Annotated in this window: 206 protein-coding genes, 7 tRNA genes and 2 pseudogenes (1 of these 215 cut by a window edge); 133 read left to right on the plus strand and 82 right to left on the minus strand. The window is 71.8% G+C overall.

Annotated elements, in window-relative coordinates; genetic code table 11:
* Positions 1-70 precede the first annotated feature (70 nt).
* The 10 genes from dnaA to ELX43_RS00050 all read left to right on the plus strand — a co-directional run bounded on the left by dnaA (position 71) and on the right by ELX43_RS00050 (position 12336).
* The gene (gene dnaA, locus ELX43_RS00005; protein WP_164860530.1) at positions 71-1597 is read left to right on the plus strand and encodes a chromosomal replication initiator protein DnaA; all 1527 of its coding nucleotides are present in this window, start codon (positions 71-73) and stop codon (positions 1595-1597) included.
* 625 nt (positions 1598-2222) lie between these two features.
* Positions 2223-3413 carry a DNA polymerase III subunit beta gene (gene dnaN, locus ELX43_RS00010; protein WP_127781558.1) on the plus strand — a complete coding sequence of 397 codons (1191 nt, stop codon included), beginning with the start codon at positions 2223-2225 and terminating at the stop codon, positions 3411-3413.
* Entirely contained in the window at positions 3410-4381 is a 972-nt protein-coding gene (gene gnd, locus ELX43_RS00015; protein WP_277601734.1) for a phosphogluconate dehydrogenase (NAD(+)-dependent, decarboxylating), read from the plus strand. The genes dnaN and gnd overlap by 4 nt, the downstream gene beginning before the upstream one ends.
* Before the next feature lies 1 nt (position 4382).
* On the plus strand, positions 4383-5606 hold the full coding sequence (gene recF, locus ELX43_RS00020) for a DNA replication/repair protein RecF (RefSeq protein ID WP_127781562.1): 1224 nt from the start codon (positions 4383-4385) through the stop codon (positions 5604-5606).
* Positions 5607-5628: 22 nt separating this feature from the next.
* Positions 5629-6231: a DciA family protein gene (locus ELX43_RS00025; protein WP_277601708.1), complete on the plus strand. Its 603-nt coding sequence runs from the start codon at positions 5629-5631 to the stop codon at positions 6229-6231.
* Positions 6232-6402: 171 nt separating this feature from the next.
* Positions 6403-8403 carry a DNA topoisomerase (ATP-hydrolyzing) subunit B gene (gene gyrB, locus ELX43_RS00030; protein WP_241249449.1) on the plus strand — a complete coding sequence of 667 codons (2001 nt, stop codon included), beginning with the start codon at positions 6403-6405 and terminating at the stop codon, positions 8401-8403.
* Positions 8404-8535: 132 nt separating this feature from the next.
* On the plus strand, positions 8536-11073 hold the full coding sequence (gene gyrA / locus ELX43_RS00035) for a DNA gyrase subunit A (RefSeq protein ID WP_127781568.1): 2538 nt from the start codon (positions 8536-8538) through the stop codon (positions 11071-11073).
* The gene (locus ELX43_RS00040; protein ID WP_241249453.1) at positions 11070-11885 is read left to right on the plus strand and encodes a DUF3566 domain-containing protein; all 816 of its coding nucleotides are present in this window, start codon (positions 11070-11072) and stop codon (positions 11883-11885) included. Before gyrA ends, ELX43_RS00040 begins: the two co-directional genes overlap by 4 nt.
* A gap of 86 nt (positions 11886-11971) precedes the next feature.
* Positions 11972-12045, plus strand: a tRNA-Ile gene (locus tag ELX43_RS00045).
* 215 nt (positions 12046-12260) lie between these two features.
* Positions 12261-12336, plus strand: a tRNA-Ala gene (locus ELX43_RS00050).
* A 71-nt stretch (positions 12337-12407) separates the two neighbouring features.
* On the opposite strand, the gene ELX43_RS00055 is transcribed toward ELX43_RS00050, so the two are convergent.
* A complete protein-coding gene (locus ELX43_RS00055; protein WP_127781570.1) occupies positions 12408-12926 on the minus strand; it encodes a hypothetical protein in 519 nt (172 codons plus the stop codon).
* Between the two features lie 141 nt (positions 12927-13067).
* Here ELX43_RS00055 and ELX43_RS00060 point away from each other — a divergent pair, with 141 nt between their 5' ends.
* Both ELX43_RS00060 and ELX43_RS00065 read left to right on the plus strand, forming a co-directional pair.
* Positions 13068-13619, plus strand: a complete 552-nt coding sequence (locus tag ELX43_RS00060; RefSeq protein WP_127781572.1) for a peptidylprolyl isomerase — start codon at positions 13068-13070, stop codon at positions 13617-13619.
* 31 nt (positions 13620-13650) lie between these two features.
* On the plus strand, positions 13651-14562 hold the full coding sequence (locus ELX43_RS00065; RefSeq protein WP_127781573.1) for a rhomboid family intramembrane serine protease: 912 nt from the start codon (positions 13651-13653) through the stop codon (positions 14560-14562).
* Positions 14563-14568: 6 nt separating this feature from the next.
* Here the strand turns inward: ELX43_RS00065 and ELX43_RS00070 are convergent, their stop codons facing one another.
* The gene (locus ELX43_RS00070) at positions 14569-15042 is read right to left on the minus strand and encodes a PH domain-containing protein (RefSeq protein ID WP_164860531.1); all 474 of its coding nucleotides are present in this window, start codon (positions 15040-15042) and stop codon (positions 14569-14571) included.
* Positions 15043-15098: 56 nt separating this feature from the next.
* On the opposite strand from ELX43_RS00070, the gene ELX43_RS00075 reads away from it, so the two are divergent.
* Positions 15099-16268 carry a thiolase family protein gene (locus ELX43_RS00075; RefSeq protein ID WP_127781577.1) on the plus strand — a complete coding sequence of 390 codons (1170 nt, stop codon included), beginning with the start codon at positions 15099-15101 and terminating at the stop codon, positions 16266-16268.
* A gap of 177 nt (positions 16269-16445) precedes the next feature.
* Here ELX43_RS00075 and crgA read toward each other — a convergent pair whose 3' ends face one another.
* Positions 16446-16712 (minus strand): cell division protein CrgA, encoded by a 267-nt coding sequence (gene crgA / locus ELX43_RS00080; RefSeq protein WP_127781579.1) that lies wholly within the window; start codon positions 16710-16712, stop codon positions 16446-16448.
* Between the two features lie 108 nt (positions 16713-16820).
* On the opposite strand from crgA, the gene ELX43_RS00085 reads away from it, so the two are divergent.
* Positions 16821-17564 carry a DUF881 domain-containing protein gene (locus ELX43_RS00085; protein WP_127784543.1) on the plus strand — a complete coding sequence of 248 codons (744 nt, stop codon included), beginning with the start codon at positions 16821-16823 and terminating at the stop codon, positions 17562-17564.
* Positions 17565-17600: 36 nt separating this feature from the next.
* Positions 17601-18260 carry an aminodeoxychorismate/anthranilate synthase component II gene (locus ELX43_RS00090; protein ID WP_127781581.1) on the plus strand — a complete coding sequence of 220 codons (660 nt, stop codon included), beginning with the start codon at positions 17601-17603 and terminating at the stop codon, positions 18258-18260.
* A gap of 16 nt (positions 18261-18276) precedes the next feature.
* Here ELX43_RS00090 and pknB read toward each other — a convergent pair whose 3' ends face one another.
* From pknB to ELX43_RS00125, 7 genes are all read right to left on the minus strand, one after another.
* Positions 18277-20277 (minus strand): Stk1 family PASTA domain-containing Ser/Thr kinase, encoded by a 2001-nt coding sequence (gene pknB, locus ELX43_RS00095; RefSeq protein ID WP_127781583.1) that lies wholly within the window; start codon positions 20275-20277, stop codon positions 18277-18279.
* Positions 20274-21767, minus strand: a complete 1494-nt coding sequence (locus tag ELX43_RS00100; protein ID WP_127781585.1) for a serine/threonine-protein kinase — start codon at positions 21765-21767, stop codon at positions 20274-20276. Before ELX43_RS00100 ends, pknB begins: the two co-directional genes overlap by 4 nt.
* Positions 21764-23245 carry a penicillin-binding protein 2 gene (locus tag ELX43_RS00105; RefSeq protein WP_127781587.1) on the minus strand — a complete coding sequence of 494 codons (1482 nt, stop codon included), beginning with the start codon at positions 23243-23245 and terminating at the stop codon, positions 21764-21766. Before ELX43_RS00105 ends, ELX43_RS00100 begins: the two co-directional genes overlap by 4 nt.
* The gene (locus ELX43_RS00110) at positions 23242-24687 is read right to left on the minus strand and encodes an FtsW/RodA/SpoVE family cell cycle protein (protein WP_127781589.1); all 1446 of its coding nucleotides are present in this window, start codon (positions 24685-24687) and stop codon (positions 23242-23244) included. Before ELX43_RS00110 ends, ELX43_RS00105 begins: the two co-directional genes overlap by 4 nt.
* Entirely contained in the window at positions 24687-26141 is a 1455-nt protein-coding gene (locus ELX43_RS00115) for a PP2C family serine/threonine-protein phosphatase (RefSeq protein WP_127781591.1), read from the minus strand. The genes ELX43_RS00110 and ELX43_RS00115 overlap by 1 nt, the downstream gene beginning before the upstream one ends.
* The gene (locus tag ELX43_RS00120; protein WP_127781592.1) at positions 26138-26602 is read right to left on the minus strand and encodes an FHA domain-containing protein; all 465 of its coding nucleotides are present in this window, start codon (positions 26600-26602) and stop codon (positions 26138-26140) included. The genes ELX43_RS00115 and ELX43_RS00120 overlap by 4 nt, the downstream gene beginning before the upstream one ends.
* Before the next feature lie 118 nt (positions 26603-26720).
* On the minus strand, positions 26721-28271 hold the full coding sequence (locus ELX43_RS00125; RefSeq protein ID WP_127781594.1) for a DUF3662 and FHA domain-containing protein: 1551 nt from the start codon (positions 28269-28271) through the stop codon (positions 26721-26723).
* A 118-nt stretch (positions 28272-28389) separates the two neighbouring features.
* On the opposite strand from ELX43_RS00125, the gene ELX43_RS00130 reads away from it, so the two are divergent.
* Positions 28390-28472 (plus strand) — tRNA-Leu (locus tag ELX43_RS00130).
* 72 nt (positions 28473-28544) lie between these two features.
* On the opposite strand, the gene ELX43_RS00135 is transcribed toward ELX43_RS00130, so the two are convergent.
* Both ELX43_RS00135 and ELX43_RS00140 read right to left on the minus strand, forming a co-directional pair.
* A complete protein-coding gene (locus ELX43_RS00135) occupies positions 28545-29024 on the minus strand; it encodes a hypothetical protein (protein ID WP_127781596.1) in 480 nt (159 codons plus the stop codon).
* 91 nt (positions 29025-29115) lie between these two features.
* Entirely contained in the window at positions 29116-29715 is a 600-nt protein-coding gene (locus ELX43_RS00140; RefSeq protein WP_127781598.1) for a QsdR family transcriptional regulator, read from the minus strand.
* A 105-nt stretch (positions 29716-29820) separates the two neighbouring features.
* Between ELX43_RS00140 and ELX43_RS00145 the strand changes: the two genes are divergently transcribed.
* The 6 genes from ELX43_RS00145 (at position 29821) to ELX43_RS00170 (ending at position 36045) form a co-directional block, all read left to right on the plus strand.
* Positions 29821-30672, plus strand: a complete 852-nt coding sequence (locus ELX43_RS00145; protein WP_241249454.1) for an ABC transporter ATP-binding protein — start codon at positions 29821-29823, stop codon at positions 30670-30672.
* Position 30673: 1 nt separating this feature from the next.
* Positions 30674-31420 (plus strand): ABC transporter ATP-binding protein, encoded by a 747-nt coding sequence (locus ELX43_RS00150; RefSeq protein WP_127781600.1) that lies wholly within the window; start codon positions 30674-30676, stop codon positions 31418-31420.
* A 55-nt stretch (positions 31421-31475) separates the two neighbouring features.
* Positions 31476-32354 (plus strand): branched-chain amino acid ABC transporter permease, encoded by an 879-nt coding sequence (locus ELX43_RS00155; protein ID WP_127781602.1) that lies wholly within the window; start codon positions 31476-31478, stop codon positions 32352-32354.
* Between the two features lie 12 nt (positions 32355-32366).
* Positions 32367-33479, plus strand: a complete 1113-nt coding sequence (locus tag ELX43_RS00160; RefSeq protein ID WP_206518059.1) for a branched-chain amino acid ABC transporter permease — start codon at positions 32367-32369, stop codon at positions 33477-33479.
* On the plus strand, positions 33476-34801 hold the full coding sequence (locus ELX43_RS00165; RefSeq protein WP_127781606.1) for an ABC transporter substrate-binding protein: 1326 nt from the start codon (positions 33476-33478) through the stop codon (positions 34799-34801). The genes ELX43_RS00160 and ELX43_RS00165 overlap by 4 nt, the downstream gene beginning before the upstream one ends.
* Before the next feature lie 239 nt (positions 34802-35040).
* Positions 35041-36045: an NAD-dependent epimerase/dehydratase family protein gene (locus ELX43_RS00170; protein ID WP_127781607.1), complete on the plus strand. Its 1005-nt coding sequence runs from the start codon at positions 35041-35043 to the stop codon at positions 36043-36045.
* A 5-nt stretch (positions 36046-36050) separates the two neighbouring features.
* Here the strand turns inward: ELX43_RS00170 and ELX43_RS00175 are convergent, their stop codons facing one another.
* The 3 genes from ELX43_RS00175 to ELX43_RS00185 all read right to left on the minus strand — a co-directional run bounded on the left by ELX43_RS00175 (position 36051) and on the right by ELX43_RS00185 (position 39158).
* Positions 36051-36686 (minus strand): GPR1/FUN34/YaaH family transporter, encoded by a 636-nt coding sequence (locus tag ELX43_RS00175; protein WP_127781608.1) that lies wholly within the window; start codon positions 36684-36686, stop codon positions 36051-36053.
* A 156-nt stretch (positions 36687-36842) separates the two neighbouring features.
* Positions 36843-37667 (minus strand): VOC family protein, encoded by an 825-nt coding sequence (locus ELX43_RS00180; protein WP_206518060.1) that lies wholly within the window; start codon positions 37665-37667, stop codon positions 36843-36845.
* Positions 37668-37769: 102 nt separating this feature from the next.
* Entirely contained in the window at positions 37770-39158 is a 1389-nt protein-coding gene (locus ELX43_RS00185) for a glucose-6-phosphate dehydrogenase (NADP(+)) (protein WP_277601735.1), read from the minus strand.
* Positions 39159-39273: 115 nt separating this feature from the next.
* Between ELX43_RS00185 and ELX43_RS00190 the strand changes: the two genes are divergently transcribed.
* From ELX43_RS00190 to ELX43_RS00200, 3 genes are all read left to right on the plus strand, one after another.
* Positions 39274-39498, plus strand: a complete 225-nt coding sequence (locus ELX43_RS00190; RefSeq protein ID WP_127781609.1) for an RNA-binding S4 domain-containing protein — start codon at positions 39274-39276, stop codon at positions 39496-39498.
* Positions 39499-39631: 133 nt separating this feature from the next.
* Entirely contained in the window at positions 39632-40399 is a 768-nt protein-coding gene (locus tag ELX43_RS00195; protein WP_127781610.1) for an ABC transporter ATP-binding protein, read from the plus strand.
* A gap of 21 nt (positions 40400-40420) precedes the next feature.
* Complete coding sequence (locus ELX43_RS00200; protein WP_127784547.1) at positions 40421-42919, plus strand: FtsX-like permease family protein; 2499 nt, start codon at positions 40421-40423, stop codon at positions 42917-42919.
* Between the two features lie 97 nt (positions 42920-43016).
* On the opposite strand, the gene ELX43_RS00205 is transcribed toward ELX43_RS00200, so the two are convergent.
* Both ELX43_RS00205 and ELX43_RS00210 read right to left on the minus strand, forming a co-directional pair.
* Positions 43017-44072 (minus strand): acyl-CoA desaturase, encoded by a 1056-nt coding sequence (locus tag ELX43_RS00205; RefSeq protein ID WP_346773876.1) that lies wholly within the window; start codon positions 44070-44072, stop codon positions 43017-43019.
* Positions 44073-44363: 291 nt separating this feature from the next.
* On the minus strand, positions 44364-45482 hold the full coding sequence (locus ELX43_RS00210) for a ferredoxin reductase (RefSeq protein ID WP_164860533.1): 1119 nt from the start codon (positions 45480-45482) through the stop codon (positions 44364-44366).
* A gap of 130 nt (positions 45483-45612) precedes the next feature.
* Between ELX43_RS00210 and ELX43_RS00215 the strand changes: the two genes are divergently transcribed.
* The 3 genes from ELX43_RS00215 to ELX43_RS00225 all read left to right on the plus strand — a co-directional run bounded on the left by ELX43_RS00215 (position 45613) and on the right by ELX43_RS00225 (position 48643).
* A complete protein-coding gene (locus tag ELX43_RS00215; protein ID WP_127781612.1) occupies positions 45613-46278 on the plus strand; it encodes a TetR family transcriptional regulator in 666 nt (221 codons plus the stop codon).
* Between the two features lie 94 nt (positions 46279-46372).
* Entirely contained in the window at positions 46373-47926 is a 1554-nt protein-coding gene (locus tag ELX43_RS00220; protein WP_127781613.1) for a succinic semialdehyde dehydrogenase, read from the plus strand.
* A gap of 45 nt (positions 47927-47971) precedes the next feature.
* Entirely contained in the window at positions 47972-48643 is a 672-nt protein-coding gene (locus ELX43_RS00225) for an SDR family oxidoreductase (RefSeq protein WP_127781614.1), read from the plus strand.
* Here ELX43_RS00225 and ELX43_RS00230 read toward each other — a convergent pair.
* From ELX43_RS00230 to ELX43_RS00245, 4 genes are all read right to left on the minus strand, one after another.
* Positions 48640-49599 (minus strand): CopD family protein, encoded by a 960-nt coding sequence (locus ELX43_RS00230; protein WP_127781615.1) that lies wholly within the window; start codon positions 49597-49599, stop codon positions 48640-48642. The two genes, ELX43_RS00225 and ELX43_RS00230, sit on opposite strands and share 4 nt — an antisense overlap.
* Positions 49596-50159 (minus strand): copper resistance CopC family protein, encoded by a 564-nt coding sequence (locus ELX43_RS00235; protein WP_241249455.1) that lies wholly within the window; start codon positions 50157-50159, stop codon positions 49596-49598. The genes ELX43_RS00230 and ELX43_RS00235 overlap by 4 nt, the downstream gene beginning before the upstream one ends.
* Positions 50156-50848: a YcnI family protein gene (locus tag ELX43_RS00240; RefSeq protein WP_127781616.1), complete on the minus strand. Its 693-nt coding sequence runs from the start codon at positions 50846-50848 to the stop codon at positions 50156-50158. Before ELX43_RS00240 ends, ELX43_RS00235 begins: the two co-directional genes overlap by 4 nt.
* Positions 50849-50910: 62 nt before the next feature.
* Entirely contained in the window at positions 50911-51438 is a 528-nt protein-coding gene (locus ELX43_RS00245; RefSeq protein WP_127781617.1) for a hypothetical protein, read from the minus strand.
* Positions 51439-51581: 143 nt separating this feature from the next.
* Here ELX43_RS00245 and ELX43_RS00250 point away from each other — a divergent pair, with 143 nt between their 5' ends.
* Genes ELX43_RS00250 through ELX43_RS00265 form a run of 4 tightly spaced genes read left to right on the plus strand, consistent with a single transcriptional unit; the run spans position 51582 to position 55353 of the window.
* Complete coding sequence (locus tag ELX43_RS00250; protein WP_127781618.1) at positions 51582-52244, plus strand: ABC transporter permease; 663 nt, start codon at positions 51582-51584, stop codon at positions 52242-52244.
* 1 nt (position 52245) lies between these two features.
* Positions 52246-53487 carry an ATP-binding cassette domain-containing protein gene (locus tag ELX43_RS00255; protein ID WP_127784550.1) on the plus strand — a complete coding sequence of 414 codons (1242 nt, stop codon included), beginning with the start codon at positions 52246-52248 and terminating at the stop codon, positions 53485-53487.
* On the plus strand, positions 53484-54347 hold the full coding sequence (locus ELX43_RS00260) for an ABC transporter permease subunit (RefSeq protein WP_127781619.1): 864 nt from the start codon (positions 53484-53486) through the stop codon (positions 54345-54347). Before ELX43_RS00255 ends, ELX43_RS00260 begins: the two co-directional genes overlap by 4 nt.
* Before the next feature lie 31 nt (positions 54348-54378).
* On the plus strand, positions 54379-55353 hold the full coding sequence (locus ELX43_RS00265) for a glycine betaine ABC transporter substrate-binding protein (protein ID WP_127784551.1): 975 nt from the start codon (positions 54379-54381) through the stop codon (positions 55351-55353).
* Here ELX43_RS00265 and ELX43_RS00270 read toward each other — a convergent pair.
* The 5 genes from ELX43_RS00270 to ELX43_RS00290 form a co-directional block, all read right to left on the minus strand.
* Positions 55343-55648, minus strand: a complete 306-nt coding sequence (locus ELX43_RS00270) for an ANTAR domain-containing protein (protein ID WP_127781620.1) — start codon at positions 55646-55648, stop codon at positions 55343-55345. The two genes, ELX43_RS00265 and ELX43_RS00270, sit on opposite strands and share 11 nt — an antisense overlap.
* A gap of 155 nt (positions 55649-55803) precedes the next feature.
* On the minus strand, positions 55804-58056 hold the full coding sequence (locus ELX43_RS00275) for a heavy metal translocating P-type ATPase (RefSeq protein WP_127781621.1): 2253 nt from the start codon (positions 58054-58056) through the stop codon (positions 55804-55806).
* Positions 58053-58283, minus strand: a complete 231-nt coding sequence (locus ELX43_RS00280; RefSeq protein ID WP_127784552.1) for a heavy metal-associated domain-containing protein — start codon at positions 58281-58283, stop codon at positions 58053-58055. The genes ELX43_RS00275 and ELX43_RS00280 overlap by 4 nt, the downstream gene beginning before the upstream one ends.
* Positions 58284-58313: 30 nt before the next feature.
* A complete protein-coding gene (locus ELX43_RS00285; protein ID WP_127781622.1) occupies positions 58314-58595 on the minus strand; it encodes a metal-sensitive transcriptional regulator in 282 nt (93 codons plus the stop codon).
* Positions 58596-59106: 511 nt separating this feature from the next.
* Positions 59107-59847 carry a DUF6474 family protein gene (locus ELX43_RS00290; protein ID WP_127781623.1) on the minus strand — a complete coding sequence of 247 codons (741 nt, stop codon included), beginning with the start codon at positions 59845-59847 and terminating at the stop codon, positions 59107-59109.
* A 75-nt stretch (positions 59848-59922) separates the two neighbouring features.
* On the opposite strand from ELX43_RS00290, the gene ELX43_RS00295 reads away from it, so the two are divergent.
* From ELX43_RS00295 to ELX43_RS00325, 7 genes are all read left to right on the plus strand, one after another.
* The gene (locus ELX43_RS00295; RefSeq protein ID WP_241249456.1) at positions 59923-61527 is read left to right on the plus strand and encodes a TM0106 family RecB-like putative nuclease; all 1605 of its coding nucleotides are present in this window, start codon (positions 59923-59925) and stop codon (positions 61525-61527) included.
* A complete protein-coding gene (locus ELX43_RS00300; RefSeq protein WP_127781624.1) occupies positions 61524-62102 on the plus strand; it encodes a TerD family protein in 579 nt (192 codons plus the stop codon). The genes ELX43_RS00295 and ELX43_RS00300 overlap by 4 nt, the downstream gene beginning before the upstream one ends.
* A 49-nt stretch (positions 62103-62151) precedes the next feature.
* Positions 62152-62733: a TerD family protein gene (locus ELX43_RS00305; RefSeq protein WP_127781625.1), complete on the plus strand. Its 582-nt coding sequence runs from the start codon at positions 62152-62154 to the stop codon at positions 62731-62733.
* Between the two features lie 71 nt (positions 62734-62804).
* On the plus strand, positions 62805-63386 hold the full coding sequence (locus ELX43_RS00310) for a TerD family protein (protein WP_127781626.1): 582 nt from the start codon (positions 62805-62807) through the stop codon (positions 63384-63386).
* 96 nt (positions 63387-63482) lie between these two features.
* Positions 63483-64097, plus strand: coding sequence for an AIM24 family protein (locus ELX43_RS00315; RefSeq protein ID WP_277601736.1), 615 nt, complete (start codon positions 63483-63485; stop codon positions 64095-64097).
* Entirely contained in the window at positions 64097-64777 is a 681-nt protein-coding gene (locus tag ELX43_RS00320) for an AIM24 family protein (RefSeq protein ID WP_127781627.1), read from the plus strand. The genes ELX43_RS00315 and ELX43_RS00320 overlap by 1 nt, the downstream gene beginning before the upstream one ends.
* 10 nt (positions 64778-64787) lie before the next feature.
* The gene (locus ELX43_RS00325) at positions 64788-65534 is read left to right on the plus strand and encodes an AIM24 family protein (RefSeq protein WP_127781628.1); all 747 of its coding nucleotides are present in this window, start codon (positions 64788-64790) and stop codon (positions 65532-65534) included.
* 42 nt (positions 65535-65576) lie between these two features.
* Here ELX43_RS00325 and ELX43_RS00330 read toward each other — a convergent pair whose 3' ends face one another.
* From ELX43_RS00330 to ELX43_RS00350, 5 genes are all read right to left on the minus strand, one after another.
* A complete protein-coding gene (locus ELX43_RS00330; protein ID WP_127781629.1) occupies positions 65577-66356 on the minus strand; it encodes an enoyl-CoA hydratase/isomerase family protein in 780 nt (259 codons plus the stop codon).
* A 28-nt stretch (positions 66357-66384) separates the two neighbouring features.
* Positions 66385-67065: a Tellurium resistance gene (locus ELX43_RS00335; RefSeq protein WP_127781630.1), complete on the minus strand. Its 681-nt coding sequence runs from the start codon at positions 67063-67065 to the stop codon at positions 66385-66387.
* Positions 67066-67068: 3 nt separating this feature from the next.
* Positions 67069-67644, minus strand: a complete 576-nt coding sequence (locus ELX43_RS00340; RefSeq protein ID WP_127781631.1) for a TerD family protein — start codon at positions 67642-67644, stop codon at positions 67069-67071.
* 54 nt (positions 67645-67698) lie between these two features.
* Complete coding sequence (locus tag ELX43_RS00345) at positions 67699-68115, minus strand: TerB family tellurite resistance protein (protein WP_241249461.1); 417 nt, start codon at positions 68113-68115, stop codon at positions 67699-67701.
* Between the two features lie 175 nt (positions 68116-68290).
* Complete coding sequence (locus ELX43_RS00350) at positions 68291-69703, minus strand: VWA domain-containing protein (RefSeq protein WP_206518062.1); 1413 nt, start codon at positions 69701-69703, stop codon at positions 68291-68293.
* A 99-nt stretch (positions 69704-69802) separates the two neighbouring features.
* On the opposite strand from ELX43_RS00350, the gene ELX43_RS00355 reads away from it, so the two are divergent.
* The 4 genes from ELX43_RS00355 (at position 69803) to ELX43_RS00370 (ending at position 75477) form a co-directional block, all read left to right on the plus strand.
* Positions 69803-70963, plus strand: a complete 1161-nt coding sequence (locus ELX43_RS00355) for an HpcH/HpaI aldolase/citrate lyase family protein (RefSeq protein WP_127781633.1) — start codon at positions 69803-69805, stop codon at positions 70961-70963.
* A complete protein-coding gene (locus ELX43_RS00360) occupies positions 70960-73458 on the plus strand; it encodes a phosphoribosyltransferase (protein ID WP_127781634.1) in 2499 nt (832 codons plus the stop codon). The genes ELX43_RS00355 and ELX43_RS00360 overlap by 4 nt, the downstream gene beginning before the upstream one ends.
* The gene (locus tag ELX43_RS00365; protein WP_127781635.1) at positions 73455-74255 is read left to right on the plus strand and encodes an HAD family hydrolase; all 801 of its coding nucleotides are present in this window, start codon (positions 73455-73457) and stop codon (positions 74253-74255) included. Before ELX43_RS00360 ends, ELX43_RS00365 begins: the two co-directional genes overlap by 4 nt.
* Positions 74256-74328: 73 nt before the next feature.
* A complete protein-coding gene (locus ELX43_RS00370; RefSeq protein ID WP_127781636.1) occupies positions 74329-75477 on the plus strand; it encodes a DUF475 domain-containing protein in 1149 nt (382 codons plus the stop codon).
* Between the two features lie 129 nt (positions 75478-75606).
* On the opposite strand, the gene ELX43_RS00375 is transcribed toward ELX43_RS00370, so the two are convergent.
* The gene (locus ELX43_RS00375; RefSeq protein WP_127781637.1) at positions 75607-76713 is read right to left on the minus strand and encodes an MBL fold metallo-hydrolase; all 1107 of its coding nucleotides are present in this window, start codon (positions 76711-76713) and stop codon (positions 75607-75609) included.
* Positions 76714-76790: 77 nt separating this feature from the next.
* Between ELX43_RS00375 and ELX43_RS00380 the strand changes: the two genes are divergently transcribed.
* Positions 76791-77759: an aldo/keto reductase gene (locus ELX43_RS00380; RefSeq protein WP_127781638.1), complete on the plus strand. Its 969-nt coding sequence runs from the start codon at positions 76791-76793 to the stop codon at positions 77757-77759.
* Positions 77760-77776: 17 nt separating this feature from the next.
* On the opposite strand, the gene ELX43_RS00385 is transcribed toward ELX43_RS00380, so the two are convergent.
* Positions 77777-78310: a peptidase gene (locus ELX43_RS00385; protein WP_127781639.1), complete on the minus strand. Its 534-nt coding sequence runs from the start codon at positions 78308-78310 to the stop codon at positions 77777-77779.
* A 117-nt stretch (positions 78311-78427) separates the two neighbouring features.
* Here ELX43_RS00385 and ELX43_RS00390 point away from each other — a divergent pair, with 117 nt between their 5' ends.
* Genes ELX43_RS00390 through ELX43_RS00400 form a run of 3 tightly spaced genes read left to right on the plus strand, consistent with a single transcriptional unit; the run spans position 78428 to position 80312 of the window.
* Complete coding sequence (locus tag ELX43_RS00390; RefSeq protein WP_127781640.1) at positions 78428-79375, plus strand: NADP-dependent oxidoreductase; 948 nt, start codon at positions 78428-78430, stop codon at positions 79373-79375.
* Positions 79372-79629, plus strand: a complete 258-nt coding sequence (locus tag ELX43_RS00395; RefSeq protein ID WP_127781641.1) for a hypothetical protein — start codon at positions 79372-79374, stop codon at positions 79627-79629. Before ELX43_RS00390 ends, ELX43_RS00395 begins: the two co-directional genes overlap by 4 nt.
* Positions 79626-80312, plus strand: a complete 687-nt coding sequence (locus ELX43_RS00400) for a hypothetical protein (RefSeq protein ID WP_127781642.1) — start codon at positions 79626-79628, stop codon at positions 80310-80312. Before ELX43_RS00395 ends, ELX43_RS00400 begins: the two co-directional genes overlap by 4 nt.
* A 22-nt stretch (positions 80313-80334) precedes the next feature.
* Here the strand turns inward: ELX43_RS00400 and ELX43_RS00405 are convergent, their stop codons facing one another.
* From ELX43_RS00405 to ELX43_RS00415, 3 genes are all read right to left on the minus strand, one after another.
* Positions 80335-81462: a hypothetical protein gene (locus ELX43_RS00405; RefSeq protein ID WP_127781643.1), complete on the minus strand. Its 1128-nt coding sequence runs from the start codon at positions 81460-81462 to the stop codon at positions 80335-80337.
* A gap of 134 nt (positions 81463-81596) precedes the next feature.
* Complete coding sequence (locus ELX43_RS00410; RefSeq protein ID WP_206518063.1) at positions 81597-82217, minus strand: alpha/beta fold hydrolase; 621 nt, start codon at positions 82215-82217, stop codon at positions 81597-81599.
* A 50-nt stretch (positions 82218-82267) separates the two neighbouring features.
* Complete coding sequence (locus ELX43_RS00415; RefSeq protein WP_127781644.1) at positions 82268-83014, minus strand: hypothetical protein; 747 nt, start codon at positions 83012-83014, stop codon at positions 82268-82270.
* Positions 83015-83210: 196 nt separating this feature from the next.
* Between ELX43_RS00415 and msrA the strand changes: the two genes are divergently transcribed.
* The 9 genes from msrA (at position 83211) to ELX43_RS00460 (ending at position 91413) form a co-directional block, all read left to right on the plus strand.
* Positions 83211-83888: a peptide-methionine (S)-S-oxide reductase MsrA gene (gene msrA / locus ELX43_RS00420; protein WP_127781645.1), complete on the plus strand. Its 678-nt coding sequence runs from the start codon at positions 83211-83213 to the stop codon at positions 83886-83888.
* 154 nt (positions 83889-84042) lie between these two features.
* Positions 84043-85839, plus strand: coding sequence for a cytochrome c oxidase subunit I (ctaD, locus tag ELX43_RS00425; RefSeq protein WP_127781646.1), 1797 nt, complete (start codon positions 84043-84045; stop codon positions 85837-85839).
* A 44-nt stretch (positions 85840-85883) separates the two neighbouring features.
* Positions 85884-86747 (plus strand): DNA-formamidopyrimidine glycosylase family protein, encoded by an 864-nt coding sequence (locus ELX43_RS00430; protein ID WP_127781647.1) that lies wholly within the window; start codon positions 85884-85886, stop codon positions 86745-86747.
* A 50-nt stretch (positions 86748-86797) separates the two neighbouring features.
* Positions 86798-87130, plus strand: coding sequence for a hypothetical protein (locus tag ELX43_RS00435; protein WP_127781648.1), 333 nt, complete (start codon positions 86798-86800; stop codon positions 87128-87130).
* 36 nt (positions 87131-87166) lie between these two features.
* Positions 87167-88078 carry a S49 family peptidase gene (locus ELX43_RS00440; protein ID WP_127781649.1) on the plus strand — a complete coding sequence of 304 codons (912 nt, stop codon included), beginning with the start codon at positions 87167-87169 and terminating at the stop codon, positions 88076-88078.
* Between the two features lie 71 nt (positions 88079-88149).
* A complete protein-coding gene (locus ELX43_RS00445; RefSeq protein ID WP_127781650.1) occupies positions 88150-88488 on the plus strand; it encodes a rhodanese-like domain-containing protein in 339 nt (112 codons plus the stop codon).
* Entirely contained in the window at positions 88488-89531 is a 1044-nt protein-coding gene (locus tag ELX43_RS00450) for a DUF4328 domain-containing protein (RefSeq protein ID WP_127781651.1), read from the plus strand. Before ELX43_RS00445 ends, ELX43_RS00450 begins: the two co-directional genes overlap by 1 nt.
* 29 nt (positions 89532-89560) lie before the next feature.
* Entirely contained in the window at positions 89561-90445 is an 885-nt protein-coding gene (locus ELX43_RS00455; RefSeq protein ID WP_241249472.1) for a glycerophosphodiester phosphodiesterase family protein, read from the plus strand.
* A gap of 62 nt (positions 90446-90507) precedes the next feature.
* A complete protein-coding gene (locus ELX43_RS00460; RefSeq protein WP_127781653.1) occupies positions 90508-91413 on the plus strand; it encodes a DUF5926 family protein in 906 nt (301 codons plus the stop codon).
* A 35-nt stretch (positions 91414-91448) separates the two neighbouring features.
* Here the strand turns inward: ELX43_RS00460 and ELX43_RS00465 are convergent, their stop codons facing one another.
* The 3 genes from ELX43_RS00465 to ELX43_RS00475 form a co-directional block, all read right to left on the minus strand.
* On the minus strand, positions 91449-92567 hold the full coding sequence (locus tag ELX43_RS00465) for an LCP family protein (protein ID WP_241249474.1): 1119 nt from the start codon (positions 92565-92567) through the stop codon (positions 91449-91451).
* Positions 92568-92739: 172 nt separating this feature from the next.
* Complete coding sequence (locus ELX43_RS00470) at positions 92740-93975, minus strand: arginine deiminase (protein ID WP_127781655.1); 1236 nt, start codon at positions 93973-93975, stop codon at positions 92740-92742.
* On the minus strand, positions 93972-94766 hold the full coding sequence (locus ELX43_RS00475; RefSeq protein ID WP_241249483.1) for a CPBP family intramembrane glutamic endopeptidase: 795 nt from the start codon (positions 94764-94766) through the stop codon (positions 93972-93974). Before ELX43_RS00475 ends, ELX43_RS00470 begins: the two co-directional genes overlap by 4 nt.
* 55 nt (positions 94767-94821) lie before the next feature.
* On the opposite strand from ELX43_RS00475, the gene ELX43_RS00480 reads away from it, so the two are divergent.
* From ELX43_RS00480 to ELX43_RS00490, 3 genes are all read left to right on the plus strand, one after another.
* The gene (locus ELX43_RS00480; protein ID WP_127781657.1) at positions 94822-95493 is read left to right on the plus strand and encodes a hypothetical protein; all 672 of its coding nucleotides are present in this window, start codon (positions 94822-94824) and stop codon (positions 95491-95493) included.
* A gap of 91 nt (positions 95494-95584) precedes the next feature.
* Positions 95585-96487 (plus strand): prephenate dehydratase, encoded by a 903-nt coding sequence (gene pheA, locus ELX43_RS00485; protein WP_127781658.1) that lies wholly within the window; start codon positions 95585-95587, stop codon positions 96485-96487.
* Positions 96484-97176 (plus strand): histidine phosphatase family protein, encoded by a 693-nt coding sequence (locus ELX43_RS00490; RefSeq protein ID WP_241249485.1) that lies wholly within the window; start codon positions 96484-96486, stop codon positions 97174-97176. Before pheA ends, ELX43_RS00490 begins: the two co-directional genes overlap by 4 nt.
* 102 nt (positions 97177-97278) lie before the next feature.
* Here ELX43_RS00490 and ELX43_RS00495 read toward each other — a convergent pair whose 3' ends face one another.
* The 5 genes from ELX43_RS00495 to ELX43_RS00515 all read right to left on the minus strand — a co-directional run bounded on the left by ELX43_RS00495 (position 97279) and on the right by ELX43_RS00515 (position 101504).
* A complete protein-coding gene (locus ELX43_RS00495) occupies positions 97279-98094 on the minus strand; it encodes an ESX secretion-associated protein EspG (RefSeq protein ID WP_164860534.1) in 816 nt (271 codons plus the stop codon).
* Between the two features lie 14 nt (positions 98095-98108).
* Positions 98109-99575, minus strand: a complete 1467-nt coding sequence (locus ELX43_RS00500; RefSeq protein ID WP_127781660.1) for a PPE domain-containing protein — start codon at positions 99573-99575, stop codon at positions 98109-98111.
* Positions 99576-99632: 57 nt separating this feature from the next.
* Positions 99633-99977: a PE family protein gene (locus tag ELX43_RS00505; RefSeq protein ID WP_127781661.1), complete on the minus strand. Its 345-nt coding sequence runs from the start codon at positions 99975-99977 to the stop codon at positions 99633-99635.
* A gap of 144 nt (positions 99978-100121) precedes the next feature.
* Complete coding sequence (locus tag ELX43_RS00510; RefSeq protein ID WP_127781662.1) at positions 100122-100472, minus strand: metallopeptidase family protein; 351 nt, start codon at positions 100470-100472, stop codon at positions 100122-100124.
* A gap of 3 nt (positions 100473-100475) precedes the next feature.
* Positions 100476-101504, minus strand: coding sequence for a septum formation family protein (locus ELX43_RS00515; RefSeq protein WP_127781663.1), 1029 nt, complete (start codon positions 101502-101504; stop codon positions 100476-100478).
* A 40-nt stretch (positions 101505-101544) separates the two neighbouring features.
* Here ELX43_RS00515 and ELX43_RS00520 point away from each other — a divergent pair, with 40 nt between their 5' ends.
* The 3 genes from ELX43_RS00520 to ELX43_RS00530 all read left to right on the plus strand — a co-directional run bounded on the left by ELX43_RS00520 (position 101545) and on the right by ELX43_RS00530 (position 106282).
* Positions 101545-102927, plus strand: a complete 1383-nt coding sequence (locus ELX43_RS00520; RefSeq protein ID WP_206518064.1) for a class I adenylate-forming enzyme family protein — start codon at positions 101545-101547, stop codon at positions 102925-102927.
* 117 nt (positions 102928-103044) lie between these two features.
* A complete protein-coding gene (serS, locus tag ELX43_RS00525) occupies positions 103045-104301 on the plus strand; it encodes a serine--tRNA ligase (protein WP_127781664.1) in 1257 nt (418 codons plus the stop codon).
* Between the two features lie 97 nt (positions 104302-104398).
* Entirely contained in the window at positions 104399-106282 is a 1884-nt protein-coding gene (locus ELX43_RS00530; RefSeq protein WP_127781665.1) for a glycosyltransferase, read from the plus strand.
* Positions 106283-106327: 45 nt separating this feature from the next.
* On the opposite strand, the pseudogene ELX43_RS00535 reads toward ELX43_RS00530, so the two are convergent.
* Positions 106328-107862, minus strand: a pseudogene (locus tag ELX43_RS00535) (MBL fold metallo-hydrolase).
* Positions 107863-107946: 84 nt separating this feature from the next.
* Here ELX43_RS00535 and ELX43_RS00540 point away from each other — a divergent pair.
* Positions 107947-108759, plus strand: a complete 813-nt coding sequence (locus ELX43_RS00540; protein WP_127781666.1) for a lysophospholipid acyltransferase family protein — start codon at positions 107947-107949, stop codon at positions 108757-108759.
* Positions 108759-109712 (plus strand): class I SAM-dependent methyltransferase, encoded by a 954-nt coding sequence (locus tag ELX43_RS00545; protein ID WP_127781667.1) that lies wholly within the window; start codon positions 108759-108761, stop codon positions 109710-109712. Before ELX43_RS00540 ends, ELX43_RS00545 begins: the two co-directional genes overlap by 1 nt.
* Here the strand turns inward: ELX43_RS00545 and ELX43_RS00550 are convergent.
* The gene (locus ELX43_RS00550) at positions 109643-110524 is read right to left on the minus strand and encodes an LLM class flavin-dependent oxidoreductase (protein ID WP_127781668.1); all 882 of its coding nucleotides are present in this window, start codon (positions 110522-110524) and stop codon (positions 109643-109645) included. The two genes, ELX43_RS00545 and ELX43_RS00550, sit on opposite strands and share 70 nt — an antisense overlap.
* Before the next feature lie 36 nt (positions 110525-110560).
* Here ELX43_RS00550 and ELX43_RS00555 point away from each other — a divergent pair, with 36 nt between their 5' ends.
* The gene (locus tag ELX43_RS00555) at positions 110561-111379 is read left to right on the plus strand and encodes an HAD family hydrolase (protein ID WP_241250025.1); all 819 of its coding nucleotides are present in this window, start codon (positions 110561-110563) and stop codon (positions 111377-111379) included.
* Between the two features lie 25 nt (positions 111380-111404).
* On the opposite strand, the gene ELX43_RS00560 is transcribed toward ELX43_RS00555, so the two are convergent.
* Genes ELX43_RS00560 through ELX43_RS00575 form a run of 4 tightly spaced genes read right to left on the minus strand, consistent with a single transcriptional unit; the run spans position 111405 to position 115125 of the window.
* Complete coding sequence (locus ELX43_RS00560) at positions 111405-112361, minus strand: GDP-mannose 4,6-dehydratase (RefSeq protein ID WP_127781670.1); 957 nt, start codon at positions 112359-112361, stop codon at positions 111405-111407.
* Positions 112358-113347: a GDP-mannose 4,6-dehydratase gene (locus ELX43_RS00565; RefSeq protein ID WP_127781671.1), complete on the minus strand. Its 990-nt coding sequence runs from the start codon at positions 113345-113347 to the stop codon at positions 112358-112360. Before ELX43_RS00565 ends, ELX43_RS00560 begins: the two co-directional genes overlap by 4 nt.
* Positions 113348-113390: 43 nt before the next feature.
* Positions 113391-114005, minus strand: coding sequence for a class I SAM-dependent methyltransferase (locus ELX43_RS00570; protein WP_127781672.1), 615 nt, complete (start codon positions 114003-114005; stop codon positions 113391-113393).
* A 46-nt stretch (positions 114006-114051) separates the two neighbouring features.
* A complete protein-coding gene (locus ELX43_RS00575) occupies positions 114052-115125 on the minus strand; it encodes a glycosyltransferase family 1 protein (protein WP_164860535.1) in 1074 nt (357 codons plus the stop codon).
* Positions 115126-115245: 120 nt separating this feature from the next.
* Between ELX43_RS00575 and ELX43_RS00580 the strand changes: the two genes are divergently transcribed.
* Complete coding sequence (locus ELX43_RS00580) at positions 115246-116475, plus strand: glycosyltransferase family 4 protein (RefSeq protein ID WP_127781674.1); 1230 nt, start codon at positions 115246-115248, stop codon at positions 116473-116475.
* 1 nt (position 116476) lies between these two features.
* Positions 116477-117763 carry a glycosyltransferase family 2 protein gene (locus tag ELX43_RS00585; RefSeq protein WP_206518065.1) on the plus strand — a complete coding sequence of 429 codons (1287 nt, stop codon included), beginning with the start codon at positions 116477-116479 and terminating at the stop codon, positions 117761-117763.
* Between the two features lie 34 nt (positions 117764-117797).
* Here the strand turns inward: ELX43_RS00585 and ELX43_RS00590 are convergent, their stop codons facing one another.
* From ELX43_RS00590 to ELX43_RS00600, 3 genes are all read right to left on the minus strand, one after another.
* Positions 117798-118730: a glycosyltransferase family 2 protein gene (locus ELX43_RS00590; protein ID WP_127781675.1), complete on the minus strand. Its 933-nt coding sequence runs from the start codon at positions 118728-118730 to the stop codon at positions 117798-117800.
* 178 nt (positions 118731-118908) lie between these two features.
* Positions 118909-120828 carry a glycosyltransferase family 1 protein gene (locus ELX43_RS00595; RefSeq protein ID WP_164860537.1) on the minus strand — a complete coding sequence of 640 codons (1920 nt, stop codon included), beginning with the start codon at positions 120826-120828 and terminating at the stop codon, positions 118909-118911.
* Between the two features lie 127 nt (positions 120829-120955).
* On the minus strand, positions 120956-122413 hold the full coding sequence (locus tag ELX43_RS00600; RefSeq protein WP_127781677.1) for a polysaccharide biosynthesis C-terminal domain-containing protein: 1458 nt from the start codon (positions 122411-122413) through the stop codon (positions 120956-120958).
* A gap of 419 nt (positions 122414-122832) precedes the next feature.
* Between ELX43_RS00600 and ELX43_RS00605 the strand changes: the two are divergent.
* From ELX43_RS00605 to ELX43_RS00660, 12 genes and pseudogenes are all read left to right on the plus strand, one after another.
* A pseudogene (locus ELX43_RS00605) lies at positions 122833-124419 on the plus strand (DUF6541 family protein); the annotation flags it as partial.
* Positions 124308-124958 (plus strand): DUF6541 family protein, encoded by a 651-nt coding sequence (locus tag ELX43_RS18260; protein WP_346773877.1) that lies wholly within the window; start codon positions 124308-124310, stop codon positions 124956-124958. The pseudogene ELX43_RS00605 and the gene ELX43_RS18260, both read left to right, overlap by 112 nt.
* A gap of 92 nt (positions 124959-125050) precedes the next feature.
* Positions 125051-126286 (plus strand): UDP-galactopyranose mutase, encoded by a 1236-nt coding sequence (glf, locus tag ELX43_RS00615; protein WP_127781680.1) that lies wholly within the window; start codon positions 125051-125053, stop codon positions 126284-126286.
* Between the two features lie 7 nt (positions 126287-126293).
* On the plus strand, positions 126294-128204 hold the full coding sequence (locus ELX43_RS00620; protein ID WP_127781681.1) for a glycosyltransferase: 1911 nt from the start codon (positions 126294-126296) through the stop codon (positions 128202-128204).
* Positions 128197-129540, plus strand: a complete 1344-nt coding sequence (locus tag ELX43_RS00625; protein ID WP_127781682.1) for an acyltransferase — start codon at positions 128197-128199, stop codon at positions 129538-129540. The genes ELX43_RS00620 and ELX43_RS00625 overlap by 8 nt, the downstream gene beginning before the upstream one ends.
* The gene (locus ELX43_RS00630; protein WP_127781683.1) at positions 129537-130061 is read left to right on the plus strand and encodes a phosphatase PAP2 family protein; all 525 of its coding nucleotides are present in this window, start codon (positions 129537-129539) and stop codon (positions 130059-130061) included. The genes ELX43_RS00625 and ELX43_RS00630 overlap by 4 nt, the downstream gene beginning before the upstream one ends.
* A complete protein-coding gene (locus ELX43_RS00635; RefSeq protein ID WP_127781684.1) occupies positions 130058-130969 on the plus strand; it encodes a decaprenyl-phosphate phosphoribosyltransferase in 912 nt (303 codons plus the stop codon). The genes ELX43_RS00630 and ELX43_RS00635 overlap by 4 nt, the downstream gene beginning before the upstream one ends.
* A gap of 107 nt (positions 130970-131076) precedes the next feature.
* Positions 131077-131991, plus strand: coding sequence for a cutinase family protein (locus ELX43_RS00640; RefSeq protein WP_127781685.1), 915 nt, complete (start codon positions 131077-131079; stop codon positions 131989-131991).
* Positions 131992-132378: 387 nt separating this feature from the next.
* Positions 132379-134139, plus strand: a complete 1761-nt coding sequence (locus ELX43_RS00645) for an AMP-binding protein (protein WP_241250033.1) — start codon at positions 132379-132381, stop codon at positions 134137-134139.
* Positions 134136-138968: a type I polyketide synthase gene (locus ELX43_RS00650; RefSeq protein ID WP_241249487.1), complete on the plus strand. Its 4833-nt coding sequence runs from the start codon at positions 134136-134138 to the stop codon at positions 138966-138968. Before ELX43_RS00645 ends, ELX43_RS00650 begins: the two co-directional genes overlap by 4 nt.
* Positions 138965-140503, plus strand: coding sequence for an acyl-CoA carboxylase subunit beta (locus ELX43_RS00655; RefSeq protein WP_127781687.1), 1539 nt, complete (start codon positions 138965-138967; stop codon positions 140501-140503). The genes ELX43_RS00650 and ELX43_RS00655 overlap by 4 nt, the downstream gene beginning before the upstream one ends.
* Positions 140504-140794: 291 nt before the next feature.
* A complete protein-coding gene (locus tag ELX43_RS00660; protein ID WP_164860538.1) occupies positions 140795-142333 on the plus strand; it encodes an alpha/beta hydrolase-fold protein in 1539 nt (512 codons plus the stop codon).
* Between the two features lie 326 nt (positions 142334-142659).
* Here the strand turns inward: ELX43_RS00660 and ELX43_RS00665 are convergent, their stop codons facing one another.
* The 5 genes from ELX43_RS00665 to ELX43_RS00685 all read right to left on the minus strand — a co-directional run bounded on the left by ELX43_RS00665 (position 142660) and on the right by ELX43_RS00685 (position 152717).
* A complete protein-coding gene (locus ELX43_RS00665) occupies positions 142660-145695 on the minus strand; it encodes an arabinosyltransferase domain-containing protein (protein WP_127781689.1) in 3036 nt (1011 codons plus the stop codon).
* Between the two features lie 142 nt (positions 145696-145837).
* Positions 145838-147709, minus strand: a complete 1872-nt coding sequence (locus ELX43_RS00670) for an arabinofuranosyltransferase (RefSeq protein WP_277601709.1) — start codon at positions 147707-147709, stop codon at positions 145838-145840.
* Positions 147710-147908: 199 nt separating this feature from the next.
* Positions 147909-148664, minus strand: coding sequence for a decaprenylphospho-beta-D-erythro-pentofuranosid-2-ulose 2-reductase (locus ELX43_RS00675; protein WP_127781691.1), 756 nt, complete (start codon positions 148662-148664; stop codon positions 147909-147911).
* Entirely contained in the window at positions 148661-150049 is a 1389-nt protein-coding gene (locus ELX43_RS00680; RefSeq protein WP_127781692.1) for an FAD-binding oxidoreductase, read from the minus strand. Before ELX43_RS00680 ends, ELX43_RS00675 begins: the two co-directional genes overlap by 4 nt.
* 64 nt (positions 150050-150113) lie before the next feature.
* Positions 150114-152717 (minus strand): arabinosyltransferase domain-containing protein, encoded by a 2604-nt coding sequence (locus tag ELX43_RS00685; protein ID WP_127781693.1) that lies wholly within the window; start codon positions 152715-152717, stop codon positions 150114-150116.
* Positions 152718-152841: 124 nt separating this feature from the next.
* Between ELX43_RS00685 and ELX43_RS00690 the strand changes: the two genes are divergently transcribed.
* Positions 152842-153282: a GtrA family protein gene (locus ELX43_RS00690; protein WP_241249491.1), complete on the plus strand. Its 441-nt coding sequence runs from the start codon at positions 152842-152844 to the stop codon at positions 153280-153282.
* A 9-nt stretch (positions 153283-153291) separates the two neighbouring features.
* Here the strand turns inward: ELX43_RS00690 and ELX43_RS00695 are convergent, their stop codons facing one another.
* Genes ELX43_RS00695 through ELX43_RS00705 form a run of 3 tightly spaced genes read right to left on the minus strand, consistent with a single transcriptional unit; the run spans position 153292 to position 155912 of the window.
* Positions 153292-154206, minus strand: coding sequence for a glycosyltransferase family 2 protein (locus tag ELX43_RS00695; protein ID WP_164860539.1), 915 nt, complete (start codon positions 154204-154206; stop codon positions 153292-153294).
* Complete coding sequence (locus ELX43_RS00700; RefSeq protein WP_127781695.1) at positions 154203-155045, minus strand: ABC transporter ATP-binding protein; 843 nt, start codon at positions 155043-155045, stop codon at positions 154203-154205. The genes ELX43_RS00695 and ELX43_RS00700 overlap by 4 nt, the downstream gene beginning before the upstream one ends.
* A gap of 6 nt (positions 155046-155051) precedes the next feature.
* Positions 155052-155912, minus strand: a complete 861-nt coding sequence (locus ELX43_RS00705; protein WP_127781696.1) for an ABC transporter permease — start codon at positions 155910-155912, stop codon at positions 155052-155054.
* A gap of 97 nt (positions 155913-156009) precedes the next feature.
* Here ELX43_RS00705 and ELX43_RS00710 point away from each other — a divergent pair, with 97 nt between their 5' ends.
* Complete coding sequence (locus tag ELX43_RS00710; protein ID WP_127781697.1) at positions 156010-156612, plus strand: DUF732 domain-containing protein; 603 nt, start codon at positions 156010-156012, stop codon at positions 156610-156612.
* A gap of 11 nt (positions 156613-156623) precedes the next feature.
* On the opposite strand, the gene ELX43_RS00715 is transcribed toward ELX43_RS00710, so the two are convergent.
* Together ELX43_RS00715 and ELX43_RS00720 are read right to left on the minus strand one after the other, a co-directional pair.
* Positions 156624-157133, minus strand: coding sequence for a bacterial proteasome activator family protein (locus tag ELX43_RS00715; protein WP_127781698.1), 510 nt, complete (start codon positions 157131-157133; stop codon positions 156624-156626).
* Between the two features lie 133 nt (positions 157134-157266).
* Positions 157267-158256, minus strand: coding sequence for an NAD(P)H-quinone oxidoreductase (locus ELX43_RS00720; RefSeq protein ID WP_127781699.1), 990 nt, complete (start codon positions 158254-158256; stop codon positions 157267-157269).
* A gap of 74 nt (positions 158257-158330) precedes the next feature.
* Between ELX43_RS00720 and ELX43_RS00725 the strand changes: the two genes are divergently transcribed.
* The 4 genes from ELX43_RS00725 (at position 158331) to ELX43_RS00740 (ending at position 160360) form a co-directional block, all read left to right on the plus strand.
* On the plus strand, positions 158331-158825 hold the full coding sequence (locus ELX43_RS00725; protein ID WP_127781700.1) for a low molecular weight protein-tyrosine-phosphatase: 495 nt from the start codon (positions 158331-158333) through the stop codon (positions 158823-158825).
* A 38-nt stretch (positions 158826-158863) separates the two neighbouring features.
* Complete coding sequence (locus tag ELX43_RS00730) at positions 158864-159691, plus strand: fructosamine kinase family protein (protein WP_127781701.1); 828 nt, start codon at positions 158864-158866, stop codon at positions 159689-159691.
* Between the two features lie 109 nt (positions 159692-159800).
* A complete protein-coding gene (locus ELX43_RS00735) occupies positions 159801-160241 on the plus strand; it encodes a MarR family transcriptional regulator (protein ID WP_127784562.1) in 441 nt (146 codons plus the stop codon).
* Between the two features lie 31 nt (positions 160242-160272).
* Positions 160273-160360: transfer RNA gene (locus ELX43_RS00740), tRNA-Ser, on the plus strand.
* A 9-nt stretch (positions 160361-160369) separates the two neighbouring features.
* On the opposite strand, the gene ELX43_RS00745 is transcribed toward ELX43_RS00740, so the two are convergent.
* Complete coding sequence (locus ELX43_RS00745) at positions 160370-161059, minus strand: YceI family protein (protein ID WP_127781702.1); 690 nt, start codon at positions 161057-161059, stop codon at positions 160370-160372.
* A gap of 205 nt (positions 161060-161264) precedes the next feature.
* Between ELX43_RS00745 and ELX43_RS00750 the strand changes: the two genes are divergently transcribed.
* From ELX43_RS00750 to ELX43_RS00775, 6 genes are all read left to right on the plus strand, one after another.
* Positions 161265-162122 carry a polyphosphate polymerase domain-containing protein gene (locus tag ELX43_RS00750; RefSeq protein WP_241249493.1) on the plus strand — a complete coding sequence of 286 codons (858 nt, stop codon included), beginning with the start codon at positions 161265-161267 and terminating at the stop codon, positions 162120-162122.
* Entirely contained in the window at positions 162119-162796 is a 678-nt protein-coding gene (locus tag ELX43_RS00755) for a DUF4956 domain-containing protein (RefSeq protein WP_127781704.1), read from the plus strand. The genes ELX43_RS00750 and ELX43_RS00755 overlap by 4 nt, the downstream gene beginning before the upstream one ends.
* Positions 162796-164451 carry a CotH kinase family protein gene (locus tag ELX43_RS00760; protein ID WP_127781705.1) on the plus strand — a complete coding sequence of 552 codons (1656 nt, stop codon included), beginning with the start codon at positions 162796-162798 and terminating at the stop codon, positions 164449-164451. The genes ELX43_RS00755 and ELX43_RS00760 overlap by 1 nt, the downstream gene beginning before the upstream one ends.
* A gap of 120 nt (positions 164452-164571) precedes the next feature.
* Positions 164572-165189, plus strand: coding sequence for a DUF47 family protein (locus tag ELX43_RS00765; protein ID WP_127781706.1), 618 nt, complete (start codon positions 164572-164574; stop codon positions 165187-165189).
* 9 nt (positions 165190-165198) lie between these two features.
* Entirely contained in the window at positions 165199-166185 is a 987-nt protein-coding gene (locus ELX43_RS00770) for an inorganic phosphate transporter (protein WP_127781707.1), read from the plus strand.
* Positions 166186-166331: 146 nt separating this feature from the next.
* Complete coding sequence (locus ELX43_RS00775) at positions 166332-168656, plus strand: arylsulfotransferase family protein (RefSeq protein WP_127781708.1); 2325 nt, start codon at positions 166332-166334, stop codon at positions 168654-168656.
* Positions 168657-168695: 39 nt separating this feature from the next.
* Here ELX43_RS00775 and hisC read toward each other — a convergent pair whose 3' ends face one another.
* Complete coding sequence (gene hisC, locus ELX43_RS00780; protein WP_127781709.1) at positions 168696-169742, minus strand: histidinol-phosphate transaminase; 1047 nt, start codon at positions 169740-169742, stop codon at positions 168696-168698.
* 105 nt (positions 169743-169847) lie between these two features.
* Between hisC and ELX43_RS00785 the strand changes: the two genes are divergently transcribed.
* The 3 genes from ELX43_RS00785 to ELX43_RS00795 all read left to right on the plus strand — a co-directional run bounded on the left by ELX43_RS00785 (position 169848) and on the right by ELX43_RS00795 (position 170881).
* Complete coding sequence (locus tag ELX43_RS00785) at positions 169848-170543, plus strand: dienelactone hydrolase family protein (protein ID WP_127781710.1); 696 nt, start codon at positions 169848-169850, stop codon at positions 170541-170543.
* A 136-nt stretch (positions 170544-170679) separates the two neighbouring features.
* A tRNA-Ser gene (locus ELX43_RS00790) sits at positions 170680-170770 on the plus strand.
* Between the two features lie 38 nt (positions 170771-170808).
* Positions 170809-170881: transfer RNA gene (locus tag ELX43_RS00795), tRNA-Arg, on the plus strand.
* A 69-nt stretch (positions 170882-170950) separates the two neighbouring features.
* On the opposite strand, the gene ELX43_RS00800 is transcribed toward ELX43_RS00795, so the two are convergent.
* The 4 genes from ELX43_RS00800 to ELX43_RS00815 all read right to left on the minus strand — a co-directional run bounded on the left by ELX43_RS00800 (position 170951) and on the right by ELX43_RS00815 (position 176205).
* Positions 170951-172276, minus strand: a complete 1326-nt coding sequence (locus tag ELX43_RS00800) for an LCP family protein (protein WP_164860541.1) — start codon at positions 172274-172276, stop codon at positions 170951-170953.
* Positions 172273-173520, minus strand: coding sequence for a glycosyltransferase family 2 protein (locus ELX43_RS00805; protein ID WP_241249495.1), 1248 nt, complete (start codon positions 173518-173520; stop codon positions 172273-172275). Before ELX43_RS00805 ends, ELX43_RS00800 begins: the two co-directional genes overlap by 4 nt.
* A gap of 202 nt (positions 173521-173722) precedes the next feature.
* Positions 173723-175069 (minus strand): nucleotide sugar dehydrogenase, encoded by a 1347-nt coding sequence (locus ELX43_RS00810; protein WP_241249506.1) that lies wholly within the window; start codon positions 175067-175069, stop codon positions 173723-173725.
* Positions 175070-175407: 338 nt separating this feature from the next.
* A complete protein-coding gene (locus ELX43_RS00815) occupies positions 175408-176205 on the minus strand; it encodes a hypothetical protein (protein WP_127781712.1) in 798 nt (265 codons plus the stop codon).
* 391 nt (positions 176206-176596) lie between these two features.
* On the opposite strand from ELX43_RS00815, the gene ELX43_RS00820 reads away from it, so the two are divergent.
* The 13 genes from ELX43_RS00820 to ELX43_RS00880 all read left to right on the plus strand — a co-directional run bounded on the left by ELX43_RS00820 (position 176597) and on the right by ELX43_RS00880 (position 192229).
* On the plus strand, positions 176597-177844 hold the full coding sequence (locus ELX43_RS00820) for an MFS transporter (RefSeq protein WP_127781713.1): 1248 nt from the start codon (positions 176597-176599) through the stop codon (positions 177842-177844).
* Between the two features lie 168 nt (positions 177845-178012).
* Entirely contained in the window at positions 178013-179395 is a 1383-nt protein-coding gene (locus ELX43_RS00825) for an aromatic ring-hydroxylating dioxygenase subunit alpha (protein WP_127781714.1), read from the plus strand.
* Entirely contained in the window at positions 179392-179946 is a 555-nt protein-coding gene (locus ELX43_RS00830; protein ID WP_127781715.1) for an aromatic-ring-hydroxylating dioxygenase subunit beta, read from the plus strand. Before ELX43_RS00825 ends, ELX43_RS00830 begins: the two co-directional genes overlap by 4 nt.
* A 143-nt stretch (positions 179947-180089) precedes the next feature.
* On the plus strand, positions 180090-181142 hold the full coding sequence (locus ELX43_RS00835) for an LLM class flavin-dependent oxidoreductase (RefSeq protein WP_127781716.1): 1053 nt from the start codon (positions 180090-180092) through the stop codon (positions 181140-181142).
* Positions 181139-181780, plus strand: a complete 642-nt coding sequence (locus ELX43_RS00840) for an isochorismatase family cysteine hydrolase (protein ID WP_127781717.1) — start codon at positions 181139-181141, stop codon at positions 181778-181780. The genes ELX43_RS00835 and ELX43_RS00840 overlap by 4 nt, the downstream gene beginning before the upstream one ends.
* Positions 181780-183117, plus strand: a complete 1338-nt coding sequence (locus ELX43_RS00845) for an NtaA/DmoA family FMN-dependent monooxygenase (RefSeq protein WP_127781718.1) — start codon at positions 181780-181782, stop codon at positions 183115-183117. The genes ELX43_RS00840 and ELX43_RS00845 overlap by 1 nt, the downstream gene beginning before the upstream one ends.
* A gap of 209 nt (positions 183118-183326) precedes the next feature.
* A complete protein-coding gene (locus ELX43_RS00850) occupies positions 183327-184049 on the plus strand; it encodes a flavin reductase family protein (RefSeq protein WP_127781719.1) in 723 nt (240 codons plus the stop codon).
* A gap of 54 nt (positions 184050-184103) precedes the next feature.
* Positions 184104-185177 (plus strand): BMP family ABC transporter substrate-binding protein, encoded by a 1074-nt coding sequence (locus ELX43_RS00855; protein WP_127781720.1) that lies wholly within the window; start codon positions 184104-184106, stop codon positions 185175-185177.
* 1 nt (position 185178) lies between these two features.
* Complete coding sequence (locus tag ELX43_RS00860; protein WP_127781721.1) at positions 185179-186816, plus strand: ABC transporter ATP-binding protein; 1638 nt, start codon at positions 185179-185181, stop codon at positions 186814-186816.
* Positions 186813-187967, plus strand: coding sequence for an ABC transporter permease (locus ELX43_RS00865; protein ID WP_127781722.1), 1155 nt, complete (start codon positions 186813-186815; stop codon positions 187965-187967). The genes ELX43_RS00860 and ELX43_RS00865 overlap by 4 nt, the downstream gene beginning before the upstream one ends.
* Positions 187964-188878, plus strand: coding sequence for an ABC transporter permease (locus tag ELX43_RS00870; protein ID WP_127781723.1), 915 nt, complete (start codon positions 187964-187966; stop codon positions 188876-188878). The genes ELX43_RS00865 and ELX43_RS00870 overlap by 4 nt, the downstream gene beginning before the upstream one ends.
* 49 nt (positions 188879-188927) lie before the next feature.
* Positions 188928-189992, plus strand: coding sequence for a TauD/TfdA family dioxygenase (locus ELX43_RS00875; protein ID WP_127781724.1), 1065 nt, complete (start codon positions 188928-188930; stop codon positions 189990-189992).
* 50 nt (positions 189993-190042) lie between these two features.
* Positions 190043-192229, plus strand: coding sequence for a cytochrome P450 (locus ELX43_RS00880; RefSeq protein ID WP_127781725.1), 2187 nt, complete (start codon positions 190043-190045; stop codon positions 192227-192229).
* A 56-nt stretch (positions 192230-192285) separates the two neighbouring features.
* Here the strand turns inward: ELX43_RS00880 and ELX43_RS00885 are convergent, their stop codons facing one another.
* Positions 192286-193368 (minus strand): zinc-binding dehydrogenase, encoded by a 1083-nt coding sequence (locus tag ELX43_RS00885; protein WP_206518066.1) that lies wholly within the window; start codon positions 193366-193368, stop codon positions 192286-192288.
* A gap of 129 nt (positions 193369-193497) precedes the next feature.
* Here ELX43_RS00885 and ELX43_RS00890 point away from each other — a divergent pair, with 129 nt between their 5' ends.
* Positions 193498-194955 carry an aldehyde dehydrogenase family protein gene (locus ELX43_RS00890; RefSeq protein ID WP_164860542.1) on the plus strand — a complete coding sequence of 486 codons (1458 nt, stop codon included), beginning with the start codon at positions 193498-193500 and terminating at the stop codon, positions 194953-194955.
* Between the two features lie 63 nt (positions 194956-195018).
* On the opposite strand, the gene ELX43_RS00895 is transcribed toward ELX43_RS00890, so the two are convergent.
* Positions 195019-195999: an acetamidase/formamidase family protein gene (locus tag ELX43_RS00895; RefSeq protein ID WP_241249509.1), complete on the minus strand. Its 981-nt coding sequence runs from the start codon at positions 195997-195999 to the stop codon at positions 195019-195021.
* A gap of 305 nt (positions 196000-196304) precedes the next feature.
* On the opposite strand from ELX43_RS00895, the gene ELX43_RS00900 reads away from it, so the two are divergent.
* From ELX43_RS00900 to ELX43_RS00910, 3 genes are read left to right on the plus strand one after another with little or no spacing between them, the layout of a single operon-like run.
* Positions 196305-197201: a VOC family protein gene (locus ELX43_RS00900; protein ID WP_127781729.1), complete on the plus strand. Its 897-nt coding sequence runs from the start codon at positions 196305-196307 to the stop codon at positions 197199-197201.
* Positions 197189-198484, plus strand: coding sequence for a hypothetical protein (locus tag ELX43_RS00905; protein WP_127781730.1), 1296 nt, complete (start codon positions 197189-197191; stop codon positions 198482-198484). The genes ELX43_RS00900 and ELX43_RS00905 overlap by 13 nt, the downstream gene beginning before the upstream one ends.
* Positions 198481-199278, plus strand: a complete 798-nt coding sequence (locus ELX43_RS00910; RefSeq protein ID WP_164860543.1) for an IclR family transcriptional regulator — start codon at positions 198481-198483, stop codon at positions 199276-199278. Before ELX43_RS00905 ends, ELX43_RS00910 begins: the two co-directional genes overlap by 4 nt.
* Before the next feature lie 14 nt (positions 199279-199292).
* Here the strand turns inward: ELX43_RS00910 and ELX43_RS17825 are convergent, their stop codons facing one another.
* Positions 199293-200291, minus strand: coding sequence for an NAD(P)/FAD-dependent oxidoreductase (locus ELX43_RS17825; RefSeq protein ID WP_241249511.1), 999 nt, complete (start codon positions 200289-200291; stop codon positions 199293-199295).
* Positions 200276-200590 carry a ferredoxin gene (gene fdxA, locus ELX43_RS17830; RefSeq protein WP_241249521.1) on the minus strand — a complete coding sequence of 105 codons (315 nt, stop codon included), beginning with the start codon at positions 200588-200590 and terminating at the stop codon, positions 200276-200278. Before fdxA ends, ELX43_RS17825 begins: the two co-directional genes overlap by 16 nt.
* 331 nt (positions 200591-200921) lie before the next feature.
* On the opposite strand from fdxA, the gene ELX43_RS00920 reads away from it, so the two are divergent.
* Positions 200922-201614 carry a YoaK family protein gene (locus ELX43_RS00920; protein WP_241249528.1) on the plus strand — a complete coding sequence of 231 codons (693 nt, stop codon included), beginning with the start codon at positions 200922-200924 and terminating at the stop codon, positions 201612-201614.
* A gap of 24 nt (positions 201615-201638) precedes the next feature.
* Here the strand turns inward: ELX43_RS00920 and ELX43_RS00925 are convergent, their stop codons facing one another.
* Entirely contained in the window at positions 201639-202505 is an 867-nt protein-coding gene (locus ELX43_RS00925) for a diacylglycerol kinase family protein (RefSeq protein ID WP_164860544.1), read from the minus strand.
* Entirely contained in the window at positions 202502-204166 is a 1665-nt protein-coding gene (locus tag ELX43_RS00930) for an FAD-binding oxidoreductase (protein WP_127781734.1), read from the minus strand. Before ELX43_RS00930 ends, ELX43_RS00925 begins: the two co-directional genes overlap by 4 nt.
* A 17-nt stretch (positions 204167-204183) precedes the next feature.
* Between ELX43_RS00930 and ELX43_RS00935 the strand changes: the two genes are divergently transcribed.
* The 3 genes from ELX43_RS00935 to ELX43_RS00945 are packed head-to-tail and all read left to right on the plus strand — an operon-like array spanning position 204184 to position 207007.
* The gene (locus ELX43_RS00935; RefSeq protein WP_127781735.1) at positions 204184-204798 is read left to right on the plus strand and encodes a TetR/AcrR family transcriptional regulator; all 615 of its coding nucleotides are present in this window, start codon (positions 204184-204186) and stop codon (positions 204796-204798) included.
* On the plus strand, positions 204795-206342 hold the full coding sequence (locus tag ELX43_RS00940; protein ID WP_127781736.1) for a glycerol-3-phosphate dehydrogenase/oxidase: 1548 nt from the start codon (positions 204795-204797) through the stop codon (positions 206340-206342). The genes ELX43_RS00935 and ELX43_RS00940 overlap by 4 nt, the downstream gene beginning before the upstream one ends.
* 50 nt (positions 206343-206392) lie before the next feature.
* Positions 206393-207007 (plus strand): putative glycolipid-binding domain-containing protein, encoded by a 615-nt coding sequence (locus tag ELX43_RS00945; RefSeq protein WP_127781737.1) that lies wholly within the window; start codon positions 206393-206395, stop codon positions 207005-207007.
* Between the two features lie 38 nt (positions 207008-207045).
* Here the strand turns inward: ELX43_RS00945 and ELX43_RS00950 are convergent, their stop codons facing one another.
* Positions 207046-208383 carry an amidase gene (locus ELX43_RS00950; protein ID WP_127781738.1) on the minus strand — a complete coding sequence of 446 codons (1338 nt, stop codon included), beginning with the start codon at positions 208381-208383 and terminating at the stop codon, positions 207046-207048.
* A 32-nt stretch (positions 208384-208415) separates the two neighbouring features.
* On the minus strand, positions 208416-209339 hold the full coding sequence (locus tag ELX43_RS00955) for a prephenate dehydrogenase (RefSeq protein ID WP_241249538.1): 924 nt from the start codon (positions 209337-209339) through the stop codon (positions 208416-208418).
* Between the two features lie 141 nt (positions 209340-209480).
* On the opposite strand from ELX43_RS00955, the gene ELX43_RS00960 reads away from it, so the two are divergent.
* Together ELX43_RS00960 and ELX43_RS00965 are read left to right on the plus strand one after the other, a co-directional pair.
* Complete coding sequence (locus ELX43_RS00960) at positions 209481-210023, plus strand: tRNA adenosine deaminase-associated protein (protein ID WP_127781739.1); 543 nt, start codon at positions 209481-209483, stop codon at positions 210021-210023.
* A 65-nt stretch (positions 210024-210088) separates the two neighbouring features.
* Complete coding sequence (locus ELX43_RS00965; RefSeq protein WP_127784567.1) at positions 210089-210523, plus strand: nucleoside deaminase; 435 nt, start codon at positions 210089-210091, stop codon at positions 210521-210523.
* Between the two features lie 12 nt (positions 210524-210535).
* Here ELX43_RS00965 and ELX43_RS00970 read toward each other — a convergent pair whose 3' ends face one another.
* On the minus strand, positions 210536-211588 hold the full coding sequence (locus ELX43_RS00970; RefSeq protein WP_127781740.1) for a DUF2776 family protein: 1053 nt from the start codon (positions 211586-211588) through the stop codon (positions 210536-210538).
* Positions 211589-211689: 101 nt separating this feature from the next.
* Here ELX43_RS00970 and ELX43_RS17525 point away from each other — a divergent pair, with 101 nt between their 5' ends.
* The 3 genes from ELX43_RS17525 to ELX43_RS00985 all read left to right on the plus strand — a co-directional run bounded on the left by ELX43_RS17525 (position 211690) and on the right by ELX43_RS00985 (position 213933).
* The gene (locus ELX43_RS17525) at positions 211690-213423 is read left to right on the plus strand and encodes a hypothetical protein (RefSeq protein ID WP_164860545.1); all 1734 of its coding nucleotides are present in this window, start codon (positions 211690-211692) and stop codon (positions 213421-213423) included.
* Positions 213424-213535: 112 nt separating this feature from the next.
* Positions 213536-213733, plus strand: coding sequence for a CsbD family protein (locus tag ELX43_RS00980; RefSeq protein WP_127781741.1), 198 nt, complete (start codon positions 213536-213538; stop codon positions 213731-213733).
* Between the two features lie 110 nt (positions 213734-213843).
* Positions 213844-213933, plus strand: a tRNA-Ser gene (locus ELX43_RS00985).
* A gap of 107 nt (positions 213934-214040) precedes the next feature.
* Here the strand turns inward: ELX43_RS00985 and ELX43_RS00990 are convergent.
* The gene (locus ELX43_RS00990; RefSeq protein ID WP_127781742.1) at positions 214041-214484 is read right to left on the minus strand and encodes a MarR family winged helix-turn-helix transcriptional regulator; all 444 of its coding nucleotides are present in this window, start codon (positions 214482-214484) and stop codon (positions 214041-214043) included.
* A gap of 55 nt (positions 214485-214539) precedes the next feature.
* On the opposite strand from ELX43_RS00990, the gene ELX43_RS00995 reads away from it, so the two are divergent.
* Positions 214540-215595 carry a hypothetical protein gene (locus tag ELX43_RS00995; protein WP_127781743.1) on the plus strand — a complete coding sequence of 352 codons (1056 nt, stop codon included), beginning with the start codon at positions 214540-214542 and terminating at the stop codon, positions 215593-215595.
* Positions 215596-215608: 13 nt separating this feature from the next.
* On the opposite strand, the gene ELX43_RS01000 is transcribed toward ELX43_RS00995, so the two are convergent.
* On the minus strand, positions 215609-216343 hold the full coding sequence (locus ELX43_RS01000) for a hypothetical protein (RefSeq protein WP_127781744.1): 735 nt from the start codon (positions 216341-216343) through the stop codon (positions 215609-215611).
* Positions 216344-216542: 199 nt separating this feature from the next.
* Here ELX43_RS01000 and ELX43_RS01005 point away from each other — a divergent pair, with 199 nt between their 5' ends.
* The 7 genes from ELX43_RS01005 to ELX43_RS01035 all read left to right on the plus strand — a co-directional run bounded on the left by ELX43_RS01005 (position 216543) and on the right by ELX43_RS01035 (position 224593).
* On the plus strand, positions 216543-218525 hold the full coding sequence (locus ELX43_RS01005) for an ABC transporter ATP-binding protein (protein WP_241250035.1): 1983 nt from the start codon (positions 216543-216545) through the stop codon (positions 218523-218525).
* An 85-nt stretch (positions 218526-218610) separates the two neighbouring features.
* Positions 218611-219396, plus strand: a complete 786-nt coding sequence (locus ELX43_RS01010) for an ABC transporter permease (protein ID WP_241249542.1) — start codon at positions 218611-218613, stop codon at positions 219394-219396.
* An 11-nt stretch (positions 219397-219407) separates the two neighbouring features.
* A complete protein-coding gene (locus ELX43_RS01015; protein ID WP_127781746.1) occupies positions 219408-220403 on the plus strand; it encodes an ABC transporter permease in 996 nt (331 codons plus the stop codon).
* An 88-nt stretch (positions 220404-220491) separates the two neighbouring features.
* Complete coding sequence (locus tag ELX43_RS01020; RefSeq protein WP_241249544.1) at positions 220492-221088, plus strand: cysteine hydrolase; 597 nt, start codon at positions 220492-220494, stop codon at positions 221086-221088.
* On the plus strand, positions 221085-222686 hold the full coding sequence (locus tag ELX43_RS01025) for an ABC transporter substrate-binding protein (protein ID WP_241249546.1): 1602 nt from the start codon (positions 221085-221087) through the stop codon (positions 222684-222686). The genes ELX43_RS01020 and ELX43_RS01025 overlap by 4 nt, the downstream gene beginning before the upstream one ends.
* A 3-nt stretch (positions 222687-222689) precedes the next feature.
* A complete protein-coding gene (locus ELX43_RS01030; RefSeq protein ID WP_127781748.1) occupies positions 222690-223559 on the plus strand; it encodes an N-acyl homoserine lactonase family protein in 870 nt (289 codons plus the stop codon).
* Positions 223556-224593 carry a 2-oxoglutarate and iron-dependent oxygenase domain-containing protein gene (locus tag ELX43_RS01035; protein ID WP_127781749.1) on the plus strand — a complete coding sequence of 346 codons (1038 nt, stop codon included), beginning with the start codon at positions 223556-223558 and terminating at the stop codon, positions 224591-224593. Before ELX43_RS01030 ends, ELX43_RS01035 begins: the two co-directional genes overlap by 4 nt.
* 77 nt (positions 224594-224670) lie before the next feature.
* Here the strand turns inward: ELX43_RS01035 and ELX43_RS01040 are convergent, their stop codons facing one another.
* Positions 224671-225393 (minus strand): YoaK family protein, encoded by a 723-nt coding sequence (locus tag ELX43_RS01040; RefSeq protein WP_164860546.1) that lies wholly within the window; start codon positions 225391-225393, stop codon positions 224671-224673.
* A gap of 77 nt (positions 225394-225470) precedes the next feature.
* Positions 225471-227261: an allophanate hydrolase gene (gene atzF / locus ELX43_RS01045; protein ID WP_127781751.1), complete on the minus strand. Its 1791-nt coding sequence runs from the start codon at positions 227259-227261 to the stop codon at positions 225471-225473.
* Positions 227262-227430: 169 nt separating this feature from the next.
* On the opposite strand from atzF, the gene ELX43_RS01050 reads away from it, so the two are divergent.
* From ELX43_RS01050 to ELX43_RS01070, 5 genes are all read left to right on the plus strand, one after another.
* Positions 227431-227952: a DinB family protein gene (locus tag ELX43_RS01050; protein WP_127781752.1), complete on the plus strand. Its 522-nt coding sequence runs from the start codon at positions 227431-227433 to the stop codon at positions 227950-227952.
* An 87-nt stretch (positions 227953-228039) separates the two neighbouring features.
* Positions 228040-229221, plus strand: coding sequence for an LLM class flavin-dependent oxidoreductase (locus tag ELX43_RS01055; RefSeq protein WP_127781753.1), 1182 nt, complete (start codon positions 228040-228042; stop codon positions 229219-229221).
* A 30-nt stretch (positions 229222-229251) separates the two neighbouring features.
* The gene (locus ELX43_RS01060) at positions 229252-229611 is read left to right on the plus strand and encodes a hypothetical protein (protein WP_127781754.1); all 360 of its coding nucleotides are present in this window, start codon (positions 229252-229254) and stop codon (positions 229609-229611) included.
* A gap of 47 nt (positions 229612-229658) precedes the next feature.
* Complete coding sequence (locus ELX43_RS01065) at positions 229659-230291, plus strand: hypothetical protein (protein ID WP_127781755.1); 633 nt, start codon at positions 229659-229661, stop codon at positions 230289-230291.
* 20 nt (positions 230292-230311) lie between these two features.
* Positions 230312-230686 carry the 5' portion of a metallophosphoesterase gene (locus tag ELX43_RS01070; RefSeq protein WP_127781756.1) on the plus strand. It continues 129 nt past the right edge of the window, so only the first 375 of its 504 coding nucleotides appear in the window; it begins with the start codon at positions 230312-230314; the stop codon falls past the right edge of the window.

Genomic DNA, 230686 nt, shown 5'->3' on the forward strand with positions numbered 1-230686 from the left:
TGATGCCCAGGCCGATCCAGCACGCCGTGCGACGTGATCGGTACTTCACGCATCCAGGGGAGGACCGTCAGTGGCAGAGGACACACGTGAGCTGCGCTCCGTGTGGGCCGAGGTGGTGGCCGAGCTCGCCTCGTACACCGATGCCACTGGTCGCCCGCTCTCCGCTCAGCAACGGGCATGGCTGCGCCTGACCCGCCCCGTGGGATTCGTCAACGGCTTCGCGCTGCTCGCCGCGCCCAGCGCGTTCGCCAAGGAAGCCATCGAGCGGGTGCTGCGCACCCCGATCACCGACGCGCTCAGCCGCCACCTCGGCAGCGAGGTGATTCTCGCCGTCCGCGTGGACGAGGCGTCCGCGGTGCACGAGGGTGCCGCCGCTGACGGCGTGGCGCCCCGGGGCGAGCACGGCGCCTCCGCTGACGGTGCCGACCACGGCGGCTCCCCCGGGGGCTTCACCGGCGTGGACGACCTCGACGAGGTCGACGAGGAAAAAGACGCGCTGGAGACGATCAACGAGATCTGGCCGAGCTACTCGACCGTGCGCAAGGCGCCTGCCGGGCCGGCCCAGACACGACTGAACGCGAAGTACACCTTCGACACGTTCGTCATCGGCAGCTCCAACCGGTTCCCGCACTCCGCCGCAGTCGCGGTGGCCGAGGCACCGGCCCGCGCGTACAACCCGCTCTTCATCTGGGGCGAGTCCGGGCTGGGCAAGACCCACCTGCTGCACGCGGTCGGCCACTACACCCAGCGCCTCTTCCCTGGCATCCAGGTGCGCTACATCTCCACCGAGGAGTTCACCAACGACTTCATCAACAGCCTGCGCGACGACCGGAAGGTGGCGTTCCAGCGCCGCTACCGCGACATCGACGTGCTGCTGGTGGACGACATCCAGTTCCTGGAGGGCAAGGAAGGCACCCAGGAGGAGTTCTTCCACACCTTCAACACGCTGCACAACGCGAACAAGCAGATCGTGGTCTCCTCCGACCGGCCACCCAAGCAGCTGGTGACCCTGGAGGACCGGTTGCGCACCCGCTTCGAGTGGGGCCTGATCACCGACGTCCAGCCACCCGAGCTGGAGACCCGCATCGCCATCCTGCGCAAGAAGGCGCAGATGGACGGGCTCGCGGTCCCCGACGAGGTACTGGAGTTCATCGCCAGCCGGATCGAGCGCAACATTCGTGAGCTGGAGGGGGCGCTGATCCGCGTCACCGCGTTCGCCTCCCTCAACCAGCAGGTGGTGGACCTGGCGCTGGCGGAGATCGTGCTGCGCGACCTGATCCCGGACGCGTCCTCGCTGGAGATCAGCGCCGCCACGATCATGGCCGTCACCGCCGAGTACTTCGGCAACTCCCTGGACGAGCTGCGCGGACCGGGCAAGACCCGGGCGGTGGCCCAGGCCAGGCAGGTCGCGATGTACCTCTGCCGGGAGCTCACCGACCTGTCGCTGCCCAAGATCGGGCAGACCTTCGGCGGCCGGGACCACACCACGGTGATGCACGCCAACAAGAAGATTCGCAAGGAGATGGCCGAGCGCCGTCGTACCTACGAACAGGTCCAGGAGCTCACCGCCCGGATCAAGCAGCGCTCGCGCAGCTAGCTCTACCGGCCGATGTCCCGGCCTGCCCGACGGCCGGAGAGGCCGTCGTCGTGCGTCTCAGGACGCGCCCTGTTGACCCCCCTCAGCGCCCTCTGGCGACCCATCTCGCGACCCTCCTCGGGCCTTGCTGGCCCGCTCGGACCCCTGCTGGATGTGTGTCCGTGCCCACTCAGCACGCCTGGTGGACGATTAACCCACACCTGTGGACAAGCCTGGGGGTAACTCGATTCATCTGGGGACCGAGCGGTGCATGGATGTGCACGCAGCAGATCTGGGGACGGCGGTGCACCTTCCACCCCCTGCTGGCTCCCCAGCCCGCCACGCCGTCCGATCAGCGCACGAGGTGCTCAGTCCACAGCGTGCACACCCCCTACTGCTGTTCCTGTTCTCTCTCTAGAGGGATCTCTTTCTAGAGCAGGAATGTGCACAACCTCCGTGAACAGCCCTGCTGGGCACCTCGCGCTGCTCGTGCCCAGCAGAGCACCGGGTTCCCAGCACGGGCCGGAACGCTCTACGGTTGGGCGGCTGCCTCTGCGGGGTGCAGCAGTCCGGGCACGCCAGGTGGGTGGGTCCGGAGCAGGAGCCAGATCGTGAGAGGGAGCCCGGAGAGCATGGAGTCCTACCGATGAAGTTCCGGGTGGCGCGGGATGAGTTCGCCGACGCAGTGGCCTGGGTTGCGCGCAGCCTTCCCTCGCGTCCACCGGTACCTGTCCTGGGCGGCGTGCTGCTGTCCACCGGCAGCGTCGAGGGTGCTGACGGCGCGGAGGCCGACGGGCTGACCGTCTCCGGCTTCGACTACGAGGTGTCGGCACAGGTGGGGGTCTCCGCCGAGGTCGCCGACGGCGGTCGCGTGCTGGTCTCCGGTCGGCTCCTGGCCGACATCACCCGTTCGCTGCCCAACCGGCCCGTCGACGTGACCGTCGACGGGAGCCGGGTGAACATCCTCTGCGGCAGCGCCCGCTTCTCGCTGCCGACCATGCCGGTCGAGGACTACCCGCAGATGCCATCGATGCCGGCGGGCACCGGATCGCTGCCGGCCGACGTCTTCGCCGAGGCCGTGGCCCAGGTGGCGGTGGCCGCCGGGCGCGACGACACCCTGCCGATGCTCACCGGCGTGCGGGTGGAGATCGAGGGGCCCCGCGTGGTCCTCGCCGCCACCGACCGCTTCCGGCTGGCCGTGCGCACCTTCGAGTGGAAGCCCGACGCCGACGAGGTGTCCCTGGCGGTGCTGGTGCCGGCGAAGACCCTGGCCGAGTCGGCGAAGACGCTGACCAGCGGTTCCGGCGAGGTGCAGCTGGCCCTGGGCACCACCGGCGCTGGCGGCGAGGGCCTGCTCGGCCTGGCCGGTGCCGGCCGGCGCACCACCACCCGGCTGCTCGACGCCGACTTCCCCAAGTTCCGCCAGCTCCTGCCCGCCGAGCACGCGGCAGTGGCCGACGTGGCCGTCGCCCCGCTGGTCGAGGCGATCAAGCGGGTCTCCCTGATGGCCGAGCGCGGCGCGCAGGTGCGGATGGAGTTCAGCGAGGAAGGCCTGCGCCTGACCGCCGGCGGGGACGACGAGGGCAAGGCCGAGGAGGAGCTGCCGGCCGAGTTCACCGGCGAGCCCCTGGTCATCGCGTTCAACCCCGGGTACCTGCTCGACGGCCTCTCGGTGCTGCACAGCGAGCGGGTGTCCATGGGATTCACCACCGCGAGCCGGCCCGCCGTGCTGCGGCCCACCGACCCGGACGCCCCCGCGCTCGAGGGCCCGGGCCCGTTCCCGGCGCCGGACAGCGAGTACACCTACCTGCTGATGCCGGTGCGGCTGCCGGGCTGACCCGGCACCCTGGACACCACCGCGGGCAGGAAGGCGCAGACATGGAGATCGGACTCATCGGGCTCGGCAAGATGGGCTTCAACATGCGCGAGCGGCTGCGGGGTGCGGGCATCGGCGTGGTGGGCTACGACCCGCGGCCGGAGGTCAGCGACGTCCCCACCCTGGCCGCGCTGGCCGAGGCGTTGCCCGCCCCCCGGGTGGTGTGGGTGATGGTGCCCTCCGGCGCCATCACCCGGGACACCATCACCGCCCTGGGGCAGGTGCTCTCCCCGGGTGACCTGGTGATCGACGGGGGCAACTCCCAGTACACCGACGACCAGCCGCACGCCGCCGAGCTGGGCCAGCTGGGCATCGGCTACCTCGACTGCGGGGTGTCCGGTGGAATCTGGGGGCTGGAGAACGGCTACGGACTGATGGTGGGGGGCGACGTCGCGCACGTGGAGATGGCCATGCCGGTCTTCGACGCGCTGCGCCCGACCGGCCCGCGGGAGAACGGGTTCTCCCACGCCGGGCCGGTGGGTGCCGGGCACTACGCCAAGATGGTGCACAACGGCATCGAGTACGGATTGATGCAGGCCTACGCGGAGGGCTACGAGCTGCTCAAGGCCTCCCAGCTGGTGGAGAACGTCCCGGCAGTGCTGCAGGGCTGGTCGGAGGGGACGGTCGTGCGCTCCTGGCTGCTGGACCTGCTGGTCAGGGCGCTGCAGGAGGATCCCGGCCTGGACGCGATCTCTGGCTGGACCGCTGACTCCGGCGAGGGCCGCTGGACGGTGCTGGAGGCGATCGACCACGCCGTCCCGCTGCCGGTGATCTCGGCCGCGCTCTTCGCCCGCTTCGCCTCCCGGCAGGAGGAGTCCCCTGCGATGAAGGCGGTGTCCGCGCTGCGCAACCAGTTCGGCGGGCACGCCAGCCGCAGCTCCAGCTCCACCGGCCCCGACGCCCCCGGCACGCCGGGCAGCGCGGACTGAGGTGTACGTCCGTCACCTCGGAGTCACCGACTTCCGCTCCTGGAGCAGCGCGGAGCTGACTCTCACCCCAGGCGTCACCGTGCTGCTCGGCGCCAACGGCAACGGCAAGACCAACCTGGTGGAGGCGCTGGGCTACCTGGCCACCTTGTCCTCGCACCGGGTCTCCTCCGACGGGCCCCTGGTCCGCGCCGGCGCCGACCGGGCGATCGCCCGCGCCGCGGTGGTCAACCAGCAGCGTGAGCTGCTGGTCGAGGTGGAGATCACGCCCGGCAAGGCCAACCGCGCTCGGATCAACCGCTCTCCGGTCCGCCGCGCGCGCGAGGTGCTGGGCATCCTGCGCACCGTGCTGTTCGCCCCGGAGGACCTGGCCCTGGTGCGGGGTGACCCGGGTGAGCGCCGCCGCTTCCTGGACGAGCTGATGGTGAGCCGAGCGCCCCGCCTGGCCGGGGTGCGGGCCGACTACGACCGCGTGCTGCGCCAGCGGTCGGCCCTGCTCAAGACCGCCGGGGCGGCGCTGCGCCGCAGCGGTTCCGCCGGTGACGCCGCCGCTACCCTGGACGTGTGGGACGGCCACCTCGCCGAGCTCGGGTCACAGCTGCTCGCCGGCCGGCTGGACCTGCTGACCGAGCTCGCCCCGCACGTCAGCGACTCCTACGCCGCGCTGGCCCCGGAGTCGCGGCCGGCGCGGCTGCACTACCGCAGCAGCCTGGGCGACGCCTTCCCCAGCCCGACGGCCGGGCCGGGCTACGGCGAGCCGGGCGCGGAGCGGGCGGACGCGGAGCTGCTCGAGGCGTGCCTGCTCAGCGAGCTGGCGCGAGTGCGCCGGTCAGAGATCGAGCGCGGGGTGTGCCTGGTGGGCCCGCACCGCGACGACGTGGACCTGCAGCTGGGCGCGCAACCGGCGAAGGGCTACGCCAGCCACGGCGAGTCGTGGTCCTACGCGCTGGCGCTACGGCTGGGCAGCTTCTCCCTGCAGCGAACCGACGGCACCGACCCCGTGCTGGTGCTCGACGACGTGTTCGCCGAGCTGGACCGCCGCCGCCGCGCCGCGCTGGCGCACGTGGCCGCCGGCGCCGAGCAGGTGCTGATCACCGCGGCGGTGGGTGCGGACGTCCCCGCCGAGCTGGCAGGCACTCGCTACCGGGTGGATGCTGACGCCGGACGCGACGGCGCCACCCGCACCAGCACCATCGAGGTGGAGGAGGCAGCGCATGGGTCGACCTGAAGATGAGGGTTATCCCCCGGTTGTGGACAACACTGGGGACAACCTGTCGACAACTTCTCCCGGAGCCGCTGCGGGAGAGCCGGAGCAGCCGGCCGCGCCGGTGGAGGAGGGGCGCGGCGTGGACCTCGCGCGCCGCGCGCTGGAGGAGGCGCGGGCGCAGGCCAAGGAGCGCGGCGTGGGCATCCACGCCCGGCGCGTGCCGGTGCGTCGCGGCGGCATCAAGTCCGGATCCGCACGGCGTCGTCGCTGGTCAGGGCCGGGATCGGACGACCGCGACCCCCAGCTGCTGGGCCACCTCACCAACAAGCTGGTGCAGGCGCGGGGCTGGTCGGAGGAGGTCTCGGCCGGCTCGGTGCTCGGCCGGTGGGACAACCTGGTCGGGCCGGACATCGCCTCGCACGCCAAGCCGGTGTCGCTGCAGAACGGTGAGCTGACGGTCCAGGCGGAATCCACAGCCTGGGCCACCCAGCTGCGCACCATGCAGCGCCAGCTGCTGGCCACCATCGCCGCTGCGGTCGGTGACGGCGTGGTCACCCGGATCACCTTCCACGGCCCGAGCGCCCCCAGCTGGCGGCGCGGAGAGCGGCACGTGCGCGGCCGGGGCCCCAGAGACACCTACGGCTGACGCGCCCCCACGGTGGGCGAACCGACCCTTGGGAGGGTGTGAAATGCCCTCCACGTGGCTCTGAGGGGTGTTGCAGGGCCAGTTTGGTCCGCCAGGGGCAGTAGACTGGTTAGGTACCACTTCTGGCTGACCACTCTGGCCGGCCCAGGCTTGAGGAGACACCGAAGACACGTGGCTGACAAGAATGCTTCCTACGGTGCGTCGTCCATCACCGTCCTCGAGGGTCTGGAGGCCGTCCGCAAGCGCCCGGGCATGTACATCGGCTCGACGGGCGAGCGCGGGCTCCACCACCTCATCTGGGAGGTTGTGGACAACTCCGTGGACGAGGCGATGGCCGGCTACGCCACCCGGGTGGACGTGACCCTGCTCGCCGACGGCGGCGTGCGCGTCACCGACGACGGACGCGGCATCCCGGTGGACATGCACCCGGTGGAGAAGCGGCCCACCATCGAGGTCGTGCTCACCGTGCTGCACGCCGGTGGAAAGTTCGACTCTGACTCCTACGCGGTCTCCGGTGGTCTGCACGGCGTGGGCGTCAGCGTGGTGAACGCGCTGTCGCGGCGCCTCGAGGTGGACATCCACCGCGAGGGCAAGAACTTCACCCAGGAGTACCTGTACGCCAAGCCCGGTGAGCTGGTCGAGGTGGGCGCCTCCGACCGCACCGGCACCACCGTCACCTTCTGGGCCGACCCGGAGGTCTTCGAGGAGACCACCACCTACAGCTTCGAGACGGTCGCGCGCCGCCTGCAGGAGATGGCGTTCCTGAACAAGGGACTCACCATCACCCTCACCGACGAGCGCGTCACCCAGAACGAGGCCGAGGTGGACGCCGCGCCGGAGAGCGCCGCGCTGGACACCACCGCGCCCAAGCCGGCGGCCGTGGTCAAGCGCACCTACCACTACCCCGGTGGGCTCGAGGACTACGTCGCGCACCTGAACAAGTCCAAGCAGCCCATCCACACCTCGATCGTCGGGTTCACCGCCAGCGGCACCGGCCACGAGGTCGAGGTGGCCATGCAGTGGAACTCCGGCTACTCCGAGTCGGTGCACACCTTCGCCAACACCATCAACACCATCGAGGGTGGCACGCACGAGGAGGGCTTCCGCTCCGCGCTGACCTCGGTGGTCAACCGCTACGCCAAGGAGAAGAAGCTCCTCAAGGAGAAGGACCCCAACCTCACCGGGGACGACATCCGCGAGGGCCTGGCGGCGATCATCAGCGTCCGGGTGGGCGAGCCGCAGTTCGAGGGTCAGACCAAGACCAAGCTGGGCAACACCGAGGTGCGCTCGTTCGTGCAGAAGACCTGCAACGAGCACCTGAACAGCTGGTTCGAGGAGCACCCCTCCGACGCCAAGATCATCATCAACAAGGCGATCTCCTCCTCGCACGCCCGGATGGCGGCCCGCAAGGCCCGCGAGCTGGTGCGCCGCAAGAGCGCCACCGACATCGGCGGGCTGCCCGGCAAGCTCAGCGACTGCCGCTCCAACGACCCGAGCCTGTCCGAGATCTACGTGGTGGAGGGTGACTCCGCCGGTGGCTCGGCCAAGTCCGGCCGCGACTCGATGTTCCAGGCGATCCTCCCGCTGCGCGGCAAGATCATCAACGTGGAGAAGGCCCGCATCGACCGGGTGCTGAAGAACACCGAGGTCCAGGCCATCATCACCGCCCTGGGCACCGGCATCCACGACGAGTTCGACCTGTCCAAGCTGCGCTACCACAAGATCATCCTGATGGCCGACGCCGACGTGGACGGCCAGCACATCTCCACGCTGCTGCTCACCCTGCTGTTCCGCTTCATGCGTCCGCTGGTGGAGCACGGCCACGTCTACCTGGCCGCCCCGCCGCTCTACAAGATCAAGTGGAGCAAGGGCAAGCCCGACTTCGTCTACTCCGACCGCGAGCGCGACGCGCTGCTCAAGGCGGGCGTGGAGACCGGTCGCAAGATCAACAAGGACGACGGCGTGCAGCGCTACAAGGGCCTCGGCGAGATGAACGCCAAGGAGCTGTGGGAGACCACCATGGACCCCGACCACCGCATCCTGCGCCAGGTGACCCTGGACGACGCCGCCACCGCGGACGAGCTGTTCAGCGTGCTCATGGGCGAGGACGTGGAGGCGCGGCGCAGCTTCATCACGCGCAACGCCAAGGACGTCCGGTTCCTGGATGTCTGACCCGCTGGCGGCCGCCCCCGGCCGCGCCACCCCCCGCTGCGGAGCCCGGCCCGTGCGCAGCGCCGACACCGCGGGCGCGAGCCACCTGAACACCCTGTCGGCACCCCACCAGAATCCCCGAAGGAGCACCACATGACCGACACGCCGCTGCCCCCCGAGGACGGCCCGGTCGGCATCGAGGGTGTCATCCGCGACCGGGTCGAGCCGGTCGACCTCCAGCAGGAGATGCAGCGCAGCTACATCGACTACGCCATGAGCGTGATCGTCGGCCGCGCCCTGCCGGAAGTTCGTGACGGACTCAAGCCGGTGCACCGCCGCGTGCTCTACGCGATGTACGACTCCGGCTTCCGTCCCGACCGTGGCTACGTGAAGTCCTCCCGCGTCGTCGGCGAGGTGATGGGCAACTACCACCCGCACGGTGACTCCTCGATCTACGACACCATGGTCCGTCTCGCCCAGCCCTGGTCGATGCGCTACCCGCTGATCGACGGCCAGGGCAACTTCGGCTCCGCCGGCAACGACCCCGCGGCGGCCATGCGGTACACCGAGTCGCGGCTGACCCCGCTGGCCATGGAGATGCTGCGCGACATCGACGAGGACACCGTCGAGTTCTCGCCCAACTACGACGGCCGCACCAGCGAGCCCGACGTGCTGCCCAGCCGGTTCCCGAACCTGCTGGTCAACGGCTCCGGCGGCATCGCGGTCGGCATGGCCACCAACATCCCGCCGCACAACCTGCGGGAGGTCGCCGACGCGGTGATCTGGGCGCTGGAGAACTACGAGGCCGACGAGGAGACCACCCTGGCGGCCTGCATGGAGCGGGTGAAGGGCCCCGACTTCCCCACCTCCGGACTGATCGTGGGCTCCGACGGCATCAACGAGGCCTACACCACCGGTCGCGGTTCCGTCCGGATGCGCGGTGTGGTCGAGGTGGAGGAGGACGCCCGCGGGCGCACCACCATCGTGGCCACCGAGCTGCCGTACCAGGTGAACCCCGACAACCTGGTCACCAGCATCGCCGAGCAGCTGCGGGACGGGAAGATCGCCGGGATCTCCGACATCCACGACGAGTCCTCCGACCGGGTGGGCATGCGCATCGTGCTCACCCTCAAGCGGGACGCCGTGGCCAAGGTGGTGCTGGCCAACCTCTACAAGCACACCCAGCTGCAGACCAGCTTCGGCTGCAACATGCTGTCCATCGTCGACGGGGTGCCGCGCACCCTGCGGCTGGACCAGATGATCCGGCTGTACGTCACCCACCAGCTCGACGTCATCGTGCGGCGCACCCGCTACCGGTTGCGCAAGGCCGAGGAGCGCGCCCACATCCTGCGCGGACTGGTCAAGGCGCTGGACGCCCTGGACGAGGTGATCGCCCTCATCCGGGCCTCCGCCTCCGCCGACGTCGCCCGCACCGGGCTGATGGAGCTGCTCGACGTCGACGAGCTGCAGGCCCAGGCCATCCTGGACATGCAGCTGCGCCGGCTGGCCGCCCTGGAGCGCCAGCGCATCATCGACGAGCTGGCCGAGATCGAGCGCACCATCGCCGACCTGCAGGACATCCTGGACCGGCCCGAGCGCCAGCGGCAGATCGTCCGTGACGAGCTCATGGAGATCGTGGACAAGTACGGCGACGACCGCCGCACGCGGATCGTGCCCGCCGACGGTGACGTGTCCATGGAGGACCTCATCGCCCGCGAGGACGTGGTGGTCACCATCACCGAGACCGGCTACGCCAAGCGCACCAAGACCGACCTGTACCGCGCCCAGAAGCGCGGCGGCAAGGGGGTGCAGGGCGCCGGGCTGCGCCAGGACGACATCGTGAGCAAGTTCTTCGTCTGCTCCACCCACGACTGGATCTTGTTCTTCACCACCAAGGGCCGGGTGTACCGCGCGAAGGCCTACGAGCTGCCCGAGGCCAACCGCACCGCGCGCGGACAGCACGTGGCCAACCTGCTGGCGTTCCAGCCGGACGAGAAGATCGCCCAGGTCATCCAGATCAAGGACTACCAGGTGATGCCGTACCTGGTGCTGGCCACCAAGGGCGGCCTGGTCAAGAAGACCCGGCTCAGCGACTTCGACTCCAACCGCTCCGGCGGCGTGGTGGCGATCAACCTGCGCGAGGGCGACGAGCTGGTGGGGGCCACGCTGTGCTCCGCCGAGGACGACCTGCTGCTGGTCTCCGCGCTCGGCCAGTCGATCCGCTTCTCCGCCACCGACGACGCGCTGCGACCGATGGGTCGGGCCACCTCCGGCGTGCTGGGCATGCGCTTCAACGGTGACGACGAGCTGCTGTCGCTGAACGTGGTCCGGGAGGGCACCTACCTGCTGGTGGCCACCGCCGGCGGCTACGCCAAGCGCACCCCGATGGACGACTACCCGGTGCAGGGTCGCGGCGGCAAGGGCGTGCTGACCATTCAGTACGACCGTCGCCGTGGCACTCTGGTCGGCGCACTCATCGTGGACATTGACGACGAGCTGTACGCCATCACCTCTGGCGGCGGGGTCATCCGGACCACCGCCAAGGAGGTGCGCAAGGCAGGTCGCCAGACCAAGGGCGTGCGGCTGATGAACCTCGGCGAGGGTGTCGAGCTGATCGCGATCGCCCGCAACGCGGACGAGGCGGGCCAGCCCGGCGACGACCAGCCCAACACCGTTAAGGAGCACTCATGAGCACTCCTCCCCGCCCCGGCGGGTCTGATCAGGGTGCCCCGCGGCCGGAGCAGCGCGGCGGTGAGCGTCCCGCCGCCCGGGGCGGCAACGGCTCCTCCGGTGGCGCCGGCGAGCCTCGGCGCTCCGAGCCGGCACCCTGGCAGCGCGGTGGCACCGGCCGGGGCGGCGCGCCGGGGCTGGACGCCCCCACCACGCAGATGAGGCGCCCGGACCTGTCCCAGGAGATGCCGGACCTCTCCTCGGTGCCCCGCACCAGCGGGGGCCGTCCACCGGCGGGCAACCCGGCGCCTGCCCGGCGCGGGGAGGCCCGAACGGGCAACGGCCAGGGTGGCACCGCCCGCCCGGCCACCGACCCGCGGGCACGCGACCGGCGGCCGGCCGAGGGCGAGCGGCGGGCCGAGGGCGAGCGGCGGGCCACGGCCACCGTGCAGCGCGGCCGCAAGGGTCCGCGCCGCGCGAGCCTGCAGGTCAAGCACTTCGACCCGTGGTCGGTGCTGAAGCTGTCGCTGGTGCTGTCCTTCGCGCTGTTCCTGGTGTGGATGGTGGCGGTGGGCGTGCTGTACCTGGTGCTGGACGGCATGGGCGTCTGGGACCGGCTGAACACCACCTTCACCGACTTCGTCTCGGTCAACGACCCCAACGCCGAGAGCTCACCGCTCATCGGGCCGGGCCGGGTGTTCGGCGTGGCCGCCATCGTCGGTGCGATCAACATCGTGCTGCTGACCGCACTGGCCACCATCAGCTCGTTCATCTACAACCTCACGTCCGACCTGGTCGGCGGCGTGGAGGTCACTCTCACCGAGCGCGACTGAGCGTCCGTGCGGCAGCGTTCCCGACCGCTGCCGTACGGGCGTTTTGGTACGACCCGGGCCGGTACGGTAACCTCGGTCCGGCATCGGGGCCTATAGCTCAGACGGTTAGAGCGCTTCCCTGATAAGGAAGAGGTCGGTGGTTCAAGTCCACCTAGGCCCACGAGATCCGTTGATCGAAGGAGTGTCAGTCGGCATGAGGATGCTCCTGGTCGCAGCCCTGGCCGCCGCGGCGGCCGGGTTCGCCCGGGCCCGAGCCCGGCAGCGCTCGACGGATCCATGGCACGAGGCGACCGAGCCGGCAGTGTCGGCGCAGCCGTCCTCGGGCAGGCACGCAGCACCAGAACCCCCCGCGGGAAGCTAGGCAGCAGCCCACCCGGGGACGTAGCTCAATTGGCAGAGCACTGCCTTTGCAAGGCAGGGGTTAGGGGTTCGATTCCCCTCGTCTCCACCAGCACAGGCCCCGTCCCCGCGTGATCGCGGAGGCGGGGCCTGTCCCATGTCCAGGGCTGGCTCGGTCCAGGGCTACTCGGTGGTGCGGCCCGCGCCCTCCGGAGCCCCGTTCGTGCCCGCGGGGGCGGCGCTGGGAGCAGTGGTGCCGTTCAGCGTCCGCACGCTCGGCGGGGCGTCTGCCGGCGGCGGCGCCACCGGCCGGCGGGAGGCCACCACGGCGGCGGCAGCGGCACCCCCGACGAGCAGCACGGCCACCAGCGGCCAGCGGCGTCGCTTCTTGGGCGGGTCGATGCGGCGGGCCAGGCCGGCGCGCACCTCGGCCACGTCCAGCAGCTCGGGCAGGCTCAGCTCCGGCAGGCTCACCCGGGCGACCAGCTCACGCCCGGCCTCCCCGGTCTGACGCAGGCGGCGCTCGGCCCGCTTGGCTGCCGCACCCTGGGCGGCCTTGACGGTCATCTTGGCCGCACCCAGACCGGCGACTGCGCCACTCTGGCTGAGCTTGACCGATCCACGGCGGGCGGCCCGCACGCCGGTGCCGACCACTCGGCCGGTCTCCTCGCCGAGCTTGGACAACACGGTCACCTCGTTCATCGTCACTCCTTCTCGCTGGTACCTGCCCAGCACAGGCTGGATCGCCTGAGTCCGGTGGGTCGCAGCCCATCCTGCCCGCCCCACGACAGCCAGGTCGGACGGGGCGCGACGTCGGATTGCCCAGGATGGCAGGATGGATTGGTGACTTCCTCAGAGAACAAGACCGCTGCCCCCGCCACCGCCACGGCGACGCTGCACACCAACCGCGGCGACATCCGCATCGCGCTGTTCGGCAACCACGCGCCCAAGACGGTCGCGAACTTCGTCGGGCTGGCCGACGGCAGCAAGGACTACTCGGAGAAGAACGCCCAGGGCGGGACCTCCGGGCCGTTCTACGACGGGTCGGTCTTCCACCGCATCATCGACAACTTCATGATCCAGGGCGGCGACCCCACGGGCACCGGCCGCGGCGGCCCGGGCTACCGCTTCGAGGACGAGTTCCACCCGGAGCTGCAGTTCGACCGCAAGTACCTGCTGGCCATGGCCAACGCCGGCCCGGGCACCAACGGCTCGCAGTTCTTCATCACCACGGCCCTGACCCCGCACCTCAACCGCAAGCACACCATCTTCGGCGAGGTCGTGGACGAGGAGTCCCGCAAGGTCGTCGACGCCATCGGCACCACCGCCGTGGACCGCAGCGACCGTCCGGTCGAGCCCGTGGTCATCGAGCGCGTCACCGTCGAGCAGGTCTGACCGACGCACTGACACCTCTGGTCACGCTGCGATGAGCAACCCCGCCTGGGGTCCACCCGGTACCGGCGCCTTCGGGGCCCCTGGTGCCGGGGACGGTCCCCAGGCCTGCTTCCGCCACCCCGACCGGCCCACCGGACTGCGCTGCAGCCGGTGCGGCCGGTCGGCGTGCCCGGAGTGCCTGCGCGAGGCACCGGTGGGCTTCCACTGCGTGGACTGCCTCGCCCAGGGGCAGCGGGACCAGCGCCAGGCGGCGACCGTGGCCGGAGCCCCACTGGCTGCCAGCGCGCCGGTGCTCACCTACGGGCTCATCGGCGTCAACGTGCTCTTCTTCCTGGTCACCGTGCTCGACGCCGGCGGCCAGGTGCTGGACAACAACCGCTCCACGATCTTTCGTGACTTGGCCCTGTGGCCCTACGGGGTGGCCCTCGGCGACTGGTGGCGGCTGCTGAGCAGCGGCTTCCTGCACTTCGGCCCGCTGCACCTGCTGGTCAACATGTTCGCCCTCTACGTCCTGGGCCGGGACCTGGAGGTGCAGCTGGGCCGGTGGCGCTTCGCCGCGGTGTACCTGGTGTCGCTGCTCGGAGGCTCCGCCGCGGTGATGCTCTTCGCCGACCCGCGCAGCCTCACCGCGGGGGCCTCCGGCGCCATCTTCGGCCTGATGGGTGGGCTGGTGGTGGTGCTGCTGCGCCTGCGCCGCAGCGTGTCCGCCGCCCTCGGCATCATCGCCATCAACGTGGTGATCGGGCTGAGCGTGCCGGGCATCTCCATGGCCGGACACCTGGGCGGGCTCGTGGTGGGCGCCGCCGCCACCGCGGCCCTGGTCTACGCCCCGCGGGGTCGCGCCGTGCCGGTGCAGGTGTCGGCGCTGGCCGTGCTCAGCGTGGTCGCCCTCGCGGTGATCGTGGCACGCGTGCTGGCGCTGCGATCCCAGGCGGGGCTGTAGCGGGCGCTACGCCCCGGGGCCGTCGCCCCCAGACCCGTCGGCCCCGAACCGGTCGGGGCGAAAGCCCTGCACCACCCACAGCACGTCCTCCGGGTCGGTGCCCAGCTCCGCCTTGGTGAGCAGCAGCAGCGACTCGCGGTCGTCCTGCTGGACGGTCAGCTCGAGCACCCCCACCCGCCGACCCAGCCGGTGGTGCTGCACCACCTCGCAGCCGCGCAGCTGGGTCCAGCCCACGCGGCGCGCGCCCCACGGTCCGCGGACGGTCAGTCCACCGGCATCCACCGCCAGCCGGGGACGCGACCGAGCCCCGGCGAGCGCGGTGAGCAGCAGCCCCGCCGCGGCCAGCCCGATCAGCAGCCGGCCGGCGGGCTCGTCGGCGGCCACCGCCACCACCGCCAGCACCGCGCCTCCCACCGCCGCGTAGATCAGGGCGGCCGGCTTGGGGCCCCACGCCTGCGTTGTAGCGCCATAGTCGGACATGCCCTCTAGCATCGCTGATGAGGCACAACCATCCGATTGAAGGGCTGGAAACAACGATGCGTGACGCAGTCATCTGTGCGGCAGTGCGTACTCCGGTGGGCAAGCGTGGCGGGGGGCTCAGCGGGGTGCACGCGGTGGACCTCTCGGCCCACGCACTGAAGGCCCTGGTCGAGCGGACCGGCATCGATCCGTCCGTGATCGACGACGTGCACTGGGGCTGCGTGTCGCAGGCCGGGGAGCAGGCCGGCAACATCGGGCGCAACGCCGTGCTCGCGGCCGGCTGGCCGGAGTCCATCCCCGGCTTCACCCTGGACCGCCAGTGCGGCTCGTCCCAGCAGACCTTGCACACCGCAGCCGCGTCGGTCGTCTCCGGGCAGCAGGACGTGGTGATCGCCGGTGGCGTCGAGGTGATGTCCCGGGTCCCGATGGGCAGCAACGTCGGCACCGGGGCCGGGTTCCCCTTCGGCTCGGCCCGCACCCGGTACGAGAGCCAGCTGCAGGGCGAGGGATTCAACGGCATGTTCAACCAGGGCGTCGGCGCCGAGCTGATGGCCCGGCAGTGGGGCTTGTCCCGCACCGCGGTGGACGAGTTCGCCGTGCGCTCGCACGAGCTGGCCGCCGCCGCGCAGGACGACGGCGCGTTCCTGGAGGAGATCGCCCCGATCACCGTGGACGGCACCGTCGTCTCGCAGGACGAGGGCATCCGCCGGGGGTCGTCGGTGGAGACCCTGGCCAAGCTGAAGACCCCGTTCCTGCCGGACGGCGTCATCACCGCGGGCAACGCCTCGCAGATCTCCGACGGCGCCGCGGCACTGCTGGTCACCACCAGTGAGAAGGCCGCCGAGCTGGGGCTGACCCCGCTGGCCCGCGTGCACGCCACCGCCGTGGTCGGCTCCGACCCGGTGATGATGCTGTCCGGTCCCATCCCCGCCACCGCCGCGGTGCTGAAGAAGTCGGGCCTGAGCATCGACGACATCGACACCTTCGAGGTGAACGAGGCCTTCGCGTCCGTGCCCATGGCGTGGCTGGCCGAGACGGGCGCCAAGGCCGACCGGCTCAACCCCTGCGGCGGCGCGATCGCGCTGGGCCACCCGCTCGGCGGTTCTGGTGCCCGCCTGATGACCACGATGGTGAGCTACCTGCAGCGCACCGGCGGCCGCTACGGCCTGCAGACGATGTGCGAGGGCGGCGGCATGGCCAACGCCACCATCATCGAGCGGCTCTGACGAGCTGTGCACAACCGGGGACAGAAGTTGTCCACAGGAGTTGTGCACACTGGGGATGAAATAACACCGTTGTGATTGCTCGGGCGCTCCGCGGTATCGACCCTGGTCAGCAGGCCGGGATCGGTACCGCGGGCGACTGGGCGCTCAGCGGGGCGCAACCGCCCCTGTGCGCGGAGGTCAGCGCCAGCGCATGGTCATCAACAGGCCAACGACCATGAGGCCGAAGCCGATCGCGAAGTTCCACGACCCCAGCTCGCTCATCCAGCTGATCTTGTCCACGGCCAGGTAGTTGACCACCAGCCAGATCAGGCCGAGCAGCATCAGGCCCAGCATCACCGTGACGTAGATCGGGTTGGACGGTCCGGCGTTGACCTTCACCGGCGTGCGCCGGGTGGAGCTGGCGCCGATGGGGGCTGACTTCTTGCGGACCTTCGACTTTGGCATGGTGTCCTCGGCTTGGTGGCGGGTCTGGCGTCTCGGCTTTCCACGCTAACGTAGCGGGCGGCCAACGGGGCCGCGGCGAGCGGCGATCTACCAAGTCATGGGGTGGTTGTGGACGCTCGGCAACGCCCCCGGCTCTGGCGGGTGGCCGTGCCGCTGGTGTGCCTGCTCGCCGGCCTGTTGCTGTCCACCACGCGGGAGGCCGCCCAGGGCGGTGAGCTGCGTGGCACCGGTGCCACCCGGCTGTCCGACCTGGTCCGCGGCGCCCAGCAGGACGTGGCCGCCGCAGAGGTCACCCGTACCCGGCTGCGGCTGCAGGCGGAGCAGCTGCAGCAGCGCGCCGCCGCCTCCGACGACGCGGTGGCCGCCGCGCTCGCCGACGTCGCCGCGCTGCAGCCCGGCGCTGGGCTCAGCGCCGTCACCGGGCCCGGTCTCACCGTCACCCTCACCGACGCGTCCCGCACCGCCACCGGCTCCTACGCCGCCGACGCCCAGCCCGACGACCTGGTGGTGCACCAGCAGGACCTGCAGAGCGTGCTCAACGCGCTGTGGGCCGGCGGGGCTGAGGCGGTGATGGTCCAGGACCAGCGGGTGGTGAGCACCTCGGCGCCCCGCTGCGTCGGCAACACCCTGCTGCTGCACGGGCGCACCTACAGCCCGCCCTACACCGTCTCCGCCATCGGCGACGCCGACCGCCTGCAGGACGCCCTGGCCGCCGAGCGGGGCGTGGTGATCTACAAGCAGTACGTCGCCCGCTTCGGCCTGGGGTACAAGGTGCAGGCCCGCGACACGCTGTCCCTGCCCGCCTACGAGGGCTCCGTCGCGCTGACCTCGGCCGTCGTCGTCCCCCGGTAGGAACCGCCGCGGGCAGTCGCTGAGTACCCTCAGTGCATGCGAATTTTGGTTGTCGACAACTACGACAGCTTTGTGTTCAACCTGGTGCAGTACCTGGGGCAGCTCGGCGTGCACGCCACGGTGGTGCGCAACGACGACCCGGTGCTCGACGACATCGCGGACTTCGACGGCGTGCTGCTGAGCCCGGGGCCGGGCACACCGGACCGGGCGGGCCGGAGCATGGAGCTGGTGCACAGCTGCGCCGCCTCCCGCACCCCGCTGTTCGGGGTGTGCCTGGGCCACCAGGCCATCGGCGCCAGCTTCGGTGCCACCGTGGAGCGGGCCCCGGAGCTGCTGCACGGCAAGACCAGCATCGTGGAGCACCAGGGTGCGGGGATCTTGGCGGGGTTGCCGACGCCGTTCGTCGCCACCCGGTACCACTCGCTGACCGTGCGCCCGGACACCGTGCCGGCCGAGCTGGAGGTGACCGCGCGCACCGCCAACGGCATCATCATGGCGCTGCGCCACCGCGAGCTGCCCATCGAGGGCGTGCAGTTCCACCCCGAGTCGGTGCTCACCCAGGGTGGGCACCGGCTGCTGGCCAACTGGCTGCGCCGGTGCGGGTTCCCGGTGGAGGAGTCACTGGTGGCCCAGCTCGAGCAGGACATGCGCGACAGCCTCGGGGACCTCTCCGAGCTCAGCCCCGCGGCGGTCTAGGCCCCCAGGGAACCGCTCAGGGCACACAGCCGAGCGGCAGGGCGATACCCGGCACCGGGCACCTGATGGGTGCCACCTCGGGCGGCGTGGTCGGCGCTGGGGGCGTGGTGGTGGGGGCCTGGAAGCGGCCCACCGTTATGGCGATCGGCGTGGTCGTGTCGATGTCGGTGCCGGCAGTGATGCTCTGCCCCTGCACCAGGCCCTGCTGAGACTGGTCGGTCACCGCCACCGCGGTGGAGGACAGCCCCGCAGAACCGCCCTTCCAGCCCGCCGCCTCCAGGGAGGCCTGCGCAGCGGCCGTGGTGATGCCCACCAGGTCCGGCATGGCCACCCGGTTGCCCCGGGAGACGCTCAGCGTCACCGTCGATCCCTGGGCCACCGAGCCACCGGCCGCGGGCTGCTGGGCGACGACCTTGCCCTGGGGGGCGGAGGAGTCGACGTTCTCCACCCGGCTGGCGAACTGCAGCTGCTTGAGGTTGCCCTGCGCCGACCCCACGTCCAGGCCCACCACCTGCGGGACGGGCACCAGCTGCGGTCCGCTGCCCAGCACCAGGGCGACGGTGCCGTTGGCGTTGGTCTGCGTGCCCGACCGGGGGTTGCTGTCGACCACCTTGTCCAGCAGCTGGGCGCTGGAGACCGCCCGGCCCGGGTTGGGTGCGACGGTGAAGCCGGCGTTGGTGAGCGCCGCGGTGGCCTCCGGCAGCGACAACCCGTTGACCTGCGGCACCGTGGCCTGCGGCGGACCGGAGGACACCCGCAGGATGATCACCGAGCCCTTCTCCTGCGAGCTGCCCACCGGGGGCGCGCTGTCCACCACCGAGTTCTTCTCCACCGTGGCGGAGGTGATGAACTCGCGCTTGGCGCTGAACCCGGCGCTGCTGAGCATGGTCTCGGCCACGGCCAGCGGCTGGTTGCGCACGTCCGGCACGGTGGTCTTCACCGGCCCGCTCTGGTAGGCGAAGGCGAACACCCCGACCAGCGCGAGCACGGCCACCAGCGCCACGGCGAGGGCGGCCAGCAGCCCCTTGCGCCGACGCTGGTCGTGGTGTGCGCCGTTGTCGTCCAGCCGCAGGTCCTCCTCGGCCCGGGCCCGGCGCGAGGCCGCGCTCAGCGCACCGGTGGGCCCGAGGATGGTGTCGCGCTCGGCGTCGGTCATCACCGAGGGGGCCGTCGGCCGGTTGCCGCCGAGCACCCGCACCAGGTCGCCACGCATCTCCCCGGCGCTCTGGTAGCGGTTGGCCGGGTTCTTGCTCATCGCCTTGAGGACGATGGAGTCCAGGGTGGCCGGCACGTTGGCGTGCACGGTGGACGGCGGGCGCGGGTCCTCGCGGACGTGCTGCACGGCCACGGCCACCGGGGAGTCACCGGTGAAGGGCGGTTCGCCGGTGATCAGCTCGTAGAGCACGCAGCCTGCGGCGTAGACGTCGGAGCGGGCGTCCACATGGTCGCCGCGGGCCTGCTCGGGCGAGAGGTACTGCGCGGTGCCGATCACGGCGGCGGTCTGGGTCATCGTGGAGGCGCCGTCGGCGATGGCGCGGGCGATGCCGAAGTCCATCACCTTCACCGCGCCGGCCCGGTCGATCATCACGTTGGCGGGCTTGACGTCGCGGTGGATGATCCCGTGGCGGTGGGAGAAGTCCAGCGCCGCACAGACGTCGGCCATGATCTCCATGGCCCGACGGGGAGACAGCGGTCCCTCCGCGCGCAGCAGGTCGCGCAGGGTCTCCCCGTCGACGTACTCCATCACGATGTAGGGCAGCGGGCCCTCGTCGGTGTGCGCCTCACCGGTGTCGTACACCGCCACGATGGCCGGGTGGTTCAGCGCTGCGGCGTTCTGGGCCTCTCGGCGGAAGCGCAGGTAGAAGGAGGGCTCGCGGGCCAGGTCGGCACGCAGCACCTTCACCGCGACGTCGCGGTGCAGCCGCAGGTCCACCCCGCGGTGCACCTCGGACATGCCGCCGAAGCCGAGCGTCTCCCCCAGCTCGTAGCGGTCGGAGAGCCTGCGTGGGGTGCTCATCCCGTCGTTGCTCCTGGTGCGCCACCGGAAGTGGCCGTGGGGGTGGGTGTGCCGGTGGCGCCGGCGCTTCCGGTGGACCCGTTGCTGGTGGGCGCGGTACCGCCGGTGGTGCCCCGCCCGCCGGTGGCGCTGGGCACGGTCGGGGCGGGCGCGCTGGTGGTGGTGGGGGGCACAGTCGCCGTGGTGGTGCGCTGCGACGTGGTCGGCGGCGCAGCCGTGGTGGTGGTGGGCGCCGGCGGCGGGGTGGTCGTGGTGGGCTCCTCGGTGGTGCTGGGAGCCTCGGTCGTGGTGGTCGCGCGGGTGGTGCTGGGCGCCCGCGTGGTGGTGGGGACCTGGGTGGTCGCGCTCGGTGCGGGCGCCTGGGTGGTGGTGGGCACCGGCACGCTGGGCGGGCCGTCGTCGTCACCGCCAGCAGAGCTGAGCAGCGCCCAGCCCCCCACGCCGAGCAGGGCGACCACCAGCACGGCGAGGATGGCCAGCAGCCCCTTGTTGGCGCTGGCGCGCTGCTGCTGGGCGACCGGGGAGTAGTCGGTGGCCTGCGTCGCCCCGGTCGGAGCCGCCGGTGGCACGGGAGAGGCAGCCATCCGCTGGGTGCGCGGGGGCGGAGCCGGCAGCGGTGGGGTCGCGGCCTCGGCCGGTCGCGCAGGGGAGCGCCCGGCCCGCACCGCGGCGATGGCGTCGGCGAACTGCCCCCCGGTGGCGTAGCGCTGCTGGGGGTCCTTGGCCATCGCCGACTCCAGCAGCACCCGGATGGTGGCCGGCACGTGCGGCGGCAGTGCGGGCGGCTGGTCGCGGACGTGCATCATCGCCACCGACAGCGGGTTGTCGCCGGTGAACGGGCGGCTGCCGGAGACGGCCTCGTGGCCCACCACGCCCAGGGCGTAGATGTCGCTGGCCGGGGTGGCCTCCTTCCCGAGCGCCTGCTCGGGGGCGATGTACTGCGCGGTGCCCACCACCATGCCGGTGCGGGTGACCGGGGCGGCGTCGGTGGCCTTGGCGATGCCGAAGTCGGTGATCTTCACCTGGCCGGTGGGCGTGATGAGGATGTTGCCGGGCTTGACGTCGCGGTGCACGATGCCACGGTTGTGCGCCGCAGCCAGGGCGCGGGCAGTCTGCTCCAGCATGTCCAGCGCCTGCTCGAGGTCCAGGGCACCCTCGCGGGCCAGCACGGCCGAGAGCGGCTCCCCGTCGACCAGCTCCATCACCAGGTAGGCGGTGTGGCGCTGGCCGTCGTCGAGGGTGGCTGTCTCGCCGTAGTCGTACACCCCGGCGATGCCCGGGTGGTTCAGCGCCGCGGCGGTGCGCGCCTCCACCCGGAAGCGGTCGACGAACTCGGAGTCGGAGGAGAACTCCGGCTTGAGCACCTTCACGGCGACGCGGCGGTTGAGCCGGGTGTCGATGGCCTCCCACACCTCGCCCATCCCGCCGACGGCGATCAGGCCGGACAGTCGGTAGCGGTCGGCGAGGACGGCGCCTGCACTCAGGCTCATCGGGGAACTCCTTGCAAGGCTGCGGCGATCACGGCTCGGCCGACTGGGGCGGCCACCGACGACCCGAGGGCGGCCAGCCCACGGTTGCCGCCGTTCTCCACCAGCACCGCCACAGCGACCTGCGGGTCCTTGGCGGGGGCGAACGCGATGTACCAGGTGTGCGGTGGGGTGTTCTTGGGATCGGCGCCGTGCTCGGCGGTTCCCGTCTTGGACGCGATCTGCACCCCGTTGATCTCACCGCCGCTGCCCGCGCGGGCCTCGGCGCCGACCATCAGCTGGGTGAGGGTGGCTGCGGTCTGGGGGGACATGGCCCGGTCCAGCGCCTTGGGGGAGGTGGCGTCACCGAGGGGGGACAGGTCCGGCCCCTGCAGGCTCTGCACCAGGTAGGGCTGCATGCGCACACCGCCGTTGGCCACGGTGGCGGCGATGACGGCGTTCTCCAGCGGGGTCACCCGCACGTCGCGCTGGCCGATGGCGCTCTGCGCGAGGGCGGCGTCGTCGTCGATCGGCCCCAGCTCGGAGGTGGCCACCGGCAGCGGGATGTCCTGGGCGGGGGTGCCGATGCCCAGCGCCCGGGCCTGCGCCCGCAGGGCCGCGTCACCCTCCGCCACGCCGAGCTCGGCGAAGGCGGTGTTGCAGGAGCGGGCGAAGGCCTCGGCGAAGGTGACCGTGGCGCCCGTGCCGCAGGTGGTGCCGTTGTAGTTCTCCAGCGTGGTGGTGGTACCCGGCAGGGTGACCCGCGGGGCGGCGGTCACCTGGCTGTTCGGGGTGATCTTCCCCTCGCCGAGGGCGGCCGCCGTGGTCACCACCTTGAAGGTGGAGCCGGGCGGGTAGGTCTCCGAGGTGGCCCGGTTGGTCAGCGGGGAGGCGGGGTCGTCCTGCAGCGCCGCCCACGCCTGCTGCCGGACGTTCGCGTCGTGGCTGGCCAGCGCGTTCGGGTCGTAGCTGGGGGTGCTGACCATGGCCAGGATCTCCCCGGTCTTGGGCCGGATGGCCACCACCGAGCCGGTGTAGCCGCGGGAGGTGAGCTGGTCGTAGGCGGTCTGCTGCACCCGGGGGTCGATGGTCAGGTTGACGTTGCCCCCGCGCGGGTCGCGCCCGGAGATCAGGTCGAACAGCCGCCGACCGAACAGGCGGTCGTCGGAGCCGTTGAGCACCGAGTCCTCGGCCCGCTCGATGCCGGTGGTGGCGTACTGGATGGAGTAGTAGCCGGTGATCGGGGCGTACACCCGCGGGTTGGTCGGGTACTGGCGCAGGAACTTGAACCGGTCGGAGGTGGCCTCCGACGACGCGAGCACCTGGCCACCGGTGGAGATCTGCCCGCGCTGGCGGGAGTACTCGTCCAGCAGCACCCGCTGGTTGCGCGGGTCGGCGCGCAGGCTGTCGGCCTGGAACACCTGGATGTAGGTGATGTTGCACAGCAGCGCCACGATCAGCACCATCACGGCGAACGCCACCCGGCGAAGTGGTTTGTTCACGGGCGCTTCACCATCTGCGTCGGGGCGTCCGCGATGGGAGTGGACGGAGTCGTGCGCGGGCGACGGGGCTGCGCCGGGCGGCGGGCAGCGTCAGAGATGCGGAGCAGGATGGCCACCAGGATGTAGTTGGCGAGCAGGGACGATCCCCCGTAGGACACGAACGGCGTGGTCAGGCCGGTGAGCGGGATGAGCTTGGTGACGCCACCGACGACGACGAAGACCTGCCAGGCGAGGGTGAACGCCAGCCCGCCGGCCAGCAGCTTGCCGAAGGTGTCGCGGACGGCGATGGCCGTGCGCATGCCTCGGATGACCAGCACCGTGAAGACCATGAGCACCGCGCCGACACCGATGAGGCCCAGCTCCTCGCCGATGGCGGCGACGATGAAGTCGGTCTTGGCGAACGGCACGGTCTCCGGGCGCCCAGCGCCCAGCCCGGTGCCCCCCACCCCGCCGGTGCCCAGGCCGAACAGCGACTGGGAGATCTGGTAGCCGCCGGTGTCGTAGGTCTCGTAGGGGTCCAGCCAGGTCTGCACCCGCACCTGGACGTGGGAGAACAGGTGGTAGGCCACGAAGCAGCCGGCCAGGAACAGCCCGCCACCGATGAGCAGCCAGCTCACCCGCTCGGTGGCCATGTACAGCATCACCAGCAGCGTGCCGAAGATGAGCAGCGCGAACCCAAGGTCCTTGTTGAACACCACCACCGCGATGGACACGCCCCACGCCAGCAGCATCGGTGCCAGGTCGCGGGCTCGGGGCAGGTCCATCCCCAGCACGTGCTTGCCGGCGGTGTCGAACAGGTCGCGCTTGGCCACCAGGAACGCCGCCGTGAAGATCAGCAGCAGGATCTTGGCGAACTCGCCGGGCTGGATGGAGAAGCCGAACAGCAGGATCCAGCTCTTGCCGCCGTTGACCTCGCTGAAGCGGGCCGGCAGCACCGCCGGGGTGATCAGCAGCACCAGGCCGAGCAGGCCGAAGGTGTAGCCGTAGCGGGCCAGGCTGCGGTGGTCGCGGACGAACCACAGCAGGGCCAGGAACAAGGCCAGGCCCAGCGTGGTCCACAGCAGCTGACCGGGAGCGTCTGCGCCGGGAACCACTCGCCCGGCCTGCGACGCCGTGGCGGCTCCCGCCAGGTCGATGCGGTGGATCATCACCAGGCCCAGGCCGTTGAGCAGCGCCACGCACGGCAGGATCAGCGGGTCGGCGTAGGTCGCCCAGCGCCGCACGGCCAGGTGCGCCAGGGCGAAGATCCCCAGGTAGGCGCCGCCGACCACGAGCAGGTCGCTGGAGAGCGTCTGGTCCTGGTTGGCCTCGACCAGGACCAGGGCGGAGGTGGTGATGACCGCGGCGAAGGCGAGCATCAGCAGCTCGGCCCCGCGGCGCGGGCGCGCCTCGGGGCTGACGGAGAGACCGGCGGGAGGGCTGGCCGGGCCGTTGCTGGGCATCAGCCCGCGCCCCGGCAGTCCTGGCCCGCGACGGGGCTGGGCACGGGCAGGTCGGTGCCCCGCGGCTCGTTGCCTGCGGTCGCCCCGGGGTCCAGCGGGCTCGGGCTCGGGGTGGTGGGGGCCGGCGTAGTGGATTGCGGAGTGGGGGACGGCTGCCCGGACGGGGCCGCGGGCACCGGCGATGCTGCGGCCTCCTCGCCGCACAGCGGCAGCAGCTCGGTGCGCACCAGCTGGTTGATCTGCTGGCGGGCCTGGTCCAGGGTGCCGTCGGGCAGCCCCGCGCTCACCTGGGAGCGGGCCGAGGGCCGCAGGTCGGTCAGGCGCAGCGCGGTGCAGCCGTCGCCGGCGGCAGGATCGGACAGGCGCAGCTCACCGCTGGTGTCCAGGCAGGCCTGCTCGGCGACACCCTGCAGGTTGACCCCGAGGATGCTGCCGCTGACGCCGCGGAACACCGCGACCTTGTCGTCGCGCACGCCCACGTAGTAGTTGGACTGGATGAGGGCGCGCCCCACCAGGGTGGCGATCACCAGCAGCACCAGCAGCACCAGCAGGGCGACCAGCCGGCGCCACAGCCGCTTGCGGGGCTTGCCGGCCGGCTCCGGGGGCGGCCCGACCTGCTGGGGCCCCACCCGTGCCGGGTTGACCGCGGCCGCACGGCCGGCGGCGGTGTTGGGGGTGTCCTGGACCTCGTCGATCCCGGAGACCGCCCCGGCCACGATCGGGCGGTCCTCGCCGTACTCGACGTCCACCACGTCGGCGACGATCACGGTGATGTTGTCCGGGCCGCCGCTGCGCAGGGCCAGGTCGATCAGCCGGTCGGCGCAGTCCTCGGGATCGGGAATCTGGAGCGTGTCCTTGAGCGTCTCGTCGCTGACCGGGCCGGTGAGGCCGTCGGAGCAGAGCAGGTAGCGGTCGTGGGCGCGCGCCTCGCGGATGGTGAGGCTGGGCTCGACGTCGCTGCCGGTGAGCGCCTGCAGCAGCAGGGAGCGCTGCGGGTGGTTGGCCGCCTCGTCGGCGGTGAGCCGGCCCTCGTCCACCAGTGACTGCACGAAGCTGTCGTCGTGGGTGATCTGGGTGAGCACGTCATCGCGGAGCAGGTAGGCGCGGGAGTCGCCGACGTGCACCATGCCCAGCCGCTTGCCGGAGAACAGCATCGCGGTGAGGGTGGTGCCCATGCCGTCCAGCTCGGGCTCGTTGGCCACCAGGTCGGTGATGGCGTCGTTGCCGGCGTGGGTGGCGTTCTCCAGCTGCAGCAGCAGGTCCTGGCGGGGGTCCTCGTCGTCCAGCGGGGCCAGCGCGGCGATGACGATCTTGGACGCCACCTCACCGGCGGCGTGCCCGCCCATCCCGTCGGCCACCGCCAGCAGCCGGGGACCGGCGTAGACGGAGTCCTGGTTGTTCGACCGGACCAACCCCCTGTCGCTGCGAGCCGCGTATCGCAGAACCAGGGTCATGGGCGCAGCTCGATCACGGTCTTGCCGATGCGCACCGACGTGCCCAGCGGCACCCGTACCGGTGAGGTCACCTTGTCCCGGTCGAGGTAAGTGCCGTTGGTGGAGCCGAGGTCCTCGACGTACCAGTCCGTCCCGCGCGGGGAGAGCTTGGCGTGACGGGTGGAGGCGTAGTCGTCGGTGAGCACCAGCGTGGAGTCGTCGGCCCGGCCCAGCAGCACCGGCTGGGTGCCCAGGGTGATTCGGGTGCCGGCCAGCGCGCCGTGGGTGACCACCAGCTGGCGGGCGACCTTCGGGTTGCGCCGGGACTGCCGCGGGCGTGTGCTGGTCTGGCTGGGCAGCGCCACCCGCAGCCCGGACGCGGCGTAGAGGTCGGTGCGCAGCACCCGCAGTGCCGCGAACACGAACAGCCACAGCAGGATCAGGAAGCCGCCGCGGGTGAGCTGGAGGATCAGTCCCTGCACGGTTGCGAGCACCTCCCTCGTGGTTGTCCGGTGGCTGTTGCAGTGTGGCACCGCCGTACCGGGTACCGGGTGGGGAGGTGCCCGTGACGGCGCCCCAAGCTCTGGCTGAGGACTCTAGCTAATTCTGGATGTGCACCACGACGTTCGAGCTGCCGGCGCGGATCACGTCGCCGTCGGCGAGCTGCCAGTTCTGCACGGGTGAGCCGTTGACGGCGGTGCCGTTGGTGGAGCCGAGATCGGTGAGCATGGCCACGCTGCCGTCCCAGGTGATCTCCAGGTGTCGCCGGGAGACCCCGGTGTCCGCCACGCGGAAGTCGGCGTCCTGCCCGCGGCCGACCACGTTGCTGCCGTTCTTGAGCGTGTGGGTACGGCCGCTGCCGTCGTCCAGGTGCAGCGACGCAGTCAGGCCCTGGCTCGCGCTGGCCTGCGGGCCGCCGTAGCGCTCGTCGTAGTAGCCGACCTGGGTCTCGAAGCCGCCCGACTGCGGGTAGGCCTGCTCCGCGCCCGGGTTGTTCTCCGGCTGTGGATAACTCGGCCCTTGCTGTGGATAGCTCGGCTGCGAGTAGCCCGCGGGGGCGTATCCGGCGCCGCTGTAGGCCGGTGCGGAGTCCTGGCTGGGGTGCCCCTGCGACGGGTAGGAAGCACCCTGCTGCGGGTATCCACCCTGGTAGCCGGGCTGCTGGCCGTACCCGGGGTCGGCGTAGCCCGGCTGCTGCGGGTATGCGGGCGGCTGCCCGTAGCCCGGTGCGGGGGGCTGTGCATAACCTGCGCGCGGATCCGGAGCCTGACCGTTGCCCGGCTGGTCCTGCGGCCGTTGGCGCTCCGCCTGCTGCGAGTACCCGCCCGGGTAGCCGCCCTGCTGCGGTGGACCCTGGTACCCGAAGGACTCGGCCGGCTGCGGGTAGCCCGGAGGCTGGCCGTGCCCGCCCTCCGAGTAGCCGCCCTGGGGGTAGCCGGCCGGCGGGCCGTAGGGGTACCCGCCCTGCGGTGCGGCGGGCGCGGGGCCCTGGGGCCCGCTGGCCGCGGGGGCGTCCGGTGCGGCGGGTGCCGGGTAGCCACCGGAGCGCTCGCCCGGCTCGGCACCGGGTCCCGCGTCCTCGGCGGCACTGACGGGCTGCCAGGGTGCCCGCGGCGCGGAGTCTGGTCCCTGCCCCTCGGGGTGGCGGTCAAAGCCGTTGTCCTGGCTCATGGGGGCTGCTCCTGAGAGGTGGGCGAGGTCACCAGACCCACGCTGGGGGTGCGGCACGTGCTCGGATGAACTCGGTGCGGGCGGGCGGTAGGGCATGGCGTGCACCGCGTCGGGGTCGACGCTCGAGGTGATGCGGAACTGCCCGGTGTGCAGGGAGTCGGAGGGCTCCAGGCGCACCGCGACGCCGCCGTAGGTCTGCCAGGCGTGCTGGTCGATCTCGTCACGGGCGAACCCGGCGAGCATGTCCGCAGCCTTGCGCTGGTCCCCGGCGAGGCGGGTGTGGTCGGAGGTGCTGAGTGCCACGACATAGCTGTTGGGGGCGAGCCAGTGGCCACCGGGAAGCTGGCGGGCGCCGTCGGAGGCTTCCCTGCGCACAGCCTGCTCCAGCTCCTGCGGAACCACCCCGCCCCCGAACACCCGGGCAAAGGCGTCTCCGACAGCGTCCTCGAGCTTGCGCTCGAAGCGTTGGACGATGCCCACTGCGGCCCTCCTCCTGAGTTGTCCAGATCGTGCCTTGTCAGCCGATCGTATCGGCATCGCTGATGGGGAGGCCGTCAAACGGCCCCCCGGCAGCGTGCTAATCTTCCCCGCGTCGCTCGGGCGAGTGGCGGAATGGCAGACGCGCTGGCTTCAGGTGCCAGTGTCCTCCGGGACGTGGGGGTTCAAGTCCCCCCTCGCCCACCGATGTAGTGAGAGAAGCCCCGACCACTGGTCGGGGCTTCTCTCGTTCTCCGGCCCACAGGGAGCCCAGAGCTACGTGCTCGGCTCCTCGTGCGGGGCCGTGGCCGCGTGGTCGTCGCCAGCCTTGGCGTCGCCGTCGCTGGCGCCCTTGTCGTCGCCGGCGCCCGTGGTGTCCGTGGTGTCGTCCGCCTCCTGCTGGCGATGATCGGCGGGCTCTTCGGGCTCTTCGGGCTCGGCGGGCTCCTGTGGCTCCTCGGACTCGTCATCGGGCGCCGCGGGCTCCGTGGGCTCCTGTGGCTCCTCGGACTCGTCTTCGGGCTCCGTGGGCTCCTCGGACTCGTCTTCGGGCTCGGCGGGCTCCGTGGGCTCCTGTGGCTCCTCTGCTGCCGGCTCCGCTGCAGCCGCCTCCTCGCGCCGGGCCTGCTCCACCTCCGCCTTCTCGGCCTCACGGTCCTCGATGAGGTTGCCCACCCGGCTGCGCTCCTCGTGTGCCTCCCCGATGGCGCGCTCGGCCTTCTCCAGTGGTTCGCGGCTGGCTTCCTCGTCGGACATCGGTGGCCTCCTCGGCTGGCGGATAGGTAGATGCTGCTGCCCGGACACCGAATCCGTCAACGGTCCGGCGCGCCGCCCCGCAGCGCGCTGATCAGCGCAGGAGCGCGCGCAGCACCCTGCGCGCCCGGTCGCCGTCGGCGGCCTCACCGGTCAGCTCGAAGGCGTGGGCGTACACCTCGATGATGCGTGCGGAGGTGTAGGCGAGGTCCTCCAGCGCCACGTCGCCGCCCACGGTGAGCAGTCCCGCCGCGTGGTCCTTGCGGAGCAGGCCGAGGATCCGCGCCACCAGCCGGGAGTGGTAGCCGAAGCGCCGCCCGGTGAGCAGGGTGAACGCGTAGGCGCTGTCGTGGCCGAGGAACGCCCGGATGCCGGGGTGCTCGATGACGACCAGGGCGTACTCGGCCACCAGGCGCGGTGCCACCGCCTGTCCGTCGTCCGGAAGGTCGCGCTCTAGGTGGTCGAAGGTGCGATCAGCCAGCGACCACAGCGCGTCGGCCACCAGCTGGTCCCGGGAGCCGAACCACCGGTACAGCGTCGTGCGGTTGACGCCGACGTCCTGCGCCAGCGCGGCCATGTCCAGGCGCTCACCCGCCAGGAGCGTGCGGCCGGCCACCCGCAGGGTCTGTGCCTGGGGCGTGAGGACGCGACCCACGCTGGGGGCGGGCAGGCGTGGTGCAGGGCTCTTGGGCATCAGTGTCCGTCCTTGACGTGATGAAGGTCTCATGGTGTGATCCACGCAACTTGCCAGAGCAACAAACATAACGGTTTGTTGCAGCGGGGGTCCAGGAGGCACGCAGTGTCGGAGATCAGCACAGCCGCTCCGAGCGGGGACAGGCAGCCGGCCGACCAGGCTGCGGGGGCAGTCTTCGCGGCCTCCGGCGTCTCGGTCAGCTTCGGCGGTCTGGTGGCCCTCAACGACGTCTCCTTCCGGGTGGAACCCGGCCAGGTGCACGGGGTGATCGGCCCCAACGGCGCCGGCAAGACCACCCTGTTCAACGTCTGCTGCGGCTTCGTCGCCCCGGACCAGGGGCGACTGGAGTGGGACGGGCGCGAGCTGGTCAAGCTCCGCACCCACCAGCTGGCCGGCCTCGGCATCGCGCGGACGCTGCAGGGTGTCGGCCTCTTCGCTGGCCTCACCGTGCTGGACAACGTGACGACCGGGCTGGCCGCGCGCCGACGCGCCGGCTTCGTCTCCGCCGCACTGGGCCTGCCGCGGTCTGACCGCGAAGAGCGCGAGCTGCGGGCCCGCGCGTGGTCGGCGCTGGAGCGGTTGGGGGCCACCGGCCTGGCGCACCGCTACCCCTCGACGCTGCCCTACCCGGACCAGAAGCGGGTGGCGCTGGCCCGGGCGATCGTCGCCGAGCCCCGGTTGCTGCTGCTCGACGAGCCCGCCGCGGGGCTGTCGGAGGAGGAGATGCACGAGCTGGGCGAGACGATCACCGCACTCACCAGCGACATGGCCGTGATGCTCGTGGAGCACCACATGGACCTGGTGATGCGCATCTGCGACACCCTCACCGTCCTGGACTTCGGCCAGGTCATCGCGGCCGGGCACCCCGACCAGGTGCGGGACGACCCCGCGGTCGTCGCCGCCTACCTCGGCGCTGAGGTCGACCCCACCGACCAGCTCACCATCGGAAGGGGCTGACGTGCTGCAGGTCCAGGACCTCGTCACCCGGTACGGCCCGGTGACCGCGCTCGACAAGGTCGGCTTCGAGCTGGAGACCGGCCGCATCACCGCGGTGCTCGGCGCCAACGGCGCCGGCAAGACCTCGCTGCTGCGCACCATCAGCGGGCTCGTCCGCCCGGACAGCGGCCGGGTGCTGCTGGAGGGCAGCGACATCACCTCGGCGCCCGTGGAGCAGATGGTGCGCCGCGGCATGGCGCACGTCCCCGAGGGGCGCGGCGTGATCGCCGAGCTCACGGTGGCGGAGAACCTCCGGCTGGGGATGCTGGGTGCCGCCAAGACGGCTCCCGGCACCGACAGCAGCGACCTGGCCGGCGGCAGCGACCTGGCGGTGACCACCCTCGCCGACGCCTACAACCTGTTCCCCGTCCTCGGGGAGCGCCACACCGCCCAGGCGCACGTGCTCTCCGGCGGTGAGCGCCAGATGCTGGTCATCGCGCGGGCACTGCTGTCGCGGCCGCGGCTGCTGCTGCTGGACGAGCCCTCGCTCGGCCTGGCGCCACGCATCGTCGCGCAGATCTTCGGCCTGCTCCGCCGGCTCGTGGACTCCACCGGGCTGACGGTGCTGCTGGTCGAGCAGAACGCCCGCAGCGCGCTGTCCATCGCCGACACCGGCGTGGTGCTCAACCTGGGCCGGGTGGTGGCCACCGACTCCGCAGCCGCCCTGCTCGACGACAGCGCCCTGCGCCACTCCTACCTGGGCTTCTGACCACCGGCCACCGACCGCCCGGCCGCTGACTGCCTCCGACGACCTGGAGCCCGCCTTGCAGCACTTCGTGAACGTCTTCCTCAACGGGCTGAGCCTGGGGATGATCATCGCCGCCTTCGCCCTCGCCCTGGTCCTCATCTTCCGGTCCACCCGCATCGTGAACTTCGCGCAGGGCTCCATGGCGATGTTCACCACCTACCTCGCCCTCGAGGTGGTCAGCGCCGGCTACTCCTACTGGCTGGCCTTCGCCGTGGCCCTGGCGGCCGGCTTCGTGCTCGGCGGGCTGATCGAGCGGGTGGTGATGCGCCCGGTGGAGGGCAAGGCCGAGCTGAACGCGGTGATCGTCACCCTCGGCCTGTTCGTGGCCATCCAGGCGCTGGCGGCCATCCTCTTCGGCTCCTCGTTCAAGTCCTTCCCCTCCCCGGTGGGGCTGACCGGGTTCCAGGTGGGCAGCTTCAACCTGGCGCTCACCCCCACCGGCCTGCTGGTCTACGGGGTGGTGCTGGTGGTCCTGGTGGGCATCGTCGTGCTCTTCCAGCGCACCAACCTGGGCCTGACCATGCGCGCCGCGGCGTTCGACAACGAGGTGTCGCGGCTGCTCGGCGTGCGGGTCTCCCGACTGCTCACCTTCGGCTGGGCGCTGGCCGGGCTGGTCGGCGCGGTGGCCGGGATGCTGATCGCCACCGGCAGCCTGGTCTCGCCGGGCTACATGGAGCCGATCATCGTGCTCGGCTTCGTCGCCGCCGTGATCGGCGGCCTGGACAGCCCGGTGGGCGCTGTCGTCGGAGGTCTGCTGCTGGGGGTCGTGCTCTCCGGCGTCAGCGGCTACCTGGCCCCCGAGCTGGTCAACCTCTCCGCGCTGGCCCTGCTGATCGTGGTGCTCCTGCTGAGACCGAGCGGGCTGTTCTCCAGCGCCGTCGCCCGCAGGGTCTGACAAGGAGTGATGATGCGACACAGCCTTGCGCCCGCCAACCTGGTGCGGTCGAACCTCGTGCGCCAGCTGCTCGTGGCCCTGGTGGTGCTGGTGGTGGCGGTGGCGGTGCTGGAGTCCACCAGCTCCTTCCGCAACTCCCAGCTGGCCACCATGTCCTACTACTGCATCGCCACGGTGGGGCTGACCCTGCTGACCGGGCTGAACGGGCAGATCTCGCTGGGGCACGGCGCGCTGCTGGCCGTGGGGGCCTACACCGCCGCGCTGATGCTGCGGGCCGACGAGCCGCTGGCCTTCCCGCTCATCGCCCTGACGGCCATCCTGGTCACCTCGCTGGTGGGCCTGGTGGTGGGCCTGGCCGCGGCCCGGCTGCGCGGGCCCTACCTCGCCGGGGCCACCCTGGCGCTCGCTGTGGCACTGCCCGGGCTGGCGCTGTACTTCAGCGACACCCTCGGCGGCGAGGCTGGGCTCACCGTGCCCACCCCGCCGGCCCCGGCGTGGTTCAAGGACCTCGTCGACACGCTCAGCGGCAACCCGGTCACCGGCACCAAGTACGTCGCCTACCTCGGCTGGGTGGCCTTCGCCATCACCCTGTTCCTGCTGCTCAACCTCACCCGCAGCCACGTGGGTCGGCACTGGCGGGCGGTGCGCGACAACGATGTCGCCGCCGAGCTGGCCGGGATCAACCTCGGCCGCACCCGGGTGCAGGCGTTCGTGGTCAGCGCGGCGTGCGCCGGGCTCGCGGGGGCGGTGATGGCGCTGGTGGTGCGGCTGGCCGCGCCCAGCGCGTTCACGCTGGTGCTGTCGCTGGGTCTGCTCACCGCCATCGTCATCGGCGGTCTCGGCTCCATGAGCGGGGCAGTGCTGGGATCGGCGGTGCTGGTGTTCCTGCCCGGCACGGTCACCGACTTCGCCACCGCCCGCGGCCTCGACAGCACCCAGGCCGCCCAGCTGGCCCCGCTGATCTACGGCGTCGTGCTGGTGCTGGTGATCCTGCTGGCGCCCACCGGGCTGTTCGGCACCCTCGCCACGGCCTACCGGCGCTTCCGGTCGACCAGGTCCACCCAGAAACCCACCCCACCGCGGTCCACCCCACCGGGCCCGGTCCAGCTGAAGGAGAAGGCATGACCATCCGAAAGAGACGAGGCCTGGCCCTGGCCGGCCTGCTCAGCGCGACCGCGCTGGTCCTGTCCGCCTGCGGCGGCGGGGGCAGCGGTGAGGGCGGCGACGCCTCCGACGTGGGCGTCACCGCGGACAAGGTGGTGATCGGGGGGCACTACCCCCTCACCGGGGTTGCCGCCCCCGGCTACAGCGAGATCCCGGTCGGCGCCAAGGCGTACTACGACTTCGTGAACAAGGCGGGTGGGGTGAACGGCCGCCAGATCGAGTTCAAGTACCTCGACGACGGCTACAACCCGGCCAAGACCAGCGAGGTGGTCAACCAGCTGGTGCTCAAGGACCAGGTCTTCGCCATCGTCGGTGGGCTGGGCACCCCGACGCACAGCGCGGTGGTGGACTTCCTGAACTCGGAGAAGGTGCCCGACCTGCTGGTCTCCTCGGGGTCGCTGATGTGGGACCAGCCGAAGGAAGACCCGATGACCTTCGGCTGGCAGACCGACTACGAGAGCGAGGGCAAGGTCCTCGGCCAGTACATCCAGAAGAACATGCCGGGCGCCAAGGTCGGGCTGTTCCTGCAGGACGACGACCTCGGGGCGGACGGCGCCAAGGGTGTCAAGCAGTTCGTCGGCAACCAGGTGGTGGCCGAGGTCAAGTACGTGCCGGGCAACACCGACGTCGGCCCGCAGCTGGCCAACCTGCAGAAGGCGGGGGCGGACGTGGTGGTCGGCTTCAACGTGCCCTCCTACACCGCGGTGTCCCAGCTGACCGCGATGAAGCTCAACTACAAGCCGAAGTGGCTCTACTCCAACGTGGGGTCGGACCCGAAGCTCGTCGGCTCGCTGCTGAACCGGTTCTCCGAGGGCAAGGTCACCGGCCCGAGCCCGCTGGCCGGGGTGTTCACCACCGAGTACATCCCCGGTGTGGACAGCGCCGACGACCCCTGGGTGCAGCTGTGGCAGAAGGTCTGGAAGGAGCACGGGGACGGCACCGAGCTGACCAACTACAAGATCTACGGCATGTCTGAGGCGTTCACCTTCGTGCAGGCGCTGCAGGCTGCCGGCGCCAGCCCCACCCGGGAGGGCATCGTCAAGGCGATCGAGACGCAGGGCAAGGACTTCCAGGGGCCCAACCTGGTGCCCTACCGCTACTCCAGCGACCGGCACGCCGGAATCGGGGGCATGCGGGTGGTGCAGCTCGACGCCAAGGCCGACGGTGTCCCCGTGACCCCGCTGCTGCAGACCGACGTCGGGGACGCCCCGATCACTGAGTACACCGGCAAGCCGGCCACCCCGCCGGCCAGCGGGATCCCGGACGTGAAGCCCGCGGGCTGATCCCGAGAGACCGACCACCAGGCGCCCGCCCCGCCCTGCACCGGGGCGGGCGCCCTGCCGTGTGCCGAGAAGAGACCGGGGTCACACTACGAGCCGGCCGGGCTGCAGCGGGCCCTGCGCGCCCTGCCAGCCGGCACCGGCGACGGGCAGGTGGCAGGGTCCAGCAGCGGGGGCGCCAGCCCCGAGCGCGGTACGGATCCGTTGACCAGCAGGGAGACAGACGTGGGCAAGGCGACCTCATGACCAGCAGCGAGCCGATCACCGTGGCCGTCACCGGGCCCACCGGTGAGATCGGCGCCGCCGCCGTGGAGGCGCTGGAGCGGGATCCGGCCGTGGGCACGGTGCTGGGGATGGCGCGGCGCCCCTTCGACCCGGCCGAGCGGGGCTGGACCAAGACCCAGTACCGCCAGGGCGACATCCTCGACCCCGTGGCCGTGCGGGACCTGGTGGCCGAGGCCGACGTGGTGGTGCACCTGGCGTACCTGATCATGGGCTCGCGCGAGGAGAGCCAGCGGATCAACCTGGCCGGGACCCGCAACGTCTTCGAGGCCACCGTCACCGCCGCCCGGCCGCGGCGGCTGGTCTACACCTCCTCGGTCGCCGCCTACGGCTACCACAGCGACAACCCGGTGCCGCTCACCGAGGACGTGCCGGTGCGCGGATCGGCGGAGCACTACTACTCCGAGCAGAAGGCCGCCTGCGAGCAGCTGCTGGCCGAGACCACCGCCGGGTCCGACCTGCAGGTGTACGTGCTGCGCCCGTGCATCGTCGCGGGACCACGGGCGACGGCGCTGGCCCGCAGCATGCCCTGGAAGAAGGTGAGCGACCGGCTGCCCGGCGCCGTGCTGCGGCTGCTGGACGCCGCCCCCGGGGTGGCGCCGGTGATCCCGGACCCCGGGGTGCCCGTGCAGCTGGTGCACCACGACGACGTGGCGTCGGCCATCGTCGCCGCCGTGCTGGGCGTGGGAGCTCCCGGCGCCTACAACCTGGCCGGGGACGGCGAGATCACCCTCACCGACGTGGCGCACGCGCTGGGGGCGCACGCGGTGTCGGTGCCGCCGGCGCTGGCCACGGTCACCGCCGAGGTGGTGGCCCGGCTGCCGCTGGTGCCCGCCATGGCCGAGTGGGTGCACATCCTGCGCACCTCGGTGGTGATGGACACCAGCCGCGCCAAGCACGAGCTGCAGTGGAAGCCGGCGCACACCAGCGCGCAGACGCTGGCGGAGATGGCCGCGGTGCTCTAGCCGGGCTACCGCGCGTCCACCGAGCGCGGCCGCGGGGCCAGCGGCACCACCGGCAGGATCACCCGCCCCCAGGTGGCGTTGGCGACCCCGGCGAAGGAGGCGTACGCCGCGGCCGCTGCCGTCGCCAGCCCGACGTAGCCGCCCCACTTCAGCACCGACGTGCTGTCCATGTACTCGCCGGTGCACAGCAGGATGAAGGTGGCGGCCAGCAGCAGGAACACCAGGGCCACCGCGGCGCTCACCCGCAGCGAGGCGACGAGCATGTAGCAGGTGAAGATCGCCCAGCCCAGCAGGAACACCCCGATGGCCTTGTGCGCGGTGTCCGGGGGCAGCTCGTCGTGGAAGAACTGCACGAAGGCGGCGTAGGACAGCCAGAACGCCCCGTAGGAGGTGAACGCCGTCGCGCCGAAGACGTTGCGGTTGCGGAACTCCCACATCCCAGCCAGCAGCTGGGCGATCCCGCCGTAGAACAGCGCCAGCGGGAGCACCACGGCGTCGAGGTCGGCCGGGAGCAGGTCGGCGTTGAACACCGAGACCACGAACGTCGTCATGGCGAAGGCGGCCAGGCCCAGCGGGGCGGGGTCGGCGACGCCTGGCTCCGCCGCCACGGCTGGGGTGGGCTCGGAACGGATTGTGCTCATCGGCGCCTCCTCGGGTGGGTCGCCCGGGGAGCGACCATGGGCTGTGCTCCACGTCACGCTAGGCAGGAATCTGTTGCCTCGCCGCACGAGCGCCGACGGTGCTCCGCCGCAGGTCAGGGGCGTGCGCCGAAGGCGTTGCGCCCGAGTCGAAACGGCTCAGACGTCGGGCTCGCCCACCAGGGTCACCACGGAGAACACGTCCCCGGCAGGACCCTGCACCACGGCCAGCCGGCCGGCGGCGGTGTCCACCGGGTCGTTGAGCACGCGGGCGCCGAGCTCGGCTGCGCCGGCCACGGTGGCATCGGTGTCTGCGGAGGAGAAGTAGGTCATCCAGTGCGGCGGGATCTCCAGCGGGACGTCCTCGCCGAGCTGCGCCACCCCGCTGATGGTGCGTCCGTTGCTCTCGATCGAGCAGTACACCCACTCGTCGTCGCTGAGGTCGCGGGTGGTGTAGCCGAAGACCCGCCGGTAGAAGCCGGTGACCTCGGCGTAGTCGCGGGTCATCACCTCGTTCCAGCACACCGTGCCCGGCTCGCCCACCAGCTCTGCGCCGATGAGGCTGCCCGCCTGCCACAGTCCGAACCGCGCTCCACCAGGGTCGACGGCCAGCGCCCGCCGTCCCCCCGGCACGTCGGTGGGTGCAGTGGTCACCACGCCGCCGGAGCTGGTGACCCGCGCCGCGGTGGTGTCCACGTTCTCCACGGCCAGGTACGTCGTCCAGGCCGGCACCGGGCTCTCTGGCGCGCTGGGCAGCTCGCCCAGCCCAGCCACCGGGACCCCGTCCAGGGTGGCCAGCAGGTAGGCCGGGGCTGACGTGTCGGGCCCAGCGGTGTCGGTGGTGGGGTGGGCCAGCGGCTCCGGGGCGCGGAAGTCCCAGCCGAAGACGCCTGCGTAGAACTGCCGGGCCGCGTCCAGGTCGGGCACCATCAGCTCGAACCAGCAGGGAGTGCCCTCTGGCCAGGGCTGGCTGCGGCGGGTCACCGCGGGTCCGGCGCTGGGCTGGGCAACGGTGCACTCACGGGTCTGCCTCCCTGCCTGCCGGGTGCTCTAGTTCACAGTAGCCCGGCCGCGGTGCGACCCCGCTCAGCCCGTGATCAGCCAGCGGCCGGGGTCGGCGAGCCGGTCGGCTGCGGCCGGGCCCATGCTGCCCGGCTCGTAGGGCTGCAGCGCGGGACGGTTGGCCAGCAGCGGCTCCGCCACCTCCCAGACGTGCGCCAGGCCGTCGGGACGGGTGAACAGCGACCGGTCGCCCTGCAGGATGTCGTGGATCAGCCGCGCGTACGCCGACAGCGGCTCCCCGCCCGCCACCTCGCCCAGCGACAGGGTGGAGGTGCCCACCCCGAGGCTGAACTGTGGACCCGGCGCCTTGACCACCATGGACAGGTCTAGCTCGCCGCTGCCGCGCAGGGAGAACGACACCACCTCGCAGTCGGTGGGCAGCTCGCCGCTGAACGGACCCGACGCGGGCGGGCGCAGCACCAGGCTGACCCGCTGCTCGGTGAGCGCCAGCTGCTTGCCGGTGCGCAGCAGGAACGGCACGCCCTGCCAGCGCTCGGTGTCCACCCACATCCGGGCGGCCACGAAGGTGTCGGTGGTGGAGTCGGCGGCCACCCCCTCGGTGTCGGTGTAGCCGGCGAACTGGCCGAGCACCACCTCCTCCGGGTCCAGCGGGCGGAAGGCGTCGATGACCGCCTCGCGGGCGCTCTGCAGGTCTTCGGCGGCCAGGCTCGTGGGCGGCTCCATCGCCACCTCCGCGGCCACCTGGAACAGGTGGGTGACCAGCATGTCCAGCACCGCACCGGTGGAGTCGTAGAACTCCGCGCGCTCGGCGATGCCCAGCTCCTCGGGCACGTCGATCTGCACCTGGGCGATGTGCCGGTGGTTCCAGGCCCCCGCGAACAAGCCGTTGGCGAAGCGCAACACGTGCAGGTTCTGGGTGGCCTCCTTGCCCAGGAAGTGGTCGATCCGGTACACCTGCTGCTCCTGCAGCACCGAGTGCACCATCTCGTTGAGCTCGCGGAAGCTCTGCTCGGAGGTGCCGAAGGGCTTCTCGTAGACCACCCGGGATCCCTCGGCCAGCCCGTGCGCCCCGATGCCTTCGGTGATGCCGGCGAAGGCGGTGGGCGGGACCGCCAGGTACAGCACCCGCTGGGGATCCGCCGCGCCCACGTCCTTGGCTGCGAGGTCCAGCACCTCCAGCAGCTGACCGGCGTCGTCGCCGCTGAAGCCGCCGCCGGCGAACAGCAGCCGCGCGCTGAACTCCTCCCACGGTCCGTCGTCGGGATGGGTGCCGAACTCGGCCAGCACGTCGTGCACGTGCGCGCGGAACTCGTCGTGGCTGCGCTCGCCCCGACCGCTGCCGACCAGCCGCCACTCCGGCGGGAGCAGGCCCTCGGCAGCCAGCTGGAAGAACGCCGGCAGCACCATGCGCCTGGCCAGGTCCCCGGTCGCGCCGTAGAGCACGAACAGGATGGGTTCTGCGGCACCGGAGCTGGCGTCGTCGGGGTGGGGGCGGGTGCTGGTGTCGGCCACGGTCCCAGCCTTGCCGGTGGTGGGCGATCCTGCCACCCCGGTGCATGATCAGGGGGTGCCACAACCCGTCGACGTCCCCATCCGTGACGACACCATCCGTCTCGGGCAGTTCCTGAAGCTCGCCAACCTGCTGGACTCCGGGGCGGAGGCCAAGGCGCTCATCGCCGACGGCCTGGTGCAGGTGGACGGCGAGGTGGAGCTGCGCCGTGGCCGCCAGCTGCACGGTGGCGAGGTGGTCTCCGTCCCCGGCGGGGCCGCGCGGGTCGTCACCGGCGGCTGACCGAGGGGGTGACCCTGACGTGCTCGGGGCCGCACCCTGAGCACGGACACCGGGTTGTCACCCTGTTGGCGGGTCGGCCAATCATCCTGCAGGGGGATGCGCCGGGCGGCCACCGTGACCAAGGATCGTCCCCATGACTGAAGTTGACACCTCCACCCCCCACCAGGTCCGTGGCTCGATCGTCGCCCGGGCGGTCGAGCTGTCCAAGACCTACGGCAGCGGTGACACCCGGGTGGAGGCGCTGCGCGCGGTCTCCACCGAGTTCACCCAGGGCGAGTTCACCGCCATCATGGGTCCGTCCGGCTCCGGCAAGTCCACCTTGATGCACTGCCTGGCCGGTCTGGACTCGGCCACCTCCGGTGAGGTGGTCATCGGCCAGACCCAGCTGAGCACCCTGTCGGACAAGCAGATGACCCAGCTGCGGCGGGACCGCATCGGCTTCGTGTTCCAGAGCTTCAACCTGGTGCCCACGCTGACCGCGCTGGAGAACATCACGCTGCCGATGGACATAGCCGGGCGCAAGCCCGACGGGGCCTGGCTCGACCAGGTGATCGACACCCTGGGTCTGCGCGACCGGCTGGGTCATCGACCCTCCGAGCTCTCCGGTGGTCAGCAGCAGCGGGTGGCGTGCGCCAGGGCGCTGGCCAGCCAGCCGGAGATCATCTTCGCCGACGAGCCCACCGGCAACCTCGACTCCCGCTCCTCCGGCGAGGTGATGAACATCTTGCGCACCTCGGTGGACACCCTGGGGCAGACGGTCGTCATCGTCACCCACGACCCCCGGGCCGCCAGCTGGGCCGACCGGGTGGTCTTCCTGGCCGACGGACAGGTCGTGGACGAGATGACCGACCCGACGGCCGAGCGGGTGCTCGACCGGATGAAGCGCTTCGAGGCGGCCTGAGCCATGTCCTCCTCCACCGCCATGCGCCGCGTCTCCCTCCGCAACCTCGTCGCGCACAAGGTGCGCCTGCTGCTCACCGTGCTGTCGGTGGTGCTCGGCACCGCGTTCGTCGCCGGCTCCTTCATCTTCACCGACACCCTGCAGAGCACCTTCAACGGCATCTTCGAGGACACCGCCCAGGGCGTGGACGTGCGGGTGCAGAGCGAGGAGGCCCGCTCCAGCGGGGTGCCGCTGTCCGACGTCGAGGCGATCCGCGCCGTGCCCGGCGTGCGCACCGTGCAGGTGGCGGTGTCCACCCCCGTGGTGCTGCTGGACTCCGCGGGCGACCCGGTGCAGGGCGGCGGGGCTCCCAGCATGGGCGAGGCCTACGTCGCTGACGACCAGCGCATCGGGGACCCGCTGCCGTTCCTGTCCGGCCGCCCACCGGCTGCTGCTGGGGAGATCGCGCTCAACCAGGGTGCGGCCGACAACGCGGGGCTGGCCCCTGGTGACCGCACCAAGGTGCTCGTCCCCGCACAGGGCACCGTGGACGTCGTCATCTCCGGCATCTACGACACCGAGGCGGACACCGGTGGCTACGTGGGAGCGCTGTTCACCAGCGCCCAGGCGCGTCAGCTGTTCACCGACGGCAACCACGTCACCTGGGTGGACGTCGCCGGTGCCGGGCTCTCCCAGGAGGAGGTGCGCGACCGGGTGGCCCAGGCGCTGCCCGGGCTGAAGGTGCAGACCGGTGACCAGGTGCGCGCGGACACCCAGGCGGAGGTGAACCAGGCGCTGAGCTTCGTCAACTACTTCCTGCTGGCGTTCGGCGCCATCGCCCTGCTGGTGGGGACCTTCATCATCTACAACACCTTCTCCATGATCGTGGCCCAGCGGCTGCGCGAGCTGGCGCTGCTGCGGGCCATCGGCGCCAGTCGCCGCCAGCTCAGCCGCTCGGTGATCCTGGAGGCGGTGGTGGTCGGCCTGGTCGGCAGCGTGGTCGGCCTGGCCGCGGGCGTGGGCCTGGCCTACGGGCTGCGCAGCCTGCTCAACAGCTTCAACCTCGGGCTGCCCGAAGGTTCTCTGCAGCTGGCCCCGCGCACCGTGGTGGTGGCGCTGGTGGTGGGCGTGGTGGTCACCGTGATCAGCGCCTACGCCCCGGCTCGGCGGGCCTCGCGCATCCCGCCGGTGCAGGCGATGCGAGAGGAGTTCGCCTCCACCGGCACCTCGCTGCGCGGGCGCACCATCGTCGCCGCGGTCGTCGGGGTGCTCGGGGTGGCGGCGGTGGGGGCCGGCGCGGCCAGCACCGGTGGTGGGGCCGCCAGCCTCGTGGGGCTGGGCGCGCTGCTGCTGATCGTGGCGGTGCTGCTCGGTGCGCCGGCGTTCTCCCAGCCGGTGATCGGCGCGCTCGGTGCTCCGCTGCGCGGCCCGGTGGGTCGGCTGGCCCGCACCAACGCCGTGCGCAACCCGCGGCGCACCGCCGCCACCGCCTTCGCGCTCACCCTGGGGCTGATGCTGGTCTCGGCGATCGGGATGTTCGGGGCGTCGGCCAAGGCCAGCCTGAACAGCGTGGTGGACAACGACGTCACCGCGGACTACGTCCTGAGCGGGCCGGACATGATCGGGGTGCCCTACGCGGCCAGCGACACGGTGCAGCCGGTGCCGGGCGTGGGCCAGGTGGTCGCCGTGCAGAACGTCCGGGTGCAGATCGACGGGGCCGACGAGCTCGGTGCCGCAGTGGACGGTGACCCCGGGCAGGTGATGGTCGTCGACGCCCAGCAGGGCGACGTGGCGGTGACCGGGACCGACATGGCCGTCTCGGAGACCGCTGCCCAGAGCAACGGGTGGCGGATGGGGGACACCGTGGCGCTCACCAGCCCGGACGGGCGGACGGTGCCCACCACGGTCACCGGGGTGTACGCGGACAACCAGCTGCTCGGCGACTGGGTGGTCTCCGAGCAGGTGTACCGCGACGTCACCCCCGCGCAGGAGCAGGTGCACGCGGTGGTGCTGGTGAAGGCTGCACCTGGCGCCGACCTGGCCACGCTGCGCACCGGGCTGGAGCAGGCCACCGACCCGCTGCTGGTGGTGCAGGTGCAGGACCGCGAGCAGTTCAAGGGTTCGCTGGCCAGCCAGATCGACACCCTGCTGGCGGTGCTCTACGGGCTGCTGGCGCTGGCCATCGTCATCGCGGTGCTGGGCATCATCAACACCCTGGCGCTGTCGGTGGTGGAGCGGCGCCGGGAGATCGGGATGCTGCGGGCGGTGGGCATGCAACGGGCCCAGGTGCGGCGCAACGTCTACCTCGAGTCCATGCTCATCGCCATCTTCGGCGCCCTGGTCGGGGTGGCCCTGGGGCTGGGCTTCGGCTGGGCGTTCGTGCGGACCCTGCGCGACTCCGGCCTCGGCGAGGTGGCGGTGCCGTGGACCCAGGTGGTGATCATGCTGGTCGGCTCGGCGGTGGTGGGCGTGCTGGCTGCGCTGTGGCCGGCGTCCCGGGCGGCACGCACCCGGCCGCTGGACGCCATCACCGGCGGCTAGGGCGACCCCCTGAGAAGGGCATTAAGGGCCCGGAACGCCGTGTCTCCGGCTCTGCCGGGGCGTTCCGGGCCCTTGTGGTCCGAAGTGCGGTGCCTGCTCAGGCGGCCTGGGGGGTGGCGGCGGCGGTGGGGGTCTTGTCGTCACCGCGCCCGGTCCAGGGCAGCGCCAGCTTGATGATCTTCTTGGCCACCGAGCCGAGCTGGGCGGAGAGCCCACCGGTGTTGTACGGCAGGCCGTAGCGCTCGCAGGCGTCCTTGACCGTGGCCGACATCTCGGCGTAGCGCCGGGCCGGGATGTCCGGGAACAGGTGGTGCTCGATCTGGTGGGACAGGTTTCCGGTGAGCACGTGGAACAGGGGGCTGCCGGTGATGTTGGCCGAGCCCAGCAGCTGGCGCAGGTACCACTGCCCGCGGCTCTCCTGCTCCGCCTCCTCCTCGGTGAAGGTGGCCACGCCGTCGGGGAAGTGCCCGCAGAAGATGATGGAGAAGGTCCACAGGTTGCGGATCAGGTTGGCCGAGGCGTTGCCCGCCAGGGTGATCGGCGCGAACGGGCCGGACAGCAGGGGGAAGAGCACGTAGTCCTTGCCCACCTGCTTCATCGACTTGCGGACGATCTTCTTGCGGACCTCGGAGGTGTCCGCCCACCGCTTCTCGCCGGTGACGAGCTTCTCCACCTCCATGTCGTGCAGCATCACGCCCCACTGGAAGAACGTGGCCAGCGCCACCGCGTACAGCGGGTTGCCCAGGTAGTAGAGGTTCCACTTCTGCGCCTCGCTCATGCGCAGGATGCCGTAGCCCACGTCGCGGTCCTTGCCCACGATGTTGGTGTACGTGTGGTGCATGTAGTTGTGCGAGTGCTTCCAGTTCTCCGAGGGGCACACCGTGTCCCACTCGAAGACCAGGGAGTTCAGGGCCTCGTCGCGCATCCAGTCGTACTGGCCGTGCATGACGTTGTGGCCGATCTCCATGTTGTCGATGATCTTCGACAGCGCGAGCGCGCCCACGCCGGCGACGAACGCGGGCGGGAAGATGCCCACCGCCAGCAGGCCACGGCCCAGCAGCTCGAGCTTGCGCTGCTTGTCCACCACGTTGCGCAGGTAGTTGGCGTCGGCCTCGCCCAGGTCCTCCACGATGCGCTTGCGCAGCGCGTCCATCTCCGCGCCGAAGGCGTCGATCTGCTCCAGCGTCAGGTCCGGCCGGCCGGCCTCCTGGTCGGGGTGACCGGGGTGGCGCAGCGGCAGGGAGGTGGTGGACTTGGGCAGGATCGGGTGGTGCTCGGGCAGGCCGTCGGCGAACACCGACTTCTTGCCCGACGGGGTGGTGCTGGAGCCGTTCTGCTCCGCCGGCACCGTCGGGCTGGTGTCGGTCGAGGTCTGCTTGGCGGGGCCGGTCTGGGTGGTGTTCCGGCCGATGGTGCGATCAGTGGTGGCAGTCATGAGTACTCCCTAGAGATCGACAGTGACGTCGCCGCCGACGGGCACGGTGACGCAGAGCTGGATGTCGGCTTCGGACTCGGTGGTCACTTCGCCGGTGTGCAGGTGCTGGACGTTTCCGGCGGTCTTGCGCCGGGTGCAGGAGAAGCAGATGCCCATGCGGCAGCCGTACTCCGGGGTGAGCCCGAGCGCCTCGGCCTGCTCCAGCAGGGGGCGCCCGGTGTTGTCGGCGGACTTGCCGCTCTTGCTGAACGAGACGGTGCCGGTGATCTCGCCGTCGGTGGGCACGATGGCCGCCGGCGGGTCGAACTGCTCGGCCTTGAGCAGGTGCTCCAGGTCGTGCTCGGCCCACAGCGCTCGCACGTCCTCCACCAGCCGGGCCGAGCCGCACACGTAGGAGGTGGCTTGGCGCCACCCGGGCACGTGCTGCTCGAGCTGGTCGGCGGAGAACCGCCCGGTGATGCCGTCGCGGTCGTTGTCCTCCTGGGTGCACACCCGCAGCAGCTGGACGTTGTCGTGCTCGGCGGCGAGCCGGGTGAGCTCGTCGTCGTAGGGCACGTCCTCGGCCCGCCGGGTGTAGTGCAGGAACGTCACGCGCCCCGTGTACCCCTCGTCACACAGGGTGCGCAGCATCGACATCACCGGGGTGATCCCGCTGCCGCCGCTGACCAGCAGCACCTGCGCCGGCCGGGGTGACGGCAGCACGAAGTCACCCTGGGCCTGGGTGATGTGCACGACCGTGCCCGGGGCCAGGTCGCTGTGCAGGAACCCGGAGACCAGGCCGTCGGGGCCCTTGCGCACGGTGAACTCCAGCAGCCCGTCGCGGTGGTGCTCGGAGCTGGTCACCGAGTAGCAGCGGCTGCGCCGCACCCCGGCGATGATCAGCGTGAACACCACGTGCTGACCGGCCTGGAAGCCGCGCCAGTTGCTGTTGGGTTGCACCTGCAGGGTGATGCTCTCCGGGGCGGAGCGGTGCACCGAGGTGACCACGCCACGCACCTCGCGCAGCGACCACGTGGGGTTGATCATCTCCAGGTAGCGGTCCGGGCTGTGCGGCGTCGCGAGCCGCTCGAGCAGCGGAACCCCTACCTTGGCCAGGAGCCCCGGGCGCGGGTTCGCTGGCGTCGGCATCTGGTTTGCTGGTGCTTGTGTGGACATTCGCTGCTCCTTCGGGGCACTGCGCAGGGCCGCACGGAGGCGGTGCACACTCTGGGAGTACAGGTGTGCGCTCGGAGCACACGCTACGCGGAAGGAGGCCTCAGTGAACAGTCGTGCGCTCAGTGAGGTCGATCACGGTGAGGGGCCGCACGGCGACGAGCCCCGTGAGTCTCGCGAGACCCGCAAGCAGCGCACTCACCGGGCCCTGCTGGACGCGGCTCTGGAGCTCACCGAGGAGCAGGGGTTCAGCAGCGTCAGCCTGCGCCAGGTGACCAAGGCCGCCGGGATCGTGCCCACCGCGTTCTACCGTCACTACGAGAGCATGGACGCGCTGGGGGAGACCCTGGTGACCGAGTCGTTCACCACGCTGCGCGGCATGATCCGCGCCGTCCGCTCCGAGACCGAGGACTACTACGAGGTCATCCACCGGTCCGTGGTGGTGCTGGTGCGCTACGTGCACCTGCACCGGGCGCACTTCCGGTTCATCATCCGGGAGCGCTCCGGCGGGGTGCGGGTGATCCGCGAGTCGGTGCAGCACCACCTGCGGCTGTTCGTCACCGAGCTGGCCACCGACCTGGCCTCCTACCCGGTGGTCGACGAGTGGCTGGAGTCCGACCGCGAGCTGCTGGCGCAGATGATCGTCAACCAGATGGTGGTGGTGGCCGAGCAGATCCTGGACCAGCCCGGGGACGAGGACGCGGCCATCGCCCGGGCCGAGCGCCAGCTGCGGATGATCCTGGTCGGCGTGGTCTCCTGGCGCAGCGAGTAGCGGCAGCGCCTGCTGCGGTGCGGCTCACGCTACTGCCGGGTAGGTTGGTGTGAACCGCTGTCACACACCTTGCGTCACCACCGGGAGTGCCTTCATGCCTGTCCCCAGCCCCGACGTCTTCAAGCGTCTGGCCGCGCACATCGCCATTCCGGCGGAGGCCCAGCGCGACAGCTCGACGGTCATCGAGCCCTTCACCGGCAACACCCTCGCCACCGTCCCCATGGGCACGGCCGAGGACGTCGAGCAGGCGGTGCGCCGTGCCCGGGCCGCCCAGAAGTCCTGGTCGCAGCTGCCGGTGACCGCGCGCGCCGCGGTGCTCAACCGCTACCACGACCTGGTCCTGGAGCGCCGCGAGCAGCTGATCGACATGGCGCAGGCGGAGACCGGCAAGTCCCGGCTGGCTGCGGCCGAGGAGATCATGGACGTGGCCCTCACGGCGCGCTACTACGCGCGGGCCAGCGCCAAGCTGCTCGCCCCCAAGCGTCGGCAGGGCCTGTTCCCGGGCTTCACCAAGACCGTGGTGCACCACCAGCCCAAGGGTGTCGTCGGCGTCATCGCCCCCTGGAACTACCCGCTCACCCTCGCCGTCACCGACGCGCTGGCCGCGCTGATGGCCGGCAACGGCGTGGTGATCAAGCCGGACCGCCAGACCCCGCACACCGCGCTGGCCGCCATCGAGCTGCTCTACGAGGCGGGGCTGCCCCAGGACCTCTACGCCGTGGTCACCGGCGCGGGCTCGGTGGTCGGCACCGCCATCGTGGAGAACACCGACTACCTGATGTTCACCGGCTCCACCGCCACCGGGCGCACGCTGGCTGAGCAGACCGGTCGCCGCCTCATCGGCTTCTCCGCCGAGCTCGGCGGCAAGAACCCGATGATCGTCACCGCCGGGGTGGACATCCCCAAGGTGGTCAACGCCGCCATCCGCGCCTGCTTCGCCAACTCCGGCCAGCTGTGCATCTCCATCGAGCGCCTCTACGTGGAGCAGTCCATCGCCGAGGAGTTCACCCGCGCCTTCGCCGAGCGGGTGCGCGCGGTCAAGCTGGGCGCGGGCTACGACTACGGCCCGGAGATGGGCAGCCTGGCCTCCCAGGACCAGCTGGACACCGTGAGCGCGCAGGTGCAGGACGCCCTGGCCAAGGGTGCGACCGCGGTGGCCGGCGGCAAGGCCCGCCCCGACCTGGGCCCGTTTTTCCACGAGCCCACCGTGCTCACCGGCGTCACCGACGAGATGGACTGCGGCCGCAACGAGACCTTCGGCCCGGTGGTGTCCATCTACCCGGTGGCCGACGTCGAGGAGGCCATCGAGCGGGCCAACGACACCGAGTACGGCCTCAACGCCAGCGTCTGGGCCGCCACCCGCGCCCAGGGCGAGGCCATCGGCGCCCGCCTGCGCGCCGGCACCGTGAACGTCAACGAGGGCTACGCGGCGGCCTGGGGCAGCACCGACGCCCCGATGGGTGGCATGGGCACCTCCGGGATGGGCCGTCGTCACGGCGCCGAGGGGCTGCTCAAGTACACCGAGTCGCAGACCGTGGCCACCCAGCGCCTCGTCCCCGCCGCACCGCCGCGCGGGGTCTCCCAGAAGGCCTACACCTCGACGGTGTTCGCCCTGGTCAAGCTGATGAAGCACCTGCCGGGCCGCTAGCTCCACCGCACGGTCGCCCCACCTTCGAGCAACCAAGGAGAACTCATGCGCGTGGTCATCGCCGGCGGGCACGGCAAGATCGCCCAGCACCTGCTCAGGCTGCTGGCGGAGCGGGGCGACGACGCCGTCGCCCTGATCCGCAACCCCGCCCACATCGGCGACATCAGCGACCTGGGCGCGGACGCGGTGGTGCTCGACCTGGAGAGCGCCGACGTCGCCCAGGTGGCTGAGGTGCTGCAGGGTGCCGACGCCGTGGTCTTCGCGGCCGGAGCGGGCCCGGGCAGCAGCATCGAGCGCAAGGACACCGTGGACCGCGCCGGCTCGGTGCTGCTGGCCGACGGGGCGGAGCAGGCCGGGGTGCGTCGCTTCGTGCAGGTCAGCTCCTTCGGCGCCGGTGAGCCGGTGCCCGAGGGCACCGACGAGGTGTTCACCGCCTACCTGGCGGCCAAGACCGCCGCCGAGGACGACCTCACCCGCCGCGAGGGGCTGGACTGGACGGTGCTGCGCCCCGGTGGCCTCACTGACGAGGGCCCGACCGGCCTGGTGGCGCTGACGTCCCCGCCGCTGGAGCCCGGCCAGGTTCCTCGCGCCGACGTGGCTGCGGTGCTGCTGGCCCTGCTGGACACCCCGGCCACCGCGGGGCACACGCTCATGCTCACCTCGGGGGACACCCCGATCGCCGACGCCGTGCAGGCAGTGGTCGGGGCGAGCGGCTAGCCGGTGGTGGCCAGCGCGGTGGCCAGGCCCAGCGCGAGCCCCATCACCGCCACCTCCACCACCGCGCGCCGCAGCGAGACCTCGGCCGGCGTACGGTGGTCGGCCGCGGCGGGCACCCACCGGCGCCGCGCCAGCAGGCCCAGGCCGAGCAGCGCCGCCAGCACCACCACCTTGACCAGCACGATGCGTCCGTAGCCGGTGCTGAGCAGGGCTCCCACGCCGCCCACCTCGAGCAGCGCAGCTCCGGCGCCGCTCACGGCCAGGGCGAGCACGCACCAGCCGGCCAGCACCGAGAAGCGGGGCAGGGTGCGGGCCCAGGTGCCGCGGGCTGGACCCGCGGCCAGGGCGAGCGCCACCAGGCCGCCGCACCAGGTGGCCGCGGCCACCACGTGCACCACCACCAGCAGCTGGGCCAGCGCGCTGGCGTGGGCGTGGCCGGTGAGCGGCCGGGCCGCCAGGGCCACCACCGCCAGGGCCAGCACGCCGGCGCTGCTCCAGGCCGCGCCGGTGCGGCGGGCCACCGCGACCAGTGCCAGCAACGCCACGACGCAGCCGCAGACCACCAGCGCCACCGTGCCGCCGACCGTGGACTGCAGGTACGCGCCGACGCTGGCCGCCCGCACGGTGGGCAACGAGCGGCCGTCGGCCTCCGCCGCGGCCGCGGCCAGCAGCACCACCTCCGCCAGCAGCCACGCCGTGGCCAGCGCCAGCTGCGTGGTGTGCAGGCGCTGGGCCATCGCCGCCCGCCGACGCGGCTGCTCCAGGTACACCACCACGCAGGTGCCCAGCAGCGCGGCGCCGGCCAGCAGCGCCGCCAGCCGCAGGTAGTCCGAGGGCGGCTGGTGCGCCGGTCGCGACACCAGCGCCGCCACCAGCAGCCCGAGCAGTGCCGTGGGCGCGGCCACCAGCAGCACCAGCTGACGCCGGGTGCTGCTGGCCGCGCCCACGGTGCTCACTGCGGCGCGGAGCCCGTGCCGCTGCTCCGGCGGGGACCGCTGCGCAGGCCCACCACCAGGCCGAGGGCGAGCACCAGCACCGCCGCGCCCACCACGAACGGCCAGGCGGGCACCCCGTCGGAGTCGGCCGGCTGCTCGCTGCCCACGGCGCCCACCGCAGGCCCGGGCGTGCCCGTGCCCGGGGTGGTGAGGGTGAAGCTCACGGTGCCGGTGACCGGGTGGCTGTCGGCCGAGAGCACCCGGTAGGCCACCGTGTAGCGCCCGGCCGGGCCCAGCTCGGTGAGCGCCACCGTGGCGGTGGAGCCGGTGATGGTGGCGCTGCCGGTGGACCACTGGTTGCCGTCCGGCCCGACCACGCTCACCGAGCCGAACGCCGGCTGCAGCGGCTCGTTGAACGTCAGCGCGACCTGGGCCGGGCTGGTCGCCACCTCGGCGCCGTCAGCGGGATCGGAGCTCACCAGGTAGCTGTGCGCGGAGGCGGGACCGGCCCCCACCAGCAGGGCCAGGCCCAGCAGCAGGATCACCCCGGCGGCCCGCAGGCTGGCTCGGGCGCCGCTCACGCGTGCCTGCGGCTGCGCAGCACGGCTCCGGCGCCCAGCCCCAGGCCGAGCGCACCGAGGACGAGGCCGGCCCCGCCCAGCCAGCGTGCAGTGGTGTCGCTGCCGCTGGAGGCCTCGGGGGCGGTGCTCGACTGCGTGGCCGCGCTCGTCGAGCCGTGACCGGACGTCGGGGCAGCGGCAGCGAGGGTCAGCGACGGTGCCGGGTGCTCGGGCTCGTCGCCGTGCACGGTCGCCTGCTGGTCCCAGCGCACCACGGTGCCGTCGCTGTAGACCTGCTCGGCGGGCAGGCTCAGGCTGTCGGTGGTGGGCAGCGGGCCCACCTGCAGCAGGAACTGGCCGAACTGACCGTCGCCGATGGCAGCGCCGGGCTGAGCGGTCCAGGTGACCGAGGTGGGCACCGACGTCGCCGGGTCCTTCTCCACGGTGGCGGTCCAGCCCGGGGTTGGTGAGGTCCGCACCGACTTCATCGGCGCACCCTCACCGCTCTGGGCGGGCAGGGTGACCTTGAGGCCGGTGGTGGCGGCCGTGGGTGACTCGTTGGGCACCCGGAAGGTGAGCACGGTGTAGCCGCCCTGGGCGGCGTCGGGGCTGCTCACCGAGACGTGGGCGGCGGCCGTGCCGGTGGCCAGCGTGCCGGCCACGGTGAGCGCGCCGGCGGTGGCGCAGGCGCGCATGATCCAGCTGTTCATCAGTGTGGTCCTTGAGGTCAGAGGGGTGCTTCGCCACGCACGTGGCGGTGGGTGCGGAGGGCTCACGCACGCACGGGCGGTCCTCTGCGGGGCACGGAGACGTCGAGCAGCGCCGAGAACAGCGGAGCCGGAGCCACTCCCTGCGGCAGCACGCGGGGCACCCGGGCGCGCGGGAGCAGCGGGGGCAGGACGAGCACGATGCGCTGCAGGGCGGCCACCGACGCGGGTGCCAGCCGCTCGACCAGCGCGATGACCTGCACGCACACCAGCACCGCCAGCGCGTGGGCCAGCAGCATCTGCGCCGAGGTGGCGCCCTGGTGGTGGGCGTCCAGGCCGATCACCTCGTGGCCGGCGACCTGCCCGGTCACCAGCAGGGCCAGGAGCGCGGGGCGGCCTTCGCGCAGGCGCGGCACCGTGGCCGCGACTACGCTGAGCGACACAGCAAGTCCGAGCAGCAGGTAGAGCCCTGTGGCGGTGGGCAGCCCGCCGCCGGCGGACCCGTGCGCGGCCACCGCCATCGTCGCCGAGGCAGCACCGAGAGCGGCGCCCCGGACCCGGGCTGCGCCGTCGCGGGATCGGCCTCGCTGCACGTGCTCAGGCTACCCATTGCCGAATTGTGACCTTCGGGTCAGGAGGCCTTGGCCTATGGTTACTCCGCTCACACCATTTTTTCGTCATTGCACGTCCTGGTGCAGGAATTGTTCAGGATCGAGAGAGCGGGTGATCGTCAGGCATGCCTGATTTTTGGATCGACGTCTGGGACTACGTGGTCAAGTTCCGCAGACAGCTAGCCATCGACTCGTACCTGCACGTCAGCGCCGCGGTGCAGTGCGTCCTCATCGCCACGATCATCGCCGTGCTGGTGGGAATCGCGGTCTACCGCAGCCCTGCTGCCTCGGCTGTGTCCACCGCGCTGGCCAGCACCATTCTCACCATTCCCTCCTTTGCGCTGCTCGGCCTGCTGATCCCGGTGATGGGCCTGGGCGTGCCGCCCACCATCACCGCGCTGGTGCTCTACGCGCTCCTGCCGATCATCCGGAACACCATTCTCGGCCTGGCCTCGGTGGACCCTGCGGTCACCGACGCCGCCCGTGGGGTGGGGATGAGCCGCATGGCGGTGCTCAGCCGCGTCGAGCTTCCGCTGGCGTGGCCGTCGATCCTCACCGGGATGCGGGTGAGCACCCAGATGGTGATGGGCATCCTCGCCATCGCCGCGTACGCCAAGGGGCCGGGCCTGGGCAACCTGATCTTCTCCGGCCTCTCCCGGGTGGGCAGCCCCACCGCCGTCCCGCAGGCGCTCAGCGCCACGGTCCTCATCATCATCCTCGCGCTCATCCTGGACGGCATCTACGTGCTCATCGGCCGCCTGACAACTTCAAGGGGTATCCGTGCCTGACATGCAGAAGAACAGCACCGTCGCCGCCGAGCCTGACACCGGTTCCGTCTCCGGCGTCGAGATCGTGCTCGAGGACGTGGTCAAGCAGTACCCGGGCAGCCCGCAGCCTGCGGTCGACCACTTCTCGCTGACCATCCCCGCCGGGGAGATCGTGGTCTTCGTCGGGCCCTCCGGCTGTGGCAAGACCACCACCATGCGCATGATCAACCGGCTGATCGAGCCCACCTCGGGGCGGATCACCATCGGCGGCCGCAACGCCCTGGAGCTCAACGCCGACGAGCTGCGCCGCGGCATCGGCTACTCCATCCAGGCGGCCGGGCTGTTCCCGCACATGACCATCGCCCAGAACGTCGGCATGGTGCCCAGCCTGCTGGGCTGGGACAAGAAGCGGATCCGCGACCGCACCAACGAGATGCTGGAGCTGGTCGGGCTGGACCCGGCGCAGTACCTCACCCGCTACCCGCGCCAGCTCTCCGGCGGGCAGCAGCAGCGAGTGGGGGTGGCCCGCGCGCTGGCGGCCGACCCGCCGGTGCTGCTGATGGACGAGCCCTTCGGTGCCGTCGACCCCATCACCCGCGGCCTGCTGCAGGACGAGCTGATGCGACTGCAGGCGGAGCTGCGCAAGACCATCGTCTTCGTCACCCACGACTTCGGCGAGGCGGTGAAGCTCGGCGACAAGATCGCCGTGCTGGGTGATCGCTCCACCGTCCTGCAGTACGACACCCCGGAGGCCATCCTGGCCAACCCGGCCAACGACACCGTGGCCAAGTTCGTCGGTGCCGGTGCCTCGCTCAAGCAGCTCACCCTGCTGCGGGTGCGCGACGTGGAGCTCGAGCAGCGCCCCACCGCGCGGATCGACGGATCGGTGGACGAGCTGCGGCTGGCGGTGGGAGACCGACGTGGCTCGTGGGGCATCGTGCTCGACTCGCGCGACCGGCCCTACCGGTGGGTCGGCCCGCACCACCTGGCCAACGCCACCAGCCTGCAGGACGTGGGCATCCCCATCGGGGAGACGGTGTCCACGCAGTCGACGCTGCAGGACGCCCTGGAGGCCCTGCTGGCGGAGAGCAACGCCTCCACCGCCGTCACCGGCAAGCGGGGCGAGTACGTCGGCATGATCACCATCGAGACCCTGGTGGGCACCATCCGCACGCTGCGCGAGCAGCACGAGCACGACCACGACAACGACGAGCCCGGACCCGGTGCGGGGCAGCAGCCCGCGGCCGTGAGGGCCGAGGCATGACCGCACCCACGCAGACTGCGGAGGTCGACGAGTCGCTGTCCTTCGTCGAGGTGGGCCAGGCGGGCGACACCGGGCTGCAGGCGGTCGAGCGCGACGCCCGCCGGGCGGACCGGGTGCGCCTGGTGGTCCAGCCGGTGGCCGCGCTGCTGCTGGCTGCCGGTGTGCTCATCTGGGCGCTGGTGCTCACCGACCTCAACGACACCCAGAAGGCCACCGTCAACTGGACCAACATCCGCGACCTCACGCTCGAGCACCTCAAGATCACCTTCGCGGTGGCGCTGATCGTGGTGGTGGTGGCGATCGTGGTGGGCACCCTGGTCACCCGGCCGGGCCTGACCTGGCTGTCGCCGCTCTTCATCGGGATCGCCAACATCGGTGCCTCCGCGCCGGCCATCGGCCTGCTGGTGCTGTTCTACCTGTGGGTGCAGGAGGGCGGTGTCTGGAGCTTCCTGGAGGGCGACACCTTCTGGGTGGGGGTGCTGCCCCTCGCGCTGTACGCGTTGCTGCCGGTGCTGCGCAACACCATCCTGGGCTACCAAGAGGTCGATCCCATCCTGGTGGATGCCGGCCGCGGCCAGGGCATGTCCGCCTGGACGGTGCTGCGCCGGGTGGAGTTCCCCCTGGCGGTGCCCTACATCCTCGCCGGGCTGCGCACCTCGCTGGTGCTGGCGGTGGGCACCGCCACCCTGGTGTTCCTGGTGGGCGCCGGCGGGCTGGGTCAGCTGATCGACACCGGCTACAAGCTCAACGACATGGTGGCGCTGCTGGTGGGCGCGCTGCTCGCCGTCGCACTGGCACTGCTGGTCGACTGGGTCGGCGCGCTCGCCGAACAGGTTCTCGGCCCGAAGGGACTGCGCTGACATGACGAGGCCAACCATGACGATGACCAAGCTGAGACTGGCCCGACGTGCGGTCACCGCCACAGTGGCGGTGGTCTGCACGACGCTGGTCGCCTCCTGCGGGCTGCAGTCCGGCAGTGCCGTGCCGCTGGCGGTCGAGCCTGGCAGCATCCAGCCGGTGCCCGCCCTGGAGGGCGTGAGCCTGACGGTGGGTTCCAAGGACTTCACCGAGCAGCTCATCCTGGGCTACATGATCGAGTACGCGCTCAGCGCCGCCGGCGCCGACGTCCGCGACCTCACCAACATCCAGGGCTCCAACAGCACCCACCAGGCCATGCTCAACGGCCAGGTGGACATCACCTTCGAGTACACCGGCACCGGCTGGATCAACTACCTCAAGAACGAGAAGCCGATCCCCGACGCCACCAAGCAGTTCGAGGCAGTGCGCGACGCGGACGCCAAGAACGGCCTGGTGTGGGTCAACCCGGCGCCGATGGACAACACCTACGCCTTGGCCATGAGCCGCAAGGTGGCCGAGGAGACCGGCGTCAAGACGCTGTCGGACTACGCCGAGCTGGTGAAGAAGGACCCTGCCCTGGCGCAGACCTGCCTGGAGACAGAGTTCGTCAGCCGCCAGGACGGCTTCCCGGGCATGGCGGCCACCTACGGCTTCGACCCCGCGGTGGTGCCGGTGAAGACGCTGCAGACCGGCCTGATCTACGCGTCCACCGCGACCGGCGGGTGCCGGTTCGGCGAGGTCTTCACCACCGACGGCCGCATCCTCGGCCTGGACCTGCAGCTGGTGGAGGACGACAAGCAGTTCTTCCCCCGCTACAACGCCACGGTGGTCATCCGCCAGGAGGTGGCGGAGAAGTACCCGGAGATCGCCACGGTGCTCGAGCCCATCTCCAAGATCCTCACCAACGAGGAGATCACCAAGCTCAACGCCAAGGTGGACGTGGACGGCGAGGACCCCGCCGAGGTCGCCCGCCAGTGGATGGTGGACAAGGGCTTCGTCACGCTGTAGCGGTCGTGCCCCAGTGACGGTGGGCGGCGACGGTGGCGGGCTCGGTGGAGCCCGCCACCGAGTCGGCCCCGGACACCAGCTCCACCAGCGCCGCAGCGAGCGAGTAGAGGCTGATCCCCTCCTGGCCGGCAACACGGCAGAGCTCGGCGAACGCCTCGGCCTCGCTGTAGCGGAACATCGCCATCAGCATGCCCTTCGCCACGTCGACGTTGGGGCGCTCCTGCAAGCTGTGGCGCAGCACCTCAGCCTCGACCTCGAGCACTCGGCCTGCGCTGAGCATTGACTTGTCCTGCACAGAACACCTCCCGCCAACGATGCTGGAAAGCGGTGTTCTCCACTAGGGGCCAAGTCTCGCCGACCTGCGACCAGGGCGCCAGAGATCGTGCAGTGCCTCACAGTGCCCTCCGGCGTGGCCCTCTGACGTGACCGGCGTGGCAGGGCGGTGGTGACCTAGCCGGTGGCCACCGGGCGGAACCGGCGCAGCCGCAGGCTGTTGGACACCACGAACACGCTGGACAGGGCCATGGCCAGGCCCGCGATCAGCGGGTTGAGCAGTCCCAGCGCGGCCAGCGGCAGCGCCGCCACGTTGTAGGCGAAGGCCCAGAACAGGTTGCCCTTGATGGTGCTCAGCGTGCGCCGGGCCAGCCGGATCGCGTCCACCGCGGCCCGCAGGTCACCGCGCACCAGGGTCAGGTCGCTGGCCTCGATGGCCACGTCGGTGCCGGTGCCCATGGCCAGGCCCAGGTCAGCCTGGGCGAGCGCGGCGGCGTCGTTCACCCCGTCGCCGATCATGGCCACCACCTTGCCCTCGTCCTGCAGGCGGCGGACCACGTCCACCTTCTCCGCGGGCAGCACCTCGGCGTGCACCTGCTCGATGCCCACCTGGCGGGCCACGGCGTGCGCGGCGGCGGAGCTGTCGCCGGTGAGCAGCACCGGGGTGAGCCCCAGGCGGCGCAGCCCGGCCACGGCCTCCGCGCTGCTGGCCTTGACCGTGTCGGACACCGTGAGCACGCCGGTGACCGCACCGTCCCAGCCCACCACCACCGCGGTGCTCCCCTGCTCCTCGGCGGCGTCCTTGGCCTGCTGCAGCTCGGCGGGCAGCGGCTGCTCCAGCAGGGAGGCGCGGCCCACCACCACGCGGTGGCCGTCCACGGTGCCGTGCACGCCCAGGCCGCCGGTGCTGGTGAAGTCCTGCACCGCGGGCAGCGGCTGGGCGGCGCCGGCGGCGATGGCACGGGCGATGGGGTGCTCGGAGGCGTGCTCCACGGCCGCGGCCAGCCGCAGCAGCTCGTCGGCGTCCACGCCGGGAGCGGGGATCACCTGCTGCAGGCTCATCTGCCCGGTGGTGACGGTGCCGGTCTTGTCCAGCACCACCGTGTCCACCCGGCGGGTCGACTCCAGCACCTCGGGGCCCTTGATGAGGATGCCCAGCTGCGCGCCGCGGCCGGTGCCCACCAGCAGGGCGGTCGGTGTGGCCAGACCCAGCGCGCAGGGGCAGGCGATGATCAGCACGGCAACCGCGGCGGTGAAGGCGGCGTCCACGGGCTCGCCCAGCAGCAGCCAGGTGGCCAGGGTGCCCAGCGCCAGCACGATCACCGCGGGCACGAAGACGCTGGAGACGCGGTCGGCCAGCCGCTGCACCGGTGCCTTGCCGCTCTGGGCGTCGTTGACCATCTGCGCCATCTGCGCCAGCTGGGTGTCGGCGCCCACCCGGGTGGCACGGACCACCAGGCGTCCGCCGGCGTTGGTGGTGGCGCCCACCACGGTGTCGCCCGGGCCGACCTCCACCGGCACCGACTCGCCGGTGAGCATGCTGGCGTCCACGGCCGAGGAGCCGTCGACCACCACGCCGTCGGTGGCGATCTTCTCGCCCGGCCGCACCACGAACTGGTCGCCGACCACCAGCGCGCTGACGCTGATGCGCTGCTCAACGCCGTTGCGCAGCACCGCCACGTCCTTGGCGCCCATGGTCATCAGCGCCCGCAGCGCGGCGCCGGCGTTGCGCTTGGAGCGGGCCTCGAAGTAGCGCCCGGCCAGCAGGAACACGGTGACCGCCGACGCCACCTCCAGGTAGATCTCGCTGCTGCCGTGCCCGCGGGCGACGGTGAAGCTGAACGGCATGCGCATCATCGGGTCGCCCGCGCCGCCGAGGAACAGCGCGTACAGCGACCAGCCGAACGCCGACAGGGTGCCGACGCTGATGAGGGTGTCCATGGTGACCGCGCGGTGGCGCAGGTTCAGCCAGGTGGCGCGGTGGAACGGCCAGGCGCCCCACACCACCACCGGGGCGGCGAGGGTGAGGGAGAGCCACTGCCAGCTGTCGAACTGCAGCGGCGGCACCATCGCCAGCACCAGCACCGGCAGAGTGAGCAGCGCGCTGATGAGCAGCCGCTGGCGCAGCGACTCGGTGGCGGCGTCGTCCGCGCTCGGCCGGTCGTCGGGTTCGGCGTCGGCCTCGGGCGGGGTGGGCAGGGCGGCGGTGTAGCCGGTGGCCTCCACCTGCGCCACGAGGTCGGCGGGGTCCATCGCCGGCGGGTAGCTGACGTGGGCCTGCTCGGTGGAGTAGTTCACCGTGGCCTGCACGCCGTCCAGCTTGTTCAGCCGCTTCTCCACCCGGGCGGCGCAGGAGGCGCAGGTCATGCCGCCGATCTGCAGGTCGACGGTGGTGCGGTCGGTGCCGGTCGTGCCGGTCGTGGCGGTCATTGCTGGTCCCTCCCTCCGTCGTCGCTGACCAGCTCGTAGCCGGCCTCGTCCACGGCTGCGGCGACCATGGTGTCCTCCAGCGGGGCCTCGCTGGTGACGGTGAGCTTGCCGGTGGGCAGGTCGACGTTGACGGCCGTGACGCCGGGCAGCTCGCCGACCTCGGTGGCCACCGCCCGCTCGCAGTGCTCGCAGGTCATGCCGGTGACGGTGTAGGAGCGGGTGGTCATCATGGTGTTCTCCTCAGGGTTTGTGGGTGGTCAGGACCGCACCAGGCGGGCGATGGCGTCGGCGGCTTCCCGGACCTTCTCGTCGGCCTCGGCGCCGCCGGCGCGCGCCGCCTCCACCATGCAGCCGGCCATGTGCTCCTCCAGCAGCGACAGGGCCACCGACTCCAGGGCCTTGGTGGCCGCGCTGATCTGGGTGAGGACGTCGATGCAGTACTTGTCCTCCTCGATCATCTTCTGGAGGCCACGGGTCTGCCCCTCGATGCGGCGCAGCCGCTTGAGGTGGTCCTGCTTGTTGGCCGTGTATCCGGGCACCGGTCTCCTCCGTGAGCTTGGTCAACCAGGTGGTCGCGTCCTGCTGGTTCATACGGTACCCCCCTAGGGTACCGACGTGCCAGCACGACCTCGGGATCCAGTGTGCTCTTGGGCTGGCGAGCAGCCGGTCGGTGGCATCGTGGGAGCCCGCCTCGTGCGGGTAGACCTGCACGGTGCCGCGATCCCGGGGCCACCGCTGAGCACCGCCGTGCTCGACGACCTCACTGTCGCGGATGCAGCACCTCTGCCCAGGCAGGTGGACAGGGGCGGGCAGGTCGGGGACCTGATTTGGACGGCACGACCCGGCAGCCCATCTCCAGCACACCGATCCGCTATCCCGAGCCGGACGCCGCCGTCGGCGGCGCCGGCACCGTGTGGATCACCGCCGGGGGGGCTGCAGGCGATCCCCGACCAGACCATGACCCCGCCGGTACCGGTCGCTGTCGCCGACCTGGTCGATCAATCACGCGCCCAGCAACACCGGGCCTAGACCGGGCAGAAGGTGGAGCGGTCAGCGCACGCCCAGGCGGGCCAGCAGGTCGGCCTCGATGGCGTCGAGCTCGGTGGCCACGGCACGGTGGGCAGCCTTGCGGCGGGCCGCCGGCATCCGCTCGGCCGCGTGCACGGCGGTGGACAGCTCGCCCAGCCGCGCCCGGGTGGCCTCGCGGAAGGCCACGGCGTCGCTGTGCGCACCGGTGCCGTTGGCGCTCGCCAGCTGGTCGAGAGTGGGCTCCAGGCCAGCGATGCGGGCGTTGAGCGCCGCGCCATGACCGCTGAAGTCGCCCAGCTCGTGCACGCTCACGCCCATCTTGCGGGCCCGGGCCTGGTCCAGCTGGCCACGGGTGGCGGTGGCCGCCTTGTAGGCCAGCGGGGCGAGCACCGGAGCCAGCACGCGCATGATGCCGAGGGCGTTGCGCACCTTCTTGGGGTTGAGGCCCTTCTCCTGCGCCGCAGCCTTCTCGGCGTTCTTCTTCTGCGCCTTCTTGTCAGCCTTCGTGTCGGCCTTCTTGCCCTTGCCGGAGGTGGTCTCGGCCGGTAGCTGCGTGCGCGCCACCGAGGCGGCGACCGTGGCCTTGCCGGTGGCCTTCGCCTTGTTCTTGCGCTTGCGGAGGTCCTTGGCGGCCTTCTTCTCGGCCTTCTCCCGGAACTTGCGCTCTGCCTGGGCCTGCGCCTTGAGGGTCTTGGTGTGCGCCTTGCGCAGGGCACGCTTGCTCGTGCGCTTGGTCCTCGTGCGCTTGCTCAACAGGCCCATCAGTGAGATCCCTCCGGTGCATCGCCCACCACTACCGTCGGGTGCAGCCTAGGGGAGGGCCTACTGTTCCTGCCTGTGGACCAGCCCCAGCACCCTTCTCCGCCGGTGCTGCTGGACTCGGCGGAGCTCACCCGGTGCCGTCACCGGGTATCGCTGGAGCACATCGGCATCGACCCGCCCGGCACTGTCGACCCCGCCGTGCGCCAGCGCCAGGACGAGGCCGCCGCGCACCGGCGGCGGGTGGCCGAGCTGCTGGCCGCGGGCTCGCCGAGCTGGGTGGAGGTGCCTGCCGAGCTGCCACCGGCCGAGCGGCGCGAGCGCACTCGCCAGGCCGTGGCCAGCGGCGCCGAGCGCATCTGGGGGGCGACGCTGGGCCCAGACCGCGCCGCCCACCGACGGGGCCGCGCCGACCTGCTGGTCCGCCACGCCGGGGGCTACGTGCCGGTGATCGTGGTCAACCACCGCACCACCGACCCTGGCCGCGGGGCCCGCACCTCCGAGCTGCTGCAGTGGGCGCCGCGGCTGGACGAGACGCGCAACCTGCGCTCCTTCCCGCGCGACCAGCTGCGCCTGGCCCACCTCACCCGGATGCTGCAGACCCTGGGTGCCGCCTCCGCCGAGCAGGTCGGCGGCGTCATCGGCCTGGACGCCGACTGCGTGGTGGTGCACGACCTCGCCGCCGCGACCTGGCCGGGCGGGCGCAGCACCCTGCAGGAGTACGACACCCGCTTCGCCGACCGGCTGGCCGTGGCCACCGGCCAGGTGCCCACCAGCGCCTCGCGCATCGGGGAGTGCCGCACCTGCCCGTGGTGGCCGCGGTGCTCGGCCGACCTGCGGGAGAGTCGCGACGTGAGCCTGGTGGTGGCCGGCCCGCAGGTGAGCGTGCTGCGCGCCTTGGGGGTGCGCACGGTGGACGAGCTCGCGACCTGGGCAGGGCCGGGCCCCGCGGCCTGGCCCGGGGGTGCCTTCGCCGACGCGGTGGTGCTGGCCCGGGCGTGGCTGCGGGGCGTTCCGCTGGTGCGGCGCACCGAGCATGTCCAGGTGCACCGCGCTGACGTCGAGGTGGACGTGGACATGGAGAGCTACCTCGAGCACGGCGCCTACCTGTGGGGTGCGCTGCTCAGCGAGCCGGGGCAGCAGTCGGTGTACCACCCGTTCGTCACCTGGGAGCCGGTGCCCACCGAGGACGAGGCCCGCTCCTTCGGCGAGTTCTGGACGTGGTTGATGCAGGTGCGCGCCGACGCGGCCGCGCAGGGGCGCACCTTCGCCGCCTACTGCTACTCCGAGGCGGCGGAGAACCGTTGGCTGCTGGCCTCGGCGCGGCGCTTCGCCGGACACCCCGGGGTGCCCACCGAGGCCCAGGTGCGCGAGTTCATCGGCAGCGAGCAGTGGGTGGACGTCTACGCCGCCGTGGGCACCGCCTTCCTCTGCCCGCTGGGCAAGGGCCTGAAGAAGGTGGCGCCGGTGGCCGGGTTCACCTGGCGCGACGCCGAGGCCAGTGGCGCGGCGTCGATGGGGTGGTACCGCAAGGCCGTCGGCCTGGACGGGGACGCCCCTGACCTGGCGCAGCGGCGGCGGCTGCTGGACTACAACGCCGACGACGTGTGGGCCACCCGGGTGCTGCGCGAGTGGATGAGCGGCCCCGCCGAGCGTGAGGTTCCGCTAGCGTCGGAGCTATGACAGTCAACCTAGGCAAGGGTCAGCAGGTCTCCCTCACCAAGGAGGGCGGTGGATCGCTCACCAAGGTCCGGATGGGCCTGGGGTGGGACGCGATGAAGAAGAAGGGGCTGCTGGGTCGGCTCAAGGAGCAGTCCATCGACCTCGACGCGTCGTGCCTGATGTTCGACGCCCAGGGCAAGCTGCTCGACCAGGTCTGGTTCAACCAGCTGCACAGCAAGGACGGCGCCGTGCAGCACACTGGCGACAACCTGACCGGCGCCGGCGAGGGTGACGACGAGTCCATCGCGGTGGACCTGAGCGCGCTGTCGCCCACGGTCACCACGCTGGTCTTCGTGGTCAACTCCTTCACCGGGCAGAACTTCAGCCAGATCGAGAACGCCTTTTGCCGGCTGGTGGACGCCACCACCGACACCGAGCTGGCGCGCTACGAGCTGACCGGATCGGGGACGCACAACGCGCAGGTGATGGCCAAGCTGACCCGCAACCCGCAGGGCTGGACGATGACGGCCATCGGTGCGGTGGCCAACGGACGCACCTTCGCCGACCTGCTGCCGGTCGTGAGCACGACCCTGTAGCCCGTCACCGGGGGCCGTCAGCTGGGGAAACCGCAAGAAAGAGGCTTCTGTGAGCGTAGTGCTGAGCAAGGGCGGAAACGTCTCGTTGACCAAGGAGGCCGGGGCAGCCGGTCTGAAGGCGGTGGTCGTCGGACTCGGTTGGGACGTCCGCACCACCACCGGGGTCGACTACGACCTGGACGCGTCCGCGCTGTTGTGCGGCGCCAACGGCAAGGTGGTCTCCGACGAGCACTTCGTCTTCTACAACAACCTCGCCTCCCCGGACGGGGCGGTCGAGCACACCGGTGACAACCGCACCGGTGAGGGCGAGGGCGACGACGAGCAGATCAACGTCAACCTGGCCACCCTCGGGGCAGAGGTCCAGAAGATCGTCATCGTGGTCTCCATCGACGACGCCGACGCCCGCGGGCAGAACTTCGGCCAGGTGAGCAACGCCTTCATCCGGGTGGTCAACCAGGCCAACGACGTGGAGCTGGCCCGCTTCGACCTCACCGAGGACGCCTCCACCGAGACCGCGATGATCTATGGCGAGCTGTACCGGCACAACGGTGAGTGGAAGTTCCGCGCCGTGGGCCAGGGGTACGCGAGCGGTCTTCGCGGAATTGTCGTGGACTACGGCGTCAACGTCTGATTCCCCGACTCCACGGAAACGGGCACACTGAAGCGAGCAATGGCTGTTCCGTCATCGATGAAGGAGCTCTCGTGGGAGTAAGTCTGAGCAAGGGTGGCAACGTCTCGCTGACCAAGGAGGCGGGAACGGCCGGCTTGTCCGCGGTCACCGTCGGGCTCGGGTGGGACGTGCGCACCACCACCGGTACCGACTTCGACCTCGACGCCTCGGCCATCGCCTGCGGGGCCGACGGGCGGGTCTCCTCCGACCAGCACTTCGTGTTCTTCAACAACCTGAAGACGCCGGACGGCGCCATCGAGCACACCGGTGACAACCTCACGGGTGAGGGCGAGGGCGACGACGAGCAGATCAAGGTGAACGTGGCGTCGCTGCCCGCCGACATCGACAAGATCGTCTTCCCGGTGTCCATCTACGACGGCGAGGCGCGCTCGCAGAGCTTCGGCCAGGTGCGCAACGCCTTCATCCGGGTGGTGAACCAGGCCAACAACACCGAGCTCGCCCGCTACGACCTCACCGAGGACGCCTCCACCGAGACCGCGATGGTCTTCGGCGAGCTCTACCGCAGCGGCGCGGAGTGGAAGTTCCGCGCGGTGGGACAGGGCTACGCCAGCGGCCTGCAGGGCATCGCTCAGGACTACGGCGTCAACGTCTGACCCCGCTGCGGTCGTGTCGCTGGTCACCGGCGGTAGTGGCACCGGTTAGCCTGCAAGCCAACGACATCAGCCGGAGAAGGGAGACCCGTGGCTCAGCTGCGCGTCAACGGCTCACGGGTGCTCGAGGCTCGGCTGCAGGGTGAGGCCATTCGTGCCATCACCGGCGCCATGGTGGCCTTCGACGGACAGGTGGCCTTCAAGAATGCCGGCCTCGGCGGCGGTGACGGCATCAAGGCCGCGCTCAAGCGCAAGGTGACCGGGGAGTCGCTGTCGCTGATGGAGTGCTCCGGCACCGGCGTGGTGCACTTCGCGGTGGACGCCCAGGACATCACCATCGTCGAGCTGGCCAACGAGACCCTGCAGGTCGAGTCCTCGCAGCTGCTCGCGCTGGTGGGCAAGCTGCAGACCGACGTGAAGTTCTCCGGGCTGCGCGGGGCCACCTCCGGGCAGGGCCTGTTCACCACGCTGGTCAGCGGGACGGGCACGGTGGCGCTGCTGTCGGCCGGTGGGCCGCCGATCGCGCTGGAGGTCGCGCCGCAGTTCCCGCTGGTGGTCGACCCGGACGCCTTCGTGGCCTGCCGCGGACAGCTCAACCAGACGTTCGTCACCGACGTGTCCTGGAAGTCGGTGATCGGCGAGGGCAGCGGTGAGCCGTTCTCGCTGCGCTTCGACGGCCAGGGCGTGGTCTACATCCAGCCCGCGGAGCGTTGATGGTCCAGATCGAGCAGGTCAACAGCAGGGTCGCCAAGGCGACGCTGGTCCCCGGTCAGCACGTGCTGGCCCGTCGCGGGGCGATGCTCTACTACAGCGGCGAGGTCCAGTTCATCCCGCACTCGCCCGGCGGCGGGATGAACGGCGGCATGGGTGGCATGGGGGGCGTCGCCGGACTGGCGGGTCGAGCGATGTCCGGCGAGCACGTCGCCATGATGGCCGCCCAGGGCCAGGGCGAGGTCTTCTACGGCCACGCCGGCCTGCACGTCACGGTGATCAACCTGGACGGCTCCGCGATGCTCACCGTGGAGGCCGACCGGCTGCTCGCCCACGACGCCTCGCTCAGCTCGTCGGTGGTGTTCCTCGGCTCGCAGGGCGGCGTGCGCGGCGCGGTGCGTGGGGCGATGACCGGGCAGGGCCTGTTCACCACCCAGCTGTCCGGGGTGGGCCAGGTGGCGGTGCTGTCCCACGGTGGGTCGTTCGAGATCCCGGTGGGCCCGGGCAGCCAGACGGTGGTGGACCCGCAGGCCTACGTCGGACACATCGGCAACCTGAGCCTGGACGTGTCGGCCTCGGTGGGCTGGCGCGACGCCGTGGGCCGCGGCTCCGGCGAGGCGATCCAGCTCAAGGTCAGCGGCCAGGGCGTGGTGTACGTCCAGGCGTCCGAGCAGAAGTTCTGAGGAGGCCGCGATGACAGACATCCTCAACCCCTACACGCTGCCGGTGGACGACAACGTCCCTGGCAACGACTACGCCTTCTGCGTGGAGGTGGGCAGCGCTCCGTGGTTCATGGCCAAGGGGGCGATGATCGCCTACTACGGGCAGATCACCTTCGAGCCGCTCGCCGCCACCACCGTCAGCGGCCTGGTCGCCGCCCGGTTCTCCTCCCCGCTGTACGTCCAGGACTGGGTGGTGACGCAGGGTCAGGGCAAGCTGGTCCTCGGCGACCGCGGCTTCAACATCAACTCCTACGACCTCGACGACGGCAACCTCACCATCCGCGCCAGCAACCTGCTGGCGTTCGAGACCGGGCTGAGCCTCAAGCAGTCGATCGTGCCGGGCTTCCTCACCCTGATCGGCACGGGCAAGTTCCTGGCCTCCAGCAACGGGCCGGTGATGTTCGCCGAGCCACCGGTGCGGGTGGACCCGCAGGCGCTGGTGGGCTGGTCGGACTGTCCGTCGCCGAGCCATCACTACGACGCCGGCTGGATGGGCAGCTTCCTGGGAGCGGCCCGGCACCTGGTGCTGGGCACCGAGACCGGTGAGGAGCGCCAGTTCGACTTCACCGGGGCGGGCACCGTGCTGATCCAGTCCAGCGAGGCGGTGCGGGCCGACCACCACGTGGTGAGCCACATCGAGTCGCAGACGGTGCTGCTGGGACAGCCGCAGCTGCAGCACCTGCACCGCAGCATCGGTCAGCGCCTGCAGAGCAGCTAGCCTGCCCCCGGCCCGGCTGGTGCCGGGCTCGTCCAGTGCCGGCTACTTGCGGTGGAAGTCCCCGGGGCGCTTGGCCAGGAAGGAGTCCAGCGCCTCGGTGTGGTCGGCGGTGCCGGCCAGCTCGACGAACGCCTCGCCCTGCACCGCCATGAAGGCGTCCACGTCCAGGGTCTGGGCGCGGTTGAGCGCCTGCTTCACCTTCTCCACCGACAGCGGCACCCGGCTGGCGATGCGCTCGGCCCGCCTCAGCGCGGCGGGCAGCAGGTCCTCGGCGCTGGTCACCTCGGTCACCAGCCCCCAGCCCAGCGCCTGCGCCGGGGTGTAGCGGTCGCCGGTGAGCACCATCTCCTTGGCCGGGCCGAGGCCGATGGTGCGAGCGAGGCGCCAGAAGTTGGCGATCAGCCCGACGTTGACGCCGGCGGCGATGAAGAACGCCGACGAGACGCAGATCCGCAGGTCGCAGGCCAGCGCCACCTCCAGCCCACCGCCGACGACGGGACCGTTGATCGCCGCGATCACCGGCACTCGGCAGCGCTCCAGGGCCAGCGCCAGCTCGTCGAACTCCTGCAGGTAGATCCGGGCCTCGTCGGGGCCGGTGGCCACCCGCCGGGTCTCGGACAGCTCGGCGCCGGCGCAGAACGACCGGCCACCGCCGGTGAGCACGACGCACCGCACGTCGAGGTCCTCGTTCACCTCCGCCAGGGCCGCCACCAGCTCGTCCCTGGCTTGCTTGTCCAGGGCGTTCTGCGGCGGCTTGGTGACGGTGACCAGGGCGACGTGCGGTGCGGAGCGGGTGACGGTGACCCGCGGCTCGGTGCTCACCGGGCGATTGTGCCTGAGGGCTCCGGTGCTACTTGCGGCCCCGGGCCCACGTGAGGCCCCAGCCGTAGGCGTCGTCCAGGGCGTCCTGCGCCCCCTCGACGTAGCGGACCTCGCGGCGAATCTTCAGGTCGCCACCGCCACCCTCCAGCAGCGCGATGGCGCACATCCGCGAACCACCGGCCTGCTCGTCCAGGCGCACCTCGATGGGGGCACCGCTGGCCGGAGTCAGCGTCACCACCCCGTTGGCCTGGTCGAAGCTGGGCGCACCGTCGTAGATGCACGCGAACACCAGCACCCGACGGATGTCCTTGGCGTGGGCGAGGTTGATGAACATGTCCTCGCCCCCGCTGTTGGCGCCGGAGCGGTCGTCACCGTTGAGGAAGATGTACGGCGCCTGCTCCAGCGACCCGAAGGAGTTGCCGAGCGCCTGGATGACGCCCTTGCTGCCGTCGTTCAGCTCGTACAGGCAGCCCAGGTCCAGGTCGATCGGCCGGGCGGCCGCGGCGGCGAGCTTCTTGAGGAACCCACCCTTGGCGGGCTCGGGGGAGCGTGCGTCCCAGTTCAGGTTCACCCGCAGCTGCCCGCTCTGCTTGCTCAGCGAGATGGAGGGGCTGGCCTTGGTCAGCGTCACCTTGCTCAGCGACACCGGGCCGCCGCCGTCGCCACCGGCCGCCGCGGCCGGCTTCCGCTTGTTGTAGTCGATGGCCACGGACTAGACCGAGACGCCGTAGTCGGTGGCGATGCCCTTGAGGCCGGAGGCGTAGCCCTGGCCGACCGCGCGGAACTTCCAGTCGGTGCCGTTGCGGTAGAGCTCGCCGAAGACCATCGCGGTCTCGGTGGAGGCGTCCTCGGTGAGGTCGTAGCGGGCGATCTCGCTGCCACCGGTCTGGTTCACGATGCGGATGAAGGCGTTGCGCACCTGGCCGAAGCCCTGGTTGCGCGACTCGGCCTCGTAGATGCTGACCGGGAACACGATCTTGTCGACCTCGGCGGGCACCTTGGCCAGGTCCACCTTGATGGCCTCGTCGTCGCCATCGCCCTCACCGGTGAGGTTGTCGCCGGTGTGCTCCACGGAGCCCTCCGGGGACGTCATGTTGTTGAAGAAGATGAAGTGCTTGTCCGAGATCACCTTGCCGTTGGTGTCGACCATGATCGCCGAGGCGTCCAGGTCGAAGTCGGTGCCGGTGGTGGTGCGGGCGTCCCAGCCGAGGCCGACGAGCACGGCGGTCATGCCGGGCGCCTCCTTGGACAGTGAGACGTTGCCGCCCTTGCTCAGGCTGACTCCCATGGTGTGTTCCTTTCGGTTGTGGTGCGGGGGGTGGTGGAGCGGAGGAAGAGCGAGCTAGAGGTCGAACTCGCTGGGGTTGATCCCCAGGGCGTAGCAGGCGTCCTTGACGGCCTTGCGCTCGTCGGCGTCGAAGTTGCCGTCCGCGCCGCCGATGATGATGCCGATCTGGATGACCGCGCGGCCCTGGTCCGGCTTGGACTTCAGCTTGCCGATGGTGGCGATGGCCTCGACCTGGCCGAAGGCGAAGTCCTTGTTGAGCTTGTCGCAGTACCAGTCGAACTTCTGCTGCAGCTCGGCAGGCGGGAAGATGGTCAGCACGTCGTTGCTGGCGATCAGAGCAGCGGTCTTCTGGCGCTCAGCGGCGTCGATGGAGCCGTCAGCGGCGGCGATCAAGGCGCACATCGCCATGCTGGCGTTGGCGAACTCCTTGCTCTTGAACTGGCCAGCCTTGGTCTTGAGCTGGTCGTTCATGGTCTGCGTCTTCGCTTTCAGCTGGTCCCAGAACGCCACAGGCTCTCCTCGAGATCCGGACAGCCCGGTTGAGGCCATCGATTGTTCAAGCCTGCCAGGTGCGGAGTCAGCAGGCACGGTGCAATGGCCGTCGTGTTCAAGTCACCCGATTGCCGGGTTGCGGCAATCAGGCAGATCAGCGGAGCAGGCCCTTGCCGCGGGCCTGGGTGATCCAGCCCGGGTACTCCGTCATCAGCAGCTCGAACAGCTGGTCGTCGGGGATGGCGGCGGGGTCCTCCACGGCGAAGAAGTCGGCGTTGTCGAGGTAGCGCCCCGGCATGTCGTCCAGCTCCTCCAGGAAGCGGAACTCGCTGCTGCCGCGGGCTGGAGCCGGGGCGGACTTGCGTCGGCCGAACAGCCCCGTGGACGGCGGGGGGGTGGGAGCAGCGCCGGGGGTGACGGAGCGCGAGCTGCGGCCGATGGCCATGAACTGCCAGAAGAGCGGCTCGTAGCTGGAGGAGACCACCTGCTCGCGGGCGCCGTCCTCGTCGAAGGTCTGGCCGTCGGTGACGAACATGACGTACACCGGCACCGCGGCGGAGAACGGCTCGCGCCGGGCCGCGGAGCTGCCGAAGTAGTGCTCGCGGATGAGCGCCATGGCCTTGCCGTAGTAGGTCGCCGGCTCCAGCCCGAACTCGCCGAGCATGGTGGGGACGTAGTCGGTGCGGTTGTCCAGCTGCAGCGAACCCGCCTGGTGGCCGTTCTTGCCGAACAGGAAGACGTCCACCTGGCCGTCGTCGTCGAAGCGCAGGCCCAGCGCCAGGATGCGCTCGGCCAGGGCGGCGATGCTGCCGTTGCGGTAGAGCCGGTTCATCGACCCGGAGATGTCCAGGCACAGCGCCACCCGCGCGGTGTGCTCGCCCAGGCCGCGCTTCTCCAGCGACACCGCCGCCTTCTTGGTGAGGCTGAGCATCTCCGGCGCGCTGGTGGTGAGCTTCTTCTCCAGGTCGATCAGCTTCTGCTTCTTCAGGCTGACGGCGGGCGCGCCGGCTTGGGGGGTGGCCGGTGCGGCGGTCTGGGGGGCGGGTTCGTCGTCCACCGAGATGCCGAAGTCGGTGGCCAGTCCCCCCAGCCCCGCGGCGTAGCCCTGGCCGACGGCGCGGAACTTCCAGCCGTCGCCGCGGCGGTAGACCTCGCCGAGCACCATCGCGGTCTCGGTGCTGGCGTCGGTGACGTCGAAGCGGACCAGCTCGGTGCCGGAGGGGTCCAGCAGGCGCATGTGCAGGCCCGGCACCGCGGCGAAGGTGCCGCCGTCGGCGGAGGCGGTGAGCACCACCGTCTCCACGTCGGCCTCGAGCCGGGAGGTGTCCACGGTGACCCCGTCGGTGCTGGCCCCCGTGCCCTTGCCGGTGTGGGACACCGCGCCCGAGGCGTGCTGAGGCTGGTTGTAGAAGACGAAGTCCGCGTCCGAGCGCACCTTGCCGGAGCCGGTGAGCAGCAGCGCGGCGGCGTCGACGTCCGGACAACCGGGTCCGGGGCTCCACGCCAGCTCCATCCGCACCACCGGAACCGAGAGCGCGACGTTGGAACCCTTGGCCATCAGCGTCATACGTACATCGTGCCTCGTGGGGCACGGCGTGCACAGGCGACTGGGGCAAACGGGCAGACTGACGGCGACGACCACCGCCGCTCGCCGAGGAGACAACCCGTGATCCACTTCGACTTCCTCGCTGAGGACGTGCGTGCGTCGTTGTTCAGCAAGCCACCCCAGCCAGTGACCGCGGACAGTCCGCACGACCTGCTGGCCACCCACCTGGGAGCCACCCTGTACTGCCCTGCCACCCGGCCCAACTTGGCGCGCGACGTGGTGCGCAGCCGCGCCGCCGGCGTCACCAGCATGGTGCTGTGCCTGGAGGACTCGGTGGCCAACACCGAGCTGGCCGCGGCGGAGCAGAACCTGGTGGACCAGCTGGTGGCACTGCAGGCCGACACCGCCCCCAGGCCGCGGCTGTTCGTGCGGGTGCGCACCGCCGAGCAGATCGGCGACCTGGTGCGGCGGCTGGGTCCGGCGACGACGCTGCTCAGTGGCTTCGTGCTGCCCAAGTTCACCGTGCACAACGGGGCGGGCTACCTGCAGGCGCTGGCCCAGGCGTCCTCGGACAGCGGGGTGCGGCTGTGGGCGATGCCGGTGATCGAGTCGGCCGACGTGCTCTACCTGGAGACCCGCGCGCAGGCGCTGGCCGGCATCCGCGCGCTGCTCAACCAGGCGCGCGAGCAGGTGCTGGCGGTGCGCCTGGGTGCCAGCGACTTCTCCGGGGTGTTCGGGTTGCGCCGCACCGCGGAGATGACCATCTACGACGTGCGGCTGGTGGGCAACGCCATCGCCGACGTGGTCAACGTGCTGGGCCGCGCCGACGGCACCGGGTTCACCATCACCGGACCGGTGTGGGAGTACTTCACCGGCGGCGAGCGCATCTTCAAGCCCCAGCTGCGGGCCTCGGTGTTCGCCGAGCACGGAGCCCAGGAGCTGCGGTCGGCGCTGCTGCGCCACGACCTGGACGGGCTGATCCGCGAGGTCCAGCTGGACAAGGTGAACGGCTTGACCGGCAAGACGGTGATCCACCCCAGCCACGTCACCGCCGTGCACGCGCTGTCGGTGGTGACGCACGAGGAGTTCGCCGACGCCAACGACGTGCTGGCCGCGACCTCGCCGGGCGGGGTGCTGCGCAGCGAGTACGGCAACAAGATGAACGAGGTGAACCCCCACCGGGCCTGGGCGCACAAGGTGCAGCTGCGGGCCGCGGCGTTCGGGGTGGCGGCCGAGGACGTCTCCTACGTGGAGCTGCTGACCGCCAGCGACGCCGCGTGAGCGGGTGGACGGGCTCCTGGGTGCACGAGCACCTGGGGGTGCAGCTGGAGGGCGCGAGCGGCGACGACCTCCGGGTGGAGGAGCTGGTGGGCCTGGCGCTGCGGCGCAACCCGCGGCGGGCGCACCTGCTGGTCTCCCGGGTGCTGGGCAAGCACGTCCCCACCGACCCACGGCTGGTGCGCGCGGCCGGGTTGCTGCTGGGTGCCCGGGTGGCCGCCGAGCTGGGCGCACCCGCGCCCACCGGCTGGCAGGACCCGGTGCGGGCGGCGCTGGCTGGCCACGACGGTGCCGCCCGCGACCTGCGCGACCGCGCCGTCGCCCTGGGCGGCGCCGGTGTGGGCGAGGACGTCTGCGTGCTGGGCTACGCCGAGACCGCCACCGGGCTCGGCCACCTGGTGGCCGAGGCGCTGGACGCCGACGTGTACCTGCACTCCACCCGACGCCACCCCGCCGGCGCGGTGCAGCTGGGCCGCTTCGCCGAGGAGCACTCGCACGCCACCGAGCACCGGCTGCTGCCGCGCAGCCCCGAGCTGCTCACCGGCACCGGACCGCTGGTGCTGGTGGACGACGAGCTCTCCACCGGGCGCACCGTGCGCAACACCCTGGCCATGCTGCACGCCATCGCCCCGCGGCCCCGCTACGTGGTGGCCGCACTGATCGACCTGCGCAGCGCCGAGGACGAGGCCGCCCTGCAGGAGCTGGCCACCGAGCTGGGCGCCCAGGTCAGCGTGGTGTCGCTGGCCCGCGGGCGGGTGCAGGTGCCTGCCGAGGCGCTGCGCCGCGGCGCCGAGCTGGTGCAGGCCCACAGCACGCCGCAGCCCGCGCCCGCCCCGCCGCACCCGGTGCGGCGGGTGGCGCTGGACTGGCCGGTGACCCTGCCCGACGGGGGACGGCACGGAGTGCAGCGCCCGCACCGTGCCCAGCTGGAGCAGGTGCTGCCCGCGCTGGCCGCCCAGCTGGACGCGGCGCTGCAGGTACCGGCCGGCGGGTCGGTGCTGGTGCTGGGCACCGAGGAGCTGATGCACGCTCCGCTGCGCCTGGCCGAGGCGCTGGCCGACCGGCTGGACGACCGTGGCGTGGCGGTCCGCAGCTCCACCACCACCCGCTCGCCGGTGCTGGCCGTGGACGACCCCGGCTACGCCATCCGCGGCGGCATCACCTTCCCCGCCCACGACGACCCGGTGGACGGGCCCGGCCCGCGCTTCGCCTACAACGTCGGCCGCCCGGACGCCGTGGTGGTGGTGGTCGACGACGTGGCCGACACCCCGCAGCTGGCCGGCCTGCTCGACGCGCTGCCGGCCCCGGTGCTGCTGGTGACGCTGCCCAGCGCCGGCCCGCTGCCCACCCCGCTGCACGGCCCGGAGTTCGGCTCCTACGCCGCCGACGAGGTGACCTGGCTGCTCAAGGACCTCTCCGCGGTCGCGCTGGAGGCGCCGGTGGAGGAGCGCGAGGAGGCGGTGCAGAACGGCGGGGCCCACTACGCGGAGTCGCTGCCGGTGGAGTACCAGCCCGACCCGGCCTACCTGGCCCTGTTCCAGCAGGCCCTGACCGGCTCCGCCCGCCGCCTGGCCCACGCCGTCGGGGTGCTCACCGAGCTGCTGCTGGCCGAACGCGGACCCGACCTGGTGCTGGCCTCCCTGGCCCGCGCCGGCACCCCGGTGGGGATCCTGGTGCGCCGCTGGGCGCAGCACGTGCACGGGCTGCAGCTGCCGCACTACGCGGTGTCCATCGTGCGCGGCCGCGGCATCGACCCGGTGGCGCTGCGCTACCTGGCCGCCCACCACGACCCCGCCGCGGTGGTGTTCGTGGACGGCTGGACGGGCAAGGGCGCCATCACCTCCGAGCTCACCGCCGCCCTGGCCGAGCACGAGCTGGCCACCGGTGCGCGGTTCAACCCCGACCTGGCGGTGCTGGCCGACCCCGGGCGCTGCGTGCGCACCTTCGGCACCCGCGAGGACTACCTCATCGCCTCGGCCTGCCTGAACTCCACCGTCTCCGGCCTGGTGTCGCGCACGGTGCTCAACGCCACGCACATCGGACCCGCCGACTTCCACGGCGCCAAGTTCTACGCCGAGCTGGCCGGCTCCGACGTCTCCACCGACTTCCTGGACGCCGTCACCGCCCACTTCGACGCCGTCCGCGCGGAGGTCGCCAGCTCCTGGCCGCACGTCGCGGCCGGCGACCGCGAGCCCACCTGGTCGGGCTGGGCGGCGGTGCGGGAGATCAGCGAGGCCTACGGCATCGGGCAGGAGAACCTGGTCAAGCCCGGCGTGGGGGAGACCACCCGGGTGCTGCTGCGGCGGGTGCCGTGGAAGGTGCTGGTGCGCCCGGACGCCCGCGCCGAGCTGGGGCACGTGCTGCTGCTCGCCGAGCGGCGAGGAGTGCCGGTGGAGGACGTGGCCGACCTGGCCTACTCCTGCGTCGGGCTGATCCACCCGCGCTACACCCGCGGCGCCACCGGGGCCGACGGCGCCGCCGCGCAGGTCCTGGCGTGAGCGCGCCCGGACCCACGGTCATCTGCGCCGACCTCGACCGCACCCTGATCTACTCCGCCGCGGCGCTCGCCCTGGACTGCGCGGACGCCGACGCGCCGTCGCTGCTGTGCGTGGAGCTCTACCAGGGAGCACCGCAGTCGTTCATGCTCACCGACGCCGCCCGGTGCCTGGCCGAGGTGGCCACCCGGCACGTGCTGGTGCCCACCACCACCCGCACCGTGGAGCAGTACCAGCGGGTGCAGGTGCCCGGCCCGCCGCCGGCCTACGCCATCTGCGCCAACGGTGGCCGGCTGCTCGTCGACGGCGCGGTGGACGGCGACTGGTCCACCCACGTGGACACCCTGCTGGCGGCCTCGGCCCCGCTGGCGGAGGTGCGCGCCTGGTTCGAGCCCGCGCCGCAGTTCGTGCGCACCGTGCGGGTGGCCTCGGAGCTGTTCGTCTATGCGGTGGTGGAGCGCGACGACCTGCCGGCGGGCTGGCTCGCAGAGCTCAGCGAGTTCTGCCTGCCGCGCGGGTGGACGGTGTCGATGCAGGGCCGCAAGGTCTACTGCGTGCCCGAGCGGCTGCGCAAGTCCGCCGCCGCGGCAGAGGTCCATCGCCGAGTGGGCGCGGACCGGATGCTCGCCGCGGGCGACTCGCTGCTGGACACCGACCTGCTCGCCGCCGCCGACCTCGCCATCCGGCCCCGGCACGGCGAGCTGCACGACACCGGGTGGGCGGCACCACACCTCACCGTCACCCAGCACCACGGAGTGCGGGCCGGCGCGGAGATCGTCGACTGGTTCGCAGCCCAATAACGGCAGCCGCAGAATTCTCAGTACACTTCCGTCGTTCTCGCGACCTTTCCCTATTGCGCCGAAGGATTGTGCTGTGTTCAGAATTTTTGGTTGGTCTGTCGCGATCACCATCGCGGCCCTGGTGGGCACGTTGTTGGTGGGTGGACCGGCGGCCCTGACCATCGTGGCGATCCTCATCGTGCTCGAGGTCTCGCTGTCCTTCGACAACGCCGTGGTCAACGCCAAGGTGCTCGTCCGGATGAACGAGTTCTGGCAGCGCCTCTTCCTCACCGTGGGTGTGCTCATCGCGGTGTTCGGCATGCGGCTGATCTTCCCGCTGCTGCTGGTGGCGGTGACGGCCAAGATCAGCCCGGTCGAGGTGGTGAGCCTGGCGCTGGAGGGTGGCTCGATCGACGAGCCCGGCACGTACGCCAACCTGATCAACGCCGCACACCCCGCCATCGCCGGCTTCGGCGGCATGTTCCTGGGGATGCTGTTCCTGGACTGGCTGTTCGAGCAGCGTGACATCACCTGGCTGAGCTGGCTGGAGCGTCCGCTCGCCCGGATCGGCGCCCTCAAGCAGGTCTCCGTCGCGGTGGCCCTGATCGCCCTCGCCCTGGCTGCGGGCTTCTTCGGCCCGCACGCGCACTCCGGGGACAAGTCCTTCGAGGTGCTCCTCTCCGGGGTGCTCGGCATCGTCACGTACCTGGTGGTCAACGGCCTGGGATCACTGTTCGAGGGCGCCCAGGACGATGACGACGAGGCCGAGCTGGTCCCGGTCGGCGCGGACGCGAGGCAGCCGGACGGCAGCGCGCTCGAGCCCGCCGGCGCGGCCGGCAGCGGCCCCAGCACCCTGGCCAAGGCCAGCGGCAAGGCCGCGTTCTTCCTGTTCCTCTACCTCGAGGTGCTCGACGCGTCGTTCTCCTTCGACGGCGTGGTGGGGGCCTTCGCCATCACCCAGGACATCTTCATCATCGCGATAGGCCTGGGCGTCGGCGCCTTCTGGATCCGCTCGCTCACGGTGTACCTGGTGCGCAAGGGGACGCTGGAGGACTACGTCTACCTCGAGCACGGCGCACACTGGGCCATCGGGGCGCTGGCGGTGCTGCTGCTGGTGACCGTGGAGTACGAGGTGCCCGAGGTCATCACTGGGCTGATCGGGGTCGGCTTCATCGGTGCCGCGTTCATCAACTCGGTCATTCGGAACAAAAAGGTCGGAGAACGGCCGCACACGTTCGTCTGACCCGCGTCCGCGGCGAGGCGTCAATTCGCGGGAAAGAATGGCGCGAACGGCACAAGCGACGCATTTCGGACATTCGGTAGTGAGGTGGGCGGGTCCCCCGAACGTGAGTGACGACGCGGGGTGAGCGCCTCAGCTGAGCGGCGTCCACCAGTCGTCGAGCGCGGGGGCCTCGTCCACCACGACCCGCTCCCCGGGGCGCGGCACGGCGAGCGCCACGCCGTGCTGCAGGGCGGCCTCGCGCACCCGCTGGGCGGGCTCGGGCCAGGAGTGGAAGGCCAGGTTGAAGGTGGCCCAGTGGATGGGGATGAGCAGCCCGCCGCCCAGGTCGCCGTGCGCACGGACAGCCTCCTCCGGGTTCATGTGGATGTCCGGCCACTGGTCGCCGTAGGCGCCGATGGGGAGCAGGGTGAGGTCGAAGGGGCCGTAGGTCTCCCCGATGCCCGCGAAGGCCGGGGTGTAGCCGGTGTCGCCGCCGAAGAACACCGAGTGGCGTGGTCCGGCGATCACCCAGGAGGCCCAGAGGGTGGTGTCGCGCAGCAGCGAGCGGCCGGAGAAGTGCCGGGCCTCGGTGCAGGTGATGGTCAGCCCGCCCACGGTGGTGTGCTGGTTCCAGTCGAGCTCGACGATGCGCTCCTCGGGCACGCCCCAGCCCCGCAGGTGCGCGCCGATGCCCAGCGGCACCACGAACGGCGCGCTCTGGGTGCGCAGCAGGGCGCGCACCGTGGGCAGGTCGAGGTGGTCGTAGTGGTCGTGGGAGATCACCACCGCGGCCAGCTGCGGCAGCTCGGACAGCTCGGCCGGCACCGGGTGGATGCGCCGCGGGCCGATCACCGGGGAGGGCGAGACGCGGTCCGACCACACCGGGTCGACCAGCACCGTGGCTCCGTCGACCTCCACCAGCACCGTGGCGTGGCCCAGCCAGGTGGCGGCGAGCTCGGCGGCCGGGGTGCTCAGGTCGGGCTCCACCAGGGGCACCGGCCGCGACGGCCGTCCGCCGTGCCGACGCGTGATCATCGACCAGGCCAGCGAGCCGCCCTCCGTGGCGACCACGCCGTCGGAGGGCAGCGTGTTGTGGAAGGAGCCGTCGCGGTAGTGCGACGAGCCCGCGGCGTACGGGCGGATCTGGGACCGGGAGGCGCCCAGCGCGCGGGGCAGGCCCCACGCGGCGCGGCCGACGAAGGTGGCGGGGGCGACCAGGGCGGCCAGCAGGGCGTTGCGGCGGAGAGTGCGGATCATGTCCCAGAGCCTGACACCTGGGCGTGGCTGCTGCCTCTCCGGTGTCGCCACGGGCCCGGGTGACCCACACTGGGGCCATGAAGTTCCTGGAGGTCAGCGGTCTTGGTCCGGTCAGCCGAGTGGGGTTGGGTACGTGGCAGTTCGGCTCCAAGGAGTGGGGCTACGGCGACGGCTACGCCTCCGGGGCCGCCCGCGACATCGTGCGGCGGGCTCGCGAGCTGGGCGTGACGCTGTTCGACACCGCCGAGGTGTACGGCTTCGGCAAGAGCGAGCGGATCCTGGCCGAGGCGCTGGGGGCTGAGCGCGCCGAGGTGGTGGTGGCCAGCAAGGTGTTCCCGGTGGCGCCGTTCCCGCCCCTCGTGCGGCGCCGGGCGGAGGGCAGCGCCAAGCGGCTGGAGCTGAGCTCCATCCCGCTGTACCAGGTGCACCAGCCCAACCCGGTGGTGCCGGACTCGGTGATCATGCCGGGGATGCGCAGCCTGCTGGAGGAGGGCCGCATCGGGGCGGTGGGCGTGTCCAACTACTCGCTGCAGCGCTGGCGCAAGGCCGACGAGGCGCTGGGGCAGCCCGTGGTGAGCAACCAGGTGCAGTTCTCCCTGGCCCACGCCGACCCGCTGGAGGACCTGGTGCCCTTCGCCAAGCGGGAGAACCGCATGGTGATGGCGTACAGCCCGCTGGCCCAGGGGCTGCTCGGCGGCAAGTACAGCGTGGCCAACCGGCCCGGTGGGGTGCGGGCGGCCAACCCGCTGTTCGGCACCGAGAACCTGCGCCGGGTGGCGCCGCTGCTGGACACCCTGCGCGAGGTGGCCGCCGGGGTGGACGCCAAGCCCGCCCAGGTGGCGCTGGCGTGGCTGCTCAGCCTGCCGCAGGTGGTGGTGATTCCCGGGGCGTCCAGCGTGGAGCAGCTGGAGTTCAACGTGGCCGCCGCCGACCTGGAGCTGCCCGCCGACGCCCGAACGGCGCTCACCGACGCCGCCCGCGCCTTCCGCCCGGTGTCCACCGTCCGCACCCTCACCGACGGCGTGCGGGAGCGGATCGGCCTCTAGCGCACCGCGTCGGAGGGCTAGGCGGCGAGCAGCATCGCCAGCACGGCGGTGTCCGGGTCACGGCTGGGATCGACCCCGTCGCGGCTGATCAGCCCGGTGATCGTCCCGCCGGGCTCGGTCTCCACCCACGCTGCCCGGTGCGCCAGCCCCAGGTACGGAATGCCCGGCAGCAGCAGGCACCCCGAGGCCACCCCGGCGCACTCGGGCAGCGACGGGGTGGTCTCCGACGGCGGGTGCAGCATCAGCAGCGCGGGCGGCTGGTGTCCGGCGAAGCGGCCGGGCTGCACCGCGCCCTCGCCCAGCACCGGGCCCTCCGCGGTCACCATGCCCACCGCGCGCAGGTCGGGATCGTCGGGGCACTCCTCGTGCACGCCGAAGACCGTGGTGGTGGGCAGCAGCCCCGGCACCGCGGCGGTGCGCACGGCCAGCACCAGCAGCTGGGTCCACTCCCGGGTGGAGGCCGGCCACCGGCCGCTGACCATGAATCCGCGCAGCTCACCACCCACGTGCAGCGGTGCGACCTCGACGTTGGCGCTCGTCTGTCCGGGCATCACGGACCTCCTCCACGGCGAGGGGACATCCTGGACGCGGACCCCGCTGGCACACAAGGCGTGTCGAGTGCCAGCCCGCGCGGGAACAGCCACCGTCCGTGATCTGTTTCACAGTGCATGACGACCTACGTGGCAGCCACGGCCTACGGCGGACCCGAGGTGCTGGCGGAGTACGACGAGGAGATCCGCGAGCCTGCACCGGGGGTGGCCCGGGTGCGGGTGCACGCCGCGGGGGTCAACCCCATCGACGTCAAGCTCTACAGCGGCCAGATGGGCGACGACGCCGCCAAGCTGCCGATGCGGCTCGGCTTCGAGGTCTCCGGCGTGGTGGAGGCGGTCGGCCCGGGCGGCGCGGTCGGCCCCGCCGGGTCGGTGTCGGTGGGAGACGCGGTGATCGGCTACCGGGTGGGCGGCGGCTACGCCGAGGAGGTGTTCGTCCCCGGCCGCGCGGTGCTGCCCCGGCCCCACCACTACAGCTGGGACCAGGCTGCCGGGCTGATGCTGACCGGCACCACCGCCGTGCACGCGCTGACCGCCACCCGGGTGGCCGCGGGTGAGACGGTGCTGGTGCACGGCGCCGCGGGCGGGGTGGGCCTGATGGCGGTGCAGATCGCCCGGGCGTGGGGCGCCACCGTCATCGGCACGGCCGGATCCGCGCAGCACGACCTGCTCCGCTCCCTGGGCGCGGAGCCGGTGGAGCACGGCGCCGGGCTGGCCGAGCGGGTCCGCGAGCTCGCTCCGCACGGGGTGCAGGCCGCGGTGGACACGGTGGGCGGCGACGAGGCGGTGGACGTGTCGCTGCAGCTGGTGGGCAGCCCGGCCCGGGTGGCCACCATTGCCGCGTTCGGCCGCGGTGACACCGGCATCAAGGTGCTGGGCAACGGTCCCGGCGCCGACCCCGGCACCGCGCTGCGCGACGCCGCCCGCATGGAGCTGGTCGCCCTGGCCGAGGAGGGTGCGCTGACCGTGGTGGTGGACGAGACCTTCCCACTGAGCCGGGCCGCCGACGCACACCGCAAGATCCTCACCGGACACACCCACGGCAAGATCATCCTGCGGCCATGACCCCGGCCCGTACCCTCACCCGGGTGCGGGCCACCTTCCTCGGCGTCTCCAGCGTCCTGTTGCGCGACAACAGCTCTGCGGTGCTCGGTGCTGGACACGGCCCGGACGCCACTCAGGTCCGCATGGCAACCGCCGGCGACACCGTGCGCTACGGCAGCTTCGCGGTCACCCTCTTCCCCGCCCCGCACACCCCGCGCCCGGCCTTCCCTGGCGTGATCGACCGTCCGCTGCGCCCGCCGAGCTCCATCCGATGAGCACCCGTGCGCCCCGTCCCCCTGGCCGCCGCCCGAGCGGGGCCCGGCCGGCCCGCCGCACCGCGCCGCCGACCGCCCCCGACCGGGTGGGGCTGCGCACGCGCCTGGTCGCCGCACCCCGACGGGTTCGCGCGCTCGGTGCCGCGGTGGTGGGCCTGGTGTACCTGGGCGCTGTCGGGCTGGCCGCTTCCGGTGGCAGCTGGTGGGTGACGCTGTTGTGCGTGCTGGCTGGCGCGGCAGCGGGTGCGGTGGTGGTGGCGGCCGAGCCCGGGCAGACCCAGGCCCTGGCCGAGCGACTGGGCTGGGAGAGCGGCCCCGGATGGCTGCGGGCCGTGCAGTCCGACGTGGACTCCGGCCGGCTGCCCCGCACCGACGCCACCGAGCGGGAGCTGGCCCGCCGATATGCCTGGGTGCGCCTGGAGCAGCGCCGACCCGCGCAGCTGCTGGCCGCGGGTCTGGTCGCCGCGACGGTGGTCTACCTGCTGGTGGTGCTGCTGGGCGGTGCGGTGCCGGGCTCGGCCGTGCCTGGTCTGGTGGTGTTCCCGGTCGGGGCGGCGGTGGTGTGCGGGAGCACCTGGCGCCAGCACCGCACCTACGCCCGGGTCCTGCGGGTGCTGGGACCGGACGAGCGGACCTGGGAGCTGCGGCGGCTGCGCGCCCGCACCGGCGCGGACCGAGCCTGAGGCACGGACGGGTGGCGCTGGCTCAGCGCGAGGGCACCTGGTCCTGGGGGATCACCTGCAGCAGTCCGTCGGTGTTGCCCGCCACCAGGACCTCCCCCGAGGCAGGATCCACCGCCACCGAGTTGGGCTGGCGCACCGTGGGCAGCGTCCCCAGGGTGCGCGGCGCCCGCGGGTCGGCCACGTCCACCACCGCCAGCTGGTTGTCGGCGGTGCGGGTGATGAACAGCAACGCTCTGGCGGCGTCGTAGGCCAGGCCGTACGGCCTCCCTGTCGCCGCGATCCGGGCCAGCACCTGCAGCTGCACGTCGGGGCGGCCCTGGCGGTGGTCGGGCGGGGCCACGCGCACCAGGTACACCGCCTCGCCCACCGTGTCGGCCACGGCGACCACGCCCGCTGCGCTGCCGGTGCCCTGGGTCTGCCCGGGTGCGGCCAGCGCGATGGTGTGGGTGAGCTGGGTGCCCAGCGGCGTCTGGGCCACCAGCGTCCGCTGCGCGGCGTCGTAGACCCACAACCCCTGGCCGCGGACGTCGGAGACCACTGCGTACCCGCCCACGGCGGCGAGCCCGCCCGGCTGCGGTGGTCCGGCGGGCAGCTCACCGACGACGGCGCCCTCGCGCAGGAACACCACGCCGCCGCCGAGCTCGTTGTTCACCACCACCGTGCCGTCGGCGGTGCGCACGGCGTTGTGCGGGTTGCGGCCAACCTCCGTGGTGCGGCGCAGCACGGCCCCGTCGGCCAGGCTGACCTCCAGCACCGTGTCGTTCTGCTCCAGCGGCGCGAGCACCGGCCCCCCAGGGGCGGCCAGGTCGAGGTGGCGCGGGGCACCGCCGTCGGTGGGCACCACCTGGCGCACCGTGCCCGCGGCCACGTCCACCAGGGCGATGCCGTCGGGGCCCTTGAGCCCCACCGCCGCAGTGCCGTCGCTGCCCACCACCACGGCCTCCGGGTTGTTGCCCACCGCGATGGTGCGGCCGACCGGGGCGACGCTCGGGGCGGGTGCCAGCCCTGGCTCGGCGGGACCGTCGGCCACCGGGGGGTTGCCGGGGGCGGGGGTCTGCGACGCGGTGGAGGAAGAGGTGTCCGAGCCGGTGCACGCCGGCAGCAGCAGCGAGCCGGCCAGCGCCAGCGCCACCCATCCCCGCTGGGTCACGGCCGGCCGAGCCCGATCACCGGCGCCCTGCCGCCCGCGCGCACCTCAGCCAGATCCAGCACGCCGCTCATCTTGCGCTCCCGAGCCCGCGGCAGCGACTTCCAGCCGCCACCGCGGCGCCGAGGGCAAAGGGGTCAGCCGGGGTGCGCCAGCTCGCCCTGGGCCCCGGCGTCAAAGGCGGCCTGCAGCACGGGGTCGACCTCTCGGCCCAGCGCGGCGCGGCAGCCCCACACCGCCAGCGAGGTCCACCAGCGGGCTCTGCGCAGCATGGCGTGGCTGTCGCCGGTCACCACGAAGCGGGCGAGCCGGTCGGGGACGCCCTGGGCGCGCTCGGCCCAGCGGGCGGAGAGCCGGGCGGGCACCAGCTGGTCCTGGTCTCCGTGGGCGAGCACCACGGTGCGCCCGCGCACGGTGGACACGCTCTCCCCGTCGGGCAGCCAGGGCGCCAGACCCACCACGCCGGCCACGCGGGGGTGGGCGGCGGCGGCGACCGCGGTGCGCCCGCCCATGGAGTGGCCCAGCAGCACCACCGGAGAGGTGCCGACCAGCTCGGCGAGCACGGCCCGCACGTCGTGCACGGGGTCCTGGTGGTGTCCGTTCCAGCCGCGGTAGCGGTAGCGGACGGTGCCCACCGCGACGTCAGGCAGCGCCCGCTGCACGGCGCGGGCAAGGGGCAGCATCCGCAGCCGGGCCAGTCCGAGGGGCATGGGCTGGGCCCGCGAGCTGGCCCTGCCGCCGGGCAGCACCAGGACCACCGGTTCCTCGCCCCGGGGCGCGCGCAGCCAGTCGACGCGGGGGAGGGCGGTCAGAGGAAGAGCACCAGGCAGAGGGCCAGAACGATGGCGAGCACCACCAGCACCGCCACCGGCACCAGCCAGCGCCGGCTGGGGGAGGCGGGCCCGGCGAAGGGGGCTGCGTCGCTGTGGGCGCCCACGCGCTGCGGTGCGGCCTGCGGCTGCTGCCCCAGCGTCCACGGCGGCAGGTTGCCCTCTGCGCCGGCCGGGCTGGAGCCGCTCGGTCCGCGCTGGGGACCGACGCCGCCGCGGGCCCAGGGGGGAGCCCCGACGGTGGAGTAGCCCGACGGTGCGGAACGGACCATCTGGGTGCGGTCGGCGTCGCCGGTGGGCGCTGCCGAACCTGGTCGGGCCGCCGGTCCGGCAGCGGCCCGGGCGGTCGGTGCCGTGGCACCGGCGGGCCGGCGCACCACCTGGGTGCGGTCCTCGGCGGGCGTGCTGCTGGCGGTGGGGCCGCGGCGGGGGACCACCTGGGTGCGGTCGCTGGTGTCCGTCTCGGCGGGGGTGCTCGCGGCGGGTGCCGGCCGGCGCACCACCTGGGTGCGGTCCTCAGCGGTGGCGCCAGCACCCACACCACCGGCGGCAGGAGCGCCGGCACCGTCGGGCCACTGGAACGGCGGCGGGAAGGGGCCGCCCGAGGCCGGTCCGCTGCCCGCGGCGGCGAGCAGCAGGTCGCGCTGCTGGCGGAACTGCTCGGTGGAGATGCGGCCGGCGGCGACCTCGGAGTCGAGCCTGCTCAGCTCGTCGTGCAGCGCCACTGTGCCTCCTTCTGCCGTGCATGCGCGTCGCGGTGCAGGGGCTTGTCGTGCTTCGGGCGGGGTGCAGGTCTGGTGCGAGGCTGTGCAGGCACGGAATAGCAGCCCCGTCGTGGACTGTTGACATTGTGCACGCACAACCGTGCCGGCAGGCGCAGATCGTCGACGACCTGCCGTCCGATCGACGTAGGGTGTCGCAATGTCCTGGTTCGACAGCATGTTCGGGTCCCCATCCACCGTGATCGCCCCCGGTGACGCGCTGCCCGGGCGGGACACGCCGGTGCGCGCCGGCGAGACGCACTACGTCAACGGCCGTCCGCTGCACCCGCCGTTTCCCGACGGCATGGCCACCGCCGTGGTGGCGATGGGCTGCTTCTGGGGTGCCGAGCGCGTCTTCTGGGAGCTGGACGGGGTGTACACCACCGCCGTCGGCTACGCCGGTGGCCACACCCCCAACCCCACCTACGAGGAGACCTGTACCGGGCGCACCGGGCACGCCGAGTCGGTGCTGATCGTCTTCGACCCGGCCCAGATCAGCTACGAGCAGCTGCTGCGGGTGTTCTGGGAGAACCACGACCCCACGCAGGGCATGCGTCAGGGCAACGACCGCGGCACCCAGTACCGCTCCGCCATCTACGCCATGGACGAGGCGCAGCTGCAGGCCGCCCGCAAGTCCCAGGAGTCCTACCAGGCTGAGCTGGCCAAGGCGGGCTACGGCGAGATCACCACCGAGACAGCGCTGCTGACCGAGGCTGGGGGTGGCGGCTTCTACTACGCCGAGGACTACCACCAGCAGTACCTGGCCAAGAACCCCAACGGCTACTGCGGGATCGGCGGGACCGGGGTGTCCTGCCCGGTGGGTCTCGGCGCGGTGTAACCGCTGATCGGGCCGTCTTTTCGGATGGCCGGCGCACGGCGACGGGGCTACCTTGGGGTGCCTGTCGCCGTGCGAGCCTCCTTGGAGGGCCGATGCAGTGTGTCGTGGGTGCAGCCGCCGCTAGGGCGGTCCGTCCGACCATGCCCGAGCAGTCATGACCGAGGTCGCCCCGCGGCCGGTCGTCACCCGCCCCTACCCGGCCCGGGTCGCGCCCAAGGGCAGCGCCATCGTCAAGTACTTCAGCACCACCGATCCCAAGACGATCGGGCTGATGTACCTGGTCACGGCGTTCGCGTTCTTCATGGTCGGCGGGGCCATGGCCCTGTTCATGCGGGCCGAGCTGGCCCGGCCGGGGATGCAGTTCCTCTCCTACGAGCAGTACAACCAGCTGTTCACCATGCACGGCACGATCATGTTGCTGCTGTACGCCACTCCGGTGGTGTTCGGCTTTGCCAACTACATCGTGCCGCTGCAGATCGGCTCGCCGGACGTGGCGTTCCCGCGGCTGAACGCCTTCTCGTACTGGCTGTTCCTGTTCGGTGGACTGATCACCCTGGGTGGGTTCATCACCCCTGGTGGTGCCGCTGACTACGGCTGGACGGCCTACACGCCACTGTCGTCGGTGGAGAGCTCGCCGGGTGCCGGCGCCGACCTGTGGATCATGGGCCTGGCCATCGCCGGCCTGGGCACCATCCTCGGTGCGGTCAACATGATCACCACCGTGGTCTGCCTGCGCGCCCCCGGCTTGACGATGTTCCGGATGCCGATCTTCACCTGGAACATCCTCATCACGGCGGTGCTGATCCTGTTGGCGTTTCCCATCCTCACCGCCGCGCTGCTGGCGCTGGCGAGCGACCGAAACCTCGATTCGCGCATCTTCGACCCCGCCAACGGTGGGGCGATCTTGTGGCAGCACCTGTTCTGGTTCTTCGGTCATCCCGAGGTCTACATCGTGGCGCTGCCGTTCTTCGGCATCGTGAGCGAGATCTTCCCGGTGTTCTCCCGCAAGCCGATCTTCGGCTACAAGGGGCTCATCTTCGCCACCCTGGCCATCGGGGCCCTCTCGGCCGCGGTGTGGGCGCACCACATGTACGCCACCGGCGCGGTGCTGCTGCCGTTCTTCGCCTTCACCACCTTCCTCATCGCCGTGCCCACCGGCGTGAAGTTCTTCAACTGGATCGGCACCGTGTGGAAGGGGCAGATCACCTTCGAGTCACCCATGCTGTTCGCGATCGGCTTCCTGGTGACCTTCCTGCTGGGTGGCCTCACCGGGGTGCTGCTGGCCGCCCCGCCGATCGACTTCCACGTGACTGACAGCTACTTCGTGGTGGCGCACTTCCACTACGTGCTCTTCGGCACCATCGTCTTCGCCACCTACGCCGGCATCTACTACTGGTTCCCCAAGATGACCGGCCGGATGCTGGACGAGAAGCTGGGCAAGCTCCACTTCTGGCTGACCTTCATCGGCTTCCACCTGACGTTCCTGGTGCAGCACTGGCTGGGCAACGAGGGCATGCCGCGCCGCTACGCCGACTACCTGCCCTCCGACGGCTTCACCACGCTGAACACGGTGTCCACCATCGGGGCGTTCGTCCTCGGTGCCTCCACGCTGCCGTTCCTGTGGAACGTCTTCGTCAGCTATCGCTACGGCAAGGCGGTCGACGTCGACGACCCGTGGGGCGGCGGCAACTCCCTGGAGTGGGCCACCACCTGTCCCCCGCCGCGGCACAACTTCACCGAGCTGCCCCGCATCCGGTCGGAGCGTCCCGCCTTCGAGCTGCACTACCCGCACATGCAGGACCGGATCCGCACCGAGGCGCACGTGGGGCCCACCTACCAGCCCCGCACGGAGCCGATCGAGAAGTCCTCGAACCCCAACCTGTCGGAGTACACCCCGGGCGGCAACGAGCCGAAGGATCCGGGCACCACCAGCGGGAGCACCCACCAGTAGCGCTTGCTCTGGCCAACCGCTGCCAGCGGCGGCACACTGGGTCCGTGCCTGAGCTGCCCGAGGTAGAAGCGCTGGCCCACCACCTGCGCGAGCACGCCGTCGGCGCGGTCATCGGTCGGGTGGACGTCGCCGCCGTCACCGTGCTCAAGACCTTCGACCCACCGGTGAGCGCCCTGGTGGGACGGACCGTGACCGGCGCGACCCGCCACGGCAAGCACCTCGACCTGGACTGCGACGGGCTGCACCTGGTGGTGCACCTGTCGCGCGCCGGCTGGCTGCGGTGGTCGGACTCCCTCAGCGCCACCCCGCCCAAGCCGGGCAAGGGCCCGCTCGCGCTGCGGGTGCACTTGGGCGAGCCGCCTGGTGCCCCCGGTTTCGACCTCACCGAGGCCGGCACGCAGAAGCGGCTCGCGGTGTGGGTGGTGGCCGATCCGAGCGAGGTGCCGGGGGTGGCCAAGCTCGGGCCGGACGCGCTCAGCGTCTCCGTGGACGAGCTGGCGCCGCTGCTGGCCGGGCACCGGGAGCGGTTGAAGACGCTGGTCGTCAATCAGTCGTGGCTGGCCGGCATCGGCAACGCCTACTCCGACGAGATTCTGCACGTGGCGCGGCTGTCGCCGTTCGCCACCGCCGCCCGGCTCACCGACGACGAGGTGGCCCGCCTGCACGCCGCGATGCAGACGGTGCTCACCGATGCGGTGCAGCGCTCGGTGGGCCAGGACGCGGCCCGGCTGAAGGGGGAGAAGCGCTCCGGCCTGCAGGTGCACGCCCGCACCGGACTGGCCTGCCCGGTGTGCGGGGACACCGTGCGGGAGGTCTCCTACGCCGAGCGCTCCTTCCAGTACTGCCCCACCTGCCAGACCGGGGGCAAGCCGCTGGCCGACCGCAGGATGTCGCGCCTGCTGCGCTGACTCCACCCACCCGTCGGTGCCGTCTCCGGGTCCGTGGCAGGCTTGACGGCATGGCTGGAGACGACAACGCAATGAACGAGGACATGCTCGAGCCGAGCGTGAGCCTGGACCCCGACGAGATCGGTGACCCGGTGTCGGACACCACCATCGCGGAGACGACCGAGGACTGGCTGGGCGCCGACCGCGTCGGCACCACCGCCGCTGAGGAGCGCGAGGGCGAGACCCTGGACGAGCGCCTGGCCGAGGAGGTGCCCGACATCGAGCCGATCGAGCAGCTCGACCGCCCGGCCGCGGCGCTGGAGCCAGAGGAGCTCGACGAGACGGTGGACGACGTGGTGGTGCCGGACGAGCCCGTGGACGGCGAGGACATCAGCTACGACTGAGCCTGTGCGGCACGGGCGCTCCGTATCCTGACTCCCATGACGAGCTGGAGTGTTGCCGTGCCCAAGCCGCTCAGCGACCGGTTGCCCGCCCGGCTCACCGGCGAGCACGCGCCGGTGGTGTCGGTGGTGCGCCTGCACGGCGTGATCGCCGCCGGAGCGGCCGGGCTGGGCCGCCAGCAGCTGAACGCCGACAACGTGGAGGCCGCGCTCAAGCGGGCCTTCACCGCCGACGGGGTGCAGGCGGTGGCGCTGGCCATCAACTCCCCTGGTGGCTCGCCCACGCAGAGCCAGCTCATCGGCAGCCGCATCCGCCAGCTGGCGGCCGAGCACGACGTGCCCGTCCTGGCGTTCTGCGAGGACGTCGCCGCCTCTGGTGGCTACTGGTTGGCCTGCGCCGCCGACGAGATCATCACCACGCCCACCTCCATGGTCGGCAGCATCGGGGTGGTCAGCGCCGGCTTCGGCATGGAGGGCCTGATCGACAAGCTCGGCGTGGACCGCCGGCTGCACACCGCAGGGTCGAACAAGGCCCGTCTGGACCCCTTCTCCCCGGAGAAGGAGGAGGACGTGCAGTGGCTGCTGAGCATGCAGGCCGACATCCACCGCGAGTTCGGCGCCTGGGTGCGCGAGCGGCGCGGCGACAACCTGGTGGGCACCGACGACGAGCTGTTCACCGGCGACGTGTGGATCGGCCGTCGGGCGGTGCAGATGGGCCTGGCCGACCAGGTGGGCGTGATGCGCGAGGTGCTCGCCGAGCGGTACCCCAGGGCGACGGTGCGCACCATGCACGCCAAGAAGTCGCTGGCCGCCCGGCTGGGGCTGCCCGGTGGCGGTGCGGAGGCCGTGCTCGGCGGGGCCCTGTCCGGTGCGGGGCTGGCGGCGGCCCTGGCCGGGGAGCTCGTGGGCGCGGTGGAGCAGCGCGCCGCCTGGGCCCGCTTCGGCCTGTAGCGACGGCCCCGCGGACCGGGGCGGGGACGAGGGCGTGTGCCCGCGCAGGGCCGGCGTGGCAGCATGAAGCGGTGACCGACCTGCCGAGCACTACCGTTGCCGATCTTCCCGCCGAGCTGCCCGAGGGGGTCGTCCTGCTGGACGTCCGCGAGGACGACGAGTGGGCCGCCGGGCACGCCCCCGAGGCGGTGCACGTGCCGATGGCCGACATCCCGGCTCGGCTGGACGAGCTGCCCGCCGACGCCGACCTGCAGGTGGTCTGCAAGGCCGGTGGCCGCTCCGCTCGCGTGGTGGCCTACCTGCAGCAGGCCGGCCGCCAGGCCACCAACGTCGAGGGCGGCATGCTGGACTGGCAGGCCGCCGGTCGCCCGCTGGTGAGCGAGACCGGCGCTGAGCCCACCGTGATCTGATGCAGCAGTTCTGTCACCGGTGTGCCGCCGCGCTGCCCCTGCGGGGACGGCCCATGCAGTGGTGCCCGCGGTGTGGCGGCGTGCTGTCGGCGCCCACCACCACCCCGCCGGTGGCGCTGCGGTGGGTGGCCAAGCCCCCGCCGAGGGTGGTGGAGCGCGTGGTGCTGCGCCGCGAGCTCGGCCCCACCCCCCGCTACCAGCACGTCCCCCGCTGGGGGATGCCGCACACCCCGGTGCCGCGGGTGAGCGTGCCGCGCCCGCCCACTGCCCGCCAGCGGATGGCTGCACTGGCTGACACCGCCGGTGCCCTGCTGACCGGCGCCGCAGTGGTGCTGGCGCTGGCCGCGGCGGCCGAGCTGTGGCGCTACCTGCTGCTGCTGCGCAGCCGGTCCGAGCTGCTGGGCGCCACCACCGTGGCCATCTCCGACGCCGCGGTGATCACCACCGGCGTGCTGTCAGTGCTCACCGTCCTGTTCGCCATGGTCGTCTGCACGGTGTGGCTGGTGCGCGCCCGGGCGGCGGCGGCCGAGCGGATCGGCCGCCGCGATGCGCGCAGCGCCCGCAGCATCGCCCTGGGCATCTTCGTGCCCGGCTGGAACCTGGTGGCCCCCGGTGTGCTGCTCACCGAGCTGGAGCGCGACATCGACCCGGACAGCCACGGCCCGCGGCCATCCCGACGGCTGCGCTGGTGGTGGGCCGGGTGGGTGCTGTCGGTGGCGCTGGCCGCCGGGGCGTGGTTGTGGCGGCTGCGCGACAGCGTGCAGGCCCAGGCCGACGGAGTGCTGCTGGTGGCGCTGTCGGACGTGGTGGCTGCCGCCGTGGTGGTGCTGACGCTGCGGCTGGTGCGCGAGCACACCGCGGCGCTGGACCCGGCCGCGGGCTCCCGCCGGCGGCGGCGCACCCGCTGGGTGGCCTCGGTCCCCGTCGAAGCAGCTCCGGCCGTGGCCACAGCACCGAGTGCGGCCGTCGCGCCGCGCACCGAGGCACCCGCGCCGGGCGCCCGGACCGACACCGAACCTGCGCTGGCCGCCACCGGTTCATGAGCAGCGACCTTCCCGGGCAGCGACCTGTGGTGAGCGGGGACTCCGGCCGGCGTCGCACCCCGCTGGTGGTGGCGCACCGAGGGGCGTCGGCGGTGCGCGCCGAGCACACCCTGCAGGCCTACGAGCTGGCCCTGGAGCACGGCGCCGACGCCCTGGAGTGCGACGTTCGCCTGACCCGCGACGGGCACCTGGTCTGCGTGCACGACCGCCGGGTGGACCGCACCTCCACCGGCCGGGGCGTGGTGAGCCAGATGACCCTGGAGGGCCTCGCGGCGCTGGACTTCACCAGCTGGCACGACCCGGTACCGGAGAGCGCCGACGAGCTGGTGGGTGAGGGCTCGCACCGCGCCGACCTCCTCGACCTCGACGCCGGCGAGCGGGGCGAGGCTGATGCGCAGACTGAGGAGACCGACACGGTTCCCAGCATGCTCACGCTGGCCCAGCTGCTGGAGCTGGTGACGGACTACGCGCGCCCGGCCCGGCTGTTCATCGAGACCAAGCACCCGGTGCGCTACGGCGGGCTGGTGGAGGCCAAGCTGCTGGCGGAGCTGCGCCGCTACGGCCTGGCGTCGCCCCCCTCGGCCGCGCACGCCCGCGCGGTGGTGATGAGCTTCTCCCCGAGCGCGGTCTGGCGGGTGCGGCGCTCGGCGCCCATGCTGCCCACCGTGCTGCTGGGACGCACCGCCGCTGCGCTCGCCCCGCTGACGGTGGCCGCGGTGGGGGCCACCGCCGTCGGCCCCGGCATCAACCTGCTGCGCGCCGACCCCGGCCTGGTGCTGCGCGCCGCCGAGCAGGGCCGCGCCACCTACACCTGGACGGTGGACTCCGCCGAGGAGGCCGCGTTCTGCCAGGAGCTGGGCGTGGGCTGGATCGCCACCAACCACCCGCAGGCCATGCGGGGCTGGCTCACCTGAGGCGGCCGCCGACCACCACAGCGGCCGGGGACGGGCCGGTGCGGCCTCTGTAGGTTGAGCCTGTGGCTAAGAAGAGTGGACGCAAGGCGGGGCCCCGAGCAGGGCGCACCCGTACCGAGAAGGCCCCTCGCCCGGTAGTGGTCTCCCGGCCCTACGAGGGCCTGGCCGCCGAGTGCGACCTGGTGGCGCTGCGGGAGTTCGTCCCGTCCGCCACCGCGCAGCTGACGCTGGCCGAGTCGGGCCGCCCGGTGCTGCTGGGCACGGTGCTGCCGATGGCCTCGGCCGCGCTGGTGCGTGCCGGTGGCGAGGGCGGCACGCCGCCGGAGACCGGCATCGTCGGCCTGCAGGTGCAGACCCGGTCCGACGACATCAGCCGCGACCTAGGTGGGGCGATCGCCTGGTCGCGCCAGGCCACGGCCGGCGAGGTGCTGCAGATGGTGGACGGCACCGGTGAGCACGCTCCCCGGGCGCAGGAGCTGCTCGACCCCACCGCGGAGCTGGACATCACCGTGCACGACGACTTCGGCTGGTGGCTGCCCGAGGGGCAGACGCCCACCGACGAGGTGACGCTGAGCCTGGAGCGGGCCAACGACGCCATCCTGCCCACCGCGCTGCTGCAGGCCGACGGCGTGCGCAGCGCCTGGTGGGTGGACGCCGGGGAGAAGGCGCACCTGCGCTGGGTCCGCCCCGAGGACGAGGACGCGCTGATGCTGGCGCTGGCCCGGGTGCACGCCGAGGGCCGGCTCACCCTCGGTGAGGGCTCCCGCTACGCCGGGTCCTTCCGCGCCCACGGGCTGCTGGTGCCGGTGTTCGACCTCGACCGGGAGAGGCACGCCCAGGAGTGGGCCGAGGCCACCACCGAGCTGGGCCGGGCCCTGGACGAGGCCCTGGCGGTGGACGCCCCGCTCACTGCGGAGCAGCGTCGCTCCCGGGACGGGCTGCGCACCCGCCAGATCACCATCCGCTAGAGCTTCCGCACGCCGCGGCGAGCTGCTGCCCGGGCCTACCTGGGCTTGGTCAGCAGCTCGCTCGGCACCGGCTCGTCCGCGGCGATCGCGGCCCAGAACCGGGGGGCGTCGGAGGTCCACCGCGACCCGCCGTCGAACGGCACGGTGGTGGTGACCATTCCGCCGCGCATGGCCCAGCCCATCGCGGCCAGGTGCCACAGGTGGTCGCCGTCGTCCACGGTGAACGAGCTGACCCCGTTGGTGACCAGCGGGAACACCCGGAACGGGTTGAGCAGCGTGCCCACGCTGGAGGCCTTGCCCATCAGCGCGGAGAGGAACTCCCGCTGGTGGGCCACCCGGGTGACGTCGGCGTCGGGGTAGTCGTGCCGGTTGCGGACGTAGGCCAGTGCCTGTGCCCCGGTGAGGTCCTGGCAGCCGGGCTCGAACCGGGCTCCGGAGAACGGGTCGTTCATGCCGGGCGGGTCGATGCACATGTTCACCCCGCCGACGGCGTCGACGAGGTTGGCGAAGCCGCCGAAGCCGATCTCCGCGTAGTGGTCGATGCGCACCTTGGTGGCCACCTCGACGGTCTGCGCCAGCAGCGGCGCACCCCCGATCGCGAACGCGGCGTTCACCTTGTCCCTGCCGTGGCCGGGGATGGTGAGCTCGGAGTCGCGCGGGATGGAGACGAGCGTCGGGCTGTCGCTGCCCTCCGGGATGTGCAGCAGCATGATCGTGTCGGTGCGCGAGCCCCCGGCGTCGGACTCGCTGCCGGTGTTCAGCGCCTGCTCCTGGTCCGGGGTGAGGCCCACCCGGCTGTCCGAGCCGACGAGCAGCCAGTTGGTGCCCGGCGTGTCGGCGACGCGGCCCGGGTAGTCCTCCAGCGCCTCGGTGCGCTTGAGGCTGGAGTCGAGGTAGAAGAAGAACCCGACGAACAGCAGCACCAGCACCAGCGCCACCACCCCGATGCGGCGGCCCCAGCGGGGGCGACGGCGTCGGGGTCGTGGCGGGGCAGCGCCCACTCGGCGGGGGTCGGCCGGGCGCTGGGGCGGCTCACCGGAGCGTGGCTGTGCCGGGGGCTGGTCACGGTAGGGCTGGTCGGCGTAGGGCCGTCCGACGCGGGTGGGCGGGTACTGCTGGTCGGACCGCGCGCCGGCACCAGGCTGCGGGGGCACCTGCGACCACGCGCGGGGACGTTCCCGGGGGGCCTGTGGCATGGCCCTGGTCGGCTCGTCGCCACCACCTCGCGACGGACTTCTGCCCGCATTCCAGCCATCCATGCACAGCGACGATACGCAGGGGGGTGCCGGTCCGGCCGTGAAGCACCCCGCGCCGGTGCGCCGCGCCTCAGCCCGGCAGCGGGTCGCGCACCAGCGGGCAGGACATGCAGCGGGGTCCGCCCCGGCCGGAGCCGAGCTCGGAGCCGGCGATGGGCAGCACCTCCACGCCGGCCTCGCTCAGCCGGGCGTTGGTGCGCACGTTGCGCTCGTAGGAGATGACCACCCCGGGCTCCAGCGCCAGGGTGTTGTTGCCGTCGTCCCACTGCTCACGCTCGGCGGTCACCGGGTCGCTGCCGGTGTCGATCACGCGCAACCGGTCGATGCCCATGGCCGCAGCCGCGGCGCTGCGGAAGGGAGTCGGTCCACCCACCAGCACGGTTCCCGCTCCCGGGTCCCCGTCGTGGCCCGGCCGGATCGTGTACGCGGTGAGGCTGTCCACCACGGCGGAGTACATCACCATGGCGTCCCGGTCGACCATGGTGCAGACGGTGTCCAGGTGCATGGTGGCCCGCTGCTGGGCGATGGGCACCGCCAGCACGGTGTGCGCCACCCCGTCGCTGAACGCGCTGCGCGCCACCGCCTCCGCCCCGGCCGGGGTGGTGCGCTCCCCGACACCGATGGCCAGCACACCGGGCGCCAGCAGCAGCACGTCGCCACCCTCCACCGGCGCCGAGGCGTGGCCGTAGGCCCGGGCGGAGCCGGCGAAGCGCGGGTGGTGGCAGTACACCAGGTCGGTCAGTGCGGTCTCCCGCGACCGGGCGGGCAGGGCCAGCGCGCTGATCGCCACCCGCTCACCCACCCAGAACGACGGGTCGCGGGTGAACAGCAGGTTGGGCAGCGGAGCGAGGAGGAAGTCGCTGCCGTGGTGCATGCGGTGCACCAGCGACGTGCCGGCGGCGGCCCGGCTGACCGGCAGCTCGTCGAAGGTCAGCCCGGCCATGAGCACCCCGGCCAGCTCGGCGGCGTCTAGCTGGTGCAGGTGCTCGCTCAGCGCCTCGGCGAGCCCGGTGCCCAGCCGACGGGCGTCCACGGCCTCGGAGATGCCCCGGATGCGCGCGTCGGTGCCGGTGAGGGTCTCGGTGAGCAGCTGGGCCAGCAGCAGCACCTCCACCCCGCGTCCACGCAGCAGGTCGGCGAAGGCGTCGTGCTCCTGCTGCGCCCGCTCCACCCAGGGCAGGCCGTCGAAGAGCAGCTGGTCGGTGTTGCGTGGCGTCAACCGGGTCAGCTCGGGGCCGGGGCGGTGCAGCAGCACGCTGCGCAGCCGTCCCACCTCGGTGTCCACCGGGCCCACGGTGCTGCTCACAGCCACCCCACGTGTGGGGCGAGCAGGGCGTACCCGACGAAGGCCACCACGTCGATGAGGGCGTGGCCGACCACCAGCGCCCACAGGCGGTGGGTGCGCTGCCAGACCCGGCCGAACACCAGGCCCAGCACCACGTTGCCCAGGAACCCGCCGAAGCCCTGGTAGAGGTGGTAGCTGCCGCGCAGCAGCGCCGAGGCCAGCAGGGAGCGGTTCTCGCTCCAGCCCAGCTGGCGCAGCCGGGTGATCAGGTAGGCCACTACCAGGGCCTCCTCCGCCCAGGCGTTGGCCATGGCCGCGCCCACCAGCACCGGCACCCGCCACCAGGTGTCACCCAGCTCGGTGGGGACCACGGTGAGGTTGATGCCGATGGCGCGGGTCACCAGGTAGAAGCCCAGCCCGGGAATGCCGATGAGGGCGGCCAGACCGGCGCCCGACAGCAGGTCGCGCCGCGGTGCGCTGCGGTCCAGGCCCACCGCACGCAGCGCGAGCCCGCCGCGCCAGAGCAGGAAGATGCCGAGCCCACCCCACGCGGTCAGGCGCAGGATGCTGAGCAGCTGGCCGGCCAGGTCGAGCAGGTCGGCCGAGGCCTGCGGCACGTTGATGGCCACGCTCTGGTCGGACAGCGGGGCCGGGGCAGCCAGGGAGTCCAGCAGCGACACCAGGCTGCGCAGCCCGGACATGCCCAGCGTCACCAGCAGCACCAGGGCGATCTCCCAGTGCAGCACCCGACGCTCGCGGCCGGCCACCACCGTCGCGACCGGGGGCGGGGGCCGCAGCCAGGCACTGGTCACGGCTGCGACGTTAGCCGCGCGCACGCCGGTGGTGCGGACTGGCTACCGTCGCAGGGTGGCCACTTTCCTCACCCTCGGCGTCCCGGAGCCGCGCGCGGGCGATCCGCTGCTGGCCCGGCTGCTGGACGACCGCGCCGGTCGACGCCTGGCGGGGCCCCTGCACGCCCACCCGGTGGTGCTCGCCTCCCGGCTGAGCCGCCCAGGCGCTGACGGCGGAGCCCCGGCCGCCGGACCGGTGGTGGTGGAGCTCGACGTCGACCCCGCCGGGCTGCCCGAGCACACCGCCGTCCGCTACACCCTGCGTCCACCGCCGGAGCAGGTGCCCGACGCCCTCGCCGTGGACCTGCCCAGCCCCCGCGCCGTGCGGGTGAGCGTGCTGACGGACGTGCACCGGGTGGAGGCGGCCGGGCACCACCCGCAGCTGGACGCCGACGCTGACCCGGCCACGGTGGCCGACTTCCTCGCCGTCCTGGCCCACAGCCCGGTGGGCTTCATCGCCCGGGCCGACGACGCCGCCGGGGTGCTGCGAGTGCTGGCCGCCACGGTGGCCGCGCTGCGTGGCGACGACGTGCGCACCGCCTGGCGGGCGCCGGACGCCGCCCGGGTGCGCGCCGTGCCGGCCCCGGCGGCGAAGGCGCTGCGCGAGGTGCTGCTGAGCGTGGAGGTCCCCGACGCGTCGCGGGTGGCCGCCGACCTGGCCGAGGCCGGGCTGGAGCCACTGCCCTGAGCGGGGGCCGGGTGAGTTCGGGTGTCGCCGACCGGGTATCGGGCGGCGGTGCCTGCGCGACCGGTGGCGCGACACTGCGTAGGGTCGACACGTGCAGCGCGTGAGCTATCTCGGACCGGCGGGAACCTTCACCGAGGCCGCCTGCCGGCAGCTGGTCCACCCCAGCGCCGAGCTGGTCCCCGCCGCAACCCCGCCCGCGGCCCTGGCGCTGGTGCGCGACGGGGTGGTGGACGCGGCCTGCGTGCCGATAGAGAACTCGGTGGAGGGCTCGGTGCCCCCCACGCTGGACGCCCTGGCCAGCGGCAGCCGCCTGCAGGTGGTGGCGGAGACGGAGCTGGCGATCCGCTTCTCGGTGCTGGTGCGACCGGGCACGGCCGCCGCCGACGTCCGCACGGTGCGCACCCACCCGCACGCGGCCGCGCAGGTGCAGGGCTGGCTGCAGGAGCACCTGCCCTGGGCCGACCTGCAGGTGGGCGGCTCCACCGCCGCCGCTGCCCACGAGGTGCAGCAGGGCACCGCCGACGCTGCCGTGGCCACCGCGCTGGTCGGCCGCCAGCTCGGGCTGCAGCCACTGGCCGAGGGCGTGGCCGACGTGGCCGACGCCCGCACCCGCTTCGTGCTGGTGGTGCCGCCGTGCCCGCCGCCGCCCCGGACCGGCGCCGACCGCACCTCGGTGGTGCTCACGCTGGACAACACCCCGGGTGCGCTGGTGCAGGCGATGAGCGAGCTGGGGCTGCGCGGCATCGACCTCACCCGCATCGAGTCCCGACCCACCCGCACGGCGATGGGCACCTACCGCTTCTACCTGGACTGGGTCGGCCACGTGGAGGACCCCGTGGTGGCGGAGGCGCTCGCGGCGCTGCACCGTCGCTGCACCGAGCTGCGCTTCCTGGGCTCGTGGCCGGCGGCGGTGACCGACCCGGGCTCACCTCCCCCGCCGCCGGGCGATGCCGCGCAGTGGGTCGCCAGCATGCGGACGGGAGGCCAGGAGTGAGCGAGCAGGTGGCGCAGGTGGGACTGCCGCAGGGCAGCCTGATCCTGGCTCGGCACGGGCAGACCTTCTCCAACGTGCGCCACCGGCTGGACTCCCGGCCGCCCGGGGCGCCCCTGACCGACCTCGGCCACCAGCAGGCGCAGGCGCTGGCCCAGACGCTGGCGCCGGTGCCCAAGGCGGTGGTGGTCAGCTCGGTGGCGACCCGCGCCCGGCAGACGGCGACACCGGTGGCCACCACGTCCGGGCTGGACCTGCGAGTGCTGCCGGGGCTGCACGAGACCGACGCCGGGGCGCTGGAGGACCGGGAGGACCGCGAGGCGCACGAGGAGTTCATCCGCGTGTACGGGTCGTGGCACGAGGGTGCCCTGGACGAGCGGATGCCCGACGGGGAGAGCGGCCGGGAGGTGCTGACCCGGTTCGTGCCCGTGCTGGAGGAGCTGCGGGAGGAGCACCTGCAGACCCCGGACTCGCCGAACGTGCTGGTGGTCAGCCACGGCGCGGCGATCCGGCTGGTGGCGGCTCACCTGGCCAACGTCAACCGCGCCTTCGCCGCCACCTACGCCCTGCCCAACACCGCGCTGGTGGTGCTGCAGCCGACGCTGGACGGGGGGTGGCGCTGCGTGCAGTGGGACACCCACACCCCGCCGTTCACCCCGCCGGACGACGCCGCGGTGCACGGCCCCGCCTGAGCCCTTGGGGCGTCTGCAAGTACCACCAACAGCGCCCCGAGCGGTCTGCAACCGCTACCAAGACCACCCCGGACCGCTACCAGCCCGTCGCAGCGGGCGCGCTCAGAGCCGCAACGCCGAGCCGGTGGACTGGGTCGCGACCGCCTGGGCCTCGCCCAGCAGCGCGGCGGTCGCCCGCACCAGGTGCGCCGGGCTGGCCGGCCGGATGGTCGACCACATGCGGTGGTCGGGCGCGGCCCGCTCGGTGGAGGTGTAGCGACCGACCTCGGTGTCCAGCACCGCGACCACGCTGGGGTGGCGCCACCGACGCCCGCGGGTGGTGCACGCTGCGCCGAGCTGCGCAACGCCCACTGCCTTCGCCAGGGCTGCGGCCACCGCCGTGGCGTCGGCGTGCGCGGCGCCCAGCGCCAGCATCGCCTGCACGCCGGCGTCCGCCGACCGGGCCGAGGTCTCGTAGGCGGCGGAGAGCTGGTCGGTGGGCCCGCTCACCTGGCCCGTGGCGGCGGCAGCCACCGTGGGCAGCACCTCCACCGCCGCAGCCACCATGGAGCCGGGGGTGATCGGCGTCAGCACCACCTCGTCGTCGCGGCGGACGGCGCGGACGGTGCACTCGTCCTGCCGCACCACGAGGGCACGCACCTCCTTCTCGCCGTCGCGCCAGCGAACGTCCAGCTCCTCGTCGGGACGGGCGAGCGCGTGCAGCCAGCCCTCCAGCCGTGGCTCGACGTGCGTGCCGTGCACCAGGCCGCGGTCCTGGAGCTGGGCACGTGCCCCGTCCAGCAGGGCGTGTCGCTCGGCGAAGGTGTCGCCGTGCGGACGCAGCTGCAGCACCAGCGGGAAGGCGCCCAGCGCGAGGCGCTCCCACAGCAGGTCCAGCTCGAGGGTGGAGAGGCTGCACGGTTGGCCGACCACGGCCACGGTGGCGGCTGTCCTCACTGCTGGTGGTCGGCACCGATGACCGGGGGTGCGACCACCCGGCCGTCGGTGAAGTGATCGAGGTCCTTGAGGTAGTCCGGCACTGCGTGCTCGTCGTCGTCCTGGCCGTTGGCTCCGCGGGCGCCCGCACCGACTCCGGCCGCGGCGCCACCGCGTGCGCCAGGCTCGCTCGCGGCCCCAGCGGCAGGGCCCCCCGGGCGGGCCGCGCCGGTCTCGCCGGGAGCGCCCACGGCACTGACCCCGGAACCCACCGGGCCACGGGCACCGCCCTCTCCCAGCCCAACCGGACCGAGGCGGCCGTGGGCGCCAGCGCTGGGCGCCTTGCCGGTGACGCTGTTGCCGACGCCGGCGTTGCCGACCTGTCCTGCTCGCCCCTGGTCCGCCGCTGTCGTGCCCGACCCGCCGCTGAGCGCGCCGGTGGACGGAGACACGCCGGCCGCGCGGGCGCCGACGCCGAGCCCTGCGGCACCGGCGGCGGTGGCTGCGGCCCCCGCCCCGCTGCTGCCGCCAGCGGGTGCCGAGCCGGGTCCACCGGGCTGGCCGCCCGAACCGGCGCCCCCCACCCCGCTGGACCCGCCCGGGGCGGTGCCGTGACCGGGGCCCCCGCTGCCCTGGGGGCCTGTGCTGGTCCCCGGGCCGCTTCCGCCTGGCCCGCTCCCGCCTGGCCCACCGCCGCCCGGGCCGTGGCCACCGCTGCCCGGGCCGTGGCCAGCGCCGGCGGGAGGCGGCTCGCCCACCCCGGCGGGGTGGGTCTGCGGGGACGGCTCGAAGTGGTGGATGCCGGGGCTGGGGGAACCGGGCTGGCCGGGTGCGCTGCCCGAACCGGGTGAGGCGGGGGGCAGCGGCGGGAAGTAGCCAGGGGCACGCCCGTCCCCCTGGCCCGGGTCGACCGGAGCGGGAGGCGCGGTCACCGGAACCACGCCGGCCGTCAGCCGAGGAGCTGGCTGCAGCGGCACGGTGGTGGCGGTGGAGCTGGTCGCGGCGTCGTACCGGTTCATGGCGGCGACCGCCTCGGCCTGCTGCGTCGCCGCCTTGGCCTCGGCCACCTCACCGGGGGTGGGCACCCCCGTCATCAGTCCGACGGCGCGGTCGATGAGGTTGTCCCGGACCGACTGGGTGGCCACCACCTCCGGCATGGAGGGCATGGCGGCGCGGGTGGCCAGGAAGGTGGTGCTGTGGCGCGCGGTCTGGGCGCCCAGCTTGTGGGCCATGGCGTCGGCCGCGGTGGCCCAGTCGGCAAACGGGCTCAGCGCGCTGCGGGCCTCCTCGGCTGCGGGGCCCTCCCATCCGCCCATGGCCACCTTCATGGCGCTGTGGAAGTCCTCGTCCGCCTGGGTGAGCGCAGCACTGAGCGCGCGCCAGGCGGTGGCCGCCTCGACCGCCGACGAGGGGCCGGCGCCACCGTTGATGTCGCCGACGAGCTGCACGGTGGGCCGGGACGCCCAGTTGATTCCGGTGGTCATGGTGGCTGTTGCTCCCGAGGGTGCGAGGGGTGACGGACTGGTGGTCGACTCAGTCCGTCAGGAGGACGGGATCGACTGCAGCACGTCGTGCTGCTCGTACTGCTGGGCACTGGTGCGGCACGCCTGGGCCGCGGCGCGCAGCTCCTGCACGCTCGTGGTGATCTCCCGGACGGCGGCGCGCCCCTGGCTGCTGAAGCCGGCAGCTGCCTGGCGGGAGACCTCCTCGGCGCCGGCGGGCGCCACCTGGAGCTGGTGTCCGTGGGCCTTGACTGCCTGCTCGAGGTTGTCGGCGATGGCGTCGAAGCGCTGGGCGGTGGTCAGCAGCTGGTCTGGCTGGACCATGAGCGGCACGGTGGGTCCGATCGGGGCAGCGCCGCCGCCGCCGTCGTGCAACATGGGCATGGTGTTCCTTCCCGAAGTGACCGCCTGACCCTAACAAGGACGCACCCCACTGGCCGGTGGTTCCACAGAGAACAGCATTGCTCTGAACGACCTGCGTACCAGCAGGTTTGGTCACACAGGGTGGCCAGTGGCCCCGGGCGGAGGTCAGCCCCAGCCGAGCTCGTGCAGCCGCCCCTCGGAGATGCCGAAGTGGTGGGCGATCTCGTGCACCACGGTCACCAGGACCTCCTCGACCACCTCGGCCTCGTCCGCGCACACGTCCAGCAGCGCCTGCTGGTAGATGGTGATGCTGTCGGGCAGCATCCCGGAGTACTGGGTGTCGCGCTCGGTGAGGGCCACTCCCTGGTAGAGCCCCAGCAGGGTCGGCTCTTCGTCGTTGCGGTCCTCCACCAGCACCACCACGTTGTCCATCGCGTTGGTCAGCGCGGCGGGGATCTGGTCGAGCGCGTCGGACACCAGCTCCTCGAACCGCTCGGACGACATGGTCACCGGCACGGCTCAGCCGCCCTGGATCGTGGCGTCCGGCACGGGCGGGGCGACCGCCGGGGCAGGCGGCGGGGAGGCGGCTGGCGCAGGGGAGGCCGGCGCCGTCGCAGACCCCAGCAGCGGGGCAAACCCCCCGGCGGGCAGCCGGGCGCCCACCAGGCAGCTGACCGACCGGCTGCCGGCGGCCCAGCTCTCCGGGCGCAGGTTGGTCCAGAACACCGTCAACCCTCGCGCGGAGGCGGCATCGGGGCCACCCAGCGCGGCGGCCGCCGCGGTGCGGCACGCCTCGTCGAGGAAGGCGTCCTGCTCGGCCACCGCAGGGAAGGCACCGGGAAACCGGCCCGCGAGGTGCAGCACCGCCACCACCTCCGAGGCGTGTGGCTGCCGGCAGTCCACCGGGTCCGACGGCAGCCCCGCCGCGGAGATGTCCGCGCAGGAGCCGACCGGGGCCACGTCGGACTGGTCCAGCTCGGACACCCGGCCCACGATGGGGAACTGCTCACCCTGGCTGCCGACGTGCTGCAGGCCGCAGCGGACGCTGCGCTCGCCGCTGTCCCAGGCCAGCTCGCCCGGGTCGATCAGACCGACGGTGAACAGCCCGTACGGGTCGAAGCGACCGCCGAGGTAGCTGGTAACGGCGGGCACGCACAGGGTGTCCCGCAGGTGGGTGAACGTGTCAGCGCCCGGCAGCGGCGCGGTGGCCGCGAGCTCCGGCTCCGGGCGGGTGCTCAGGTCGAGGACGGCGGCCACCTCGAAGCGGTGCGGTGTGGCGCAGTCGACCACGGAGAGGTCGCTGACGGTGGGTGCGGTCCAGGTGAGGCAGTCGCCGGGCTGGCTCGCGGTGAAGACCTGCTCGGCCGCGGTGGCCGTGGTGGTGGGCACGGCCGTGGTGTCCACCCTGGCCTGGGCGGTGGTACCTCCGCTCGAGGTGGCGGCCAGCAGCACGGCCACCCCGCCCAGCAGCAGGGCGGCCACCAGGACGAGGGCGACGGCGCGACGCAGCGACACGGTGGCGACGAAGGGGTTCAGGCGAGCAGGCATCGCCCCCATGATGCCCGGGTGCACACGAGGCCGACGCAGGGTGACCGGACAGTGGGTCGCCGCGGCGTGGGGGAGGATCGTCGCCGTGCACACCATGATCACCGCCGAGCAGGCCGAGCTCGCCCAGTCCCGGGTGGCAGGTGCGCTGCAGCACCTGCGGCGGGGCGACCGGGTGGCCCTGGTGGTGCCGCCGGGAACGGACCTGGTCACGGCGGTGGCCGGGGCCCTGCGGGTGGGAGTGGTGCCCGTGGTGCTGGACCCCGGCACGCCCGCGGCCGAGCTGGCCGACCTGCTGGCCGACGCCGACGCGGCCCTGGTGGTGGACTCCGCCGAGAAGCTGGACGAGCTGCACGCCGGCGACCCTGCCCCGCTGGCCGAGGTGCCGCTGGGACGACCGATGCACTACACCTCCGGCACCACCGGCCGCCGCAAGGGCGTCTGGTCGGGGGTGCTCGCGGTGGAGACCGCGCGGCGGCTGTGGGGCGAGGAGCGCGAGCTCTGGGGCTTCGGCCCGGACGACCTGCACGTGGTGGTCTCGCCGCTGTACCACTCTGCCCCGCTCCGGTTCGCCATCGGCACGCTGCTGGCCGGTGGATCAGTCCTGGCGCCCGGACGCTTCGACCCCGAGCGCTTCCTGGCTCTGGCCGTCGAGCACCGTCCGACCACCCTGTTCACCGCGCCGGCCCAGCTGCAGCGGCTGCGCGAGCTCGACGATCCCCGCACCGCCGAGGTGCTCGGGCGGCTGCGGCTGCTGGCCCACGCCGGTGCGCCGTGTCCGGACGTGGTCAAGCGCTGGGTGCTCGACCACGCCGACCACAAGGCGGTGTGGGAGTTCTACGGCTCCACCGAGGGCCAGTTCACCGCCTGCTCCGCCGCGGACTGGGAGCGCCATCCCAACACCGTGGGCAAGGCCCGCCCCGGCCGCACCCTGTCCACCGACCCGGACGGCACCATCTGGTGCACCGTGCCTGAGCACGGCTACTTCGAGTACTGGCGGGCGCCGGACAAGACGGCCCAGACGTGGCGAGACACCCCGCATGGCAGGGCCTTCAGCGTCGGTGACCTGGGCCGGCTGGACGAGGAGGGCTACCTCTACCTGGACGGGCGCCGGGACGACCTGGTGATCACCGGTGGGGTGAACGTCTACCCGTTGGAGGTGGAGCGGGTGCTCGAGCAGTGCCCGGCGGTGCACGAGATCGCGGTGTACGGGGTGGACGACGAGCGGTGGGGTCAGCGCGTCGAGGCCGCCGTGGTGCTGCGCCCCGGCGTCGACACGTCCGAGCCGATCGCCACGTTCGCCCGGGAGCGCCTCACCCCCGCGCAGCGACCGAAGGCGCTGCACGTCCGAGACGCCCTGCCCCGCACCAGCACGGGGAAGGTGCTCCGCGGGGAGCTGCGCGCGAGCAGGCCCGAGTCGTCCTGACGGGTCCGCTGGTCAGCCGACCGCGGGCCTGGTGCACCCGGCCGGCGCCACCGGCGGGCGTCGGGCAAGCGTGACGCGCCTGGCTCGGGGGTTTGCCGCGCCCGTAGGCTTCGGGTCGTGATCGACCTCAAGCTGCTTCGAGATGACCCCGACCTGGTCCGCCACTCCCAGCGTGCACGCGGGGAGGACCCCGGGCTGGTGGACGCGCTGCTCGAGGCGGACGCGGCCCGACGCGCGGTGGTGCTGGCCGCGGACAACCTGCGTGCCGAGCAGAAGGCGCTGGGCAAGCGAGTCGGCCAGGCCAGCCCCGAGGACCGTCCGGCGCTGCTGCAGGGCTCCCAGGAGCTCAGCGCCAAGGTCAAGGCGGCCGAGGCGGAGCAGACCGAGGCCAACGCCGCGCTGGAGGCGGCCCACCGCGCCATCTCCAACGTGGTGCAGGAGGGCGCGCCGGCTGGCGGCGAGGACGACTACGTGGTGCTCGAGCACGTGGGCGAGCTTCCGCAGATCGAGAACCCCAAGGACCACCTCGAGCTGGGCGAGTCACTCGGGCTGATCGACATGGAGCGCGGGGCCAAGGTCTCCGGCGCCCGCTTCTACTTCCTCACCGGCATGGGCGCCATGCTCCAGCTGGGACTGCTGCAGCTGGCCGCGCAGCGAGCCACCGCCGCGGGTTTCACCATGATGATCCCGCCGGTGCTGGTGCGCCCCGAGATCATGTCCGGCACCGGCTTCCTCGGCTCGCACGCCGCGGAGGTCTACCGCCTGGCCGAGGACGACCTCTACCTGGTGGGCACCTCCGAGGTGCCGCTGGCGGGGTACCACTCCGCGGAGATCCTCGACCTGGCCGAGCCCAAGCGCTACACCGGCTGGTCCACCTGCTTCCGCCGCGAGGCGGGCAGCTACGGCAAGGACACCCGCGGGATCATCCGCGTCCACCAGTTCGACAAGGTGGAGATGTTCTCCTACTGCCGCCCGGAGGAGGCCACGGCCGAGCACCAGCGGCTGCTCGGCTGGGAGAAGGAGATGCTCGCCGCCGTGGAGGTGCCCTACCGGGTGATCGACGTGGCTGCCGGCGACCTCGGCTCCAGTGCCGCCCGCAAGTTCGACTGCGAGGCGTGGGTGCCCAGCCAGCAGACCTACCGCGAGCTGACGTCCACCTCCAACTGCACCACCTTCCAGGCGCGCCGGCTCAACACCCGCTACCGCGACGCGGACGGAAAGACGCAGGTGGCAGCCACTCTCAACGGCACGCTGGCCACCACCCGGTGGCTGGTGGCGATCCTGGAGAACCACCAGCAGCCCGACGGATCAGTGCGGGTTCCTGTTGCGCTGCAACCCTTTGTGGGCGCCGAAGTGTTACGTCCGTCTCGCTGACACTAGCGTCTGTTAGGTCGGCTCACGCCCCGTTCGCGGTTACGCTGGGTGCAGAGCTTGGCCATGCACACACGTCGGCGGGGGAGATCTCAAGAGGATGGTCTTGAACCAGGAGTCCGGAACTTCCCTGCTCGGCGGCGAGTCCAACCCGGCCGTCCAGCCAGGCCAGACCGCTACCAGGATGGTGGCCCAGCGCTGCCCGTTCCTGGGTCCGTCCACAGTGGTGGCCGAGGCGCTGTACGCCGACACCGTCAGCGGTCGCGCGCGCCGCGCCCGCCAGGAGATCCGGCTCGAGCCGGAGACCGTGGTCAGCCTGAACACCTACTTCGGCCGCTTCCCGGCCAGCTACTGGCAGCGCTGGACCCCGGTGACCGAGGTTCGCCTGACTGCCTGGGCGAGCGGGGCCGGCCGCGTGTCGGTGCTCGCCTCGGACATGGACGGCGACCCGCGCACCGTGGCCACCGCCGACGTGGTCGAGGACGGGCCGCTGGAGATGCTGCTGGCCATCGACCGCTTCGTGGACGGCGGTGCGCTGTGGGCCGAGCTGAGCACCGGCCCCGACGTGCTGGTGGTGCGCGACATGCAGTGGGAGGTCGTCCCTCCGCGCCCGGTGCGCCGGGCCGCAGTGGTGATCTGCACGCACAACCGCCCCGACGACTGCGTGAACATCCTCGAGGCGCTCGCCGGGGACGCCGAGGCGGACGCCTGGACCGAGGGCGTCTACGTGGTGGACCAGGGCACCGACAAGGTGGTCGACAACCCGCGCTTCGCCGCAGCCGCAGCAGCACTGGACGAGCGCCTCACCTACCTGCAGCAGCCGAACCTGGGCGGGGCGGGCGGGTTCACCCGCGGCATGTACGAGGTGGCGGGCAAGGGCGGCGCCGGGCACGCCAACGTGATCTTCATGGACGACGACGTGCGCTGCGAGCCCGACGTGGTGGTCCGGCTGAACGCCTTCGCCTGCTGCACCGTGGAGCCCACCATCGTGGGCGCGCAGATGCTGCACCTGCTGCACCCGCACCGGCTGCACATCGGCGCCGAGCACGCTGACTTCGAGGCGGTTCGGGCGGGCATCGCCAGCCAGCACTCGCCGGTGAACTCCGACATGACCCTGCACAACCAGGACCGCCGCGTCGACGGCACGTACAACGGCTGGTGGACCTGCCTGATCCCCGCCGAGGTGGTCGCGGCCATCGGCTACCCGCTGCCGGTCTTCATCCAGTGGGACGACATCGAGTACGGCTACCGGGCGCGCGCTGCCGGCTTCGCCACGGTGAACCTGCCTGGAGCGGGCCTGTGGCACGTGGACTTCTCCTGGAAGGACCGCGACGAGTGGCCGCGCTACTTCCACGTGCGCAACGCCCTGATCGGCGCGGCGCTGCACACCGGCTTCGACCGCAAGCGCGCGGTGCAGAACCTCTGGCGGGAGATCAGCCAGGACGTGCTGGGCATGCAGTACGGGCTGGCGCTCACCCGCATCCGCGGCATGGAGGACTTCCTGCGCGGACCGCAGGTGCTTGCCGACGGAGGCGCCGCTGCGCTGGCGGCGGTGCGCCGCGAGCGTGCGCTGTTCGACGAGACACGCCGCCAGCCGGCCGCGCAGCTGGACGGGCTGCGGGCAGCCGACGTCAGCATCGCGGAGCTGCCGCCAGAGCCGAGCCGGGAGAACCTCACCTTCGCCCGCCGGATCGTGGACCAGGTGCGGGGACGCTCGATCGCCAGCCCCGCGGGGGTGCCGGCGCGCGACGCCCACTGGTGGCACGTGGCGCGCTTCGAGACCGCGGTGGTCACCGATGCCTCGCAGGAGGGGGTGCACGTCCGCAGGCAGGACCCCGTCGCCCGGCGCGACCTGCTGGCCCGGCTGACCCGGGTCTGCTACCAGCTGTACCGGGAGGGACCCGACGTCGCCCAGCGCTACCGCGACGCCCTGCCCGAGTTGACCAGCCGGGAGAACTGGCAGCGACTGTTCAGCGGCTCCTGATCGGCCAGCCCCGGGCGCAGTGACCCCCGGGGCAGGCCGCGGGGGTCAGTCGACCTTGCTGGTGCGCAGCTGGTGGCCCTTGCTGGTCAGGCAGCGCCCGCTCGGCAGGTCGAAGTCCCAGCCGTGCAGCTGGCAGGTGAGGGTGTTGCCCTCGATCACGCCGAAGCGGGACAGGTCGGCCTTGAGGTGCGGGCAGCGCTTCTGCACGCGCCAGCCGTCCATGACGATCTCCGCGCTGTCGTCGTGCTGCTCGGCGAACCAGCCGTCGGCGTAGCTGATCCGCTCCGGCGTCAGGCACTTGAAGAAGGTGTAGAGGAACTCGTTGTAGCCACCAACGCGCCAGGCCCGGAAGCGGGTGGACAGGAAGATGCTGTTCACCCAGTCGGTCTCGCCGTCGCGGAGCACGGTGCGCACCAGCTCCGGCGGGATGGCGAAGCCGTAGCGGGCCTTCTCGTCGGTCAGCGCCCGCACCTCGCGGGCCGGGAAGTCGATCACCACCGACTCCGGGCCCATCTCCAGCACCACCGGTCCGCCGATGCCGGCACAGATGGCGTCGGCCTGGGCCAGCAGCGGCTCGAACAGCTCCTTGAGCGGGCCGAGCAGCGGCTCTCCCTCCGCGGGGCCCAGCGGGCCTTCTCCGCCTCGATCACCGGGCGCTGGCGTTGCGCGAACGTCTCGATGTAGGCGGCCTTGTCGGTGAAGATCGCCGCGACCTCGTCGTCGGACACCGGGTGCTTGAGCGACGGGGTGGCCGAGCCGGAGAAGTCTGCGACGGAGCCGGGGATCATCAGCAGACCCTGGTCCTGGCCGTTGGCCCGCATCTGCTCCAGGAACACCGTCTGGTCGGGGAAGATGTTGGACGGGTCGCCGTGGTCGTCGTTGAGGTAGCGCAGCTCGTCGTCCAGGAACGCCGGCGGTCCGGCGGAGGGAATGACCCAGGTGGCGCCCACCTGCTCGACGTAGCGGCGGGACCGGTCCATCCCGCGCTGGCGCTTCTGGGTGCCGAAGGCGACCTTGGCGCGCTCGGGCAGGTCGTAGACCATCGGGTACCAGATGGCGCCGGAGAACTGCAGCGCGTGCACGTCCACGCGGCCGAACTCGGCGCGCACCATGTCCAGGTCGACCGGGCGCGCGTCGTTCATGTTGAAGAAGACCGTCTCGCCGTCGTCGAGCACCAGGCCCGAGTCGCCGATGGGGCCGTCCGCCGGCGAGCGCAGCGCGATGATCATCAGGTCCAGCCCGGGCACCGAGTGCTTGACCGAGTCGGTGGTCTCCAGGAACTTGTGGAAGCCCAGCGCCTCGAACTCCTTGCGCAGGTCGTCCACCGGGAAGTCCGGCAGCAGCACCGTGGCGTCCTTGTTGACGTGGCGCGCCAGGTTCTCCCGGTCGAAGTGGTCGCGGTGCAGGTGAGAGACGTAGAGGTAGTCGCAGGCACCCAGGCTGTCCCAGTCGAGCTGGGTGTTGTCCGGAAAGGGGAACCAGGAGGCGAAGTACGCGGGATTGACCCACGGGTCGCACAGCACGGAACCGGCCTTGGTCTGGATGTGAAAGCCGGCGTGTCCGACACTGGTGACCTGCACGTGTACGTCCTCCTCGAGATGGGGTCTGCAGCCACCAGGCTATGCGGCCACCGGGTGTGACCGGCAACCGCTAGCCTCATTGCCGTGGAACCTGTCTATGACTCGGTCATCACCTTCGCCCGCGGCATGTTCGCGGCCCAGGGCCTGAAGTTCACCGTCACCGGGTCGGAGAACGTCCCGCGCGTGGGCGGGGCCGTGCTGGTGATGAACCACGTCGGCTACCTCGACTTCACCTACGCCGGCCTGGGTGCTCGGCCGGCCAAGCGCCTGGTGCGGTTCATGGCCAAGCAGGAGGTCTTCGAGCACCCGGTGGCGGGGCCGCTGATGCGTGGGATGCACCACATCCCGGTCGACCGCGCAGCCGGGGCGGGGTCTTACCACTCAGCCGTGGAGGCGCTGCGGGCCGGCGAGATCATCGGCGTGTTCCCCGAGGCCACCATCAGTCGCAGCTTCGAGCTCAAGGGCTTCAAGTCCGGCGCGGCGCGGATGGCGGCCGAGGCCGGGGTCCCGCTGCTGCCGATGATCATCTGGGGGTCCCAGCGAGTGTGGACCAAGGGCCACCCCAAGCGGCTGGGCCGCACCAACACTCCCATCCACATCGACATCGAGCCGCCCGTCTCGGCCGAGGGAAACCCCGCTGCGGTGACCAAGCAGCTGCACACCCAGATGAGCGCGCAGCTGGAGAAGGTGCGCGCGGCCTACCCCGAGCACCCGAAGGGCGCCTTCTGGGTGCCGGCGTCGCTGGGTGGTGGCGCCCCCACGCTGGAGGACGCCGAGGCGCTCGACCGCGAGGAGACCAAGGCGAAGGTGGCGGCCCGGCGCGCCAAGATGGAGGAGCTGCGCAAGAAGGGCAAGCTGCCCCCGACCATCGCCCCCGCCCCGAGCTCCGACGCCTGATGGGCCTGCGGGACGCCGCACGAGCCAAGCTGCAGCGCGCGCTCCGGGAGGTCCTGGACCAGCAGGCGCAGGAGCAGGACGGGAGGCAGACCGAGCGGCACGAGGAGCTGGGCCGCGAGCTGGGCCTGCTGCGCGCGGAGATCGCCAAGCTGCACACCGACGTCACCGCGCTCGCCGCGGACAGCGCGCGGGCGGAGACGCTGGCCGACATGCGCACCGAGCTGGGGGTGCTGCACGAGAACCTCCGCCAGGTCGAGGTGCGCGCGCGGCGAGACCTGCACTACCGGGCGGAGGTGCGGGCCGCGACGGAGTCGGCGGCGTTCGCGCTGGAGCACATGCCCACCGTGCCGACGTTCCCGCACCCCGACGAGACGCTGCGCCACGCCGCCGGGCTGGTGACCGGACCTGGCCTCGCCCTGGAGCTCGGCGTCGGCGGTGGACACACCCTCCGGCTGATGCGCGAGCTGCTGCCCGAGCGCCGGGTGGTGGGGTTCGACGTGTTCACCGGCCTGCCCGAGGACTGGCGCACCGGCTTTCCCGCCGGCGCCTTCGCCCAGGACGAGCCACCGGAGGTACCCGGAGCCGAGCTGGTGGTGGGGCTGTTCGCCGACACCCTGCCCGGCTTCCTGGCCGACAACGACGAGCCGGTGGCCTTCCTGCACCTGGACGCCGACCTGTACTCCGCCACCGTCACGGCGCTGGAGCTGATCGGGCCGCGGCTGCGCGAGGGCTCGGTGGTGCTCTTCGACGAGTACTTCAACTACCCGGGCTGGCAGCAGGGCGAGCACCGCGCCTGGATGGAGCACGTGCAGGCCACCGGGCTGAGCTTCCGCTTCGACAGCTACACCTACGACCACGAGCAGGTGGTGGCGGTGGTGACCGGTCAGGCCCCCAGTGCGCCGGAGGATGCCAGCTCCGCCGCTGCCTCGAGCACGGCCACGTCGCCGGAGTAGATGCCCTCAGCCCGGGGGTGGTGCACCACCACGTCGGTGAAGCCCAGCTCGCCGGCTCGGCCCACCGCGTCGGTGAACGCCGCCACCGAGCTCAGCGAGTACACCGGCGCGGAGTCCAGGTTCAGGTAGCGCTCCAGCACGCGCCCCTCGGCCAGGTCGTCCAGGCGCCGCACCAGCCCCGCCACTCCGCGCCACCACGCCTGCTGGCCGTCGGCCGGGTCGGTGCAGCCGGTGGTGGCCCAGCCCTGACCGTGCGTGACGGCCACCCCCATCGCCCGCGGCCCGTTGGCGGCGATCACGAAGGGCAGCCGGGGCTGCTGCACGCAGCCGGGCAGCATCCGAGCGTCCACGGCCGCGTACCGCTCGCCGGCCGCGGTGGTGGTCGGCTGGGTGAGCAGCTGGTCGAGCAGCCCGGTGAACTCGGCCAGCCGGGCCACCCGCTCGCCCGGGGTGAGCACCTCCTGGCCCAGCACCTGCGCGTCGAAGCCGGTGCCACCGGCGCCCAGGCCGAGGGTGAAGCGGCCCTGGGACAAGTCGTCCAGGCTCATCAGCTCCTTGGCGAAGGGCACCGGGTGGCGGTAGTTCGGGGAGGCCACCCAGGTGCCCAGCCGGATGCGGGAGGTGACCAGGGCGGCGGCGCTGAGGGTGGGGACGGTGGCGAACCACGGCTCGTCCACCAGCGACTGCCAGGACAGGTGGTCGTAGGTCCAGGCGTGGTCGAAGCCGAGCTCCTCGACCCGGCGCCACTGCTGGGCGGCCCCGTCCGGGCCGTGCCAGCGGGCCTGCGGCAGCAGCACTACTCCGACGCGCATGTGGGCGACGGTAGCCGTCCCGACCGACACGGCATGATGGCGGTCGTGCAGACCCCCCGGCTCGTGGCCACCGACGTCGACGGCACCCTCCTGGACCGCAACGACGACATCACCCCCCGCACCCTGGCGACGGTGCGGGCGCTGTGGCAGGACGGCGTGCCCTTCGTGCTGGTCACCGGTCGCCCGCCGCGCTGGGTGGGCCCGGTGGTGGACCAGCTGGGCTTTGCGCCGCTGGCGGTGTGCGCCAACGGCGCGGTGCTCTACGACACGGCCACCGAGCGGGTGCTGCACTCGCAGACCCTGGACGTGGCGCTGCTGCAGCGGGCCACCGAGATCGCCAGGGAGGCAATCCCGGGGTGCGGCCTGGCGGCGGAGCGCGTCGGTGCGCACGACTCGGCCACCCCGCAGTTCGTCACCGCCCCTGGCTACGCCCACGCCTGGCTGAACCCGGAGAACACGGAGGTGAGCTCGGACGAGCTGACGTCCGAGCCGGCGGTGAAGGTGCTCGTGCGGCACAGCGAGATGGCCAGCGCCGACATGGCCGAGCGGCTGCTGCCGCTGTTCGACGGCGCGGTGGACCTGACCTACTCCACCAACAACGGGTTGGTGGAGCTGTCCGCGCCGGGGGTGACCAAGGCCAGCGGCCTGGGCCGGGTGGCGACGCAGCACGGGGTGGCGCAGACCGAGGTGATCGCGTTCGGCGACATGCCCAACGACGTGCCGATGCTGAGGTGGGCGGGTCACGGGGTGGCGATGGGCAACGCGCACCCGGCTGCCCTGGCCGCGGCCGACGAGGTGACCGGCTCGCACACCGAGGACGGGCTGGCCCAGGTGCTCGAGCGCTGGTGGACCTAGCGGCGTCGCTGTCAGCAGTCAGCTCTCAGGCGGTGCCGTCCAGGTCAGCCGCCACCATCCGGCGCACGATCTCCTCGAAGTCGACGGTCTGGCGCCACCCCAGCACCTCGTGGGCCCGGGCAGGGTTTCCGCGCTGCTCGGTGGCCTCGGCCGGGCGGCTGAAGGTGGGGTCCAGCTCCACCACGTCCTCCCAGTCCTCGACCCCGGCGGCGCGGAACGCCGCCTCGACGAAGTCGCCGACGCTGTGGGTCTGCCCGGTCGCGATGACGAAGTCGAGCGGCTCTGTGTGCCGGGCGGCGAGGACCAGGGCGGCGACGTAGTCGGGAGCCCATCCCCAGTCACGCCGGGACTCCAGGGTGCCGAGCAGGAGCTTGTCCTGCTCGCCGCGGGCGATGCGCGCTGCGGCCGCGGTGATCTTGCGGGTGACGAACTGTTCCGGTCGACGTGGCGACTCGTGGTTGTAGAGGATGCACGAGGAGGCGCCGACCCCGAGGCTGCGGTAGATCCCGACCAACTGGTGAGCGAAGGCCTTGGTCGCGCCGTAGGGGTTCAGCGGCGCGACCGGGGTGCTCTCGTCCTGGGGCGACGTCGGGGCCGAGCCGAAGATCTCGGCGCTGGAGGCCTGGACGAAGCGCACAGCCTTGCCGGTGCGCTCCTGCAGATCTCTCGCCGCCTGCAACAGCACGGCCACCGGCAGCGCGTTGACCTCAGCGGTGAGCACGGGTTCCTGCCAGGAGCGGGCGACCGACGACATGCCGGCCAGGTTGTAGATCTCGTCCGGCGCGGTCTCCGCCACGAGACGCGAGAGCCCGGCGGCGTCACGTAGGTCGACAGCACGGACGTGGGCACCCTCCAGCCACGGCACGCTTGCCAGCTCCGGGCGCTCCACCGCGGCGACCACCTCGGTGCCTTCTGCGCGCAGCTGCTCGCACAGGTAGCCGCCGTCCTGCCCGGTTGCCCCCGTGACCAGTGCGGTGCTCACCCGCGGCTCGCTCGCCGCTGCTCTCGGGCCAGGTCGTGGTCGACCATCATCTCCACCAGCTCGGTGAACCCCACCTTGGGCTTCCACCCCAGTGTTTCGTGAGCCTTGGTGGAGTCGCCGACGAGGGACTCGACCTCGGCGGGACGGAAGAACGCGGGATTCTGCGAGACGAGCGGGGCCCAGTCGTCGATGCCGACACGCTTGAAGGCGATGTCCAGGAACTCTCGGATGGAGTGCATCTCGCCCGTGGAGATGACGTAGTCGTCCGCCTGGTCCTGCTGGAGCATGAGCCACATGGCCTCGACGTAGTCGCCGGCGAACCCCCAGTCGCGCTTGGCGTCCAGGTTCCCGAGCTGCAGGTCATCCTGCAGGCCCAACGAGATCCGGGCCACTGCCATGCTGATCTTGCGCGTCACGAACTCGGGGCCGCGGCGGGGCGACTCGTGGTTGAACAGCACCCCCGAGGAGGCGTGCATGCCGTAGCTCTCGCGGTAGTTGATCGTCATGTAGTGGCCGAAGACCTTGGCGACACCGTAGGGCGACCGCGGCCAGAGCAGCGTCGTCTCCCGCTGCGGCACCTCTTGCACCTTGCCGAACATCTCCGAGCTCGACGCCTGGTAGAAGCGAATGTCGGAGCCGTCGGCGTTGCGGTGCAGACGAACCGCCTCGAGCATGTTCAGCACCCCCTTGCCGGTGACGTCGGTGGTGGTGTGCGCGTTCTCCCAGGAGTAGGCCACGAACGAGATGGCGCCCAGGTTGTAGACCTCGTGGGGCTGCGACGCAGTGAGTGCCCGGAGCAGGCTGGACAGGTCGGTGAGGTCGCCGGTCAGCAGCCGGACACCCGGGATCTCCCGCTCGATCATCTCGAATTTGGGGTTGTTCTGCCCCCGAATCAACCCGTAGACCTCGTACCCCTTGGCGAGAAGGAGCTCCGAGAGATACATCCCATCCTGGCCGGTGATGCCCGTGATCAGTGCTCGCTTCATGTCCGAGACACTAACAATCCTCGCGGTTTGGGCTGGGGGCGCGCTAGCTGGACGGGGCTGCGTGATCGCCGGGCCGCGTGGCGAGAATCCAGACGTTGCGCCGCACGATGGGCAGGTGCGCGGCGAGGACGAACGGCACGGGGCGCTGCTTTCGCCGGGTGAGTCCGGAGACAATTCCGGTTCCGGGCGCAACACACTCGTATGACACCTTCTCCACCGTCATTCCCTGGTCTGCCCAGAGCCTGCGCATTGCAATTCGGGTGTAGGGCCGCAGGTGGGTGTAGTCGTTCCAGACCCAGCGCTGCGCGTCCGGTGAGGAAGCAAACACCCGACCGCCTGGGCGCAGGACACGGCGCACCTCACGCACCATGGCGACGGGATCAGGAAGGTGCTCGAGCACGTCTTTCAGAATGACTCCGTCGAAGCTGGAGTCGGCAAAGGGCAGGCTTCCGTCCTTGCTGGCGAGGCGCACGTCAATCCCCTTGGCGGCGGCGGACGTCACCACGTCCTCGGCGGTGTCCACCCCGACGTAGTCGGAGAACTCCTCGGCCAACCACGCTGTGCCACAGCCGACATCGAGCAACCGCGCCTTGGGGTCGAAATGACGACTGATGTCTTTGTAGTAACCCGGGCGGTCGTGCCACTCGTGATATCCCATGCCTGCGAGCCTAACGGGACGGTCGCTGGAAACACGGCGCTCGTGGTCAGTGACGGGAAGTGAGCCGGAGCGCGGCGACGGTCTCGTCGGCCACCCGTGACCAGGAGAACTTGCTGGCCTGCACCTGGCCCGCGGTGGACAGCCGGGAAAGCTCGGCAGGATCCTTCAGCAGCGTGCGCAACGTGTCGGCGACTGCGGTGGCGTCCCGCGTGTCGAGGTAGGCAGCTGCTTCGCCGCCTACCTCGCGCAGGACGGGTATGTCGGAGCAGACCACCGGGCATCCCCGGGACATCGCCTCGAGCACGGGCAGCCCAAAGCCCTCGAAACGCGACGGCAGCACGTACAGGGCAGCTGTGCGGTACAGCCGGTCCAGCTCCTCGGGGGTAACCCAGCCGAGCAGCTCGACGTCATCGTGCAGGTCGAGGCGGTCGACCAGGGCCCTGAGCGGGTCGTCCCCGTGCGAACCGGGAATCACCAGCCTCGGGCGCTCGTGGGCAGGAATTCGCGCCAAAGCCTCCAGGAGCACAGGGAAGTTCTTGTGCGGCAGGCGGTTTCCCGTTGAGAAGAGGAACGGGCGTTCGTGGCCAGGGGACGCTGGCGCGGCGGCACCGGCTGCCATGCTCGGGGCGGCGAGGGGGATCACCTTGATCGGCCGCCGACCGACCGTGATGCAGCTCCGAATGTCCGTGGCTGACGCTGTGCTGTCGGTGAGAAGCACTCGCGCACCGCGGACGGAGGTTCGGGTCAGCCACTGGACTGCTCGTGCACCACCGTTGGGGACGAGCTCGGGATAACGAAACGCGAGCAGGTCGTGCACCGTGAGTGCGACGGGCACCCGCGAGACGGCCGGGCCAAAGTTGGCTGGGCAGTGCAGCACGTCGGCCTCGGCGCGCAGGGCTGCGGCGGGAACCAGGGTGTTCTCGGCCGCGGCCCAGGCGAGGCGGTTCTCGCCCGACACCGGCAGTGGCACTGTCTCGCCAGGGAACCAGTCCGGCGGGGTCTGCCGAAGCTCGGTGTTGAGCAGCCCGACCAGCTCGATCTCCGGGTGCCGACGGCCGATCTCGGTGTACAGCGAGCGGGTGTAGGACTCAGTCCCTCCCTTCTTGCCGGTGTAGAACACCAGATCGACAGCTATTCGCACAGAAGTCCTCTCATCAGGTGAGCCCGTCTCGGCAGCAACGAGACTCGTTCACTGGACCGGGGTGCTGGCATGGCTCGCTGATCGGCCCATTCTGCCGCCATGACACTATCGACCCGCCAACTTCGAGGGGGATTAGTGCGCGTTTGTATCGTCTATGACTGCCTGTTTCCATGGACGAAGGGCGGCGCGGAGCGCTGGTACCGCGTGCTTGCCGACGAGCTGGTGCGCACCGGTCACGAGGTCACCTACCTGACCCGGCAGCAGTGGCCCGACGACGCCCCGCCGCAGGTGCCCGGTGTCCGCGTGATCGCGGTCTCCCGTGGAGGTGAGCTCTACGACGACGGAGGATCACGTCTGATCGGACCGGCGCTGGTGTTCACCCGCGGTGTGGTCTGCCACCTGGTGAAGCACCGCGGTGACTACGACATCGTCCACGTCTGCCAGGTACCGGTGATGACCGTCCCGGCGGTGCGCCTGGCCCTGCTGGGCAGCGGCGTGGGCATGGGCGTCGACTGGCTGGAGGTGTGGTCGTGGGAGTACTGGCGTCAGTACCTCGGACCGCTGAAGGGCACCGTGGCGGCGACGGTCCAAAAGGTGGCTGCAGTGATGTCACCGCTGGCCTTTCCCATCTCGGAGCTGACGGCGCGCAAGCTGCGCGCGCTCGGCTTGCGAGGGCAGGTCCACGTCATGCCGGGTCTGGTGTACGAGACCGTGGACACACCCCCCACGCTCGAGCCCCCTGAGCACCCCCACGTGGTGTACGTGGGCCGGCACATCCCGGACAAGCGGGTGGCGGCGATCCCGGCTGCTGTCGCGGCGGCGCGCGGCGCTCTCCCCGGACTGACGGCCACCATCCTCGGGGACGGGCCGTCGCGTGACGACGTGCTGGCCGAGGTGCGGCGCCTGGGGCTGGACGACGCCGTCGCGGTGCCCGGCTTCGTCAGCCAGGACGAGATGGACTCCGCGCTGCGCCGCTCCACGTGCTTGTTGTTCCCGTCGAGCCGGGAGGGTTACGGCCTGGTGGTGGTCGAGGCCGCGGCCAGGGGTACGCCCACCGTGGTGGTGGCCGGAGCCGACAACTCGGCGGCGGAGCTGGTGGTGAACGGCGTCAACGGGGTTGTCGTGGAGTCGGCGCTGCCCGAGGTCCTGGCGGGGGCGGTGGTCCGGGTGCACGAGAGCGAGGCCGCGCTGCGTGCCACGACCGCGCAGTGGTTTGCCGACGGGGCCGACCGGCGATCGGTGCGCAGTACCGCGCGAATGATTTTGGGACACTACGAAATTCAGACGCGCCAACGAGGGGGGGCTCGGCATGGGGCTACCGGAACGTAACGTGAGTAGTGACTTCGAGCTGTCGAACGGGTGGAAGATGGACACTGCCGGCACGTGTGAGCTGTCGATCGTGATGCCCTGCCTGAACGAGGCGGAAACCCTCGCAGTGTGCGTGCGCAAGGCGCAGGCCTACCTGGCTCAGTCCGGGGTTTCCGGCGAGGTTCTGGTGGCCGACAACGGGAGCACCGACGGATCTCAGCAGATCGCGACGGACCTCGGCGCCCGAGTGGTCACCATCGAGGCCAAGGGCTACGGCAACGCGTTGATGGGAGGTTTCCGCGCGGCGCGGGGCACCTACGTGATCATGGGCGACGCGGACGACAGCTATGACTTCTCCGCGCTGCAGCCCTTTGTCGACGAGCTGCGCGCGGGCACCGACCTGGTGATGGGAAACCGCTTTCAGGGTGGGATCGAGCGAGGTGCGATGCCGCCCTTGCACCGGTACCTGGGCAACCCGGTGTTGTCGGGGGTGGGGCGCGTGTTCTTCAAGGCCCCGGTGAGCGACTTCCACTGCGGTCTTCGAGGATTCCACCGCGAACGCATCCTTGCCCTTGGGCTGACCACGACAGGAATGGAGTTCGCCAGCGAGATCGTGGTGAAGTCGTGCTTGCGCGGGCTTCGCATGGCGGAGGTTCCCACAACCCTTTCCAGGGACGGCCGGACTCGGGCACCGCACCTACGCAGCTGGCGTGACGGATGGCGCCACCTGCGTTTCCTGCTGGTGTTCAGCCCCCGCTGGCTGTTTCTCTACCCAGGCCTTGTTGCCTTTCTCGTCGGTATCGTCGGAACGCTGGTGCTGCTCGTCGGACCAGTGCAGGTCGGTTCGGTGGGGCTGGACCTCGGCACGATGATGTACGCCTCAGCGCTGACCGTCGTGGGGTGGCAGTCCGTTCTCTTCTCGGTGCTGACCAAGGTATTTGCCTCGCACAACGGGTTTCTGCCCATGAGTGACACCTATCGAAGGCTGATCGAGCGAATCTCGGTGGAGCGCGGAATCTTTCTGGGCGGCGCCATCTTCCTGGTCGGCATACTCGTTGCGCTGGGTCAGGTGATTCGGTGGAGCGACACCGGGTTCAACGCGCTCGACGTGGCCCAGACCGTGCGAGTGGCCATTCCGGCGGTGCTCGGGATCATTCTTGGGTTTCTCACCATCATGTTCAGCATGTTCGCGGGTATTCTCGCGATCCCCACCAGGGGAGTAGCGGTCTCCGCGCGGCCGCCGTCGGCTGCGGACCAGGCAGAGCCACTGACCATCACCCGCGACACAGTGGACGAGCGCACGGCCTGAGCGACCGCCGAGAGGTGTTCATCCTGAACGTTTCTCAGGCTCTCCCGACCAGGCGGCCCAACGCCTGGCCGAGGTCGACCGAACGGTCTACGGCTTCGGCGGGAACGCGGCGCCGTACACCGCGCCTCGCAATGCTGTAGCCGCGCCACCGCTGTGTGAGTGGCCTTAGCGTGCGGTGGCGCACCATGCTGCTCAGCACGACCGCTAGATCGATGACCAGTCCGTGGACACGACCGGACAAGTCGACTGTTCGGAAGCGCCCAAGGACAAAGCCGCGACCAAACGAGCTGAGATCGCGCTGCCACGGGCTACCCACGCCGGCCGTCGCGCCGCCGATGTGGACTCCGCGGGCGTCCGGCGCCTCGGCGAAACGCCAGCCGGCTTCGAGCAGCCGAAGCCCTAGGTCGAGATCCTCTCCGTAGGCGAAGATCTGCTCGTCGAAGCCACCGATCTGCTCGAAGGCGTCGCGGCGGTAGGCGACAGCGGCACCGCAAGGTGCCGCCAGCGGACCGACCGCAAGGTGGCTCGGATCCTGGCCGGAGCCGCGCGAATAAGCGCAAAGCCCCTGGTCGACCTGAATGCCGAACTGGTCGACGACGCCAGTCCCCGGACGCGTGGTGAGTGCCGCCACGGCACCTACGCGTTCGTCGGCTCGAAGCGGACGCACGATGCTCTCGAGGAAGTCGGGTTCCACGTCAACGTCGTTGTTAACCAGAACGACGAACGGTGCCGTGCCAACTGCAACACCTCGGTTGTTTCCGGCGCCGAAACCCTGGTTCTCGCTCAGCTCAACGATCTGTACTTCAGGATACGCCTCGCGAACAAAGGTAACGGTGCCGTCGGTAGAGGCGTTGTCTGCGACAATAACCTGGTGTGGGACCGTTTGCCGGCGTAAATGATCGAGGCATGAGGCGAGGAGCACGCGCCCCTGCCAGGTCACAACCACGACGTCTATGTCCGGGCTCATGCCCGGTATTGTGTCAGATGCGCTGGTTCGCTGAATGGGGCGGCAAGAGATCACGCCGAAAGGCGTCCTCCGCTATCGCATGGCACAAATTTGCTTGAGCCGAGCTAGATCGGGTGTTGCCGGCGATCTTGGATTGCCCGGTACGCGCATCCACGCTGGCCGGTGAGGTGGAGTGAAACTAGGTAGCAGTTCGCTCGCCCGAGCGCGCAGTGGAGCGGGCGGAGCGTCGACCGACTGCGATGGTGTTCCCGTGGTGGAAGGGGAACCCATAGCGAGCGCGGCGCACGTCGGCGAGGTCTCCCTCCACCCACTCGCCCAACGTCGTCACCCGACGGAGGATCGACAGCTGGTCAAATCCGAGTGCCCCGGCCAGTAGGTGGTCATCGAGGTATCGGTTGTAGCCAAGCGGGAACGTCACCAACAGCTCGCCGTCGTCCGTGAGCAACGTGGCGAGGTGTTCGACGAGGCGTCGCGTCTTGTCGGGGTCCTGGTCGTCCTCGTCGAAGCCGACGTGCTCCAGGGTGGATACCGCGACGATCGAGCGAAACCGCTCCGCGGGGGCGAAGTCGACAGCGTCGACGTTGAGCACGCCTTCGGCGGGCTCATACAGATCGACGACGGTGTGTCGCAGGTCGGGACGGTAGTGGCCAATAACGTGGCCGATCTCCAGGACTGGTCCCTGCGGCCGTCGATCGAGCCAGTCGAAGGCGATGGGGAGCTCGACCGCTCGTTCGTTTCGCCATGTCTCGTTGTAGCCGTGGACCGAGTACTCCAGCTCCCGTCCACCGACAGTGAAGGTCCGCACTCCGGCTGCGCGCCGCACGACGCGTGCTGCACGTGCGGCGACAGGCAGCGACGCCCGCTTGCCGGCTGTAGCCATCCGACCCAGGAGGGAACGGTCAGAACCGCCGATTGCATCAGCCCAGTCTGACGATTCGTCAGGTGTCGGCGCGTGCCCGTCGGCTTCGACGAGAGCACGGCCACGACCGAGCGTCGCGGGTCGTTGCATGGCTCGAGCGTAAGCGCTCAGTGTTGCTTCGGCCGCCGCGGACCAGGTGAACTGCGCTGCGCGGTCGCGCCCGTCCAACAGTCGGTTCGCCCCGTCCATCGAGTCCAGGATCGCCGCCGCACACGCAGCTGGGTCGTCGACCGGGAAGTATCGGGGGACTTCTCCGCCAACCTCACGAAGAACAGGAATGTCGGAGCACGCCACAGCGACGCCGCGCTCCATCGCCTCGATGAGGGGCAGACCGAAGCCCTCCGCCCTCGTGGGGAACGCGGCACAGCTCGCCAGGGCCCAGAGGCTCTCGAGATCGGTATCGGAGACGTAGTCCAGGAAGGTCACCCGCTCGGCAATCCCCACAGCCTGGGCAAGGTCCCGCAGATTGGCGTCATAAGCCTCGGGGTGACCGACCAGCACCACGTGCACGTCGGACGGCAGCTTGGGCAGGGCCTTCAGCAACAGCTCCTGGTTCTTGTGGGGTCGCTTCGCGCCCACCGACAAGACGACACGCTTGCCGACCAGGCCCAAACGGTCTCGCATGGTCTCGCCATCGCGCGCTCCTGGGGCGACCGGCTGTCGTCCGTGGTGCGCGACCACGAAGCCTTCCTGGCGCAGGCCGAGCACCTTCGCGATGTCGTCCCGCGCGACCGCGGTCCCGGTGACGGCAGCATCTACGTCGACCGCTACCCCGCGCACGATGAGTCGGAAGGCCGCGGTGGTGGCCCGACCGAAGGACTTCTCGTGGATGAAGGTGAGGTCGTGCAGAGTGGCGACGTGCCTGACCTGAGGTGTCCAGACAGGACCGAGTGATGCCAGGCTGTGCAGCACGTCGACACCCCGCCGTCGGGCTTCTGCGGGCAACAGGACCTGTTCAGCGAAGAGGCGCTGGGCGCGCTGCCCCTCGTCGCACGGAAGCTCGGCAACCTCACACCACGAGTCCCAGCCGGCGTCGCGCAGGGCGCGGGCACCCCGGCGCGTCGTGGCGACTGCCAGCTCCATGTCGGGCACGGCAGCGTGCAACGCGGGAGCCAGGCCGTGCAGGTAGGTCTCCGGCCCTCCGGACACTGCGGGGTCTAGAAAAAGGGCGTTCAGCATTGCCGAGCGGGGTAAGACCATGGCACGGAGCATACGGTCCGTAATTACTGGTAACAGGTGCGGTTCAGCGGCGGCCTCCGCCGAGGTGCTGTCTATTGCGCTCGGCGCAAACGGGCCCGGATTGGCGTCACGAGCTCGGGGGGACCCCTCCCGTCAGCAGAACCACGACGACAAACACCGCTGGGCAAAGCACCCCACTGACCGCGCTCGTGAACAATCCGCCGCCGAGGCGGTTCAGCAGGACTGCCATGCCCAGCGCGGGCAGCAGCGCCAGTCCGGCGGACAGGAGACGGCGGCCAGCAGGGCGCACCGGGTGGTCGCTACGACGGACGACGACCCAGAATGCCGCCGCAAGGACGTACTCGGTGATGCACAGCGAGATGGCCGCCCCGTTGCCACCCCAGGACCTCGCAAGCGTCCACGTGAGCGCGACGCTGAGCACGAGCGCCGCAGTGTTGATCACGAGCAGTGCGCGGTGCTTGCGCAGGGACAGGAGCAGGAAGGAACCGACGGCTACCAGAAAAGAACCTGCGACTGCGATGGCGAGGATCTGGAGCATGACGACAGCGTCGGCAAAGGGGGGGCCCCCCAAGATCTGCACAATTGCGGGCGCTCCGGCGCCAATGCCTAGCGCGACGACGATGCCGAGCAACAACACGCCCTCGTACATCCGGGAGCCCGCATACCCGAACCGACGCGGGTCGCGACCAGCTGCCCTCGTCAAGACCGGGTAGGCGCTTCCAGTCGCGATCATGGCTATGGCAATGACGACGGAGAACACCCGGAAGGCAAGGGCGAAGAGTCCGCTGTCGTCCTCGCTGGTGGACAGGTGCGTGACGATCTGTGCCACGTAGGCGTAGGTGGTCCCCACGGTCGTTGCGACGGCGAAGCTGAGCGCGGTGCGCAGCATCCGGCGCATTGCGGGGAAGTCGAACGACGGCTTCATGGGGGCTAGCCCGCGTGCGGCCGACACCGCGAGCGCGGCCGACACCAGCGCGGCGGGGATTGATGCAGCAAGCAACGGGATGACGCCTGCACCAACCAGTGCCAGCACCACCAGCAACGCTGCCTGCACCGCCTGGCGCACGAAGTCGACGGCGCTCACCATGCTCAGCCGCAACGTGGCGTGCAGGGGCACGACGTAGGTTGCCGGGATGGTCTGGATGACGAGACCGACCCCTGCGAGCAGTGCACCCCACACCAGCGGCATGGAAAATCCCGCCAATAGCGCGAACGCGACCATCGCCGCGGCGCCCAGCGTCATCAGCAGCAGGCGCAGCGCAAGCAGGACCCTCATCGAGTGGTCCCGCTCGGCGCCAGCGAGTGCGACATACTCTCGGACGCCGAGGATCGCCATCCCGAAGTCGGTCACGAGCAAGGCGACCAGCGACAGGGACAGCACGGTGGCGAAGCCGTCGAAGCCCGCGGCACCCAGCTGCCTGGCCACGACCGCCGTCGAGGCGACCGACAGTAACGCCCCCCCGCAGTAGGCGATGACGCGAGTCGTCCCACCGCCAACGACCAGAGCGCCGGAGTCGCGGGAGTCGAGGATGTGGGGCTCGCCGCTGGTCAGGTCGTCGGTCATGGGCAGAGCCGGCAGGGCCGACGCACCCGGATTTGCCCGCAGGCCCCGCTTCGTCTGGGAGTGTCGCGAGGGGCGCGTCGACTGCAGGACGGATACCTACACACACAGCGCAAAGTGGGTCCTCACTCCCGGTCGGCGTGACGATGGGCGGAGGTCGACGATGGCCTCTCCGTCGGGGACAGACGCCTGGCCGGCTCAACCCGTCACGTTAGCCGATGCGGCACTGGCCGCCAGGTACCGCGGGGTGCAGCCCGGTGCCCGCGCTCGTGGCGCGCGTGTCGGACCCGTTGGCGTGGTGGACTTCTGCGACAACCACTCGGTACGTTGGCATCGCCCAAATCTGCGCCGCCGGATGCGGCCATGACCGACTGGCGGGATGGCGGGATTCAGTGAATTTCGGTGCCGGCGACTACGGCTGGATGCTCCTGGCCGTTCTGGTGCTCTTCGTGCCGGGCGGGCTCGTGCTCGCCGTAGCGGGGTGGGCCTCGCGTCGGCGCACCGCAGTGGGCGTGGCGACTGCCCCGCTGGTCAGCGTGGCCGTCTGCTACGCGGCCGCAGTGGTCACTGGGCTGCTCGGTCTGTCCTATGGCTTGGTTGCGGTTGCGGTGACGACGGCCGCAATCGCGATCGCGGCCCTCGCCGCGCGCCGTCTTCGCGCCGGCACCGTGGACGACAAGACGGCGCACGACAAGACGGTGCTGGGCAAGGTCGGGTGGGTCGAGCGCTGGCGGAGAACACCGTGGTCGCTCGACGTCGTCGGGGGCCTGGTGCTCGTGGTGGTGGCACTGGGGATCTCGGTTCGGACCTGGGGCCGGGGCCTGGGCGGCTCGCTCGCGACCGTGCCCCAGGAGCACGACATGGTCACGCACACGCTGCTGACCGCTCACATTGCCAGGAGTGGCGAGGGCGCGCCGTGGAAGGTGTGGACCCCCGATCTGCTCACCGGGGATCCGGGTGGGTTCTATCCCTCGGGCTTCCACACCCTGGCCGCTCTGGTTGCCGACGCCGGGGCCGATCCCGTCACTGCTGTCAACGCAACGATGTTGGTCGTGCTGGCACTGTGCCTGCCGCTGGGTCTGCTCGGGCTCGCCACCCTGGTGGAGCGCGCGCAGCTGCGGTACTTGGTGGGTGGCGTCGCCGGGTTGGTGGGCGCAATGGCCTACCGGCCCACCTATGCGCTCTTTCACGACGGAGGAATTCTGGCGAACGCCGTGGCGATCGCGCTGGCACCGGCGGCGCTGGCCGGCCTCTTGGTCCTGCGCGAGCGCGGCTCGGCTCCGACGGAGCGGCCCACCGTGTCGGAGCGGAGCTACTGGGTGGATTGCTGCCTGATTGCCGCTGTGGCCATCGGAGCCTTCGCCGTGCACCCCACGTCAGCCGCGATCCTCGGACTGAGCGTCGCTGCCTGGTCCGTGGGAGAGCTCGCCTACAAGCTGCCGCGACTGCTGTTCTGGCCACGCTTGCTGAAGCTGGCGCTCGGAGCCGTGCTGATGGCTGTGCTCGCGCTGCCCCTGATCCGTGGCGGCGGCTCCAGCGTCGGCACGGTTGCTGCGTGGCCTCGAGACGTGGCCGTCCAGTCGTTCCCGCAAGCCCTCGGGGTCACGCTGGGCATGCCGTACGGCGGCTTCCTGGACTTCGCCAACGCTCGCAGTCAGTCGCTCTTCGCTGTCCTCGTGCTCGCCGGCGTGGCGGCGGTGCTGGTGTCTCGGCGAGGTCTCGCGCTCGGCGTGGTGTGGGCGGTCTGGTCGGCTGTGCTGCTCGCCTTTCTTGCCGGGGCGGCAGTGCCTGGTCTGGCCACGGTGACCGGAGTCTTCTACAGCAGCTACGTCCGCATCTCCGGTGTCCTTGGCCCGTTTCAGTGGCTCATGGTCGGTGTTGCAGTCACGACAGCCGCCTGCCTGCTGGTTCGAGCCGCGGAACGAGTCGTTCGGGACGGCAGTCGGGCTGCGAGGGTGATACGGCCACGGCCCGGGACTGCTGTCGTCACCGCCCTGGTGCTGGGACTGGTGCTGCTCGCCGCCACGGGGGGTACCGCGCCACCAACGGATCGGCACTCGCGGGTCGCTACGCACAGCCAGACTTCACCAGGGTGGACGGAGACGATCGTGCGGCGATCGCCTGGATGGTGGAGCGCGTGCAGCCCGGAGAGCGGGTGATGAACAGCGCCAACGACGGGTCGACCTACCTCTACGTCTACGACGGCATTCCCGTGGTCAACGTCTCGCCGCTTGGCAGCGGCCGCCCCGACACCGACACCCTGCTCGCCCGTTTCAACCGCCTGGACACCGACCAGGACGTGCGCCGGATCGTTCGGGACCTCGACATCCGCTGGGTCTACGTCGACGCAGAGGCTCCAGGGATCGGTGTGGTGCAAGGCGGATACCCCTGGTACACGGGCCCGAGCCCGTTCACCCTCGCCCCAGGCTTGACCGGGCTCGACGCGGTGACTGGGCTCGATCGCCGGTTCACCAGCGGGTCGGTCTCGGTGTACGAGGTGGACCCGTCCCTCCTGGCGCCAGCTGCTGGTGGCGTGGACGGTCCCTGATGCATCGGGCCGGGGGCGTCTGCGCACACGTGACACCCCTGTCCGCGCGCACCGGCCCTCAGCCGCTAGGACGTCCGTTACCCTAGGTCCCCGTGACCTCTTCCTCTGACGCGGCAAGTGTGCAGGCAGATCAGCGCTACGACCTCATCATCGTCGGCTCTGGCTTCTTCGGGCTGACGATCGCCGAGCGTGCCGCCACCCAGCTGGGCAAGCGGGTGCTGGTGCTCGACCGCCGCCACCACATTGGGGGCAACGCCTACTCCGAGCCTGAGCCGGAGACGGGCATCGAGATCCACAAGTACGGCGCCCACCTGTTCCACACGTCCAACCAGCGGGTGTGGGACTACGTCAACCAGTTCACCGACTTCACCGGCTACACCCACCGGGTGTTCACCGTGTTCAAGGACCAGGCGTACTCCATGCCGGTGAACCTGGCGACGATGTGCGCCTACTTCGGCAAGTACCTCACCCCGGACCAGGCGCGTGCGCTGGTGGCCGAGCAGGCCGCGGAGATCGACGGCAAGGAGGCCGCGAACTTCGAGGAGAAGGCCGTCTCCCTGGTGGGGCGCCCGCTCTACGAGGCGTTCTTCCGCGGCTACACCGCCAAGCAGTGGCAGACCGACCCCACCGAGCTGCCCGCGGAGATCATCAGCCGGCTGCCGGTGCGCTACACCTTCGACAACCGGTACTTCAACGACACCTACGAGGGCCTGCCGGTCGACGGCTACACCGCGTGGCTGGAGAAGATGGCCGACCACGAGCTGATCGAGGTCCGGCTGGACACCGACTTCTTCGACGTGCGCGAGGAGCTGGTCGCCGCCAGCCCGGACGCGCCGATCGTCTACACCGGCCCGCTGGACGCCTACTTCGACAACGCCGAGGGTGAGCTGGGCTGGCGCACGCTGGACTTCGAGCAGGAGGTCGTGCCGGTCGGGGACTACCAGGGCACACCGGTGATGAACTACGCCGACACCGACATCGCCTACACCCGCATCCACGAGTTCCGGCACTTCCACCCGGAGCGGGACTACCCCAAGGACAAGACGGTGATCATGCGGGAGTACTCCCGCTTCGCCGAGTCCGGGGACGAGCCGTACTACCCGATCAACACCGCGGAGGACCGGGCCAAGGTCGCGGCCTACCGCAAGCTGGCCAAGACCGAGACCGCCCGCAAGGGCGTGCTCTTCGGCGGCCGGCTGGGTACCTACCAGTACCTTGACATGCACATGGCCATCGCCAGCGCGCTCTCCATGTTCGACAACACGCTGGCCCCGCACTTCACCGAGGGCCGGGCGCTCGCCGAGGCTTCAGAGACGCCGGAGGACTGATCTACAGATGACCGCCACCCAACAGCTCACCGACACCACCGAGTCCACCCAGGCGGTGTCCTTGCTGCAGCGCGTCATCCTTCCGCGCAGCGGCGACCCGCTCGACCTGCGGGCGCTCTACCTGGACGAGGACGAGACCAACCGCAAGCGCTCCCGGGCGCTGAGCCGCACTGCGCTGGAGCTGCCCGCGGAGTCCGAGGTGTCCTTCGCGACCTACTTCAACGCCTTCGCCGCCAGCTACTGGCGCCGCTGGACGGTGCTGGACAAGGTGGTGCTGCAGCTCAAGCTGAGCGGCAAGTGCCGGGTGGACGTCTACCGGTCCAAGGCCGACGCCACCATCATCCACGCCGACGGCGCAGTCGTGACGGCCACGGACGACACCACCCTGGAGTTCGCGCTCGACCTGGCCCCGTTCGAGGACGGCGGCTGGCTGTGGTTCGACGTCACCACCGACGAGGGCACGGTCACGCTGCACGAGGCGGCCTGGTTCGCCGCCCAGGAGTCGTCGGTGCGCGCCTCGGTCGCCATCGGCATCACCACGTTCAACCGGCCGGACGACTGCGCCGCCGCGCTCAGCGCGATCGGTGAGGACCCCGCCGTGCTGGACCTCGTCGACGCGGTCTTCGTCGCCGACCAGGGCAACCGCAAGGTGGTCGACGCCGCCGAGTTCCCCGCCGCAGCGGCGCAGCTCGGCGACCGCCTGCGCATCCACAACCAGGGCAACCTCGGCGGCAGCGGCGGGTTCTCCCGCGGCATGTACGAAGCGCTGAACACCACCAGCTGCGAGCAGATCCTGCTGATGGACGACGACATCGTCATCGAGCCGGACAGCATCCTGCGGGCGGTGGCCTTCTCCCGGTTCACCGAGCGCCCCACGCTGGTGGGTGGGCAGATGCTCAACCTGCAGGCCCGCTCGCACCTGCACTCCATGGGCGAGGTCGTCGACCGCGACAAGTTCATGTGGCGCGCGGCCCCCAACGTCGAGTACGACCACGACTTCGCCAAGAAGAGCCTGCGCAACACCCCGCGCATGCACCGGCGCATCGACGTGGACTACAACGGCTGGTGGATGTGCCTCATCCCGCGCGCGGTGGCCGAGGAGCTCGGGCTGCCGCTGCCGCTGTTCATCAAGTGGGACGACGCCGAGTACGGCCTGCGCGCGGGCAAGGCCGGCTACCCGACCGCCACACTGCCCGGCGTGGCCATCTGGCACATGCCCTGGTCGGACAAGGACGACGCCACCGACTGGCAGGCCTATTTCCACCTGCGCAACCGCCTGGTGGTTGCCTCGCTGTACAGCAAGTACAAGCGCGGCGGCGGGATGATCCAGCACAGCATGAAGAGCACCATCAAGCACCTGCTGTCGCTGGAGTACTCCACCGTGGCCCTGCAGAACCTGGCCATCCGCGACTTCCTGGCGGGCCCGGACGCGCTGTTCGACCAGCTGCCCACCGCGCTCGGCGAGGTCCGCTCGGCCCGGTCGGAGTTCGACGACGGCAAGGTGCTGGCCTCCTCTCGGGCGCTGCCCCTGCCGTCCATGGACGCGGTCAAGGCTGAGCGCTTCCTCAAGCCGCCGACCAACCCGGTGACCATCGGCGCCACCCTCGCCGCCTCGCTGGTGCACAACGTGCTGCCGGTCAAGGAGGAGCACCACCACAACCCGCAGCTGAACATCGCTGCCCAGGATGCGCGGTGGTTCCTGCTCGCGCGCCTGGACGGTGCGACGGTGGCCACTGCCGACGGCCGCGGGGTGGCCTACCGCAAGCGCAACCCCAAGACGTTCTGGAAGCTGCTGGGGGAGTCGGTGCGTGCCCACGCCGAGCTGCGTCGGGAGTTCCCGCGGCTGAGCAAGACCTACCGCCAGGGTCTGCCTGCACTGACCTCCCACGAGTCCTGGCGTCGCATCTTCAATGGCTGACGACGCAATCGGGCAGGTTGCGGATCGTCCTCTCCAGGACCCCACGGCGGGCACCGGCACCCGGTCGGGCGGCAGTGCCCGGTCGCGCAGCGGAGGCCACTCCGGCAACCGCGCGCCTGCCGGCACCGCACAGCGCGCAGTGGCGCCCACGGGCACCGTCGGCGGTGGCGGGGAGATCCGCTCGCTGACCGGCCTGCGCATCGTCGCCGCGATGTGGGTGGTGGTGTTCCACTTCCAGTTCACCCCCGGCGACGCCTACACCCGCTTCTGGGAGCCGTTGCGCCCGATCGTGTCCTCCGGGGCGCTCGGTGTGGACCTGTTCTACGTGCTCAGCGGGTTCGTGATCACGCTCACCTACCTGACCAAGGTGGGCCCGCGGCTGCGGGTGCGGGCGGCACTGGTGTTCCTGTGGGCCCGGATCTGCCGGATCTGGCCGGTCTACGCCACCGTCACCACGCTGTTCCTGGGCTGGCTGCTCTACAAGCAGACCCGGGTGACCGACGGCTACCTGGCTTACCAGACGGTCCAGCCCGACCTGACCGTGTGGAGCTACCTGCAGCAGCTGCTCATGGTGCAGCTGTGGACCCAGCCGTACTTCGACGGCGTCTCCTTCGTCGGCCCGGCCTGGTCGATCAGCGCGGAGTGGGCCGCCTACCTCGCCTTCCCGCTGCTGGTGCTGGTGCTCTACCGGGTCCGCCGGCTGCCCGCCCCGGTGCTGGGGGCGCTCGCGGTGGCCGTCATGGTCCCCTTCGCCTACCTCAGCTACACCGGCGAGGAGGCCGGTCTGCGCTATGCCTGGCTGCTGCGGATCAGCTGTGGCTTCCTGGCCGGTGCCCTGACCTACCTGGCGGTCCGCAACGTGGGCGCGGCCTCCCGGCTGCGCCGCTACGCCCCGCTGCTGACCGCGATCGCCCTGGTGGAGATCGTCCTCGGCCTGCTGTGGGCCTCCTGGCGCGCGCCCCAGGGCGGCTACGGCGGAGTCGTCGTGGTGATGTTCCCGGTGGTCGTCGCCGGCCTCGCGCTGCACCAGACCGGTCTGGCCAAGGTGCTGGCGCACCCGTGGATGGTGCACGGGGGCCGGATCTCCTTCAGCATCTACCTGGTGCACGTGCCGGTGTTCGAGATCTTCTGGACGGAGATGGCTCTGCGACCGCCCCTGGCCCCCGGCACCGCGCTGGCCACCTTCCTCATTCCGCAGGTGCTGCTGCTGGTGGTGCTGCTGGGTCACCTCTTCTACCGCTTCGTGGAGGAGCCGGCCCGGGTGTGGCTGCGCCGACACGGGCCGAAGTCGTCCTCGGTGCGGGTCACGCCGGTACCCGTGGCGGCAGGGCCGTGAGCGCCGTCGAGGTCCGCGCGCTGGCCGCGGTGCAGCGGAACCTGGCCCACCGGCCTGGTGTGCTCGCCGGCGCCCGGGCGATGTCGCACTTCGGTGAGCACGCGCTGGGCTGGGTGGCGCTGGCTGGCGCCGGCGCCGTGCTGGACCGGCCCCGCCGGGCTCAGTGGGCCAGCGCCGCGGTGGGGGCGGTCGGCGCCCACGCGGTCTCCATCGCCGTCAAGCGGGTGGTCCGTCGTCCCCGGCCCGACCACCCGTCGGTGCGCGTGGGCGTCTCCACGCCCAGCAAGCTCAGCTTCCCGTCCTCGCACGCCACGTCCACCGCGGCCGCTGCCGTGCTGCTGGGCCGGCTCACCGGCCTGCCGCTGCCGGCGCTGCTGGTGCCACCGATGCTGCTGTCCCGGCTGGTCCTGGGCGTGCACTACCCCTCCGACGTGCTCGTGGGTGCTGCCCTGGGCGCGGCTACCGCCCAAGCGCTCCTCACGGCGCAAGATCGACATGGCTTTCCAGGAGGAGATCGATGAGCACACCAGACACCACTGTCACGGGCCCACCCACCGCCCCGATGTCGCTGCCCGCCGGCCTGCTCAAGGCTGTCCGACCGAGGCAGTGGGTGAAGAACGTCCTGGTGCTGGCGGCGCCGGTCGCCGCAGGCAAGGTCGGCGAGCTGTCGATCCTCGGCGACGCCGCGATCGCCTTCCTGGCGTTCTGCCTGGCCGCGTCCGGCGTCTACCTCGTCAACGACGCGATGGACGTGGACGCCGACCGTGCCCACCCGCGCAAGCGCCACCGGCCCATCGCGGCCGGTGTGGTTCCGGTGCGCCTGGCCTACGTGCTGGCGGTGGTGCTGCTGCTGGCCAGCATGGCGCTGTCGCTGGTGGCGTCCTGGGAGCTGCTGGTGGTGATCGCGGTCTACGTGGCCGTGCAGCTGGCGTACTGCTTCGGGCTCAAGCACCAGCCCGTGCTGGACATCTGCATCGTGGCCTCGGGCTTCCTGCTGCGGGCCATCGCCGGTGGCGTGGCGGCCGGTCTGGAGCTGTCGCAGTGGTTCCTGCTGGTGGCGGCCTTCGGCTCGCTGTTCATGGTCTCCGGCAAGCGCTACGCCGAGATGCGGGTGGCCGAGCAGACGGGCGGCAAGATCCGCAAGTCGCTGGAGAGCTACACCTCCACCTACCTGCGCTTCGTCTGGACCATGTCGGCCACCGCGGTGATCCTGTCCTACGGGTTGTGGGCCTTCCAGCTCAACGAGACCAGCGACTCGGTCTGGTCGGTCATCTCGATGGTGCCGTTCACCGTCGCCGTGCTGCGCTACGCCGTGGACGTCGACGGCGGCGTGGCGGGGGAGCCCGAGGAGATCGCGCTGCGCGACCGGGTCCTGCAGGTGCTCGCGGTCGCGTGGCTCGTCGTGATTGGAATCTCTGTCTACGCATGACCGGGGGCTTCGACCGGTAACGTGCTCAGGCTGAGCCCCAGAACTGCGCCGCTGCCCCACCCGCGGTCAGCTCGGGTGTTCGCCGCAAGCAGGAGGAGGTCCGGTCAATGAGCAACGCCTACCAGCCGCGGAAGCGGCGCTGGGGCATCTGGCTCGTGGTGCTGGTGGCACTGGTGGTGGTCGGCTCGGTCCTCACCCGGCTGCCCGGGTCGGGTCCCGACATGCCCGAGGTTGCGCCGGGCCCGGGTTCCACCGCCACCCAGCCGCCGGGGTCCTCCGCCCAGCCGCCGGCGACCTCGGTCAAGCCGGCCGGCTGTCCTGACGTGCAGGTGGTGTTCGTGCCGGGCACCTACGAGACCAACCCGGGGGCCAACCCTGGTGCGCCTGCGGGCCTGCTCGCCGCGGTCGCCAACCCGCTCACCGCGCGGTTCGGCGGGGACGCCGGCCGGGTGAGCACCTACTTCGTGCCGTACCTGGCGCAGTTCAACAACCCGACGCCCTACCTGGCGAGCGAGCAGGACGGGGTGCGGGCCGCCCGGGCAGCCATCGCCGAGACCACCAAGCGCTGTGCCACCACCAAGTTCGCGCTGGTCGGCTTCTCCCAGGGGGCGGCCGTGGCCGGCGACCTGGCTGCCGAGATCGGCCAGGGCGGTGCGGTGATCCCACCGGAGAAGCTGATCGGAGTGGGTCTGGTGTCCGACCCCAACCGCAACGGTGCCGCGGACCGGCTCATCGGTCCGGCGGTTGCCGGCGCCGGCCTGGGCGGGCCGAGGCCGAAGGGCTTTGGCGCGGTGGGGGACCGGGTGGTCACCTTCTGCGCTCCCGGCGACCTGATCTGCGCGACCCCGCCGAGTGCAACCAACCTCGCCAACCTGCCTGCGACGCTCGCGCTGGTGGGTCAGTACATGCAGAGCAACGTTCACTCGTCCTACGCGACGTACAAGGTGGAAGGCGCAACGTCTGCCACCCAGTGGCTGGCCGGATGGCTTGCCGCGCGCGTGGAGGAGGTGCCCAAGGGCTGATCTGTTGACATGATCGTCAGGAAACGTACGCTTCGGACACGCGACCGGCCCAGGCATACACCGGACGAACCTCACGGCCACTGCCGGGGTCCCGGGCCGTGGTGTGAGACCGCTGTAACATACCGCGGGGCGTTCGCGCGGGGGTCAAGTCAAGCAACGGTGCGGTCCGCCGCGCCGCAACGCTGAGCGACCTTACGGGCCCAGAGCCGGGCAACAGGGAGCCAGCGTCGCGCCGACATTCGCGAGCAGCTCGATCGAGGAGGTTCCATGACGGGTCACTTGTCCGTTCAGGATACGAACGACGGCGGGTCCGAGGTTCAGGCCCTGACAGGTGGTGACCTGGTGGCCGGGCTCTCCCGCGGCACCGTGGTGGACCACCTGGAGGCGATGACCGCTGCGCGCGGCGACGCGCCCTCCTTCACCACTGTGGACTACTCCACCGAGGCGGACGGTACCCGGACCACCCTGACCTTCGCCGAGCTCGGCGTGCGGGTGCGCGCCGTGGCCGCGCGCCTGCAGCAGGTGGCCGAGCCCGGCGCGCGGGTGGCCATCCTCGCGCCCCAGGGCATGGAGTACATCGTCGGCTTCTTCGCCGCCGTCCACGCTGGCCTGGTCGCGGTGCCGCTGTTCGACCCGGAGGAGCCGGGGCACTCCGACCGGCTGCACGCCGTGCTCGGCGATTGCGCGCCCACGGTGGTGCTCACCTCCACCTCGGCCGCACCGGGGGTGCGAGCCTTCTTCAAGGCGGTGCCCGCCGCGCAGCGTCCCCGCACCATCGCCGTCGACGGGGTGCCGGACTCCCTGGCCCAGTCCTGGACCGCCCCGGAGCTGGACCGCAGCTCGATCGCCTACCTGCAGTACACGTCCGGTTCCACCCGGGTGCCCGCCGGCGTGGAGATCACTCACGGCGGCGTGCTCACCAACGTCATGCAGATGGTCACCAGCTTCGAGGTCCCGCCGGAGACCGGGCGAGGCGTCAGCTGGTTGCCGCTGTTCCACGACATGGGCCTGCTCGTGGTGATCATCCCGGCGATGATCGGCCGCCCCTGCGCGGTGATGACCCCGCGGGCGTTCGTGCAGCGTCCGCTGCGGTGGATCAAGCTGCTGGCCGAGGCGCCCGGCGTGATCGCCGCGGCACCGGACTTCGCCTACGAGCACGCCGCCCGCCGGGGCCGCCCGCCCGAGGGTGCCGATCTCGACCTCAGCGGGGTCGTCGCGCTGATCAACGGCAGCGAGCCGGTGCGGCCGTCCTCGCTGCAGCAGTTCCAGGACGCCTTCGGCCCCTACGGGCTGTCGCCGTACGCGCAGCGGCCCTCTTACGGCATGGCCGAGGCCACCCTGTTCGTGGCCGCCAGCACCGCTGGCCAGCCTCCGAGGGTCAGCCACTTCGACCGCGACCAGCTCGGTGCCGGCAAGGCGGTCGAGGTGGCCGCCGACGCGCCTGCGGCCAGCATGTACGTCGCCGTCGGGGACATGTCGGTGGAGCAGGAGTCCCTCATCGTCGACCCGCAGACCTGCGAGGCGCTGCCGGACGGCTCCGTGGGCGAGATCTGGCTGCACGGGGAGAACATCGGCGCGGGCTACTACAACCGTGCCGAGGAGACCGAGCAGACCTTCCGCGCACTGGTGGCGGAGAGCACTGACGGCAGGCACTGGCTGCGCACCGGCGACCTGGGCACCGTCGTCGACGGCCAGCTCTACATCACCGGCCGGGCCAAGGACATGATCATCATCGGCGGGCGCAACCACTACCCGCAGGACGTGGAGTTCACGGCCACCGAGGCCAGCAAGGTGCTCCGCTCCGGCTTCGTGGCCGCGTTCTCGGTGCCCGCCGCCGACGGTGCCACCGGCTCGGCCGAGCAGCTGGTGGTGGTGGCCGAGCGGGCCTCCGGCCAGGGCAAGGCCGACCCCGAGCCGGCCATCGCCGCCGTGCGGGCCGCACTGGCGCAGCGGCACGGCCTCAGCGTGCGCGAGGTGCTGCTGCTGCCAGGGGGCTCGATCCCACGGACCTCCAGTGGAAAGATCGCCCGACGAGCCTGCCGCCAGCAGTACCTCGACGGCACCCTGCGGGGTGCTCCCCGCCCCGGCGCGTTCCCGGACGTGCAGGATGACACGCACGAGACGGAAGAGACACAGGTGACTGCATGACCGGAGCGCCAGGAGCGGGGACCGTGCCCGGCCAGCCCATGACCGTGGCTGCCCTTCGTGGGTGGCTCGTGGACTGGGTTGCCGGGAGCACGGGACTGCCTCGTTCCGAGGTCCGGGAGGACCGGCCGCTGGAGGAGTTCGGCCTGGCCTCCCGCGACACGGTGGCGCTCTCCGGCGAGCTGGAGGAGATGCTCGGCGTCACCCTCTCGGCCACCCTGGTGTGGGAGTACCCGACCATCGCCGCCCTCGCCACGCGGCTGATCGAGGGTGAGCCCGCGGTGGAGGAGCTCAGCGGATCGTTCTACGACCACGACGGCACGTCCGGACCGGCGTCCCTGGACGACCAGGTCGCGGTGGTGGGCCTGGCGGCCCGGCTGCCCGGTGGAGTGCGCTCGCCCGGCCAGCTCTGGGAGCTGCTCAGCGGCGGGGTGGACGCCATCAGCGAGGTGGAGGCGAGCCGGTGGGAGGCCTTCGCGGCCAACCCCGAGCAGGCGGCGGTGCTGGAGCGCACCAACGTCCACGGTGGCTTCCTGGACGACGTGCAGGGCTTCGACGCGGAGTTCTTCGGCATCGCCCCGCGCGAGGCTGCGGCGATGGACCCGCAGCAGCGCCTGGTGCTCGAGGTGGCCTGGGAGTCGCTGGAGCACGCCCGCATCAACCCCGACGACCTCCGGGGCAGTGCCACCGGTGTCTACGTCGGTGTGTCCACCCACGACTACGGCCTGATCACCACCGCCGACCTCGGCGGGCTGGACGCCTGGACGGCCACCGGCGCCGCGGGCAGCATCGTGGCCAACCGGGTCTCCTACATGCTCGACCTGCGCGGGCCCAGCATGACGCTGGACTCCGCCTGCTCCTCCTCGCTGCTGGCCGTGCACCAGGCAGTGCGCAGCCTGCGCTCGGGCGAGACCGACATGGCGCTGGCCGGCGGGGTGAACCTGGTGGTCGCCCCCACGACCACAGTGGTCTTCGACCAGGCGGGGGCACTGGCGCCGGACGGCCGCTGCAAGGCCTTCGACGCCTCCGCCGACGGCATCGCCCGCGGTGAGGGCGCCGGAATGGTGGTGCTCAAGCGGCTCAGCGACGCCCAGCGCGACGGCGACGAGGTACTCGCCGTCATCGCCGGCTCCGCGGTGAACTCCGACGGCCGCTCGAACGGGCTGATGGCGCCGAACCCGGCGGCCCAGGCCGACCTGTTGCGGCTGGCCTACCGCGACGCCGGGGTGCACCCCAACCAGGTGGACTACGTGGAGGCCCACGGCACCGGGACCCTGCTCGGCGACCCCATCGAGGCGCGGGCGCTGGGCGCGGTGCTGGGTAGCGGGCGCGACGCGGACAAGCCGCTGCTGCTCGGCTCGGCCAAGACCAACTTCGGCCACCTCGAGGCGGCCGCCGGCATCACCGGGCTGATCAAGGTGGTCCTGGCGCTGCAGCAGGGCGCCATCCCGCCGAGCCTGCACTTCACCACCCCCAACCCGCACATCCCCTTCGAGCAGGCCCGGCTGTCGGTGGTCACCGACCTGCACGAGTGGCCGCGGCACAGCGGCCAGGCGGTGGCCGGCATCTCCGGCTTCGGCTTCGGCGGCACCAACGCCCACCTGGTGGTGCGCGAGGCGCCGGCCGTCGAGCCAGCGGCGGAGTCCTCCGGCTCGGCCACCGCGGTGCTCGCGCTGTCCGCCCCCACCCGGCAGCGGCTGCAGGACGCCGCCGCCGACCTGGCCGACTGGCTGGTCGACCTGCCCGGGCGCGGTGACTCGCTGGCGTCGGTCGGGCGGGCGCTGGCCCGGCGCACCCATGGCCGCCACCGAGCCGCACTGGTGGTGCAGAAGCACGACGAGGCCATCGAGGCCGCGCGCGCCGTGGCCGAGGGCAGCCCGGGCCCGGGTGTGCACCGAGGTGTCGCCTCCGACGTGAGCGGCGCGGTGTGGGTGTTCTCCGGCTACGGCTCGCAGTGGCACGGCATGGCCCGCGACCTGCTCGCCGGCGAGCCTGCCTTCGCCGAGGCGTGGGACGAGCTGGAGCCGCTCATCGAGCACGAGGCCGGCTTCTCCCTGCGCGAGGCGGTGCAGGCCGCGGAGCCGGTGACCGGTCTGGACAAGGTGCAGATCGTGCTGTTCGCGGTGCAGGTCGGCCTGGCTGCGGTGCTGCGCAAGCACGGCGCCCGGCCGGCTGCCGTGCTGGGCCACTCCATGGGCGAGGTGGCCGCGGCCGTCGTCGCCGGCGGGCTGGACCTGGAGAGCGCAGTGCGCGTCATCGTCTCCCGCTCCACCCTGCTGGCCGAGATCAACGACCTCGGTGCCGGGGCGATGGGCCTGGTCGGCATGTCGGCCGCCGAGCTGGCCGAGCTGGCCTCGCGCTGGCCCTCGGTGAGCGCAGCCGTGCACGCCGCGCCCGCCCAGACCACCATCGCCGGTGACCGCGACGAGGTGCGTGCGCTGGTGGCGCACGCCGAGTCGCTGGGGCGGCTGGCCCGTCTGCTCGACGTCGGCGGCGCCGGACACACCTCCGCCGTCGACCCCATGCTGGGTGAGCTGACCGCGGAGCTGGCCGGGCTGGAGAGCAGCGCGTGCGAGGTGGTGCTGTTCTCCTCGGTGACCGGTTCCCAGTCCGCCGGGCCGGGCATGCCCGCGGTGCACGGCTCGGACTACTGGACCACCGGGGTGCGCCAGCCCGTGCTGTTCGCCGAGGCGGTCGCCGCCGCGGTGCAGGCGGGGTACACCAGCTTCGTCGAGCTCTCCCCGCACCCCGTCACGCTGCCCTCGGTGGGAGCCACCGCTGCGGCCGAAGGCGTCAGCGATCCGTTGCTGGTGGCCACCCAGCGCCGCAAGACCGACGGTGTGGCCACCCTGCGGGGCGCGCTCGCCGAGCTGCAGGTGCACGGCCACGAGGTGAACCTGCGCATGCTCCACGGCGAGGGTCCGCTGGCCGACGTGCCCCGCACCGCCTGGCAGCACACCCGGCACTGGACCGAGTCACGACCCACCGCCGCGCTGGGCTCGTCCTCCGCGGTACCGCCGCCCGGCGTCTACGTGGCCCTGCCCGACGGCAGGCACACCTGGCAGAGCAGTGCGGGCACGCCCACCGAGACGCTGGTGGCCGCCGCGGCCACCCAGGCGCTGGGTGCGGGTGCCACCGTGACCACCCTGCAGGTGCACCAGCTGGCGCCCGGGGCCGGAACCCCGGTCACCACCATCCTGCTGCAGCACCCCGGGGGTGCCTCGGTGCAGGTGCACGCCCGGCTGGACTCCGGGGTGGAGACCGCCGACGGGCTGCCCACCCCGCCGTTCTGGGTGCTCCTGGCGGAGGCGGTGGTGCAGTCCTCCGGTGCCACCGAGGTAGCCGTGCACGGCGGTGCGCTGCAGCCCGCGGACGCCCCGGAGCCGGAGCGGACGGTGGAGCCGGAGGCACCTCAGCCGGTGGAGACGCTGCGTCGCATCATCGCCGAGGTGCTGGGCTACACGTCCAACAAGCTGCCCAGCGACGTCCCGCTCACCGAGCTGGGGCTGGACTCGCTGATGGCGGTGCGCATCAAGAACCGGGTGGAGCACGAGCTGGGCACACCGCCGGTGGCCCTGGAGAGCCTGCGCGGGGTGAGCCTCGGCGACCTGCAGGCCCAGCTGGACGACCTCGCCAACGGTGGCAGCCCGGCCGGGTTCGCCGGCACCATGCAGGACGGGCTGCCCAAGGTCGCGGCCGTGGGAGCCCGGGACGCTGCGGAGCGCTGGGTGACGGCGCAGTGGAACGCGGTGATCGGCACGCCGATGCCGGGCGTCACCAACCCGCTGCCCCGACGCACCCCGGGCCAGGTGCTCGACCTGGCCGCGGCGCTCGGTGGGCGCTGGGCGGCCAGCGTGGACCAGGGCGCGGTGGCCACCGCGGGCAGCCTGGCTGAGCTGGCCGACGAGGTGCGTCCACTGATGGAGAATGCCGCCGGCACCGGCCTGGTGCACGTGCTCAGGGCCTCCGTCGTCGCCCCCGGTGAGACCGAGGCTCCGCCGCTGTTCCTGTTCCACCCGGCCGGCGGTTCGTGCTCGGTGTACGAGCCGCTCATCCAGCTGCTGCCGGACGACCAGCCGGTGTTCGGGGTGGAGCGGGTGGAGGGGCCGATGTCCGAGCGCATCGCCCACTACCTGCCGCTCATCCGCCAGCACGGCGGGCAGGGCCCCTACCGCCTCGCGGGATGGTCCTTCGGCGGCGCGCTGGCCTTCGAGGTCGGCAGGCAGCTGCGTGAGGAGGGTGCCGACGTCGAGCTCATCGCGATGCTGGACACCGTGCAGCCCTCCGAGCGGGTGCCCGCCGGGGCCGAGGAGTCCCTCGCCCGGTGGCGCCGGTTCGCCGCCTACGTGGAGCGCACCTACGGCCAGCCGGTGCCCCTGCCGGAGCGGGAGCTGCTCGCCGCCGACGACGAGGAGCAGATGGAGATCGTGCTCGAGCTGCTCAAGACCGCTGCGGTCAAGGCCGGGGCCGGCGGCATCAGCGCCGGGGTGCTGGAGCACCAGCGCACGTCCTGGGTGGACTCCCGGGCGGTGGAGCAGCTGGACCCGCAGCCCTACCCGGGCCGGGTGGTGCTCTACCGCGCGGAGCGCATGCACGACGGTGCCATCGAGCTGGAGCCGCGCTACACCCACGTGGAGCCCGACGGTGGTTGGGCCGGCGCCTGCCCGCAGCTGGAGGTGGTCACCGTGGGCGGGGACCACCTGGCGATCATCGACGAGCCGGTGGTGTCCAAGGTGGCCGACCACCTGGTTGCCACCCTGGCCAACCTGGCCCCGCACGACACGGCCTCCGGCCGGGACACCACGAACAGGTCGGAGGAGGCTCAGGGATGAGTACTGCGGAGAAGCTCGACGCCCTCGAGGCGATGCGCAAGGCCAAGACCACCCAGGGCTCGTCCCGGGCGATCGCGGCGCGGGCGGAGGCGGGCCTGCCCACCGCCCAGCAGCGCATCGACATGCTCTTCGACCCGGGCAGCTTCGTGGAGACCGGCGAGCTGGCCCGCAAGCCCGGGGCGGAGAACCCGCTCGGTGACGGCGTGATCACCGGCTACGGCACGGTCGACGGCCGACCGGTGTGCGTGTTCTCCCACGACGCCACCATCTTCGGCGGCAGCCTCGGCGAGGTGTTCGGGCGCAAGGTCACCGACCTCATGGACCTGGCCATCAAGATCGGCTGCCCGATCGTGGGCATCAACGACTCTGGTGGGGCCCGCGTGCAGGAGGGCGTGGTGGCGCTCGCGTTCTACGCCGAGATCGGGCTGCGCAACGTCCGTGCGTCCGGGGTGGTCCCGCAGATCTCCATGATCATGGGGCCCTGTGCGGGCGGCGCCGTGTACTCGCCGGCCATCACCGACTTCACGGTGGCGGTGGACAAGACGTCCTACATGTTCGTCACCGGCCCCGACGTGCTCAAGTCGGTCACCGGCGAGGACGTGTCCTTCGAGGAGCTCGGCGGTGCCACGGCCCAGGGCGAGGGCGGCAACGTGCACCACGTCGCCGCTGACGACGCCGACGCGGTGGAGTGGGTCCGGGAGCTGCTGAGCTTTCTGCCCAGCAACTACAACGGCCAGGCGCCGGTGCTGCCCAGCGACTTCGACGACCAGCTCACCGACTCCGACCGTGAGCTCGACGCCGCGGTCCCCGACTCGGACAACACCGGCTACGACATGCACGAGATCGTCGGCCGCCTGGTGGACGACGGGCACCTGCTGGAGATCTCGCCGACCTTCGCGCCCAACCTCATCACGGCGCTGGCCCGCATCGACGGGCGCAGCGTGGGAATCGTGGCCAACCAGCCGATGCACCTGACCGGGGCGCTGGACATCGACGCCTCGGAGAAGGGTGCGCGCTTCGTCCGGTTCTGCGACGCGTTCGGCATCCCGCTGGTGACCGTGGTGGACGTGCCCGGCTACCTGCCCGGTCTGGCGCAGGAGCGCGGCGGCATCATCCGGCGCGGCGCCAAGCTGATCTTCGCCTACTCCGAGGCCACCGTGCCCAAGGTGACCGTGGTGGTGCGCAAGGCCTACGGCGGCGGCTACGCGGTGATGGGGTCCAAGCACTTCGGTGCGGACGTGAACTTCGCCTGGCCCACCGCGCGGATCGCGGTGATGGGCGCCGCCAGCGCGGTGGCGCTGCTGCGCCGGCGGGAGCTGGCCGCGGCCGGTGACGGGGCGGCAGCGCTGCGCCAGCAGTACATGGACGACTACAACGCCACCACCGCCACGCCCTACGCGGCGGCCGAGCGCGGATACGTCGACGCAGTGATCGCGCCGTCGAGCACCCGGCTGCAGCTGGCGGCGGCGCTGCGCGTCCTGCAGAGCAAGGTCGACGAGCCGCACCCGCGCAAGCACAACACGATGCCGTTGTAGCGAGCCGCTGCGTCGGCCCAGGCCGGAGTCCTCTTCGGAAGGCGTTGTCCCGCAAGGGCAGGACGATCGTCTGCAGCTGGTCTGAGGATTTTCGTCACGGAGCAGTGCTTGCACCGTTGTACAAGTGAGGGTTACCGCTACTATCCACCCGGCGGTTTGCCCGTCGTACCGTGGAGTTCATGAAGTCCGTTCCGCCTCGGGGGGCGGTTGGTGAAGTGTTACAAAGGAGTCTCTTCCATGCCCATCTCCTCCTCTTGGCGGAAAGCGGTCGGAGTGTGCGCAGCCGCACTCGTGCTGCCCCTCTCGGCAGGTGTCGGTGCGGCGAGCGCCGCGCCCACGCCGTCCCCCACCCAGGTGACCCCCGGCGTCCCGATCGCCGGTGCCAACGGCGCCTACGTCATCGGTGCCCCGGCCATCGCCGGGCAGCTGGCCCGGTTCAACGTCTACTCGCCGTCCATGGGCCGTGACGTGCCGATCCAGGTGCTGCTCCCCGCGGGCTACAACATCAACGCCGCGACGACCTACCCCGAGCTGTACCAGCTGGACGGGCTCCGGGCAGACGCGAACATCACCGACTGGACCCGCAAGGCGGACACCCAGGGCTTCTTCGCCAACAAGAACGTGCTGGTGGTCCAGCCCATCGGTGGGTACGGCAGCTTCTACCAGGACTGGCAGACCGACGACCCGGGCATCCTGGCGCAGGCCAAGCAGAACCCCGGCTCCCCGGTGGGCACGCTCAAGTGGGAGTCGTTCCTCACCAAGGAGCTGCCGTTCGTCATCGGCAACGCCTTCCACGGCAACGGCCAGCGCGCCATCTCCGGCCTGTCCATGAGCGGGTTCTCCGCCTTCTCCCTGGCCGCCAAGCACCCGGGGCTGTACAAGGCCGCGGCCTCCTACAGCGGCTACCCCGACATCCAGGGCTTCGGGCTGCCGGAGTACCTGCGCTACGTGCTGGGCGCAGAGAGCGGCGCGACCAACCCGGACAACATCTGGGGTCCGAACAACTCGCCCGCCTGGACCGCCAACAACCCCACGGTCCAGGTCGCCAAGCTGAAGAACGTCAGCCTCTACATGTCGGCCGGTACCGGTGGCAACGGTCCCTACGACGAGGCGCTGGGCTTCCTCGGCCTGAGCAGGAACTACGTGGGTGCCCTCATCGAGGTCATCTCCAACTACTCCAGCCAGAACTTCGCCCAGGTCGCCGGGGCGAACAGCGTCGCGGTCACCACCGACCTGACCAACCCGGGCGTGCACGACTGGCCCTACTGGAGCGACCAGTACAAGCGCTCCTGGCCGCAGCTGGCCAAGGCCATCGGCGCCACCGAGGGCGTTGCCGTGACGGGCGCGATCGCGGTCAAGTGGAACCAGCTGGGCGGGGCCAACAGCCTGATCGGCACGCCGACCAGCGCCGAGCGGGACGTGCCGGGCGTCCCCGGTGCCCGCGTGGCCAGCTTCACCAACGGTGAGATCTACTGGTCGCAGGCCACCGGCGCCCAGGCGGTGCAGGGCGCGATCCGCGCCCGCTACAACGAGCTGGGCGGCCCCACCGGGCTGCTCGGCCTGCCGGTCACCGACGAGCGCACCACCCCGAACGGGGTGGGCAGGTTCAACCAGTTCCAGGGCTCCGGCGGCGGCTACATCTACTGGACGCCGAGCACCGGCGCCCACGAGGTGTACGGGCTGATCCTGGAGGAGTGGGCGCGCCAGGGCTACGAGAACTCCAAGTACGGTTTCCCGACCCGCGGCGAGTTCGACATCCCGGGCGGTCGGCAGACCAACTTCCAGAATGGCTTCATCCAGTTCGTGAACGGACAGATCATCGCGTCCTGACCGAGCACGCTCCCTGCGGAGCTGAGACGTCCACTGAGGGCCCCATCCACATCGGATGGGGCCCTCAGTGCTGCGCCACTGCCTTGGGGCGTCTGCAAGTACCACCATGCGGGCTCGGCGGGGTCTGCAACCGCTACCAAGAGCGGGCCGCGGAGCGTGGTCGGACCAGCTGGCCATTGGGGGAGCAACCGTCGTCCGGCAGGGTGGCGGACGCCAGCAACCGGACTCGGGCGCCACCGGCGACCGTTCGCGGTGCTTCGGCCCGCATGGTGGTACTTGCAGACGGACCCCCGCACGGCGCGTCTGCAAGTACCGCTAAGTCTGCGTCAGCTGGGGCCGGGGTAGGTCCACCCGTTGACGGTCTTCGTGCCCAGCTCCAGGTCACCGTCGGCGGCGCCGGGCTGCACCGGGACAAGCTCCTGCAGCGAGCCCCAGTGCCGCGACCAGTCATCCGACAGGTAGGTACCCAGGACTAGCGGCGAGGTGACCATGGGTATCCACCCCAGGGGCCCGCCGCCCAGGCGGTCCTGCCAGGCGTCGGTGATCGTGGTGAGCCCGGGGTCGGGGGTGATCCGGTACTCCGGAACCTCGGCAACCCCGTCGACCACCCGGAAGGGGCGCTGGCAGGGGAACTGCAGCGGGACCACCCAGTCCATCAGCACCGGGCTGTCGCTGCCGACGCGCTCGTTGAGGGTCTGCAGCTGTGGGACCCGCGGGGGCGTGACCGCGACCCAGGCCGCAGGGCTGGCGGCCGTGGACACCGCGACCCGCAGCCGCACGCTGTCCACGCCGTCGGGCAGGTCGGACAGCGGGAGCCGAAGGTTGCGCCACCCCACGCCGAAGCCCGGATCGAGCAGGCTGACGGTGCCGGCTTGTTCCACGGCGTTCCCGCGGCGGCGGCCGTAGTCGACGACGAGGCGGGACGCGTCGGAGTCGGCGATGCCGGCGGTCGTGACCACCAGCAGCGGGGCGTCGTCGGACCGGGCCGGCAACCCGTACCAGGACGAGGTGAGGTTGGCGTCCTGGGAGGGGATCGGTGAGTAGCTGCCGAGCACGGGCACCGTCGAGTCCAGCGCGAAGGGCAGCGGCGCGGGCTGGTCCAGGGTGAGCCCGGTGGCCTCGGCGTTGCGCAGAGGCTGGCGCGGCAGCGGGTAGGGATCCTGGGACACCGGGACACCGCCCGGGGTGAACCCGGTGCTGCTGGCGCCGAGAGCGGCCGTGCCGGTCGCGGTGGTGGCCACCGGCTGCAGCACGCTCGAGCTGGGGTTCCGCTCGACCAGCACGTCGCTGGCGAGCGCGCAGGTGTCCCCGCTGATCGCCTGCAGGTTGGACTTGCCGACGCTGTACGCCGGCCAGCGGACCACCATCGCCTTGGCGAAGACGAGCACCTCGAAGATGACGACGAGCCAGCAGACCACGGCGAGCATGCCGGGCGCCATCCCGGCTGCGCGGGTGCCGCCTCGCCCGGCCTCGGTGGCTCGGGTGCCGCTGCGCAGGTGCTCGCGCAGCGTGAGCAGCGCGGTCAGTGCGGCAAGAGCCAGGAATACGGTGCTGGCGGGTATCCCGGCCAGCGCGGGGGCCCGGTCGTTCCAGGAGATCCCGAACGCCGAGACGTACCACCAGTTGTTGAACCCGGTGCAGGCAAGGGCGAGGGCGATCAGGACGGCGGTGAGGAAGACGCCGAAGTTGCGCCGTCGGTGCAGGGAGGGAGCACGCACCGCCACCACCGCCACGGCGGCCAGACAGGCGGCGATGGAGGCGAACGCGCCGAAGTGGTGGGTCCACTTGGTGGGGGTGAGCGACATGATGACCAGTGACACGGCGGTCGTGCCGAGCACCCGCTGCGCCGGACCGAGCGCGGCACCAGGGATCCGGCCGCGGCGGAGCAGCACCACGAACACCGCGGCCAGGCAGACGAACATCAGGGCCACCGGAAGGCGGCGGGCGAAGGAGCCGTCCGCGGTGAAGTTCGTCATCAGCGCGGCGTAGCGGTCCAGCTCGTCGTTCCAGTGCTTGCTGCCCCCGTGGTCGGTGCGAACCTTGGTCGACTCCAGCACGCTGCGCAGGGTCTGGTCGGCAAAGACCACGAAGAGCACTGCCAGCCCGGCGGCGGTCATGGGAGCCAGGACCGGGAGCGCACCGAAGTCGCGGATCTTGCTGCGCAGGACGTGGTAGAGCGGACGGACCGCGGCCAGCAGCACCGCTATCCCGATCAGCCCGGTGGGACCGGCTGCCAGGGACAGGGCAGCCACCACCAGGGCCACCGCCGCGGGCAGGAGCCGCTTGGTGGCGATGGCCCGCTCCGCGGAGCACCACGTCAGCAGCGCTCCCAGCGCGATGGTGGGCTCCGGACGGAGGCCGTTGTCGTAGGGCAGCCAGAAGAGCAGGAACACGCCTGCCGCCGCCCATGCCGGGGCGCGGGTGCTGCGGAGCTGGCGGCCCAGCCGGGGAAGCACCTCCCGGCTGATCAACATCCAGCACAGGATCCCGGCAACCAGCGTGGGTAGCCGGATCCACGGGCTCGCCGTACTGACGTGCGTCATCAGGCTGATCAGCTCGTAGGACCAGCCGAACGGTGCCTCGGGCACGTCGAACCAGCGGTAGTAGTTGCCCATGTACCCGCTGTCCCGCGCAGCCCGGGCCATGCTGAGCAGGTAGCCGTCGTCGGAGGTGTTGGCGCCGATCAGGTACCAAGTGCCGAGCACGGCGAGCACGGCGCCGTCGAGCCAGCGCGGCACCCACCACCGGGAGGGCAGCACCCGCACGTGGTGCCGTCCATCAGTTCGCTCTAACCGGTACAACGCAGCCAGGGCCCCAACCGTGCAGGCAGCGCCCACCAGCATCAGGACCAGCTTGAGGGCGCTGGGTGAGCTGATGTAGCGGGTGTCGATCTCCGCGGTGGCCGACAACCCCGGCGGGGGCGGGCCGTCCAGCTCGCTGTACAGCCCCACCAGCTGAGGACGCAGGTCGGCCGGGAACCTGCGGACGTCCCCCGCCAGCTCAACGGTGGTCGACGCGGCGGTGGAGGTGACCCGCAGCGTGCAGCTCGCGCCCCGCAGGGCAGCAAGTGGCGTCGTCAGCAGGGGCTGGCCCAGCGAGGTGACCGTGAGGTTGCCGCTCTCGTTCCGGACGAACAGCCCGAGCTGGACCGAGTTCTGCGCGCCAGGGGAGACCGTGCTCACCAGGGTTCGCCCGGTGGACGCGTCGTCGGTGGCCACCGGACACGGCACGCTGATTTCGAGCCGTTGAGGCGTGTAGTCCACGAGCGGGGCGGTGATGCCGGTCATGGCCTCGTGCTGCGGCCAGGTGAGCGCCGAGGTCGTCTGGTTGACGGGCAGCAGCGGGGTGCTGACCGCCAGCATCGCGCCAAGCAGACCGAGCAGGCTCGCAAGCAATTTCGCCCGGCGCAAGGGTGCGGGCCGGGGGCCCTTCGCGGAGACCGCCTCGGACACGACAGTGGACGTCACGACCAGTGAGCCTAGGTGCTGGGGCGGGTGCGGAGGATCACCCGGTGCGCACCACCACGGCGAAGGGCCCCACCGCGGTGGTGCGGAAGGCCGGGTCGTCGAAGAGTCGCTTGGGGAAGAGCACGCTGTAGAACGTCACGTTCGGGTTGTTGGGGTAGGTGTCGGTGGAGAGCTGGACGGCGTAGCTGTCCCCGAGGTCGCGCAGCACGAAGGCGGTGGGGGGCGCCCACGGGCTGGCGTCGAGCATCCGCACCAGCTCGGCGGCGGTCGGGGCCTTCGCCCAGCGCTCCACCTCGGCGGAGCGGGCGGGGAAGTTGCCCAGCGGGTTGGCGTAGTGCGGCGCGAGCATCTGGAAGCTCCGGTAGGGGTAGAAGCTCAGCATCCGGTACTCGGTGGTCAGCACCACCACCTGCGGCGCGGGCCGGCCGGACTGGGTGGTGATGACGGAGTCGATCTGCGGGTAGGAGGTGGCGTCGCCCCCTGACTGGCCATCGGCCCGCACGCCCTGGGCGTCCGGGTCGGTGTAGGCCAGGTTGACCTCGCGGCTGAGCACCCCCGGGATCGACTGGGCCAGGGCCACCACGCCCACCAGGCTCACCGCCACCACGACGGTGACGGCGGGCCTGAGCAGCTCACCGCGACGGCGGTGCAGCAGCCGCGCCCCGGCGCTCACCCACTCCAGCGTCCCGAGCGCGCCGGCGCTGGCGAGCAGGACCTCCAGCGGCACCCCGAGGCGGAAGCCCAGCAGGGTGGTGTCGGCGAGCACGGCCAGCAGCGACAGCAGCGACCACAGGTAGATGCACAGCACGCCGATGCCCAGCGCCTGGGCGATGGACGAGCGGTGAGCGCTGACCGCCAGCCACACCGTGCCCACCAGGCACAGCGCTCCGAGCACCGACGGCTGGGTCATCGGCAGGAGCAGCTGGGCGCCGTAGTCGGGCAGGTAGCGCTGGGCGACGCCGGAGGTCGCTCCGCCCCGGGCACGATCGAGCAGGTAGGGCGCCCAGACCACCAGGCCCAGCACCACCGCAACGAGGGCCGCCGGGACCAGCCGCAGCAGCGTCGCCAGCCCTGCCCGTGCTCCGTCGGCGCGACCCACGAGCACGGCGGCCACCCCCGCCATGACGACGAGCGCGAGGGCGCTCACGCCGAGGTAGAGGGTGTAGAACATCGCGGCGACCCCGAGGAACACGCCGGCAGCGACCATTCCCGGCAGCCAGTGCCGCCACCCTCCGGAGCCGCGCAGGCTCGTCCAGGCCAGCACGAGGACCGGGGCGAGCACCATGGCGATGACCGCGCCGTAGGGCTCGGGCGCGCCCACCGACACGGCCACCAGGGTGCTGACGGTGGCCACCGCGATAGCGTGGTCGGCGCGGACCACCCGGGACCACAGCACCACGGACACCGCGGCCGCCACGGCCAGCGAGCCGATGGCGTAGGGCTTGAAGACCTCCCAGCCGTCCAGGCCGAGGAGGTTGCCCACCCGGCCCCCGAGCCAGAACCAGCCTGCCGGGTAGAACGAGCTGAGGTCGGCGTAGTTCATGTCGCTGAGGGCGGCGCTGTCGGTGAGCCGGGTCAGCAGCTGGGTCCGGAACTCCTGGTCGACGGTCACCCCGTTGAGGTAGAGCGGCGAGCCGCCCAGCGGGACCGCCAGCACGACGGTGACCACACCCGACAGGGTGGCCCCGGAGAGCACCGTGCCGGCCCGGTGCCAGCGGGCGGTGCGCACCAGGAGCACCGACGCCACCAGTGGCACACAGGCCAGCACGACGAGCGCGGTCGTCACCGCGGTGCGGGTGGCCGACGCTGTCGGGGAGGGCAGGGCCAGCCGCTCCGCCACGAGCTGCCCCACGACGGTCACGGCCACCGCGACCAACGCAGCCGCGGCAAGACTGCCCGCTGTGGTCAAACACGCACGCTGGGTGTGTTGTTGCGACGTCCCGGGGCGATCTAGGCTCAGAATCGGTGTATCGGGCTCCCGATCGCGCCCGCGCGAGCGTTGCCCCTCGCTCTCAGCCGTGGTTGTCCCCATGGCTGGCGATTGTTGCTGGGCGCCAGTCGCCGCACCACCCGAATGGCGATCTTTCCCCCCGGCGCGCCTCGTCGGGTCAGACCGGCAGGCGACGGAAGATCGGTCGAGGGATGTGCCGCAGCGTGCTCATCACGGCCCGCAGCGGTGCCGGGGCCCAGGCCTGCTCCTTCTTGTTGCGCACCACGTCCAGGATCACCTGGGCCACGGCCTCGGGCGTGGTGGCCAGCGGCGCGGCGTCCATGCCCTCGGTCATCCGGCTGCGGACGAACCCGGGCCGGACCACGGCGACGTGGATCCCGGCCGGTCGGAGCGCCTCGGTGAGTCCGGTGTAGAACGCGTCCAGGCCCGCCTTGGTCGAGCCGTAGACGAAGTTGGACCGGCGCGGGCGCTCTGCGGCCACCGTGGACAGCGCCACGATGGACCCGTGGCCCTGGGCCTGCAGCCGCTCGGCCAGCAGCACGCCCACCGACACCGCGCCCACGTAGTTGGTCTCGGCCAGCGCCACGGCAGCAGAGACGTCGGTCCACGCCTGCTCCTGGTCGCCGAGCAGGCCGAAGGCCACCAGCGAGACGTCCACGTCGCCGCCGACGAAGCACTGCTCGATCGCCTTGGGGTGGGTGTCGGTGGCGCGGGCGTCGAAGTCCACCGACTCCACCGTGGCGCCGAGCTCGCGCAGGGTCAGCTCGGCGGCGTCGCGCCGGGCCGAGGGGCGCGCAGCCAGGATCACCCGCAGCGGGCGGCGCCCGGCGTAGGCGGCGGCGGTGGCCAGCGCGATCTCCGAGGTTCCCCCCAGCAGCAGCAGCGTCTGGGGGTTTCCAACAGCGTCGATCACAACAGCTCCAGCCTTCGTGCCATGTCAGAGACGAACATTCCTTGGGGGTCGACCGAGCGACGCACCTGGCGCCACTCCTCCAGCCGCGGGTACATCGCCGCGAAGCTCGCCGCGGTGGTGCGCGACTCCTTGGCCAGGTAGAGCCGGCCGTCGGCGTCGAGCACCCGCTGGTCCAGCTCGTTGCACAGCTCGTGCAGCCCTGTGGTGATGGGCAGGTCGACGGTGATGGTCCAGCCGGCGCGCGGGAACGACAACGGGGCCCGGTTGCCCTCGCCCATCCGCTTGAGCACGTTGAGGAAGGACACGTGGCCCGACCCGGCGATGCGCTCCATGATCTGGCGCAGCTCGGCCCGAGCCTCGAACGGGATGATGAACTGGTACTGCAGGAAGCCCTTCGACCCGTAGGCGCGGTTCCACTCCCCGAACATGTCCAGCGGGTGGTAGAAGGCGGTGAGGTTCTGCACCAGCCCGCGGCCGCGCTTGGGCGCCTTGCGGTACCAGACCTCGCCCAGCGCCCCGAAGGTCAGCTTGTTGGCCAGGCCGTTGGGGAAGACGTCCGGGAAGCTGAGCAGCTGAGGCGCCTCGAACTTCAGCGGGTCGCGGGCGAGCTTGGCCGGCAGCTGGTCCACCGTGGCCAGCGACCCGCGGGAGAACACCGCCCGGCCCATCTTGGGCCCGGTGGTGATGGCGTCGAACCAGGCCATCGAGTAGTCGTAGCCGGCGTCGGAGCCGTTGCTGAACAGCTCCAGGGTTTCCTCGAAGCTGGCGGTGCGGTCGGAGTCGACGAGGAAGTACGCGCTCTGGGTGTGCTTGAGCTGGATGCGCGCGCGCAGGATGATGCCGGTGAGGCCCATCCCGCCCACGGTGGCCCAGAACAGCGGCGCGCTCTCGCCCTCGGGGGTGAGGGTGCGCACCTCGCCGTCGGCGGTGAGCAGGTCCATCGACAGCACGTGGTTGCCGAAGCTGCCCGCGGTGTGGTGGTTCTTGCCGTGGATGTCCGAGGCGATCGCGCCGCCGATGGTGACCTGGCGGGTGCCCGGCAGCACCGGCACCCACAGGCCGAAGGCGATGATGCGGCGCATCAGCGCGTCCAGGCTCACCCCGGCGTCCAGGTCCACCACGCCGGTGTCGGCGTCGATGGAGTGGAAGCGGTCCAGGCCGGTCATGTCCAGCACCGTTCCGCCGGCGTTCTGCGCGGGGTCGCCGTAGCTGCGGCCAAGGCCACGGGCGATCAGGCCACGCTCACCGGCGTCGCCCAGCGCGTCGAGCACGTCCTGCGGGGTGCGCACGGTGCGGACCGTGGACAGCGTGGGAGAGGTGCGCCCCCAGCCGCTGAGTGACCGCTGGGTGGTCCCTGACGGAGGGTGGGGCTGGGTCGCAGGCATAGGTCTGCAGGTTACCCGGTGGTACGCGCGGACCCCGGTACGCGTGGCCGTCCGGGCCCCGGTTTCAGGGAGCGGCGGCGGGCGACGGGCTGTTGTCCCGGCCGACGTACTCGCGCACCGCCAGCGACGGCTGCTGTTTCCAGCCCCACTGCTCGGTGCGCTCGACCCGGACGTCGACCAGCCCGACGGGCAGCGGGTAGACGACCTCCTCGATGTGGCCCCACGTCGGGATGGGCCGGCCGGGCTCCGGGGTGAGCCGGCTGGGCAGCTCGGTGTCGGTCCCGCTGCGGGAGCCCGGGGCGAAGACCCCGCCGTTGGTCTCGATGTAGGTGTTGGCCTCTGTGCCGCCCTCCAGCTGCTCGCCCGCGCGCACCCGGTACTGCGGCAGCTGGACCATGCCGTTCGCGGCCGTCACCTGGTTGACGCACGGCCAGAGCACCGCCATGACCTGGTCGGCGTAGACCGGTGCGCCCTCGAACAGCTCCGCCGCGGTTCGCTCCTGGCCGTCCTTGGTCACCAGCACGTGCTCGGCGAAGCCGCAGCGGTCGCCGGTCACGCTGGCCAGGTTGGTCGATGCCACCGACGGGCCGGGCGACTGCCGCAGCGGGGCGAAGGAGAAGACGGCCAGCACCAGCACAACCGCCAGCGCCACCGCAGTGGTGAGCACCGAGCGGTCGGCGGTGAGGGCGGGACTGGGCCGCCGGCCACGGCGCCACCAGGCCCAGGCGAGCCCCAGCAGGGCCACGACCACCCAGAAGATCGGGTTGCGCGGGGCGATCGGCCCCAGGTGGGGCGAGGTGGACCACAGTTGCAGGGAGCCGAACGCGAGGTGGTTGCCGAAGGGCTGGCCCCAGTCGCTGAACGGGCGCCACGAACTGGGACCGGCGAAGCCCGCGGCGGCCGCGGTGACGGCCAGCCCGGCGGCGATGACGCCGGCGGCGGTGCGCGAGCGCGCCGGCACCGGGGTGCGCAGCAGGGCCAGGGCGAGCAGCACCACCGCTGGCGCGGCCATGGCACCGAAGTGGTTGACCCACTTGGACGGTGACGGGGTGAGCGCGAGCAGGCACAGCACGGTGATGGTGGCGTAGGAGAGCATCAGCCGGCGCAGCGGACCCGCCGCGCGCCGTGCACCGACGGTGACGACACAGGTGAGGACCACCGCCAGGATGAGCAGCATCGGCAGCCGCACCGCCCAGGTCGAGCTCATCAGGCTGACGTAGTGCTCGAATTCCTCGTACCAGGGGTAGCTGAAGTAGTAGTAAGAGCGCACCGCGGTGCCCTCCAGCGCGTTGGCGAGGGTGGCGTCGCCCAGGCCGATGGGAACCAGCGCGGTCGCGGCTCCCGCAGCCAGCCCCACGGCGGCCACGCGGTTGGCCCAGTCGGCACCGCGCAGCCAGTGCCACAGCCACGGCAGGTTGATCAGCAGCGGCACGGCTGCGGCCAGCGCGGTGGGGGAGGCGGTCATGGTCACGGCGGCAGCCGCCGTGCCGAGCCCGAGCATGCCGACCGACCGCCGGGCGCGGGCAAGCTCACTGAGCAGCAGCACCAGGGCACTGCCCAGCACGATCAGCGGCTCCGGGCGCAGGGTGATGCCGTAGGGCAGCCACCACAGCAGGTGTGCGAAGGCGAGCGCCCACGCAGCCCGCGGCGCCAGCCGTGCGTCGTGGCCGTGCAGGTAGTGGCGCAGCAGCGTCGCCAGCAGCACCCTCAGCAGCGCGTAGGCCACCACGCCGTAGAGCACCGGCAGGAGGCGCATCCACAACAGGCCCCAGCTGCCCAGCCCGCCCCAGACCTGCATCAGGTACTGGCTCAGCACGAACGGGTTCTCGGCACTGTTGAACATGTTGATGTAGTTGCCCAGCGACCCCGTGGCTGCCGAGTTGCGGGCCATCAGCAGGTACCAGGAGTCGTCGACGTTGACCGGGCCGAGAAAGGCCCAGGCCCCGGAGACCAGCACGACCAGCGCGTCCGGCACCCGCAGCCGGGGGCGCACCACCCGGGCCCGGTCGTGTCCCCGCCAGGCGCGCCAGGCGACGACCAGCAGCGCGAGGAGGCTCAGCACGTGCGCGACCAGCAGCACGACCTTCAGCGTGGACGGCGTGGACTGGTACCGGGCGTCGGTGTGCAGCTGCACCGACAGGCCGGTGGCGGCCGGTCCGGTGGCGGCAGTAACGAGCTCGCCGACCTGGGGCACCAACAGGTCGCCGCGGGCCACCAGCTGCTGGCCGTCCCTGCTCACCTGCAGGCCGGAGCCGTCCGCGTGCACCTGGTAGCTGCACGACCCGGCCGGCAGCGGCTCCTCGAGCACCTGGGCCCCCGAGGCCACGATGCGCACAGTGCCGTCGGTGCTGGACACGACCAGTCCCTGGTCGCGCCCGGCGGCGGTGTCGGCGGGCAGCGTGCGCAGCGCCTCGCCGCTGCTCGTCCCGACCTGGGCGAGGGTGGAGCAGGGGACCTCGGCGGTGAGCTCGAGCGGGCGGTAGGGCGAGAGCGGCACGATGGTGGAGATCGGCTCCTGGCCAGCTTGGGGCCACGACACCACCGGGTCGTCCACCTCGACCGGGGCCAGCGCGGCCAGCACACCGAGGACGATCGCGAGCAGCGCGAGGGCAGCAGCGGTCCAGCTCGTGCGTGGTCGGCAGTACAAGGGGGTGCCAGCGCGCGCCATGCGGGGGACCCTATCCGGCGGGGATCGCGGATCCGTCGAGGCCGCAGGTGGCAGTGGCGGTTCGGTACTGTCACCGAGGGAGCCATCCGCCGAGCCGCACCGCTCGGACTACCTGAGGAGATCCGTGGCCGCCACCGAGACCGTCGGGGTCCAGCTGCCGCTGCGCACGCAGCTGGTGCGGTTCGTCATCACCGGTGGGCTGTCTGCCATCGTCGACTTCGGCACGTACCAGCTGATGCTGCAGCTCGACGTCTACATCCACCTGGCCAAGGCCATCAGCTTCGTGCTGGGCACCACCACCGCGTACCTGATCAACCGGCGGTGGACGTTCCAGTCCCTGGGCGGACGCGGCCAGTTCGCCGCGGTGCTGCTGCTCTACGCCGCAACCTTCGCGGCACAGATCGGCGTCAACGCGCTGGTGCTGCTGTACGTGGAGCACAACCTGGTGGGCACCACGCTGGCCTACGTGGTGGCGCAGGGCACCGCCACCGTCATCAACTTCGTGGTGCAGCGCATGGTGATCTTCAAGACCCCTGCCGCTGCCCCGGCCGTTCCGGCCGACTAGCCGTCCGGCTCAGGGACGGCTGAACCGCTCCTTGCGCCCGAGCGAGCGCAGCCGGAACCACTCGCGCAGCCCCTTCGGGTCGCGGCGGGTGACGAGGAAGTACCAGCTGAAGCGCAGCCACTCCTGCGGCAGCAGCTTGCGCATGCCGGGCTGCGCCATCAGGTAGCCGCGGTTGCGGTAGGTGTAGAAGCGCTTGGTGTCGTTGTCCGGGTACTGGGTGTGCATGCGCCCGCCCAGGATCGGCCGGAACTCGTCGGTGCCGTCCGGGTGCAGGTAGGCGGTGCTCAGGCAGGTGCCGAACGGCAGGCCGGAGCGGGCGAGCCGCCGGTGGATCTCCACCTCGTCGCCGCGCACGAACAGTCGCAGGTCGGGCACCCCCACCGCGTCCACGCAGCGGGCGGAGAACAGCGCTCCGTTGAACAGGGAGGCGTAGCCGGGGATGAGCTCGTCGGCATCGGTGACGCTGAGCTCGCTGCGGCGGCGGCGCCACACCACGCCGCGGCGCAGCGGGAACGCCAGCTTGTCCGGGTCGTTGATGTTGCAGACCACGGGCGAGACCGCCGCCAGGCCGTGGCGCTGCGCGCAGTGCAGCAGCGTGGCCAGCACCTCCGGTCCCTCCGGGCGGCCATCGTCGTCGGCCAGCCACAGCCAGTCCGCGCCCAGGCTCAGCGCGTGCAGCATGCCCAGGGCGAAGCCACCGGCACCACCGAGGTTGTGCTGCGAGCCGAGGTAGGTGGTGGGCACGGGCGCGGCCTCGACCAGCTCGCGCACCTGCTCCTCGTTGCCGTTGTCCACCACCACCAGGTGGTCGATCGGGCGGCTCTGGGTGGTGAGCACCTTCAGCGACTGGGCGAGCAGCTCGGCGCGGTGCATGGTGACGACGACGGCGACGATCGTGCCGGCACCGGTGGGGGCCGCGCTCACCCCGTGATCGCGGGGTCGGCGCCCTGGGCAGCAGCGTCCTTGGCGTCTTCCTTCGCCATCTCCGCCAGCATCCGGTCCACGGTCTCGCCGGCCTCGGGTCCCTTGTAGGAGATCAGGATGTCGCGGATCTCCCCGGCCTCCCGGATGGTGCCGTGGTCGATCCACAGCGCCGAGTTGCACAGCTGCAGCAGGAACTCGTCGGAGTGGCTGGCGAACACCAGGATCCCGGAGCGGGAGACCAGGTCGCGCAGCCGGTTCTTGGCCTTGCGCAGGAACGCCGCGTCCACCGCGCCGATCCCCTCGTCGAGCAGCAGGATCTCCGGGTTGATGCTGGTGACCACGCCCAGCGCCAGCCGCACCCGCATGCCGGTGGAGTAGGTGCGCAGTGGCATGGAGATGTACTCGCCGAGCTCGGTGAAGTCGATGATCTCGTCCATCTTGGCCAGCATCGACTTGCGGGTCTGGCCCAGGAACAGCCCCCGGATGATGATGTTCTCGTAGCCGGAGATCTCCGGGTCCATGCCGACGCCGAGGTCGAACACCGGGGCCACCCGGCCCCGCACCACGGCGCTGCCGCGGGTGGGCTCGTAGATGCCCGACAGCAGCCGCAGCAGGGTGGACTTGCCGGCGCCGTTGTGCCCGACCAGGCCGACGCGGTCGCCCAGCTTGAGGCTGAGGGTGACGTCGCGCAGCGCCTCGATCACCACGACGTTGCTGTCGTTGCGGCCGATGGCGCCACCGGCCTTGCCCAGGAAGGCCTTCTTCAGCGAGCGGCTCTTGGCGTCGAAGATGGGGAAGTCGATGCAGGCGCCGTGCGTCTCGATACTTACGTCAGTCACAGTTCGTCACACCCAGTAGGCCACGCGGGCCCGGTAGTTGCGGAGGGCCCACAGGGCCAGTGCCCAGCCGGCGGCGGTGAAGGCCAGCACGATGTACCAGTGGTAGGCCGCCTGGTCCTGGCCGAGCATGGGCGCCCGGATGATCTCCAGGTAGTGGTAGAGCGGGTTGAGCTCGGCCAGCCGGGCTCGCTCGGCGTAGTCCCCACCGTTCTGCCGGATGGTCTCGGTCATCCACACGATCGGCGTCATGAAGAACAGCAGCTGCACCGCGCTCTCCAGGATGGGCTGGATGTCGCGGAAGCGGGTTGCCACGATGCCGGCGACCAGCCCGATCCAGATCCCGTTCACCGCGAGCAGCCCCAGGGCGACGAACGCGGTGAACACCGTCCAGTGGATCGGGATCTGGAACACCGCCAGCAGGATGAAGTAGATGATCAGGTTGTGCGCGAACAGCAGCAGCTGGCGCCACACCATGCGGTAGACGTGCACGCTCAGCGGGGCGGGCAGCTGGGTGATCAGGCCCACGTTGCTGGAGAAGACCGCGGCGCCCTCGAGGATGCAGCCGGAGATCATGTTCCAGACGATCAGCCCGAGGGTGATGTGCGGCAGCAGCACCTTGAGGTCCTGGCCGAAGAGCACCGAGTACATCAGCCCCATCGCGGTGGCGGTCGCGCCCGTGGCGATGGTGATCCAGATGGGCCCGAGCAGGCTGCGGCGGTAGCGCTGCTTGATGTCCTGAAACCCCAGGTGGGCCCACAGCTCGCGCTGGTTGAACCCCGTCCTGAGGTCCTCGAAGGCCCGGGCGTAGCTGCGGGACGGCGCGCCGCGGAGCGGTTCGGAGGTCTCGACGCTTGCTGTGACTGACACGGTCGCCGAGACTACCGCCTACGGCCTCGGTACCCCCGGACCCGCGGCGCGCTCGGGGTAGCCTGTGACGGTTGTGCCAGCAGAGGGAGGCTTTTCGATGGCTCGGAAGTTCATGCTCGGAGCCATGGTGGCTGCCACCGCGGTGGCGCTGACGGCGGGATGCGGCAGCGACGCGCCGGCCGAGGAGCCACTGCCCCCGGTGAGCAGCTCGACCACCACGCCGACCCCGCCCGCGCCGACGTCAGAGCCGACCACTTCGCCGGCGGTCACGCCGGCTCCGCAGGCCGCCGCCACCCCGTCCCCGGTCCCGCGCGCCACCACCACGGCCCCGGTGACTGCCGCACCCCCGCCGGTGGTGCGGTCGCCGTCCTCGATCGCGCAGGTGCCGCTGGACACCAAGCTCTACCCGCCGCCGGAGGTGCCCCGCTCCAGCGGCACCACGCCGAGCAAGAGCGCGTACCTGGACGCCCTGCAGAAGGGCGGGCTCACCCCCACCGCCACCGGCGCCACCGAGCTCACCATCGGTCAGGCCGTGTGCGACGAGCTGGGGCGCGGCGCCAACATCGCCGACATGAAGAAGCTGCTGGTGCCGGCCGGTGCGCTGGCGGCCGGGCTGGCCAAGAGCACGCTCAGCGGCGACCAGGTGGCCCAGCTCTACATCGACAGCGCCACCAGCACCCTCTGCGGCAGCGGGGGCTGACCGCGCGGGTCCTACAGGTACTGGCCGGTGCTCGCGCCGGCTGGTGGCTCGCTGGTCATGCCCGGCGGCAGCGCGCCGCGCTGCAGCTGCTCCAGCTGGGCCCGTGAGGCCATCTGCTGGGCGAACACCGCGGCCTGGATGCCGTGGAAGACCCCTTCCAGCCAGCCGACCAGCTGCGCCTGCGCCACTCGCAGCTCCCCGTCCGACGGGGCCTGCTCGGAGCTGAACGGGGTGGCCAGGCGGTCGAGCTCCTCGCGCAGCTCGGGCGACAGGCTCGGCTCGAGCTCCTTGACGGAGGCGGCGTAGATGTCGCGCAGGCGGCTGCGGCTCGCCTCGTCCAGCGGTGCACCGCGCACCTCCTCCAGCAGCTGCTTGACCATCGTGCCGATCCGCATCACCTTGGCCGGCTGCTGCAGCATCTCGCTCGGTGGGCTGCCGCCCTCGGGTGCCTTGGTGCCCTTCGCGGGTGCCGGACGGTCCGTCCCGGGGCCGACGACGTGGAACTGGTGCGGTTGTGTCATGGGTTCCTCTCCCTGGTGCAGGCCGCCGCCTGCTGGTCAGGCCGCCGCCACGCACACCGCGCGGTTCCTTCCACCGTAGGCGTGCCCTCGCTGGGCAGGGGCCAGGCTGCGTCGCTGGAGCGGTCGACCCGACCTAGCCGGTGGTGAGCACGATCTTGCCCACCACGTCGGCGGAGTCCAGCAGCTCGTGGGCGCGCGCGGCCTCGGCCATCGGCAGGGTGGTGTCGATGATCGGGCGAACCCGGCCGTCGGCGTACATCGGCCAGACGTTGTCCACCACCGCCGCCACCACCTCGGCCTTGCTGGCCTCGCCGGTGACGGGTCGCCCGCGCAGCCCGGTGGCGGTGACGCTGGCCCGCTTGGCGAGCATCTTGCCCAGGTCCAGCTCGGCCTTGCGGCCACCCTGCAGGCCGATGACCACCAGGTGGCCGTCCTTGGCCAGGGCGTCGACGTTGCGGGCCAGGTACTTGGCGCCCATGTTGTCCAGGATGACGTCCGCACCGTGGCCGTCGGTGGCGGAGCGGAGCTCCTCGACGAAGTCCTGCTCCTTGTAGTTGATGAGGATGTCCGCGCCCAGCTCGCGGCAGCGCGCCAGCTTCTCCGCGCTGCCCGCGGTGACGGCCACCGTGGCGCCCAGCGCCTTGCCCACCTGGATGGCGTGCGTGCCGATGCCCCCGCCACCGCCGTGCACCAGCAGCACGTCGCCGGCGTGCAGGCCTGCGGTCATCACCACGTTCGACCACACCGTGCAGGCCACCTCGGGCAGCCCGGCCGCCTCCACCAGGCTGATGCCCTGGGGCGGCGGCATGAGCTGGACCGCGGGCACGACGACCTTCTCCGCGTACCCACCGCCGGCGAGCAGCGCGCACACCTCCTCGCCCACGCTCCACCCGGCGACACCCTCGCCCAGCTCGGCCACCACGCCGGAGCACTCCAGCCCGAGGATGTCGCTGGCGCCGGGCGGGGGCGGGTAGTGGCCCTGCCGCTGCTGCACGTCGGCGCGGTTCAGCGCGGTGGCGGCCACGTCCAGCAGCACCTCCCCGGGGCCGGGCACCGGGTCGGCCACCTCGGTCCAGGTCAGCACGTCGGGTCCGCCGGGCTCAGTGATCGTGATCGCGTACATGGGTTCTGACGCTAGCGGTGCAGCCAGGTCAGTGGCACGCCGAGTGCCGGTGTGTTCGGCGCTAGCCTCGGGTCATGCGGATCCTCTTCGTGTGCATGGGCAACATCTGCCGCTCTCCCACGGCGGAGGGTGTCATGCGGCACCTCCTCGCCGAGGAGGGCCTGCAGGACGTGATCGAGGTGGACAGCGCGGGCACCGGCGGCTGGCACGCCGGCAACCCGCCCGACCGCAGGGCTACCGCGGCGGCCGCGGCCCGCGGGATCACCCTGGCCGGCAAGGCGCGCCAGATCCGCACCGACGACTTCGAGTCCTTCGACCTGATCCTCGCCGCCGACCGGGACAACATGATCGACCTGCTGGCGCTGGCTCCGCCGGGAACCGACCACAAGATCCGGCTGCTCCGCGAGCTCGACCCGGCGTCGGAGGACGCGCCGGAAGGGGACCCGGCCTACCTGGACGTCCCCGACCCCTACTACGGCGGCGAGCACGGCTTCGAGCACGTGCTCGACCTGGTGGAGGCGGCCTGCCGCGGGCTGCTGACCGTGGTGCGCACGCACGAGGCCACGTGATGGTGGCGACGTGACGGCGGCGACGTGACGGCGGCGACGTGACGGGGCCGCTGGGCCGTCGGCTGAGCGAGGCGCTCGGCCGCGAGGTGCTGGACCTGCGTCCAGTGGCCGGCGGTGACCTCAACGAGGCGTACTCCGCCCGCCTGGCCGGCGGGGAGGAGGTCTTCGTCAAGACCCGGGCCGGGGCCGCGCCCGGCGAGTTCGCCACCGAGGCCGAGGGTCTGCGGTGGCTTGCCGCGGCGGGGGCGCTGCGGGTGGCCGAGGTGCTCGCGGTGGGTGAGGACTGGCTCGCGCTGCGCTGGATCGCGGTGGGTCGGCTCGACGCGGCCGGCCAGGAGGAGCTCGGGCGCGGCCTGGCGCAGCTGCACCGGGCGGGTGCGCCCGCCTTCGGCGGCACGCGGCCACTGCGGCTGGGCCCGCTCGAGCTGCCCAACGACCCGTCGCCGCACTGGCCGTCCTTCTACGCGGGGCGCCGGCTCCTCCCGCTGGCTGGGCGGGCAGGGCTGGACCGCGTGGTCGGCCGGGTCTGCGAGCGCCTCGACGACCTCGTCGGCCCGGCAGAACCCCCGGCCCGGCTGCACGGCGACCTGTGGTCGGGCAACGTGCTGGCCGGCCGGGACGGGCGCCCGTGGCTGATCGACCCCGCCGCCTACGGCGGGCACCGCGAGGTGGACCTGGCCATGCTGGCGCTGTTCGGCACGCCTGCCCCCCGCACCCTGGCCGCCTACGACGAGGTGTGGCCGCGTGCGGCGGGCCACCAGGACCGCCTCGCCCTCTACCAGCTGTTCCCGCTGCTGGTGCACGCCGTGCTGTTCGGGGGCAGCTACGTGCGGGCGGCCGAGGCTGCGGCCCGGCGGTACGTGTGATGACCGCGGCGGCGCAGGGCCGTTCTAGTCTGGCTCCGTGAGCCACGCGAACGTCGAGAGCAGTGCCGCCGAACCCGCTGCTGAGCCGCGCTGGCTGGACAAGGACGAGATGCGGGCCTGGCGCGCGTTCATCCAGGGCAGCCAGCGCCTGCTGGAGGCGCTCAACCGCGAGCTGAGCGAGGCGCACGGGCTGACCCTGGCCGACTACCGCATCCTGGTGATCCTGTCCGAGACCGAGGGCAACTCGGTACGGATGAGCGACCTCGCCGACGGCATCGTGTCCTCTCGCAGCCGCCTCACCCACCAGGTTCGTCGGCTCGAGGAGGCCGGCCTGGTGCGGCGCGAGGAGTGCCCCGACGACCGTCGCGGAATCTTGGCCACCCTCACGGCCGAGGGCCGCCGCCAGCTGGAGGAGGCCGCCCCCACCCACCTGGCCGGCGTGCGCGCCCACCTCATCGACCAGCTCGACGCCGCCGAGCTGCGCACCATGGCCGAGGTGCTCGAGCGCGCCGACAGCGCCCTGGTGCGGGAGGCCCGCGGCCCGGACTGAGCCGGTCGGGGTGGCCTATATGCTCTGCGGCGGAAGCGTGGCAGAGCGGCCGAATGCACTCGCCTTGAAAGCGAGAGACCTGAGAGGGTCCGGGGGTTCAAATCCCTCCGCTTCCGCCACTCCTCCGCTCAGCGCTTGGCCAGGCTGACCAGGAAGTCGATGGTCCCCGTGGGGTCCACGCTGACGAAGCCCAGGTTGGGCGGCTGCACCCCGAAGTCGGTCCACGTCGCGGGCACGCTGCCGGAGGCGACGAGGGTGTCCCCGCTGCGCAGCACCTGCACCGGCACCGTGGCGTCCCGGGTGGTGCCCTTGATGGTGACCTGCACCGGCACGGACACCGTCGCGGCCGCCCCGTCGGCGGGCACGCCGCTGAGGTCGACGGGCGCGCGCACCGTGAGCGTCGCCGTCGGGTGGCTCGCCACGTCCATGATGTCGCGGCCGGTGAAGCGGCTGTCCCGCTGCGCGCTGTCGGTGCTGACGTCGGCCACCTGGATGGTGAACTGGGCGGTGGTTAGCGTGTCGTCGGTGATGCTCGCCTGGCCGGTGACCGACGTGGTGGTGCCCACGACGTTGACCGAGGCGCCGCGCAAGATCTCGTGCACGGTGTAGCCGGCCGCGGTCCGGTTGCGCTCGTCCCCGGCCACCACGGTCCACTGGCCGTCCAGGGCGGTGCTGGCGGCCTGGGCGCCCTCGGCGCTGACCGCGGCGGCCGGCGCGTCGTCGGTGGCGATGAAGGTGCCGTACACCCAGGGCGCGACGAAGTAGCCGACGAGCGCGACCACCACCACGGCAACGACTGACCATCCGACTCTGCGCATGCGCCCACCCTAGAGCGGCCAAGGCGAGGCTGACCTAAGCCGGCGTGGGCCGGCGTGCAGCGCGTTCACAGCCCGCCCCCAGGTTGGTCCCACCTGGTGCCCAGCCTCGCCCCCTCTACTGGTCCGGACGCAACGCGAACCGGAAAGAGAGACTCAAGTGCGATTACTCGGCCGATATCGCAAGCAGGCGGAGGTGGTCGACCAGGTGGCAGCCGATGTTGGCGCTGCTGCCAGCGGCTACCAGGCGACGGCGAGCAGGCTGCACGCCTTCAACCGCTACGAGATCAAGTACCTCGTGGACGAGCTCACGGTGCCGCGACTGCGCGCCGAGCTGGCGCAGCGGATGGACAGCGATCAGCACTCCCCGGTGGGCGGATACCCCGTCACCTCGCTGTACTACGACACCGCGGACCTGCGCTTCTACTGGGAGAAGATCGAGGGCCTGAAGTTCCGCCGCAAGCTGCGGCTGCGTCTCTACGGCGACCCGGCAGACTGCACGGACGACACCAGCGTGCAGGTGGAGATCAAGCAGCGGGTCAACCGCGTCACCCAGAAGCGGCGCATGGCTGTGCCCTACGCCACGGCGCAGCGCTGGCTGCACGGTCGCGAGGAGCTGAGCTGCGGTCGCCGCGAGCAGCCGTTCGTCAACGAGGTCACCACGCTGGTCGGCAACCTGGACCTGCGCCCGGTGGTCACCACCGGCTACCTGCGCGAGGCATTCGTGGGCACCGGGGCCGAGCTGGGCCTGCGGGTCACGCTCGACCACAAGGTGCACGGCCGCGACCGGGACTTCCACTTCGCCTCGGAGGCGGAGAACCGGTTCATCATCCCGCCAAAGCTGGCGATCCTGGAGATCAAGGCCAACGAGCGCATCCCGTACTGGGTGACCGACCTCACCGCCCGGCTGGACATGTCCGTGGTCCGGGTCTCCAAGTACTGCCAGAGCGTGCAGGCGTTCGGCTTGGCGCCGCGCTCCCTCGCGGGCGCCCCCGAGCTGGTGCTCCCGTCCGACGCCGTCAACCTCGGCCCCCACTCACTCACCGCAACGACAGGAACGGCATGAACTTCGACATCCAGGACCTCAGCGGCACGTTCACGGCGTTCGACATCGTCGTGTCGTTGGCGCTGTCGTTCGTGCTCTCGGCGATCATCGGCTGGGTCTACCGCTACACGCACAAGAACGTCTCCTACAGCCAGTCCTACGTGCAGACGCTGGTCATGATCGGCATGGTTGTCTCGCTGGTGATGCTGGTGGTCGGTTCCAACATCGCCAGGGCGTTCGCCCTCGTCGGTGCGCTGTCCGTGGTCCGCTTCCGCAACGCGGTGAAGGAGACCAGGGACGTCGGCTTCATCTTCCTGGTGATGGCCATCGGCATGACGACCGGCACGCGGTTCTACCTGCTGGCCATCTGCGCGACCGTGGCGATCTGCCTGGTGATGGTGCTGATGAACAAGTTCAGCTGGTTCAAGCTGGACGTGCAGCGACAGGTGGTCAAGGTGCAGGTGCCGCCCGAGGGGGCCTACGCCGCGCTCGTCGAGGACATCCTGATCGAGCACTGCACCGAGCACGAGCTGGTCTCCACGGACTCGGTGCGGTCCGGGGCGCTCACCGAGCTGTACTTCACGGCGCAGCTGAAGAAGGGAGTCAAGCCCAGTGAGCTGGTCTCCGCGCTCACCGAGGTCAACTCAGGGCAGCGCGTCACGGTGCTGACCGGCTACGACCAGACGGACATCTGATGGTCGAGGGTGCGGAGGTGAACGAGGCGCCACCGAGGGCCCGGTGGCGTCACCGGCTCCCCACTCCGCTTCGCCGGCACTGGAGGGTCCTGGCCGTCTTCGTAGCCTTCGTGGTGGTGATGACCACGGTCTTCGGGGGTGCCCGGGTACGTCCGTACATCACCGGCGATCCCTCGGTGATCGCGTCGTCGATCACCGAGAACATCGCCGGGACGGTGGACCTGTTCGACTCATCGGCCAGCCACGAGGTGGCGGTGCAGATCAGCGACACCGAGTACCGAGAGATGATCGAGGCCTACCAGAAGGACGGGGACAAGGACTGGGCGAAGGCCGCCATCACGATCGACGGCACCCTGGTCAGCGACGTGGGCGTGCGGCTGAAGGGGAACTCCACCCTGATGGGGCTCGGCGGGCGCGGTCCAGGTGCTGGTGCGGATGGCCAAGGACCTCCCGGCATGCAGCCACCTGAAGGCATGCAGCCACCTGAAGGCATGCAGCCACCTGAAGGCATGCAGCCACCGGCGGGCATGCAGCTGCCGCAGGGCCCGGGGGGTGGGCAGCCTGGTGGCGGCATGGGGCTGCCCGGTGCGTCCGCGATCTCCAGCGATGATCCGACGTCGCTGCCCCTGCTGATCAGCTTCGACAAGTACGTGGAGGGTCGGGCCTACCAGGGCCTGACTGAGCTGTCGGTGCGCCCGGGCGCACCCGTCCTCAACGAGGCGATGGCCCTGTCCCTCACCGCGGCCACCGACCAGCCCACCCAGCGGTACGCGTACTCGGTCTACTCCATCAACGATGGCGCCACCACCACCCGGCTGCTGCTGGAACACCCGGACGAGCAGTACGCCAGCTCGCTGCTCGACGGCGACGGCTACCTCTACAAGGCCGACGCCTCGTCGAGGCTCGCCTACGTCGGGGACGACCAGGCGGACTACACCGGTCAGTTCCCCCTGGTCAACGCCGAGGGCACCGGGGACGTCCAGCCGATCATCAGCTTTGTGAAGTGGCTGGACTCCGCCACCGACGACGAGCTCGACCAGCACCTCGCCGACTGGGTGGACGTGGAGTCCCTCGCCCGCTACCTCGCCACCCAGAACCTGCTGGTCAACGCCGACGACATGGCAGGCGCCGGGCAGAACTACTACCTCTGGTACGACCTGACGACCAAGAAGCTCTCGGTCGTCTCCTGGGACCTCAACCTCGCCATGACCGGCGCCACCACCGCCGGGCCGAACGACACGATCAGCATGGGGGGCGGGGCACAGGGAGGACCACAGCGCGGCGGTGCGCCGCAGCCGGCTGGTGCGGACCGGCCCCGTCCCGGTCTCGGTGAGCAGCCCGGCGTGGCCGGGCGGCCGGGAGCACCACCGGACGCCGCGAACCAGCCCGGGGCCGGCCGCAGCATCGGCGGCAACACCCTCAAGGCCCGCTTTCTCGACTCCGAGGCGTTCCAGGGCACCTACCAGGCCGCGTACTGGACGTTGTTCGAGCGGTTCTACGGGGACGGGACTGCGCTGCGGACCCTCGACCAGGTCGCCGCCAGCGTCCCCACCAGCAGCGGGCTGACCAGGGAGACCCTGCAGGCGAGCGTCGAGACGATGCGAACCTGGATCCAGGCACGAACCGCCTCGCTCGCCGCGCTGCGCCCGCAGTGAGAGGCCCTGCGACGGGCGCCACAAAGGGGTGTCCGGTGCCGACCGACGCAGGGCGGTACGGCACCCTTGCGGGTGCCTTGGCCGCTTATCTCCCCAAGTCCGCTATTGGAGACTGTCACCGTGTTCTCCCGGTTCAAACCCAAGAACAACCTGTTCTACGACCTGTTCAGCTCGTGCGGGCACAACCTCGCCTCCGGCGGCAAGACGCTCAGCGAGCTGCTGCAGCCCAGCCCGGACTTCGTGACGGTGTCCGAGAAGATGGCCGAGCTCGAGCACGCCTGCGACGACATCACCCACGAGCTCTTCCGCACCCTGAACTCCAGCTTCGTCACCCCCTTCGACCGCTCCGACATCTACTCGCTCGGCTCGGCGCTGGACGACGTGATGGACCACATGGAGGCGGCCACCCAGCTGATGACCCTCTACGGCATCACCGAGCTGACCCCGCACATGCGCCAGATGGTGGAGATCCTGGACAAGTGCGGGCAGGTCACCGCCGAGGCGCTGCCCCGGCTGCGCTCGCTGGACGGGCTGGACGGCTTCTGGATCGAGATCAACAACCTGGAGAACCGGGCGGACAGCACCTACCGCAGCCTGCTCGCCGACCTGTTCGGCGGCGACTACGACGCGCTGACGGTGATGAAGCTCAAGGACGTCGGGGACGAGCTCGAGGACGCCGCGGACGCGTTCGAGACGGTGGCCAACATCGTCGAGTCGATCGTCCTCAAGGAGTCGTGACCGGCGCACATGCTGATGCTGCTGCTGGTCATCGCCCTCGCGATGGCCTTCACCTTCACCAACGGCTTCCACGACTCCGCCAACGCCATCGCCACCTCGGTGTCCACCCGGGCGCTGACCATGCGCACCGCGCTGGCCATGGCCGCGGTCGGCAACCTGCTCGGCTCGTTCTTCGGGGCCAAGGTGGCCTCCACCGTGGGTGCCGGCATCATCAACATCGACGCCAGCGACCGGGCCCTGGTCATCGTGGCGTGCGCCCTGGTGGGTGCCATCGGCTGGAACATGGCCACCTGGTGGTTCGGCCTGCCGTCGTCGTCCTCGCACGCGCTGATCGGCGGCATGGTGGGCGCGGCGCTGGCCGGCAGCATGGAGGTGCTGTGGCACGGGGTCACCACCAAGGTGCTGGTGCCCATGGTGATCTCCCCGCTGGTGGGCTTCGTCGTCGGCTACGCGGTGATGATCGCGATCATGTGGATCTTCCGAAGCTCCTCGCCCTCGCGGACCAGCCGCGGGTTTCGCCACGCCCAGACGTGCTCGGCGGCTGCGATGGCGTTCGGCCACGGCATGCAGGACGCGGCGAAGACGATGGGCATCGTGGTGCTGGCGCTGGTGGTCTCCGGCCGCCAGGAGGGCCACGACATCCCGCTCTGGTGCTTCCTGGCCACCGCCGCCGTGCTCGCCGCCGGCACCGCCGTGGGTGGCACCCGGATCATGCGCACCCTGGGCCGCAAGGTGATCGAGCTCGACCCGCCGCACGGGTTCGCGGCCGAGATGACCGCGGCGTCGGTGCTCTACGTCGCCTCGGCGGGGATGGGTGCGCCGGTGTCCACGACGCACGTGATGTCCTCGGCGATCATGGGCGTGGGCACCACCAAGCGGCTCTCCGCGGTGCGCTGGGGCGTGGCGGGCAACATGCTCACCGCCTGGATCCTCACCTTCCCGGCAGCGGCGCTGCTGGCTGCGATCTGCTACTGGGCGGCCACCTTGGCGTTCTGAGTGAGCCGGTGGTCTCGAGAGCTCATTCACCTCAGTAAAGGTTTAGTGACACTCGGTCAGATCGTCAGCGCACTGCGTTGATTTTGGTCTACCTTGACCTCCAATGACACGAACGTCCACAGGGGACGGTCTTGGGGGGAAAAGGTATGCGCCGCAGAAGGATCAAGCTCAGGGGGATCACCCGCAGCCGGGCTGTCGGGACGACGACGGCGGTGGTGCTGGCGGCGAGCCTGTTCCCCGTCCTGGTGCCGGCCGCGGCGTCGGCCGCACCCAGCGAGACCCGGGCCGCCACCGCGTTTCCCGCGCCGGGTGACGCCCACGCCGCTGCCGGCGCCGACATCACCGTCCGGGGCGTCGACCCCGCCGGGGTCGCCAGCGTCACCGTCACCGGCTCGGTCAGCGGTGAGCACCCCGGCGTGCTCACCCGGCTGAGCGCCGCCGAGGGCGTGACCTTCAACCCGGCGGAGGACTTCGTGCCGGGGGAGCAGGTGAGCGTCCGCGCAGCGGGCATCTCCTTCGCCGACACCGGCAGCTCGGAGTACACCTTCACCGTGGCTCGTCCCGGCGCGGCCATCGACCCCGCCGCCCTCGTCGCCGGCACCGACGTCGCAGCGGCCGCCGCAGCTCCCACGCCCTGCCAAGCCGCGCCGCGCCAGTACGTCACCCAGCCCGACCTGGGCGTCGTGCCCGGCGCGTGCGCCTCCGGCCCGGACGTCGACGCCAGTGGCGACAAGATCTTCACCTCGATGGCCCCGGGCCCGGGCATCTACGACCGCACCGGTGAGCTGGTCTGGCACGCCAAGGCCGGCGGCAACATCTTCGGCACCGTCAAGCCGGTCACCTACCGCGGTGAGAACCTGCTGGCCTACTACAGCGGAAACAGCTCCGCGGTGCCCGGCAGCGGCCAGGGTGAGTACGTGCTGGTCGACCAGAGCTACAAGCGGGTGCACACGGTGCGCGCCGCGGACGGCTACCAGGCCGACCTGCACGAGGTCGAGATCACGCCGCAGGGCACCGCGCTGGTGGGCATCTACGCCTCGGTGTGGACGCCGCTGGGCGACATCATCGACTTCGTGGTGCAGGAGGTGGAGGTCGACACCGGCAAGAAGCTCTTCGAGTGGCACGCCCTGGACCACGTCGACATCGCCGACTCCTACTTCCCCCGCGCGCTGTTCCTGCCCTGGGACTACATCCACGGCAACTCCGTGCAGCAGACCGCCGACGGCAACCTCCTGGTCTCCGCCCGGCACACCTGGGCCTCCTACAAGATCAGCCGCAGCACCGGTGACCTCATCTGGACCCACGGCGGCAAGCGGAGCAGCTTCGGGCCGATGACGGCCGGCCCGGGTGTGGCCGCGTCCGAGGCGCACGAGTACTGCTGGCAGCACGACGTGCAGGAGGTGGCGCCCAACACCTACACCGTGCTGGACAACGCCTCCGCGCTCGGCATCCCGCAGCGCTGCGGCAACGGGGAGACGCGCGGCCTGCAGTTCACCCTCACCGACCCGGTCGCCGGTGCCCCGGGCACGTCGGTGATCACCGACGTCTACCGGCCCTCACCCGGAGCCGCTGCCGGCTTCGCCGCCAACATGCAGACCCTGCCCGACGGCAGCCGGCTGCTGGGCCTGGGCGGCGTCCCGCGGGCCACCCTGCTCGACGCTGACGGCACCCCGACCCTGGAGATGGGCTTCACCGAGGCCGGCTACCGCGCCTACAGCGCCCCGTGGAAGGGCGCGCCGACCGGCGGGCCCAGCGCAGTGGTGAGCGCCGACCGCAGCACCGTGCACGTCAGCTGGAACGGCGCCACCGAGGTGCGCTCCTACCAGGTGCTCGCCGGTGCCGACGCCACCAGCCTGGAGCCGGTCGGCGCCCGCCAGCCACGCACCGGGTTCGAGACCGCGCTCACCCTCCCGGCGTCGGCAGGCCCGGTGGTGCGGGTGCAGGCGCTGGACGAGCGCGGCACGGTGCTGGGCACCAGCGGCACCCCGGTGTCCGGCAGCACCACCCTGGCGGCGCTGCAGGCCACGGCACCGGTGGGCACAGGCACGCTCAGCACCTCCCCCAGCGGCGACAGCCTGCAGCTGCCACCGGTGACGGCGGACTTCTCGCTGCTGTTCGGTCTGGTTCCGGCCCGCACCACGCTGTCGCTGCGTCCCACCAGCAACGCCCAGGGCACGGCGATCCCGGTGCAGGCCAGCTACTCCGAGACCGGCAGCACGCTGAGCTTCCAGGCCCGCCTGCACCTGGAGGACCTGTCGTTCTTCGGGTTCTCCGTGCAGCCGCTGATCGGCAGCACCTGCGAGACCACGGCCCCGGTCACGGTGACGCTCACCTCCAGCGGTGACGCCCGCCTGGGTTCGGAGCTCACCGGGTCCTACGCCATCCCCTCCTTCGCGGGCTGCGGGCTGGCGGACGGGTTGGTGTCGTCCATCTCGGTGCCCGACAACACGCTGCGGCTCACCCTCAGCTGAGCCGGGCAGCGGTGCTCGCGTGCCGCTGAGGGACTGCCCTCAGCGGCACGCGATCGTCAGGAACGCGTCGTTCTCCGCCGGGGTGCCGATGCTCACCCGCACGCCCTCACCGGCGAAGGCCCGCACCAGCACGCCGTCGGCCGCGCACTTCTCCGCGAAGGCGGTGGAGTCCTCGCCCAGGGGCAGCCACACGAAGTTCGCCTCGGTGGGGGGCACGGAGTACCCGGCCGCCAGCAGCGCCGCTCGCACTCGCACCCGCTCGGTGGCCACCTGCTCGCAGCGCTGCGCCAGCTCGTCGGCAGCCTCCAGCGAGGCGATGGCGGCCACCTGGGCGATCGCGCTGACCGCGAAGGGCACTGCCACCTTGCGCACGCCCGCGGCGACCTCGGGGGAGGCGTAGCAGTAGCCCACCCGCAGCCCGGCCAGGCCGAAGGCCTTGGAGAAGGTGCGCATCACCACCACGTTGGGCCGGTCGGTGGCCACCTGCACGCCGTCGGCGACGTCGGCGTCCCGCACGAAGTCGAGGTAGGCCTCGTCCAGCACCACCAGCACGTGCGGCGGCACCGCGTCCAGGAAGCGGTGCAGCTCCGCGGTGTGGATGACCGTGCCGGTGGGATTGTTCGGGCTGCACAGGAACACCAGCCGCGTCCGGTCGGTGATGGCGGCGAGCATGCCGTCGAGGTCGTGGCGGAAGTCCTCGGTCAGCGGTACGGGAACCGGTGCCGCGCCGACCACCCGCACGATGATCGGGTACGCCTCGAAGGAGCGCCAGGGGAAGACCACCTCGTCGCCGTCGTGGCAGGTGGCCTGCACCAGCTGGGTGAACAGGCTCGAGGAGCCACAGCCCACCGCCAGGCGCTCTGCCGGCACGTCCAGGTGGGCGGCCAGTGCCTGCACCAGCGCGTGGGAGGTCATGTCCGGGTAGCGGTTGGCGTGCTGGGCGGCGTCGGTGATCGCGGCCAGCACGCTGGGCAGCGGGCCGCCCGGAACTTCGTTGCTGGACAGCTTGATCGCCCCGGCCTCCGCCCGCCCCGGCACGTAGGCGGGCACGGCGTCGAGGTCGGTGCGGACGTGGGATGCAGGCACCCACCCAGGGTAGGGCCCGGCGGGCACTCCACCGGCCGCGACCCTGGCCAGGCCGAGGCCACGCGTGCTATGGCCGTGGAGTGTGTGCGGTGGGACACTGGCCGCATGTCGGGATCACACGTAGAGGTCGCCGCGCTGGACGGGGCGACGCCGGACTTTGCCAGGGGCCCGGGCGGCCAGCGCGTGCCGCTGACCGTCCAGGAGCCCGACACCGTGGCGCGGGGCGGCATCGTGGTGCTGCAGGGCGCCCACGAGGCCGCCGAGGCCGTGCAGCACCTGCAGGAGGCTCTGGCGGGGGAGGGCTGGGTGGCGGTCGCGCCACACCTGTACCACCGCCACCAGGGTGGGGGTGACAGTGCCGACGAGCTGGACGCGGAGATGGTGCTGGAGGACTGCGATGCCACCTTCTCCTGGCTCGCCGCCCGTGGCATCGACGCTGACCGGACCGGGGTGATGGGCTTCGACCTCGGCGGCTCGGTGGCGCTGATGGTGGCCTCCAGCCGGCAGATCGGTGCTGCGGTGACCGTGGCCGGCGCTGGGATCGACCAGCCACTGTCCCGCGGGCTGCCCACGCTGCTGGACCTCGCGCCGTCGCTGGCCTGCCCGTGGCTCGGCCTGTACGGCCAGGACGAGGGGATCACCGTCGAGCAGGTGGAGGCGCTGCGAGACGCGGCCGCCACCTCGCTGGTGGCCACCAACCTGGTCACCTACGACGGGGCGGGCCACCGGTTCGACTCTGCCGACGCCGACTCCGAGGCGCTGCAGCGGGTGTTCGACTGGTTCGACAGCCACCTGCGCTGAGCGAGCGCCTCGGCTGCCGCCCCGGGCAAGCCCTTCACCTGGGCTTCCGGTGGGGAGCAGGGGGGCGTTTTGCCCTGCGGCCATGCGCCTGTGTAACCTTCTCTTCCGGTGGCCGCAGGGTTCGCTCTACGCCTCGGGAGGCTTCGCCTAGTCTGGTCTATGGCGCCGCACTGCTAATGCGGTTTGGGGCTTCAACCCCATCCCGGGTTCGAATCCCGGAGCCTCCGCTGGGTCGGTCGCAAGACCGGCACAACTGAATGAACACGCGCTCGTAGCTCAACGGATAGAGCATCTGACTACGGATCAGAAGGTTAGGGGTTCGAATCCCTTCGAGCGCACGTTGGTTGAGACAACGCAGAACGGGACCGTCACGCACGTGGCGGTCCCGTTCTGCGTCTGCGTGCTGGTCATCGCCGCGGCGCTGAGTCGGGAACCTCGGGACTAGCGGCGTAGGCCTGCGCAGGGGTGCCGAGGTGGGTCGAGCGACCCCGCGCGACGGGTATGCAACCCGGCTCGGCGGATGGTGCCGGCGCTGCCCCCGGGGTGGGGGCGAGCAGCACGGGCTGAGCCGGGCTCGGCACGGCCGGTGGTACCTCAGCAAGAGCGGGAACCACGGGTGGTGGCGCCTGCGGCGGGGTGAGCGGTTGCGGGGTGCCGTTGCGAAGCCGGTCGAAGTACGCCGCAGCCTCGGGCGCCGGGTCCACCGTGTTCGCCCCGCCTGCGCTGGGCACGGTGGGCATGGTGGTGAAGGTCAGCTGCGCTGGCGGTACCTGGCGCAGGATGTTGGCGAGGTCCAGCAGGGCGGGGACCGAGGCGAGGTCGTCGTCGACGGTCACGGCCTTGGTGGCGGCGTTGACCAGGGAGAGCACCTTCCCGGGGTTGGCGAGGGTGCCGGCGCTGGTGAGCTTGGTGACCATCGAGGCGAGGAACGCCTGCTGGGCCTGCTGGCGGCCGAGGTCGCTGCCGTTGCCGAAGCCGTGGCGGGTGCGCAGGAACTGCAGCGCGGGCACTCCGACGAGCGAGTGCCTGCCCGCGGCGAGCTTGAGCCCGGAGTACGGGTCGTAGACGTCGCCGTCCACACACACGTCGACGCCGCCCAGGGCGTTGGACAGCGACACCACCCCCCGGAAGTCGACGAGCACGAAGTGGTCGATCCGCATGCCCGTGAGCTGGCTGGCCGCGGCGACGGTGCAGCTGGGGGCGGCCTGCAGGGTGTTGCCGATGCGGCCGGTGCGGGCATCGCGGACCCGTCCGTAGCGGTCCTTGCAGCGGGGCACGTCGACGATGGTGTCGCGGGGGATGCTGGTGACGGTCGCGCTCGTGCGGTCGGGGGTCACGTGGACGAGCAGCTGCACGTCGGCGTTGGCGCCGCCCCGGTCACCCCCCGCCGCGCAGCTTCCGCCCAGCGCGCAGTCGTCGGCGGTGGACCGGCTGTCCGAGCCGATGACCAGGATGTTCAGCGGGGTCCGGCCCTGCGCGTCCTCCGGGTGGTCGGGCAGGGCGGACAGGCCGTCGGTGAGCGGGGAGTGGGCGATGGTGTCGGTCAGCCGGTCGTAGAGGAACGCGCCACCCCCGGCGACCACAGCCACGACCAGGGTGAACGTCAGCCCCGCGGTGGCCCAGGGCGAGCCCCTCCGCCGGGGCCGCGGAGCGCCGTGGACCACGGGGTTGCCGACCGGGCGGGGCGGTCCGGGGAAGCGCCGCAGCAGCGGGTAGCGGCCCGAAGCGGTCACCGCGTGCCCCACTTGGAGTTGCGGATGGTCAGGATCGCGTAGGGCATCTGCCAGACGAAGACGGACGCGTAGAGCAGCGAGAACAGGATGCTGTACGCCCAGATGCGCTCGGGGCGGTGCACGCGGAAGTAGAGGCCGTACATCAGCGCCATCACCACCACGCCACCGAGGAACCACACCGGGGCGACCGGGTCGAGGGCGAACAGGTGCCACACGACGCGGGCCACGACCAGCGGTCCCAGCAGCGGCAGCACGAAGCCGAGGAGGAACGACACCGACATGATCGGGTTCTTCCGCCACATGAACCGGCACGCCCGCAGCGACTCCCGCGTCCAGCTCTTCTTCCACCGCAGCTGCTGGCGCAGGAACGTCTTGATGTCGTCGGGCACGTTGGTGTGGGCGTAGGCGTCGGGCGCGTAGAGCACCTTCCACTTCTGCAGCATCAGGTTGGTCAGGCTGCGGTCGTCCCCGAACGTGGCCGGCTCGCCGAGGAACGTCTGGTTGCGCCACTCCTCGAGCACCGGGTCGACGGCGGTGCGCCGGTAGGCCGAGAAGCACCCCGAGCAGCAGGTGACGGAGCCGAACAGCGCCTCCGCAGACTTGTGCACCCGGAAGGCCACGAAGTAGCGGACCGCCTGCATGCGGGTGAGCACGTTGGTGTTGCGGTTGAGGACGTCGGTGTGACCGGTGACCGCCCCGACCGACTCGTCGGCGAAGTAGCGCATCATCGTGGCGACCGACTCGGGCTCGAGCCGGGAGTCGGAGTCGATGAACACCAAGACCTCGGCCTCGCCGGCGAAGTCGATCCCGGTGGCCATGGCGTGCCGCTTTCCGCGGTTCTCCGGCTGCGGCACGACGACCAGGCTCTCGCGGGTGCGCTGCAGCTCGCGCACGCGGGCCAGCGTGTCGTCGGTGGAGCAGTCGTCGACCACGACCACGCGCAGCAGGTGGGCGGGGTAGTCGACGTCGAGGCACGCGGTCACGGTGGCCGCGATCTCGTCCTGCTCGTTGTAGGCCGGCACGATCAGCGCCACCGAGGGCAGGCCGGTGGGCGAGAGCTGGGGGGGCTGAGGCACGTAGCACCAGGCGAGGGCGTACCGGGAGAGGATGTAGCCGGAGGTGACCAGCCCGTAGGCCAGCAGGACGGGCTCCTCCCGCAGCACCTCGACGGAGACGATCTTCACGGCCACCACGATCGCCACCAGCACCGCGATCGCCAGGTAGAGGGCGCGCCGCTCGGCCACCACGCTCCGCGGCGCACGGTGCGCGCCCCTGCCGCGTGTCGTCAGCGCCTGTCCCGTCCGGGCCGTCGCTACCGCCGCCGTCACGTCCGGGGCGACGAGGTTCGGGTCAGGGTGGCGGGCGGCCGACCGCGGGCGGCGGGGGGGACTCAGGCCGGCGTGGCGGTGCTTGCCGCGGACCCCGTCGTGGAGAGTCAACGACTCGTCACGGGACGTCGCGGTGCGGAACACCGTCGAGCCGGTAGGTGGTGTCCACGACGCCAGGGACCGCGGTGAGCCAGCCCAGGTCGAGGGAGCTGTGGGCGGTGTGCAGCACGGCGACGTCGACGGTGACAGCGGCGGGGTCCGCGACCCCGGTGAGCACGGACCCGTCAGCCAGGCCCACGCTGGTGATGAGCGGGTCGTAGAAGCTCACCACCGCGCCGGCCGCGGACAGCTCGGCCAGGATGGCCAGCGCTGGGGACTCCCGCACGTCGGCCACGTCGGGCTTGTAGGTGACGCCGACGACGAGCACGCGGGCACCGCGCACGGCGTGGCCCAGCCCGCGCAGCGTCTGCGCAACCCGTTCCACGACCTGGCTGGGCCGCCGTGCGATCGCCGTCATGGCGGCGGAGATCAGGGGTGCGTGCACCTGCTGGCGGCGGAGCTGCCAGAGCAGGTAGTGCGGGTCGCACGGGATGCACTCGCCCCCCACCCCCGGCCCCGGGTAGAACGGCATGAACCCGTAGGGCTTGGTCGCGGCGGCATCGATCACGTCGCTCACGTCCACCCCCACGGTGGCGCACACGTCGGCGAACTCGTTGGCGAGCGCGATGTTCACGGCCCGAAAAGTGTTCTCCACGAGCTTGGCCATCTCTGCCACCTCGAGCGAGTCCACCTCGTGCACCGACCCGGCCGCCCGCGCGACGAGCCCGGCGGCCGCCACGGTGCAGCCGGCGCTGGCTCCACCGACCACCCGGGTGACCTGTTCCTGCGGGTACCGGGCGTTGCCGGGATCGATGCGCTCGGGGCTGAACGCCACGAAGACGTCCTGCCCCGCCACCAGGCCACGCACGCGGAGCGGGTCGACGAGCAGGTCGCGGGTGCATCCGGCGTAGGAGGTCGAGGTCAGGACCAAGGTCTGCCCGGGCACGGCCAGCTGGACCAGGGCGGCGCACGCGCGGCGCAGCGCCCGCAGGTCCGGGTTGCGAGCCGCGTCCACCGGGGTCGGAACACAGATGATGACCGCGGCGGCCTCCCGCAGGCGCCACGGCTGGTCGGTCAGCAGAAGCTCCGGGTCGGCGAGAGCCACGGCGAGCCGGTCCTGGTCGGCCCCGAGCAGGTCCACCTGGCCCCGGGCGATCGCGTGCAGCCGCTGTGGGTCGAGGTCGATCCCGACCACCCGGTCGCCGGCGTGGTGGAACGCCAGCGCCGTGGGGAGGCCGACGTAGCCGAGACCCACCACGGCCACGTCGTAGGTGAAGGTGGTCGCGCCCCCCGGCGGCGACACGGGTGGGACGACGCGGCTGCCGGTGGTGACTGCGGTCGGGGTGGACAGGTCAACGTTCACCACTTACCCCCCTGGTAGGCAGTTCGGCTGGTCAAACAGCGTGTGCGTGCGACCGCGTGGCCAGTTGCGTCGTCGGTGGCGACCTTGGCAGCAATTTCCGCCCGAGAAACCTCAAAGTATTTGCGCAGAGATTCCCAGTGCGGGGCGACCCTTGTCAACCGGAAAGAAGGGCGAGTGTGACTATTACCACGGTCTACCGAAAACGGAGGTAGAACGGCAAAATCTCTCTCTGTAGAACTGCTGTCACAATGAGTTGTGCGTAATGGTCAGAATTGGCCACTTAAAGTGGCCCCATTGCACTTACGGTGACCGCAAAGAATTGACACCAGTGTCGGAAAGGGCTAGCTGGCCTTGCTCACCGTGACACTGCCGAAGCGGAGCTCGGTGTTGTCCCCGCGCACGCCCACGCGTCCAGGACCGGTCAGCGCAGGGGTCCCGTCCTGCCCGCTGTCGACGGCGGAGAGCACTGGAGCTCCGTTGACCAGCAGGGCGACGTGGACCCCGTCGGCGGCGTTGCGCACGTCCACGTCCACGTCCACCGGCCGCCCGACGGTGCACGGCAACGACCCCGACGCCATGGTGGTGTAGCGGCCCGAGGCGGGAGCGCCGGCGGTCGGCGCCTTCTTCTTGATCGCTGTCGTCCCGTCCCGACGACACACCGTGACCGCGTACAGCTGGCTTGGTGAGGTGTAGCGCACGAACAGGTGCACGCCGTCCCAGCTGTGCATGCCCGTGCGGGCTGAGGTGGTCGGCGCCGCCACTTCCAGGCTCAGGTGAAACCGGACGTCCGCGAAGTGGTCCGGCCTGCTCACCGCTCGCAGCACCGCGGACCCGGTTCCGCGGCTGGAGCTGACGTCGGGCGAGGCGTCGTCGGGGTAGCCCGACCACGCCCGCCCGCCGTCGGCGAACAGCGATCCGCTCGTCACGATCCAGTCCGGTGAGGTCACGGCCCCGGGCCGGCGCGGAGACCGGTGGGCGACCTCGTTGGTGACCAGCGAGCGGCCCATGTCGAACGTCGGCTGCCACGGCCCGTCCAGCGGTTGTCGTTCCGCGTGCACGAACACCGGGACTAGTGCCGCGGCGAACAGCACTGCCAGCGCCGCGACGAGGTAACGGACGGGTCGACGAGGGATGCGCACTCGGCTCACTGTCCACCCGTTATCGGGTGTCCGCATTCTTGGTCGCTTGACCATCTCGCGCCTGGGCGCCAGGCCGTCCCGGAGGAATGGGGCTGGGCGGCCCGGGGAACGCTTTCCGAGAAACGCCATGTGACGCCCTTCTCCCTCGTCGAGGAATGGCTGTGGCAATCGTGTTTGCGCCATTCTAGTGGGTACTGGTGACAATGGTTGGGCAAGTTGTCTCGAGTGCGCGGAGAGCTGTCCGCGGCCTGGGGGTTGTGCGGAACCAGCGAACGCGAGGGGTGGCGCCGACGCGCCACCTGCCGTGTCGCTCCCGGGGCGGGCGGGTTACTAGGGGGCGAGGCTTCGATATTGATTGACACGATGTCGTCACGCATTACAAGATGAGGAGATGGTGCAGGCGGAGCGGTCCGAAGCGGTCCCTGCCGGCACCTTGCCGCAGCGCCGGCTGGCTCGCTCCGCGCCTGCCTACCGCTGGGTGGTGCTCGCCGCGGGGGTGTTCGCCCAGGGCGCGGCCGCGTCGGTGCTGCAGGGTCTGCCCAGCCTGGCGACCACGCTGCGCGCCGAGCGCGACCTGTCGCTGGCCGCCCTCGGGCTCGTGCTCGCCGCCAGCACCGTGGGTCTGCTGCTGGCGCTGGTCCCCTGGGGCTGGCTGGCCGACCGGGTGGGCGAGCGCTGGGTGATGACGTGGGGGCTGCTGCTCACCGCCGCCGCCCTGGTGGGGGCCAGCCGGGCGGGCAGCGTGGCGGTGCTGATGGTCTCGCTGCTGCTGGCGGGCGCCGCCTGCGCCAGCGTCAACGCCGCCAGCGGCCGTGCGGTGATCATGTGGTTCCCGCGTCGCCAGCGCGGAATCGCCATGGGCACCAGGCAGACCGCGATCCCGCTGGGTGCCGCACTGGCGGCGCTGGGTCTGCCGGTGGCCGCGCGCGCCTGGGGCCTGCCCGGGGCCTTCCTCTCCGCCGCCGTGGTGCTCGTGGTGGCGGCGGTGGTGGTCTGCGTGTTCGTCACCGACCCGCGCAGCCCGCCGGACGGCGACGAGGAAACCGCAGGTGAACCGGCCCAGCCGGCGGGAAGCAGCCGTGCCGTGGTGCTGCTGTGTGGTGTCTCCGCCCTGCTGGTGATCCCGCAGCTCACCATCGTCAGCTTCCTGGTGATCTACCTGGTGGACGGCCACGGCATCTCCGCCGCCACAGCCGTGGTGCTGCTGGCGGTGGTGCAGCTGGGTGGCGGCGCTGCCCGCATCGGGCTGGGCTGGTGGAGCGACCGGACGGGATCGCGGGTGGGGCCGCTGCGCGCGGTGGCACTGGTGACCACCGGCCTGCTGCTGGCGGCCGCGGCGGGTGAGCTGGTCGGCGGCGTGGTGGCGGTGGCCGCACTGGTGCTGGCGGGCTTCGCGGCCATCAGCTGGAACGGGCTGGCGTTCACCGCGGTGGGCGAGCTGGCCGACCCGCGGCGCATCGGGTTCGTGCTGGGCGTCCAGAACACCGCGGTGGCCGCCGGGATGGCGCTCACGCCGCCAGTGATGGGCACCGTGGTGGAGCTCTCCAGCTGGGCGGTGGCCTTTGCCGCGGTGGCCGCTGCGGCGGCCCTGGCCAGCGTGGTGCTGTCCCGGCTGAGCAGAGTCTCGGCGGTGCGTTAACTCTGGAAGACGGCCCGGTAAAACCCTGTGCCCCAGGGCCGCAACCGGTTGACAGGCCCCACGAGCGGTTGGTCGAATATCTCGTAGTTCGAGACGGCATCTCAGTCAAACCGACAGCGCTGGTGCACAACGGCAGCGCTGACTGACCAACTCGTGGGAGCGCCCCTTATGACCATGATCGACTCGCCCGGGGCCACGGCAGTGGACGAGCGCCTGGAGGTCGGCAACACGCTGATCGCCCAGGACTGGGAGGCCCTCACCTTCAAGGTGCACCGTTCGGCGTACCGAGAGAACGCGGTGTTCAACCGCGAGCGCAACGAGATCTGGGGTCACACCTGGCTCTACCTCGGCCACGAGACCGAGATCCCCGAGGCCGGCGACTTCAAGACCCGCACCCTGGGCGGGCGCCCGCTGATCTTCGTGCGGGACCGGCACGGCACCGTGCAGGCCTACCTCAACGCCTGCCCGCACCGCGGCACCATCCTGTGCCGCGAGCCGGAGGGCCGGGCGAAGAACTTCCAGTGCTTCTACCACGCGTGGACGTTCAAGAACTCCGGCGAGCTGGCGGCCCTGCCGGACAGCGACGCCTACCCGCAGGACAGCGCGTTCGTCGAGTCGCTGTCGCTGCGCACGGTCCCGCGCCTGGGCATCCACGAGGGCTTCGTCTTCGTCGCCTTCGACGAGCAGGTGCCCGACCTGCTGGAGCACCTGGGCAAGGCGGCCGACGTCATGTCGATGACTGCCTCGATCGGGCCCAGCGGCATGACCACCGTGCCCGGTGTGCAGCGCTACAGCGTCAAGGGCAACTGGAAGCTGGCGGTGGAGAACGCCATGGACGGATACCACTTCGCCCCCACGCACAACACCTTCGTCGGGTACCTGCGGGAGACCGGCTTCGCGGTCAACGACGACGCCCAGTACGCCCACGACCTCGGCGACGGCCACGGCCTGGCTGTGCTCACCGGGCACAACGGCCGCATCGGGATGATCTGGGAGCCCCGCTTCGGGGAGCGGGAGAAGATCCGCACCGAGGCCAAGCGGAAGGAGCTGGTCGCCCGGCTCGGCGCCGAGCGGGCCGCGGCCGTGGCGGACTCCTCCAAGATCCTGTTCGTCTTCCCCAACCTGCTGCTGTTCGACCTGGAGGCACTGACCATCCGGCAGCTGGAGCCGGTGGAGCCCGGGGTGACCGACGTGCGGGCCTGGCAGCTGGTGGAGCGGGACGAGCCCGACGACGTCCGCGCCCTGCGGCTGAAGACGATGGCCAGCTTCGTCGGCCCCGGCGGCCTGGCGACTCCCGACGACATCGAGGCCTACGAGGCCGTGCAGCGGGGGGTGGTCGCCACCGCCGACCTCGACCCCTTCGGCGGCTTCGCCGACACCGACCTGGACTGGAGCGACATGTCCCGCGGCATGGCCGACGACCTCACCGGACCGCGCGGACGCTCCATCGACGAGGGCGTGATGCGAAGCTTCTGGCGGCACTGGAGCCGACGCGTCGGCGAGCTGCCCGGAATCGGACCCGACGCGAGCCGGCTGGGAGGCGTGGCATGAGCACCGGTGCAGTGCACACCAGCGCAGTGCTGCCGAACGGGACCGTCCCGCCGCAGGAGCAGGGCAGCGACCGGGCGGTCGTCCGTGCGGAGGTGGAGGACTTCCTCTTCGCCGAGGCGGCCGCGCTGGACGAGTGGCGCCTGGACGACTGGCTCACGCTCTTCGTCCCCGGTGCGGCGATGCAGGTGCCCACCACCGACGTCACCGGGCTCGGCCCGGAGAACGCCGGCTACTTCGTCGCCGACGACTGGGACCTGGTGCGCGCCAGGGTGAAGCGGCTGAAGAGCCGCAAGGCGCACGCAGAGAACCCGCACTCGCGGACCAACCGGCTGGTGAGCAACGTCCGCCTCACCGAGCGGGCGGGCGACCAGCTGCGGGTCTCGGCGAACTTCGTCGTCAACCGCTTCCGCGACGGCGGGGAGTTCACCTACGTCGGCCGCTACGACCACCTGCTGCAGGTGCAGCCGGACGGGCTGCGCTTCCTGCTGCGGCGCTCGGTCCTCACCAACGAGTCGATGAACCCGGGAGCGCGCTTGAGCTTCATCCTCTGACCCGCGACCACGAAGGAACCCGAGAACCTCACACACCATTGGGCCGTCGACGAGAACGCTTCCGCCCCGCTCCCGGACACGTCTACCGAGACCCCGGACGGGCGTGGCGTGTGAACCCCACCCACCCCAGGCGGAGGCCACCAGTGAGCACCACCGAGTACGGAGTTTTCCTGCCCATCTCCAACGGCGGATGGATCGTGTCCGACACGACGCCGCCGATCGAGGCCACCTACGACTACAACAAGCAGGCCGCCGTCGCCGCCGACCGGCTCGGCTTCGACTTCGTGATGTCGCAGGGCAAGTGGCGCGGCTACGGCGGTCGAACCGACCACTGGGGCCGCACCCTGGAGTCGATGACCATGATGGCCGGGCTGGCCGAGGCCACCGAGCGGGTCAAGATCTGGTCCACCGTGCACACCATCCTGTTCAACCCCGCGATCGTGGCCAAGATGTTCACCACCCTCGACCAGATCAGCAACGGCCGGGTGGGCATGAACGTGGTGGTGGGCTCCTACTCCCAGGAGTTCGCCCAGATGGGCCTGTGGCCGGAGCACCTCGACCACGCTGACCGCTACCGGTACTCCGAGGAGTGGGTGCAGCTGCTGCTGCGGCTGTGGAGCGAGGACTCGGTGACCGCGCACGGGGAGTTCTTCAACCTGGAGGACTGCTCCTCGCGGCCGCACCCGGAGAAGACCCCCACGCTGATCTGCGCCGGGCGCTCCCCGGCGGGCATCGACTTCCAGGCCAAGTACTGCGACGCGTCGTTCCTCTCCGCCTTCGACCTGGCCGGGCTGCAGCAGGTCAGCCGGGAGGTGAAGCAGGCGGCCGCCGAGCAGGGGCGGGCGATCAAGACCTACACGATGACCACCGTGGTGATGGACGAGACCGACGCCGCCGCCGAGGCACGCTGCCGGGAGTACTCCCGCGGCGTGGACCGGGAGGCGCTGGAGAACATGGCCATCGCCTACGGCATGCAGACCGACAAGAACGCCACCCCCAGCGCCAAGGCCCAGGAGCAGGCCGGCTTCCAGTCCGAGGTGGTCGCCGGGTCGCCGGAGACGGTGCTGGAGAAGATCGAGGAGCTGGTCAGCTACGCCGAGCTGGACGGGCTGATGCTCATCTTCCCGGACTACGTGGTGGACCTGGAGCACTTCGGCACCCTGGTGCTGCCCAAGCTGAACCAGGCACGGGCGTGACCCTGCCCGGGCCCGCTGCCCACGGGGCCCTGCTGGTGATCGACGTGCAGCGCGACTTCGCCGACCCCGCCCACCTGGGGTGGGTGGACGAGGACGGACTGGCCGCGGTGGCCACGGCGGTGCAGCGCACCGGTGAGCTGGTGGACGCCTTCCGTGCCGCCGGCGTCCCGGTGGTGTGGGTGCGCCTGGAGCAGACCCCCGACCAGCCGTGGGAGTCCTCGCGCTGGCTGCGCGGACTGACCGCTGACACCCCGTGGCCGGCCGAGGAGCCCTGCGTGCAGGGCAGCGCCGGGGTCGAGTGGTTCGAGCTGAGCCCGGCGCCGGGGGAGACGGTGGTGAGCAAGCGGGGCTACAGCGCCTTCCTGGGCACCGAGCTGGACCAGGTGCTGCGCGACGCCGGGGTGCAGTGGCTGTGCACGGCCGGGCTGACCACCGAGTGCTGCGTGCTGGCCAGCACCTTGGACGCGGCGCAGCTGGGCTACCGAGTGCTGGTGGCCGCCGACGCGGTGGCCAGCTACACCGCCGCCGAGCACGGGGCGGCACTGGGGATCCTGGCGGCGCACGCTGCCCGGCTGACGAGCAGCACCGAGCTGCGCCACGCCCTGGGCGACGGCCTGACGAGAGCGGTGGCGTCCTGATGAAGCTGGCCTACGACCTGTCGTTCACCCACACCGAGGGCCGCTGGGCCGCCCCCGGCTCGTGGGTGGGCACGAGCTATCCCGACCACCGGATGTTCACCGAGCTGGCCGTCAGCGCCGAGCGCGCGGGCGTGGACATGCTGTTCTTCGGCGACGGGGTGGGCATCCCGGACACCTGGAAGGGCTCGCTGGACGCGGCGGTGCGCTGGGGCATCCAGTGGCCCCGCCAGGACATGAGCCCGGTGATCGCGGCCATGGCGCAGCACACCTCGCACATCGGCTTCGGGCTCACCTACTCCTCCACCTACCTGCATCCCTTCTACGTGGCCCGGCTGATGAACTCCCTGGACCACGTCACCGGCGGGCGCATCGCGCTCAACGTGGTGGCGTCGGGCCGGTTGTCGGACGCGGCCAACTACGGCTTTGACGCGCTGCTGCCACACGGGGAGCGCTACGAGCTGATGGAGGAGTTCGTCGACGTCTGCCGCCAGCTGTGGGCGTCGGTGGAGCCGGACGTGATCGTGGCCGACCGGACCACCGGGCAGTACGGCGACCCCGCCAAGGTGCACCCCATCCACCACCGTGGCAAGCACTTCGCCGTGCGCGGGCCGCTGCCCAGCGTGCCCAGCCCGCAGGGGCGTCCGGTGCTGGTGCAGGCGGGGTCGTCGCCGCGGGGCATCGCGGCCTCGGCCGCCTTCGCCGACGTGGTGTTCGGCGTGGGCGGGCACCGGGAGTGGCAGCTGCGCCACCGCGCCGCCCTCGACCACGAGCTGGTGGCGGCCGGGCGCGACCCGGCGGAGGTGGGCATCCTCTGGGCGGTCCAGCTCATCGTCGCCGCCACCGCGGAGGAGGCGCAGCGGCAGCGGGCGGCGATGCTCGACCAGCTCTCGCTGGAGGGCATCGGGACCTACCTGTCCTACAACTGCGGGTTCGACTTCTCCCGGCTGCCCGAGTCGTTCGTGCTGGGCGAGGTTCAGGAGCAGATCGAGGCGGCGCAGGCCAGCCAGGCCGGGTTCGTCAGCCAGCTGGTCGACCGGATGGGTGCCGACGCGCGGATCAGCCGTGCGGAGTTCTTCGACGAGGGCTGGCGCCACGCCACCGGCTACGACCAGACCATCGCCGGGACCGCCGAGCAGGTGGCCGACGAGCTGCAGGAGCAGCACGAGGCCACCGGCGCCCGCGGCGGGTTCATGGTGACCAACCCCGGGTCCATGCCCGGTGCGCTGGACCAGGTGTCCGGGTTGCTGGTGCCCGAGCTGCAGCGACGCGGGCTGCGCCCGGACGGCTACACCGAGGACACCCTCGCGGGCACCCTCCTGGGCCGTCCGCTGCGCTGAGCAGCGGACGGGAACAGGTAAAGATGCCGTCTTTCATTACGAGACAGGTGCTCTATGGCTCAGCTTCGTTTCATCGCGGTTACCTGATGTGAGCGTGTGTTTCTAGTTCGTACCAGGCGCGAAGAAACCGTTGACACCGTTCCGCTTGTTCGCGAACCATCTCGCTTAACGACATGCCGTATCACATCAAGTGAGAGTGAGTGCCGCTCATGAGTGCCAGCCCCACCTGGACGACCCTGGAGATGACGGGCCGTACCGCCGCCCAGAAGCAGGGCCTGCTCTCGCACCTGGTGGTCCCGCGCCCCATCGCGATGATCACCACCGTCGGCGCCGACGGCCAGCTCAACGTCGCCCCGTACAGCTACTACATGCCGGTGTGCGGCGAGCCACCGACGATCGCCCTCACCATCGGTGGGCTGCGGGAGGCCACCGACGCCCCCAAGGACACCTGGACCAACATCGAGCGCACCGGCGAGCTGGTCATCAACGTGACCGGCGCGGCCCTGGGCCCCTACATCGAGACCGTGGCGCGGGAGTACCCCACTGACGTCTCGGAGGCGGACGTGGTCGGCTGGGAGACGGTTCCGTCCCGGATGGTGTCGCCGCCGTCGTTGGCGCAGAGCCCGGCGCACCTGGAGTGCCGGGTGCGCGAGGTGATCGACCGCGGCGACATGGGCGCCCGGTTCTCCGGCTTCCACCTGGTGCTGGTCGAGGTCCTCTGCATCACCGTGGACGAGGCCATCCTGGCCGGCCCCGGACGCATCGACCCCGAGCGCGTCACGCCGATCGGCCGCATGGGCTTCCCCTACTTCGTCGCCGCGGCCGGCGAGGCCCTGTTCCAGCAGGAGCGCATCGCCTACGCAGACCTGCCAGACACAGCAGACCTGCCGGACACCGCAGACCTGCCCACCACAGCTGACCTGCCTGCCTGATTCTGCTCCGCCCCCAGTGCCATCCGCGCTCTGCCAACTTCCCCGGAGGAACACGTGAGAACTGCTCGAGCCACCCCGATTCTCGCGGGGGTATGCGCCCTCGCCCTGGGGCTCACCGGTTGTGCCGACCGCGCCTCGGACACCCCCGACGCCGCGGGCTCCGGACCAGCCGCCGCGACGTCCAGCCAGCCCGACGTCAACGGGGACGGCAAGGTCGTCATCGGCGTCATCAGCCCCGGCGACCTCAACGACAACGGCTACTACGAGAGCTTCGTCTCCAGCGCCCAGACGTTCGCCGACAGCAAGGGCTGGAGCGTCATCAAGATCGGCTCGGTGAACCCGGCCAACGCGTCCGAGCAGGCCCGCAACCTCTGCCGGCAGAAGGTCGACCTGGTGGCGCTCGCCGCCGCCGAGCTCAAGGACGCCATCCCGGTGGCCGCCGACCCGGAGTGCGCCAAGACGGCCTGGTACGCCCCGTCCAGCACCGACCTGGAGGTCACGCCCTACATCGCCCTGTCCCGCGACTTCGTCAACGAGTCGATGCTGGCGGCCGGCTACGCCAACGGCATCCTGATGCGCGACGCCGGCATGACCAAGGCCGGCTACATCACCGGCCCGCAGGCGGACTTCTCCGTGATGGGCGCCAAGGCCTTCGAGGTGGGCCTGAAGATGGTGGTGCCCAGCGCCACCCTGGCCACCACCTACACCGGTGACTTCAACGACTCGGCCAAGGCTCGCGAGGCCGCCCAGGCCCAGCTGAGCCAGGGCGTGCAGGCGCTGTACCCCTACCTCGGCGGCGCCACCGACTCCGTGGCCGAGCTCGGCAGCGGCAAGGGAGCCATCATCTCCACCCCGGGCACCGACCGGTGCGGGGAGAGCGCGATCAACTGGAGCGTCTCGGTCGTCTTCGACCCGGGCGCCTACTTCTCCGCTGCGCTGAAGGAGTTTGCCGACGGCAAGCTGGCGATGGGGAAGATGCGTGAGTGGCACCTGGGCAAGGACTCGGTGCCCACCGTGCTGCTGTGCAAGGGCACCGACGCGCAGAAGGCCGAGCTGAACGCCTTCATCGCCAAGGTCGGCAGCGGCGAGATCGTGCCGGACAAGGTCATCGCCCAGGCCGGCGCATGACATGACCACTGCCGGCACCGCCCCGGAGCAGCCCGTCCCGCTGTCCGAGGCCCCTGAGATCGGTGGACCGCCCGCACCGCTGGTGCTGCGCGGCATCACCAAGCACTACGGACGCGTCACCGCGTGCGAGGCGATCGACATGACGGTGGGCGAGGCCGAGATCCACGGCCTGCTCGGGGAGAACGGTGCCGGCAAGTCGACCCTGATGAAGATCCTGCTGGGCCTGGTCAGCCCGGACGACGGAGCGGTGTACCGGTCGGGCAAGCGGGTCCGCATCGACAGTCCCTACGCGGCGCTGAACCTGGGCATCGGCATGGTGCACCAGCACTTCAGCCTGATCGAGGCGCTCACGGTGTGGGAGAACGTGGTGCTGGGCGAGCGGGGCAAGGTCGACCGTGCCGCCGCCTGCGCCGACGTGGAGGCGGTGGGTGCCCGCTACGGGCTGCCCATCGACCCGCTGGCCACGGTCACCGAGCTCTCCGCCGGCCAGCGCCAGCGGGTGGAGCTGATCAAGTGCCTGCGGCGGGACCCGCAGGTGCTCATCCTGGACGAGCCCACCTCGGTGCTGACCTCGGCGGAGTCGCAGGAGCTGTTCGCGGTGCTGCGCAACGCGGTCGTGGCCGAGAAGCGCTCGGTGATCCTGATCAGCCACAAGCTGTCGGAGATCGCGGCGGCCACCGACCGGGTGACCGTGCTGCGCCGGGGTCGGGTGGTGCACCGCGGGCTCACCGCCGACTCCTCCCCGGCCGAGCTGGCCCGGCAGATGGTGGGCCGGGAGGTCTCGCTGCACCACGGCGGGGCGCTCGGGGTGGAGCTCGACCAGATCGAGCTGGTGGAGCCGGCAGCGTCGGCACAGTTGGGGAAGTCGGTGACCGAGCCGTCGGAGGGGACGGTGCCCGCGCTGTCGCTGGACGGGCTGACGCTGCGCAACGCCGAGGGTCGGCTGCTGCTGGACTCGCTGTCGCTCACCGTGCAGCCGGGGGAGATCGTCGGGCTGTACGGGGTGGAGGGCAACGGCCAGTCCGAGCTGGGCGACGTGGTCTCCGGCCTGGTGCCGGAGGTCACGGGAACGCTGAGCGTGGCCGGCACGCCGGTGGACGTCTCCGCGCCCGGGGCGGTGGCTGCCGCCGGCATCGGGGTGATCCCCGAGGACCGCCACCGCAGCGGCGTGGTGCTGGACATGAGCATCGCCGACAACCTGGTGATGAAGGACCTCACCGCGGTGTCCCGGCGGGGCTGGCTCAACCGCAAGGCGATTCGCGAGCGCGCCGAGCAGCTGGTGGCGCAGTTCAACATCGCCACCCCCTCGGTGGACGCGCCCATCCGCAGCCTCTCCGGCGGCAACCAGCAGAAGGTGGTGCTGGCCCGTGAGCTCTCCGCTCGGCCGGCGGTGCTGGTGGCCGCCCAGGCCACCCACGGCCTGGACGTGGGGGCCATCGAGGACATGTACGTGCGGCTGCGGGAGGCCGCCGACAGCGGCGTGGCGGTGCTCCTGGTCAGCACCGAGCTGGAGGAGGTGATGGCGCTGTCCGACCGGGTGGCTGTGCTCTCCGGCGGCCGCATCGTGGGCGTGCTCGCCCGGTCCGAGGCCACCAACGAGCGCCTGGGCATGCTCCTGGGCGGGGAGGAGGCGGCATGAGCTCCGTCGCCACGATCACGCCCGACCCGGCGCCGCCCGCCCCCGCACCCACCCCCGGGGGCCCGCCGCGGTGGCTGCGGGTGGACGGCTCGGCCGTCGGCCAGCTGGGCATCACCGTGCTCGCGGTGGCGGGCGCGCTGCTGCTGTCCACCCTGCTGGTGGCCGCCACGGGTGGCTCCCCCTGGGCGGTGGCCACCGCGATCGTGCAGGGCGGGGTGGGCGACGCCGCCGCGTGGTCGCAGACCCTCACCGTGGCGGCCCCGTTGCTGCTGGTCGCCGTCGGGGCCTGCGTGGCCAGCCGCGCCGGGGTGTTCAACATCGGCCAGGAGGGCCAGGTCCTGCTCGGCGCGATGGGCGGCACGTTCATCGCGCTGAAGATGGCCGGCCCGTCCACGGCGGTCATCGTGGTCAGCCTGCTTGCCGGAGCCCTGCTGGGCGGGGTGCTGGCCGGCATCAGCTCGCTGCTCTTCCGCATCCGCCGGGTGAACATCGTGGTCTCCACCCTGCTGCTGTCCTTCGTGGCCATCCAGGTGGTCAGCTACGCGGTGAGCACCCCGTGGCTGCTGCAGGAGCCACGCAAGTCGGCCTCGGGCACCGCGGCCTCGCAGTCGGCGCTCATCCCGGCCGACGTCCGGCTGCCCACCATCGGCGAGTACCCGGGGCTGGCGCTGAGCGCGGGGCTCATCCTGGCGGTGCTGGCCGCGTGCCTGGCCTGGACCGTGCTCTCCCGCACCGCCTGGGGCTTCCGGATTCAGATGCTCGGGCTCAACCCGCTCACCGCCGCCCACGCCGGGGTGCGGGTGGCGCTGGTCAGCGCCGCGGCCCTGGCGTTCTCCGGCGCGATGGCCGGGGTGGCCGGCGCCGTCATCGTGGAGGGCTCCGCCTTCCGGCTGCAGCCGGCGGTGTCCAACAACTTCGGCTGGGACGGCCTGCTGGTCGCCCTCATCGCCCGCAACCGGCCGCTGGTGGCCATCCCGGTGGCCATCGCCTTCGGCGCGCTGCGCACCGGGTCCAACTTCCTGGCCTCCACCGGGGTGCCCATCTACCTCGTCAACGTCGTCCAGTCCCTGCTGGTGCTGGCATTCGTCATCGCCCCGGCGATCAGCCTCGTGCTGGCCCGCCGGCGCCTGAACCGGGGGACCGCCGCATGAGCATCGTGGACAGCTCCGAGGTCATCCTCTCCAGCGCGGTGCGCCTGACCGCGCCGCTGGCCTTCGCCGCCTGCGGGGAGTACCTGGCCGAGCGGGCCGGCACCCAGAACATCTCGGTGGAGTCGATGATGCTCTCCGGGGCGTTCACCTCCATCGCGGTGGCCAGCCAGACCGGCAGCGCCCTGGTGGGCCTGGTGGCAGGTGCCGTCATCGGGCTGCTGGTGGGGATGCTGCACGGCCACCTCGCGCACCGGCTGGAGGTCAACACCTTCGTCGTCGGCCTGGTGCTCAACACCTTGGCCCTCGGGCTGACCAGCTACCTCATCTCCATCGCCGACTTCACCAACCACCAGGTGGACCTGCTCACCATCCCCGGGCTCAGCGAGATCCCGGTGCTGGGGCCGGTGCTGTTCTCCCAGCGCTGGCCGATGTACCTGCTGCTGGGCCTCGTCCCGCTCACCTGGTGGCTGGTGGAGCGCAGCCGCTGGGGCCTGGAGCTGCGGGCGGTGGGCGACAACCCGCAGGCCTGCGACGCCACCGGCATCGACGTCAACCGCCGCCGCCGGCAGGCCCTGCTGTGGTGCGGGCTGCTGTCCGGCCTCGGCGGTGCCTACCTGGCCGTCGGCGAGGTCGGCTCGTTCAACGCCAACATGACCGGCGGCCGCGGCTTCCTGGTGCTGGCCGCGGTGATCTTCGGCTGCTGGCGCCTCAAGGGCACCCTGGTCGGCTGCGCGGTGTTCGGCTTCGCCGACGCCCTGCGGCTGGCGCTGCCCGCCCTGGGCCTGCAGCTGAACTCCCAGGTGCTCATCGCCGCGCCGTACCTGCTGGCGCTGGTGGCCATGGTGGCCATGACCAAGTCCGGCCGCGAGCCGCGCTACCTGGGCCGGCCCTTCGCCCGCGGACTCACCTAGCTCGTCCCGTCCACTCCGACTCTCTGCCGAACCCCCAAGGAGAACCACCATGACGACCTCGACGGCGCTGCAGCCGATCACCGGACCCGCGGCCTGGACCGGCGCCGAGCTCGCCGGCAGCACCGAGTGGGTGTACCTGCTCAGCGACGCCGAGATCGCCGAGCTGGAGGAGGCGGGCCGCCGGTTCGTCACCGACAACCCCGACCTGCGCACCGTGACCCCGGCCGACTACCCGCTGCCGGTGTGCGCGGCGGGCATCGCCACCTGGACCCACGACCTGGACCGAGGCCGCGGCTTCGTGCTGGTGCGCGGCCTGCGCACCGAGCTGTACTCCGACGCGGTGTCCGGCGCCATCTTCTTCCTGCTGGGCCTGTACCTGGGGGCACCCATGCCGCAGAACCAGATGGGCGACCTGGTGGACCACGTGGTGGCCACCTCCAACAAGACGATGGACGACCCCGAGGCGCTGCCCTCGCGGGTGCGCGACAAGCTGGAGTTCCACTCCGACTCCTCCGACGTGGTGGGGCTGATCTGCCTGCGCGGCGCCAAGAGCGGCGGCGAGAGCCGGCTGATCAGCGGTGCGGCGCTGTACAACCGGGTGCTCGAGCTGCGTCCGGACCTGGCACCGCTGATGTTCGAGCCCTGGTACTGGGACTGGTACAAGCAGGACCACGACGCACCCGCCAAGACCTACGTCTCGCCGATGGTCAGCCACACCGACGGCGTGTTCAGCATCTACGCCGGCGGCTCGATGATCTGGAGCGCGCAGGACTACCCGGAGACCCCGCGGCTCACCGACGCCCAGAAGGAGCTGCTGGAGCTGATCCCGGAGATCACCGCCGACGAGAGCCTGCCGCTGGACATGCAGTTCCAGCCCGGCGACATGCAGTGGCTGCTGAACTACGCGGCCCTGCACTCGCGCCGGGAGTTCACCGACTTCCCCTCGATGCAGAAGCGTCGCCACCTGCTCCGGCTGTGGCTGCGCCGCCACGAGCAGCGCCCGCTGGTGCCCAGCTTCGGCAAGCCGGTCACCGCGGACAAGGCCCCGCAGCAGGAGGGCGGGTCGTTCGACATCGTCGAGGCCGTCATCCCCCAGGAGACCTGGGGGCTGTAGCCGCGCGAGCAGAGGTTCCGGAACGACGGCACGGCGAAGGGCAGCAGAGAGTGGCGCAGCAGCGAACGGTCATCGACTTCGACCACCACCGGGAGGAGTTCCGCGAGCACGCCACCACGGCCTACGCCCGGGTGCGGGAGTCCTGCCCGGTGGCGTGGACGCCGGCGCACGACGGGTACTGGGTGACCAGCCGCTACGCCGACATCGTGCGCATCGCCCGCGACGACGTCACCTTCTCCTCCGCCCGCGGCGCCAACCCGCAGCGGGGCACGGCCATCGTGATCCCCCGCGGGCCGGGCCTGGAGCAGTTCCCCATCGAGCTGGACCCGCCGCGGGCCACCGTCTACCGGGAGCTGGTCAACCCGCTGCTCACCCGGGAGGCGGTGGCCGAGCTGGTGCCGATGATCCACCGGCACACCGACGAGGTGATCGACGCCTTCATCGCCGACGGCCACGCCGACCTGGTGGCGCAGCTGACCAACCCGCTGCCCACCGCGGTGACCCTGGACTGGCTGGGCTTCCCTCGGGAGGACTGGAAGCGCCTGGCGGGGCCGGTGCACGACATCTTCGCCGCCGCCCCGGGCAGCGAGCGGGCCGCCCGTGGGGGGCAGGCGCTGGGCTGGATGGAGACGCGCATCCGCGATCTGCTCGCCGCCCGGCGCGCCGAGCCGCGCGCCGACGTGCTGAGCCGGCTGGTGGTGCAGACCCGCCCCGACGGCACCCGCTTCGACGACGACGAGCTGGTGTCGGTGGTGTTCCTGCTCATCGCCGGCGGGGTGGACACCACCACCTCGCTCACCGGCTCCACCCTGGTGCACCTGGCCCGCAACCCCGCCGACCGCGCGCGACTGATCGCCGACCCGGAGCTGCTGCCCGCGGCCACCGAGGAGTTCCTGCGGGTGTTCGCCCCTTCGCAGTCGATGGCCCGCACCGTCACCACCGACACCGAGGTGGGCGGTTGCCCCATGAGCCGCGGGGAGCGGGTGCTCATCCCCTGGGTGGCCGGCAACTTCGACCCCGAGGTGTTCACCGACCCCGAGCAGGTGCAGCTGGAGCGCAACCCCAAGGGGCACCTGAGCTTCGGCATCGGCAGCCACCGCTGCGCAGGGGCGCACCTGGCCCGGGCGATGTTCACCGCCATGCTCACCCGGGTGCTGCAGCGGCTGCCCGACTACCAGGTGGACGAGGCGGGGCTGGCGCGCTACGAGTCGTGCGGCAGCCAGGCCGGCTGGGACCGGGTGCCCGTCACCTTCACCCCCGGTTCGCGGCTGGACTCCGCCGCCCCGGTGCGACCGGGCGTGCGGCCAGCGGTGGTGGTGAGCCGCCAGCAGTGGACCGCCGACGTGGTGGCGCTGGACCTCGCCGCCCCCGACGGCGCCGCCCTGCCGCCGTGGCGGCCCGGTGCGCACGTGGCGCTCACCCTGCCCTCGGGCGCCACCCGGCACTACTCGTTGTGCGGCGACCCGGACGACCTCTCCCGCTACACCGTGGCGGTGCGGCGGGAGGCCGCCGGGCGCGGCGGCTCGGCGGAGGTGCACCAGGTGCTGCTGCCCGGCACCACGGTGGGGATGTCCGCACCGCGCGAGCGCTTCGGGCTGGCCGAGGCACCGTGGCGGACGTTCATCGCCGGGGGCATCGGCATCACCCCGATCATCGCGATGGTGCGCTCGCTGGTCGCCCGCGGCGACACCGCCTGGGACCTGCTCTACTGCGGCCGGGACACCGCGCTGATGCCGCTGCTGGCGGAGGTGCGGGCCCTGGGCGGGCGGGTGCACGTCTCCGGCGAGCAGGGCCGGGTGGACCTGGACGCGGTGGTGGCCGGCCTGCCCGCGGGGGCGGCGGTGTTCTGCTGCGGCCCGGACTCGCTGATGGACGGGGTGGCTGCGGCGGTGGCGCACACCGACACCCCGCTGTTCGTGGAGCGCTTCGGCGCCGGCGCTGAGGTGGACGTGCTGGGCCCGGACGCGGCCGGCTTTGCCGTGCACCTGCAGCGCACCGGCCGCTCGCTGGCGGTGGCGGCCGACCAGACGCTGCTGCAGGCGGTGCGCGAGGTTGTGCCGGGCGTGGCGTCGGACTGCGAGGAGGGCTACTGCGGCTCCTGCGAGGTGCGGGTGCTGGCCGGGCCGGTGGTGCACCGCGACAGCGTGCTCACCGCCGCGGAGCGCGCCCGCTCGGAGTCGATGATGCTGTGCGTGAGCCGCTGCGCGGCCGGGCAGGAGCTGGTGCTCGACCTGTAGCTACCCCCCACGGCCCGGTCACCCTCAGCAGGTGGCCGGGCCGTGCGGCGTGCGCGCTAGAAGGTGAGCACGGCCTTGACCACCGCGCCGCTGCGGGTGTGCTCCCAGGCCTCGGCGACGTCGGCGAAGGCGAACGACTGCATCAGCTTCTCCGCGGGGAAGCGACCGGCCTCGGCCAGCGCCAGCAGGCTGGGGATGGCCACGTCGGGCAGGCTGGAGCCGGAGATGACGCCGGTGACGGTGCGGCCGTTGAGGACGGTGCGCCAGTCCAGGCTGATGGTGGTCTCCGCCCCGATGCCCACCACCGCACAGGTGCCGCGGCGGTTCAGCGACTCCACGGCGGTGTGCAGCACGCGGCCCACCCCGGTGCTCTCCACCGCGTGGTCCACCCCGTCCGGGGCCACCTCCGCCAGGGTGGCGGCCAGCTCCTCGGGCAGCACCGTGCGGGTGGCGCCCAGCTCCTTGGCCAGCGCCAGGCGCTCGGTGCTGAGGTCGACCACCACCACCTCCCGTGCTCCGGCGGCGGCCGCCGCCATCACCGCGGCCAGGCCCACCGTGCCGGCACCGAACACCGCCACCGTGTCGGCAGGGCCGGGCTTGAGCACGTTGAGCACGGCACCGGCCCCGGTCATCAGCCCGCACCCGTAGGGGGCGACCGCGGCGGGGTCCACCCCAGCCGGCAGCGCCACCAGGCTGGACTCGCGCACCAGCATGTGGGTGGCGAAGCTGGACTGGCCCAGGAAGTGCGCGTACGCACCCGCCCCGTCCACGGTGATGGTGGACGAGCCGTCGGCCCGGCCGCCGGTGAAGTTCAGCCGGTCGAACTCCCTGCAGTAGGCGGGCTCACCGGTGCGGCAGCGCAGGCAGGTGCCGCACCGGGCGAAGCTGGCGATCACCGCGTCGCCCACGGCGAACCGGCTGACCCCCTCGCCCCACTCCTCCACGTGGCCGGCGCCCTCGTGGCCCAGCACCGACGGTCGGGAGACGTCGTGGGAGAAGTGCAGGTCGGTGGCGCAGATGCCGGTGGCGGCCAGGCGCACCAGCACCTCGCCGGGGCGCGGGTCGTCCAGGCTGACCGTCTGCAGCTCAGGGGCGCGGCCGGGGGTGGTCACCACGGCGGCGAGAACGTCACGGGACACGGGAAGCTCCTTGGTCGGGGGAGGTGCGTCGGGAGGGGTTGTGACTGGCCTGTGCCCCGCAGGAAACAACGTTGTTAAATGCGAGATAGCGTATTGCTTGCCAAGACGGAAGTATGCCATCGTCCAGTCATGTTGTCGCTGCCCGAATCCCAGCTGCTGATCAACGGGGACTGGATCCCCGCCACCGACGGGGGCACTCTCGCCGTCACCGACCCAGCCACCGGCGAGGTGATCACCACGGTGGGTGCGGCCGGTCCCGCCGACGTGGACCGGGCCGTGCGCGGGGCGGCCGAGGCGGCCCGGGCCTGGGCCCGCACCTCGCCCGCCGAGCGCGGGACGGTGCTGCGCGCGTGGGCCGGGCTCATCGCCGTGGCCAGCGAGGAGCTGGCGGCGCTGGAGGCCCGCGACGTGGGCAAGCCGCTCAGCGACGCCCGCCGCAACGTGTGGATCGCCCACGACATGCTGGTGTACTTCGCCGGGATGGCCGACAAGGTCACCGGGGCCACGCTGCCCTCGCGGCTGGAGGAGAGCTTCGGCTTCACCCTGGCCGAGCCGCACGGGGTGTGCGCGCTCATCACGGCCTGGAACGTGCCGGCGCTGCTGATGATGGCCGAGGCCGCCCCCGCGCTGGCCGCCGGCAACACCCTGGTGGTCAAGCCGTCGGAGGTGGCCCCGCTGGTGGTGCTGCGGCTGGCCGCCCTCGGGGTGGAGGCCGGCCTGCCGCCGGGGACGATCAGCGTCCTCACCGGCCTCGGGACCGACGCCGGACAGCCGCTGGTGAGCCACCCGCTGGTCAACCACGTCAGCTTCGTCGGGTCCACCACCACCGGCAAGGCCATCATGCGTGGCGCCGCCGAGCGGCTGGTGCCGGTGAAGCTGGAGCTGGGCGGCAAGTCGCCCAACGTGGTGTTCGCCGACGCGGACCTGGACGCCGCGCTGCCGCTGATCGCGGCGTCGATCACGGAGAACTCCGGGCAGAACTGCAACGCCGGCTCGCGGCTGCTGGTGCACCGCAGCATCGCCGCCGACGTCACCGAGCGGCTGGCGGCGATCATGGCGGCCACCCGCATCGGGCACTGGGACGACGACCTGGACATGGGTCCGCTGGCCAGCGAGGCGCAGCGGCAGAAGGTGGAGCACCACGTGCAGCTGGCCCGCGGTGCCGGCGCACGCATCGTCACCGGTGGGAGCCGGCCCGAGGGGGAGCGCTTCGCCCACGGCTACTTCGTCACCCCCACGCTCATCGACCAGGTGGACCCGACCATGGCCGTCAGCCGCGAGGAGATCTTCGGCCCGGTGCTCACCGTGCAGGAGTTCGGCGACACCGACGAGGCGGTGAAGCTGGTGGACGACACCGACTTCGGCCTGCAGGTGGGCATCTGGACCCGGGACGTCTCGCGGGCGCTACGGGTGGTGCGCGAGGTGCGCAGCGGTCAGGTGTCGGTCAACGAGCCGTCCAACGTGGGCGTCATCGGCCTGCCCTTCAACGTCACCAAGGCCAGCGGCTTCAACAGCGGCGGTGGCTACACGGCGATGCGCGAGTACACCGCGGAGAAGGCGGTGAGCATGCGCCTCGGCGCGTGGTGAGCCGGACCTGGCACCGCGAGAAGCCCCGCACCACCCGGTGCGGGGCTTCTCGCGGTGCCGGGCTCAGGCCCAGGCGGGGAAGTCCTTCTTGCTGATCAGGCAGTGCACGCCCTTGACGTCGTCCACCACCTGGCTCACCACGAAGTTGCCGGCCGCGCTGAGGTAGAGGTAGGCCACCGACGGCGGCACCTCCGCCACCTCGGCCAGCACCCGGATGGCCTCGCGCACGCACTTGCGCATCGCCTCGTCCAGGTCGCGGTCGAGCCCGATGGCCACCCAGTGGGTGGGGGTCTCGCCGACGGGGCCGTCCAGCGCGCCCACCGAGGCGAAGGCCGCGTCCGGGGTGAGCACGGTGAGGCGCACGGTGGTGCGCAGCGAGGCCTCCAGCGCGGTCAGCGACACCTCGCCGTTGCCCTGGGCGAAGTGTGGGTCGCCCAGGTAGTAGCCCGCCCCCGGCACCTGCACCGGCAGGTACATGGTGGAGCCACTGCCCAGGTCGCGGACGTCGAGGTTGCCGCCGTGGCGGCCCGGCGGGATGGTGTTGAGCGCCTCCTCGGTGGCCGCGGTGACCCCGGACAGGCCCATGAAGGGGTGCAGCGGGAAGGTGATGCCGCTGCCGGAGTCCCAGCGCATGGTCGCGGTGTGCGCGGCCAGGTCCACGGTGCAGAACTGGCTGAGCAGGTTCACCGGCTCGCCGGTCTCGTCGTCGACGGGGCGCTCGCCGGCCAGGCAGCCCAGCCCGTGCCGGCTGGAGACCACGCCGTAGGGCACCCGCGGGTCCAGCTGCAGGTACTCGATCTTGAGCACGTCACCGGGGCGCGCGCCCTCCACGTGGATGGGCCCGGTGACCACGTGCGGGCCGTCCGGGCCGCGGGTGTGCACCACGTCGGAGGCGGCCAGCTCCGCCAGGTCGGTGAGCACGTCGTCGGCGGCCACGCCGTGGCTGTCGAAGTAGGTCAGCGGGTCGCGGCCCTGGTCCTCCATCAGCCCCTCGTGGGAGAGGGTGTCGACGGTGACGGTCTCGCCGGAGGCGATGGTCAGCACGGGCTTGCGGTCGGGCGTGGGTAGCCGTCCCCAGGACAGCGCCGCGCCGGTCGCCGTCAGGTAGTGCTGTCCGGGGACAGGGCCGGTGTGAGGTTGCAGGACAGTCAACTCGGGAGCCTTCCAGTGAGCCGGGGAAGCGGAGACGAGTGCCTCGACGGCTCAAAAACTAGGGGTGCGGCGTTCCGGGCAGGTTAACTACGTGTTGCATTACGCTATGACGTCTCACATGGCTTGACGACGGTCTCGGGCGATTCCTAGGGTTCGGACTGTGCACCGCAGGGTGCCGCGACGGAAGGTGAACCGCAGTGACCGAGCCGGTGCAAACCCGCCCCCTGGGCCCCGCCAGCGTGGAGTACGTCCGCCTGGCCGTGCCGGACATGACCGCGACGATCGAGTTCCTCTCGTACCACGTCGGTCTGGCCCTGGAGGAGCACGACGAGAGCCACGCCTACCTGCGGGTGGGCACCGAGCACCACAGCGTGGAGCTGCTGCACGAGCCGAGCCTGTCGGCCTTCCGCTACGACGGCGTGGGCTACAGCGTGGACGACGACACCGTGCTGGCCGACCTGGAGCAGCGGGTGCGCGCCGCCGGCCACGAGGTGCTGCCGCTGACGCAGGGGATGAAGGGGCTGTGCCAGGCGGGCTTCGCCGTGCGCGACCCCAACGGCACGCTGGTGGAGCTGTTCACCGACTTCATCGAGTACGCCGAGACGCCGTGGCCGGACCTGCGCCCGCAGACGCTGGTGCACCCGTTCATCATCACCGACCGCTACGACGAGACCCTGGCGTTCTACCTCGACGTGCTGGGCTTCCAGGCCTCGGACTACGTGGAGGACTTCACCGCGTTCCTGCGCTGCGAGGACCGCTACCACCACAGCCTGGCCGTGCGCCGCAGCGACCGCTTCGCCCTGGAGCACCTGTGCTTCATCATGGGCGACATGGACGGCGTGATGCGCCGCCGCGCGCGGGCGCAGTACCGCAACGTCAAGATCCTCGGCGACGTGGTGAACCACTCCGCGTCCACCTCCATCGCCTTCTACCTCTACGACGACCAGCACGGCCCGCGCTACGAGCTGTGCGACGGCCACCGGATCTTCACGCCGGCCGAGCACGAGACGCACCGGCCGCGCCGTCTCAAGCGCGACCCGCGCAACATCGACGTCTGGCGGGCCGAGGCCGACGACCGGACGTGGGCGCACTGATCCCCGCCGAGCACCTGGCGGACACGGCTGCCGAGCTGGTCCGGCGCGACGACCTGCTCGCCGCGCTGGAAGTGCTCAGCGCTGCCCCCGTGGATCGTGGCGCGGAGCGCGGCTGCGCCGAGGCGCTGGCGGCGTGGAGCCGGCAGCGCTGGCCGCAGCTGGGCTTCACGGTGCAGGACACAGGCGCTGGCGGGGCCAACCTGGCGGCGAGCACCGGGTCGGACCGCGGCGGAGTGCTGCTGTGCTCGCACCTGGACACCTCCACCTCCGGCGAGGGCACGGTGCATCGCGAGGTCACCGGCTCCACCACGCCGTACCAGCCAGGCGTGTGCCTGGACGGTGACGCGGTGTCGGGGTTCGGCCTCGGGGTGGCCCGGGCGCCGGCGGCGGCGGTGCTGGTCGGCTACGCCGCGGCCGCCACCGCGCTGGCCGAGGCCGGGGTGGCCGGCACCGTGCAGCTGCTGCTGGCCAGCGGTGGCACCCACCGCAACACCGCGCTGGCCGAGCCACCGCAGCCGGCCTGCTCGGGGGTTCGGCACTACCTGGACCACGGTGGTGCACCCGACGCGGTGATCGTGGGCAAGTCGGGCCCGCCCGGGGTGCTGCACGAGGAGCCGGGGGCGGCGTTCCTGCGCATCCGGGTGAGCGCGCCCGGCCCGGGGGTGGTGCTCTTCCGTGACCAGGCGCAGCCGGTGGGCGGGCTGCCCCAGCACGTCGGCCTGGTGTGCGCGGCGTTCGAGGCGTGGCGCGGGCAGTGGCGGGCGCTGCCCACCACCGGGCAGACCGGGCGGGAGGCCGGCATCGGCGCCATCCGCACCGGCGCGGTGGCCAAGCCTGACCTGCTGCCGGCGCACCTGGACCTGTTCGTCTACCTGGTGTCGGCCCCCGGCGACGAGCTGGGCGCGCACCTGGACCGGCTGCACAACACCCTGGTGGGGCACCTGCGCGGCAGCCCGCTGGCCGGCTGCACGGTGGAGGTGACGGTGGGCGACGCGGAGCCGGGCGGCGCCACGCCGGCGTCGGCGCCCATCGTGGAGCTGGTGCGCGCCGCGCGAGCCCGCCACCTGCAGCGCGGCGGAGAACCGGACATCACCGGGTGGACCGGCTCCACCGACGGCGTGCTGTTCCGCGCCCGGGGGATCGACACCGTGCGCGCCGGACCCCAGGTTCGAGCCGATCCTGACCGGCCTGGACGGGATGTGTGCTCGGCGGAGGAACTTGTACGGTACGCACAGGTGTACGCAGCTGCGGCCGTGCGCTTCGCGGTCAACAGGGGAGAGTGAGTGCACTGACAACCAGCACGGGTCCGGCCACGGCCGACGACCACGACGACGGGTCTGCGCAGGGCCGGGGCCGGGCGCCGGCCATCCAGGCGGTGGAGCGGGCCGCGGTCATCCTGGCTGCGTTCACCCCACAGCGACCGCGGATGAGCCTGAACGAGATCACCGCGGCGCTGGGCACCAGCAAGGCCACCGCGCACCGCTACACCAAGGCGCTGCGGGCGGCGAACCTGCTGCGCTACGACCCCACCGAGACGGTGTACTCCCTGGGCCCGCAGATCCTCACCCTGGCCGCGGCCGCCCGCTCGGCGCTGCCGGTGATCAAGATCGCCGAGCCGTTCATGGACCAGCTGCTGCGCCAGGTGCAGGAGACGGTGGTGCTCAGCGTCTGGGACGGGGAGAGTCCGATCGTGGTGGCCTCCAACGACAACACCGACCACGTGGCTCGGGTGGCAGTGCGCCTGGGCGCGCGCCTGTCGCCCACCGCCTCCGCCCAGGGGCGGGTGTTCTGCACCTTCCTGCCCGAGGGCGAGGTGCCCATGCTCAAGCGGGAGATGCAGACCAACCCCGACTTCGCCGAGGAGCTGGTAGGTATCCGCGAGACCAAGGTGAGCGTGAAGTCGCCGGTGGTCAACGGGCTGCGCACGCTGGCGGCGCCGGTGTTCCAGGATGGCCGGGTGGTGGCGGCGCTGGCCGTCATCGCCACGTCGGTGGCCGGGCAGCAGGGCGAGGACGAGACCATCGCCGCCCTGCAGCAGACCGCCGAGCTGATCTCCGCGGAGCTCGGCCGGGCCTGAGCCTCCAGCCGGGCCTAGGCGTCGGAGGAGTGCCCCGGCGCCACCGACAGCGCCGGGTTGACCAGCGGCGCCAGGTTGTTCACCGCCGACGCCGCCTCGCCGAAGCCCACGCTCATCAGCCGAACCTTGCCGGGGTACTCGCTGATGTCGCCGGCGGCGTAGACCCGCGGGATCGACGTCTGCATGTCCCGGCCCACCACGATGCGCCGCTTCTGCTGCTCCAGGCCCCAGGTGTCCAGCGGCCCCAGGTCGGCGATGAACCCCAGCGCGGCCACCACCGCGGTGGTGGCGAGCTGGACGGGCTCGGGGTCCTTCTTGTTCTGCACGGTGATGCCGGTGATCCACTCCTCGCCGTGCACACCCACCACCTCGTGTGGGGTGAGCACTCGGATGGGGGCGAGCTTGAGCAGCGCCTGGCTGCGCTCGTGCGCGCGGAACACCGGTCGGCGGTGCACCAGCGTCACCGAGGACGCGATCGGCTGCAGGCCCAGCGCCCAGTCGAGCGCGGAGTCGCCACCGCCGACCACCACCACGTCCTGCCCGGCCAGCTCGTCCAGCCGCGGCACGAAGTAGCGCAGCCCGCGGCCGAGGTAGTCCGAGCCCACCGGCAGCTCGCGGGGGATGAAGCTGCCCACCCCGCCGGTGACGAGGATGGCCTTGGCCTCGATGCGGCGCCCGGTGTCGGTGGTGACGGCCACGCCGTCGCCGCCGTGCTCCAGGGTGGTGGCGGTCTCGCCGAGGATGAGCAGCGGGTCGTGCTGGCGCGCCTGCGCGGACAGGGCGTCCACCAGGTCCTGGCCCTTCACCGCGGTGAAGCCGGCGACGTCGTAGATCGCCTTCTCCGGGTACAGCGCGGCGACCTGCCCACCCAGCTGGGGCAGGGAGTCCAGCAGCGCGACCGTCATGCCGCGGAAGCCGGCGTAGTAGGTGGCGTACAGCCCGGACGGGCCGGCGCCGACGACCAGCAGGTCCACCTGCACGGTGGGCGGCGGGGCGATCACGTGGCGGCCCACTCGGTGACGGCGGGGTGGTCGGCGCCCACGGGGCCGATCTTGCGGGCGCCGCCGGGGGAACCGATGGTGGCGAAGAACTGCTCGTTGATCTCGATGAACACGGCGCGGTCGGCCGGCACGTCCTCCTCGTGAAAGATGGAGATCACCGGGCAGACGGGCTCGCAGCGGCCGCAGTCCACGCACTCGTCCGGGTTGATGTACATCATCCGGTCGCCCTCGTAGATGCAGTCCACGGGGCACTCGTCCACGCACGACTGGTCGGTCTCGTCGATGCAGGGATCGGTGATCACGTAGGCCATGGCACTCCTTCACTGGCGTCACGCAATGCAGGTCGTCACCGCGTAATGCGAGATAGACTCGCCGGAGGTGATCGCCGGTGTCAACGCAGATCCCGGCTGCGGCCGGAGATTTACGCACTCGTAACCGTGGCGGACCGGGCAGGCTGCCAGGCCCCTTGCCGGCCCCGCGAGGGGCGAGGCCGACGGACGTCGCGGGGGAGCATGGGGCCGGTTGACGCTGTTCGAGTGTCTCGCTTAGCGTTACGGCGACTTGCTCCTGCCGCCCGCGCTGGTGGTGGCAGGGCGTTGGCCAGCCCCGAGGAGCTCCCATGACCGTTCGACCGTGCGCGCGGTGAGCGCCCCCGCCGCGGCTCCCCGCCGGGTTGCCGCTGACACCCAGCAGGTGGCGCTGGTGCTGATGCTGGTGCTCACCTTCGTCACCGGCGTGGTGGACGCGGTGGGCTACCTCGGCCTCGACCGGGTCTTCACCGGCAACATGACCGGCAACATCGTGATCCTCGGCATGGGTGTGGCCGGCGCCGACGAGCTGCCCGTGCTGGGCCCCGCGATCGCCCTGCTGGCGTTCACCCTCGGCGCGCTCGGGGCCGGCATGGTGCTGCGTCGAGCCGCGGCGGCGTGGACCACCCGCGTCACCGCGCTGCTGGCCGCCGGCGGAGCGATGCTGGGAGTGCTGGCCGTCGCCCTGTGGGTGCTCGACGACGGCTACACCCCCGACGAGCAGCTGGTGATCGCCGCGGGCACCGCGCTGGCCATGGGCAGCCAGGCCTGCGTGGCGCGCAAGCTGGCCATCAAGGACATGACCACCGTGGTGGTGACCTCCACGCTCACCTCGTGGGCCAGCGAGTCGCTGGTGACCGGGTGGCGCGGCGCGATCTGGAACCGCCGGCTAGGTGCGCTGGTGCTCATCCTGCTCGGTGCGGTGGTGGGTGCCCTGCTGCTGCAGGTGCACATGAGCGTGGCGATGGCGGTGGCGAGCGTGCTCACCCTCGGTGTGACCGCCGTGGGCCACCGCGCGCTGCGCTGACCCGCGCGCCCTCAGGGGACGAGCTCAGCGGCCGCCGAGCACCCGCAGCGCGCCCGGCGCCACGCGGACGGTGCACGGCACCCACCCCGCCGGCTCGCCGTCGGCGTAGAGCTCGATGGGCGTCACCGCCGTGAGGTGCACCTGCCGGCCCAGCTGCACCTGCACCACGTCGCCGTCCACGTGGGTGCCACTGAACAGCTTGGGCAGGTTGGACACGAAGTGCCACCGCCCGGCGTGCGAGACGGTCACCACGTCGAGCAGGCCGTCGTCCATCCGCGCGTCCGGGGCGATCTTCATGCCCCCGCCGTAGCGCCCGGAGCTGCCCACCGCCACGGTGTAGCCGCGAAACGACCGTGCCGTTCCGTCCACGGTGACGGTGAGCTCGGCGGGGACCCAGGTGGCCAGGGTGCGCAGCGCCGCCCACGCGTACACCAGCTGGCCGCGCACCACGGTGGTGGCGTTGGCCCGCCGGGTGGCCTCGGAGTCGAACCCGCAGCTGATCACCCCCAGCACGGTGCGCCCGTCCAGCTCGGCGACGTCCACCGCCCGCTCCACCGCGCCCAGCAGCGCCGCCGCGGCCACCGCCGGGTCGCGCGGGACGCCCAGCGCGGCACAGAAGTCGTTGCCGCGTCCGCCGGGCAGCGGCGCGAGGACCGTGCCCGACACCCGGGTGCCTGCGGCTGCCCGGCTCAGCAACCCATCGCCGCCGAGTGCGGCCACCACCGTGCCGGGCTCGGCCGCCGCGGCCACCTGCTCGGCGTCGTCGAGGTCACGGGTGAGGTGAGTGCGCACCTGCCAACCGTTGGCAGCCAGCGCCCGCTGCACCGCCGGCATGGCCGCCGCCGCCCGGCCGCCACCAGAGCTGGGGCTGACGAGCAGCAGCACGTTCACGGCATCATCTTGCCCGGGTTGAGGATGCCGGTGGGGTCGAGCGAGTCCTTCATGGACCGCAGCAGCTGCAGGCCGGTCTCGCCCACCTCCGCCGCCATCCACGGGGCGTGATCGGTGCCCACCGCGTGCTGGTGGGTGGCCGGGGCGCCGTGCGCGGCGATGACGTCAGAGGCCGCGCGCTTGGCGGCGAGCCACTGGCCCTCCGGGTCGGTGGGGTCCTGGCGGGCCACCACGGTGAAGTACAGCGAGGCGCCCGTGCGGTAGACGTGCGAGACGTGGCACTGCACCAGCGGGGCGCTGGCGGCGGTGGTCAGCGAGCGGCGCAGCGCGGCGGCCACCGCGGTGTGCAGCGCAGGCAGGTCGCGCCAGGAGGTGGCGGTCTCCAGCGTCTCCACCAGCACCCCGTGGTCGAGCAGCTCGTCGCGCAGGTACGGGGCGTGGAAGCGCCCGTGCGACCAGGCCTGGCCCGGGCCGCTGCCCAGCGGGACACCGCCGTGCTGGCGCAGCAGCGCCGCCGCCGCCCGGCTGCGGCGGGCGACCTCCGCGGCGGTGCCGTCCCAGCCGAAGATGGCCAGGCTGCCGGTGCGGCGTCCGCGGGCGCGCAGGTAGCCGCGCAGCGCGCGGGCGCCGAGGGAGCCCCCGGCCAGGCGCAGCGTGGTGGTGGTCTCCTCCTCGTCGGACAGCCGGCAGGAGTCCGGCGCCACCCCGTGGCCGAGCTGCTGGGCCAGCGCCCGGAACGCCGTCGTGCCCGCCGCGAACGACGGGAACGACCAGCCGGTGAACTTCTGCACCGCCGGTGCGGGGCGCACCGCCACCGTGGCGGAGGTGACCACGCCGAGGCGACCCTCCGAGCCCACCACCACGTCCAGCAGCCGCGGGCCGGCGGCGCTGGCCGGTCCGCGGCCCAGCACCAGGTCCCCGCTGGGGGTGGCGCAGGTGGCACCGATCAGCACCTCGTCGAAGCGGCCGTAGCCGGTGGAGGCCTGGCCGGCCGAGCGGGTGGCCACGAACCCGCCGACGGTGGCCTGCTCCCAGCTCTGCGGGAAGTGGCCCAGGGTGAGCCCGTGCGCGCTGAGCTCGCGCTCCACCTGCGGCCCGCGCATGCCGGCCTGCAGCGTGGCCGTCATCGACACCGGGTCGACGTCCACCAGCGCGTCCAGCCGGGTGAGGTCCAGGGCGACGAGCGCGGAGAACCGACCCCTCAGCGGCTCCACCCCACCCACCACGCTGGTCCCGCCCCCGAAGGGCACCACGGCCACCTCGTGCTGCACGCACGCCTGCAGCACCTGCCGCACCTGCTGGTGGTCGGCCGGGCACACCACGGCGTCCGGGGCGTGCTCGGCGTCGCCGCGACGCCGGCGCAGCAGGTCCAGGTAGGACTTGCCGCCGGCGTGCAGCACCCGGGTCAGGCGGTCGGTGCGCACGTGCTCGATGCCCACCGCCGCCACCAGTGCCGCGGTCGCGGCCTCGCTCAGCAGCGGGTCGGGCAGGCGCACCTGCTCCAGCGGCACCGGAGTGCTGCGCTCGCCCAGCAGGCCGGCCGCGGCCAGGTGCTCCCGCGCGGCCCGGGGCAGGGGGGCGCGCCGGGCCGGGTCGCCCCAGCCGTGCCACACCGAGCCGAGCCGCACCGACGAGTGGGCGCTGGCGTCCTCGCTGCTCATGCGGTACACAGTGACACATGACGTCTAGCCGTAACAAGGCCGAGGACGACGACGAGGTCACCGGCCGGATCCTCGACGCCGCCCGGGAGCTGGTCATCGCGTTCGGCCTGCGCCGCACCACCGCCACCGACGTGGCACGCCGGGCCGACGTCAGCCGCATGACGTTCTACCGCCGCTTCCCCGACATCCAGCGGGTGCTGGCCGCGCTGCTCACCCGCGAGTCCGCCGTCCTGTTCGCCGAGGTGGCCGACCACGGCACGGGAACGGCGCGGCAGCGGCTGTGCGCCACCACGCTGGCCGTGGTGCGCCGGCTCAGCACCGACCCGCTGCTCAACCGGGTGCTGGAGGTCGACCCCGAGGTGCTGCTGCCGTACCTGCGCGAGCGCACCGGGGCCAGCCAGCGGATGTTCCTGGACCTGCTGGTCGCCGCCATCACCGCCGGGCACGCCGACGGCTCGGTGCGCGAGTGCGACCCGGAGCTGGCCGCCCGCAACATCCTGCTGATGGTGCAGGTCTTCGTGATGTCCTGGGCGATCACGCTGCGGGAGAGCGACCCGGAGGGTGCGCTGGCCGAGCTGGGCATCATGCTCGACCACTACCTGGCCCCGGGGCTGTCGGAGCGTCAGGCGTGAGCGGCCCGCAGCCCGGCACCTGGCTCAACAGCCGCCGACGCAGCGCCGAGCTGGCCCAGCTGGCCGACGGCGCCGAGGTGGACCTGCTGGTGGTCGGCGGCGGGGTCACCGGGGCCGGCGTCGCCCTGGACGCGGCCAGCCGCGGACTGTCGGTGGCGCTGGTGGAGAAGGCCGACCTGGCCCACGGCACCAGCCGCTGGTCCAGCAAGCTGGTGCACGGCGGGCTGCGCTACCTGGTCAAGGGCGACGTGGCGCTGGCCTGGGAGTCTGCCCGGGAGCGGCACGTGCTGATGGAGCACACCGCCCCGCACCTCACCCGGGCGCTGCCCTTCCTCACCCCGCTGGACGAGCACACCCCGCCGCTGCCGGGGGTGGTGAGCCTGCTGGGGATGCGCATCGGCGACGGGCTGCGACGCGTCGCCGGCACCTCCGCCCACACCCTGCCCGCCCCGCGCCGGGTGTCCAGCACCGAGGCGCTGCAGCTGGTGCCGGGTCTGCGCCCCGCCGGGCTGCGCGGCGGGCTGGTGCACTGGGACGGCCAGCTCGCCGACGACGCCCGGCTGGTGATCGGCCTGGCCCGCACCGCGGCCGGCTTCGGGGCGCGGGTGCTCACCTACGCGCAGGCGCTGCAGGTGCACGCCGACGGGGCCCGGGTGCGCGACGTGCGCACCGGCGCCGAGCTGGACCTGCGGGCGCGGGCGGTGGTCAACGCCACCGGGGTGTGGGCCGACCGCCTTGCCCCCGAGGTGCGGCTGCGGCCCAGCAAGGGGGTGCACCTGGTGGTGCCCGCCGAGCGCCTGGGCCGGCCCTCCGCTGCGCTCACCGTGGGCGTGCCCGGCCACTTCGGCCGCTACGTCTTCGCCCTGCCTCAGCCCGAGGGGGTGGTCTACGTGGGGCTCACCGACGACCCCGCCGAGGAGGTCAGCGAGGAGCCGCAGGCCGCCGAGCGCGACGTCGACTTCCTGCTCGAGGTGGTCAACGCCGCGCTGCGCACCCCGCTCACCCGCGCCGACGTGGTGGCCACCTACACCGGCCTGCGCCCGCTGCTGGACACCGGCGACGCCAGCACCGCCGACCTCTCCCGCCAGCACTCCGTGCTGGAGCAGCCCCCCGGCGTGGTGACCGTGGTGGGCGGCAAGCTGACCACCTACCGCGCCATGGCCCAGGACGCGGTGGACCACGCCGTCGCGCTGCGCGGGCTGGACGCCGGTCCCTGCGTCACCGCCAAGCTGGGGCTGGTGGGCGCCCTGCCGCGCGCCGAGCTGCTGGGCGTGGACGCACCGGCCCGGCTGGTGCACCGGTACGGCGCCGAGGCCCCGGTGGTGCGCAGCGTGGTGGAGCGGCCGGGCGAGCGCGTGGTGCCGGGGCACCCGCTGTGCCGCGAGGAGCTGCTGTTCGGAGCGCTGGCCGAGGGGGCGCTGGACGTCGGCGACCTGCTGTCCCGGCGCAGCCGGCTGACCACAGTGGCCCCCGCCCTCGTGCCCACCGCAGCTGAGGTGGCCAAACAGGTGCTGACTGAAGCGTCAAAAGCTCTGGGCGAGTGAGCATCCCCACCTCTGCGACCGCTCCAGCTGCGGACGCCTACCCTGGTCGCGTGACTGCATCAGTGACCGTTGAGAACACAGCGGCTCCGAACGACGAGAGCAACACCTGGCCGGCCATGCTGACCTGGGCCGGCGACGCCGCCGCGCTGCTCGAGTCCGCCCGTGTCCAGATGACCAGCCGAGCGGTGAAGGTGCACGGCCGCATCGTCGCCGGGCGCACCAGCGCGCACGAGTCGTTCAGCGCCTCCTACGAGCTGCTGCTGGACGAGGCCGGCGTGACCCGTCGGCTGGCCATCCGCAGCACCGTCGCCCAGGGCGACCGGCAGGTGGCCCTGAGCCGGAACTCCGACGGGCTCTGGCTGATCGACCACGGCCAGGGACCCAAGAGCTCGGGCTTCGACGGCGCCATCGACGTGCACGTCGGCGTGAGCTCGTTGTTCGCCACCCTGCCGGTGCGTCGCCTCGGGCTGGTCAACGACCACCGCGCGGAGACCGTGCCCGTGGTGGCGGTGAGCCTGCCCGACCTGACCGTGCAGCCGGCGACGTGCACCTACACCAGCTCGCCGACCGGCGTGGAGGCTGTGACCCCGTCCGGGGTGGCGCTCATGGCGGTGGACGAGGACGGCTTCGCGCTGGACTACGCGGGCATCACCCACCGCATCTGACGTTTCCTCCGGGGCGTTCCACCCCTCGGGGCCGTCGGTCAGTCCTTGCCGTCGACCACGGCGGCCACCCGCAGGATGCCGCGCTCCTCCAGCTTCACCCCGGCCACCTGGATGCCGATCGGCAGCCCGTCCACGGCGCGGGCGGGCACGCTCACCGCGGGCGCACCCAGCAGGCTGAACGGGCTGGTCAGCCGGGGCAGCTCGGCCCGCAGGTCCAGGTCGCCGGCCAGGGTGCGCTCGCCCAGCGGGGTGGCGCGCAGCGGCGTGGTGCCCAGCAGCAGCGCGTCCAGCCCGTAGGTCCTGCGCAGCGTGGCCATGATCGACGTCCGCAGCCGGTCGCGGGTGCGCAGCGCGCTGATGTACTCCTGCGCGGTGCGCTCGGACTGCGCCAGCAGGCGCTGCGCCGTCTCCGGCTGGAAGTCCTCCCGGCGCTCCACCAGCTCGGCGGCGTGGGTGGCGTGCGCCTCCGCCCCGACGATCACGGCGTAGGTGGCGGCGAGGGCGTCGAGGTCGGGGATCTCGATCTCCACCAGCTCCGCGCCGTGCTGGCTCAGCCGGGCGGCGGCGGCCTGCAGCACCACCTCCAGCTGCGGGTCGTCCACCCCCAGCAGCGCGTTCTGCGGCAGCCCGATGCGCAACCCGGTCACGCCGGGCTCCTGGATGCCGCCCCCGGTGCCCTCGGCGCCGCGGGCCAGCACGTCCCACACCACTGACGCGCCGTGCACGTCGCCGGTGAGCAGCCCGGGCAGGTCCAGCGTGGTGGACACCGGCACCATCCCGGTGGTGGGCACCGCGCCCTGGTGCGGTCGCAGCCCGACGACGCCGCACAGCGCCGCGGGCACGCGGACGTCGCCGCCGGTGTCGCTGCCCAGCGCGAACGGCACGTAGCCCCGCGCCACGAGCGCGGCCGCACCGGAGGACGCGCCGCCGGTGATGGCCCCGTGCTCGTGCGGGTTGTGCGGCGCCGAGCCCACGCCGACGTCGCCGGTGGGACCCAGGCCGAGCTCCTGGCACTGCGCCTTGGCCACCACGATGGCGCCGGCCGCCCGGAGCCGGGCCACCGCCTCGGCGTCGGTGCGAGCGGGTGCGGCGCCGGCGCGCACCGCGCTGCCGCAGCGGGTGGGCAGGCCGGCCACGTCGATGGTGTCGCTGACGGCGACCGCCATGCCGTGCAGCGGCCCGCGCCACTGCCCGCTCGTGATCTCGGTGGCGGCCAGCTCGGCCGCCCGCATGGCGGCGTCGTCGTCGCGCGCAGTGACCAGTCCGCCGGCCTCGGTCAGCCCGGCCAGGGTGGACTCCACGTGGTCCACCGGGCTCAGCCGCCCCGAGCGCAGGTGCATCGCGAGCTCACGGAGATCGAGGGTGGAGTCCTTCATCCTGGCCATGGTGTCCATCCTGCCCGGGGCGCTCAGAGCCGGCGGATCATGCCCCCGTTGCGGCCCAGCGCGCGCAGCCGCTCCAGCGCCTGCGGACCGGTGAGGTCGACGTCGGTGACCTCGGTGCGGTGCAGCTCGTCCAGGCGCAGCCGGGCGGTGTGCCCCGCAGCAACGGTGCTACCCAGGGTTGCGTTGTCGCGCAACGAGTCGCGCGCGTTCGTCAGCCGGGTGAGGGTGTCCTCCAGCGCGTCGAGCAGGCTGCTGCGGTTGGCCTCGCACATCGCCTGCACCAGCTCGGGACGGGTGGCGGCAACCCGGGTGCCGTCGCGGAAGGACCCGGCGGCCAGGCTCAGCGCCAGCTCTCCGCCCTCGCCACCCACCGCCGCCAGGACTGCGGCCAGCACGTGCGGCAGGTGGGAGATGGCGGCGACGGCGCGGTCGTGCTCCTCGGCCGACGCCGGCACCACGTGGGCGCCGCAGACCAGGGCCAGCTGGGCCACGTCCCGCCACACGTCCAGGTCCAGGCCGTCGTCGGCGGCCACCACCCAGGCAGCGTCGCGGAACAACGTGGCGCTGCCGGCGGCCCAGCCGGAGTGCGCGGTGCCGGCCATCGGGTGCCCACCCACGTAGCGCGCGGCCAGCCCGTGCTGGGCCACCGCCGCGGCCACCGGCGCCTTGACGCTCACCGCGTCGGTCAGCGCGCAGCCCGGGGCGTGCTCGGCCACCGCGGCCAGCACCGGCTGCAGGGCGGTCATCGGCACCGCCACCACCACCAGCGCGTCGGCGTCGGCGGCACGGCGCAGGGTGGCGGGCAGGTCGCTGCTGACGTCGTAACCGTCGGCGGGCGCCACGGGGGAGCGGTTGTAGCCCCACGCCGGTCGGCCCGCGTCGGTGGCCGCCCGCAGCAGCGAGCCGCCGATCAGCCCGAGCCCCAGCACACACACCGGTCTGGTCACGCCGCCTCAGCTCCTCGCCTCGCCCCGGTGCCTGGTGGGCACCGCCTGCCGGGCACGATCCTGGCACCCCACCGCGACACCGCGTGCCTCGCACCGGGACGACGGTCCGCCGGCGGCTGGACAACGACTACCGTGATGCCCATGTCCGAGCAGCGTGGGTCCAAGAGCAAGGTCGCCCAGGAAGCCTCCGACGACGACCTCGAGGGCACCGCCATCGCCGTCACTCGCGAGGAGGGCACGTGGCGGTGCAAGCCGCTCAAGCCGGCCGCGCTGCACAGCCTGTCCGAGGCGGTGACCGAGCTGCGCGAGCTGCGCAGTGCGGGAGCGGTGTTCGGCCTGCTGGACGTCGACGACGAGTTCTTCCTCATCCTGCGGCCGGGTCCGCAGGGCATCCGGCTGGTGCTCTCCGACGCCACCGCGGCGCTGGACTACGACATCGCCGCTGACGCCCTCGAGCACCTCAACATCGACATTCCCGACCTCGACCCCGACGAGCTCGACGACGTCGACCCGTGGGCCGAGGGCGAGCTGGGCCTGCTGGACGACCTGGGCCTGCCCGCGACCGTGCTCAACGTGATCGCCAGCGACACCGACCTCTACGCCGACGAGCAGCTGACGATGATCGCCGAGCGCTGCGGGTTCGCCGACGAGCTCGCCGCCGCCGTGGACGCCTACGGGCGCTGAGCCCTCCCTCCCGACGTCCGGCGCCCTGCGTGAGCCCCTCCTGGAGCCCTGCCGCCGACGAGGCGATGGTGCGCGCCGCGCTGGACGCCGCGGGGCAGACCCCTGCCGGTGACGTGCCCATCGGTGCGGTGGTGTTCGCCGCCGACGGCACCGAGCTGGCCCGCGCCGCCAACGCCCGCGAGCACCTGGGTGACCCCACCGCGCACGCCGAGGTGCTGGCGCTGCGGGCGGCGGCACAGGTGCACGGCGACGGCTGGCGGCTGCTGGAGTGCACCCTGGCGGTGACCGTGGAGCCGTGCACCATGTGCGCCGGCGCCGCGGTGGCCGCCCGCGTGGGTCGGGTGGTGTTCGGGGCGTGGGAGCCGCGCAGCGGGGCCGTCGGGTCGTTGTGGGACGTGGTGCGCGACCGTCGGCTCACCCACCGGCCCGAGGTGCGCGGCGGGGTCTTGCAGAGCGAGTGCGCGGCGCTGCTGGAGGAGTTTTTCACCGGCTACCGCTGAGGGCCTCCCGGATCAGTCCGAGCTGGCGCCGGCCTCCAGGATCGACACGATGGAGTACAGCGTGAAGCAGACCGCGCCCAGGCCCACCAGCACCCGAGCGGGGACGAAGAACCCGGGGCTGACCACTGCCGCCTCGAACACGAACGCGGCCAGGAACAGGCAGGTCAGCGCGGTCACCACCGGGATGAGCGGGATGCGGCTGGCCAGCGGGAAGCTCTGCCGCCACACCAGCGCCAGCAGCAGCACCTTGGACAGGATGCTGAAGCAGATCAGCCCCAGGCCGATGAGCACGAACCCGGGCGCGTAGCGGGCAGGCCAGTCGGTGCCCAGCAGCACCACCAGGCCCCACACCAGGTTGACCGTCCCCATCGCGGCCACCCACCAGGTCCACCAGTAGCGCTCGCGGCCGGTGAAGGTGTTGCGCACCTGGCGCACGATGCTGAGCACCAGCGCCACCAGGCTCGCGCAGATCATGCCCAGGCCGAGCAGCACGTGGCCACCGACGTCGTCGGCGCCGGCCTCGGCCAGCAGCGCCGCCGCGTAGCCGATCGCCGCAACCGCGCAGGCCGCCGGCACCGCGCCCAGCGCCCAGCCCACCGCGGCGGAGTAGGCGCCGTCCGGCGGGCCGGCGTCGGCCGGGCGAGCACTGTTGGCCGGGATGCGGGTGAAGGCGGTGGATGCGGTGGCCACGGTGCTCACGCACGTCGCCACCAGCCCGATGCCCACCACCACCGGCCCGATGGTGTGGTGCTCGGTGGACCTGCCCGCGGCGATCACCACGCCCCACACCACGGTGGCCAGCGCGACGACGTAGCCCGCGCAGGGCAGCACCACCTTCCACACCGTGCTGTAGCGGTGGATCAGCTGCCGGATGATCGTCGCCGCCGTGGTGAACAGCGCGAAGCAGATCGCGGTGAGGGCGATGAGGACCGTGCCGGCGGTGACGTGGGCGGGCCGGCTGCCGGCGTCGTCGGCGGCCAGGCGCACGTCCAGGCCGTAGGCCAGGCACAGCGCGCCCATCACCAACGGGATGGCCCGGAACAGGACGCTGATGCTGACGTTCACGCGACACCTCGCAGGCGCTCGCCGGAGTGGTCTGAGATCGACCGTACGTGGGGCGACGCTTCAACTGGTTGGTCAGGCAACGAGGTGGTTAGTCTCCGTCCATGGTGACCCAGATCGCAGTGCGCGCCGGACTCGCCCGTTCTCGGAAGGTCGCGGCCCTGGCCGTGGCGGGCGCCACCGCGCTGCTCGGGCTGGCGCTGCCGCCCAGCGCTGCCGCGCAGCAGCCCGTGCAGGCCGAGCGCACCGAGGAGCCGGTGACCGGGTCGGCCACCGGCGACGGGGTGCAGGTCAGCTACGTCAGCCTGTACGCGCCCATGCCGGACGCCGCCCCGGCACACCCCGCCGCCTGCGACCGCCTGGGCTATCTGCGGGTGCGCGCCGCCGACGGCCCGGCCGACCCCGCCGAGACTGACAACGTCTACGTGCTCATGCCCGGCATCCTGGCGGGCGCGGGATCGCTGGAGCCCGTCGCGCGCAACGTGGTGCGGGCGGCGGCGGAGACCGGCAAGCAGGTGGAGGTGTGGGCGCTGGACCGCCGGTCCAACTGCCTGGAGGACCACACCGGGCTGCTCGCCGCCGCGGACGCGAGCAGCGCCGACGTCGCCTTCGACTACTACTTCGACGGTGCGGAGCAGGACGGGCGGAGCTACGCCGGCACCGCCAGCGCCGCCGACACCGCCTTCCTCAACGAGGTGGGCCTGGCGCAGACCGTGCAGGACTACGCCACGGTGCTGATGCAGCTGCCCGCCAGCTACCGCAGCAAGGTGATGTGCGGCGGCCACTCCCTGGGCGGCCCGATCACCGCAGCGCTGAGCAGCTGGGACTTCAACGGCACTCCCGGGTACACCCTCTGCGGCGGCTACTACGTGCTCGACTCCCGGCTGAGCATCACCCGGCCCGGCACCGAGGGGCTGGCCGCCCTGCAGGCGATGCTGCCGGTGGGCCTGGCCGACGCGCTCAGCGGGCTGCGGGCCGCCTCCCCCTACATCAACCTCTCCCCGCTGACGCCGCAGACCTTCGCGCTGCTCGGGGTGCTCAACACGGCGGCCGGGCAGGCGCCGGACGCACGCAGCACGGTGCTGCCGCGCATCCCGCGGGACCTCAACTTCGAGGTGGCGCTGCGGCTGTTCGGCGCCAAGGACTGGGCGTCAGCGCTCACCGGGCAGCCCGACCTGCGCGACTTCAACGCCACCAACGCGACGGTGCTGGGCACGGTGCTGGACGACAACTCCTCGCCCATCACCATCCTGCGGGCCAGCTTCGGTGCGCCCACCGGTGGTGGATCGATCGCGCCCAAGAACTTCCCGCTGCCCTACGGAACGCCCAGCAACTCGCTGCTCGGCGGCAACAAGCTGGTCATCGCCAGCGACCCCGCGGCGGTGAGCAGCTGGCTGAACTACGACGAGCTGCCCGCGGCGGGAGCGACCACCGCCGACGGCGACGTCTTCACCACCCCGGCCAGCGAGATCACCGACGTGCAGCAGTTCGCCTCGGCGTTCAGCATCCCGGAGTCCGACGGCACGGAGTGGTACTTCCCTATCCGGCTGGTCACCGACCTGCAGGCTGCGCAGCTGGGCGACCGGCACGGCTTGCTGGCCGGGCTCCGGTACGACGGGCCCAACCAGCGTCCGGCGATCTACTTCGACGCCGGTGACTCCGGGGTGGCCGACGGCCCGGCCATCGGGGGCCCCATCGTCAACGGCGGCGTGCAGGTGGTGCTGCCCGGCTACAACCACCTGGACGTGACCACGGCGGCGTGGAAGCAGAACGACGGGCGCCCCGAGCAGATCAGCCACCGCTTGGTGGAGTTCACCGCGGGCCTTCCGCCCAGGTAGCGGCGTTTTCTGCCGCTGCGAGCAGGATCGTCCGGCGGTACCGTCAGCGCAGTGCCGAGGGCTCGTCCGGATGGGCGGCTGCAGTCCGACGGCGGCACGACGGAGGGTGACGATGAGCGCAATCGACAAGGCCAAGAACAAGGCTGAAGAGCTGATCGGCAAGGCCAAGGAAGCCGTGGGTGGGGCCAGCGGCAACAAGGACCTCAAGCACGAGGGCCAGGGCGACCAGGCCAAGGGCAACGTCAAGCAGGGGGGCGAGAACGTCAAGGACGCTGCCAGCGACACCAAGGACAAGCTCACCGGCGACTAGCTCGCACCAGGTGGCCCGGGTTGCGTGGGTGGCCCGGCGATGGCTCGTGCGCGGTGCACCCAGAGGTGGCCGGGCAGGAGCGCCGACCGCGATCCGGTAAGGTAGCCGGCGGTAGCGTGTCCGAGCGGCCTAAGGAGCACGCCTCGAAAGCGTGTGAGGGTTCACCCCCTCCGTGGGTTCAAATCCCACCGCTACCGCCACGAGCACCACGACGAAGCCCCTCCCGCGCACGCGGTGAGGGGCTTTGGTCGTCCTGGGTCGTTCCGCCCCAGCACGCAGCGGAGCGGGAGCAGCGGTTCGGCGGGGCTCAGGCGTCGTCGCTGCGGTTGTAGCGGTGCAGCAGCCGGGCGAAGGTCTGCACGTCCTCCTCCGACCAGTCCCGCAACCGGCCCTCGATGGCCCGCACCTGCTCGTCCCGGACGCCGTGCAGCAGCGTCGCCGCCTGCTCGCTCAGCGCCAGGGTGTGCGAGCGGGGGCGCTCCGGGTCGGGGTGGCGCACCAGCAGGCCGCGAGCCTCCAGGCCGGTGAGCTGCCGGCTGGCGGTGGACTTGTCGACGCGCAGCGCGGCAGCCACCTCGGTGACCCGGGCGCCGGGATGTCCATCCACGTGGGACAGCAGCGAGAAGTCGACGTAGCTCAGCCCGGCCTTCGCCGACCCGCCCTCCGCCCGGATGCGGCGGCTGAAGTCGGCGAGGTCGTCATGAATCTGCTCAGCCCAGCGACGCGCTGAGGGTTGCTGGTCGGCCGCCATGAGTTGTACTCTACAACCTCAACCAGTTGTAAAATACAACCAGAGAGTTCTGCCGATGCCTGCCGCCGCTCACGGCCACCCCCGCGTCTCCGTCTCCTTCGTGCTGAGCCACGCCCTCGTCCCGGTCCTCCTCGGAGTGGTGATGGCGGCGGCCTACGTGGGCGGGTTCGCCAAGCCCGACCCGCAGCAGGTGCCGGTGGACGTGGTCGGCGACGCCCCACAGGCCACTGCGCTGGTGGAGTCGCTGCGCGGCACGCTGGGCGACAAGGTCAGCCTCACCGTGCAGCCCGACCGGCAGGCGGCGGCGGACCGCATCGCGGCGCAGGAGACCAGCGCTGCCTACGTGCTCGACGCGGACCGGCCCAGCCTGCTCGTCAGCTCTGCGGCGTCGGACACCACGGCGGTGACCGTGGAGCGGATGTTCGCCCCGATCGCGCTGCAGCAGTCGCTCCCGCTGGCGGTGGAGGACGTGGTGCCCACCTCGCCGGACGATCCCTCGGGTCAGGCCTTCTTCTTCTACCTGGTGGCGCTCACCGTCGGCGCCTACGGCACGGGCACGGCGATCGGCACCGCGGGCGCCTCGCGAACCCTGCGCAGCCGCACCGGCCTGGCCGTGGGTGGAGCTGCGGCCAACGCCGTCCTGGTCACCGCGGTGGCGGAGCTGATCAACGGCACCATGGGCGGACACGTCTGGGCCATTGGCGGGACGGCCTTCGCCTACGCCCTGGTGCTCACCCTCTTCGGCGTCGGTCTGCACACCCTGGTCGGCCGGTTCACCACGGCGTGCATGGTCATCCTGTTCGTGGCGCTGAACTTCACCAGTGCGGGTGGGGTGTACCAGCCGTGGCTGCAGCCCGGCCTCTTCGCGTGGCTGCACCAGTTCTGGATCGGCTCCGGCATGCTCGAGGCCGCCCGCAAGATCGTGTACTTCCCGGACCTGTCCCTGGCCCGTGACCTCGGCACGATCGGGGGCTGGCTGGTGGTCGCCGCGGCCCTGCTGGGTGCGGTGGCCGTGGTGGAGCGGCGGCGACGCGCGGCGGCCCTGCGGGGCGCCGAGGTCAGCGAGGCCGAGGAGCGGGAGATCGAGCTGGCGGAGAGCGTCGTCTCCTAGGCGTGTCGGTCCCCTAGGTGCACGGGCGGGCGAACGGGCGCATCCGCTCGCTGACCTCTCGCCGCAGCTGCGGGTCGGCGGCCAGCGCTGTCGTCGTGTGCTGCGCTCCCCGGCCCACCAGCTGTGGGTCCACCACGCCGAGCTCGCCCAGGTGGGTCAGCACCTGGTCCTGGGTGCCGAAGGGCAGCGGCCGCCGGTCGCGGTCGCCGAGCACCCCCCAGCGCGACACGTACATCAGCAGCGGGCGATCGCCGAGCGGGAAACCCTGCTGCAGGGTGAGGCGGTCCGCGGCGACGGCACGACGGTCGTAGCTGCCCTCGGTGGCGTCCAGACAGCTCAGCTGCTCGGCGCTGAGCGCGGACACGGTCACCGCTGCGGTCGCTCCTCGCCGCGCGAACGGGGTGGCCGCGACGTACCCGCCCTGGCTGACGTGGGCGGAGTGGCCCACGTCGGTGCCGTGCAGCACCCCCACGCCAGTGGGCACCACCGTGGCGGCGCCGGCTGCGGCGAGCTTGCGGCGCAGCACGTCCGGGCAGCGGTTGGAGCCGATGCCGACCACCAGCGCCCGGCGGGCCAGGGGCGCGGCGCCCATGTCGGCCAGCAGCCTGTCAACCTCGCCCGCGGCCCCGTGCAGGGCGATGAGGTGGTCGTCCACCTGCAGCGCGGAGAACGGCAGCGCTGGCCCGGGGTAGCGCCACGGCTCGGCGCGCAGGTCCACCGCGAGGTTCAGCGAGCGCAGCGTCGGCACCTGACCATCGTGACAAAGGCGGGCAAGTCAATTCACTTCATAGTTACCTGCGAACGTTCAGCCGAAACACTTGCACCCAAAACTATCGCTCAACCGGTATTGCCGGAGAGATTCACTCCTTCCGCTGTAGGGGGCTTCTTTGAGTGACACCCTCATCACCCGCAGTGCTTCTGACCTGGCCTTGACCACGAACACGTCGGTGAACCAAACAACGGCCGAGGTCGAGGAACTGGAGGTCACTTTTCAGCGAAAGGGCGCTGCAGTTCGCGCCCTCCGGGGCGTCTCCCTCACCATTTCCCCCGGCGAGATCGTGGGCCTGGTGGGCGAGTCCGGTTCCGGGAAAAGCGTTCTGGGGTTTTCCCTGCTGGGTCTGCTGCCGCGGTCCGCCGAGCTGGGTGGTGCCGTGCGCGTGATGGGCTCAGACATGCTGCACGGTGACGAGAAGTCGCGGCAGAAGGTGCGGCGACTCAACCTGGGCTCCATCTTCCAGGACCCGATGACGTCGCTGAACCCGACGATGCGGGTGGGGCAGCAGGTGGCCGAGTCGGCCGGCAGCACCGCAGAGGCGGAGCGCCTGCTCGCCGCGGTGGGCATCCCGGACCCGGCGCGGCGGATGCGCAGCTATCCCCACGAGCTCTCCGGCGGCCTTCGCCAGCGCGTCATGATCGCCATGGCGGTCGCGGGCGACCCCGAGCTGATCGTCGCGGACGAGCCGACCACCGCCCTGGACGTCACGGTCCAGGCGCAGGTGCTGGTGCTGCTGCGTCGACTCCGGGACGAGCTCGGGTGCAGCGTCCTGATGATCACCCACGACCTGGGCGTTGCCGCGCAGATCGCCGACCGGGTGGCCGTGCTCTACGCCGGTCGGATCGCGGAGGTCGGGCCCGCCGCGGAGGTGCTGCAAGCCCCCGCGCACCCGTACACGCACGGGTTGCTGCAGTCACGGCTGACCTTCGACACCCACCGCCAGCGTGCGCTCGCAGTGCTGCCTGGCGAGGTGCCCAGCCCCACCGCGGTGCTGTCGGGTTGCCCCTTCGTCCCGCGCTGCCCGCTCGCGCACGACCAGTGCAGCACCCGGCCACCTGCGCCGACGGAGGCCGGGCCGGGCCGGGTGAGTGCCTGCGTGCTGCCGGCACCCACCGTCCTCGCCCGGCTGCACCCCGAGGAGGCCGTACCTCCCGAGGACGCCGTACCTCCTGACGCGGCCGTGCCCCCCGACGAGGTAGTGGCTCCGCAGACCACCACCGACGACCCAGCGCGCGAGCGTGGCGTGGCGGTCTCCGTGCGCGAGGTCACCAAGGCGTTCCCCACGGGCGGCGCGGTGCGGGGACGGGCTCGGTTGCAGGCCCTGCGGGGGGTCTCCCTCACCGTCGGCGCTGGTGAGGCCGTGGCGATCGTGGGGGAGAGCGGCTCGGGCAAGTCAACCCTGCTCCGAGTGATCGCCGGGCTGGAGACTCCGACGACCGGGCAGGTGGGCCTCGCCGCCACCGAGCGCCCCCAGATGGTCTTCCAGGATGCTGGCGCCTCGCTGACACCGTGGATGTCGGTGCACGAGCTGGTCTCCGAGCGCCTGCGCGGCCGCAAGCTCTCGCGCCGGCAGCGCGACGCGCGGGTGACCGAGGCGCTCACTCGGGTGGGCCTGCCTGCCGACGTGGCCAGGGCCCGCGCAGCCCAGCTCTCCGGCGGGCAGCGCCAACGGGTGTCGCTGGCCCGCGCCACCGTGGTGCCCCCGGCGGTGCTGCTCTGCGACGAGCCGACCAGTGCTCTGGACGTCTCCCTCGCCGCCTCGGTGATCAACCTGATCGGGCAGCTGCGGGAGAGCCTGGACATGGCCGTGGTGTTCGTGACCCACGACCTGTCCGTCGCCCGGGTGGTCGCCGACCGCATCGCCGTGATGTACCTGGGTCGGATCGTGGAGATCGGCGACGTCGAGCAGGTCACCGCCCGCCCCGCCCACCCCTACACGCAGGCGCTCATCGCCTCGATCCCCGACATCGGCCGCGAGCCGGAGGTGATGATCGGTGAGCCGGGCAGCCCCCTGTCACCGCCCTCCGGCTGCGCCTTCCACCCCCGGTGCCCGCTGGCCATCGCCACCTGCAGCGAGCCTGCGCTGGACGTCGGGCTGGAGGGCACGCCCGGCAGCAACCACCGAGTGGCGTGCATCGAGCGGAGGGCGAGCTGACATGACGCTGACCTTGTCCAGGGCGGTGCCGCTGGCCGCACCCGCTCGACGCCGGACCCGCTGGTTCAGCTCACGCGGAGCCACCATGAGCTGGCTGGGAGCCAGCCTGCTGCTGCTGCTCACGCTGGTGGCCGTGGCGGTGCCGGTCCTGGCGCCGCACGACCCCTTGCTGCCCGTGGGAGTACCGCTGACCGGGCCGTCCTGGGGGGCGAACCTGCTGGGCACCGACAGCATCGGCAGGGACGTGCTCAGCCGGGTGCTGTACGGGGTGCGGGCCAGCTGGTTCGCCGCCCTCGCCGTGGTCGCCCTCGGCGTGCTGGTCGGCGGCCTGGTGGGCCTCGTCGCCGGGATGGCCGGTGGCTGGGTCGACTTCGCCCTGATGCGCATCACCGACGGCTTCCTCTCCATGCCGGCGCCTGTGCTGGCCATCGCCGTGGTGGCCGCGCTGGGTCCTGGCTTCCTGCACACCTTGATCGCGGTGTCCATCGTGTGGTGGCCCTTCTACGCCCGGCTGGTCCGCGGCGAGGTGGCTCGCCTGATGGCTCGACCACACGTGGAGGCGGCGCGGTTGGCGGGGGCCGGACGGTTGCGCCTGGCCCGGCGCCACGTGCTGCCCGGAGCCGTTCCCAACACGGTGGTGGCTGCCAGCCAGGACATCGGAGCGCTCGTCCTCACTTTGGCTGCGCTGTCCTTCCTCGGGCTCGGCCAGTCCGCCCCCGCTGCGGAGCTGGGTGCGGACACCGCTCGCAACCTCAGCTACTTCCTGCAGCAGTGGTGGATCCCGGTGCTGCCAGGCGTGGGGGTCCTGCTGCTCACCCTGGTCGCCAACATCGCCGGGGACAGCGCCCGCAACCTCATGAAGACGAGCTGAGAGGACCCGCCGTGCCTGCCTTCGTGCTCAAGCGCCTCTCGGCGATGGTGCTGATCCTGGTGGTCCTCACCGGGGTGATGTTCGTGCTCCAGAGCGTCTCCAGCCTCGACCCGGTGCACGCCCAGCTGGGCGCACAGGCATCTGCGGACGCCGTGGCGGCCCGCCGGCACGAGCTGGGGCTCGACCTGCCGCTCACCACCCAGTTCTGGAACTACCTGGTCGCGGTGGTGCAGGGTGACTTCGGGACGTCCTTCCGCACCCGCCGCCCGGTGGGCACCGACCTGTTGTCGTTCGTGCCCGCGACGCTCGAGCTGGCGCTGGCCGGCATCACCATCGCGCTGCTGCTGGCCATGCTGCTCGCCTTCAGCACCACGCTGCGCTGGCGCGGCGCCGAGGTGCTCCGGGTGGTGCTGTTCACCGGGGCAGCGGCGCCGATGTTCCTGCTCGGCATCGTGGGGATCATCGTCTTCTACCAGCAGCTGGGCTGGCTGCCCGCCACCGGCCGCTCGTCCGTGGCCGACCTGCCGGATGGCCCCACCGGACTGCTCACCGTCGACGGGCTGCTGGCCGGGCGCCTGGACGTGGTGGCCGACGCGCTGCAACACCTGGTGCTGCCGGCCACGGCGCTCGCGCTCGGGCCCGCGGTGGCGATCGGGCGGGTGCTGCGCTCCAGCCTGCTCACCGACCTGGAGAGCGACTACGCCCGCACCGGCCGCGCCAAGGGCTTGTCCAGCCGGGGGGTGCTGTTCAAGCACGTGCTGCGCAACTGCGTCGGATCCTCCCTGGCGATGACCGGCCTGCAGCTGGGGCTGATGTTCTCCGGAGTGCTGGTCGTGGAGCAGGTCTTCGCCTGGCCCGGCATCGGGCAGTACGTGGCCCAGAGCATCCCGGTCGCCGATTTCCCCGCCATTGCCGGCGTCACCCTGCTCCTCGGCGCCGTCTACGTCGTCATCAACGCGGTCGTCGACCTGCTCCAGGCGGCCGCCGATCCCCGCATCAAGGTCTGACTCCCCTCGACCTCCCCTTCCCCTGCTCTTCCGCCGACAACCAGAGGAGACTGCCGTGCCAGCTCAGCCCCTGATAGTGGGAAATCCCGTGCTCGTGGTCGTCGACATGCAGGAGGGCGCCGGCCTGCCCGGCGACGAGATGGGCATCGAGGTGATGGGGGGCAACGCTGACCGTGTCGCCCGGGTCGAGGGCCTGCTCGCAGCGGCCCGAGGCGCCGGCGTCCCGGTGGTTTTCTTCCAGGAGGTGCACCGCCCCAGTGGGATCGACTTCGGGCGCGAGCTGGACGGCGCCGAGGGTCCGCACTGCATCGAGGGTGCCCGGGGCACCGCGCTGGAGCCGAGCCTGCGACCGCGGGAGGACGAGTTCCACATCGTCAAGCGGCGCTACTCCGGGTTCATCGGCACCGAGCTCGAGATCGTGCTGCGCGGGCTGCGGGCATCCACGCTGATCCTGGTCGGTGGGCTCACCGACGTCTGTGTGCACTACACCTTCGCCGACGCCCACCAGCGCGACTTCTACGTCCGGGTGGTCTCCGACTGCGTGGGTGGCTCGTCGGAGCGCAGCCACGCCGCCGCGCTCGAGGCCATGGAGTACCTGCAGACCGGTGCCGTGCGCACCAGCGACGAGATCGTCGCTGCGTTCAACAACCTCAGCCTGTCCCACCTCGAAGGAGCAAGCCTGTGAGAAGACGACCGGGACTGACCTCCTCGCGGCGACGCGTCCTTGCCGCTGGCGCCATGGCCGCCGCGGTGGCGCTCACCCTCACCGCGTGCGGGGGTGGTGGGTCCAGCGCACCCAACGCCGCTCCCACCGACACGGTGCTCAAGCTGTCGTTCCTGCAGGACATCGGCCAGCCCCCGGACCCGGACATCTACTACGCGGGTCAGGGCCTGATGCTCACCACCAACACCTACGAGGGGCTGCTCCAGTTCAAGGCAGGCACCGAGAAGCCGGTGCTCGAGCCGCTGCTGGCCACCTCCTGGACTGCCTCGCCGGACAACCGGGTGTTCAGCTTCGAGCTGCGCCAGGGCGTCACCTTCCACGACGGCACCCCCTTCACCGCCGCGGCGATCAAGGCGTCCTTCGACCGGCGGCTCGCGGTGAACCAGGGACCGGCGTACATGGTGGCCGACGTCGCGACGGTGACCACCGACGGCGACTACCGGGCCACCATCACCCTGGCCGAGCCCAACTCCGCGTTCCTGGACTACCTCGCCTCGCCCTACGGCCCCCGCATGATGAGCCCGACGGCGCTGGCCCAGCACGCCGGTTCCGACCACGCCCAGACCTACCTGCAGACCCACGACGTCGGCACCGGCCCCTACACGCTCTCCGACGCCCAGGTCGGCTCGCGCTACGCGCTCAAGGCCTACCCCGGCTACTGGGGGAAGAAGCCGTACTTCACCGACGTCGAGCTGCCCGTCCTCACCGACACCTCCGCGCAGCAGCTGCAGTTCAAGAACGGCCAGGTAGCCGCCATCACCCACGACCTGCCCTCGTCAGCGGTGGAGTCGTACAGCAAGAACACCGGGTTCACCAGCTACTCCCTGCCCACCATGATGTCCGGCAACATCTACGTGAACCCCAACAAGGGCATGTTCACCGACGTCACGACCAGACGCGCGCTGCAGCAGGCGATCGACGTGGAGAGCCTGGTCAAGCAGACCTACTTCGGCCGGGGCACGGTGGCCAAGCAGGTCTACCCGCCGAACATGATCGACCCGCAGCTCGCGCTGCAGACCGTCCGCCATGATCCAGCGCCGCTGACGAAGGTGGCCGCCGGCCTGCCCTCGGACCAGAAGAACATCACCGTGGGCTATGACTCGTCCAACCCGGACTACCAGCTGGTGGCGAACCTGGTCTCTACCCAGCTGGCGAGCATGGGGATCACGGCCAAGGTCCAGGGGTATCCCTCCTCGGAGGTCTACGGCTGGGTGGGCACCAAGGGCAAGGACGCGCCGGAGCTCTTCGCCTCGAGCGCCTGGCCGGACGCCCCCTCGCCCTACACGTGGGGGCACATCACCTATGACCCCGACGGTGGCCTGAACTACCTGGGCTGCTCCTCGCCAGAGACCACCAGCGCGTTGACGGAGGGCAAGCGGACCGGCTCCAGCGAGGCGTTCTCGACCGCAGCCGCCAGGGCGCTGGAGACGGGCTGCTGGCTCAACTTCGTCGACATCAACGACTTCATCGTCGCGCAGTCCTGGCTCAAGGGCGTGGAGAAGGCCCACGTCGTCACCAACCCCACGGCGCTGCGCCTGGCCGAGCTGACGGTGGGCTGAGCGATGGGAAACCTGGTTCGTCGAATCGTGCTGCTGACCCTCGGCTGGGAAGAGCTGCCCAAGTCGGTCTCCGTGCACGGCGCGCCCGCTCACGAGCGCCTGCGGGAGCCCGTGCCCGGGGTGCTGCTGCAGGCCGACGGGGGGTGGGTGCTGCTGGACACGGGCTTCAACACCGCCCTCATCCGGGACGCCGCCCTGCGCCAGCGCTTCTACCCGGGCGTGGACTACGTCCCGGTGATCTCCCCGACGGGGGAGCCCGTCGAGCAGGCGCTCGCCGACATCGGGGTGGACGTCGACGACATCCACGCGGTGGGCGTCAGCCACCTGCACCACGACCACTCCGGTGGGCTCAAGCTGTTTGCCGGCAAGGTGCCGGTGCACGCCCAGCGGCGGGAGCTGGAGTACGGCCTGTCCAACCACCCGGAGCCGGAGCGCCACGCGATGGCCAGGATCGACTTCGACGACCCGCGGATCGACTGGCGGCTCGCCGACGGGGACGCCGAGATCGCCCCAGGCATCCACGCCGTGCCCACCTACGGGCACACCCCCGGCCACCAGAGCTTCTCCGTCGAGCTCGACGAGTCGGTGGGCGGCGGCGGGTTCGTCTTCGCCTTCGACGCCGCCGACCTGACCGAGAACATCGAGCACGAGCTGGCCATCGGCGGTTTCGTGGGGGTGGCCCCCGAGGAGACCGTGGAGCCCATCCGGCGGCTCAAGCGCCTCGCCACCGAGCGCGGCTTCACCCTCGTGCCCGGGCACGACCCGCACGTCTGGCCCCAGCTGACCGAGCACTTTCACGAGCGCTTCGGCCCGGTCGGTGCCCAGTCCCACTCCCATCTCGTCGCCCACCCAGAAGGAGAAGTGCCGGCATGAGCAAGACCACGTCGTTCCAGTCCGTGCCCATCATCGACATCGGTGGCCTGCGCTCGGCCGACCCCGACGCACAGCAGGCGGTGGTCGCCGAGATCGGCCGTGCTTCCCGGGAGGTGGGCTTCTTCTACGTGAGCAACACCGGGGTCGACCCGGCGCTGTTCGACAGCTTGGTGGAGGTGACGAGGGACTTCTTCGCCCGGCCGCTGGAGGAGAAGATGCGCACCTACATCGGGCTGTCCCGGTGCCACCGCGGGTACGTCCCGATGGGGGAGGAGGGCGACCCGGCGAAGGTGGATCTGAAGGAGGCCTTCGACTCAGCGCTCGACCTGCCTGCCGACGACCCGGACCACCTGGCGGGCAACCCCATGCTCGGGCCCAACACCTGGCCGGACATCCCCGGTTTCGCCGAGACGGTGACCGCCTACTACACCGCGGTGCTCGGGGTCGGGAACCAGTTGCTGCGCGCGTTCGCGGTGGCTCTGGGCGAGGACCCCGAGCTGTTCACCGCCAAGGCCACCAAGACGCCGAGCCAGCTGCGGCTGATGCACTACTGGCGCAACGACGAGGCGGTGGACGTGGAGGGCATCGGGGCGCACAGCGACTACGAGTGCTTCACCCTGCTCAAGCCCACCGCACCCGGCCTGGAGGTGCTCAACGGAGCCGGCGAGTGGATCGACGTCCCACCTGTGCCGGACACCTTCGTGGTGAACATCGGCGACCTGCTCGAGCTGTGGACCGCGGGAGAGTTCGTCGCCACCACCCACCGGGTGCGCAAGGTGCAGGAGGAGCGGTACTCCTTCCCGCTCTTCTTCAACGTCGACTACGACACGGTGGTGGCGCCGCTGCCCCAGTTCGCCTCCGCTGACGGCCGCGAGCGTCCGGCGTTGAAGGCCGGTGAGCACCTCTTCGCCCAGACCGCGCAGTCGTTCCAGTACCTGCGCACGCGGCTGGAGAGTGGGGAGCTCACCCTGCCGGAGGGTTCTGTTCCCCGGGGACAGTTCGGTCAGGGAGCGCTCCAGGCCAAGGCCGGGTAGGCCGGGTCCCGCTGGGGGCGTCTGCTGGCGACGCCCCCAGCTGCGGTGCCGGACGCCGTGCCCCGAGCGGAGGGGCGTCAGGCCGCGGGCCGAGGCACCTGACGGAGCCGGCTCAGCGCCCCGGCCAGCAGCACCGGCCCCAGGCTGGCCAGGTGCACCGCCGGCACCGCCTGGGGGGCGTGGCGCACCAGCGCCCCGGCGAGGGCAGCACCGCCGACCAGCCCACCGAGCGCCAGCAGAGCCCGCTGCGCCGGCTCACCGCGCCGGCCGTTGACCAGCTGCACCACCAGCGTGGTGAGCGTGCCGGTGAGGTACGTGGTGGACAGCCCGGGCACCCCCAGGCGCTGCACCGCGGCAGCCTGGATGCCCAGCGCGAGGCAGCTGGCGACCAGCAGCGCCAGCGCCGCACCCTGGTCGGGGCGCCCGTCCTCGGCCCACCACACGACCGCGTAGACCACCAGCAGCGCCAGCTCCACGGCCAGAGCGGGCTGGACGGCCCGCGGCCACAGCACGTCGGGCTTGCGGGCCAGCCCCACCATCCAGCCGCCGAGGAGGGCGCCGACGACGTAGAGGCCGATGGCGGTGGCGGCCTTGCCGAGGGTGGGCCAGTCCTGGTCGCCGAGGGAGAGCCCGAAGATCACCATGTTGCCCGTCATCACGCTGGTGAAGACGCCCCCGAGCAGCAGGTAGCTGGTGGCGTCGGTGGCGCCGCTGTTCACCGCCAGCAGCGTCACCAGGACGTTGCGCAGCCTGAGGTCAGCAGGCTCTGCGGGGCCGGTGCTGCCCGCCTGGGACGTCACCCTCTCCAGTGTGCCCAAGCGCCCACGCGCCCCGGCCCGGGCGGTGTCTGCTCAGCGCGGCGCCTGGGGCGCGGGGCTCACGGGGTCATGGGGGTGCTGCCGCGCTCCAGGTACGCGGCCCAGCCGCCGAAGCTGGTGATCTCGCGGCCGGTCTCGGCCGCCTCGCTGGGGCACAGGAACCCGGTGCACTGCGAGCCGTCGTCCAGGCGCACCGTGCCCAGCACCATCGGCTCGGGCAGCTCGGCCAGGAAGGTGCCCAGCCCGGCCGGTGGCAGCAGCCACTTCTCCCCGGCGATGGCGGTACCCCAGGCGGCGTCGTGCACCAGTCCCGGCTTGGGCGGGGTGGTGGGCAGGGCGTGCAGGCGATATTCCGGCGCCGTGCGCACCGGACCCACCAGGCGCGCACCGCGCTCGGTGAGCTGGTGGTTGAGCGGGTGGCCGGCCAGGTGTGCGCCCACCACCACCAGCTCCAGGCTGGGCTGCGCGCCCACCACCGCCACGTCGTTGCTGCCCTTCCCGTCGAGCAGGTGGGCAACGTCAGCGGCCACCCGGTCGTGGAACGCCGGGGCCAGCACCGTCACCCCGAACGGGGCGCCGTCGGCCTCGCCGGCGGGCACCGCCACCCCGCACAGGTCCAGCAGGTTGGCGAAGTTGGTGTAGGTGCCCAGCCGGCTGTTCACCCCGACCGGGTCAGCCTGCACCTCGGCGATGGTGGGGTTCTCGGTGGTGGTGGGCAGCAGCAGCGTGTCCACCTCGGCGAACACCGCACGCGCCAGGCGGGCGAAGCCGGCCAGCCGTCCCTGGTCCGCCACCAGCTCGTGCGCCGGAACGTCCTGGGCGCCCAGGATGATGGAGGACACCACCGGGTCGGCGTCAGCGGGTTGGGTGGCCAGGAAGGCGCCCACCGCGGCGTAGCGCTCGGCCACCAGCGCACCGTTGTAGAGCAGCGTGGCCGCCTCCAGCAGCGGGGCGATGTCCACCGGCACCAGCGTGGCGCCGGCCTGGCGCAGCTGCTCAGCCGTCTCGGTGAAGCGCTGAACCCGGGCGGGCGAGAGGTGCAGCAGCTGAGCCTCGTCAGGCACGCCTACCTTGGGCGCTGGAGGTGCGGCCAGCGGGGCATCGGTGGGCCAGGGGCGTGAGCTGGGGTCAGCAGCCTCGGGCCCGAACAGCACGGCCGTGACCGCCTCCGCCGCGGCCAGGGTGGGGGCGAAGACGCTGACCGTGTCGTAGGAGCGGGCCGCAGGCACCACGCCCAGGGAGGGCACCAGGCCCAGGGTGGGCTTGATCCCGACGATGCCGTGCAGCGCAGCCGGCACCCGCCCCGACCCTGCGGTGTCGGTGCCCAGCGCGAAGTCCACGGTGCCCAGCGCCACGGCGACGGCCGACCCGGAGCTGGAACCGCCGGAGATGCGCTCCGGGGCGTGGGCGTTGCGCACCACGCCGTACGGGCTGCGGGTGCCCACCAGCCCGGTGGCGAACTGGTCCATGTTGGTCTTGCCCACCACGATGGCACCGGCCTGCACCAGCCGCACCACCGCCGGTGCGCTGACCGTGGGCTGGTAGGCGAAGCTGGGGCAGGCCGCGGTGGTGGACAGCCCGGCCACGTCGATGTTGTCCTTGACGCCGAACACCGTGCCGGCCAGCGGCAGCACCTCGCCCGCCTGTACCCGGGCGTCCACCTCGGCCGCCTCCGCGAGCAGCTCGGCGGGCGGGCGCAGCGCGATCCAGGCCTCGGGACGCTCGCGCAGCGCGAGGCTGGCCAGCGTCGCCTCCACCCGTCGGGTCGCACTGACAGCGGGGGTCTCGAGCACCACCGGGCGCTCCTGCACCGAGGTCGTCGTGCCGCCTCGGCGTGCCGTTGTGTCCATGCGGGCGAAGGTATCCCGCGACAGTTACGCCATCAGGGCCTACGTGTTACAGGCCGGGGTCGGGGCGATGTGCGGGCAGTCACAGTTCTGTCGGTGCTGTCTCCTACCTTGGGAAAGGCCCCAGAGACCTCGCCCCAGAGGACTCCCGCCCCGACCCGAGGAGAACGTCATGAGCGACCTGTCAGTCAACCCCGCCCCGGCCGGAGGAGAGCTGGCTGAGCTGCTGGGCACCCTGGCCCAGCACCGGCAGTTCCTGCGGCACACCGTCCGCGACCTCACCGACGAGCAGGCCGCCCAGCGGACCACCGCCAGCACGCTGACCCTGGGCGGGCTGATCAAGCACGTCGCCGCCACCGAGCGGCAGTGGGCCAGCTTCCTCACCGAGGGTGCGGCCGCGATGATGGGCGGCGGCACGGCGCAGTGGGCGGACGGCTTCCAGATGGTCGAGGGCGACACCCTGGCCGGGCTGCTCGACGGCTACGAGGAGACTGCCCGCCGCACCGAGGCGCTCGCCGCCTCGCTGCCCGACCTGGACACCGCCCAGGCGCTGCCCGACGCCCCGTGGTTCCCCCAGGGCCTGAGCTGGACCGGGCGCCGGGTGCTGCTGCACCTCATCGCCGAGACGGCCCAGCACTCCGGGCACGCCGACATCATCCGCGAGTCGCTGGACGGAGCCAAGACCATGGCCTGAGCGACGGCCGCCTTCCGCTGGCCGCGTGGTGTGACGCAGGTTACATTTGACCTTCGTCAACGGTGATGAGCGCGCGAGAGGCACACCATGAGCAAGCTGCGGTTCGGCACGTTCCTGGCCCCGTTCCACCCCGCGGGGGAGAACCCGACGCTGGCGCTGCAGCGGGACCTGCGCCTCGTCCAGCACCTCGACGACCTGGGCTACGACGAGGCCTGGATCGGCGAGCACCACTCGGCGGGCAGCGAGATCATCGCCTCGCCGGAGATCTTCATCGCCGCCGCCGCCGAGCGCACCCGGCGCATCAAGCTGGGCACCGGCGTCACCTCGATCAGCTACCACAACCCGCTGTGGGTGGCTGACCGCATGGTGCTGCTCGATCACCTCACCCGGGGCCGCAGCATGCTCGGCGTCGGCCCGGGCTCGCTGCCCACCGACTCGGCGATGATCGGGCTCAACCCCACCGACACGCGCGAGCTGCTCGACGTCAACATCGACATCATCATGCGGTTGCTGGCCGGCGAGACGGTCACCGAGCAGACCGCCACCCACAACCTGGTGGACGCCCGGCTGCAGCTGCGGCCCTACTCCGAGCCCTGCTTCGACATCGCCGTCGCCGCAGTTGCCTCGCCCACCGGTCCCCGGCTGGCCGGGCGCTACGGCGTGGGGCTGCTGTCCATCGGGGCCACGCTCACCCAGGACGGCTTCGACGCCCTCGCGCTGCACTGGGGCGTGGTGCAGGAGCGGGCGGCGCACTTCCACCAGCCCCCGCCGGACCGGGACAAGTGGCGCCTGGTGGGGCTGATGCACGTCGCCGAGACCCGCGAGCAGGCCTACCGCGACGTGGAGCACGGGATCGAGCAGTGGTTCAGGTACTTCCAGAAGGTGGCGGCGTTCCCGCAGATGGGGGTGGAGGGCGGTGACGTCCGCGAGATGATCGACTTCATCAACGACCACGGGGTGGGGGTCATCGGCACGCCCGACGACGCCCGCGCCCAGGTGCAGCGCCTGCAGGAGCAGTCCGGCGGCTTCGGCGCCATGCTGCTGCTCAGCCACGAGTGGGCCAACCCCGAGGCCACCCGCCGCTCCTACGAGCTGGTCGCCCAGCACGTGATGCCGCACTTCCAGGGCTCGGGCCGCAGCCACGCCGAGTCCACCCTGGCCGCCAAGGCCTACGCCACCGGAGTGCGCGACAGCCACGCCGACGCCCAGTGGAGCGCCGTCAGCCACATGGCCGACAAGTACGCCAAGGAGCTCGCCGACAAGCCGTGACGGCAGGAGTCGCGTGACAGAATGGCTTGCATGGCAACGATCGTTCTGTCCGACAGCATCCTGCGGGTACGGCTGAACGTGGGCGAGCACGTGGGCGGGTTGCTGCGCAACCTCCAGGTGCCCGCCTCGTCCGTGCGAGACGTCGAGCTGGTGCCCAACGGCCTCAAGGCGTTGCGCGGCCTGCGCGCCCCCGGGCTGGGGCTGCCGGGGCTGCGAGCCATCGGCACCTGGCGCCACAAGGGTGAGCGCACCATGGTCTCGGTGCGGCGCGGGCAGCCGGCCGTGCGGGTGCGGCTGAGCGGGCAGCGCTTCGACACCCTGCTGATCGGCATGGACGACGCGGAGCTGGTGGCGGACGCGCTGCGGGCCCGGCTCGGCGTGCGTCTCTGACCGGTGGCGACGGGCTCACCCGCTGGTTGTGCGACAAGATGCCTGCCATGACGACACCTGTTGCCGCACCGGCGCGATCCTGGTCGCTGTACTCCGAGGTCCCTGAGCGTCGCTCGCGCCAGGTGATCAGCGACCTCGGGGTGCTGCTGTGGTGCGTGGTGTGGATCGTGCTCGCCGGGATGCTGCGGGAACGGGTGCTCGACGTCCAGGACACCGCCCGCCGCGCCGAGGCGGCCGGCACCAAGCTCAACAACGAGCTGGGCGACGCCAGCGCCATCCTCGGCAGCGTGCCCCTGCTGGGCGGCACCCTCGCCTCGCCGCTGCGCACCGCCGGCGAGGCCGGCACCGACCTGGTCGCCGTGGGGCGCAGCGCGCAGAGCGCGGTCGGGACCACCGCCACCATGCTCTACGCCCTCGTGCTGGTCCTCTGTGTCGGGGTGGTGCTCGTCTGGTGGGTGGTCAACCGGTTGCGCTGGGCCAACGACGCGCAGGCGGCCAGCGTGCTCCGGGGCAGCCGGGAGGGCCTGCAGGTGCTGGGCCTGCGCGCGGCGGGCCGGGCGCCGGTGGGTGCCCTGGGCGCGGTGCTGCAGTCGCGCCCGGCCGGCGTGGACCAGCAGACCCTGGAGGCGCTGGGCACCCTGGAGCTGCAGCGGCTGGGCGTCCGCCCGCACGGAGGCTGACCGGTGCAGGAACTCCTCCCGTGCAGCTGCTGATCATCGCCGACACCCACCTGCCCAAGCGGGCCCGCGCGCTCCCGGAGCGGGTGTGGGCGGAGGTGGACCGGGCCGACGTGGTGATCCACGCCGGCGACTGGGTCGTGCCGCAGGCGCTGGACGAGCTGGAGCAGCGGGCCCACCGGCTGGTCGGGGTGTGGGGCAACAACGACGGCGCCGAGCTGCGGGCCCGCCTGCCCGAGGTGGCCCGGGTGGAGCTGGGCGGCCTGCGCTTCGCGGTGGTGCACGAGACCGGACCGAGCACCCGGCGCGACCAGCGCATGCGGGCGCTGTACCCCGACGTCGACGTCCTGGTCTTCGGCCACAGCCACATCCCCTGGGACGGCGAGCACGACGGGCTG

Origin of the sequence: Rhodococcus sp. X156, from assembly GCF_004006015.1 — a bacterium.
GTDB lineage: Bacteria > Actinomycetota > Actinomycetes > Mycobacteriales > Mycobacteriaceae > X156.

Coding starts and splice junctions, on each gene's coding strand:
- dnaN (WP_127781558.1), top strand. CDS start 2,223: ATGAAGTTCCGGGTGGCGCGGGATGAGTTCGCCGACGCAGTGGCCTGG.
- gyrA (WP_127781568.1), top strand. CDS start 8,536: ATGACCGACACGCCGCTGCCCCCCGAGGACGGCCCGGTCGGCATCGAG.
- ELX43_RS00040 (WP_241249453.1), top strand. CDS start 11,070: ATGAGCACTCCTCCCCGCCCCGGCGGGTCTGATCAGGGTGCCCCGCGG.
- ELX43_RS00055 (WP_127781570.1), bottom strand. CDS start 12,926: ATGAACGAGGTGACCGTGTTGTCCAAGCTCGGCGAGGAGACCGGCCGA.
- ELX43_RS00065 (WP_127781573.1), top strand. CDS start 13,651: ATGAGCAACCCCGCCTGGGGTCCACCCGGTACCGGCGCCTTCGGGGCC.
- ELX43_RS00070 (WP_164860531.1), bottom strand. CDS start 15,042: ATGTCCGACTATGGCGCTACAACGCAGGCGTGGGGCCCCAAGCCGGCC.
- ELX43_RS00075 (WP_127781577.1), top strand. CDS start 15,099: ATGCGTGACGCAGTCATCTGTGCGGCAGTGCGTACTCCGGTGGGCAAG.
- crgA (WP_127781579.1), bottom strand. CDS start 16,712: ATGCCAAAGTCGAAGGTCCGCAAGAAGTCAGCCCCCATCGGCGCCAGC.
- ELX43_RS00090 (WP_127781581.1), top strand. CDS start 17,601: ATGCGAATTTTGGTTGTCGACAACTACGACAGCTTTGTGTTCAACCTG.
- pknB (WP_127781583.1), bottom strand. CDS start 20,277: ATGAGCACCCCACGCAGGCTCTCCGACCGCTACGAGCTGGGGGAGACG.
- ELX43_RS00100 (WP_127781585.1), bottom strand. CDS start 21,767: ATGAGCCTGAGTGCAGGCGCCGTCCTCGCCGACCGCTACCGACTGTCC.
- ELX43_RS00110 (WP_127781589.1), bottom strand. CDS start 24,687: ATGCCCAGCAACGGCCCGGCCAGCCCTCCCGCCGGTCTCTCCGTCAGC.
- ELX43_RS00115 (WP_127781591.1), bottom strand. CDS start 26,141: ATGACCCTGGTTCTGCGATACGCGGCTCGCAGCGACAGGGGGTTGGTC.
- ELX43_RS00135 (WP_127781596.1), bottom strand. CDS start 29,024: ATGTCCGACGAGGAAGCCAGCCGCGAACCACTGGAGAAGGCCGAGCGC.
- ELX43_RS00140 (WP_127781598.1), bottom strand. CDS start 29,715: ATGCCCAAGAGCCCTGCACCACGCCTGCCCGCCCCCAGCGTGGGTCGC.
- ELX43_RS00160 (WP_206518059.1), top strand. CDS start 32,367: ATGCGACACAGCCTTGCGCCCGCCAACCTGGTGCGGTCGAACCTCGTG.
- ELX43_RS00165 (WP_127781606.1), top strand. CDS start 33,476: ATGACCATCCGAAAGAGACGAGGCCTGGCCCTGGCCGGCCTGCTCAGC.
- ELX43_RS00170 (WP_127781607.1), top strand. CDS start 35,041: ATGACCAGCAGCGAGCCGATCACCGTGGCCGTCACCGGGCCCACCGGT.
- ELX43_RS00175 (WP_127781608.1), bottom strand. CDS start 36,686: ATGAGCACAATCCGTTCCGAGCCCACCCCAGCCGTGGCGGCGGAGCCA.
- ELX43_RS00195 (WP_127781610.1), top strand. CDS start 39,632: ATGACTGAAGTTGACACCTCCACCCCCCACCAGGTCCGTGGCTCGATC.
- ELX43_RS00200 (WP_127784547.1), top strand. CDS start 40,421: ATGCGCCGCGTCTCCCTCCGCAACCTCGTCGCGCACAAGGTGCGCCTG.
- ELX43_RS00205 (WP_346773876.1), bottom strand. CDS start 44,072: ATGGACGCGCTGCGCAAGCGCATCGTGGAGGACCTGGGCGAGGCCGAC.
- ELX43_RS00210 (WP_164860533.1), bottom strand. CDS start 45,482: ATGCCGACGCCAGCGAACCCGCGCCCGGGGCTCCTGGCCAAGGTAGGG.
- ELX43_RS00220 (WP_127781613.1), top strand. CDS start 46,373: ATGCCTGTCCCCAGCCCCGACGTCTTCAAGCGTCTGGCCGCGCACATC.
- ELX43_RS00225 (WP_127781614.1), top strand. CDS start 47,972: ATGCGCGTGGTCATCGCCGGCGGGCACGGCAAGATCGCCCAGCACCTG.
- ELX43_RS00240 (WP_127781616.1), bottom strand. CDS start 50,848: ATGAACAGCTGGATCATGCGCGCCTGCGCCACCGCCGGCGCGCTCACC.
- ELX43_RS00250 (WP_127781618.1), top strand. CDS start 51,582: ATGCCTGATTTTTGGATCGACGTCTGGGACTACGTGGTCAAGTTCCGC.
- ELX43_RS00255 (WP_127784550.1), top strand. CDS start 52,246: ATGCAGAAGAACAGCACCGTCGCCGCCGAGCCTGACACCGGTTCCGTC.
- ELX43_RS00260 (WP_127781619.1), top strand. CDS start 53,484: ATGACCGCACCCACGCAGACTGCGGAGGTCGACGAGTCGCTGTCCTTC.
- ELX43_RS00275 (WP_127781621.1), bottom strand. CDS start 58,056: ATGACCGCCACGACCGGCACGACCGGCACCGACCGCACCACCGTCGAC.
- ELX43_RS00280 (WP_127784552.1), bottom strand. CDS start 58,283: ATGACCACCCGCTCCTACACCGTCACCGGCATGACCTGCGAGCACTGC.
- ELX43_RS00290 (WP_127781623.1), bottom strand. CDS start 59,847: ATGGGCCTGTTGAGCAAGCGCACGAGGACCAAGCGCACGAGCAAGCGT.
- ELX43_RS00300 (WP_127781624.1), top strand. CDS start 61,524: ATGACAGTCAACCTAGGCAAGGGTCAGCAGGTCTCCCTCACCAAGGAG.
- ELX43_RS00320 (WP_127781627.1), top strand. CDS start 64,097: ATGGTCCAGATCGAGCAGGTCAACAGCAGGGTCGCCAAGGCGACGCTG.
- ELX43_RS00325 (WP_127781628.1), top strand. CDS start 64,788: ATGACAGACATCCTCAACCCCTACACGCTGCCGGTGGACGACAACGTC.
- ELX43_RS00340 (WP_127781631.1), bottom strand. CDS start 67,644: ATGGGAGTCAGCCTGAGCAAGGGCGGCAACGTCTCACTGTCCAAGGAG.
- ELX43_RS00345 (WP_241249461.1), bottom strand. CDS start 68,115: ATGAACGACCAGCTCAAGACCAAGGCTGGCCAGTTCAAGAGCAAGGAG.
- ELX43_RS00350 (WP_206518062.1), bottom strand. CDS start 69,703: ATGACGCTGATGGCCAAGGGTTCCAACGTCGCGCTCTCGGTTCCGGTG.
- ELX43_RS00375 (WP_127781637.1), bottom strand. CDS start 76,713: ATGATCCGCACTCTCCGCCGCAACGCCCTGCTGGCCGCCCTGGTCGCC.
- ELX43_RS00380 (WP_127781638.1), top strand. CDS start 76,791: ATGAAGTTCCTGGAGGTCAGCGGTCTTGGTCCGGTCAGCCGAGTGGGG.
- ELX43_RS00385 (WP_127781639.1), bottom strand. CDS start 78,310: ATGCCCGGACAGACGAGCGCCAACGTCGAGGTCGCACCGCTGCACGTG.
- ELX43_RS00390 (WP_127781640.1), top strand. CDS start 78,428: ATGACGACCTACGTGGCAGCCACGGCCTACGGCGGACCCGAGGTGCTG.
- ELX43_RS00395 (WP_127781641.1), top strand. CDS start 79,372: ATGACCCCGGCCCGTACCCTCACCCGGGTGCGGGCCACCTTCCTCGGC.
- ELX43_RS00400 (WP_127781642.1), top strand. CDS start 79,626: ATGAGCACCCGTGCGCCCCGTCCCCCTGGCCGCCGCCCGAGCGGGGCC.
- msrA (WP_127781645.1), top strand. CDS start 83,211: ATGTCCTGGTTCGACAGCATGTTCGGGTCCCCATCCACCGTGATCGCC.
- ctaD (WP_127781646.1), top strand. CDS start 84,043: ATGACCGAGGTCGCCCCGCGGCCGGTCGTCACCCGCCCCTACCCGGCC.
- ELX43_RS00435 (WP_127781648.1), top strand. CDS start 86,798: ATGGCTGGAGACGACAACGCAATGAACGAGGACATGCTCGAGCCGAGC.
- ELX43_RS00440 (WP_127781649.1), top strand. CDS start 87,167: ATGACGAGCTGGAGTGTTGCCGTGCCCAAGCCGCTCAGCGACCGGTTG.
- ELX43_RS00450 (WP_127781651.1), top strand. CDS start 88,488: ATGCAGCAGTTCTGTCACCGGTGTGCCGCCGCGCTGCCCCTGCGGGGA.
- ELX43_RS00500 (WP_127781660.1), bottom strand. CDS start 99,575: ATGACCACCGGAATCAACTGGGCGTCCCGGCCCACCGTGCAGCTCGTC.
- ELX43_RS00505 (WP_127781661.1), bottom strand. CDS start 99,977: ATGCCCATGTTGCACGACGGCGGCGGCGGCGCTGCCCCGATCGGACCC.
- ELX43_RS00515 (WP_127781663.1), bottom strand. CDS start 101,504: ATGCCTGCTCGCCTGAACCCCTTCGTCGCCACCGTGTCGCTGCGTCGC.
- ELX43_RS00530 (WP_127781665.1), top strand. CDS start 104,399: ATGGTCTTGAACCAGGAGTCCGGAACTTCCCTGCTCGGCGGCGAGTCC.
- ELX43_RS00545 (WP_127781667.1), top strand. CDS start 108,759: ATGGGCCTGCGGGACGCCGCACGAGCCAAGCTGCAGCGCGCGCTCCGG.
- ELX43_RS00550 (WP_127781668.1), bottom strand. CDS start 110,524: ATGCGCGTCGGAGTAGTGCTGCTGCCGCAGGCCCGCTGGCACGGCCCG.
- ELX43_RS00555 (WP_241250025.1), top strand. CDS start 110,561: ATGGCGGTCGTGCAGACCCCCCGGCTCGTGGCCACCGACGTCGACGGC.
- ELX43_RS00565 (WP_127781671.1), bottom strand. CDS start 113,347: ATGAAGCGAGCACTGATCACGGGCATCACCGGCCAGGATGGGATGTAT.
- ELX43_RS00570 (WP_127781672.1), bottom strand. CDS start 114,005: ATGGGATATCACGAGTGGCACGACCGCCCGGGTTACTACAAAGACATC.
- ELX43_RS00580 (WP_127781674.1), top strand. CDS start 115,246: ATGACACTATCGACCCGCCAACTTCGAGGGGGATTAGTGCGCGTTTGT.
- ELX43_RS00590 (WP_127781675.1), bottom strand. CDS start 118,730: ATGAGCCCGGACATAGACGTCGTGGTTGTGACCTGGCAGGGGCGCGTG.
- ELX43_RS00595 (WP_164860537.1), bottom strand. CDS start 120,828: ATGCTGAACGCCCTTTTTCTAGACCCCGCAGTGTCCGGAGGGCCGGAG.
- ELX43_RS00600 (WP_127781677.1), bottom strand. CDS start 122,413: ATGACCGACGACCTGACCAGCGGCGAGCCCCACATCCTCGACTCCCGC.
- ELX43_RS00620 (WP_127781681.1), top strand. CDS start 126,294: ATGACCGCCACCCAACAGCTCACCGACACCACCGAGTCCACCCAGGCG.
- ELX43_RS00625 (WP_127781682.1), top strand. CDS start 128,197: ATGGCTGACGACGCAATCGGGCAGGTTGCGGATCGTCCTCTCCAGGAC.
- ELX43_RS00635 (WP_127781684.1), top strand. CDS start 130,058: ATGAGCACACCAGACACCACTGTCACGGGCCCACCCACCGCCCCGATG.
- ELX43_RS00640 (WP_127781685.1), top strand. CDS start 131,077: ATGAGCAACGCCTACCAGCCGCGGAAGCGGCGCTGGGGCATCTGGCTC.
- ELX43_RS00645 (WP_241250033.1), top strand. CDS start 132,379: ATGACCGCTGCGCGCGGCGACGCGCCCTCCTTCACCACTGTGGACTAC.
- ELX43_RS00650 (WP_241249487.1), top strand. CDS start 134,136: ATGACCGGAGCGCCAGGAGCGGGGACCGTGCCCGGCCAGCCCATGACC.
- ELX43_RS00655 (WP_127781687.1), top strand. CDS start 138,965: ATGAGTACTGCGGAGAAGCTCGACGCCCTCGAGGCGATGCGCAAGGCC.
- ELX43_RS00665 (WP_127781689.1), bottom strand. CDS start 145,695: ATGCTGGCGGTCAGCACCCCGCTGCTGCCCGTCAACCAGACGACCTCG.
- ELX43_RS00680 (WP_127781692.1), bottom strand. CDS start 150,049: ATGCCTGCGACCCAGCCCCACCCTCCGTCAGGGACCACCCAGCGGTCA.
- ELX43_RS00685 (WP_127781693.1), bottom strand. CDS start 152,717: ATGGCGCGCGCTGGCACCCCCTTGTACTGCCGACCACGCACGAGCTGG.
- ELX43_RS00710 (WP_127781697.1), top strand. CDS start 156,010: ATGGCTCGGAAGTTCATGCTCGGAGCCATGGTGGCTGCCACCGCGGTG.
- ELX43_RS00715 (WP_127781698.1), bottom strand. CDS start 157,133: ATGACACAACCGCACCAGTTCCACGTCGTCGGCCCCGGGACGGACCGT.
- ELX43_RS00720 (WP_127781699.1), bottom strand. CDS start 158,256: ATGTACGCGATCACGATCACTGAGCCCGGCGGACCCGACGTGCTGACC.
- ELX43_RS00725 (WP_127781700.1), top strand. CDS start 158,331: ATGCGGATCCTCTTCGTGTGCATGGGCAACATCTGCCGCTCTCCCACG.
- ELX43_RS00735 (WP_127784562.1), top strand. CDS start 159,801: ATGCGGGCCTGGCGCGCGTTCATCCAGGGCAGCCAGCGCCTGCTGGAG.
- ELX43_RS00745 (WP_127781702.1), bottom strand. CDS start 161,059: ATGCGCAGAGTCGGATGGTCAGTCGTTGCCGTGGTGGTGGTCGCGCTC.
- ELX43_RS00755 (WP_127781704.1), top strand. CDS start 162,119: ATGAACTTCGACATCCAGGACCTCAGCGGCACGTTCACGGCGTTCGAC.
- ELX43_RS00760 (WP_127781705.1), top strand. CDS start 162,796: ATGGTCGAGGGTGCGGAGGTGAACGAGGCGCCACCGAGGGCCCGGTGG.
- ELX43_RS00770 (WP_127781707.1), top strand. CDS start 165,199: ATGCTGATGCTGCTGCTGGTCATCGCCCTCGCGATGGCCTTCACCTTC.
- ELX43_RS00775 (WP_127781708.1), top strand. CDS start 166,332: ATGCGCCGCAGAAGGATCAAGCTCAGGGGGATCACCCGCAGCCGGGCT.
- ELX43_RS00785 (WP_127781710.1), top strand. CDS start 169,848: ATGTCGGGATCACACGTAGAGGTCGCCGCGCTGGACGGGGCGACGCCG.
- ELX43_RS00820 (WP_127781713.1), top strand. CDS start 176,597: ATGGTGCAGGCGGAGCGGTCCGAAGCGGTCCCTGCCGGCACCTTGCCG.
- ELX43_RS00825 (WP_127781714.1), top strand. CDS start 178,013: ATGACCATGATCGACTCGCCCGGGGCCACGGCAGTGGACGAGCGCCTG.
- ELX43_RS00830 (WP_127781715.1), top strand. CDS start 179,392: ATGAGCACCGGTGCAGTGCACACCAGCGCAGTGCTGCCGAACGGGACC.
- ELX43_RS00845 (WP_127781718.1), top strand. CDS start 181,780: ATGAAGCTGGCCTACGACCTGTCGTTCACCCACACCGAGGGCCGCTGG.
- ELX43_RS00850 (WP_127781719.1), top strand. CDS start 183,327: ATGAGTGCCAGCCCCACCTGGACGACCCTGGAGATGACGGGCCGTACC.
- ELX43_RS00860 (WP_127781721.1), top strand. CDS start 185,179: ATGACCACTGCCGGCACCGCCCCGGAGCAGCCCGTCCCGCTGTCCGAG.
- ELX43_RS00865 (WP_127781722.1), top strand. CDS start 186,813: ATGAGCTCCGTCGCCACGATCACGCCCGACCCGGCGCCGCCCGCCCCC.
- ELX43_RS00870 (WP_127781723.1), top strand. CDS start 187,964: ATGAGCATCGTGGACAGCTCCGAGGTCATCCTCTCCAGCGCGGTGCGC.
- ELX43_RS00875 (WP_127781724.1), top strand. CDS start 188,928: ATGACGACCTCGACGGCGCTGCAGCCGATCACCGGACCCGCGGCCTGG.
- ELX43_RS00890 (WP_164860542.1), top strand. CDS start 193,498: ATGTTGTCGCTGCCCGAATCCCAGCTGCTGATCAACGGGGACTGGATC.
- fdxA (WP_241249521.1), bottom strand. CDS start 200,590: ATGGCCTACGTGATCACCGATCCCTGCATCGACGAGACCGACCAGTCG.
- ELX43_RS00930 (WP_127781734.1), bottom strand. CDS start 204,166: ATGAGCAGCGAGGACGCCAGCGCCCACTCGTCGGTGCGGCTCGGCTCG.
- ELX43_RS00935 (WP_127781735.1), top strand. CDS start 204,184: ATGACGTCTAGCCGTAACAAGGCCGAGGACGACGACGAGGTCACCGGC.
- ELX43_RS00950 (WP_127781738.1), bottom strand. CDS start 208,383: ATGAAGGACTCCACCCTCGATCTCCGTGAGCTCGCGATGCACCTGCGC.
- ELX43_RS00960 (WP_127781739.1), top strand. CDS start 209,481: ATGTCCGAGCAGCGTGGGTCCAAGAGCAAGGTCGCCCAGGAAGCCTCC.
- ELX43_RS00965 (WP_127784567.1), top strand. CDS start 210,089: ATGGTGCGCGCCGCGCTGGACGCCGCGGGGCAGACCCCTGCCGGTGAC.
- ELX43_RS17525 (WP_164860545.1), top strand. CDS start 211,690: ATGGTGACCCAGATCGCAGTGCGCGCCGGACTCGCCCGTTCTCGGAAG.
- ELX43_RS00980 (WP_127781741.1), top strand. CDS start 213,536: ATGAGCGCAATCGACAAGGCCAAGAACAAGGCTGAAGAGCTGATCGGC.
- ELX43_RS00990 (WP_127781742.1), bottom strand. CDS start 214,484: ATGGCGGCCGACCAGCAACCCTCAGCGCGTCGCTGGGCTGAGCAGATT.
- ELX43_RS00995 (WP_127781743.1), top strand. CDS start 214,540: ATGCCTGCCGCCGCTCACGGCCACCCCCGCGTCTCCGTCTCCTTCGTG.
- ELX43_RS01010 (WP_241249542.1), top strand. CDS start 218,611: ATGAGCTGGCTGGGAGCCAGCCTGCTGCTGCTGCTCACGCTGGTGGCC.
- ELX43_RS01030 (WP_127781748.1), top strand. CDS start 222,690: ATGGGAAACCTGGTTCGTCGAATCGTGCTGCTGACCCTCGGCTGGGAA.
- ELX43_RS01035 (WP_127781749.1), top strand. CDS start 223,556: ATGAGCAAGACCACGTCGTTCCAGTCCGTGCCCATCATCGACATCGGT.
- atzF (WP_127781751.1), bottom strand. CDS start 227,261: ATGGACACAACGGCACGCCGAGGCGGCACGACGACCTCGGTGCAGGAG.
- ELX43_RS01050 (WP_127781752.1), top strand. CDS start 227,431: ATGAGCGACCTGTCAGTCAACCCCGCCCCGGCCGGAGGAGAGCTGGCT.
- ELX43_RS01055 (WP_127781753.1), top strand. CDS start 228,040: ATGAGCAAGCTGCGGTTCGGCACGTTCCTGGCCCCGTTCCACCCCGCG.
- ELX43_RS01060 (WP_127781754.1), top strand. CDS start 229,252: ATGGCAACGATCGTTCTGTCCGACAGCATCCTGCGGGTACGGCTGAAC.
- ELX43_RS01065 (WP_127781755.1), top strand. CDS start 229,659: ATGACGACACCTGTTGCCGCACCGGCGCGATCCTGGTCGCTGTACTCC.